Origin of the sequence: Agrobacterium sp. LR_9 (assembly GCF_041954855.1) — a bacterium.
GTDB classification, from domain to species: Bacteria; Pseudomonadota; Alphaproteobacteria; order Rhizobiales; family Rhizobiaceae; genus Agrobacterium; species Agrobacterium leguminum.
Genome location: NZ_JAVAYA010000002.1, coordinates 225,180 through 448,619 on the forward strand (window position 1 = coordinate 225,180; position 223,440 = coordinate 448,619).

224 protein-coding genes, 1 tRNA gene, 2 pseudogenes and 1 other annotated feature (1 of these 228 cut by a window edge) are annotated in these 223,440 nt (G+C 60.9%); of the genes and pseudogenes, 132 read left to right on the top strand and 95 right to left on the bottom strand.

All coding sequences use genetic code 11. The features are described from left to right. The 3 genes from RAC79_RS03500 to RAC79_RS03510 all read left to right on the top strand — a co-directional run. Positions 1-1,870: the end of a strawberry notch-like NTP hydrolase domain-containing protein gene (locus RAC79_RS03500; RefSeq protein ID WP_374996881.1), read on the top strand. The gene continues 2,453 nt to the left of window position 1, outside the view; 1,870 of the gene's 4,323 nt are visible here — the last part of the coding sequence; its start codon lies beyond the left edge, outside the window; its stop codon occupies positions 1,868-1,870. After that, complete coding sequence (locus tag RAC79_RS03505) at positions 1,870-2,907, top strand: toprim domain-containing protein (protein WP_374996882.1); 1,038 nt, start codon at positions 1,870-1,872, stop codon at positions 2,905-2,907. Before RAC79_RS03500 ends, RAC79_RS03505 begins: the two co-directional genes overlap by 1 nt. A gap of 296 nt (positions 2,908-3,203) precedes the next feature. Then, the gene (locus RAC79_RS03510; RefSeq protein ID WP_374996883.1) at positions 3,204-4,127 is read left to right on the top strand and encodes a DUF2493 domain-containing protein; all 924 of its coding nucleotides are present in this window, start codon (positions 3,204-3,206) and stop codon (positions 4,125-4,127) included. 115 nt (positions 4,128-4,242) lie between these two features. Here the strand turns inward: RAC79_RS03510 and RAC79_RS03515 are convergent, their stop codons facing one another. Then, complete coding sequence (locus tag RAC79_RS03515) at positions 4,243-5,040, bottom strand: alpha/beta fold hydrolase (protein ID WP_374996884.1); 798 nt, start codon at positions 5,038-5,040, stop codon at positions 4,243-4,245. A gap of 144 nt (positions 5,041-5,184) precedes the next feature. On the opposite strand from RAC79_RS03515, the gene RAC79_RS03520 reads away from it, so the two are divergent. The 36 genes from RAC79_RS03520 to RAC79_RS03695 all read left to right on the top strand — a co-directional run bounded on the left by RAC79_RS03520 (position 5,185) and on the right by RAC79_RS03695 (position 33,189). Next, positions 5,185-5,655 carry a MarR family winged helix-turn-helix transcriptional regulator gene (locus RAC79_RS03520; RefSeq protein ID WP_374996885.1) on the top strand — a complete coding sequence of 157 codons (471 nt, stop codon included), beginning with the start codon at positions 5,185-5,187 and terminating at the stop codon, positions 5,653-5,655. Positions 5,656-5,930: 275 nt separating this feature from the next. Further along, positions 5,931-6,098, top strand: coding sequence for a hypothetical protein (locus RAC79_RS03525; protein ID WP_167381816.1), 168 nt, complete (start codon positions 5,931-5,933; stop codon positions 6,096-6,098). Positions 6,099-6,239: 141 nt separating this feature from the next. Then, on the top strand, positions 6,240-6,683 hold the full coding sequence (locus RAC79_RS03530) for a hypothetical protein (protein ID WP_374996886.1): 444 nt from the start codon (positions 6,240-6,242) through the stop codon (positions 6,681-6,683). Positions 6,684-7,246: 563 nt separating this feature from the next. Further along, positions 7,247-7,573, top strand: a complete 327-nt coding sequence (locus tag RAC79_RS03535; RefSeq protein WP_125333910.1) for a DUF736 domain-containing protein — start codon at positions 7,247-7,249, stop codon at positions 7,571-7,573. 187 nt (positions 7,574-7,760) lie between these two features. Then, positions 7,761-8,018 carry a hypothetical protein gene (locus RAC79_RS03540; RefSeq protein ID WP_374996887.1) on the top strand — a complete coding sequence of 86 codons (258 nt, stop codon included), beginning with the start codon at positions 7,761-7,763 and terminating at the stop codon, positions 8,016-8,018. A gap of 93 nt (positions 8,019-8,111) precedes the next feature. Then, positions 8,112-8,378 carry a DNA -binding domain-containing protein gene (locus RAC79_RS03545; protein ID WP_374996888.1) on the top strand — a complete coding sequence of 89 codons (267 nt, stop codon included), beginning with the start codon at positions 8,112-8,114 and terminating at the stop codon, positions 8,376-8,378. Positions 8,379-8,507: 129 nt separating this feature from the next. Further along, a complete protein-coding gene (locus RAC79_RS03550; RefSeq protein ID WP_374996889.1) occupies positions 8,508-8,819 on the top strand; it encodes a transcriptional regulator domain-containing protein in 312 nt (103 codons plus the stop codon). Between the two features lie 37 nt (positions 8,820-8,856). Then, on the top strand, positions 8,857-9,264 hold the full coding sequence (locus RAC79_RS03555; RefSeq protein WP_235824250.1) for a DUF2285 domain-containing protein: 408 nt from the start codon (positions 8,857-8,859) through the stop codon (positions 9,262-9,264). A 135-nt stretch (positions 9,265-9,399) separates the two neighbouring features. Continuing rightward, the gene (locus tag RAC79_RS03560; RefSeq protein ID WP_125333913.1) at positions 9,400-9,681 is read left to right on the top strand and encodes an AlpA family transcriptional regulator; all 282 of its coding nucleotides are present in this window, start codon (positions 9,400-9,402) and stop codon (positions 9,679-9,681) included. Between the two features lie 11 nt (positions 9,682-9,692). Further along, positions 9,693-10,577: a replication initiator protein A gene (locus RAC79_RS03565; protein WP_374996890.1), complete on the top strand. Its 885-nt coding sequence runs from the start codon at positions 9,693-9,695 to the stop codon at positions 10,575-10,577. 208 nt (positions 10,578-10,785) lie between these two features. Next, positions 10,786-11,424 (top strand): ParA family partition ATPase, encoded by a 639-nt coding sequence (gene parA / locus RAC79_RS03570; protein WP_374996891.1) that lies wholly within the window; start codon positions 10,786-10,788, stop codon positions 11,422-11,424. Further along, positions 11,421-11,675, top strand: coding sequence for a hypothetical protein (locus tag RAC79_RS03575; protein ID WP_374996892.1), 255 nt, complete (start codon positions 11,421-11,423; stop codon positions 11,673-11,675). The genes parA and RAC79_RS03575 overlap by 4 nt, the downstream gene beginning before the upstream one ends. Then, positions 11,672-12,193, top strand: coding sequence for a DUF2840 domain-containing protein (locus tag RAC79_RS03580; RefSeq protein ID WP_374996893.1), 522 nt, complete (start codon positions 11,672-11,674; stop codon positions 12,191-12,193). Before RAC79_RS03575 ends, RAC79_RS03580 begins: the two co-directional genes overlap by 4 nt. Further along, entirely contained in the window at positions 12,190-12,735 is a 546-nt protein-coding gene (locus tag RAC79_RS03585) for a S26 family signal peptidase (protein ID WP_374996894.1), read from the top strand. The genes RAC79_RS03580 and RAC79_RS03585 overlap by 4 nt, the downstream gene beginning before the upstream one ends. A 36-nt stretch (positions 12,736-12,771) precedes the next feature. Next, positions 12,772-13,119, top strand: coding sequence for a DUF736 domain-containing protein (locus tag RAC79_RS03590; RefSeq protein WP_374996895.1), 348 nt, complete (start codon positions 12,772-12,774; stop codon positions 13,117-13,119). A gap of 3 nt (positions 13,120-13,122) precedes the next feature. Further along, a complete protein-coding gene (locus RAC79_RS03595; protein ID WP_374996896.1) occupies positions 13,123-13,887 on the top strand; it encodes a lytic transglycosylase domain-containing protein in 765 nt (254 codons plus the stop codon). Between the two features lie 244 nt (positions 13,888-14,131). Next, entirely contained in the window at positions 14,132-15,868 is a 1,737-nt protein-coding gene (locus RAC79_RS03600; RefSeq protein WP_374996897.1) for a relaxase/mobilization nuclease domain-containing protein, read from the top strand. Between the two features lie 28 nt (positions 15,869-15,896). Beyond that, positions 15,897-17,888 (top strand): conjugal transfer protein TraG, encoded by a 1,992-nt coding sequence (locus RAC79_RS03605; protein ID WP_374996898.1) that lies wholly within the window; start codon positions 15,897-15,899, stop codon positions 17,886-17,888. 7 nt (positions 17,889-17,895) lie between these two features. Continuing rightward, positions 17,896-18,330 (top strand): ribbon-helix-helix protein, CopG family, encoded by a 435-nt coding sequence (locus tag RAC79_RS03610; protein ID WP_374996899.1) that lies wholly within the window; start codon positions 17,896-17,898, stop codon positions 18,328-18,330. 217 nt (positions 18,331-18,547) lie between these two features. Further along, the gene (trbB, locus tag RAC79_RS03615; protein WP_374996900.1) at positions 18,548-19,483 is read left to right on the top strand and encodes a P-type conjugative transfer ATPase TrbB; all 936 of its coding nucleotides are present in this window, start codon (positions 18,548-18,550) and stop codon (positions 19,481-19,483) included. Continuing rightward, on the top strand, positions 19,480-19,812 hold the full coding sequence (locus RAC79_RS03620) for a TrbC/VirB2 family protein (RefSeq protein WP_374996901.1): 333 nt from the start codon (positions 19,480-19,482) through the stop codon (positions 19,810-19,812). Before trbB ends, RAC79_RS03620 begins: the two co-directional genes overlap by 4 nt. Further along, complete coding sequence (locus RAC79_RS03625) at positions 19,812-20,093, top strand: VirB3 family type IV secretion system protein (protein WP_374996902.1); 282 nt, start codon at positions 19,812-19,814, stop codon at positions 20,091-20,093. Before RAC79_RS03620 ends, RAC79_RS03625 begins: the two co-directional genes overlap by 1 nt. An 8-nt stretch (positions 20,094-20,101) precedes the next feature. Next, positions 20,102-22,540: a conjugal transfer protein TrbE gene (gene trbE, locus RAC79_RS03630; protein WP_374996903.1), complete on the top strand. Its 2,439-nt coding sequence runs from the start codon at positions 20,102-20,104 to the stop codon at positions 22,538-22,540. Further along, entirely contained in the window at positions 22,537-23,301 is a 765-nt protein-coding gene (gene trbJ, locus RAC79_RS03635) for a P-type conjugative transfer protein TrbJ (RefSeq protein ID WP_374996904.1), read from the top strand. Before trbE ends, trbJ begins: the two co-directional genes overlap by 4 nt. A 10-nt stretch (positions 23,302-23,311) precedes the next feature. Then, positions 23,312-23,698, top strand: a complete 387-nt coding sequence (gene trbK-alt / locus RAC79_RS03640) for a putative entry exclusion protein TrbK-alt (protein WP_374996905.1) — start codon at positions 23,312-23,314, stop codon at positions 23,696-23,698. Positions 23,699-23,702: 4 nt separating this feature from the next. After that, positions 23,703-25,061, top strand: a complete 1,359-nt coding sequence (gene trbL / locus RAC79_RS03645; protein WP_374996906.1) for a P-type conjugative transfer protein TrbL — start codon at positions 23,703-23,705, stop codon at positions 25,059-25,061. Next, the gene (gene trbF / locus RAC79_RS03650; protein ID WP_374996907.1) at positions 25,061-25,744 is read left to right on the top strand and encodes a conjugal transfer protein TrbF; all 684 of its coding nucleotides are present in this window, start codon (positions 25,061-25,063) and stop codon (positions 25,742-25,744) included. The genes trbL and trbF overlap by 1 nt, the downstream gene beginning before the upstream one ends. After that, complete coding sequence (trbG, locus tag RAC79_RS03655; RefSeq protein WP_374996936.1) at positions 25,744-26,769, top strand: P-type conjugative transfer protein TrbG; 1,026 nt, start codon at positions 25,744-25,746, stop codon at positions 26,767-26,769. Before trbF ends, trbG begins: the two co-directional genes overlap by 1 nt. After that, positions 26,766-27,974, top strand: a complete 1,209-nt coding sequence (locus RAC79_RS03660) for a TrbI/VirB10 family protein (protein ID WP_374996908.1) — start codon at positions 26,766-26,768, stop codon at positions 27,972-27,974. The genes trbG and RAC79_RS03660 overlap by 4 nt, the downstream gene beginning before the upstream one ends. A 1-nt stretch (position 27,975) precedes the next feature. Further along, positions 27,976-28,194: a DUF2274 domain-containing protein gene (locus RAC79_RS03665; protein WP_374996909.1), complete on the top strand. Its 219-nt coding sequence runs from the start codon at positions 27,976-27,978 to the stop codon at positions 28,192-28,194. A 462-nt stretch (positions 28,195-28,656) separates the two neighbouring features. Then, on the top strand, positions 28,657-29,358 hold the full coding sequence (locus RAC79_RS03670) for a helix-turn-helix domain-containing protein (RefSeq protein ID WP_374996910.1): 702 nt from the start codon (positions 28,657-28,659) through the stop codon (positions 29,356-29,358). A 451-nt stretch (positions 29,359-29,809) separates the two neighbouring features. Next, a complete protein-coding gene (locus RAC79_RS03675; RefSeq protein WP_374996911.1) occupies positions 29,810-30,235 on the top strand; it encodes a limonene-1,2-epoxide hydrolase family protein in 426 nt (141 codons plus the stop codon). Positions 30,236-30,343: 108 nt separating this feature from the next. Further along, positions 30,344-31,237: an NAD(P)H-binding protein gene (locus RAC79_RS03680; RefSeq protein WP_374996912.1), complete on the top strand. Its 894-nt coding sequence runs from the start codon at positions 30,344-30,346 to the stop codon at positions 31,235-31,237. Positions 31,238-31,372: 135 nt separating this feature from the next. Beyond that, entirely contained in the window at positions 31,373-32,068 is a 696-nt protein-coding gene (locus RAC79_RS03685) for a DJ-1/PfpI family protein (protein WP_374996913.1), read from the top strand. A gap of 8 nt (positions 32,069-32,076) precedes the next feature. Continuing rightward, positions 32,077-32,223, top strand: coding sequence for a hypothetical protein (locus RAC79_RS03690; RefSeq protein WP_374996914.1), 147 nt, complete (start codon positions 32,077-32,079; stop codon positions 32,221-32,223). A 60-nt stretch (positions 32,224-32,283) separates the two neighbouring features. Then, the gene (locus RAC79_RS03695; protein ID WP_374996915.1) at positions 32,284-33,189 is read left to right on the top strand and encodes a LysR family transcriptional regulator; all 906 of its coding nucleotides are present in this window, start codon (positions 32,284-32,286) and stop codon (positions 33,187-33,189) included. A 7-nt stretch (positions 33,190-33,196) separates the two neighbouring features. Here RAC79_RS03695 and RAC79_RS03700 read toward each other — a convergent pair whose 3' ends face one another. The 7 genes from RAC79_RS03700 to RAC79_RS03730 all read right to left on the bottom strand — a co-directional run bounded on the left by RAC79_RS03700 (position 33,197) and on the right by RAC79_RS03730 (position 42,876). After that, complete coding sequence (locus tag RAC79_RS03700; protein ID WP_374996916.1) at positions 33,197-33,427, bottom strand: type IV toxin-antitoxin system AbiEi family antitoxin domain-containing protein; 231 nt, start codon at positions 33,425-33,427, stop codon at positions 33,197-33,199. Positions 33,428-33,872: 445 nt separating this feature from the next. Then, positions 33,873-34,598, bottom strand: a complete 726-nt coding sequence (locus RAC79_RS03705) for a M48 family metallopeptidase (protein WP_374996917.1) — start codon at positions 34,596-34,598, stop codon at positions 33,873-33,875. Beyond that, positions 34,598-37,870, bottom strand: a complete 3,273-nt coding sequence (locus RAC79_RS03710; protein ID WP_374996918.1) for a type I restriction endonuclease subunit R — start codon at positions 37,868-37,870, stop codon at positions 34,598-34,600. Before RAC79_RS03710 ends, RAC79_RS03705 begins: the two co-directional genes overlap by 1 nt. Beyond that, positions 37,867-39,519 carry a DUF6119 family protein gene (locus RAC79_RS03715; protein ID WP_374996919.1) on the bottom strand — a complete coding sequence of 551 codons (1,653 nt, stop codon included), beginning with the start codon at positions 39,517-39,519 and terminating at the stop codon, positions 37,867-37,869. The genes RAC79_RS03710 and RAC79_RS03715 overlap by 4 nt, the downstream gene beginning before the upstream one ends. Further along, positions 39,516-40,769 carry a hypothetical protein gene (locus tag RAC79_RS03720; protein ID WP_374996920.1) on the bottom strand — a complete coding sequence of 418 codons (1,254 nt, stop codon included), beginning with the start codon at positions 40,767-40,769 and terminating at the stop codon, positions 39,516-39,518. Before RAC79_RS03720 ends, RAC79_RS03715 begins: the two co-directional genes overlap by 4 nt. Next, complete coding sequence (locus RAC79_RS03725) at positions 40,769-42,274, bottom strand: type I restriction-modification system subunit M (protein WP_374996921.1); 1,506 nt, start codon at positions 42,272-42,274, stop codon at positions 40,769-40,771. The genes RAC79_RS03720 and RAC79_RS03725 overlap by 1 nt, the downstream gene beginning before the upstream one ends. Before the next feature lie 2 nt (positions 42,275-42,276). Beyond that, positions 42,277-42,876, bottom strand: coding sequence for a hypothetical protein (locus RAC79_RS03730; protein WP_374996922.1), 600 nt, complete (start codon positions 42,874-42,876; stop codon positions 42,277-42,279). Between the two features lie 361 nt (positions 42,877-43,237). Between RAC79_RS03730 and RAC79_RS03735 the strand changes: the two are divergent. Next, a pseudogene (locus RAC79_RS03735) lies at positions 43,238-43,530 on the top strand (helix-turn-helix transcriptional regulator). Positions 43,531-43,909: 379 nt separating this feature from the next. On the opposite strand, the gene RAC79_RS03740 reads toward RAC79_RS03735, so the two are convergent. Both RAC79_RS03740 and RAC79_RS03745 read right to left on the bottom strand, forming a co-directional pair. Then, complete coding sequence (locus RAC79_RS03740; protein ID WP_374996937.1) at positions 43,910-44,179, bottom strand: type IV toxin-antitoxin system AbiEi family antitoxin domain-containing protein; 270 nt, start codon at positions 44,177-44,179, stop codon at positions 43,910-43,912. Between the two features lie 138 nt (positions 44,180-44,317). Beyond that, positions 44,318-44,707, bottom strand: coding sequence for a DUF2934 domain-containing protein (locus RAC79_RS03745; protein ID WP_078054039.1), 390 nt, complete (start codon positions 44,705-44,707; stop codon positions 44,318-44,320). A 170-nt stretch (positions 44,708-44,877) separates the two neighbouring features. Here RAC79_RS03745 and RAC79_RS03750 point away from each other — a divergent pair, with 170 nt between their 5' ends. Further along, complete coding sequence (locus tag RAC79_RS03750; RefSeq protein WP_065654014.1) at positions 44,878-45,117, top strand: hypothetical protein; 240 nt, start codon at positions 44,878-44,880, stop codon at positions 45,115-45,117. Between the two features lie 69 nt (positions 45,118-45,186). On the opposite strand, the gene RAC79_RS03755 is transcribed toward RAC79_RS03750, so the two are convergent. The 3 genes from RAC79_RS03755 to RAC79_RS03765 form a co-directional block, all read right to left on the bottom strand. Next, complete coding sequence (locus RAC79_RS03755) at positions 45,187-45,630, bottom strand: TIGR02594 family protein (RefSeq protein ID WP_080817213.1); 444 nt, start codon at positions 45,628-45,630, stop codon at positions 45,187-45,189. Positions 45,631-45,743: 113 nt separating this feature from the next. Further along, entirely contained in the window at positions 45,744-46,301 is a 558-nt protein-coding gene (locus tag RAC79_RS03760) for a methylated-DNA--[protein]-cysteine S-methyltransferase (RefSeq protein ID WP_125145989.1), read from the bottom strand. Positions 46,302-46,436: 135 nt separating this feature from the next. Further along, positions 46,437-46,706 (bottom strand): DUF982 domain-containing protein, encoded by a 270-nt coding sequence (locus RAC79_RS03765; protein WP_065654016.1) that lies wholly within the window; start codon positions 46,704-46,706, stop codon positions 46,437-46,439. A 188-nt stretch (positions 46,707-46,894) separates the two neighbouring features. Here RAC79_RS03765 and RAC79_RS03770 point away from each other — a divergent pair, with 188 nt between their 5' ends. From RAC79_RS03770 to sseA, 4 genes are all read left to right on the top strand, one after another. Further along, positions 46,895-48,334: a cryptochrome/photolyase family protein gene (locus RAC79_RS03770; protein WP_374996923.1), complete on the top strand. Its 1,440-nt coding sequence runs from the start codon at positions 46,895-46,897 to the stop codon at positions 48,332-48,334. 122 nt (positions 48,335-48,456) lie between these two features. Then, entirely contained in the window at positions 48,457-49,494 is a 1,038-nt protein-coding gene (locus RAC79_RS03775) for a cysteine synthase A (protein WP_174035895.1), read from the top strand. 12 nt (positions 49,495-49,506) lie between these two features. Beyond that, a complete protein-coding gene (locus RAC79_RS03780; protein ID WP_374996924.1) occupies positions 49,507-50,244 on the top strand; it encodes an alanyl-tRNA editing protein in 738 nt (245 codons plus the stop codon). Positions 50,245-50,260: 16 nt separating this feature from the next. Continuing rightward, positions 50,261-51,682, top strand: coding sequence for a 3-mercaptopyruvate sulfurtransferase (sseA, locus tag RAC79_RS03785; protein ID WP_374996925.1), 1,422 nt, complete (start codon positions 50,261-50,263; stop codon positions 51,680-51,682). A gap of 113 nt (positions 51,683-51,795) precedes the next feature. On the opposite strand, the gene RAC79_RS03790 is transcribed toward sseA, so the two are convergent. Beyond that, entirely contained in the window at positions 51,796-52,440 is a 645-nt protein-coding gene (locus RAC79_RS03790; protein ID WP_374996926.1) for a dihydrofolate reductase family protein, read from the bottom strand. 54 nt (positions 52,441-52,494) lie between these two features. Beyond that, the gene (locus tag RAC79_RS03795) at positions 52,495-53,382 is read right to left on the bottom strand and encodes a DUF4344 domain-containing metallopeptidase (protein WP_065654021.1); all 888 of its coding nucleotides are present in this window, start codon (positions 53,380-53,382) and stop codon (positions 52,495-52,497) included. A gap of 164 nt (positions 53,383-53,546) precedes the next feature. On the opposite strand from RAC79_RS03795, the gene RAC79_RS03800 reads away from it, so the two are divergent. The 3 genes from RAC79_RS03800 (at position 53,547) to RAC79_RS03810 (ending at position 56,643) form a co-directional block, all read left to right on the top strand. Beyond that, complete coding sequence (locus RAC79_RS03800) at positions 53,547-54,014, top strand: DUF1203 domain-containing protein (RefSeq protein WP_374996927.1); 468 nt, start codon at positions 53,547-53,549, stop codon at positions 54,012-54,014. Positions 54,015-54,111: 97 nt separating this feature from the next. Next, on the top strand, positions 54,112-54,447 hold the full coding sequence (locus RAC79_RS03805; protein WP_003502271.1) for a PilZ domain-containing protein: 336 nt from the start codon (positions 54,112-54,114) through the stop codon (positions 54,445-54,447). A 207-nt stretch (positions 54,448-54,654) separates the two neighbouring features. Next, on the top strand, positions 54,655-56,643 hold the full coding sequence (locus tag RAC79_RS03810) for a bifunctional 2',3'-cyclic-nucleotide 2'-phosphodiesterase/3'-nucleotidase (protein WP_374996928.1): 1,989 nt from the start codon (positions 54,655-54,657) through the stop codon (positions 56,641-56,643). Between the two features lie 173 nt (positions 56,644-56,816). Here RAC79_RS03810 and RAC79_RS03815 read toward each other — a convergent pair whose 3' ends face one another. Next, complete coding sequence (locus RAC79_RS03815) at positions 56,817-57,359, bottom strand: DUF2087 domain-containing protein (protein WP_174044205.1); 543 nt, start codon at positions 57,357-57,359, stop codon at positions 56,817-56,819. A gap of 254 nt (positions 57,360-57,613) precedes the next feature. Beyond that, positions 57,614-58,582, bottom strand: a complete 969-nt coding sequence (locus RAC79_RS03820) for a LysR family transcriptional regulator (protein WP_174024997.1) — start codon at positions 58,580-58,582, stop codon at positions 57,614-57,616. Between the two features lie 149 nt (positions 58,583-58,731). On the opposite strand from RAC79_RS03820, the gene RAC79_RS03825 reads away from it, so the two are divergent. Continuing rightward, positions 58,732-59,349 carry an FMN-dependent NADH-azoreductase gene (locus RAC79_RS03825; RefSeq protein WP_003521585.1) on the top strand — a complete coding sequence of 206 codons (618 nt, stop codon included), beginning with the start codon at positions 58,732-58,734 and terminating at the stop codon, positions 59,347-59,349. 43 nt (positions 59,350-59,392) lie between these two features. Here RAC79_RS03825 and RAC79_RS03830 read toward each other — a convergent pair whose 3' ends face one another. From RAC79_RS03830 to ilvA, 3 genes are all read right to left on the bottom strand, one after another. Next, complete coding sequence (locus tag RAC79_RS03830) at positions 59,393-60,658, bottom strand: diguanylate cyclase (RefSeq protein WP_125145920.1); 1,266 nt, start codon at positions 60,656-60,658, stop codon at positions 59,393-59,395. Positions 60,659-60,775: 117 nt separating this feature from the next. Beyond that, positions 60,776-61,087: an HlyU family transcriptional regulator gene (locus tag RAC79_RS03835; protein ID WP_065654027.1), complete on the bottom strand. Its 312-nt coding sequence runs from the start codon at positions 61,085-61,087 to the stop codon at positions 60,776-60,778. A gap of 70 nt (positions 61,088-61,157) precedes the next feature. Next, entirely contained in the window at positions 61,158-62,432 is a 1,275-nt protein-coding gene (gene ilvA, locus RAC79_RS03840) for a threonine ammonia-lyase (RefSeq protein ID WP_065654028.1), read from the bottom strand. A gap of 80 nt (positions 62,433-62,512) precedes the next feature. Between ilvA and RAC79_RS03845 the strand changes: the two genes are divergently transcribed. Then, entirely contained in the window at positions 62,513-63,970 is a 1,458-nt protein-coding gene (locus RAC79_RS03845) for a TrkH family potassium uptake protein (RefSeq protein ID WP_174044201.1), read from the top strand. Positions 63,971-64,076: 106 nt separating this feature from the next. Further along, on the top strand, positions 64,077-64,331 hold the full coding sequence (locus RAC79_RS03850; RefSeq protein WP_003521591.1) for a heavy-metal-associated domain-containing protein: 255 nt from the start codon (positions 64,077-64,079) through the stop codon (positions 64,329-64,331). Between the two features lie 430 nt (positions 64,332-64,761). Here the strand turns inward: RAC79_RS03850 and RAC79_RS03855 are convergent, their stop codons facing one another. The 8 genes from RAC79_RS03855 to RAC79_RS03890 all read right to left on the bottom strand — a co-directional run bounded on the left by RAC79_RS03855 (position 64,762) and on the right by RAC79_RS03890 (position 74,670). Beyond that, positions 64,762-66,255, bottom strand: a complete 1,494-nt coding sequence (locus RAC79_RS03855) for an ABC transporter substrate-binding protein (RefSeq protein ID WP_174039054.1) — start codon at positions 66,253-66,255, stop codon at positions 64,762-64,764. Positions 66,256-66,485: 230 nt separating this feature from the next. Next, positions 66,486-67,496: an ABC transporter ATP-binding protein gene (locus tag RAC79_RS03860; RefSeq protein WP_065654031.1), complete on the bottom strand. Its 1,011-nt coding sequence runs from the start codon at positions 67,494-67,496 to the stop codon at positions 66,486-66,488. Positions 67,497-67,508: 12 nt separating this feature from the next. Further along, the gene (locus RAC79_RS03865) at positions 67,509-68,591 is read right to left on the bottom strand and encodes an ABC transporter ATP-binding protein (RefSeq protein ID WP_174039053.1); all 1,083 of its coding nucleotides are present in this window, start codon (positions 68,589-68,591) and stop codon (positions 67,509-67,511) included. Positions 68,592-68,730: 139 nt separating this feature from the next. Next, positions 68,731-69,636 (bottom strand): ABC transporter permease, encoded by a 906-nt coding sequence (locus tag RAC79_RS03870; protein ID WP_020810437.1) that lies wholly within the window; start codon positions 69,634-69,636, stop codon positions 68,731-68,733. Then, a complete protein-coding gene (locus RAC79_RS03875) occupies positions 69,626-70,570 on the bottom strand; it encodes an ABC transporter permease (RefSeq protein WP_174039052.1) in 945 nt (314 codons plus the stop codon). The genes RAC79_RS03870 and RAC79_RS03875 overlap by 11 nt, the downstream gene beginning before the upstream one ends. A 72-nt stretch (positions 70,571-70,642) precedes the next feature. Further along, on the bottom strand, positions 70,643-71,131 hold the full coding sequence (cueR, locus tag RAC79_RS03880) for a Cu(I)-responsive transcriptional regulator (protein WP_065654034.1): 489 nt from the start codon (positions 71,129-71,131) through the stop codon (positions 70,643-70,645). 11 nt (positions 71,132-71,142) lie between these two features. Then, positions 71,143-72,153, bottom strand: a complete 1,011-nt coding sequence (locus RAC79_RS03885) for a 2Fe-2S iron-sulfur cluster-binding protein (RefSeq protein ID WP_174039120.1) — start codon at positions 72,151-72,153, stop codon at positions 71,143-71,145. A 12-nt stretch (positions 72,154-72,165) separates the two neighbouring features. Beyond that, positions 72,166-74,670 (bottom strand): heavy metal translocating P-type ATPase, encoded by a 2,505-nt coding sequence (locus RAC79_RS03890; RefSeq protein ID WP_174039051.1) that lies wholly within the window; start codon positions 74,668-74,670, stop codon positions 72,166-72,168. 252 nt (positions 74,671-74,922) lie between these two features. Between RAC79_RS03890 and RAC79_RS03895 the strand changes: the two genes are divergently transcribed. Further along, positions 74,923-75,453 carry a DUF4142 domain-containing protein gene (locus tag RAC79_RS03895; protein ID WP_174035887.1) on the top strand — a complete coding sequence of 177 codons (531 nt, stop codon included), beginning with the start codon at positions 74,923-74,925 and terminating at the stop codon, positions 75,451-75,453. Between the two features lie 10 nt (positions 75,454-75,463). Here the strand turns inward: RAC79_RS03895 and RAC79_RS03900 are convergent. The 8 genes from RAC79_RS03900 to RAC79_RS03935 form a co-directional block, all read right to left on the bottom strand. Beyond that, positions 75,464-75,549 (bottom strand) — tRNA-Leu (locus RAC79_RS03900). A 134-nt stretch (positions 75,550-75,683) separates the two neighbouring features. Continuing rightward, complete coding sequence (locus tag RAC79_RS03905; RefSeq protein WP_080856222.1) at positions 75,684-76,412, bottom strand: thermonuclease family protein; 729 nt, start codon at positions 76,410-76,412, stop codon at positions 75,684-75,686. Positions 76,413-76,575: 163 nt separating this feature from the next. After that, positions 76,576-77,109 (bottom strand): MerR family transcriptional regulator, encoded by a 534-nt coding sequence (locus RAC79_RS03910; RefSeq protein ID WP_003520813.1) that lies wholly within the window; start codon positions 77,107-77,109, stop codon positions 76,576-76,578. Positions 77,110-77,383: 274 nt separating this feature from the next. After that, complete coding sequence (locus RAC79_RS03915) at positions 77,384-77,722, bottom strand: integration host factor subunit alpha (protein ID WP_003502236.1); 339 nt, start codon at positions 77,720-77,722, stop codon at positions 77,384-77,386. Positions 77,723-77,966: 244 nt separating this feature from the next. Next, positions 77,967-78,938 (bottom strand): beta-ketoacyl-ACP synthase III, encoded by a 972-nt coding sequence (locus RAC79_RS03920; RefSeq protein ID WP_174039048.1) that lies wholly within the window; start codon positions 78,936-78,938, stop codon positions 77,967-77,969. A gap of 4 nt (positions 78,939-78,942) precedes the next feature. Beyond that, positions 78,943-80,004 carry a phosphate acyltransferase PlsX gene (gene plsX / locus RAC79_RS03925; protein WP_035261625.1) on the bottom strand — a complete coding sequence of 354 codons (1,062 nt, stop codon included), beginning with the start codon at positions 80,002-80,004 and terminating at the stop codon, positions 78,943-78,945. Between the two features lie 98 nt (positions 80,005-80,102). After that, positions 80,103-80,666, bottom strand: coding sequence for a DUF177 domain-containing protein (locus RAC79_RS03930; protein ID WP_142844846.1), 564 nt, complete (start codon positions 80,664-80,666; stop codon positions 80,103-80,105). A gap of 8 nt (positions 80,667-80,674) precedes the next feature. Then, positions 80,675-81,214, bottom strand: a complete 540-nt coding sequence (locus RAC79_RS03935) for a ubiquinol-cytochrome C chaperone family protein (protein WP_142844845.1) — start codon at positions 81,212-81,214, stop codon at positions 80,675-80,677. A 271-nt stretch (positions 81,215-81,485) separates the two neighbouring features. On the opposite strand from RAC79_RS03935, the gene RAC79_RS03940 reads away from it, so the two are divergent. After that, positions 81,486-82,016 carry an outer membrane protein assembly factor BamE gene (locus RAC79_RS03940; protein ID WP_003520808.1) on the top strand — a complete coding sequence of 177 codons (531 nt, stop codon included), beginning with the start codon at positions 81,486-81,488 and terminating at the stop codon, positions 82,014-82,016. Positions 82,017-82,092: 76 nt separating this feature from the next. Here RAC79_RS03940 and RAC79_RS03945 read toward each other — a convergent pair whose 3' ends face one another. From RAC79_RS03945 to RAC79_RS04000, 12 genes are all read right to left on the bottom strand, one after another. Beyond that, complete coding sequence (locus RAC79_RS03945; RefSeq protein ID WP_174039047.1) at positions 82,093-84,231, bottom strand: sodium-translocating pyrophosphatase; 2,139 nt, start codon at positions 84,229-84,231, stop codon at positions 82,093-82,095. Positions 84,232-84,449: 218 nt separating this feature from the next. Next, a complete protein-coding gene (locus tag RAC79_RS03950; protein ID WP_174039046.1) occupies positions 84,450-85,673 on the bottom strand; it encodes an MFS transporter in 1,224 nt (407 codons plus the stop codon). Between the two features lie 20 nt (positions 85,674-85,693). Continuing rightward, entirely contained in the window at positions 85,694-86,191 is a 498-nt protein-coding gene (gene nusB / locus RAC79_RS03955) for a transcription antitermination factor NusB (protein ID WP_004441180.1), read from the bottom strand. A gap of 4 nt (positions 86,192-86,195) precedes the next feature. Continuing rightward, positions 86,196-86,642 (bottom strand): 6,7-dimethyl-8-ribityllumazine synthase, encoded by a 447-nt coding sequence (gene ribH, locus RAC79_RS03960; RefSeq protein WP_004441178.1) that lies wholly within the window; start codon positions 86,640-86,642, stop codon positions 86,196-86,198. A gap of 164 nt (positions 86,643-86,806) precedes the next feature. Then, entirely contained in the window at positions 86,807-87,439 is a 633-nt protein-coding gene (locus RAC79_RS03965; RefSeq protein WP_003520803.1) for a LysE family translocator, read from the bottom strand. A gap of 295 nt (positions 87,440-87,734) precedes the next feature. Beyond that, on the bottom strand, positions 87,735-88,346 hold the full coding sequence (locus RAC79_RS03970) for a riboflavin synthase (protein ID WP_059752541.1): 612 nt from the start codon (positions 88,344-88,346) through the stop codon (positions 87,735-87,737). Then, entirely contained in the window at positions 88,346-89,590 is a 1,245-nt protein-coding gene (gene ribD / locus RAC79_RS03975) for a bifunctional diaminohydroxyphosphoribosylaminopyrimidine deaminase/5-amino-6-(5-phosphoribosylamino)uracil reductase RibD (RefSeq protein ID WP_174039045.1), read from the bottom strand. The genes RAC79_RS03970 and ribD overlap by 1 nt, the downstream gene beginning before the upstream one ends. A 2-nt stretch (positions 89,591-89,592) precedes the next feature. Then, a complete protein-coding gene (nrdR, locus tag RAC79_RS03980) occupies positions 89,593-90,072 on the bottom strand; it encodes a transcriptional regulator NrdR (RefSeq protein WP_003496675.1) in 480 nt (159 codons plus the stop codon). Positions 90,073-90,084: 12 nt separating this feature from the next. Beyond that, entirely contained in the window at positions 90,085-91,374 is a 1,290-nt protein-coding gene (glyA, locus tag RAC79_RS03985; RefSeq protein WP_020809946.1) for a serine hydroxymethyltransferase, read from the bottom strand. A gap of 198 nt (positions 91,375-91,572) precedes the next feature. After that, entirely contained in the window at positions 91,573-92,904 is a 1,332-nt protein-coding gene (locus tag RAC79_RS03990) for a murein L,D-transpeptidase (RefSeq protein ID WP_003520799.1), read from the bottom strand. 366 nt (positions 92,905-93,270) lie between these two features. After that, positions 93,271-93,780: a transcriptional regulator LdtR gene (gene ldtR, locus RAC79_RS03995; RefSeq protein ID WP_026363448.1), complete on the bottom strand. Its 510-nt coding sequence runs from the start codon at positions 93,778-93,780 to the stop codon at positions 93,271-93,273. Between the two features lie 234 nt (positions 93,781-94,014). Continuing rightward, positions 94,015-94,452 (bottom strand): DUF6163 family protein, encoded by a 438-nt coding sequence (locus tag RAC79_RS04000; protein ID WP_174039044.1) that lies wholly within the window; start codon positions 94,450-94,452, stop codon positions 94,015-94,017. A 173-nt stretch (positions 94,453-94,625) separates the two neighbouring features. Between RAC79_RS04000 and hemB the strand changes: the two genes are divergently transcribed. The 4 genes from hemB to RAC79_RS04020 all read left to right on the top strand — a co-directional run bounded on the left by hemB (position 94,626) and on the right by RAC79_RS04020 (position 97,438). Then, complete coding sequence (hemB, locus tag RAC79_RS04005; RefSeq protein WP_078054282.1) at positions 94,626-95,639, top strand: porphobilinogen synthase; 1,014 nt, start codon at positions 94,626-94,628, stop codon at positions 95,637-95,639. A gap of 97 nt (positions 95,640-95,736) precedes the next feature. Next, positions 95,737-96,195 carry an RDD family protein gene (locus RAC79_RS04010; protein ID WP_174039043.1) on the top strand — a complete coding sequence of 153 codons (459 nt, stop codon included), beginning with the start codon at positions 95,737-95,739 and terminating at the stop codon, positions 96,193-96,195. A 178-nt stretch (positions 96,196-96,373) separates the two neighbouring features. Continuing rightward, complete coding sequence (locus tag RAC79_RS04015) at positions 96,374-97,132, top strand: arginyltransferase (RefSeq protein WP_003520795.1); 759 nt, start codon at positions 96,374-96,376, stop codon at positions 97,130-97,132. Positions 97,133-97,192: 60 nt separating this feature from the next. Next, on the top strand, positions 97,193-97,438 hold the full coding sequence (locus RAC79_RS04020; RefSeq protein WP_080856217.1) for an AbrB/MazE/SpoVT family DNA-binding domain-containing protein: 246 nt from the start codon (positions 97,193-97,195) through the stop codon (positions 97,436-97,438). Positions 97,439-97,509: 71 nt separating this feature from the next. On the opposite strand, the gene parC is transcribed toward RAC79_RS04020, so the two are convergent. Then, on the bottom strand, positions 97,510-99,762 hold the full coding sequence (gene parC, locus RAC79_RS04025; protein ID WP_078054066.1) for a DNA topoisomerase IV subunit A: 2,253 nt from the start codon (positions 99,760-99,762) through the stop codon (positions 97,510-97,512). A 229-nt stretch (positions 99,763-99,991) separates the two neighbouring features. Here parC and RAC79_RS04030 point away from each other — a divergent pair, with 229 nt between their 5' ends. After that, on the top strand, positions 99,992-101,182 hold the full coding sequence (locus RAC79_RS04030) for a hypothetical protein (protein ID WP_065654047.1): 1,191 nt from the start codon (positions 99,992-99,994) through the stop codon (positions 101,180-101,182). Positions 101,183-101,224: 42 nt separating this feature from the next. Here RAC79_RS04030 and RAC79_RS04035 read toward each other — a convergent pair whose 3' ends face one another. The 3 genes from RAC79_RS04035 to aspS all read right to left on the bottom strand — a co-directional run bounded on the left by RAC79_RS04035 (position 101,225) and on the right by aspS (position 105,202). Next, the gene (locus RAC79_RS04035; RefSeq protein ID WP_078054067.1) at positions 101,225-102,706 is read right to left on the bottom strand and encodes a SulP family inorganic anion transporter; all 1,482 of its coding nucleotides are present in this window, start codon (positions 102,704-102,706) and stop codon (positions 101,225-101,227) included. Between the two features lie 74 nt (positions 102,707-102,780). Further along, positions 102,781-102,836: a sequence feature (sul1 is cis-regulatory element that is thought to sense ions involved in sulfur or methionine metabolism; They are found in Alphaproteobacteria), on the bottom strand. Between the two features lie 100 nt (positions 102,837-102,936). Next, positions 102,937-103,413, bottom strand: coding sequence for an aromatic acid exporter family protein (locus tag RAC79_RS04040; RefSeq protein ID WP_003520788.1), 477 nt, complete (start codon positions 103,411-103,413; stop codon positions 102,937-102,939). A gap of 1 nt (position 103,414) precedes the next feature. Continuing rightward, complete coding sequence (gene aspS, locus RAC79_RS04045) at positions 103,415-105,202, bottom strand: aspartate--tRNA ligase (protein WP_174044193.1); 1,788 nt, start codon at positions 105,200-105,202, stop codon at positions 103,415-103,417. Positions 105,203-105,393: 191 nt separating this feature from the next. On the opposite strand from aspS, the gene RAC79_RS04050 reads away from it, so the two are divergent. The 8 genes and pseudogenes from RAC79_RS04050 to RAC79_RS04085 all read left to right on the top strand — a co-directional run bounded on the left by RAC79_RS04050 (position 105,394) and on the right by RAC79_RS04085 (position 112,701). Further along, the gene (locus tag RAC79_RS04050; RefSeq protein WP_125145900.1) at positions 105,394-106,665 is read left to right on the top strand and encodes an MFS transporter; all 1,272 of its coding nucleotides are present in this window, start codon (positions 105,394-105,396) and stop codon (positions 106,663-106,665) included. An 82-nt stretch (positions 106,666-106,747) separates the two neighbouring features. Continuing rightward, complete coding sequence (gene rnd, locus RAC79_RS04055; RefSeq protein ID WP_125145899.1) at positions 106,748-107,908, top strand: ribonuclease D; 1,161 nt, start codon at positions 106,748-106,750, stop codon at positions 107,906-107,908. A 30-nt stretch (positions 107,909-107,938) separates the two neighbouring features. Further along, positions 107,939-108,205, top strand: a pseudogene (locus tag RAC79_RS04060) (hypothetical protein); the annotation flags it as partial. A 201-nt stretch (positions 108,206-108,406) separates the two neighbouring features. After that, entirely contained in the window at positions 108,407-109,435 is a 1,029-nt protein-coding gene (locus RAC79_RS04065) for an adenylate/guanylate cyclase domain-containing protein (RefSeq protein ID WP_125145898.1), read from the top strand. Positions 109,436-109,588: 153 nt separating this feature from the next. Beyond that, positions 109,589-110,947, top strand: coding sequence for an esterase-like activity of phytase family protein (locus RAC79_RS04070; protein WP_174044191.1), 1,359 nt, complete (start codon positions 109,589-109,591; stop codon positions 110,945-110,947). 124 nt (positions 110,948-111,071) lie between these two features. After that, positions 111,072-111,419 (top strand): hypothetical protein, encoded by a 348-nt coding sequence (locus RAC79_RS04075; protein ID WP_174044188.1) that lies wholly within the window; start codon positions 111,072-111,074, stop codon positions 111,417-111,419. Positions 111,420-111,565: 146 nt separating this feature from the next. Then, a complete protein-coding gene (locus tag RAC79_RS04080) occupies positions 111,566-111,913 on the top strand; it encodes a hypothetical protein (protein WP_142844835.1) in 348 nt (115 codons plus the stop codon). Positions 111,914-112,068: 155 nt separating this feature from the next. Next, positions 112,069-112,701 carry a DapH/DapD/GlmU-related protein gene (locus tag RAC79_RS04085; RefSeq protein WP_078054073.1) on the top strand — a complete coding sequence of 211 codons (633 nt, stop codon included), beginning with the start codon at positions 112,069-112,071 and terminating at the stop codon, positions 112,699-112,701. A gap of 45 nt (positions 112,702-112,746) precedes the next feature. Here the strand turns inward: RAC79_RS04085 and ppx are convergent, their stop codons facing one another. The 4 genes from ppx to RAC79_RS04105 are packed head-to-tail and all read right to left on the bottom strand — an operon-like array spanning position 112,747 to position 118,455. Beyond that, positions 112,747-114,270 (bottom strand): exopolyphosphatase, encoded by a 1,524-nt coding sequence (gene ppx / locus RAC79_RS04090; RefSeq protein WP_174044186.1) that lies wholly within the window; start codon positions 114,268-114,270, stop codon positions 112,747-112,749. Then, positions 114,267-116,570 carry an RNA degradosome polyphosphate kinase gene (locus RAC79_RS04095; RefSeq protein WP_374996929.1) on the bottom strand — a complete coding sequence of 768 codons (2,304 nt, stop codon included), beginning with the start codon at positions 116,568-116,570 and terminating at the stop codon, positions 114,267-114,269. The genes ppx and RAC79_RS04095 overlap by 4 nt, the downstream gene beginning before the upstream one ends. Then, positions 116,567-117,295: a DnaA regulatory inactivator HdaA gene (gene hdaA, locus RAC79_RS04100; RefSeq protein WP_080852290.1), complete on the bottom strand. Its 729-nt coding sequence runs from the start codon at positions 117,293-117,295 to the stop codon at positions 116,567-116,569. The genes RAC79_RS04095 and hdaA overlap by 4 nt, the downstream gene beginning before the upstream one ends. A gap of 2 nt (positions 117,296-117,297) precedes the next feature. Beyond that, positions 117,298-118,455 (bottom strand): AI-2E family transporter, encoded by a 1,158-nt coding sequence (locus RAC79_RS04105; RefSeq protein WP_078054074.1) that lies wholly within the window; start codon positions 118,453-118,455, stop codon positions 117,298-117,300. Positions 118,456-118,698: 243 nt separating this feature from the next. Between RAC79_RS04105 and RAC79_RS04110 the strand changes: the two genes are divergently transcribed. The 4 genes from RAC79_RS04110 (at position 118,699) to RAC79_RS04125 (ending at position 122,428) form a co-directional block, all read left to right on the top strand. Further along, a complete protein-coding gene (locus RAC79_RS04110) occupies positions 118,699-119,493 on the top strand; it encodes a class I SAM-dependent methyltransferase (RefSeq protein WP_065654059.1) in 795 nt (264 codons plus the stop codon). A 123-nt stretch (positions 119,494-119,616) separates the two neighbouring features. Continuing rightward, positions 119,617-120,690: a phosphoribosylformylglycinamidine cyclo-ligase gene (gene purM / locus RAC79_RS04115; protein ID WP_065654060.1), complete on the top strand. Its 1,074-nt coding sequence runs from the start codon at positions 119,617-119,619 to the stop codon at positions 120,688-120,690. Beyond that, complete coding sequence (purN, locus tag RAC79_RS04120) at positions 120,687-121,361, top strand: phosphoribosylglycinamide formyltransferase (RefSeq protein WP_065654061.1); 675 nt, start codon at positions 120,687-120,689, stop codon at positions 121,359-121,361. Before purM ends, purN begins: the two co-directional genes overlap by 4 nt. A 131-nt stretch (positions 121,362-121,492) precedes the next feature. Then, positions 121,493-122,428: an omptin family outer membrane protease gene (locus RAC79_RS04125; protein ID WP_174039037.1), complete on the top strand. Its 936-nt coding sequence runs from the start codon at positions 121,493-121,495 to the stop codon at positions 122,426-122,428. Between the two features lie 57 nt (positions 122,429-122,485). On the opposite strand, the gene RAC79_RS04130 is transcribed toward RAC79_RS04125, so the two are convergent. Then, positions 122,486-123,103 carry an NUDIX domain-containing protein gene (locus RAC79_RS04130; RefSeq protein WP_174039036.1) on the bottom strand — a complete coding sequence of 206 codons (618 nt, stop codon included), beginning with the start codon at positions 123,101-123,103 and terminating at the stop codon, positions 122,486-122,488. Between the two features lie 55 nt (positions 123,104-123,158). Then, the gene (locus RAC79_RS04135) at positions 123,159-125,381 is read right to left on the bottom strand and encodes a molybdopterin-dependent oxidoreductase (RefSeq protein WP_374996930.1); all 2,223 of its coding nucleotides are present in this window, start codon (positions 125,379-125,381) and stop codon (positions 123,159-123,161) included. A 41-nt stretch (positions 125,382-125,422) separates the two neighbouring features. Between RAC79_RS04135 and RAC79_RS04140 the strand changes: the two genes are divergently transcribed. Continuing rightward, entirely contained in the window at positions 125,423-126,286 is an 864-nt protein-coding gene (locus tag RAC79_RS04140) for a 23S rRNA (adenine(2030)-N(6))-methyltransferase RlmJ (RefSeq protein WP_174039034.1), read from the top strand. Positions 126,287-126,291: 5 nt separating this feature from the next. On the opposite strand, the gene RAC79_RS04145 is transcribed toward RAC79_RS04140, so the two are convergent. After that, positions 126,292-127,239, bottom strand: a complete 948-nt coding sequence (locus RAC79_RS04145) for a lysylphosphatidylglycerol synthase domain-containing protein (protein ID WP_065654066.1) — start codon at positions 127,237-127,239, stop codon at positions 126,292-126,294. Positions 127,240-127,446: 207 nt separating this feature from the next. On the opposite strand from RAC79_RS04145, the gene RAC79_RS04150 reads away from it, so the two are divergent. Beyond that, on the top strand, positions 127,447-128,220 hold the full coding sequence (locus tag RAC79_RS04150) for a ribonuclease (protein WP_174039033.1): 774 nt from the start codon (positions 127,447-127,449) through the stop codon (positions 128,218-128,220). A gap of 112 nt (positions 128,221-128,332) precedes the next feature. After that, positions 128,333-128,929, top strand: a complete 597-nt coding sequence (locus RAC79_RS04155) for a glutathione S-transferase (protein WP_374996931.1) — start codon at positions 128,333-128,335, stop codon at positions 128,927-128,929. Positions 128,930-129,045: 116 nt separating this feature from the next. Here RAC79_RS04155 and RAC79_RS04160 read toward each other — a convergent pair whose 3' ends face one another. After that, on the bottom strand, positions 129,046-129,702 hold the full coding sequence (locus tag RAC79_RS04160) for an outer membrane protein (RefSeq protein ID WP_035261664.1): 657 nt from the start codon (positions 129,700-129,702) through the stop codon (positions 129,046-129,048). Between the two features lie 349 nt (positions 129,703-130,051). Between RAC79_RS04160 and RAC79_RS04165 the strand changes: the two genes are divergently transcribed. The 5 genes from RAC79_RS04165 to RAC79_RS04185 all read left to right on the top strand — a co-directional run bounded on the left by RAC79_RS04165 (position 130,052) and on the right by RAC79_RS04185 (position 134,292). Next, entirely contained in the window at positions 130,052-130,840 is a 789-nt protein-coding gene (locus RAC79_RS04165; protein ID WP_035237093.1) for an SDR family oxidoreductase, read from the top strand. Then, a complete protein-coding gene (gene uvrC / locus RAC79_RS04170; RefSeq protein ID WP_174039032.1) occupies positions 130,837-132,888 on the top strand; it encodes an excinuclease ABC subunit UvrC in 2,052 nt (683 codons plus the stop codon). Before RAC79_RS04165 ends, uvrC begins: the two co-directional genes overlap by 4 nt. A 102-nt stretch (positions 132,889-132,990) precedes the next feature. Then, entirely contained in the window at positions 132,991-133,578 is a 588-nt protein-coding gene (pgsA, locus tag RAC79_RS04175) for a CDP-diacylglycerol--glycerol-3-phosphate 3-phosphatidyltransferase (RefSeq protein ID WP_003520759.1), read from the top strand. Then, complete coding sequence (gene moaD / locus RAC79_RS04180; RefSeq protein ID WP_174039031.1) at positions 133,578-133,832, top strand: molybdopterin converting factor subunit 1; 255 nt, start codon at positions 133,578-133,580, stop codon at positions 133,830-133,832. The genes pgsA and moaD overlap by 1 nt, the downstream gene beginning before the upstream one ends. A 4-nt stretch (positions 133,833-133,836) precedes the next feature. Further along, positions 133,837-134,292 carry a molybdenum cofactor biosynthesis protein MoaE gene (locus RAC79_RS04185; RefSeq protein WP_080856203.1) on the top strand — a complete coding sequence of 152 codons (456 nt, stop codon included), beginning with the start codon at positions 133,837-133,839 and terminating at the stop codon, positions 134,290-134,292. Between the two features lie 111 nt (positions 134,293-134,403). On the opposite strand, the gene RAC79_RS04190 is transcribed toward RAC79_RS04185, so the two are convergent. Next, positions 134,404-135,300, bottom strand: coding sequence for a branched-chain amino acid ABC transporter permease (locus tag RAC79_RS04190; protein WP_174039030.1), 897 nt, complete (start codon positions 135,298-135,300; stop codon positions 134,404-134,406). A 52-nt stretch (positions 135,301-135,352) separates the two neighbouring features. Between RAC79_RS04190 and RAC79_RS04195 the strand changes: the two genes are divergently transcribed. Both RAC79_RS04195 and RAC79_RS04200 read left to right on the top strand, forming a co-directional pair. Next, positions 135,353-135,913: a CGNR zinc finger domain-containing protein gene (locus tag RAC79_RS04195; protein ID WP_174035865.1), complete on the top strand. Its 561-nt coding sequence runs from the start codon at positions 135,353-135,355 to the stop codon at positions 135,911-135,913. Beyond that, positions 135,910-136,422 (top strand): hypothetical protein, encoded by a 513-nt coding sequence (locus RAC79_RS04200; protein WP_078054087.1) that lies wholly within the window; start codon positions 135,910-135,912, stop codon positions 136,420-136,422. Before RAC79_RS04195 ends, RAC79_RS04200 begins: the two co-directional genes overlap by 4 nt. Positions 136,423-136,739: 317 nt before the next feature. On the opposite strand, the gene ndk is transcribed toward RAC79_RS04200, so the two are convergent. Together ndk and RAC79_RS04210 are read right to left on the bottom strand one after the other, a co-directional pair. Continuing rightward, a complete protein-coding gene (gene ndk, locus RAC79_RS04205; protein WP_003496769.1) occupies positions 136,740-137,162 on the bottom strand; it encodes a nucleoside-diphosphate kinase in 423 nt (140 codons plus the stop codon). A gap of 103 nt (positions 137,163-137,265) precedes the next feature. Further along, complete coding sequence (locus RAC79_RS04210; RefSeq protein WP_065654073.1) at positions 137,266-137,961, bottom strand: glutathione S-transferase family protein; 696 nt, start codon at positions 137,959-137,961, stop codon at positions 137,266-137,268. A 258-nt stretch (positions 137,962-138,219) separates the two neighbouring features. Between RAC79_RS04210 and RAC79_RS04215 the strand changes: the two genes are divergently transcribed. Both RAC79_RS04215 and RAC79_RS04220 read left to right on the top strand, forming a co-directional pair. After that, positions 138,220-139,266, top strand: coding sequence for a GGDEF domain-containing protein (locus tag RAC79_RS04215; protein WP_162934059.1), 1,047 nt, complete (start codon positions 138,220-138,222; stop codon positions 139,264-139,266). 69 nt (positions 139,267-139,335) lie between these two features. After that, positions 139,336-141,219, top strand: a complete 1,884-nt coding sequence (locus RAC79_RS04220) for an ABC-F family ATP-binding cassette domain-containing protein (RefSeq protein ID WP_080856200.1) — start codon at positions 139,336-139,338, stop codon at positions 141,217-141,219. Positions 141,220-141,254: 35 nt separating this feature from the next. Here RAC79_RS04220 and RAC79_RS04225 read toward each other — a convergent pair whose 3' ends face one another. Beyond that, positions 141,255-143,195, bottom strand: coding sequence for an EAL domain-containing protein (locus tag RAC79_RS04225; RefSeq protein ID WP_080856997.1), 1,941 nt, complete (start codon positions 143,193-143,195; stop codon positions 141,255-141,257). A gap of 106 nt (positions 143,196-143,301) precedes the next feature. Beyond that, complete coding sequence (locus RAC79_RS04230; RefSeq protein ID WP_174039029.1) at positions 143,302-144,489, bottom strand: GGDEF domain-containing protein; 1,188 nt, start codon at positions 144,487-144,489, stop codon at positions 143,302-143,304. A gap of 327 nt (positions 144,490-144,816) precedes the next feature. On the opposite strand from RAC79_RS04230, the gene RAC79_RS04235 reads away from it, so the two are divergent. Next, the gene (locus RAC79_RS04235) at positions 144,817-145,743 is read left to right on the top strand and encodes a Gfo/Idh/MocA family protein (protein ID WP_080856198.1); all 927 of its coding nucleotides are present in this window, start codon (positions 144,817-144,819) and stop codon (positions 145,741-145,743) included. Positions 145,744-145,774: 31 nt separating this feature from the next. Here the strand turns inward: RAC79_RS04235 and RAC79_RS04240 are convergent, their stop codons facing one another. The 3 genes from RAC79_RS04240 to RAC79_RS04250 form a co-directional block, all read right to left on the bottom strand. Next, on the bottom strand, positions 145,775-146,803 hold the full coding sequence (locus RAC79_RS04240; protein ID WP_065654078.1) for a sensor domain-containing diguanylate cyclase: 1,029 nt from the start codon (positions 146,801-146,803) through the stop codon (positions 145,775-145,777). Between the two features lie 205 nt (positions 146,804-147,008). Then, on the bottom strand, positions 147,009-147,458 hold the full coding sequence (locus RAC79_RS04245; protein WP_003520745.1) for a DNA polymerase III subunit chi: 450 nt from the start codon (positions 147,456-147,458) through the stop codon (positions 147,009-147,011). 25 nt (positions 147,459-147,483) lie between these two features. After that, on the bottom strand, positions 147,484-148,977 hold the full coding sequence (locus RAC79_RS04250) for a leucyl aminopeptidase (RefSeq protein WP_174039118.1): 1,494 nt from the start codon (positions 148,975-148,977) through the stop codon (positions 147,484-147,486). Positions 148,978-149,275: 298 nt separating this feature from the next. Here RAC79_RS04250 and RAC79_RS04255 point away from each other — a divergent pair, with 298 nt between their 5' ends. The 7 genes from RAC79_RS04255 (at position 149,276) to RAC79_RS04285 (ending at position 157,758) form a co-directional block, all read left to right on the top strand. Beyond that, entirely contained in the window at positions 149,276-150,445 is a 1,170-nt protein-coding gene (locus RAC79_RS04255) for an LptF/LptG family permease (RefSeq protein WP_065654080.1), read from the top strand. Then, positions 150,442-151,530: an LPS export ABC transporter permease LptG gene (gene lptG / locus RAC79_RS04260; RefSeq protein ID WP_078054093.1), complete on the top strand. Its 1,089-nt coding sequence runs from the start codon at positions 150,442-150,444 to the stop codon at positions 151,528-151,530. Before RAC79_RS04255 ends, lptG begins: the two co-directional genes overlap by 4 nt. After that, entirely contained in the window at positions 151,530-153,911 is a 2,382-nt protein-coding gene (locus RAC79_RS04265; RefSeq protein ID WP_065654082.1) for an LPS-assembly protein LptD, read from the top strand. Before lptG ends, RAC79_RS04265 begins: the two co-directional genes overlap by 1 nt. A gap of 296 nt (positions 153,912-154,207) precedes the next feature. Further along, positions 154,208-155,155 (top strand): peptidylprolyl isomerase, encoded by a 948-nt coding sequence (locus RAC79_RS04270; protein ID WP_003520739.1) that lies wholly within the window; start codon positions 154,208-154,210, stop codon positions 155,153-155,155. Positions 155,156-155,181: 26 nt separating this feature from the next. Beyond that, entirely contained in the window at positions 155,182-156,204 is a 1,023-nt protein-coding gene (gene pdxA, locus RAC79_RS04275) for a 4-hydroxythreonine-4-phosphate dehydrogenase PdxA (RefSeq protein WP_174039028.1), read from the top strand. After that, positions 156,204-157,034, top strand: a complete 831-nt coding sequence (gene rsmA / locus RAC79_RS04280; protein WP_374996932.1) for a 16S rRNA (adenine(1518)-N(6)/adenine(1519)-N(6))-dimethyltransferase RsmA — start codon at positions 156,204-156,206, stop codon at positions 157,032-157,034. The genes pdxA and rsmA overlap by 1 nt, the downstream gene beginning before the upstream one ends. A gap of 73 nt (positions 157,035-157,107) precedes the next feature. Further along, positions 157,108-157,758, top strand: coding sequence for an alpha/beta hydrolase (locus tag RAC79_RS04285; protein WP_174039027.1), 651 nt, complete (start codon positions 157,108-157,110; stop codon positions 157,756-157,758). Between the two features lie 32 nt (positions 157,759-157,790). Here RAC79_RS04285 and RAC79_RS04290 read toward each other — a convergent pair whose 3' ends face one another. The 9 genes from RAC79_RS04290 to fabD all read right to left on the bottom strand — a co-directional run bounded on the left by RAC79_RS04290 (position 157,791) and on the right by fabD (position 165,551). Beyond that, positions 157,791-158,189 carry a type II toxin-antitoxin system VapC family toxin gene (locus tag RAC79_RS04290; protein ID WP_020810687.1) on the bottom strand — a complete coding sequence of 133 codons (399 nt, stop codon included), beginning with the start codon at positions 158,187-158,189 and terminating at the stop codon, positions 157,791-157,793. After that, complete coding sequence (gene vapB, locus RAC79_RS04295; protein WP_031233980.1) at positions 158,189-158,422, bottom strand: type II toxin-antitoxin system VapB family antitoxin; 234 nt, start codon at positions 158,420-158,422, stop codon at positions 158,189-158,191. The genes RAC79_RS04290 and vapB overlap by 1 nt, the downstream gene beginning before the upstream one ends. Positions 158,423-158,515: 93 nt before the next feature. Continuing rightward, a complete protein-coding gene (gene gmk, locus RAC79_RS04300) occupies positions 158,516-159,178 on the bottom strand; it encodes a guanylate kinase (RefSeq protein WP_065654085.1) in 663 nt (220 codons plus the stop codon). 5 nt (positions 159,179-159,183) lie between these two features. Then, on the bottom strand, positions 159,184-160,071 hold the full coding sequence (locus tag RAC79_RS04305) for a YicC/YloC family endoribonuclease (protein WP_174039026.1): 888 nt from the start codon (positions 160,069-160,071) through the stop codon (positions 159,184-159,186). A gap of 68 nt (positions 160,072-160,139) precedes the next feature. After that, on the bottom strand, positions 160,140-161,360 hold the full coding sequence (gene mltG / locus RAC79_RS04310) for an endolytic transglycosylase MltG (RefSeq protein WP_065654086.1): 1,221 nt from the start codon (positions 161,358-161,360) through the stop codon (positions 160,140-160,142). A gap of 329 nt (positions 161,361-161,689) precedes the next feature. After that, positions 161,690-162,952 carry a beta-ketoacyl-ACP synthase II gene (gene fabF, locus RAC79_RS04315; protein WP_003520727.1) on the bottom strand — a complete coding sequence of 421 codons (1,263 nt, stop codon included), beginning with the start codon at positions 162,950-162,952 and terminating at the stop codon, positions 161,690-161,692. A 248-nt stretch (positions 162,953-163,200) separates the two neighbouring features. Then, entirely contained in the window at positions 163,201-163,437 is a 237-nt protein-coding gene (locus RAC79_RS04320; RefSeq protein WP_003502080.1) for an acyl carrier protein, read from the bottom strand. A 349-nt stretch (positions 163,438-163,786) separates the two neighbouring features. Then, the gene (gene fabG / locus RAC79_RS04325) at positions 163,787-164,524 is read right to left on the bottom strand and encodes a 3-oxoacyl-[acyl-carrier-protein] reductase (protein WP_003520726.1); all 738 of its coding nucleotides are present in this window, start codon (positions 164,522-164,524) and stop codon (positions 163,787-163,789) included. A gap of 82 nt (positions 164,525-164,606) precedes the next feature. Next, complete coding sequence (fabD, locus tag RAC79_RS04330) at positions 164,607-165,551, bottom strand: ACP S-malonyltransferase (protein WP_065654087.1); 945 nt, start codon at positions 165,549-165,551, stop codon at positions 164,607-164,609. 224 nt (positions 165,552-165,775) lie between these two features. On the opposite strand from fabD, the gene RAC79_RS04335 reads away from it, so the two are divergent. The 6 genes from RAC79_RS04335 to rplI all read left to right on the top strand — a co-directional run bounded on the left by RAC79_RS04335 (position 165,776) and on the right by rplI (position 170,368). Continuing rightward, positions 165,776-166,819: an aldo/keto reductase gene (locus RAC79_RS04335; RefSeq protein WP_174039024.1), complete on the top strand. Its 1,044-nt coding sequence runs from the start codon at positions 165,776-165,778 to the stop codon at positions 166,817-166,819. A gap of 170 nt (positions 166,820-166,989) precedes the next feature. Next, entirely contained in the window at positions 166,990-167,625 is a 636-nt protein-coding gene (locus tag RAC79_RS04340; RefSeq protein ID WP_125145873.1) for a DUF2272 domain-containing protein, read from the top strand. Between the two features lie 264 nt (positions 167,626-167,889). After that, the gene (gene rpsF, locus RAC79_RS04345; protein WP_003520723.1) at positions 167,890-168,351 is read left to right on the top strand and encodes a 30S ribosomal protein S6; all 462 of its coding nucleotides are present in this window, start codon (positions 167,890-167,892) and stop codon (positions 168,349-168,351) included. A gap of 16 nt (positions 168,352-168,367) precedes the next feature. Further along, positions 168,368-168,616, top strand: a complete 249-nt coding sequence (gene rpsR, locus RAC79_RS04350) for a 30S ribosomal protein S18 (RefSeq protein ID WP_003502063.1) — start codon at positions 168,368-168,370, stop codon at positions 168,614-168,616. Between the two features lie 187 nt (positions 168,617-168,803). Further along, entirely contained in the window at positions 168,804-169,778 is a 975-nt protein-coding gene (locus RAC79_RS04355) for a DUF2232 domain-containing protein (RefSeq protein WP_065654091.1), read from the top strand. Positions 169,779-169,792: 14 nt separating this feature from the next. Then, the gene (gene rplI / locus RAC79_RS04360) at positions 169,793-170,368 is read left to right on the top strand and encodes a 50S ribosomal protein L9 (protein ID WP_003520720.1); all 576 of its coding nucleotides are present in this window, start codon (positions 169,793-169,795) and stop codon (positions 170,366-170,368) included. A gap of 260 nt (positions 170,369-170,628) precedes the next feature. On the opposite strand, the gene RAC79_RS04365 is transcribed toward rplI, so the two are convergent. From RAC79_RS04365 to RAC79_RS04375, 3 genes are read right to left on the bottom strand one after another with little or no spacing between them, the layout of a single operon-like run. Then, on the bottom strand, positions 170,629-171,696 hold the full coding sequence (locus RAC79_RS04365; protein WP_174035856.1) for an HlyD family secretion protein: 1,068 nt from the start codon (positions 171,694-171,696) through the stop codon (positions 170,629-170,631). Between the two features lie 19 nt (positions 171,697-171,715). Then, positions 171,716-173,461 (bottom strand): MFS transporter, encoded by a 1,746-nt coding sequence (locus RAC79_RS04370; protein ID WP_174039023.1) that lies wholly within the window; start codon positions 173,459-173,461, stop codon positions 171,716-171,718. Continuing rightward, a complete protein-coding gene (locus RAC79_RS04375) occupies positions 173,458-173,913 on the bottom strand; it encodes a MarR family winged helix-turn-helix transcriptional regulator (protein WP_065654093.1) in 456 nt (151 codons plus the stop codon). Before RAC79_RS04375 ends, RAC79_RS04370 begins: the two co-directional genes overlap by 4 nt. A gap of 312 nt (positions 173,914-174,225) precedes the next feature. Between RAC79_RS04375 and RAC79_RS04380 the strand changes: the two genes are divergently transcribed. Next, positions 174,226-175,722, top strand: coding sequence for a replicative DNA helicase (locus RAC79_RS04380; RefSeq protein ID WP_003520716.1), 1,497 nt, complete (start codon positions 174,226-174,228; stop codon positions 175,720-175,722). 99 nt (positions 175,723-175,821) lie between these two features. Here RAC79_RS04380 and RAC79_RS04385 read toward each other — a convergent pair whose 3' ends face one another. From RAC79_RS04385 to RAC79_RS04395, 3 genes are all read right to left on the bottom strand, one after another. After that, complete coding sequence (locus tag RAC79_RS04385; protein ID WP_003520714.1) at positions 175,822-176,124, bottom strand: AzlD family protein; 303 nt, start codon at positions 176,122-176,124, stop codon at positions 175,822-175,824. Beyond that, positions 176,121-176,825 carry an AzlC family ABC transporter permease gene (locus RAC79_RS04390; protein ID WP_065654095.1) on the bottom strand — a complete coding sequence of 235 codons (705 nt, stop codon included), beginning with the start codon at positions 176,823-176,825 and terminating at the stop codon, positions 176,121-176,123. Before RAC79_RS04390 ends, RAC79_RS04385 begins: the two co-directional genes overlap by 4 nt. Before the next feature lie 135 nt (positions 176,826-176,960). Further along, positions 176,961-177,818 carry an AraC family transcriptional regulator gene (locus RAC79_RS04395; RefSeq protein ID WP_161987832.1) on the bottom strand — a complete coding sequence of 286 codons (858 nt, stop codon included), beginning with the start codon at positions 177,816-177,818 and terminating at the stop codon, positions 176,961-176,963. Positions 177,819-177,904: 86 nt separating this feature from the next. Here RAC79_RS04395 and alr point away from each other — a divergent pair, with 86 nt between their 5' ends. The 15 genes from alr (at position 177,905) to rarD (ending at position 191,489) form a co-directional block, all read left to right on the top strand. Next, positions 177,905-179,080: an alanine racemase gene (alr, locus tag RAC79_RS04400; protein WP_142844816.1), complete on the top strand. Its 1,176-nt coding sequence runs from the start codon at positions 177,905-177,907 to the stop codon at positions 179,078-179,080. 65 nt (positions 179,081-179,145) lie between these two features. Further along, positions 179,146-179,457, top strand: coding sequence for a type II toxin-antitoxin system ParD family antitoxin (locus RAC79_RS04405; protein WP_142844815.1), 312 nt, complete (start codon positions 179,146-179,148; stop codon positions 179,455-179,457). Next, entirely contained in the window at positions 179,414-179,704 is a 291-nt protein-coding gene (locus RAC79_RS04410; RefSeq protein ID WP_142844814.1) for a type II toxin-antitoxin system RelE/ParE family toxin, read from the top strand. The genes RAC79_RS04405 and RAC79_RS04410 overlap by 44 nt, the downstream gene beginning before the upstream one ends. Before the next feature lie 6 nt (positions 179,705-179,710). Beyond that, positions 179,711-181,117, top strand: coding sequence for a DNA repair protein RadA (gene radA, locus RAC79_RS04415; RefSeq protein WP_035217985.1), 1,407 nt, complete (start codon positions 179,711-179,713; stop codon positions 181,115-181,117). Positions 181,118-181,206: 89 nt separating this feature from the next. Then, positions 181,207-181,794 (top strand): CvpA family protein, encoded by a 588-nt coding sequence (locus tag RAC79_RS04420; protein WP_035261832.1) that lies wholly within the window; start codon positions 181,207-181,209, stop codon positions 181,792-181,794. 139 nt (positions 181,795-181,933) lie between these two features. After that, a complete protein-coding gene (gene purF, locus RAC79_RS04425) occupies positions 181,934-183,442 on the top strand; it encodes an amidophosphoribosyltransferase (RefSeq protein WP_003520704.1) in 1,509 nt (502 codons plus the stop codon). A gap of 144 nt (positions 183,443-183,586) precedes the next feature. Continuing rightward, a complete protein-coding gene (locus RAC79_RS04430; RefSeq protein ID WP_174044163.1) occupies positions 183,587-184,330 on the top strand; it encodes an SDR family NAD(P)-dependent oxidoreductase in 744 nt (247 codons plus the stop codon). 217 nt (positions 184,331-184,547) lie between these two features. After that, a complete protein-coding gene (gene cysS, locus RAC79_RS04435) occupies positions 184,548-185,933 on the top strand; it encodes a cysteine--tRNA ligase (protein ID WP_174039020.1) in 1,386 nt (461 codons plus the stop codon). A 253-nt stretch (positions 185,934-186,186) separates the two neighbouring features. Beyond that, complete coding sequence (locus tag RAC79_RS04440; RefSeq protein ID WP_174039019.1) at positions 186,187-186,555, top strand: endonuclease domain-containing protein; 369 nt, start codon at positions 186,187-186,189, stop codon at positions 186,553-186,555. Beyond that, complete coding sequence (locus tag RAC79_RS04445; RefSeq protein WP_174039018.1) at positions 186,552-187,025, top strand: GFA family protein; 474 nt, start codon at positions 186,552-186,554, stop codon at positions 187,023-187,025. Before RAC79_RS04440 ends, RAC79_RS04445 begins: the two co-directional genes overlap by 4 nt. Beyond that, positions 187,025-187,489, top strand: coding sequence for a GFA family protein (locus RAC79_RS04450; protein ID WP_078054103.1), 465 nt, complete (start codon positions 187,025-187,027; stop codon positions 187,487-187,489). Before RAC79_RS04445 ends, RAC79_RS04450 begins: the two co-directional genes overlap by 1 nt. Then, on the top strand, positions 187,486-187,971 hold the full coding sequence (locus RAC79_RS04455) for a GFA family protein (RefSeq protein WP_174039017.1): 486 nt from the start codon (positions 187,486-187,488) through the stop codon (positions 187,969-187,971). Before RAC79_RS04450 ends, RAC79_RS04455 begins: the two co-directional genes overlap by 4 nt. Continuing rightward, the gene (gene pip / locus RAC79_RS04460) at positions 187,968-188,924 is read left to right on the top strand and encodes a prolyl aminopeptidase (RefSeq protein WP_174039016.1); all 957 of its coding nucleotides are present in this window, start codon (positions 187,968-187,970) and stop codon (positions 188,922-188,924) included. The genes RAC79_RS04455 and pip overlap by 4 nt, the downstream gene beginning before the upstream one ends. Positions 188,925-189,019: 95 nt before the next feature. Further along, positions 189,020-190,108, top strand: coding sequence for a LuxR C-terminal-related transcriptional regulator (locus tag RAC79_RS04465; protein WP_065654108.1), 1,089 nt, complete (start codon positions 189,020-189,022; stop codon positions 190,106-190,108). Between the two features lie 472 nt (positions 190,109-190,580). Next, on the top strand, positions 190,581-191,489 hold the full coding sequence (gene rarD, locus RAC79_RS04470) for an EamA family transporter RarD (protein ID WP_035237103.1): 909 nt from the start codon (positions 190,581-190,583) through the stop codon (positions 191,487-191,489). Positions 191,490-191,543: 54 nt separating this feature from the next. Here rarD and RAC79_RS04475 read toward each other — a convergent pair whose 3' ends face one another. Continuing rightward, on the bottom strand, positions 191,544-193,304 hold the full coding sequence (locus RAC79_RS04475; RefSeq protein WP_142844805.1) for a penicillin-binding protein 2: 1,761 nt from the start codon (positions 193,302-193,304) through the stop codon (positions 191,544-191,546). Between the two features lie 249 nt (positions 193,305-193,553). Further along, a complete protein-coding gene (locus RAC79_RS04480) occupies positions 193,554-194,174 on the bottom strand; it encodes a TIGR00730 family Rossman fold protein (RefSeq protein ID WP_142844804.1) in 621 nt (206 codons plus the stop codon). Positions 194,175-194,330: 156 nt separating this feature from the next. Here RAC79_RS04480 and RAC79_RS04485 point away from each other — a divergent pair, with 156 nt between their 5' ends. The 6 genes from RAC79_RS04485 (at position 194,331) to RAC79_RS04510 (ending at position 202,071) form a co-directional block, all read left to right on the top strand. Next, complete coding sequence (locus tag RAC79_RS04485) at positions 194,331-196,337, top strand: LysM peptidoglycan-binding domain-containing protein (protein WP_174039015.1); 2,007 nt, start codon at positions 194,331-194,333, stop codon at positions 196,335-196,337. Between the two features lie 110 nt (positions 196,338-196,447). Further along, the gene (locus RAC79_RS04490; RefSeq protein WP_080856183.1) at positions 196,448-198,334 is read left to right on the top strand and encodes an ABC transporter ATP-binding protein/permease; all 1,887 of its coding nucleotides are present in this window, start codon (positions 196,448-196,450) and stop codon (positions 198,332-198,334) included. A 162-nt stretch (positions 198,335-198,496) separates the two neighbouring features. Then, the gene (locus RAC79_RS04495; RefSeq protein WP_003520681.1) at positions 198,497-199,195 is read left to right on the top strand and encodes a phosphatidylserine decarboxylase; all 699 of its coding nucleotides are present in this window, start codon (positions 198,497-198,499) and stop codon (positions 199,193-199,195) included. Between the two features lie 22 nt (positions 199,196-199,217). Further along, entirely contained in the window at positions 199,218-200,087 is an 870-nt protein-coding gene (gene pssA / locus RAC79_RS04500; RefSeq protein WP_174039014.1) for a CDP-diacylglycerol--serine O-phosphatidyltransferase, read from the top strand. 172 nt (positions 200,088-200,259) lie between these two features. Further along, on the top strand, positions 200,260-200,391 hold the full coding sequence (locus RAC79_RS04505) for a hypothetical protein (protein ID WP_003496883.1): 132 nt from the start codon (positions 200,260-200,262) through the stop codon (positions 200,389-200,391). A gap of 387 nt (positions 200,392-200,778) precedes the next feature. After that, a complete protein-coding gene (locus RAC79_RS04510; protein WP_065654114.1) occupies positions 200,779-202,071 on the top strand; it encodes a PleD family two-component system response regulator in 1,293 nt (430 codons plus the stop codon). Between the two features lie 220 nt (positions 202,072-202,291). Here RAC79_RS04510 and RAC79_RS04515 read toward each other — a convergent pair whose 3' ends face one another. Both RAC79_RS04515 and RAC79_RS04520 read right to left on the bottom strand, forming a co-directional pair. Further along, entirely contained in the window at positions 202,292-203,053 is a 762-nt protein-coding gene (locus RAC79_RS04515; RefSeq protein ID WP_020811514.1) for an SOS response-associated peptidase, read from the bottom strand. Between the two features lie 10 nt (positions 203,054-203,063). Then, complete coding sequence (locus RAC79_RS04520) at positions 203,064-203,387, bottom strand: YnfA family protein (protein ID WP_142844800.1); 324 nt, start codon at positions 203,385-203,387, stop codon at positions 203,064-203,066. 132 nt (positions 203,388-203,519) lie between these two features. Here RAC79_RS04520 and RAC79_RS04525 point away from each other — a divergent pair, with 132 nt between their 5' ends. The 9 genes from RAC79_RS04525 to RAC79_RS04565 all read left to right on the top strand — a co-directional run bounded on the left by RAC79_RS04525 (position 203,520) and on the right by RAC79_RS04565 (position 209,493). Then, positions 203,520-203,936: an NUDIX hydrolase gene (locus RAC79_RS04525; protein WP_003520673.1), complete on the top strand. Its 417-nt coding sequence runs from the start codon at positions 203,520-203,522 to the stop codon at positions 203,934-203,936. Positions 203,937-204,049: 113 nt separating this feature from the next. Next, positions 204,050-204,487: a TIGR02301 family protein gene (locus RAC79_RS04530; RefSeq protein ID WP_142844799.1), complete on the top strand. Its 438-nt coding sequence runs from the start codon at positions 204,050-204,052 to the stop codon at positions 204,485-204,487. A gap of 105 nt (positions 204,488-204,592) precedes the next feature. Beyond that, positions 204,593-204,850, top strand: a complete 258-nt coding sequence (locus RAC79_RS04535; RefSeq protein WP_003501987.1) for a hypothetical protein — start codon at positions 204,593-204,595, stop codon at positions 204,848-204,850. Between the two features lie 14 nt (positions 204,851-204,864). Further along, positions 204,865-205,632, top strand: coding sequence for a hypothetical protein (locus RAC79_RS04540; protein WP_142844798.1), 768 nt, complete (start codon positions 204,865-204,867; stop codon positions 205,630-205,632). 121 nt (positions 205,633-205,753) lie between these two features. Then, positions 205,754-206,602 (top strand): folate-binding protein YgfZ, encoded by an 849-nt coding sequence (locus RAC79_RS04545; protein ID WP_142844797.1) that lies wholly within the window; start codon positions 205,754-205,756, stop codon positions 206,600-206,602. 2 nt (positions 206,603-206,604) lie between these two features. Next, entirely contained in the window at positions 206,605-207,228 is a 624-nt protein-coding gene (locus RAC79_RS04550; RefSeq protein WP_161987831.1) for a YfbR-like 5'-deoxynucleotidase, read from the top strand. Next, positions 207,225-207,743 (top strand): tyrosine phosphatase family protein, encoded by a 519-nt coding sequence (locus tag RAC79_RS04555; RefSeq protein ID WP_142844796.1) that lies wholly within the window; start codon positions 207,225-207,227, stop codon positions 207,741-207,743. The genes RAC79_RS04550 and RAC79_RS04555 overlap by 4 nt, the downstream gene beginning before the upstream one ends. A 75-nt stretch (positions 207,744-207,818) precedes the next feature. Continuing rightward, the gene (locus RAC79_RS04560) at positions 207,819-208,640 is read left to right on the top strand and encodes a mechanosensitive ion channel family protein (protein WP_065654121.1); all 822 of its coding nucleotides are present in this window, start codon (positions 207,819-207,821) and stop codon (positions 208,638-208,640) included. Positions 208,641-208,806: 166 nt separating this feature from the next. Further along, on the top strand, positions 208,807-209,493 hold the full coding sequence (locus tag RAC79_RS04565; protein WP_065654122.1) for a metal-binding protein ZinT: 687 nt from the start codon (positions 208,807-208,809) through the stop codon (positions 209,491-209,493). 52 nt (positions 209,494-209,545) lie between these two features. Here RAC79_RS04565 and RAC79_RS04570 read toward each other — a convergent pair whose 3' ends face one another. From RAC79_RS04570 to RAC79_RS04580, 3 genes are all read right to left on the bottom strand, one after another. Further along, positions 209,546-210,364 (bottom strand): ABC transporter permease, encoded by an 819-nt coding sequence (locus tag RAC79_RS04570; RefSeq protein ID WP_174039012.1) that lies wholly within the window; start codon positions 210,362-210,364, stop codon positions 209,546-209,548. Beyond that, a complete protein-coding gene (locus tag RAC79_RS04575) occupies positions 210,361-211,149 on the bottom strand; it encodes an ABC transporter ATP-binding protein (protein WP_065654124.1) in 789 nt (262 codons plus the stop codon). The genes RAC79_RS04570 and RAC79_RS04575 overlap by 4 nt, the downstream gene beginning before the upstream one ends. Positions 211,150-211,402: 253 nt before the next feature. After that, complete coding sequence (locus RAC79_RS04580) at positions 211,403-212,446, bottom strand: ABC transporter substrate-binding protein (RefSeq protein WP_065654125.1); 1,044 nt, start codon at positions 212,444-212,446, stop codon at positions 211,403-211,405. A gap of 289 nt (positions 212,447-212,735) precedes the next feature. Between RAC79_RS04580 and RAC79_RS04585 the strand changes: the two genes are divergently transcribed. From RAC79_RS04585 to RAC79_RS04600, 4 genes are all read left to right on the top strand, one after another. Continuing rightward, a complete protein-coding gene (locus RAC79_RS04585) occupies positions 212,736-214,295 on the top strand; it encodes a VOC family protein (protein ID WP_174039011.1) in 1,560 nt (519 codons plus the stop codon). Positions 214,296-214,554: 259 nt separating this feature from the next. After that, complete coding sequence (locus tag RAC79_RS04590; protein WP_174039010.1) at positions 214,555-217,326, top strand: DUF2339 domain-containing protein; 2,772 nt, start codon at positions 214,555-214,557, stop codon at positions 217,324-217,326. After that, positions 217,323-217,967 carry an HD domain-containing protein gene (locus RAC79_RS04595; protein WP_059752335.1) on the top strand — a complete coding sequence of 215 codons (645 nt, stop codon included), beginning with the start codon at positions 217,323-217,325 and terminating at the stop codon, positions 217,965-217,967. The genes RAC79_RS04590 and RAC79_RS04595 overlap by 4 nt, the downstream gene beginning before the upstream one ends. 11 nt (positions 217,968-217,978) lie before the next feature. Next, on the top strand, positions 217,979-218,821 hold the full coding sequence (locus RAC79_RS04600; RefSeq protein ID WP_142844793.1) for an MOSC domain-containing protein: 843 nt from the start codon (positions 217,979-217,981) through the stop codon (positions 218,819-218,821). Between the two features lie 175 nt (positions 218,822-218,996). Here RAC79_RS04600 and RAC79_RS04605 read toward each other — a convergent pair whose 3' ends face one another. Further along, positions 218,997-219,731 (bottom strand): class I SAM-dependent methyltransferase, encoded by a 735-nt coding sequence (locus RAC79_RS04605; protein ID WP_142844792.1) that lies wholly within the window; start codon positions 219,729-219,731, stop codon positions 218,997-218,999. A 178-nt stretch (positions 219,732-219,909) separates the two neighbouring features. On the opposite strand from RAC79_RS04605, the gene RAC79_RS04610 reads away from it, so the two are divergent. Beyond that, entirely contained in the window at positions 219,910-221,124 is a 1,215-nt protein-coding gene (locus tag RAC79_RS04610) for an MFS transporter (protein WP_161987829.1), read from the top strand. Here RAC79_RS04610 and recO read toward each other — a convergent pair whose 3' ends face one another. The 4 genes from recO to RAC79_RS04630 form a co-directional block, all read right to left on the bottom strand. Continuing rightward, entirely contained in the window at positions 221,125-221,904 is a 780-nt protein-coding gene (gene recO, locus RAC79_RS04615) for a DNA repair protein RecO (protein WP_125145848.1), read from the bottom strand. It lies immediately after the preceding gene. Positions 221,905-221,973: 69 nt separating this feature from the next. Then, positions 221,974-222,351 carry a response regulator gene (locus RAC79_RS04620; RefSeq protein ID WP_125145847.1) on the bottom strand — a complete coding sequence of 126 codons (378 nt, stop codon included), beginning with the start codon at positions 222,349-222,351 and terminating at the stop codon, positions 221,974-221,976. Between the two features lie 136 nt (positions 222,352-222,487). Then, on the bottom strand, positions 222,488-223,240 hold the full coding sequence (locus RAC79_RS04625) for a Crp/Fnr family transcriptional regulator (RefSeq protein ID WP_065654134.1): 753 nt from the start codon (positions 223,238-223,240) through the stop codon (positions 222,488-222,490). 9 nt (positions 223,241-223,249) lie between these two features. Continuing rightward, a partial coding sequence (locus tag RAC79_RS04630) for a hypothetical protein (protein ID WP_374996933.1) occupies positions 223,250-223,440 on the bottom strand: 191 nt, incomplete at its 5' end.

Here is a 223,440-nt window from a genome sequence, read left to right on the forward strand (position 1 = left end):
CTCTACCGGCGAAGCGCTAATGGAACGCCGCCTTGCCGAGATCCCAACCGACGAATGGAACGACGTCCGCGTCGACATCACGCCGCGCGAATATGTTCTCGACTATCTCGCCCATTCCTTCCCGGTGCAGCTCTACGAGCCGTTCTCAGACAGCGAGGGCAATTTGTCGTCGCGGCCAGTCTACCGGGACGGCCAGCCGGTTGAGAGCCGGGAAGCCGTCGCCCGCCGCGACGAGCTGATTGAACGGCTCGCATCGCTTGAGCCCGTGCCCGGCGCGCTCGACCAGATCGTCCAACACTTCGGCACGGATGTGGTCGCGGAGGTCACCGGCCGGTCGCGCCGAGTCGTGCGCAAGGGCGAACGCCTTGCTGTCGAGAACCGGGCGGCGTCAGCCAATCTCGCCGAGGCGGCCGCCTTCATGGACGACCAGAAACGCATCCTCGTCTTCTCGGACGCAGGCGGCACGGGGCGCAGCTATCATGCTGATCTCGCCGCTCGCAACCAGCGCCTGCGCATCCACTATCTCCTGGAGCCGGGTTGGAAGGCCGACGCGGCGATCCAGGGGCTCGGCCGCACCAACCGCACCAACCAGGCCCAGCCGCCGCTCTTCCGGCCGATCGCCACGGACGTGAAAGCCGAAAAGCGCTTCCTCTCGACGATCGCGCGCCGGCTCGACACCCTCGGCGCCATCACACGCGGGCAGCGCCAGACCGGCGGCCAGGGCCTGTTCCGGCCCGAGGACAATCTGGAAAGCGCCTATGCCCGCGACGCGCTGCGCCAGCTCTATCTCCTGCTTGTCCGCGGCAAGGTCGAGGGCTGCTCGCTCGACCGCTTCGAGTCCGCCACGGGCCTCAAGCTGATGGACGATAACGGCATCAAGGACGAACTGCCGCCAATCACCACCTTCCTCAACCGCCTGCTGGCGCTCACCATCGATCTGCAGGGCGTGCTGTTCACGGCTTTCGAGCAGCTCCTGACCGCCAAGGTCGAGGGCGCGATCCGCAGCGGCGTCTACGACATCGGGCTCGAGACACTGCAGGCCGAGAGCTTCGTCGTCACCGACAGCCAGGTGATCCACACCCATCCGGGCACGGGCGCGCAAACTCGGCTGCTCACCATCACCCGCCGCGAGCGCAATCGGCCGACGAGTCTCGCCGACGCGCTCGACCATCTCTCCGACCCGCGCGCACGGCTCCTGGTCAACGGTCGCTCCAACCGCGCCGCCGTGCAGATTCCCGCGCCATCGATGATGCTCGACGATGGCGAGATCGAACGCCGCGTCTGCCTGATCCGACCGCTGGAGCAGCATTACGCGCCGCTACGCGTGATGGATGAGAGCCATTGGGAGGAAGCCGATCGCGCAGCCTTCGCAGCAGCGTGGTGGGCGGAGCTCAACGACGTGCCCGAGTTCTCCGACAGCACGATCCATATCGTCGCCGGCCTGCTGCTGCCGATCTGGAAGCGGCTGCCGAACGAATCGACACGCGTCTATCGGCTCCAGACCGATGCCGGCGAGCGCATCATCGGCCGCCGCGTCTCGCCCGCCTGGGCGGCGAACGCCGTCACCACGGGAGCTGCGTCGCTGACTCCAGATCAGGCCTTCACGGCGCTGATGGAAGGCGCGACGATCCTCGATCTCGCCGGCGGCCTTCAGCTCCGCCGCGCGCGCGTCATGGGGACCCAGCGATTGGAGCTGACCGGTTTCACCGAGGCGATGCGAGACCGGCTGCGGGCCTATGGTCTTTTCAGTGAGATCATCTCGTGGAAGCTCCGCTTCTTCGTGCCGGTCGACGCCAGCGGCCCGACCGTGCTCGCCAAGCTGCTCGACATCTTTCCGGTGCAGCGCATCTCCGAGCGGGAGGCCGCGTGATGGCACGTCAGGACGCTTCCGATCTCGCGCGCAGTCTCGGCCGGCAGGCCGAGGCGGTGTGCCGGCACTATCTCTCCAGCGGCCGTCGCGAGGGTGGCTACTGGCTGGTCGGCGACGCGCGCAATACCCCTGGTCGCTCGATGTATGTTCGGCTCAAGGACACGCCCAAAGGTCCAGCCGGCAAGTGGACCGACGCGGCGACTGGCGAGCATGGCGATCTCCTCGACGTCATCCGGGAAAGCTGCGGCATGTTAGATTTCAAGGACGTCGCCGACGAAGCCCGGACCTTCCTCAGCATGCCGCCGCCGGAGCCGGCACCCCGTGAGCACCAGCGGCAGAACCCAGCGCCGCATGGCTCGCCCGACGCAGCGCGTCGGCTGGTTCGCATGTCGCAGCCGATCCTCGGCACACTCGTACAGGCGTATTTGCGGGAACGCGGGATTACGGATTTACGCGGAACCGGAGGCCTGCATTACCACCCGCGCTGCTATTATCGACCTGACGAGTATTCGCCGACCGAGACCTGGCCGGCGATGATCGCAGCCGTCACCGACCTCGACGGCAAGATTGCGGGCGCGCATCGCACCTGGCTCGATCCCTGCCGCCGCGACAAGGCACCGATCGACACGCCGAGGCGGGCGATCGGCGATCTTCTCGGCAACGCTGTGCGTTTCGGAACGGCAAGCGATGTGATGGCGGCCGGCGAAGGCATCGAGACCGTCCTGTCGCTCCGGCAGGTCCTTCCCGACATGCCGATGCTGGCGGCGCTCTCGGCGGCGCACCTCGCCGCCATCCTGTTCCCCGACACGCTACGGCGGCTCTACATCGTTCGCGACAACGATCCGGCCGGTGACGGGGCCCGCGACACACTCATCGAGCGGGCGAACGCAGCCGGGATCGAGGCGATCGTCATCTCGCCGGAGCTGGGCGACTTCAACGAAGATCTGCGCACCCTCGGACTGGACGCACTGCGGACGGAAGCCCGGTTGCAGGTCGCGCCGCAGGACGTCGCGCGCTTCATGGCGTTGGCGGCATAGTCGGCAGGAGAACGCGCCAGCGGCTCGACGCCGTGCTCGGCGGATGCATCAATCCATCGGAGGGGGACCGCGCCTCGGCCTTCGAGAGGGCGATCGGCCCACAAGCCGGCCAGCCGGGCAATGGCGGCGGCCGACTATTTTCCGGCGCGGCCTGAAGGCCGCTTTCCATCGCGAGGCAAAATAGTCGGCCTTAGCCATCGAGCCCTGCGCTGCGCTCCGGGTGCCCGGCCGTCCGGCCCGTGGGCTTCGTCGCCATGAAGGCCGCGACGGTCGCGGTCCAACCGACGGAGCATCCCATGCGCGATCACGACGACTACGAACCGCACCACGAATCCTCACCCACAGACCATGTCCTCAACGAACTCCAACTCCACGGCTACCGCCCCTTCGCCGACGAACCCGACCAGCGGCTTCTTCCCGACGGCAACCAGGTCGCGGGCGCCGTAGCAGACATCTTCGACGCCCTGATCAGCACCCTGGAGGAAACGCGCCTCGAGCCCGACCTCGACGATCTCCTTTGGTCGACCGTCAACGTCTTCCACCGCGCCACCGAACGGATCGGCCGGGAACTGGACGACAATGAGCAGGCCCAGAAGCGGGCGCAGCGCGAACAGGACGGCAGCGAGGTGAAGTCCGTCGAACTGGAGCGCCTGATCGCCGAGGGCATCACGCTGATTGAGCGCCAGAACGCCTTCGAGCTGATGCGCGATCAGGCCGCCGAGCACTACGAACGCCACGTCGGCAAGCCTTGGCTCCCACGCACCGGATCGAAGGTCAACCATCGCAACCTGACCTCGGCGATGATCGACAGCCGCGATTTCCTGATGGCCAAGAAGCGTGCAGACCAGGAGGTGCTCCTGCCGCCGGGCCCGAAGATCGTCGTCACCGGTGGGCTAGACTATGCCGACCACCGTCTGATCTGGGCCAAGCTCGACCAGGTTCACGAGAAGCATCCCGACATGGTGCTGATCCACGGCAAGTCGCCGAAGGGCGCCGAGAAAATCGCGTCCCTCTGGGCAAAGAACCGCAATGTCCCGCAGATTGGCTTTGCGCCCGACTGGACGAAGCATGGCCGGGCAGCGCCGTTCAAGCGCAATGATGAAATCCTGGAAATCGTGCCCAAGGGCGTGATGCACTTCCCGGGCACCGGCATCCACGACAACCTCGCCGACAAGGCCAAGAAGCTCGGCATTCCGGTCTGGAAGTTCGGCGGCGCGTGAGCGCCGCCCTGAACTCAACACCGGCGCTAGAACCGACCGTTGAGATGTTCCGAGGAGCAGCAGAGCGGCGGAAGAAACAAGAATTACCGCCCCTCTGCCCCTTCGTTATTCAGCATTAGCGTGACGCAGCCTGCGCGTCCTGAGAGGCGCGAACGATCACGTCAGCGACTGCCTTCGGTTGCGTCATGAAAAGCGCGTGGCTGGCCTTTACCTCGGTGATTTCAGCACCGATGCGAGTTGCCATGCTGTGTAGCATCCGGACGTCGAATGCCTTGTCCTCTGTCGCGATCACCGCCCAACTGGGCTTGCTTCGCCAAGCCGCATTCTCAAGCTTGGTGCCGAACACGGACATATTGATAGGAACCTGTGAGTCCCGCAGGAAGGCCGCGTCGGCATCGCTAGCATCGGCAGCAAAACCGGCCTTGAACTTCTCCGGCTTTATGAAGCCGAACCCGTCAGGCTGCGTCTCGATCACGAAGTCCGGCGTGGCGGCAAAGCCCTCGTATTGCTGGGATGTCGTCTCGCCGGCGTCAGGCGAGAGTGCAGAAACATAGACAAGCCCCACCACGTTCGGGTGGACGCCCGCTTCGGTGATGACCGTCCCGCCCCATGAATGGCCCACGAGGATAGCAGGGCCGTCTAACCTATCGAGCGCGCGCCGAGTCGCAGCAACGTCGTCAGCGAGCGATGTCAGAGGGTTTTGGACGATCGTAACCCGATAACCCCGTGTGGTGAGCTCGTTATAAACGCCCCTCCAGCCCGAACCGTCGGCAAAGGCTCCGTGAACGAGCACAACATTCCTGGCGGGCCCATTCTGAGGAGCAGCCGGTTCAGCCGAATGCGCGAGCGTTGCAGAGGCTAGGCCCGCTGCAGCGGCCGTCGCTACTAGGAGGTTTTTCATCCTCGTCGTCATGTGAATTTCTCCTTTGCACCTCACGATAACCATTATCGCGATAACAATCTGATAACCCGGCCCCGGTCGCTTGTCCAGCATAAATGTTATCGCGATATTTATTTTTGCGGCGTAGCCCTATATGTAGGATGAGAAGGAGCTGCCATGACCAAGGAAAAACCGAACAATCCCGTCCCGCTGGATGACCAGCTCTGCTATGCCATCTACTCAGCGGGTATGGCCATTCAACGCGTGTACAAGCCCTTGCTCGATGGACTCGGGCTGACATACCCGCAGTATCTCGTGCTGAACGTGCTGTGGCGCGACAACGAGCAAACGGTGGGCGGCATTGCTGAGAAACTGGCGCTTGAGTCGAGCACACTGACTCCCTTGCTCAAGCGGCTGGAAGCCTCCGGCCTGGTGCGCCGCACGCGGAACCCGGAAAACGAACGTCAGGTAGTGGTCGCGCTGACCGACCAGGGCCGCGCCTTGAGATCACGGGCGGGCTGCCTTGGCGAGGCTTTGTTGACCGCATCTGGGCAGAGTGCGCAACACCTGAGCGACCTGAACCGCGACGTCAGGGAGCTTCGCGACGCAATCTACACGCAGATGATTGGCTGGACCTCGCCTACGTGACCAGCGACCTGTGGCGAACCTGCGTGCGAGGAAGGCAGTAGGCTCCGACAAGCGCCCCTGAGGGACCGGCCATTCCGACCTCGAGACCACCCCCCGGACTTATGCGCTGATCCTTGGTCCGACTGATCGCTTGACGCCATCAAACCGCGAAGGGTCGGCTATGCGAGCATGCCGCCGCTGCGGCTACGCCTGCGCGGTGATTGCAGCGCTCAGTCCGACACGTCGGGCGCCTGTCAGCGGGGGATGGTCCTCCGCTCGGAACAGGAGCCGGATCGATGTCTCTCAACGACGCTCATGCCTTCGCCTTCAGCCTCGCAACAACGCTGATGGCCGCCATCGTCATCTTCCAGGCCGGAGACGGGACGCTGTCGGTAACACCCGCCAGCGAATATGACGGCGACACCGCCGCGATCGTCCATGAAATCGACCCCTTCGCCCCATGACTGGGGCGACCCGGTCGCAAGTGCGGAAATCGCCGCCGATTTCCGCTCCCGGCACGCGCGCTCTTGCGGTATACTTCAGCCGCGCCGTGGTGGTGGTGGAAGGCGCGCCCGTCAGACCTTGTCCATACGGAGGCTACCACCATGATGATCGTCGCAATACTTGCATCCCTCGCTGCAATAGGCCTGCTTTGCTGGCTGCTGTTCACGCTGGCCGTCTTTGCACTGCCGGCGTTCGTCGGCGTAACTGCGGGCGCCTGGGCGCACGGCACGGGTGCCGGCATCCCGGGCGCCATCCTCGTCGGCGCCGTCGCGGCCGCGATCACGCTCGCCGCTGGCCATTTGCTCATCACCTTCGTCCGCCCCATGTGGTTGAAGTTGATTGTGGCCGCAGCTTTCGTCGCGCCGGCGGCGATCGCTGGTTTCCATGCCACCCATGGCATCGTGAAGCACCTCATGCCGTCCGACGCGTGGCAGATCACCTTCTCCATCATCGGCGCCGTCGCGGTCGGCATCACCGCCTTCGTGCGGGTAGCTGGGCTGGCGGCGGCTCCGGTCCCGTCCACCCGGGATCTTGCGCAAGCCTGATCTTCGTTATCGCCGTCAGGAGGATAAGGGCAGCAGAGGGCGTGGTCGCACCCGTCGTCTCATGTCGGAGCGATGGGCGTGTGTGGCGGAGATCGACGCTGATCCGGAAAAGCGGCTCTCGCTGGAGCGCTGCACGAGCAGAGCCGTGTCGGCGGGACACGGGACATCCGGCGCGGCGATCTCGCGTGGTGGCGGTGGCGGGCCAGTATGCAGCGGCGTCGGCCTGCCAGGAGGAGACGAAGCCGGTGATCATATCATGACGCCGGTTTGCCGATGCTGGACGGCTGCCAACTTCTCCGTTGTCTGACCGTACCTCGACCGCTCCAAACGGCCTCTCAAATGGCCTGATCTGGCCGAAGGCCGGCTGCGCCTCGATCGCCTATGACGCAACAGCGGCGTCAAACTTTCTTCCCCTGCCGGCTACACCGTCATTCCTCGCGAGACAAGAAAGCCCTCCTTAGCTGTCAGGCCCCTTCGGGGTGCGCCGTCGATCGCCTCCGGCCAACCGATCGCCATCGAGGCCGCAATGGTGCGGGCTCGGGAACGGAAAACGGAGACTTAAAATGGCGACCATCGGCACATTCAAGAAGACCGGCTCGAACGAGTTCACCGGCGAAATCGTCACCCTCAGCGTCCAGGCCAAGAACGTGCGCATCGTCCCCGACCAGCGCGCCACCGGCGAGAACGCACCCAGCCATCGGGTTCTGGTCGGCCGCGCCGAGATCGGCGCCGCCTGGTCCAAGCGCTCCAGCGAGGGCCGCGACTATCTAGGCCTCAAGCTCGACGATCCGAGCTTCAACGCCCCGATCTACGCCAACCTCTTCGACGACGAGGAAGGCGACACCTTCTCGCTGATCTGGTCCCGTCCCAACGGCCGGCGCGGCGACTGAGGCAAAGCGCAAGGCCCCGGCCGGGAAGGCCGGGGCCTTCGGCGTTCAGGGCGACCGAATCAGTTCGCATGGTGAGGCTGGCAATAACAGGCCGCAGAGCGACTTTCGGCTCGCCAAACCGACCAAGGACGACTATTATAGTCGTTTTCGTAGCGTGCGAAGTCCGGACTGTAGGAGGTGGTCATGCATGATCACCGCCCGACAGTCACGGGCCGCCCGCGCGTTACTTGGTTGGAATCAGGAGACGCTCGCTGACAAGGCCCTGGTATCGCTGACTGCTCTGAAGCGCGTGGAGTCCGCGAACGGGCTCCCCGTGCATGAGTCGACGCGCGATCAGGTCCGCCGAGCCCTTGAGGAGAACGGCATCGTTTTCCTCAACTCCGATCAGGGCGAAGGAGTGATGATTGTTCGGCAAAATCGCCAGCGGCCTTCTCGGCGCGCCTAAGCTCAACAATGCCGCATTGCGCCGTCATTTCTACGCTATGGGCGTCGTGCAAACTCCCTCCGTTTCGGATAAGACGCGATGGGGACGTTAACTATGAGCGGCAAATCCGACTTTCTCGACAAGCCACCGACGGATGCGCGGCTCACTGACTATGACCGCGCACATCTCGCGACCTATCTGCGCCTACTCGATGCGGAAAGTGAAGGCGCGCCCTGGGAAGAAGTAGCCAAGATCATCTTCGGCATCGATCCGAAGACCGATCACGTACGCGCCGAAGCTATGTATCAAAACCATCTGGCGCGAGCGCATTGGATGACCAACAACGGTTTCCGCGATCTTATACGATCCAGCTTTCATTAACCCTTGAGCGCCCAGTGATGCAGATCTTGCATCACCCACACGCGCCTTCGGGCTTCCCAAAATGCCACTCAACCGAGAATCGTTGGGGCTTGCAGTTCTCGCGCTCAGCGACGCAATGGGAGGCCAAGGATGCCGGAGCAAGGCACATGGCGGATCTCAACCGCCTATGATTATGTGAATGAGTTGGACGCTCCGGACCTGGCCTGGGAATTTCTGAGGCGTAATCCCGAGTATCAGCAAGACTATAACCGGCTGAAGCAAAGAGGTCTTCGAGAAGATCAGGCTGCTGCAGCTCTTTCGGCCAAATGGGGGTTATCCTTTCGCGGCCGATCCCGACCTTCCGGCCCCCAGCGCGAACGCCGCCTGGACGCCGACAGCCGATCCCTGGATGCTGATCTTGCAGGCGCTCCCGACTTGGGTTGCACCCGCACCTACTGCTGACCGGGCATCGCTGCGTACATCCCACGATGTCACCGACATGCGTATCCGCGTGGGCGATGAGGTGATGCGCACGCGCAGTCACGGACTGGACGGCGCGCAGCCGCCCGCCGTCGCGATCGTCCTGCTCGACGAGGCCACACCGGATCGTCTGGAGGCGCTCGCCCGCTATTGGCGCGGCCTGCGCGCGCCACCGGCGCCGCCTGACCCGCGCGTCACGCCGCAGCGCCGGCAGCGCCTACGACAGATGCTGCGCGCCGTCGATGCCCGGCTCGAACGGGAGAGCTACCGGGCTATTGCGACCGTGCTCTTCCCGAAGCACCACATCGAGGCCGCGTCATGGGCGGGCGACGCGCTCCGGGAGACGACCATCCGTCTCGCCCGCGACGGCATGAAGCTCGTCAATGGCGGCTATCGCGACCTCCTGAAGCGCCCGCGCAAGCCCTAGCCGGACCGGCACCCGAAGGGGTGTCGATTATTCCCTCAAATCTTCGACATCGTGGATCGCGCCTGAGCGAACGACCGTGCGCTGGAACCGCCGCCGACATCCGGCAGCCACCCAGCACCACACGGAGCTTCGATCATGGCCGAAAGTGCGACTGTCCACGTTCCACCACGCTTCCTGCGCACGCCGGAGGCGGCCCGCTTCCTCGGACTGTCGGGCCGCACGCTGGAAAAGCACCGCACCTACGGCACCGGACCGGCCTTCAAGAAGTTAGGCGGCCGCGTGGTCTATGCGATCGCCGACCTGCAAGCCTGGGCCAACCGCGGCACCAAGAACTCGACCGCCGAAAGCGACACCATCCTGCCGGCGAAACGTCACGAAACGAACGGCGCGGCAGGCAACCCCGCGCCGCAGCGCTGAGCGACCAGCAGATGCCGGCGCGCCATCACAGCAGTGAACGTGAGCAGCTCGATCTCTTCCGGGCGCTCCCCGGCGATCTAGCGCCGCGCGACGCGCAGGACTTGATGGCGTACCCGTTCTTTGCGCTCGGCAAGTCCAAGCGACTGGCGCCGATCAACTTCAAAGCCGGCTCCATCGTCATCCGCGTGGAGGCCGTTCCCGAGCACGGCATGGCCACCATCTGGGACGCCGACGTGCTGATCTGGGCAGCCTCCCAGATCGTCGAGGCGCGCGACGCCGGTCTGCGGCCATCGCGCCTGATGGCGACCACGCCCTACGAGATTCTGCAGTTCATCGGCCGCGGTGTTTCGTTGCGCGACTACGACCGATTGAAGGCCGCGCTCGACCGCTTGCAGTCGACCACGGTGGCGACGTCTATCCGTCAGCCGACAGAGCGGCGGCTGCACCGCTTCTCCTGGATTAACGAATGGAAGGAGCGCGCCGACGCCAGAGGTCGGCCGCTCGGCCTCGAGCTGATCGTGCCGGATTGGTTCTACGCTGCCGTTCTCGACGACGCGCTCGTGCTGACGATCGACCGCAATTATTTCGGTCTGACTGGTGGCCTGGAGCGCTGGCTTTATCGCCTCGTGCGCAAGCACGGCGGCAAGCAGGAATTCGGCTGGAGCTTCGATTTCCCGCATCTCCACGCCAAGTCCGGCTCGCTCTCGCCGCTCAAGCACTTCGCTTACGACCTGCGCGACATCGTCCGCCGACAGCCGCTGCCGGGCTATCGCCTGACCATCGAGCAGTGCCTCGGCGGTCCCGAAATCCTCTCCTTCAAACCCATCGATCCGAACGCGCTCGGCTTTCCCCGCCAGCGCCGCCGCTCGACCAAGCGCCCTGGGGATAAGCTGTGAATCGTCTCGTGCTATCAGGGACCGGACCCATCGTGCCATCGAGGACCCGATCCTCGTGCTATCGGGGACCGGAATCGCCGAATCCGCTCGCTGAATCAGTGACTTGCGAGCCCCGTAACTTCTCTAACCTAGATTCCTTCGGAATCTTTCTAACGGAAACGGCTTTTTCGAGCCGTGTGGACGAGTCCCCGATCGCCGGGAGACCGTCATGATCGTCGCGCTGCTCAACCAGAAAGGCGGCGTCGGCAAAACGACGATCGCGCTCCATCTTGCAGGCGAATGGGCCAAGCGTGGCCAGCGCGTCACCGTAATCGATGCGGACCCGCAGGGCTCCGCGCTCGACTGGTCGCAACAGCGCAACCGGGAGGGGCTGGAGCGGCTGTTCGGGGTCGTGGGGCTCGCCCGCGACACGCTCCATCGCGAGGCGCCGGAGCTCGCCCGCGACGCCGATCACGTCGTGATCGACGGTCCGCCGCGCGTCGCGGGGCTGATGCGCTCGGCGCTGCTCGCCGCCGACCTGGTGCTGATCCCGGTGCAGCCATCGCCGCTCGACGGCTGGGCCTCGGCCGAGATGCTGACCCTGATCGGCGAGGCACGCATCTACCGCCCTCAGCTCGCCGCTCGCTTCGTACTGAACCGCTGCGCCGCCCGCACGGTCATCGCTCGCGAGACGGCCGAAACGCTCGCCGACCATGACCCGCCGCTGCTCGCAGCCAGGATCGGCCAGCGCGTCGCCTTCGCCGACACGGCACAGACCGGGCGGTTGGTCAGCGAAATCGACAGCGACAGCGCCGCCGCGCGCGAGATCGCCGCGCTTGTTACCGAGATCGGAAGGATCGCGCCATGACAGCGACGTCTCCGAAGCGGGCCTTCGCCATCCGACCAGGCGATGCGGAGACTTGGATCAGGTCCGCCGATGCGCCTGCGCCCCGCGTGCCTGACGCCGCGATCTACTCGGCACGGCTGACGATCGACGTCACGCCGGCCCAGCGCGCCCGGATCAAAATCGCCGCATTTCAGCGCGGCGTCACCGTGGCCGACATGCTGCGCGAGCTGCTCGCGCGCGAATTCCCTGAGAGCACTGGAGACGCGACATGACGGGCACTGCCGCCATCCATGCGCGCGGCGAGCCGAGACCGGCCGCGCCGCCGTCCGACGACCTGACCGAAGTCGAGCTCACCTGGGTCGAGAAGCGTATCGAGAACTGGATCAGGTTCGGCCGCGAGGTAAGCGAACAGGTCCTCGACCGCCGTCGGCGCGTGCTTCGCTTCGCCCCGGACAGCGTGTTCGCATTCGTGCGCTGGGTCGCCAACGACTATGGGACCATCGCCTCGCATATCGACGTGCTGCGCACCACGCGCGCTGGCGAGCCGCAGCAGACCGTGCCCTTCGTTCGCCCCGGCGGCGACATCCTGCTCAAGGTCGAGGGCTGGCCCAAAGTCGAACGTGTGCTGCAGATGATCGACGCGATCGAGGCGACGGGCATCGATCCTAGCGACGTCTCGCCCGATCATTGGCGTCACGTCCACAACCGCATGGTCGCCGGCGAACAGCCGCGACCCTACACCGTCCAGCTCCACAAGGCATTCCTCCTGCGCCGGAGGGTCGGATCATGAGCCGCTTCGGCTACGTCATGGTCACCTACGTCCTGACCATGGGAACGGCGATCGCCGCCTTCGTCGAATTCCCCAAAAAGCTGATCTGGAACGCGTCGGCGAGCACGCCGATCGGGCTTTACAGCATCGCCCCGGCCGACCGCTTCGAGGTCACCGATCTCGTCGCCGTCCGCGCGCCGGAGCCGCTCGCCGCCTTCATGGTCGAACGCGGCTATATCGGCCGTGGCGTGCCCTTGATGAAGCGGATCGCAGGTGTTGCTGGCCAACAGGTCTGCCGCCGCGATTACGCCATCACCGTCGATGGCGTGCCGATGGGCGATGCGCTCGATCGCGATCATCTCGGCCGCTCTCTGCCCGTCTGGCAGGGCTGCCGACGCATCGCCGACGGCGAGCTTTTCCTGATGAACTGGTCGGTCAGCGGCAGCCTGGACGGTCGATATTTCGGCCCGCTGCCGACCAGCACAGTGATCGGCCGAGCGACGCCGCTCTGGACCGATGAGCACGGCGACGGCCGCTACGTGTGGCGCGCGCCTACCCGTTGAACCGCCGCTTCCACCCCCAACCCCAAGGAGACGACCATGCCCCAGATTGGCCAATTCATCCGCGACGATTCCGGCTTTATCGGCCACTTACAGACCCTCTCGCTCCACCAGGACATCATCATCCTCCCCGCCGAGCCGTCCGACGCCGAGAATACGCCGGACTACCGCGTCCATGTCTTCGACAGCTTGAACAATGAGACCGGCGCGGAGATCGGTGCAGGGTGGAAACGCACCGGGGAGAAGGCTGGCGACTATGTCTCGTTGCAGTTCGATGATCCAAGTTTCCTGCAGCCGATCCGCGCCCATCTGTTCCAGTCTACCGACAATCAATCGAACTGGAGCCTGCACTGGAACCGTGCGCCAAAGCGCGGCGAGCGGGACTGATCGATGCTGGCCCGCCTTGATAACACTGTCGTTGGGCGGTCTAGCGCCGCCCGGCTGACGGTCCTCCTTCTCCTTTCCGGCTTGTCAGTCGTCGTCTCGCCGACGTCGCCCGGGCACGCGCAGTCGATGCCGCCGGTTTCGGCCGAGGTCGGCGCGCCGTTCGCCCCGTTTGTAGCGGAGGCCTCGCAGCGGTTCGGCATTCCGGTCGCATGGATTCGTGCGCTCATGCGGGTCGAGAGCGCCAATGACGTGCGCGCCGTCTCGCCCAAGGGCGCGATGGGACTGATGCAGATCATGCCCGATACCTGGGCATATTTGCGCGCCCGGTATCGGCTTGGCAGCGATCCATTCGATCCCCGCGACAACATCATCGCGGGCGCCGCCTACATGCGTGAGCTCTACGATCGATACGGCGCTCCGGGCTTTCTCGCCGCCTACAATGCGGGGCCTGGCCGATACGACCAGCACCTCGCGAACGGCCGGCCATTGCCGGCCGAGACGCGCGCGTATGTCGCCCAACTCGCACCTCTTGTCGGCGGCGAACCATCGGCTCCTGTTGTCGCCGTCGCTATCGCCGACCCGCAAGCATGGACGCGCGCGCCGCTCTTCATCAGCGCCGCGGATCGCGGTCGCGGCGCAGATCCTGTGCAGACGGAAGCGCACTCTCGCGACGGCGACAATGCGGCTCCACCGCGCGATGCGACGGCGGATGCGAACCCGACCGGCGGGATCTTTGTGCCCCGTCGGGAGCCGGCAGGCCCGCGATGAGCGTCGCACCCGTCCATCGCAGCATGGCGAACCCCGGCGCAGATTGGAAGGCGTTGGGAGGAAAGACCGAAAGCACAACCGCACGATGGCAGGATAAAGGGGCGCGATGTGCGCCTTGGTTCGGTTGTGCTTTTTCAAGGACTTACGGCGCAATTTCGCGAGGTGCGCCTGATCGGCGCAGCCTCCGCGTCGGCGCATTTGCAAGAGAAATCATCGCGTTGGCGCGATGTGCGGAGCGTCGGGCATGACCGACGAGCACGAATTCCGCATCCGGCCTGGCCGCATCCGTTCGACCAGCGCGCAGCGGGCGCGGCCCTTCATCGCCCAGGCGCTGGCGGCCGCCCAGCGGGCCGGCGGCAGCGTCTCCCGGCAAGGCAAGATCGGGTCCGGCGCGCGGTCACGGTTCGGGCGCGGTCAGCGCGCCTCCATCCAGGCGAACCGCCTCATCACCGCACGCTCGCGCGGCGCGGTCATCAAGGCGCGCGTCGTCCGTCACAGCGGGCGGTCCGCGCCGCTCTCGACGCATCTCGATTATCTGCGCCGCGACGGCGTCACCCGTGGCGGGGAGAAGGCCCGCCTGTTCGGTCCGGGCGGCGATGACGTCGACGCCAAGGATTTTGCGGAGCGGTCCGAGGATGACCGCCACCATTTCCGCTTCATCGTCTCGCCGGACGACGCGCTGGAGATGTCCGACCTCAAGGGCTTCACCCGTGAGCTGGTCGACCAGATGGAGAAGGATCTCGGCACGCGGCTCGAATGGGTCGCAGTCGATCACTGGAACACCGAGCATCCGCACGTCCATCTGATCGTGCGCGGCGTGCGCGATGACGGCGAGAACCTGGTCATCTCGCGCGATTATATCAAAGAGGGCATGCGCGATCGGGCGCGCGACCTCATCACCCAGGAGCTGGGCCCGCGCACCGATCAGGAGATCCGGCAAACGCTGGAGCGCCAGATCGACGCCGACCGCTGGACCAATCTCGATCGGCAGCTCGCCCGCGACGCCTATCGCACCGGCGTCATCGATCTCGCGCCGCAGGCTGATCGGCAGCCCGACGAATTCCACGCACTGAAGGTCGGGCGGCTGCGCAAGCTCGAAGGGCTCGGGCTCGCCGACGAAATCGGTCCGGGACAGTGGACCATCTCGGAGAAGGCCGAGGCGACGCTGCGCGAGCTCGGCGAGCGCGGCGACATCATCAAGCGCATCCACCATGGCCTGACCGAGCGTGGCATCGAGCGCGGCGCGGCGAGCTATGTGCTGGCGTCCGAAAGCCTGAACGATCCGGTTATCGGCCGCCTGGTCGCCCGCGGCCTCGACGACGAGCTGAAGGGGACGGCTTTCGCGGTCGTCGATGGCGTCGACGGTCGCACCCACCACATCAAGCTGCCCGACCTCGACGCGGCCGGCGACAGCGCGCCGGGCTCGATCGTTGAGCTTCGAAAATTCGACGATGCGCGCGGCCAGCGCCGCGCGGCGATCGCGGTGCGCTCCGACCTCGACATCGAGAGGCAGGTCTCTGCGACGGGCGCCACATGGCTCGACAGGCAGAACATCGCGCGCGAGCCCGTCGCGCTCGGTGGCGGCTTCGGCGCCGAGGTGCGCGACGCCATGGACCGGCGGGCCGAGCACCTGATCGGCCAAGGTCTCGCCGAACGCCAGAAGCGCGGCGTCAGCTTCCAGCCCGGCCTGATCGACAAGTTGCGGCGTCGCGAGCTCGAAGCCGTCGGCGAACGCATCGCCGCCGAGACCGGTCGGCCGCAGGTCAAGCCCGAGTCTGGCGAGTATGTCACCGGCACCTACCAGCGACGGCTGACCCTCGCGAGCGGTCGCTTCGCGATGATCGACGACGGCCTCGGGTTCAGCCTCGTGCCCTGGACGCCATCAATCCAAAAGCAGCTCGGCCGTCACGTCTCCGGCATCGCCCGGAGCGACGGCGGCGTCGACTGGAGCTTCGGCCGCCAGCGGGGGCTCGGCCTGTGATCACCATCCCAAGCGAAAGGACCCCGCCATGTCCGCCACCAAGATCCACTGGGGGCAGATCCTCACTGTCTTCGCCATCGTCCTGTTGACGACGTGGTCCGCCACGCAATGGACGGCCTACAGGCTCGGCTTCCAGCCCCAGCTCGGACCGCCATGGTTCATGCTCGGCGACTGGCCGATCTACCTTCCGTGGTCCTTCTTCCCGTGGTGGTACTTCTATGACGCCTATGCCCCGCCAATCTTCGTGGAGGGCGCCTATATCGCGGCCTCCGGCGGCTTCATCTCGATCGCGGTCGCCATCGGCATGTCGGTGTGGCGCGCTCGGGAGGCGAAGAATGCCGAGACATTCGGCTCAGCGCGCTGGGCGCGTCGTGACGAGGTCCGCGGCGCCGGTCTCCTCGGCGACGACGGCGTGGTGCTCGGCAAGTATGACCGCGCCTATCTTCGTCACGACGGGCCCGAGCATGTGCTTTGTTTCGCTCCGACGCGATCCGGAAAGGGCGTCGGCCTTGTCGTGCCGTCGCTGCTCACATGGCCGGGCTCTGCCATCGTCCATGACATCAAGGGTGAGAACTGGACATTGACCGCCGGCTTCCGTGCGCGGCACGGTCGCGTGCTGCTCTTCGATCCGACTAATGCGAAATCGGCCGCATACAATCCGCTGCTGGAGGTGCGCCGCGGCGAGTGGGAAGTCAGGGACGTTCAGAATATCGCCGACATCCTCGTCGATCCGGAAGGCAGCCTCGAGAAGCGGAACCACTGGGAGAAAACTAGCCACGCGCTCCTGGTCGGCGCGATCCTCCATGTCCTCTACGCCGAGGAGGACAAGACCCTCGCCGGCGTCGCCGCCTTCCTCTCCGATCCGAAGCGGCCGATCGAGTCGACCTTGGCGGCGATGATGAAGACCGCCCATCTCGAGGAAAGCGGACCGCATCCGGTGATCGCGTCGGCGGCGCGCGAGCTGCTCAACAAATCCGACAATGAACGCTCCGGCGTTCTCTCGACCGCCATGTCGTTCCTCGGCCTCTATCGCGACCCCGTCGTCGCCGAAGTGACGCGGCGCTGCGACTGGCGCATCGCCGACATTGTTGGAGCTCCGCAGCCGACGACCCTCTACCTCGTCGTACCGCCGTCAGACATCGCCCGGACCAAACCGCTCATCCGGCTTATCCTCAACCAGATCGGCCGGCGCCTGACCGAGGACCTCAAGGCCAAGGGCAACCGGCACCGGCTGCTCCTGATGCTCGACGAGTTCCCGGCGCTTGGCCGGCTCGATTTCTTTGAATCGGCGCTGGCATTCATGGCCGGCTACGGCCTGAAGGCTTTCCTGATCGCGCAGTCGCTGAACCAGATCGAGAAGGCCTATGGCCCAAACAATTCGATCCTCGACAACTGCCACGTCCGGGTCAGTTTCGCGACCAACGACGAAAGGACGGCCAAGCGCGTCTCCGATGCGCTCGGCACCGCGACCGAGATGCGCGCCATGCGCAACTATGCCGGCCATCGGCTCTCGCCTTGGCTCGGCCACCTGATGGTGTCGCGCTCGGAAACCGCAAGGCCGCTGCTTACCCCGGGCGAGATTATGCAGCTCCCGCCGGCCGACGAGATCGTCATGGTGGCAGGCACACCGCCGATCCGCGCGAAGAAGGCGCGCTATTACGAGGATCGCCGATTCAAGGATCGGATCATGGAGCCGCCGAAGCTCACTAGGCCGGAACACCATGGAACGGACGATTGGAGCCGGCTGCCGCTTCCGGCACGCCCGCCGAGCATCGCGTCCGCCGACCCATCCGGCGCCGCAGACACCGGCGACGATGATCCGACCGGATCGGAACGGCGTCGCCAGCCGGAGCTGGACCGCGCCGTGCCGAGCGAGAAGAAGGCGCCGATCGAGAATGAGTTCGACGGCTTCGACGATGAGGCCGATGACGACACGGCTCGGGTCAGCCGCGCCAACCAGATCATGCAGGGCGTGGCGCGCCAGGTCGCGCTCGACCCGAACGACGGCATGGAGCTCTGAGACGCCTATGGCCAATCCGTCGAAGAAGCAGCGGCTATCGGTCTATCTCGAACCCGAGGTGATGAAGGCGCTCGCCGCCTATGCCGCGCGGCGCGATCAGTCGCGTTCGCTGATCGCCGAAGCAGCGATCGCATCCTTCCTCTCGCCTGACGCTGCCGAGCGTCAGGAAGCGGCGACGACCAAACGCCTCGATCAGCTCGACCGTCGCATGACGCGCATGGAGCGCGACCTTGGCATCTCGGTCGAGATGCTGGCGGTCTTCGTGCGCTTTTGGCTGACCACTAATCCGCCGCTGCCCGAGCCGGCGCAGGCGGCAGCGCGGGCGCAGGCTGGAGAGCGCTACGACGCCTTCGTCGCCGCGCTCGGCCGCAGACTCGCCAAGGGGCCGAAGCTGCGGCAGGAGATTTCCGAGGACATAGACCCCGCGCGCGACGCGCAATAAGCATCGATTGCGGCAACTCAAGTAATCGTCGATTCCGCCGACCACCTGTCTTTGCACGCTAGGCTACTACTACGCCCTGACACCTGTTGCCGCGGACTGATTTCCAGTTCTCTTAATCATCCCCGATCCAGGGGCGGCCTGACGCGGTCCCGCAAAGAACGGGGACAACGTGGCAGTCTCTTCCGAGAAATCTGAGGCGATACTTCGCGGCGCCCGTATGCTGCGGACCGCACTTGGCCCTGCCATCGCCGGTTTCCTCGGTGACGCCAGCGTAGTCGAGGTGATGCTCAACCCCGACGGCCGTCTCTGGGTCGACCGTCTTTCGGAAGGGTTGTCCGACACGGGCGAGCGGCTGTCGGCGGCCGATGGCGAGCGCATCGTGCGCCTCGTCGCCCACCATGTCGGCGCCGAGGTTCATGCTGGCAATCCGCGCGTCTCGGCTGAGCTGCCGGAAACGGGTGAGCGGTTCGAAGGGCTTCTGCCGCCCGTCGTCGCGGCGCCGGCCTTCGCGATCCGCAAGCCGGCTGTCGCGGTCTTCACCCTGCAGGACTATGTCGAAGGCGGCATCATGTCGGCCGAGCAGGCCGACATCCTGCGCCAGGCGGTCGCCGATCGCCACAACATCCTCGTCGCAGGCGGCACTTCGACCGGCAAGACGACGCTGACCAATGCGCTGCTTGCCGAGGTGTCGAAGACCTCTGACCGCATCGTGTTGATCGAAGACACCCGCGAGCTTCAGTGCGCCGCGCCGAACCTGGTCGCAATGCGCACCAAGGACGGCGTCGCGACGCTCTCCGATCTCGTCCGATCCTCGCTCCGCCTTCGGCCAGACCGTATTCCGATCGGCGAGGTGCGCGGCGCCGAGGCGCTCGACCTGCTCAAGGCCTGGGGCACGGGCCATCCTGGCGGGATCGGCACGATCCACGCCGGCACCGCGCTCGGCGCACTGCGGCGCCTCGAGCAGCTCATCCAGGAAGCCGTGATCACCGTCCCGCGCGCGCTGATCGCCGAGACGATCGATCTGGTCGCCGTCCTCTCAGGCCGGGGCGCCACTCGCCGCCTGGCCGAACTCGGCCGCGTCGAGGGCCTCAGCCCCAATGGCGACTACCACGTCCGCCCTGCAACCCAGCCCCCCGAAGGAGAACCTGCATGATCCGCTGTGCCCTGCATTTCCGTCGCCATGTGGCGACGGCCACGTCCGTGCTCTTGGCCAGCGTCCTGCTGGCGCCTGCCGCCCACGCTTCCGGCTCCTCGATGCCGTGGGAAGCGCCGCTGCAATCGATTCTGGAATCCATCGAAGGCCCGGTCGCGAAAATCGTCGCGGTGATCATCATCATCGTCACCGGCCTGACGCTGGCCTTCGGCGATACCTCGGGCGGTTTCCGTCGCCTGATCCAGATCGTCTTCGGCCTGTCGATCGCCTTCGCCGCGTCCAGCTTCTTCCTGTCGTTTTTCTCGTTCGGCGGCGGAGCGCTCGTCTGATGGCTGGCCTGATCGAGAGCGGCGGCGACGTGCCGGGCTACGCCGTCCCGGTCCACCGAGCCTTGACCGAGCACATCCTGCTCGGCGGCGCACCGCGGGCGATTGCCATTCTCAACGGAACGCTCGCCGCCGCTATCGGCCTCGGCCTTCGCCTTTGGCTGGTCGGCCTCGGTCTCTGGGCCATCGGCCATTTCGCTGCCGTCTGGGCGGCGAAGCGCGACCCGCAATTCGTCGACGTTGGCCGCCGGCACCTCCGCATCCCCGGTCACCTGAACGTCTGAGGCGCCCGATGATGAACCTCGCCGAATATCGTCGCTCTTCGTCCCGGCTCGCGGATTTCCTGCCCTGGGCGGCGCTGGTTGCTCCCGGCGTTGTGCTCAACAAGGACGGCTCCTTCCAGCGCAGCGCGCGCTTCCGCGGACCCGATCTCGATTCCGCCGTCCAGGCCGAGCTGGTCGCCGTCGCGGGCCGGCTCAATAGCGCGTTCCGTCGTCTCGGCAGCGGGTGGGCGATCTTCGTCGAGGCACAGCGCCATGCCGTCGGCGCCTATCCGGCGAGCCGGTTTCCCGACGCCGCCTCGGCGATGGTTGACGCCGAGCGCAAGGCCGACTTCGAGGAGGACGCGGCCCATTACGAGTCGAGCTATTTCCTGACCTTTACCTTCCTGCCCCCAGCGGAGGACGCCGCGCGCGCCGAGAGCTGGCTCTACGAGGGCAAGGCCGAACGCGGCGTCGATGCCTGGGAGGCACTCCGCGGCTTCGTCGATCGCACCGATCGTATCCTGCAGCTCGTAGAAGCCTTCATGCCGGAGTGCGGCTGGCTCGATGATGTCGAGACACTGACCTATCTGCACTCGACGGTCTCGACCAAACGCTATCGCGTGCGCGTTCCAGAGACACCGATGTATCTCGACGCGCTGGTCGCAGATCAGCCGCTCACCGGCGGGCTGGAGCCGCGTCTTGGCGAGGCGCATCTGCGCATCCTGACGATCGTCGGATTTCCGACGGCGACGACGCCCGGCATTCTCGACGATCTGAACCGGCTCGCTTTTTCGTATCGCTGGTCGACGCGCGCAATCCTGCTCGACAAGACCGACGCCACGAAGCTTCTGACCAAGATCCGCCGGCAGTGGTTCTCCAAGCGCAAGTCGATCGCAGCGATCCTCAAGGAGGTGATGACCAACGAGGCGAGCGCCCTGGTCGACACCGATGCCGCAAACAAAGCCGCCGACGCGGACCTAGCACTGCAGGAACTCGGCGCCGACTATGCCGGTCAGGCCTATGTCACCGCCACGATCGCCGTCTGGGACAACGATCCTCGGGTCGCGGCCGAGAAGCTCCGTCTCGTCGAGAAAGTGATCCAGGGCCGCGATTTCACCGCGATGCCCGAGACGATCAACGCGGCCGACGCCTGGCTCGGTTCGTTGCCGGGCCACGTCTACGCCAATGTGCGTCAGCCGCCGATCTCGACGCTCAACCTCGCCCACATGATCCCCCTAAGTGCCGTGTGGGCGGGGCCGGAACGGGATGAGCACTTTGGTGCGCCCCCCTTGCTGTACGGCAAGACCGAAGGGTCCACTCCGTTCCGGTTCTCCCTTCACGTCGGCGACGTCGGCCACACGCTGGTCGTCGGCCCGACCGGCGCGGGCAAGTCCGTGCTCCTGGCGCTGATGGCGCTGCAATTCCGCCGCTACCCCGGGGCACAGGTTTTCGCTTTCGACTTCGGCGGCTCGATCCGCGCTGCCGCCATCGCGATGGGTGGCGACTGGCACGATCTCGGCGGCGGCCTGACCGAGGGTTCCGCCGAAAGCGTCGCGCTTCAGCCACTCTCCCGGATCGACGAGACGGTCGAACGCGCCTGGGCAGCCGACTGGATCATCGCCATCCTGATGCGCGAGAGCATTCAGGTCACGCCCGAGGTCAAGGAGCTAATCTGGACGGCGCTGTCGTCACTGGCCAGCGCGCCACTGGCCGAGCGCACGATGACCGGCCTTTCGGTGCTGCTGCAGTCGAACGACCTGAAGCAGGCACTGCGCCCATATTGCGTCGGCGGGCCCTATGGCCGGCTGCTCGACGCCGAGAGCGAGCATCTCGGCGTCGCCACCGTCCAGGCCTTCGAGACCGAAGGGCTCATCGGGACGGCCGCGGCGCCGGCGGTGCTCGCCTATCTCTTCCACCGCATCGAGGACCGGCTGAACGGCGAGCCGACCCTGATCATCGTCGACGAAGGCTGGCTAGCCCTCGACGACGAGGGATTCGCCGGCCAGCTCCGCGAATGGCTGAAGACGCTGCGCAAGAAGAACGCCAGCGTCGTCTTCGCCACGCAGTCGCTCTCCGACATCGACGGCTCGGCGATCGCGCCCGCCATCATCGAAAGCTGTCAGACGCGGCTCTTGCTGCCGAACGAGCGAGCGATCGAGCCGCAGATCACTGCGATCTATCGCCGGTTCGGCCTCAACGACCGGCAGATCGAGATCCTGGCCAGGGCCATGCCCAAGCGGGACTATTACTGCCAGAGCCGCCGCGGCAACCGGCTGTTCGAGCTGGGGCTCGCCGACGTCGCGCTCGCGCTCTGCGCGGCATCTTCCAAGACCGACCAGTCCGCAATCGACCGCATCGTCACTGAGCACGGGCGCGAGGGCTTTCTAGCCGCGTGGCTGCGCCATCGCGGCGTCGATTGGGCGGCCGACCTCATTCCCAACCTCACCAACCTGGAGAGCCAGCCATGACACTGCGTATCCCTCGCGCGGCGCTTGCCGCCGTCATCCTCGCCGCACCGATGTCGGTGTCGCCGGTGCTGATCGCTCCGGCCTCGGCTCAATGGATCGTCTATGATCCCACCAACTATGCCCAGAACCTCCTGTCGGCGACGCGCGCCTTGCAGCAGATCAACAACCAGATCACGTCGCTTCAGAACGAAGCAACGATGCTGATCAACCAGGCCCGCAATCTCGCGAGCCTCCCGTATTCCTCGCTCCAACAGCTTCAACAGTCCGTTCAGCGGACGCAGCAGCTCCTCGGCGAAGCCCAGCGCATCGCCTATAACGTCCAGAACATCGACCAGGCCTTTCGCACGAACTACGGCGCTGGCAGCGCTTCGATGAGCGCGTCCGATCAGCAACTCGTCGCCCAGGCGAAGGAGCGCTGGAATAACACGGTCTCGGGACTCCAGGACGCGATGCGCGTCCAGGCCGGCGTCGTCGGCAACATCGACACCAACCGCACGCAGATGTCGGCGCTGGTCGGCCAAAGCCAGGGCGCGACCGGAGCGTTGCAGGCTACGCAGGCGGGAAACCAGCTTCTCGCATTGCAGGCCCAGCAGCTCGCCGATCTCACCGCAGTCGTTTCCGCAAACGGACGGGCCCAAGCGCTCGCCGAGGCCGAGCGGTCCGCGGCTGCCGAACAGGGCCGCGAGCAGCGCCGCCGCTTCCTGACGCCGGGCACCGGATACCAGCCCGGTAATGCGCAGATGTTCCCGGGCAGCAACTGAGGGCGCGGCGATGGACGGAAAGATTCTCGCGCGTATCGGCGCCGTCGGCTTCGTGACCTTCGCGATCACGGCGACGGCGATCGAACTCTCTCGCAAAGACGAACCGCCGCTCTACCGCAGCCTCGAGGCGGCGACCGAAGCGGGCGTCGACCCGCTGAAGACCGAGCTGCGACGCTGCCAGCAGATCGGAGAAGCTGGCACCCGTGACCCCTCTTGCCTCCAAGCCTGGGCGGATAACCGCGACCGCTTCCTGAAACCGTCGCAGGCCTTGCAGAAGCAGCCCGCGCCGCAGGCGCCGGGTCCGCAGGGTCAGCCGCACGACCTTCCGTCCGCCCGCCATCCTGGCGTGAACGAGACCGAGCCGGTGATCGACTCTCACACGAACGAGGCGCGTTGAGATCATGGGCGGCACCGGCGTCATCGACCATTTCCTGGAGGTCTTCACCCGCTACATCGATAGCGGTTTTGGCCTCCTCAGCGGCGAAGTCGCCTTCATCGCCACGACGCTGATCGTGATCGACGTGACGCTCGCCGCCCTGTTCTGGAGCTGGGGCGCCGACGACGACATCATGGCGCGCCTGGTCAAGAAGACCCTGTTCGTCGGCGTGTTCGCGTACCTGATCGGCAACTGGAACAACCTGGCACGGATCATCTTCGACAGCTTCGCCGGGCTCGGGCTGAAGGCGTCTGGCACCGGTTTCACGGTCGCCGACATGATGCGTCCCGGCCGCGTCGCACAGACAGGGCTCGACGCCGGTCGACCACTGCTCGATTCCATATCAGATCTGATGGGTTACTGGAGTTTCTTTGAGAACTTCATTCAGATCGCGGTGATGCTGCTCGCCTGGGCGCTTGTGCTGCTCGCCTTCTTCATCCTCGCGATCCAGCTCTTCGTGACGCTGATCGAGTTCAAGCTGACGACGCTCGCCGGGTTCGTGCTCATCCCCTTCGGCCTTTTCGGTAAGACGGCCTTCATGGCCGAGCGCGTGCTCGGAAACGTCATTTCCTCCGGCATCAAGGTTCTTGTCCTCGGCGTCATCATCGGCATCGGATCGAGCCTCTTTTCCGAGTTCACCGCCGGCTTCGGCGGCCGCACGCCGACAATCGACGAAGCTATGGCGATCGTGCTCGCGGCGCTGACGCTGCTCGGCCTCGGCATCTTTGGCCCGGGTATCGCCAACGGCCTCGTGTCCGGCGGTCCCCAACTCGGCGCAGGAGCCGCCGTCGGCACCGGGCTCGCCGCTGGCGGCATGGTCGCGGCCGGAGCCGCCACGGTTGGCGCTGTAGCCTCCGGCGGCGCCGCGCTGGCGGGCAGTGCAGCCGCCGCAGCTCGCGGCGGTGCGGCCGTCGCGGGTGGCGCATCGACCGCATACAGCCTGGGTGCCGCAGGGCAGACGGGCGCCTCGGGCGTGGCCAGCGGCCTGGGCGGAGTCGCGCGTGCCGCTGGTTCCGCCGCCACATCGCCGCTCCGGCGCGCCGCCGAGCGCGCTTCGTCGAGCATGCGCAGCAGCTTCGCCGATGGAGCCCGCGCCGCCTTCGAGGCGACCGGCGGCTCCTCGACCATGGGCACCGTCGGCGAGGCAGCCACCGATCCAGCCGCGAGCCCCGCCAGCGGCGGCGATCAGCCGCCCGCCTGGGCCCGCCGCATGAAGCGCTCCCAACAGATGAGCCATGCCGTCTCGACCACCATCCATGCCGTGCGCAGCGGCGACAGCCACGGCGGCAGCTCCTCCATCAATCTCTCCGAAGGTGACCGCTGATGTTTCGACGACCCTCAACGCACTATGGAAAGGCTCCCGAACCCGAAACGCCGTACCAGCGTGCCGGGCAGGTCTGGGACGACCGCATTGGCTCGGCGCGCGTCCAAGCGCGTAACTGGCGCTACATGGCGTTCGGCTCGCTCTTCCTATCGGCGGGTTTTGCGGCGGCGCTGGTCTGGCAATCGGCGCGCGGGACCGTCGTTCCTTGGGTTGTCCAGACCGACCGGCTCGGCCAGGCGCAGGCGATTGCGCCGGCCACGGCCGACTATCAGCCAACCGACCCGCAGATCGCATTTCATCTGGCGCGCTTCATCGAGCAGGTCCGCTCGATTCCGGCGGACGCGATCATCGTGCGCCAGAACTGGCTGCGCGCCTACGACTTCACGACGGACCGAGGTGCGGCGGCGCTGAATGACTACGCGCGCTCGAATGATCCCTTCACCAAGGTGGGGCGCCAGCAGATCGCTGTCGACGTCTCGAGCGTGATCCGCGCGTCTCCCGACAGCTTCCGCGTCGCATGGACGGAGCGCCGCTACGAGAACGGGCAGCTCGCCGAAACGACCCGGTGGACGGCGATCCTCACTATCGTCGTCCAGATACCGCGCAACGCCGACCGTCTGCGCGCCAATCCACTGGGGATCTACGTCAACGCAATTTCTTGGTCACGGGAGCTGGGGCAATGATGATGCCGATTTTCCGTAAAGCCGGAAAACCGGCTTTCCGTACACACACATTGGCGGCTTTGCTGCTTTCCGCCACGGCGCTCGCAGGCTGCGCGACGACGCAGAAGCCGCCCGAGATCAGCTACGACGATGCGCCCGCCGCCGTGCAGACCGTAGATCCGCCAGCACCGGTCCAAGTGGTCGAATTGCCGAGGCCGCTCCCGCTGCCTGGGCAGATGAAGCCCGTTGAGCAATCTCGGCGAGCGCCGGAGCCAGCCGATCCCACGGCCCGCGTCAACCAGGCCAATGCCGCCGCCCGCATTCAGCCGGTGCGCGACGGCTTCATCAACTCGATGCAGGTCTATCCCTTCACGCAAGGCGCCCTCTATCAGGTCTATACGGCTGTCGGTCAGATCACCGATATCGCATTGCAGCCAGGCGAGCAGCTCGTCGGTTCCGGGCCAGTCGCCGCCGGCGACACCGTGCGCTGGATCATCGGCGACACGCAGAGCGGCTCGGGCGCGACGCAACAGGTCCATATACTTGTGAAGCCGACCCGCGCCGACCTGATGACCAATCTCGTCATCAACACCAATCTGCGCACCTACCACATGGAGCTGCGCTCGACCGAGCGCACCTATATGGCCTCGGTCTCCTGGCAGTATCCGCAGGACCAGCTCATCGCGCTGCGCCGCCAGAACGCCGAGGCGCAGGCGGCCCAGCCGGTGGCGACCGGCGTTGATCTCTCGCGCATCAACTTCCGCTACGAAGTCACCGGCGACCGTGCGCCATGGCGTCCCTTGCGCGCTTATGACGACGGCCGGCAGGTCTTCATCGAGTTTCCGAGAGGCATCGGCCAAGGCGAGATGCCGCCGCTCTTCGTCGTCGGCGCCGAGGGCAACACCTCCGAACTCGTGAACTACCGGGTCCGCAACAATTACATGATCGTCGACCGATTGTTCGCCGCTGCCGAGCTCCGCTTCGGCTCCGGGAAAACCCAGAAGCGCGTCCGGATCACCCGTACCGACGGGAGGCCCGCGTCGTGAGTGATGACCGAAACGAGGAAGAGGAAGCGGCCGGGCCGCTCACCGGATCGAAGCCTGAGGCGGCCGCGCCGATGCGCCTGCGCGCCGAGGCGCCCCGCGTCACGCGGTTGTCGCGGAAGGTTCTGGCAGGGCTCGGCCTGGTGGCAAGCCTTGGCCTCGGCGGCGCGCTCGTCTATGCGCTTCAGACCCGCCACGACGGTCGGCCGTCCGAGGAACTCTATTCAACCGAAAACCGCTCGACGGCTGACGGCCTGCAGGGCCTGCCGCGGGACTATGCCGGCGTGCCCCAGCTCGGCCCGCCGCTGCCCGGCGACCTCGGCCGGCCAATCGTCAGCGCCCAGAACCGTGGTGAGCCCGTGCCGACGCCTGGCATCTCACCCGCACAGCCGGGCATGAGCGCCGAGGAGCAGCGCCGCCTTCAGGAAATCGAGACCGCGCGCACCAGCCGGTTGTTCGCGGCGTCGGAAGCGCGGACATCAACTCAACCCAATAGCAGCCTGCCGAGCCTTGCCCAGCCAGACCTCGCGAGCCTTGGGCTCGCACCGCCACCGGCAACACCCACAGCGCAGGAGCGGCAGCAGGCCTTCCTCAACGCACCGGTCGACCGGCGAACGGTTGCGGCCGACCGCGTCACCGCGCCGGCATCGCCGAACATCCTCCAGGCGGGCGCGATCATCTCCGCAGCGTTGATCACCGGGATCCGATCTGACCTGCCGGGGCAGATCACGGCCCAGGTCACGGAGAACATCTACGACAGCCCGACCGGCCGCATCCTGCTCGTGCCGCAGGGCACGCGCGTCCTCGGCCAGTACGACAACAATGTCCAGTTCGGCCAGAGCCGCGTCCTGCTGGTGTGGAACCGCCTGATTTTCCCGAACGGCCGCAGCATCGTCTTGGAGCGGCAGCCCGGCGCCGACGCCGAGGGCTATGCCGGCCTGCAGGACGGCGTCGACTATCACTGGTGGGATCTCGCCAAGGCGGCGGGCCTCTCGACGCTGCTCAGCGTCGGCGCCGAACTCGCCACCAATGACGACGACCGGCTGATCCAGGCGATCCGCAACGGCGGGCAGGACACAATCAATGACGCTGGCCAACAGATCATCCAGCGCCAGCTCAACATCGCGCCGACGCTGACGATCCGCCCAGGCTTCCCGGTGCGGGTGATCGTCACGCGCGACCTCGTCCTCGAGCCATATGGAGGTTGATATGAGCAAGCTCAAACTCGGTGCGATCGCCGAGGAAAAGCCGGTACGGGTGACCATAGAGGTGCCGGCGACAGTCCATCGCGACCTCGTCGCCTACGCCGAGGCGCTTTCCCAGGAAACGGGCCAATCCATCTCTGAGCCGTCCAAGCTGGTCGTTCCGATGATCCAACGCTTCATGGCAACAGACCGCGGATTTGCTCGGGCGCGTCGGAAGAACTGAGACTCCCATCAGCGCTAGTGGCGCTTGATGATCCAGACACAAAGAATGGTCATCGCTCGACGCTAGGCCCTTTTTTTGAGGGGCTGCGAAGATGATCCGCGAAATCGCCATCGTACTACAGACTATCTGACTAGGTGAACGCGGCGATTGCTCGCGTGCCTTGCCGTGCGCGATCTCAATGCTAGGAGATAAAATGAGCAGCGTTGTTCGGGGGGCCGTGTCGGCCTATATTTGCGGCACGATGGCAGAACCGAGATCCGACCGCTCATGTATCATTCCTCACCAGATTCCCGTGCTCCCGAGATCCTGCTAACGAGCGAAGGAAGGGGCTGGAACGGACTGGCTGCGGATTTCGTGCTGTTCCCGAGCGGCATCTCGGACGTGCCAGGCGGCGAGATGCACGGCCTTGGAATGCACTACGGCCCGCCGGTGAATGCGCACTGCCGTTGCGGGGGTCGAAGGATGCGTCGGCTTCAGAAGCCTGGGGACATCGACATCGTTCCCGCGGGTGTGGGCGGAACTTGGGAAGATGAGGCCGATGCTCACATCTTGAGCCTGCGCATCTTTCCGTGGCTGATAAACCAAGTAGCAAAAGAGCTGGACCGCGATCCGAGCACGATCGAACTGCTACCCCAATTCCAAGTAAGAGATGCACGCATCGAAGGTATCGCCTGGGCGATAAAGGCCGACCTAGAATCGGATACCCCTTCTGATCCCCTCTACATCGAGCTTCTCGCAAATGCTCTGGCCGTGCGGCTGATCGAGATCGGCAGCGGGAATCAGGGCAGCGTCAACGGAAACGAACAGAAACTGTCGGCGCGTCAACTGAAGCTCCTGACGGACTTCATCGAGAGCAACCTAGATCAAAAGCTCCACCTAGCGGATTTGGCAGCAGTGGCGGGCGTGGGTGTCACCCGGCTGAAAGCGCTATTCCGAAACAGCACGGGCGCTCCCGTACATCAGTACGTCATTCGTCGGCGCGTCGAATATGCGCGTGCGATGATGGAAACGACATCGATGCCGGCGAGCGAGATCGCCGTCGCTGCCGGTTTTGCCCATCAGAGCCACATGACCTCGACCATGAGGCGTGTCCTCGGTCAGACGCCAAGTGAGATCACGCGTCATTCGAGCCATTTTCGACCGAAACTGCAAACCCACGCCTGAATCTGAGCGAGCACTTTCGGCGGTCGACGTATGACGGGTGAGCCGTTGCCGGCTCAAGCTTGCAGACGAAGGATCGAAAAACGACGCTCTCGTTCGTCGAGACTCTCTCGAAGCTCTGCTACCAGTGTGGTCGATCATCCCCTTCTGGTGACGCTACGCCCCCACCGCATCCCCTGTAACAATGGACACCCCGGCTGTTGCCGGGGCGTTTTGTTACGCGGCAACCGCGCGCGAGTACGATTTCCGACCGAACATGCAAACCGGCGTCTGAATCTGAGCGACGCACCGTTGTTGGTTCCATACGCATTGCAGCGATCCGACAGGGACGACACGCGGCCGACTTCGTCGGCTGGAAGCGATGCACCCCACCCCAGCGATCAGCTCGTGGAGCCGAGAGGTAGAGGTGGTCTTTGGGAGGAGGAAATAATCACGAGAAAGAGGAGTTATAGAGATGTCTTCGCCTATCGAAACGAGCGTCACGGAGTCGGCTGAAGTCGCTCTTGTCCGGGAGTTCTTTGACGCGACGGTCGCCACGCCCGACGGGTTCTGGAGTTCGTTCGCCTCGTACTTCACGGCTGACACCGTCTGGGAAAACGTCGGTGTCGCACAGACCATCGGGCCAGACGAAGCGGCAAACTTCGCCAAGGCATTTCCCATCAAGTTCGATCATATGCGGATCGATGGCCTGGTTCTGTCTGGCGACGGCAAGCGGGTCTACGCAGAGCGGTCTGATCACTTCTGCCGAAGCGACGACACGATCATCGCGACGATTCGGGCGCTCGGTGTGCTCGAAATCGAGGGCGGGAAGATCGTGCGCTGGCGCGACTACTTCGACACCGCGGGCTTCCTCGCCGCCGTCGGTCAGCAGGGCCAATAGCGGCCGGCTCGCCTAAACCCCGCTTCCAAATACAAGCGCTGCGCGACAGCACCCGGCCAGTCCGCTGGCCGGGCTGATCGCCCTGCGCAAATCAGAAGGACTTAAGCCATGATTGCAATACTAGGAGCAGCCGGGAACGTCGGATTTGCGACCTCATCAAAGCTGCGTGAAGCCGGCATCCCGGTGCGGGCGATCCTGCGGGATGAGAAAAAGGCGAATCGCCTTCGGGCCATCGGCTGCGACATCGCGATCGCCGATCTCTTCGACGCCGAGGCTCTGGCGCCTGCTATCCGAGGCGTAGACGCAGTGCAGATTATCCTGCCGCCGCCCACGCAGGCCGAGGACGCCGTGGGCGAAATGCGAACGGCGATCGAAAGCCTCGTCACGGCGCTCAAAAATGCCGAGCCGAAGCGGATACTCGCGATCTCGGATTACGGTGCTCACGTCGACGATTGGATCGGCATGCCGAGCGCATTCCGGCTCTTCGAGGATGGAATACGCAAACTCGCAAGACCGAAGACTATTCTGCGATCCGCCGAGCACATGCAGGGCTGGGCCGCCTTCTTCCCGGTCGCCGCGGGAGCCGGCGTCCTGCCGAGCCTGCATCATCCGGTCGATGCAGCTTTTCCGACGATCTCCGCGCCGGATCTCGGCCTGATCTCAGCAAAGCTGCTGCTCGATGAATACGCTTGGGGTACGGAGCGCATTCTTCATGCCGAGGGTCCTCGTCGATACAGCGCCGCTGACGTCGCCGCAGCGATGAGCGAGCTGCTCGACGGTCCCGTCACTCCCATGGCGCTGCCCCGTGACCAGTGGCGGGAGAACCTGGAGAAGGTACTGCGCCCCAGCACGACCACGCTCTTGATCGACCTCTACGACGCCCACAACAAGGGCGGCTTGGTGGATGTCGAGCCCGGCGGAGAAATTGTCCACGGGACCACGAGCATGATTGACGCTCTTCGGCCGCTCACGCCCTCAACGGGCGGTGTCGAACCCGCCTGAGGCTGCGTCCCACCAGCGGTTCAAGTTCAAAAGAACGACCGGGCTGGAATCCTGACTCAGCCTAAGGCCGCAGGCTCTCACCCAAGAGCCTGCGGCCAAACTTCCAACTTCCACAAACTGCATCAAGGAGGCCCTATGGCCGACAGTACCGCGCCCGAGCAAAGCAGACCGTTGAATATAGGGATGCTGCTTTATCCGAATTTCACGCTGCTGGACCTGGCTGGACCGCATGCCGCCTTAGGCATGCACGGAATGACCCATCTTCTCTGGAAAACCATGGATCCGGTCTGGACCGACACCGGCATCTCCATAAACCCCACCACGACGTTCGCGAACGCGCCGACCGACCTGGATGTCATTTTCGTGCCGGGCGGCCACGGCACCGGGGACGCGATGCGGGACAAGGACATTCTCGAGTTCCTCGCCGCAGCGGCCTGGTCTGCGCGCTTCGTCACCTCGGTCTGCACGGGATCGCTGCTGCTCGCTAAAGCCGGGCTGCTCGAGGGCCGTCGCGCGGCGACGCACTGGGCCTTTTACGAGCCACTGGAAGCAATGGGCATTGAGGCAAGCCACGACCGCGTGGTCGTGGATGGGAACCGATACACGGGGGGCGGCGTGACGGCGGGAATTGATTTCGGCCTCACCCTCTTGGCGGCACTCAAAGGTGAAGCCACAGCCAAATTCACGCAATTGGCGATGGAATATGATCCCCAACCTCCGTTCAAGGAAGGACATCCTCGGACTGCAGACCCTCTGGTGGTCCAGGCGGCCCGAGCGGCGACTGCCGAGATGAACCAACAGTTCGTTGAGTCGGCCAGGACCATGACCTGAGGCGTCGCTTGGATCTGAACGAGGAACTGAAGCAGTACATTTTGAAAGAGGCCGCGCGGATGGCGCCGCGAACCGCAAGCGACGAATGCGCGGTGGTCTTCAAGACCTCCAACAATCCGTTCCCGCAAACCCCGCGCAAGCGCTTGGCATGCTGAGGCTATGCCGCCCGGAGCTGTCGGTTAGCGGAGCGAGCAGCACGAGGATGCCGATAAAGCATGCCCGATATGTCTCTCGACCTCCGTTACCTCCGATACGCGATGATTGCGGCCGAGCATGGAAGCTTTCGGCGGGTCTCTCAGGTTCTCGGCGTAACGCAGTCGACTGTCAGTCGCCGCATTCTAATTCTCGAAAGAAAGATTGGCTTCAGCTTGTTTGAGCGGGACTACCGCGGCGTTCGGGTGACAAGAGCAGGCGCCGAGTTCCTAAAACAGGCGGCAATGGGGGTAAGCCACCTCGAACACGCTGTCAGTTTTGCGCTTTCGACGCAGCGAGGCCAACGGGGTGAGATTAAAATCGGAATGCTGACCGCGCTGACGTCAGGGCCGCTTAACCGCATTTTTCGGCAATTTCGACATATTCACCCGGGATTGAAGGTACGGATACGCGAGGGAACGTCGCAAGAAAATCTCCAGCGTCTTACGAGCGGAGAAGTCGACATTGTTTTTATCACGGGAGCGCATTCCATCCCAGGGCATGACTCGTTAGTGCTTTGGTCCGAAGGAGTTTTCCTCGCACTCCCTGTCGCGCATGAATTGTCCACGCGTGACGGCCTCGTATGGACCGATGCTCGAAACGAGACCTTCGTGGTGAGTAGCGGCGGATCGGGACCCGAGGTTCGTGACTACCTGATACAGAGATTGGCGGGGCTCGGCTTCAGCCCCACAATCGACATTCACGATGTCGGCCGAGACAGTTTAATGAACCTCGTGGCGATGGGCTACGGCTTGACTATCACAAGCGAATCGACCCTTGGCATCGAGTGGCCTGGGGTCGTGTTCAAACAAATGTTCTGCCCCGAGGGCGAACTCCCGGTCAGTGCTGTATGGTCCCGGACAAACTCCAACCCAGCATTGAAGCATCTGATGGGGATAGCGAGCTCGGTCTCGCGGCAGATGAGCTGACCGCCCTTTAAGCCGCTTTATCTACCGCCGCGCGATACCGACCGTAGCCCACCTTCACCAGCAGGCCCTCCTCAACCATCCGGGCAAGGTAGCACCGGTGCACCCCGATATCGGTAAGATCCTTTGTTCGGACCTCTCCCTTCTCCTGCGCTAGGGCTACCGCCCGCGCTCTTAAAGTTGGCTTCGGCCCACCGGCCAGCCTAATCCTCTCCGCCCGGTCCCGGTCGCGCTTGCGCATCTTGACGGCGGGTTGTGGCGTAGAATGGAGGGGAATATCGTACTCGTAATTCGCGGATTCGTCGGTCCCGGGGAGCCACGCCTTTTTGTACGCTAGAGCGCGATATTGCGCGCTAGCGTGCGATTTTTCACTACGCTACGATCCTACGCGTTATTGCCGGCACGGCCAGCGGAAGGTCGCAGACCGATCATAGACAAGCGCAGAACAGCGATACGCGGCCCAGTCGCCCACCCCTTCTAGGGATCCGCAGCAGAATCGGCAGCGGCGGCGTGGAGAGACAGGCGAACAGCGGTTTAAGAGCTCGGCTCTAGGACCGCACGTCGGCACAGGTCCGTAAAGCGTGCGCTGACGCGCACCGACTGCTAGGCGGAGCTCTCATGAGATGGTCCAACCGGTGGCATAGGCACAGCTAGCCACTCCCAATGTGTTAGGCAGAAGCCGACCTTCAGGTTACCAAAAGCATCTCAGACAACCCATCCAACTCGTTCTTTGCCGCGCGCCAATCCGGCATGTGGCGGTCGAGAAGCGCGTAAAAGCGCGGGCTATGGTTATGTTCGGCGAGGTGGCAAAGCTCGTGGAGAAGGACATACTCAACGCAGTGGGCCGGCGCCTTGATCAGAGCTGGGTTCAGGGTAACGGCACCTTTCGGTGAGCAGCTGCCCCAGTAGCGCTTCATTGTGAGCAGCTTAATCGGGGGCGCGACGTCTACCCATGGCAGGTCGACGGCCATACGGGTGATGCGCGAGGTGAAATAGGCCAGAGCACGTTGTCGATACCAGCGTTGGAGGGCTACCCGAACATCGGTGGCGTCCCCTTTGGGCGCGATCACTTCCAGGCGGCCAGCGATGAGACGTAGGGAGCGCTTGGCACTGGGGTCGGCGATGACCTTCAGCTTGTAGCGGCGGCCGAGGTAGAAGTGCGTTTCTCCGTTGGAGTAGTCGCGCGCCAGGGCGTGACGTCGGTAGTCCTCAAAGCGCTCGATGTGGTCCATTATCCAACGCGCGCGCTTCTGGACGCCGGCGCGAATCTTCGTCTCGGGCGTACCGACGGGAGCCTCCACCGTGAAAGCGCCGCCTGGCTCAACGTGGATGCGCAACTTCGCAGTGAGGCGCGCGGATTCATGGACGTCATACTCGGCTGTGCGGGCGCCGTAGCGAAGCGTCAGGCGCATCACGCGGCGTCCCGCGACAGGCCCACTCGGGTCACCTCGACCACTTGGTCGGTGATAGAACGAGCGAGGTCCAGTCCTGTGAGCGAGAACAGCCGAGGAAGAACCGCTTTGCGGATCGCGGCTTCGACATTGGCAGGGTTAAGCGAGTTCTCCGCTACAGCCGTCTGCACCATGCCGTCGATGTCCAGCGCTGCGGCAGCGAAAGCGTCAATGTCGGGACCCAAGGCGCGCCCGTCGCCGATGGCTAAGCGGATGATGCCAAAGTATGCAGTGGCGTGGCGGTTGGCGTTGAGTGCGGCCGGCGTGCCGTCGACTTTCCGCTCGACGACCTGTTCCTCTATGTCCTTGAAAATCGCGTACTGCTTGAGCGGGTGATCGAACAGTGCCGAGGCCTCGGCGATAGCGGCTTTCAGCAGCTCCGAGAAGTGTCGCTGGGCATAGGGATCTTCGACTAGGTCCTGCTCGATCGTGCGGGTCAGGCGTGTGCGGATGATGTCTGTCTCATTCCGGGTTTTCTCCTCGCTCCATTTCTCCGGTGCTTGCTTGGACAGGTCGTTGACGACGAGCAGGTTGCCGTCGGACACGACGTCCTCGCCGATCACGTAGCGGTCAACGATCTTGCGAATCTGGTTCTCGTAAGCGTTGAAATCGACGGTCTCGTGGGCGTCCTGCTTCGCCATGCGGCGCAGATTGGAGAAGAACTTCAGGTCGCGCTTGTAGGCGGCGATCTGAGCCTCGGAGAAGGCGCCGTCCTCGAAGAACGAACGGGTGGCCAGCGCGGTGCGCAAGGTCATGCCGAATGCAGTCAGAGCCTCGTAGAAGTCCTCGCGCACCTTCTGGTGGACATCGGTCGACACGCCCGTCTCGTCGTCCACATAGCGCGGCACCAGCACCTGGCGGTACTGTTCGATGTCGCTGCGATTGCGGACGCTCGCGAAGATGGCCCACAGCGTCTCGTGCAGGGCCGGCAGCTTTTTGTACTCGGTGCTGACGTTGGCGTAGAGGCTGTCGATGTCGTCGATATCGAAGCCTCCCTGCGTCTGGTCGGCTAGGTTTTGGTACTGGGTTAGTGCCGAATCCAACTCCGCAAGGATGCCGCGGTAGTCGATCAACAGGCCAAACTTCTTTTGCTCGTGCAGGCGGTTCACCCTGGCGATGGCCTGGATCAGGTTGTGCTGCTTCAGTGGCTTATCGATGTAGAGCACCGCATTACGCGGCTCATCGAAGCCGGTCAGCAGCTTGTCGACCACGATCAGCAGATCGGGCCTGCCCTCGGTAGAGAAGTCCTCGATGACGGCCTTCTCGTAGTCCTCTGGATTGCCCGTGACGGTGTCCTTCCACCATTGCAAAACCTCGGGCAGCTCGGACTCGTCCACCTCCTCGTGCCCCTCGCGGGTGTCGGGCGAGGAGATGACGATGGCGCTGCTGACCAGGCCCGTGGCGTCCAGCGCCTTCTTGTAGCGAATGGCCGAGAGCTTGCTGTCGGTGGCGATCTGGCCTTTCAGGCCCAGGTCCAGGTCCTTGAAGTTGGTCTTGAAGTGGACGGCGATGTCCCACGCAATCAGGTCGATCCGGTTGCCGGAGCCATAGACCGGCCCCTTCTTGCCGTACTTCGCCTTCAGGTCGCTCTGCTGCTTCTCGGAGAGGCCCAGCGTGATCTTCTCGAACCATTTGTCGATGGCCGCGTCGTTGATGTCGAGGACTGGCCGGCGCTCTTCATAGAGCAGCGGCGTCACCGTGCCGTCGCTGACCGCGTCGCACATGGTGTAGGCGTGGATGATCCGGCCGAACTTGCTCGCGGTCTTGTCGTCCTTCAGCAGCGGCGTGCCGGTGAAAGCGATGTAGCTGGCCTTGGGGAGGGCCTGGCGCATCCGCTCGTGGTTCTCGCCGCCCTGGCTGCGATGGCCCTCGTCGACCATCACGATCATGTCGGCGCTGTCGTTGTGGCACTCGGGCAGCTTCGAGGCGCTGGCGAACTTGTTGATGATGGTGAAGATGATCCGCTCGGCACCCTTGCCGATGCGGCGCGCTAGGTCGCGGCCAGAGGATGCCTTGGCCTTAGCGCCGTCCTTATCCGCCAGGCCCGAGCCGAAGGCACCGCCGGTCAGGAAGTTGCCAGCCAGCTGTTTTTCCAGGTCGCGGCGGTCGGTCACCACCACCACGCGACAGTTCTTGAGCGCCTCATCCAGCAAGAGCGCCTTGCAAAGCAGCACCATGGTGAAGCTCTTGCCCGAACCGGTGGTGTGCCAGATCACCCCGCCCTCGCGCCCGCCGTCGGGGCGCAGGGTGCGAACCCGCTCGAGCAACGCCTTAATGCCGAAATACTGCTGGTGACGCGCCGCGATCTTCCCTGCCTTGCGGTCGAACAGCATGAAGGTGCGAGTGAAGTCGAGCAGCCTCTCGGGCGAGCACAGACTGATCAGCAGCCGGTCCTGGCCGGTGACCTCCTGCTGTTCGCTCCATAGGCTGGCGAAGTGCGCCTTCACTTCGGATAGGCGATCACGCAGCAGAGCCTCGCGTGGGTCGGTCTCGAGCGCCTGATTCTTGATCGCCTTGAAATGCGCCTCGTCCAGCACCTCCTCCCGCCAACGGGCCCAAAACTTCTTGGGTGTCCGTGTTGTGCCGTAAAGACCATCGGTCATGCCGATGGAAACCAGCAGCTGGGCATAGGCGAACAGCTGAGGGATCTCGTCCTGGCCCTGGTTGCGGATCATCTGGCTGATGCCTTCGTCCACCATGGCCCTGTTCGGGTTGCCGCTGTCGGGCCGCTTAGCCTCGATCACAAGGAGCGGAATGCCGTTGACGTAGCCGACGATATCTGGCCGGCGGGTATGCACTCCGCTCGTGGCGAGCAGTTCTACCTCCTCCGTAACCGTGAAGCGGTTGGCCAGGGGCCGGCTCCAATCGACGATCGGCACGGTGACGCTGTGACGCTTGCCGTCCACGAACTCGGTGACGGTCACGCCAAGGGTCAGGGCGTTGTAGATCCGCTCGTTGGCGGTCAGCAGGCCCTCGTTCAGCGCGGGCGAGGAGAGCTCGCGCACGATCTGGTCGATGGCGTTAGTCGATAGCGGATAGGTCTTGCCTTTGTACTCGAAGGTCCGCCGCCGCAGCTCCTCCACCAGCACCGGCACCAGCAGCACGCCCTGGGGGCCGCCGCGCTCGGCTATGCACTCGGCCGGCGGCATGTAGCCCCAGCCCATAGTCACAAGCGTCGCGAGCGCCGGGACGTGGGAGGAGTAGATTTCAGCGGTATCGGGGGTTCGCGTCACGGCGTGGCGGCCTTTTTAGTTCGCGGCTTGCGCGTCTTGGCCTTAGCCGCCTTGGGCGGGGATTTATCCGGGATGAAGCATAGTTCGGCCTCGATCCCCATGACTTGGAGATCCTTGAACGCGCGCCGCAAGCTGATGCGCGAGAAAAGCGGCAGGTTCTTGGACTTGTCGCCAGGCGCCTTAGTCGTAACGACACCGAACACGACCTTCAGCTTGTCGTCGTCCAGCGGCTTGTGAAACGCGGCGTCTGAACCAGCGGGCGCCTTGCTTGTGAGCAGCGCCTTCAGCTTGACCTTCGCCTTAGGCTCGTCACGGATCAGCCAGACCGCGTTGACGCCCTGGTTGAACAGGTGGCTCAACGAACCCGACAGGGTCTTCAGCTTGACGTGATGAAGCACCGCGGCGCCATTGACCACTTCGAACAGGTCGCAGGGCTCCACGGCCTTCTGTCCAGCCGGCGCGATGCTCGTGGTGTCGAGGCACAAGCGCGCGGCTGTGGCCGCCGCCTTATTGTAGGCGCCCTCGCTCGTGTGGTTGTAGTTGGGCAAGGTCGTGGCCGTGATCTTGGGATCGAGATAGGCCTTCAGATCGTCGATGAACGACTGCTTGACCTCGTACCATTGACCTTCGCGCAGGTGATAGGCCACGCCATTGTGATCCGTATCGAACAGGAGACACCGCAAGATCTTGTATTCCGCGTGGGTGAGTGACCCGTCTTCGTTGGTGACGAGAAGGCGGTGCTTTTTGAGGTCGTCCAGCGTCAGTGCCGTGGGGTCCTCGTCATGGTCGTCGAGGTACCGGAAGTAGTCGTCTATATCGGCATCGTCTGACACCTTGCCACCACCGGCGCCAGCGTAGCTCACGCCGAAATTGGAATTGAAGTCCTGGATTTCCGGGACGGTCAGCACGACGCCGTCGTCCTTGGCATTCAGCGCGTCGAGCAGCTTTCCGTTGAGCACCTTGCTAATCGCCGGATCGCGCACCGGCGACACGTTCAGCAGAGCCGGGAAACTCGTGGCGTAAGTGCTCTTGCCGTAGAGATCGAGCAGTGTGGCGCACACGGCCGATAGATCGCCGGACGCCTTGTCCGTACTGATCCTCACATTCGCGGCGCCCGTGATGTTGCGGCACAGGTCCTTCAGGGCCGGATCTTTCACTTTGCCGGTCAGGCTTTTCAGGATCGTGCTGTCCTGGTCGAAATCGAACAGAGTCAGGTCGCCGGGCGCGGGAAGCTGGATGCGTTGGCGCTTGGCGCCGCTGGGCTGCAGGATGTCGGTGCTGCGGATCAGGTCGGGATCGACAGCGTTCAGCGTGACCCGCAGGCCGAAGTCGTGCTCGTACTTTTCGTCTTCGAGGTAGTGGCTCACGTGGCCGAAGGAGAGCGCGAACCAGCGACCCTTGACGGGAAGGAACACCAACGCGCCCTTGGACATCTGCTCCAGCTTGGCGGCCAAGCCGAAGTAGCCGGCCCACCAGATCGGCCGGGGGTCCGTGTCGAGGACGTAGAGGATCGCTCCCTCCGGTAGCCCCTCGCCCTTGATGGTGTCCTTAAGAGCGTGCCCGGCTTTCAACGCATCCACTGGCGCCTTCACCTCCGACTTCAGCAGAAAGATCGAGAACGACCGGCTCTTGTTGCCCCCCTTACTCATGCTGCCTCGCTTTCCGTCGCCCTGACCCGGCGTTTGCCGGTCAGCAGTTGCTGCATCAGAGCGGCCCTTTCCTGGTGGAGAGCGGCGAGTTGTTCCTCGCGGTTTTCTAGCTCCGCGCTGACTGTCTCCATCAGATCGCTAATAGCCAACTGCTCTGGTAGTGGAGGCAGGGCGACGCTCGCTTCGGCGACGACGCCCCATTCGGCTCTGGGCATCTTTGAGCCTGCTGAAATATTGACCGCGGCGTCGAAAGTCGTCGTCTGGACTAGCAGATTGAGAAATCCGGGAGTGCAATAGGCGGGGTTCGCGGAAAGAGCCCAAATCTCGGTGGAGCAAACGCCGGAAAATCTGGGTCGCGCGAACTTTCGCAGGTACGGTCGAAGCTTTCCATAAAGGACGTGATTTGGGGTGAACGGCGTCTTCAAGCTCGCTTGTTCACGCGCGAGAGCGGTCCCGATGATCCGGCCGGTCTGCGCTTCGATATGCTCAAGCTCAATGACCCTCACCTCAGATCCAAGCGATTGAGGCTCGCACCTGGTTCGTTCGGGCGCTACGAAATCGCCGAGGCGCTTCCGCAGCCATTCCCCATCGAACCCCGTCAATCGGGTGCGGCCAGACAACAGCGCCTGCATCAGCGCCGCCTTCTGCTCCCGGGCGTTTGCGATTAGAGCCTCGACCGTCTCGATGGCCCGGTCCCAGCTTGAGAGGATTTCCGCGATCCGCCGTTGATCGCGCGCGGGCGGCAGATCGAAATCCCACTTCAGCCACTCGCCGAGTTTGAAAATCATCTTCTCGACGTGAACGCCGATGCTGGAATGGAAGCAGGTTTGCTGAAAGTAGATGGAATGGGCGAGGTAGTTCAGGAAATGAAGGTCCAGCGACGGGCGAGCCCGAAGCACAGCATACTCGTTCGAGACGATGGCTCCATCGAGTTCGGGGGGCACGATCCCGCAGGCGCCGTGAACAATCTGGCGCTTCGAGATCAGGAAGTCCCCGGCCCTGAGTCGGAACTGGCTCTTGACCGCGATCTCCTTGCCTTTCAGCCGATCGCGCAACACGACGCCGCCACGCGAACGCTTCACGGTAACGAGGTCGTAGAGTTCGTCGTCGGCCATATTTACCGGCCGCGCCTCTTCAAACAGATGTTTGGAGAGCGGCCCGCGCGACCAACCTGGCGGCGTAGCGCCGAGACGAGGCAGGCCAGGTTGCACCGACTTGGGGTAGGCCGAGGCCTTGGAGACTTCGGTCATCAGTAGCCGAGCTCCTTGAGGTAGCCTTCCATCTTCCCCTCCAGCTCTTCCAACTCCGCCTTCAGGCGCAGCCTCTCGGCGCGGACGGCGACCAGGTCGATCTCCGCCTCCTCCTCGAAGGTGTCGACGTAACGCGGGATGTTGAGGTTGAAGTCGTTGCCTGAAATCTCCTCCGGCGTCGCCAGGTGAGCGTACCTCGGCGCCTCGGCGCGGGCGTGGCAGGTCTCGACGATCTTGCGGATGTTGCCGTCGGTCAGCTGGTTTTGGTTCTTGCCCGACCTGAACTCGCGCGAAGCGTCGATGAATAGGACGTTCCGATCGGCCTTGGCCTTGCGTAGGACCAGGATCGCCGCCGGGATGCCGGTGCCGTAGAACAGCTTCTCCGGCAGGCCGATCACCGTTTCGAGGAGGTTCTCCTCGATCAGCTTGCGGCGGATCACACCCTCGCTGCCGCCTCGGAACAGGACGCCGTGGGGCACGACCACCGCCATGCGCCCGGTACGCGGCTTCATGGTCTCCACCATGTGCAGGATGAAGGCGTAGTCTCCCTTGGTGCGGGGCGGCAGGCCCCGCCGGAAGCGGCCGAAGCGGTCGTGCTCGGCTGTGTCGTGGCCCCACTTGTCCAGGCTGAATGGCGGGTTGGCCACCACCACGTCGAAGTGCTTCAGCGCATCCTCGCCGTCGAGCAGCTTGGGATTACGGATCGTGTCGCCCCACTCGATCCGGTGGTTGTCCTCGCCGTGGAGGAACATGTTCATCTTGGCCAGCGCCCAGGTGCTGCCGATCGATTCCTGGCCGTACAGGGCGTACTTTTTGGTCCCGTATTTCGCCTGCACTCGCTGTCCGCACTTCATCAGGAGCGAGCCGGAGCCGCAGGCCGGATCGCAAGCCTCCTCGCCCTCGGTCATGTCCATGATCTCGGCCATCAGGGCTGACACTTCGGGGGGCGTGTAGAACTCGCCAGCCTTGCGCCCAGCATCCGACGCGAAGTTCTTGATCAGGAACTCGTAGGCATTGCCGATCACGTCGAGGTTGCCGATGCGCGAAGGGCGCATGTTCAGCTCGGGCTTGGCGAAATCCTCCAGGAGATGTCGCAGGAGGTCGTTCTTCTGCTTCTCCTCGCCCAGCTTGTTGGAGTTGAAGCTGATGTCCTGGAAGACATCGCGCAGCTTGCCGATGTTAGCGTCTTCGATGGCGTGCAGCGCCTTGTCGATGCGCTCGCCGTTCCCGGGCTCGTGGCGCCGGTCGTAGAGGGCATAGAAGCTGGCGCCCTCCGGAAGGACGAACCGCTCGCTGCGCATCAGCTCGGCGATCAGATCTGGGGTATCGCCGTACTGCTTTTGGTAACCGTCGTAATGGTCCTGCCAGACGTCGCTAATGTACTTGAGGAACAGCAGCGTCAGAACGTAGTCCTTGTAGATGTCTGCCGAGACCGTGCCGCGGAAGGTGTCGCAGGCAGCCCAGACGGCGCGGTTGATGTCTTCTTGTTTGATGGCCTTGGGCATTTCTACTCCTCGTCGTACGCGCGCAACCTGGCGGCAAGCGCGTTCATTTGTTGCTGTCGGTTCTCGATAAGACCGGTGAGCAGGCGTTTCTCGTGCGCGGCGGCATCGGCGAAGGCGACGATCGCGGCCTGCTGGGCGCGCGAGGGGATCACGATCTCCAAGCGCTCGATGACCTCGCGGCGGATGTTCAAAATATGCGAGCCCGTTGCCTCACGCTGTAGGTATTCCTGCGTCGGGGCTTGGTTGATCTGCCATGCCAAAAAGCGGGGATCCAGTTCAGTCCCGCGAGGCCGCAGGACAAAAAATTGCGGAGAGCACACCGTCTGGAACGGCGGTGGATCCAAGGGCACAGCATAGGTACGGACGCCCCGCGGAGAAAAAATAACATCCTGGGAGGTCAAGAATTCGGTCCGCCTCGCCGGCGGAAGTTCGATGCGGGAGACATTCCCCCAATCGACACCTGTCTCAGGATCGACATTCCGCATCTGGATGACACCGACGTCGCCCAAGGGAAATCCATCCACTCCCGATCGCAAGGGGTGGCCCGCTGAAATTTCGGCCACTTCCGACAACAAGGCTTTTTGTGCACGATGCGTCATCATGCATTCGTTATGCGCACGAACTTGGTCGGCCGTCAAGCCCAAAGTGCATGAAGCTCGTTATTGCAATGCGATGGGCAAGCGGGGCATCTTGGATTTCAGGTCGGATCGGATGAGACACCTCCCTGCTAAGGGGCATTGCAGCTCCTGTGCTCTAAAGCCGCCGCGCCGCCATAGCAGGTAGAATCGCGATATACGCAGTATCCGGACTATCAAACGTGCGGCGATCGCCAAGCCAGCGGCTTCGATCAGAACGGCAGCGCTGCCGCCCAAAATACGGCAGCCCGATCTATTGCAGCCGGCCTGCTCCGCCGGCCCCTCGCTGCACCCGTCATCTGCGACGGGAGGAAATGAGGCAATATTAGTGAGCAATCTACCTACAATTCCGCCACGCTTCCTTGTCACCAAGGAGGCTGCCCGTTTCCTGGCGCTTTCGGCTCGGACGCTCGAGAAACATCGCACCTATGGAACCGGCCGGTCTACCGCAAGATTGGCGGGCGGGTCGTCTATGCGCTTTCCGATCTGCAGGCGTGGGCCGATAAAGGACTGCGATACTCGACCTCGGAGTCCGGACCGGACATCGTCTATCCCGCCAAATGGGGCGCGCTGCTGAAAAGCCCGCTCAAGCAACTGGAGGATATGTCCGAAAAGGCATAGTTCAGTTGGCCCGCGGGTTTGAAGGCCGCCTTCTACCCACGGGCGTTGGTCGCAACGACCGAACGACGACCTAGCCTGGCCGGTGTCGATCGTGAAGATGTGAAGGGAGATCTGCCGCGAACAGGACATCGCAAACCGAGATCGTCCGATACGAGGTCACAGGATTGGAGCGCGACCGCGACATGATCCGATCTCTGGCGAACAGACTCGCGAAAGGAGGTCCTGACGCCGATCGCATCAGAACCAAAATCGGCGACGCTCTTGACGGCAAAGGAAGGATCGCCGCCGTCCTTCTGCGATCGCCGCTGGTTGGAGCGGGCCTCGACCTGAGACGCGATCGCGTACCTCCGCGCGACATCGACCTGTAGGTCGAGCCAGATCACGCAGCCTCGCGATCTGCGGCGCGATAGACTCCATAGCCCACCTTCACCAGCAGGCCCTCCTCGCACATCCACGCAAGGTAGTGTCTTGGGATACCGATGGCGGTGAAATCGCAGGTTTTCACCGTGGCTCTTTCGCGAGCAAGCGCGTATGCCTTCTCACGTAGCGACGGCTTCGGCCCGCCGGCCTGGCGAATGCGCTCCTCACGGTCCCGATCGCGTTTCCTGCGGGTCGGAAGCTGAGGCGAACGTTCGACGGCAATCGGCAGTTCGTAGTTCTGGGTTTCGTCGGTCCCGGGGAGCCATTTCTCTCAAAAACATGTTTTGAAGAGCGAAGTGCAGCTGCAATTCGCCCCATTCTTCTTGGGGGATTGTCGTGACTTCCCCATTATCCTACCGCCAAACGATCAGTTCTTCTTGACAGCCCTTTTCGTCGCCTTCGTGGCGTTGGTCAGCGCCGGAGGATCGCTTGCCGGAAAACTCTCCTCAAGGCTCTCGGTGAGATCGTCTTCCTTGTTCTTATCCGTAGATTTCCGCTCTTTCTCAAGCGATTTTACCGCGGGTGATTTGGCATTTGCCGGAGTTGCCTTTTTCGCTGGCGTCTTCTTCGCAGGCGCTTTCGCGGCAGCAGACTTCTTCACGCCATTTCCGCTTTTGGACTTCGCCGCTTCCGCATCTGCGGAAAGCTCCCGTTCCGCCTCGATCCAGTGTCGTTCATGGTGCCCGTCGGGTCTTCCTTCCCTCTCCCATATTGCGCGCGCTTTTTCACGGATTGCGGCTTCGCGGTCATGGCTCATAACGGACCTCCCTGTTTACGTTGCACCGGTTTTGATTGTGCCATTGAAAAAACAAAAAAAGCCAGAGTTAGTTCCGCTTTGACCTGCGACGAATAAGCATTTCCGCGAGAAACGGAACCGTCATCGGCCGCCGATCGTTTGACCTGCAGAAACCAGCAGGAGATCGCTTCATGACCACCCCGCAGAAGCCGAAAACCGAACCGCTTGATATTGAGGACGATGATGTCGCGCGGTTTGAAACAGACAGCGAACTGAAAGCCAAAGATGTCGAGATTTACCCGGACGAGAGCGTGAGCTTGCGTGCGCGCCGGCAGGCCGCAAGGCAGCACGAGGACGCCTTCATCGTCGCCACAGACCTTGAGGACGACGACCAGCGCGACGCAGCGCCTGGCACCAGAGAGCAGCCCTAGGCCCGAAAATGGAAAAGGCGGGTCTAAGCCCCGCCTTTATCAAAAATGCCGTCAAAAATGTCAGAGGATTTATCGGCGGACCGAAACGATGGCCTTGCGGTTGAAGTTCGACACCTGCACCCTGCCGGACTGGTTGCCGCCGAGGATTTGGGCAGTCTTGCCGCTCATGCTTTTCAATATGCCGGCGTGGTAACCGCGGCCATTGCGAATGACGACGACATCGCCGGGCTTCGCCTGACTGACCGGCACGGCATAACCGAAGGATGTCCAGGACTTCGCAAATCCATAGGATTTGGGAGATTGCCGGCCGGCCTTGCTGGCGACCGCATGCAGGAAAAGGCCGCACCATGGGGTGCTGCGGGGATTTGCGCCAAGAATGTTCTTGAGGCTCTTGTTGTTCTTGGACTCATGCAGCCCGGTGTATTTTTCTGCCTGGTTCAGCATGCCGGCAGAGGCCGATGCAACGACTGTAAAAGACAAGGCAACCGATAGAATTAACGCGGATACTCTCAAACGTCTCGCCCTTATGTTAGAGGGCGCCCGTGTATTGTGACAATTTAGCGACAATTTGACGAGAAATGGGCAGAAATCAGACGCCTATTCATGTGCGCTGATCTGTCATTGCTTCAAAACAGGCTGCCCTGCGCCTCATCGGTGCGGCTGCGGCCGGCATTTTCGAGATCCAGCATACGCAATTTGGTGGTGGTTCCGCCCGGTGCGGAGAAGCCTCCAAGCCTGCCGCCGGCGGCGAGAACCCGGTGGCAGGGAATGATCAGCGGCACCGGATTTTTCGCCATGGCCTGACCGACATCGCGGGCTTTTTCCATGCCGAGACCGAGGGTCTTTACGATGCCGCCATAGGTCGTCGTGTCGCCCCAGCCGATCTGCCGCGCAACGGCGTAAACATCGAGGAAAAAGCGCTCCTGCCCGGCGAGATCGAGTTCAACGGCGGTAAAATCGATCTCCTCGCCGCCGAAATAACGGGTGATCATCGCAATCACCTCACGCATGCGTGTGTCGGGAACGGCGATGGAGGCGGATGGCAGGCGCTTCTGGAGAAGTTTTTCGGTCTCGCCGGCGTCAGAGCCGGGCAATTGCAAACGCACAATGCCCCGGCCTGCCCATGCAAGGCCGCAATGGCCGAGGGCTGTGGGAAAAACAATATAGCCGTAGTGGTTGCTCATTGCCGTCGCTCATCCGCATTTTTGCATGCACGATGCCATATCCCGCATTCGAAACAACCCGTTTCCTGCTCCTCAACAAACAAGGCCACCCGTTTTTGGCGGGTGGCCTTATACACATCAGTTCCGAAAATCCGTTCAGGACGCGATTTTGCCCGGCTCTTCCACAAGGCACCGTGCCTGCCGGCTGGCGGCAACGAAGGCCGTGCGGGCAATTTCCCCCGCCACGTCGCCCATCAGCGAGGCGCGGCACAGGCGCAGCGCCTGTTCATGCACCTTGTCGCCACGCTCAGGCCATTCGTGCTGGAGAAAATCGAAGGCTTCGTAAACGCCATTGAAAATACGGGGAGCACCGTTTTCAAGGGAGATGGTAACGGGCTTTTCCCACTTAACGTCATTCAGCAACATTGATTGCACTTCCATGCTCTATTAACCCGCGACAAACGCCGGCTCCTCCAGTTGGTTCCCTTTATCAGCGGTTTCAAGGGCGAAAAAATAACCCTCGAAAAACCATGCCCTCCATCTTTCCATTCTAGCCGATTTGCGGAACAAAGCGTTTCAACACTCGTTCAAGCGGAAGTGAACCGGGTCCTTTCATGCCGACAACAGCCTCCCCCGCCATCGTCTGGTTCCGCAAGGACCTGCGCCTTTCGGACAACCTCGCTTTGCTTGCCGCCGTGGAGCATGGCGGCCCCGTCATCCCCGTCTATATCAGGGAAAAATCATGCGGCCCGCTGGGCGGCGCGCAGGAATGGTGGCTTCACCACTCCCTCACGTCCCTTACCGCTGCACTGGAAAAAATCGGCAGCCGCCTCGTGCTTCTGAGCGGCGACGCGGGCGAGACATTGCGCCATCTGATATCCGAAACCGGTGCAGAGGCAGTATTCTGGAACCGCCGATACGATCCTGCCGGCATGGCGACGGACAAGGCGCTGAAACAGACGCTTCGGGATGACGGCCTGACGGTCCGCAGCTTTTCCGGCCATCTGCTGCATGAACCATCGAGGCTACAGACGAAATCCGGCGGTCCCTACCGGGTCTATACGCCCTTCTGGCGGGCGCTGGAGGGCGGCGAGGAGCCACATGCACCGGCGGATGCGCCGAAGGGTCTGAAGGCGCCGAAGACGTGGCCAAAATCGGAAAAGCCTGGCGATTGGAAACTGTTACCCACCAAGCCCGACTGGGCGAAACACTTCAGCGACATCTGGTCTCCCGGCGAAGTCGGGGCGCGGGAGAAACTCGACGATTTCATCGATGGCGCTTTGAAGGGTTATGAAGAAGGCCGCGATTTTCCGGCAAAGCACGCAACCTCTCTGCTTTCGCCGCATCTGGCGTCCGGCGAAATATCGCCTTCTACCGTCTGGCACGCGACGAAGGGGCTTTCCCGCCATATCGCCTCCAACGATATCAGCCGTTTTCGCAAGGAAATCGTCTGGCGGGAATTCTGCTATCACCTGCTGTTTCATTTTCCCGAACTCGATGAAAAGAACTGGAACGACAGTTTCGACGCCTTCCGCTGGCGAGACGATGAAAAATCCTTCACGGCGTGGACCCGCGGGATGACGGGATATCCGATCGTCGATGCCGGCATGCGGCAATTGTGGAAACACGGCACGATGCACAACCGGGTGCGCATGATCGTGGCGTCCTTCCTCATCAAACATCTGCTGATCGACTGGCGGAAGGGCGAGAAATGGTTCCGCGACACGCTTGTCGATGCAGACCCGGCCTCCAACGCCGCCAACTGGCAATGGGTGGCGGGATCGGGCGCGGACGCCTCGCCATTTTTCCGCATCTTCAACCCCATATTGCAGGGCGAAAAATTCGACTCCGATGGCGATTATGTTCGCCATTTCGTGCCGGAGCTGGAAAAGCTTGAGCGAAAATACATCCACAAGCCGTTCGAAGCGCCGAAAGAGGTGCTGAAGAAAGCGGGCATCGAGCTTGGCAAGACCTATCCGCTGCCGATTGTCGACCATGGAAAAGCACGGGAAAGAGCGCTTGCGGCCTATGCCGACGTCAAGAAGAACGCATAAAATTGGGTATCGGCAAAATTTTGCGTGGCTAAGCCAAAGCCGGGAAGATAATTTCTTGCCTTGAAGCGGTTGTAACGGGACATAACGGCACCTAATTTCCGCTCAGACAAGAAGGCTCAATCATGACCATTCACTCCTCTGCGCTCAGTGCTATCGGCAACACGCCGCTCATCCGTCTGAAAGCCGCCTCTGAAGCGACGGGGTGTGAAATCCTCGGCAAGGCGGAATTCCTCAATCCCGGGCAATCGGTGAAGGATCGCGCCGCACTCTACATTATCCGCGATGCCGAGCGGCGCGGTCAGCTGCGACCGGGCGGCACCATTGTGGAGGGTACTGCGGGCAATACCGGCATCGGTCTGTCGCTGGTCGCCAATGCGCTGGGTTACAAGACGGTCATCGTCATTCCCGAAACGCAGAGCCAGGAAAAGAAGGACGCGCTGAAGCTTCTCGGCGCCAAGCTGGTCGAGGTTCCGGCCGCCCCCTATTCCAACCCGAACAATTACGTGAAGGTTTCGGGCCGGCTGGCAAAACAGCTTGCCGCAACCGATGAAAACGGCGCGATCTGGGCCAACCAGTTCGACAACATCGCCAACCGTCAGGCCCATATCGAAACGACGGCCCCCGAAATCTGGGACCAGACGGACGGCAAGGTCGATGGCTTCATCTGCTCGGTCGGTTCCGGCGGAACGCTTGCGGGCGTGGCCGATGGCCTGCGCGACTTCAACCCCGACATCAAGATCGGCCTTGCCGATCCCGAGGGTGCGGCTCTCTATGAATTTTACAAGCACGGCGTGCTGAAATCCGAAGGCTCGTCCATCACCGAAGGCATCGGACAGGGGCGCATCACCGCCAATCTGGAAGGGTTTACGCCTGACTTCTCCTATAGGATTTCGGATGTGGAAGCGCTGCCGGTGCTGTTCGATCTGGTGACGAAGGAAGGGCTTTGCCTTGGCGGCTCCTCCGGCATCAACATTGCCGGCGCAATCCGCCTTGCCCGCGAGCTCGGTCCGGGGCATACAATCGTGACGATACTGTGCGACTACGGCAATCGTTATCAGTCGAAGCTTTTCAATCCGGATTTCCTGCGTTCCAAGGGACTTCCGATCCCACAGTGGCTGGCGACGAAAAGCGAGATTGCGGTTCCGTACGAAACCGTTTGAGGACATGCCGAAATGCCTGTGAATGCCCTGTTCCGTGACGATTTTTATCTTTCCACCGCAGAAGCGATCATCACGGCGGTGCATGAGGATGGCGGCATAGAGCTGGACCAGACATGCTTTTATGCCACCTCCGGCGGCCAACCGGGCGATAGCGGCTTTCTCGAGCGGGCCGATGGTTCGCGCATCGAACTCGGCATCACCAAAAACGGCGCCGACAAGAGCGTGATCATCCATGTGCCGCTCGAAGGCCAGCCTTCTCCTGAAGTCGGCGAAAAACTCACCCTGCATGTGGACTGGCCGCGTCGCTACAAGCTGATGCGGATGCACACCGCCTGCCATCTGCTCTCCGTCGTCTGCCAATGGCCGATCACCGGAGCCGCCGTCGGCGAGGATGAATCGCGTGTCGATTTCGACATGTCCGAGACCATAGACAAGGACGAAGTCACGGCAAAGCTTATGGAGCTGGTGAAAGCCAACCATCCCGTCTTCCTGCAATGGATCACCGACGAGGAGCTGCAGGCCAATCCGGGCATCGTCAAATCCAAGAATGTGCGCCCGCCAATGGGCCTTGGCCGGGTCAGCCTCGTCTGCATCGGCGAAAACTCCAGCATCGACAGCCAGCCCTGCGGCGGCACCCATGTTTCCGAAACGCAGGAAGTGGGCGATATTCACATTGCCAAAATAGAAAAGAAGGGCAAGGAGAACAGGCGATTCCGCATTCGTTTCGGCGCGCCTGAAGCTGTTGCCTGAGATTGGGAGAAACATCGTGAGCACGGATAAGAGCCGTTTCGTCGTTTCGGCGGACTGGGTGGAAAAGCAGCTCGGCACGGCCGGGTTTCGTGTCGTTGATGCCTCCTGGTATCTGCCGGCACACAAGCGCAACGGTGCGGAAGAATATGCGGCGGGTCACCTGCCAGGTGCGGTATTCTTCGATCAGGACAAGATCGCCGATCATACCACCGGCCTGCCGCATTCCCTGCCCTCGCCGGAATTCTTAGCGGAACAGGCCGGTGCGCTTGGCCTCAGCGACACCGATACGATCGTGGTCTATGACGGCCCCGGCTTCTTTTCCGCGCCGCGCGTGTGGTGGATGCTGCGGGTGATGGGCGTGCGCAAGGCCTATGTGCTGGATGGCGGCCTCGATGGCTGGAAACGCGAAGGCCGCCCGCTCGAAACCGGCACGCCGGAACTCGAGCCGGCAACCTTTACGCCTGATTTCAACGAGAAGCGCGTGACCTCGCTTGACGCCATGCGCGGCATTGTCGACAGCGGCGAAAAACAGATTGCCGACGCCCGTGGCGCCGGGCGCTTTACCGGCGACGAGGCCGAGCCGCGTGCCGGCATGCGTTCCGGCCACATGCCGGGTGCGCGCAGCCTGCCTGCGACGGCCTTTTCCGAAAACGGCCATTTCAAGGACCTCACCGCCATCCGCAAGATGGTGACCGATGCCGGCATCGATCTTTCGAAGCCCGTCGTCACCAGTTGCGGCTCGGGCGTCACCGCCGCCGTCATTACGCTTGCGCTGGAATCGCTTGGTCACAAGGATAATTCGCTTTACGACGGCTCATGGTCGGAATGGGGCGGATTGCAGGATACGCCGGTGGTTACTGGTCCCGCGGATGCAATCCCTACCTTGTCGCACGGACCGCTGAAGGCGTATGTGACGCAGCTGGAAATGACGGCTCCGCCGAAGGTAAGCCTGCCGATCCCCGTCAACATCCAGACCGCGCTGATGCGGGTTAACAATATTCCCCTGCATTTCTACCGCTATCTTTACTGGCGGGTTGGGAAACGCTGGCACTGGCAAAAGCGCATGCGCATGAGCGATGCGGAGCTTTCCGCCATTCTGCGCGATCCGAAAAACAGCGTTACGGTTCTTTATATGAATGGTGCGCCCGCCGGTTTCTTCGAACTGAACAAGGCGAGCGACGAGGTGACCGAGCTTTCCTATTTCGGGCTGCTCGAAGAGGCGATCGGTGCAGGCGTCGGCAAGTGGTTCCTGTTGCAGGCGCTTTACGCCGCCTGGCAGGACAATCCGCAACGGGTGACGGTGACCACCAACACGCTCGACCATCCGCGCGCGCTGCAGCTTTACCAGATGATGGGCTTTTCGCCCGTCGGCACCTATGAGGCCTGGGTGGAGCCGCTTGCCGATACCGAGCTTCTGGAGATATCGCTGCGCAACTGAGTAGCGCCCTTGAGAGCAACGCTTGCCATTCTCCGATAAGGAGTGCGTGAGGGAAATGTCAGCGCAGGAACCGCTGCGCAATGTTGGTGGGGATACCTTTAACGGCGCAGCATTCATGCCCTGTCGATAATCAGATGGGTAGCGCCCTCGCCCGAAACGGTCCCGGTACAGCGGTAACCGAGCGCGGGCAGGTCCATCCCCTCGAACAAATGTTCACCCTTGCCGAGAAAAACCGGCGCCAGCGCCAGATGCAGCTCATCGATCATGCCCGCCGCCATATATTGCCGGATGGTCGAAACGCCGCCGCCGATGCGGACATCCCTTCCATTTGCCGCCTTCAGCGCCATGTCGAGCGCCGCCTCGATACCGTCGGTCACGAAATGGAACACGGTGCCGCCCTTCATCGCGAAGGACGGGCGCGCATGGTGCGTCAGGACGAAAACGGGAACGTGATATGGCGGCTCTTCGCCCCACCAGCCCTTCCAGTTTTCATCCGGCCATGCGCCGCGCACCGGCCCGAACATGTTGCGCCCTAAAATCCAGGCGCCGATATTTTCGAAGCTCTTTTCCGAAAAATCCTCGTCCGTTCCGGTCGAGCCGCCGTCCTTACCGAACATGCGATGAAAGGTGCGGGTCTTGAAAGCCCATTGGTGCAGCTCCTCGCCGTTCACACCCAGCGGGTTCTGCAGGCTCTGGTCTGGGCCCGCGCCGTATCCGTCAAGCGAGATGGCGAAATTGCGAACGACAACCTTTGGCACGGCACTCTCCTCCCATATCGGGAAGCCAGATTGCCAGCGTTCGGCAATCCGGCTTCAGATTTCCCGTTCCAGATTAGCGGCGGCCGTCGGGATTTGCCCGCCGGCAGCGCCCTTGTCTTCCGTGACGGTGTTTAACAGGTGATCGGCAATCAGTTCCGCCTGGAACTTGCCGAGTTCATAGCAATAGGTGATCTCGCGCTTTTCCGCCGACCAGTAGACGTCGGGACGGCCGCAGGACTTGGCCGTCAGCTTGACGTCCCCCTTCAAGCCATAGCCGCTAAAACTGCGGCTGATGAGATCGAGAACCTTCGATTCCTTGATCATGATGGCGTAGGGCTCAAGCTCCGGGTCGCGCGGCGGCACGTAGCTGACGGAGAATCTGGAAGGGGTCTGGCTGCGGTGGGGGCTCAGAAAATTCTCCCAGGCCGAAGCAACGCCCGGATAGGCGGCGGCGCATTTGTCGAATTCGGCATTGTTGAGCCCCATCATGGCGGCCAGATCGCCATAACCGTCCTTGTCACGGCCGACCATCAGGCAGGCCATGTTGCGATCTCGGCTCCTGTCGGGCACCAGCGCGGAGAAGACCGGGGCTTCATGCTCAGGCAAGGTCTCCGCCTCACGCGCCAGATACCAGCTGTCCGTGGCATTGACGAGCGCGGTGTCGAGCCATTCCTCGTTGGCCTGGAGGATGAGCGTGCCAGCCAGTTGATCGGCCGGCGCCTGCACACTTGCCGTGTCCGCCGTTCCGAAATCCGAGATCAGCATGCGCGCACCCTCGTGATAAAGCGAGAAGATCGCATTGCCGATGACGAAATTGACCGCCTGCTGAAGCTGTTCGTCGGACAGGCCATCGAGACCGGAGGCGACCTGCGCCTCGGCGTCAATCGGAGCCGTCAACGAAACGAAAGCCAGCGGAACGGCGGCCAGAAAACGACGGAACATAAAATCAGACCTTCCGGGAACGAGGAGCGTCACTGATTCCCGAAGCTAACGAGTCACGCAATGGGCTGGTTGCATCGACTGTCAAGAATCGGGTGGATAGTGATCCGTTTCGGGACCATAGCTGCAAAGAAGCAACGCCGAACCCAACGTAGGAGGTCTCCGTCATGACCGATCTCGTTTTCACTGCAATGCCGGCTAAGGAAGCCGAAGCCTACCGGGCGGGAGCCGCCGACGCCTATGGCAATCCGCCGGAGAGAGCCGTTTCTCCCGGCGGCATGCCCTGCCGCCACTGCCTTTCCCAGATCGGGGAAGGCGAAGGGATGCTGATCCTCGCCTACCGGCCCTTTCCCTCGCTGCAGCCCTATGCGGAAACGGGCCCGGTGTTTTTGCATGCCGACGCCTGTGAGCGCTATCCGCAGACGCAGGCCGTTCCGCCGATGCTGAACAGCCCGGATTATATCGTGCGCGGTTATGGAACCGATGACCGCATCGTCTACGGCACCGGCGCGGTGACGGCGACAGACGAGATCGTTTCGCGCGCGCGGCACCTTCTGGAGCGCGCGGATGTCGCTTATGTACATGTGCGCTCCGCCCGCAATAATTGCTATCAGTGCCGTATCGACACAGCATAATCGGCAATTACATGCAATTTTAAGAGAAGAACTAAACGGCTCTCAAGTTTTTCGCGCCATGATGCAGGTATCGGAAACAATTGATTTGAGCAGCAAAATGACAAACAACCTTAATATGGCGACACGGACCGCGCCCCGCAGCAAGACCAGGATTTTTGCGACCGTGCATTATTTCAGCCAGTCGACCAGAGGGCGTGTGGTCGATCTTTCCGCCACCGGAATGGCGCTCGAGCTGGATGGACCTTTCGCCGCCGCCAAGGGCAGCCGGGTCAAGGTGCAGAGTGAGGATCTCGGCTTCATCGAGGGCGTCGTGCAATGGCAGCACATGAACCGCCTCGGCCTGCAGCTCAAGCTTTCCACCAACACGCTGGCGCAGCTCTCCTCCTATTTCCGCTTCTTCCACGAAGAAGTGAAACCGACCCTCGCCCGCTGATCCAGGGCACGGTAATGCGCAGAGCAAACGATGCGCACTCTCCGGTGCGGCGACACCTGCGCCGCACTGCCGTGATAAAAAATTTATCAAACGGTTGAAAACCGGTCCATCTGTCACGGGCCTGTCATTTTGGTGATGGACTCCTCTGCGATTGCTTCTACCCTGTCATTTTTCAAGACAGAGCAAGCTTCATCCGAAGGAGTTCCCATGTCGTCGCTTCTCGCTCTCCACCCCATTACCCGGCGTTCGCTTCTGGGCGGCATCGCAGCCTCCTCGGCGCTGGTGATGCTGCACCCTTTTGCTGCGCGTGCGGCGGCCAACCAGGCGCATCTGCGCATCATGGAAACGACCGATATCCATGTTCACGTCTTTCCCTATGATTATTACGCCGACAAGCCGAACGACACGATGGGACTGGCGCGCACGGCCTCGATCATAGACACCATCCGCGCCGAAGCCGGAAACTCGATGCTGGTGGACAATGGCGACTTCCTGCAGGGCAACCCGCTCGGCGACTATATCGCCTATGAGCGCGGCATGAAGGCCGGCGACAAGCACCCCGTGATCACCGCCATGAACGTGCTGGGTTACGATTGCGGCACGCTCGGCAACCACGAATTCAATTATGGTCTCGACTATATGTCGAACACGCTGGCGGGTGCGGGTTTCCCTTACGTCTGCGCCAACCTCACCAAGGGCCAGCTTGCTTCCGATCCGAAGAACGACGAGCTGTTTTTCAAGCCCTATGTCATTCTGGAAAAGCAAATCCGCGACGGCGGCGGCGTGACAAGCCCGGTCAAGGTCGGCATCATCGGCTTCGTGCCGCCGCAGATCATGATGTGGGATTCCAAGAACCTCGAGGGCAAGGCGCAGACGCGCGATATCGTCGAGGCGGCGAAAGCCTGGGTTCCGGTCATGAAGGAGGAAGGTGCGGATATCGTCATCGCCCTTTCCCATTCCGGTATCGACGGTAAGGGCCAGACCGAGCGCATGGAAAACGCCTCGCTTTATCTGGCGGGTGTCGAAGGCATCGACGCGATCTTCACCGGCCACCAGCATCTCGTCTTCCCCGGTCCGAAGACCTGGGACGGTATCGAGGGTGCGGATGCCGTCAAGGGCACGCTGATGGGCAAGCCGGCGGTAATGGCCGGCTTCTGGGGCTCGCATATGGGCCTCATCGACCTGCTGCTCGAAAAGGACGGCAAAAGCTGGAAGATCGTCGACTTCACCTCCGAAGCCCGGCCGATCTACCACCGCGACGAAAACCGCAAGGTCGTCGCCGATTTCACGGACAAGGCGGAAGTCCTCGCCGCCGCCAAGGCCGATCACGAGGCGGCCCTCGCCTATGTGCGCCGTCCCGTCGGCAAGACCTCCGCGCCGCTCTATTCCTATTTCGCGCTGGTGGCCGACGATCCTTCCGTACAGATCGTCTCCAATGCCCAGACCTGGTACATCAAGGACATGCTGAAGGAAGGGCAATATAAGGATCTGCCCGTGCTTTCGGCGGCAGCCCCCTTCAAGTCCGGCGGTCGCGGCGGTGCGGATTATTATACCGATGTCCCCGCCGGTGACATCGCCATCAAGAACGTCGCCGATCTTTACCTCTACCCCAACACGGTGCAGGCGGTGCTGATCAACGGCGCGCAGGTGAAGAACTGGCTGGAAATGTCGGCCGGCATGTTCAATACGGTCGAGGCCGGGGCAAAGGACGCGCCGCTGCTGAATGCGGACTTCCCGTCCTATAATTTCGATGTCATCGACGGCGTGACCTATCAGATCGACATTTCCAAACCGGCGAAATTCGACAAGGACGGCAAGGCGGTCAACCCGGACAGCAACCGCATCGTCAACCTGCAATTTGAAGGCAAGCCGATCGATCCCGAGCAGAAATTCGTGGTGGCGACCAATAATTACCGGGCGAGCGGCGGCGGCAAATTCCCCGATATCGCCGGCGACAAGGTGATCTTCGTGGCCCCCGATACCAACCGCGACGTGATCGTGCGCTATATCATCGATCAGGGCACCATCAACCCGTCTGCGGATGCCAACTGGTCCTTCGCGCCGGTGGCCGATACCACGGCGATCTTTGAGACCGGCCCCAAGGGCCGCCACTATGCGGCCGATATCAAGGGCGCAAAGATCGAGGATGCCGGCGACGGCGCGGAAGGTTTCGCGAAGTTCCGTCTGGTTCTTTGAGGGCTGCGGCCTTTCGGCTGTTGGCGGCAGGGTGAAGCTCTGCCGTCATCCTTGAGCTTGTCCCAAGGATCTAACCACGTCGAATTAAATCAATCCGTAGCAGATCCTCGGGACAAGCCCGAGGATAACGCCGAGTTTGGTCGAAACTATCGGCACTACCGAGGGCTATCCCCTCAATCGCGTCCACCGAGCGCTCGCAGCAGAAGCGGCAGTTCCAATGGCGGTTTCTGCTCTATGCGCCGATAATCGCTGCCATCGCGGTTGCGGCGGATGAGCCTCAGGCCGACCATGTCGCGTCTCAGCATCGCCGCATCCCCGAACAGGTGCAGGCTATCCAGAAAAATACTGAATTCGCGCTCGGAAAAGCTCCGCCCGGCAGGAATTTTCGCCCATAGGTACCAGAGGCACAGTTCCTGCTGGGAGCGGCGGGCCGGCCATTGCATCAGCCGGCCGGCGGCGTCGAAGACACGAACGGTCTTCAGCACCCTGCCCTCATTAGCTGCCGGCAGCATATCTGGCCGGGATGGTCCGCTGTCATCGGATGGCTCGCGCGAGGCTCGCAAGTGCTGGAAATTTCGAAACCCGGCAGCCCGGCTCAGAAGATTGAGCATCTCCACATGGCTTGGCTTTCGGTCCAGCCTGCCGATCTGTTCGCGGACGGATTTGGCGAAAGTCGAGAGGTCGGCGATATCAATGGAAAGGATCGAACGTGGCATGACTTACCCTCAAGTGCCATTCCGAAAAGGTGTCGCTGATCGCCGGCTTCCGACATGGCACGGGATAAGTGCTGTCAAACTTTAAAAATGCAGGTTTAGCTTCCCTTGCGGGACGGCGATGCCTCGGTGAACTGCTGACCGTGGTTTAGGTATAGGCAGGCGACCCGCCCGCGTCAATTGGCCTTGCTGGCATAGCGCCGAGGTTGCCGCGCGTTTGTCCTCCCCGCCGGGAAAAGGTGGCCCCGCTCACAATGTCACTCAGCGGCGACAGGAATGGTCCTCTGCTTGTGTGCCGCAAGCATCCCGTTGAAATCCTTGTGGTTCGGGCAGGCAGAGAGGCGTTGCTGAAATGCTTCGGCAAGCCATTGGCCGGCGGGGCCGGCGGGTGAATCGACCCGCCGCAGCGCAAAGAGCGGATATTCGCCCTGTTCATAGGCCTCGAGCTCAAGCGCTTTGAGGCTGCCATTGGTGATGTCGTTACGGACGATCGATGCGGGCAGGCCGCCCCAGCCCAGACCGCCCTTGATGAGCTGGTATTTTGTGGCGATGTCGCTGACCCGCCATGTCTTGTAAGAAAGCACATTGAAATCGCGGCCCTTGGTCAGGCCGGATGCATCGGTGACGACAAGCTGAACCTCCTCGCGCACATCGGCAAGGCCCAGCGGCCGCTCGATCTGCGCCAGCGGGTGATCCGACGCGACGACCGGCAACATGAAGGAATGGCCGACCTTTTCAACGACGAGTTCATCGTCCTGGCGCAGCATCGCCCCGCCAATGCCGATACCTGCCTTGCGGGAGAGCACCATCTCCATGACCATGCCCAGCTCGCCGACATTGAGGCTGAGGGTGACGGTTGGGAATTGCTGGCGAAAATCCCGCAGCACGGCCACCATGGCCTCCGCCGGCACCATGGTGCTGATGGCGACCGAGAGTTCCGCCTCAAGCCCCTGCTTCAGCCCCTTGGCGCGGGCGCGCATCTCCTGCAGGCCGGCGACGATGCGCCTTGCATCCTCCAGCATGGCGCGGCCTTCATCCGTCAGCTTCGGCTGGCGCACGCCGCTGCGCTCGAACAGCGTCACTTCAAGCTGCGCCTCGAGATTGGCGATGGTGTAGCTGACTACCGACTGGGCGCGATTGAGCGCCCGTGACGCGGCGGAAAAACTGCCGGTCTCGGCAACCGTCAAAAACACCTGCAATTGATCGAGGGTCGGGTTCGCGTCCATGTCCCATCCATTTCATCGATAGATTGCTTCCACATTATCACAGTTTTCTTGATGGCAGTAATTTTTCATATAGAGCGCAAAGGAAGGGCATCGTGCTCTCCCGCCCTCCCAAGGCGCCCGTCAATTCATCGCATATGCAAGGAAAGACCATGTCCAACATTCTTCTCATCACCTCCAGCCCGCGTGGCGACGAATCGGTTTCCAACAAGTTTGCCGGTGAACTCGCAAACAAGCTGAAGGCCAAGTCGGCTTCCAACACCCTTGTCCACCGCGATCTCGCTGCTGACCCGATCCCGCATCTCGACACCGTCAAGACCGCCGCCATCCGCAAGGCGCCCGACCAGCGCACCGCCGAAGAAGCGGTTGCCGCCGATTATTCCGACAAGCTGGTGACCGAGCTTCTCGCCGCCGACACCGTCGTCATCGGCACCGGCCTTATCAATTTCAACATTTATTCCGGCCTGAAGTCGTGGATCGACAATGTCGCCCGCGCCGGCCAGACCTTCAAATACACCGAAACCGGCCCGGTCGGCCTCGCCACTGGCAAGAAGGTCTACATCGTTCTGGCCGCTGCCGGCGTTTACTCCGAAGGCCCGGCGGTCTCGATGAACCATGCCGTTCCTTACCTGAAGACCGTTCTCGGCTTCATGGGCATGACCGATGTGGAAGTCATCTATGTCGAAGGCCTGGCATTCGGTCCGGAAGCCGTCGAAAAGGCTGTGGCTGCCGCTGAAGCCAAGGTTGCCGAGCTGGCGCAGGCCGCCTGAGGCACATCGAATGTCTGGGCGATGCCGGCCAGGGTTGCCGGTATCAGCCGACCCACATTCCGTAACGGCCGTGGACCTGGTCCCGGCCGTTATTTTTTGCCGCATAGAGCCGCGCATCGGCCTCCGATAGGAGCGCGCGGAAAAGCTGTCCATCCTCGAAAGCGGTGGCGACGCCGATACTGACGGTCAGCGGCGAACCGTCCGGCCGCTGCAGGTCCGCAAGGATCGCTGCCCGAAGATTGTTCGAAAATGCCAGCGCCGTTTCATGCGCCATTGCCGGCAGGAGGACAACGAATTCCTCACCGCCAAAGCGGTAGAGATGGCCCAGCGGCTGCACCGCGCGCTTCAGGACGGCGGCGAATTCCCGCAAGATATCATCGCCCTGCAGGTGTCCGAACGTATCGTTGACGGTCTTGAAATGATCGATATCGACAATCAGCACGCTGACCGGCCGCTTTTTCTCCAGGCACTCCACGACGACGGAGGGCGCATCGAGCTCCATGCGGGCGCGGTCCGATACGCCGGTCAACATATCGCGTCCGGAGCGGGACAGAAGCTCCTCGTAACGTTCCCTGAAGGTGAGATCGTTAAAGACATCGGCAACGCTGCGGCGTGTCAGAAAGCGGCCCTTGGCCGATGTCAGCCAGAGATAGGTGGCAAACAGCAGCGAATAGATGCCGACTGCCGCCATCTTCGCCTTCCAGCCGTCGTAAAACACATCGAGAGGGGCGTTGAACAACAATCGCAGCGCCCCATAAAAACCCGCCTGATCGAAGCTCAGGATAACGACGCCGCAGATCGCAAAGCGCAGTACGATATGGCGCTGCAAATAACGCCCCAGTTTTTCGTAAAACAGGATGATGGCGATGGCGTCGATATAAAGCAGGCTGGTTCCCCAAACCATCAGCACGCCCATGTCATCCAGAAATGCGGTGCTGACCGACTGCCCGGGAACGATCGCCACCGTCTGATGGAAACGGATGATCTGCGCCATGATGACGGTCACTATATTGCCGAGAAACAGGCCGTAGATCGGCTGTCGAACGACCGCCGCGTCCTCCCGCATATAGAGCATGAGGATCATCATCAGCTTGCCGGCAAAAAGGATCGAGGAGCCGGGCGATGCCACACCGAAAGGCAGCTGCACGTAAAATACGGCCGCCAGGTAGGTTTCCAGAAAATGCATGACGCCCAGCGCGGTGAGAAAAACACCGATGCCGAGAATATGCCGGTAATGAAGGAAGGCCGTCATTACCGCGAAATAGACGACGGCTTCCGTCAGAAAGAGGGCGAGATTTGCCCATTGCATCGGCGCATGCCTTACCTATACGCACCGCGCGGCGTCAGTGGCGCGCGGCTTCACATTTTGAGGAGGATAGGCCGAAGCAAACAACGGAATCTTAATATCCGAGGCAAGAAAGCGTCATCATTTTCCTGGGAAAAGCGAAGCGCCGTTCTGGTCGATGATGAGCTTTGCCTTGCGGATCGTGAACTCAACCGCATCGTCCATGCTGGTGAAGACGTCGGCGCGCACGAATTCATGCACCAGCACTTCATCGCCGGCCTTTTTTTCGATGCGGCCCGCCAGGCGGAACTGGCCGCCTTCCTTGATCGGCGTCGCATAGATCAGATAGTCGCCATGCGCATGCGGCTCCGCCTGGGCGACCTTCTGCGGCGCGTCGGAGGACGGCTGGCCGGAGCCGAAGGCCGAGAGGATTTTGGAAAAAAACGATGCCATGGCTTTCACTCCCTCAATCTGTGTCAGTTTTGAAGGGCGGAGACGATCCGCCCTTCCCTGCCTCTTCCGATCAGATGATCAGGTTCGACAGGATGTCGTTTTCGGTGATGTCCTCATAACCGAGACCGGCGGCTTCGAAACGTTCCAGCAGGCCGGCGAAATTCTCCTTAGCGCTGGTTTCGATACCGATCAGGATCGAACCGAAATTGCGGGCCGATTTCTTCAGATATTCGAAACGGGCGATATCGTCGTCCGGGCCGAGCAGGTTGAGGAAATCGCGCAGCGCGCCGGGGCGCTGCGGCAAGCGCAGAATGAAGTATTTCTTCACGCCCGTATAACGCATGGCGCGTTCCTTCACGTCCGGCAGACGCTCGAAATCGAAATTGCCGCCGGAGACGACGGCGATGACCGTCTTGCCTTCCAGCCTCTCGCGGCCGAGCTTTTCCAGCGCGGTAATTGCCAGCGCGCCGGCCGGCTCCAGCACCACGCCTTCGAGATTCAGCATCTCGATGATCGTCACGCAGATGGCGTTTTCCGGGATGAGCATGACCTGCTCGGCCGGAAAATCCTTCAGGGCCTTGAAGTTCAGGTCGCCGATGCGGGCGACGGCGGCGCCGTCGACGAAATTATCGACCTTGTTCAGCGTCACCGGTTCGCCGCGTTCAAGGCTTTTCTTCAGGCTCGGCGCCCCTTCCGGCTCGCAGAACACGAAGTTCTCCTTGCGGACCGTGCCGGCCAGAAAGCCCGATAGACCGGCAGAAAGACCGCCGCCGCCAACGGGCATGACGACGATATCCGGCTTCGTGCCTTCCGGAAGCTGATCCATGATTTCCGCGGCGACCGTCGCCTGGCCTTCGATGATGTCCTCATGGTCGAAGGGCGGCACCATGTAGCCGTCATTGTCCTCAACATATTTGCGGGCGGCGGCATAACACTGGTCGAATATATCGCCCACCAGACGGATGCTGATGAATTCGCCGCCGAAGATGCGGGTCTTTTCGATCTTCTGCTGCGGTGTCGTCACCGGCATGAAAACAACGCCTTGAACACCGAAATGACGGCAGGCGAAAGCAAAGCCCTGCGCATGGTTTCCGGCTGAAGCGCAGACGAAAACCTTGCCTTTGCCGGCCTTGGCCACCGCCTTGCGCAGGAAGTTGAATGCGCCTCTAATCTTGTAGGAACGAACCGGGGACAGATCCTCACGCTTCAGCCAAATCGACGCGCCATATCGACGGCTGAGATGTTCATTCAACTGCAACGGCGTTTCCGGGAATATTTCCCGCACTTCTCGCCGCGCTGCTTCCACAAGCTGCTTGTCCACGATAGTCAATCCATTGAAATTCATAATGGCACCCGCTATGCCATAGGAAGACGTCCGAGACAAAGACTCATTTCAGCGCGGCAACAAACTCCGGGTTTCATTTCTTGAACAGCAACCTTCTGCGCTCGGTCATATATGTGGCGTCCATCTTCGGGCTTTACATGGCGACGGCCATGTTCCTGCCGGCGCTCACCGATCTTTATTACGGCAATGACGACTGGATGGTGTTTGCGCTGTCGGGTTTCATGTGCGGGGGCTTTGCGCTTGCCTGTGCGCTGGCGACGCGCGGTCCGATTGCGGCCTTCAACAAACGTTTCGGCTTTCTGCTCGTCAACTTGCTCTGGCTGGTGTTTTCCATTGTCGGCGCGGTTCCGCTTTACCTGTCCGAACTCAACCTGACGCTCGGCCAGGCGCTGTTCGAATCCGTTTCCGCGATTACGACGACGGGGTCTACAGCCATTGCCGGTCTCGACAACGCGCCGCAGGGCATCCTTCTGTGGCGTTCGCTGCTGTGCTGGCTTGGCGGTATCGGTATCGTGGCGCTGGGCCTCTTCATCCTGCCGCTGCTGCGTGTCGGCGGCATGACCTTCTTCCGCATGGAATCTTCCGACACCGGCAACGACCGGCCTTTTGCGCGGCTCGCGAGCTTCACCCGGGCTTTTGTGGCCATTTACATCGTCATGACGCTTGCCTGTACCATCGCTTACGATTTTGCCGGCATGTCGCATTTCGATGCGCTGAACCATGCCATGTCGACGGTCGCGACCGGCGGTTTTTCCACCCATGACGCGTCTTTTGCCTATTTCAACAATACGGCGCTGCTGTGGATCGCCACCATCTTTCTGATCTTCGGCAGCCTGCCCTTCTCGGTCATGATCCTGCTGGCCGTACGCCGCCGGCTGGAAACGCTGCGCGACCCGCAGATCGCCGTCTTCCTCGGTTATCTCTGTGCGATCTCGATTGCGGTTGGCGTCTATCATCATTTCAGGAACGGTGTGCCGCTGGATGACGCGCTCAGCCATTCCTTCTTCAATATGACCTCGATCCTTTCGACCGGCGGCTTTGCCAGCGACGATTATACGCTCTGGGGGCCTTTCGTCGTCGTCGTCGCCTTTTTCGCCACCTTCATGGGCGGCTGTTCCGGCTCGACGGCGGGCGGTATCAAGGCCTATCGTTTTCTCATCATGTTCAACGTGGTGCGCGCCGGGCTGAAGAAGCTGATCTATCCGAACGCGGTCTATTCGGTGCGTTACGGCCAGCAGGTGGTCGATCCCGATACCATCCGGACGATCTTCCTGTTCGTCAGCTGCTTCATCGCGCTGTGGATCGCCGGCAGCCTTGCCATGAGCCTTATGGGTTACGATTTCCTGACCGCCACCTCGGCCGTTGCGACCTCGCTCGCCAATGTCGGACCCGGCATCGGCCCGATCATCGGCCCGGCGGGCAATTTCTCCACCATCAGCGATCCCGCGCTTTATCTCCTCTCGGTCCTGATGCTGCTCGGACGTCTGGAAATCCTGACGGTTCTGGTGCTGCTGATGCCGATCTTCTGGCGCAGCTGATGTCGAGGCATACTTGTTGAGCGCCGGCGAATAAAGCGCTTGACCTTCCCACGTTGGAATAGTCCAGGCTCCTCCTGTTAGAATTCCAAACCATGGAGAACCGCCTATGTGCACCGCTCACCAGCATCACGCCGAAACCACCACGGCACCGGTTGATGCAGACCTTTCTTTTCACGTTGAAGACATGACCTGCGGTCACTGCGCCGGAGTGATCAAGGGCGCGATCGAAAAGACCGTTCCCGGCGCTGCCGTGCATGCCGATCCGGCAAGCCGCACGGTTGTGGTTGGCGGCGTCTCCGATGCAGCACGTATTGCCGAAATCATCACCGCTGCAGGCTATACGCCCGAAGCACGCGCCTGATCCGAAGAGATACCGGCGGCGCTTCATCCCTGCAGCCGCCGGATCGCCCCACCTGCCCCGCTTCACGCTGCATTATGTGACGGGTTTTGGACGGCATCCGTCCCTCTTTCCTCCCCGATGGCGAACGCCCTATCCCTTTCAATCAGGGATGACGGAGGAGATTTTTCCAATTTAATGAAGCGAATCATCCACATGCCGTCACACCGGCCTTGTGAACCTGTCTGTTCCCCTCCTCCGTCATTTCGACCTTGAGCCGGAACCAGCCGACGTGCGTATGTACGGCGGGAAGATTCCTTTCAGCCCAAGGACTTGGGCTGGCTGGATTCCGGCTCAGGGCCGGAATGACGGAGGAGAGGTTCAAGGGCCTTATCGCAAGAAAGACCCGGCTCTTGCGAGCCGGGTCCCTCTCAATCAGCACCATCGCACCAACTTACTTCGTCGCCAGATCCTTGGTCATGACAAAATAGTTCAGCGGATGCGGCTTGTAGTTTTCGAGCTTTGCCGAATAGGCATCGAACACGGTCTCATGGATGAGGAAGACGGAGACGGCTTCGTCATAAATCTTCTTCGCCGCTTCGCCGTAAATGGCATAACGCTTGGTGGGTTCGCCCGCCGAATAGGCGGATTTGATCAGCTTGTCCGTCTCCGCATTGCAATAGTGCGAGATATTGTAGCCGCCGCCGCAGGTATAGTCGGCATTCAGGAAACCGGCCGGTTCGGCGACATCGGTGGCGTAACCGCGAGACAGCAGCGCCATGTCGAAGTTGCCGGCGAGCATGTCGGGCTCGATGGCGCTGTAATCGGCAACGCGGACATCGACCTTGATTCCGATTTCCTGCAACTGCGCCTGGATGATCGCCGCGACGTCCTTGAGTTCGGTCTTTGCGGTATAGGCAAGGAGCGTCACCTTAAGGCTGCCGGGTGCAACGCCGGCCTCTTTCAGAAGGTCCTTGGCTTTTTCCACGTCATACGCGGGTTTGGTTTCCTTTGCAGCCCACGGTTCGCCGGCCGCGAAAGGCATGGTCGCGCCCTTGACTACGCCTTCATAGATACTCTCGGCGATACCACCCGTATCGATGGCGGCCTGGATCGCCTGACGCACCTTGATATTGTTGAAAGGCGGCTTTGAATTATTCAGCAGCAACTCGGTGATACGCGGCGACGGGATTGGCGCGACCTTGACGCCATCGGTGGATTCGATGGTCTTGACCGTCCATGGCGGCACGAGCCGGGAAACCTGCGCTTCCCCGGTTCGAACCTGGGTGGCGCGTGTGTCGGCATCGGGCACGAAATTGACACGGCCGCCGGAAAGTTTCGGCATGCCGCCCCAATAATCGTGATTGGCCGTCAGAACCATATGCTGGCTGGGATCGACCTCGGTGATCTTGAAAGGTCCGGTGCAGGTTCCGATGGGATCGACCTTACCGTCCTTGTAGGCGGATGGAGCGAGGATCGAGGTAGCAGGGCTTGCCATCTGCGCCGGCAGCAGCACGGAGGGTTCGATCGTCGTGATCTTCACCACATCATCGCCGCCAGCTTCGACGGCGGCAATCAGCTTCGGAGAGAAGGCACGGGCGGGCACGGGTGCTTTTAGGAGATTACTGAGTGCATTGACCGCGGCCTTGGCATCGAGCGGTTCGCCGTTCTGGAACTTGACGCCCTTGCGCAGCTTGAATTCCCACACCTTGGGATCAATCTGCGTCCAGGACTCGGCGAGGCTTGGCTCCAGCTTCATGTCATAACCGACACGCACCAGGCTTTCGAAACAACCCGCACGCGAGCCGAGATAGGCATCGTCGGAAGCCATCTGCCAGCCGGTCTTCACACCGAAATTATCGTCATAGGTAATCGTGGCGGCCTCTGCCGCAGGCGCTCCAAACGAAACCACAATGGCGCATGACGCCAGAAGTACGTGCTTCATCATAGAATATTCCCCTTTTATTTTTGATGACAACGCTCACAATTCGTATATTTTCACGAAATTTCACTCAATCACTACAAAGGCAATAAGAATATCCTATGGATATCTCTCGATTATCCATTCGAATATTATCTATTTTATGTTTTATACTCGGAATTTTATTCCGATATTAATCCGCAAACACACAATTCATCTGTTTTTACGGCAACAGAAAACTGTAACTGCGTTGTCTGTCAGCCCCATTCCCGCCAGCGATGGCAACGCGCGAAATGCTCGCCGGAAACGCCTTCCAGAACGGGTTCCACCTCGCCGCATATATCGGTCGCATATTTGCAACGGGTGTGGAATTTACAGCCGTTGGGAGGATTGAGAGGGCTTGGCAGATCGCCGTCCAGAAGCATCTCCGGTGCATATAACCCCGTCTCGTCCAGCATCGACGATGCTATGAGAGCCTTGGTATAGGGGTGCTTCGGCGCCCGGAAAAGCTCCTCCCGGTCGGCGATTTCAACGACACGTCCGAGGTACATGACCGCGATGCGATCGCAGAGATAACGCACCACGCGCAGATCGTGAGAAATCATCAGAACCGTCAAACCGTGACGGCGCTTCATGTCCATCAGAAGGTTCAGGATCTGCGTGCGCATTGAGGCGTCGAGCGCCGATGTCGGTTCGTCGCAGACAAGGAAGCTCGGATTGAGAAGCAGCGCGCGGCCGATGACGACGCGCTGCAACTGGCCGCCGGAACACTGGCTCGGATACCGATCGTAAAAAGAGCCATCCAGGCCGACCTCTTCCAGCATCCGGAAAACCCGGGCCGTGCGCTCCTCGCGCGTGCCGATGCCATGCTGGGCAAGCGGCGCCTCCATGCTCTGGCCGATACGCATGCGTGGATCGAGTGCGGAATAAGGGTCCTGAAACACCAGTTGCACGACCCGGCGCATACGCCGAAGCGCCTCGCCCTGCATGTGCAGCATATCGTTCTGCCCGATGCTGACCTCGCCTTTCGTTGCGTGGGTCAGCCGCGTAATCAGCCCGGCAACCGTGCTTTTGCCGCATCCGGATTCACCGACGAGACCAAGCACTTCCCCCTCGCCGATCGTCAGGGAAACATCGTCGACGGATTTCACCACACGGTGACCGAGACCCGATATGGGATAATATTTGCAAAGGTTCTTCGCGACCACGAATGGCCGCTTGCTGTTTTCCGCCGATGGCGGGGTCTGTGTCGTCGCTGTCGCTAGCATCGTCGCCCTCCCTCAGCAGACCGTGTGACCGGTATGATCGTGCCCGGTATAATCGTGGTTGGCATGGTCGTGGCCGACCGCCCAGCACCGCGCCTTGCGCCCTTCGGGCAAGGCATTCAAATCCGGTTCCGAGGCCATGCAACGGCCGCTCATGCCTGCCGAATTGGCAAGCGCGCAACGCGGATGAAACCGGCAGCCGCAGGACATGTCATGGGCCTGTGCACTGGAGCCGGGGATCGTCAGCAACTGCCCCTCGCTGTCCGTGGTCAAAAGCGAACAACTGATGAGCGCCTTGGTATAGGGATGCTGTGGCGCCTTGAGGATCGCCTGGGTCGGCCCCTCCTCGACGATGCGGCCGGCATACATGACCGCGATCCGGTCAGCGAAGGCGGCGACGACCGAGAGATCGTGGGTGATGAGCAGCGTGGCAAGCCGGCGCTTGCGGCGTTCGTCATCGAGCAGGCGCAGGATTTGTGCCTGAACGGTGACATCAAGTGCCGTCGTCGGTTCGTCGGCGATCAGAAGCTGCGGATTGCCGGAGAGTGCGGCCGCAATCATCACACGTTGCGCCATGCCGCCGGAAAGCTCGTGCGCGAAGCACTGCGCCCGCGCCGATGGATCGGGAATGCCGACATCCGACAGAAGGCCGACGACCCGGTTAAGTGCGGCGTGCCGGCTCATTTTACGGTGGATCCAGAGCGGCTCGGCCACCTGCGTCCTCACCCGGCTGGTCGGGTCGAGCATGGCCTGCGGCTGCTGGAACAGCATGCTGATATCTGCGCCGCGCAGCGCATCGAGTTCGGAGGATGAAAGAGCGAGAATATCGCGACCGGCAAAGGAAATGCGGCCGGAATTGATTTCCGCGCCATGCGGCAAAAGCCGCATCAGTGACAGCGCCGTCATGCTCTTGCCCGACCCGGATTCGCCGACGAGAGCGACGACTTCTCCGGCGTTGACGGAAAGCGTCAGGCCCGAAATAACAAACTTGCGGCCATTTTGCGCCGGCACGGAAACGTGCAGGTCCTCTATCTCCAGAAGCGGTGCGCATTCAGGGGATATGGCCGTATTGGCAAGCGTTTGTCCTTCGATATTCATAAGAGTTCCCCTTATTTTTATTGAATCGGAGGCATTGCGTATTCTTCATGCGGCTTCAGACGATATTACTCTCCTTCCGGTTCCGTTGCGTCATCTATGTTTGACAATCGTCAAATCGACCATTGCCCGTTGGCAGGCGTCAATGACCGTTGGTTTTCTTCGTTTCCAGGTTCAGGCCATGGCCGATCCACGTCACGCTGAGCGCCGCCAGGAAAATCGCCAGACCCGGTGCAATGACGAGAACGGGCATCCGTTCCGCGTAAGCCTGCGCATCGGCCAGCATCAGCGCCCAGTCGGCCGCTGGCGGCTGTACGCCGAGGCCCAGAAACGACAATCCGCCCACCGTTATCAGCTTGTGGCCAAAGCGCAGGAACGCCACGGCCGCGATGGGCCAGATCGTGTTGGGAATGATATGCCGGAAGATGATGAAGCGCCGTGTGCAGCCGAGCACCTCTGCCGCGCGGATATATTCGCGGGAATTGATCGATAGCGTCAGCCCCCGCGCCAGCCGCGCAAAAGGTGTCCAGCCAACGATGGTCAACGACGCGATCAGCGTGCCATATCCCGGACCGAAGATGGCGACGAGGAAAATCGCGATCACCACGTCCGGTATGGCGATGAGCAGGTCCACGATGCGCATCAGCACTTCGTCGAGGATGCCGCGGCTGCGGCCGCTGATGATGCCGATGAAGGTTCCGATCACCACCGACAGAATGACGGTGATGGCGGCAATCGTGACCGTGAAGCGGCCGCCGATCAACAGCCGGCTCAAGACATCGCGACCGAGATGGTCCGTCCCAAGCCAATAGGCTGCGCTCGGCGCATTCAGCCTGAGCCGAAGGCTCTGCTTTGCCGGATCATAGGGCGAAATCCACGGCGCGATCACCAGCAGCAGGATGATGACGAGAAAAATCGCCGATCCCGCATAGAAGGTCCAGTGCCGGCGGCGGATGAAATCCGTGAAGCGGGCGAGGTTCGAAGGGCGCTTGGGCGTGGTCATCGGCATGGCGGCGGCAGACGCGCTCGGGAAGTGGCTAATGGTCATGGTGAGCTCGCATTGCTGGATTGATCAGGACATAAAAGCTGTCGGCCAGGGTATTGATCAGGATGGAGAGCGCCACGATGCAGATGAAACCGCCCTGCAGCATCGGAATGTCGCGATTGACCACGGCGTCGTAGAGAAGCCGGCCCATGCCGGGAATGGCGAAGATCACTTCCACGACCACAGATCCGCCAAGCAGGCCGGCAAGCCACAGGGCGAAGAAGGTGACCACAGGCAGCGAGCCGTTGCGGATGCCGTGGCGCATGACGGTGCCATGCATGCCGAGACCGCGGCTGCGGGCCGCCGTGATATAGGGCGCGCGCAGAACCTCGGCCATTGCCGCGCGCGTCACCTGGGTGAAATAGGCAAGCGGCCGCAGCGTCAGGGTCAGCGCTGGAAGCACCAGCGAACGCCAGCTATCCCACCCGGCCGAGGGCAACCAGCCGAGATAGAGCGCGAAGACCAGCGCCGACATGGGCGCAAACCAGTATTCGGGCGTTGCAACGAAGGTCTGGATCATCAGCGTCGCGAAATTGTCCAGCCGACCGCCGGGACGCATCGCCGCCAGGGTGCCGAGCGGCAGCGCGACGGCCACCGCGACCGCCAGCGCCGTCAGCGCCAGCGTCACCGACACCCAGAGCGACCGCAAAAGCTCGGCGGCGACCGGCTGGCTGCTGGTGAAGGAAAAACCGAGATCGCCCCGCAGCGCGCCCGACAACCATGCGAAATATTGCACATAGAGCGGGCGGTCCAGTCCGAGGCTGATCCTGAGCGCCTCGACCGCGTGAGGATCGAGCGCCGTATCGCGCATGCGCGACATGAGAATGGTGCGGGCCGGATCGCCGCCCGCCATATAGGGCAGAAGAAACGCGATGACGGACACGATCGCCAGCATCAGGCACAGAATAAGGAAGCGCTGTATTATCTGTATCCACATGGCTTGGTCTCCTTCACCACAATTGGCGTCTGCACTGCAATCCACGCCCGTTTCCCAAAGGAAAACGGCCGCTTATTTCACTGGGCGCTGTAGATCCATCACCGGACCGGAAGTGCCCTTCAGCATTCCGGTGCGCTTGGGCACGATGGCCACGGTCGTAAAATCGATATCCTCGGCATGGGCGAGATCATGGATGATCGGGCAATCCGGCTCACCGTTGTCAGGGCAATAGTTTGCGAGATTTCGCAGCGTATCGGCCATCTCGCGAAGCGTATGCATCTTCGCTTCCAGATCGACGACATGTTCCATGACGATGCGTTTGACATCGCAGGAGGCGCCGCCCGGATCGCGCCAGAGCGTCATGAGCTGCCTGATCTTTTCGATGGAAAAACCGAGATCGCGTCCGCGCCGGATGAAACGCAGCGTTTCCAGATCATTGGCCGTATAGACCCTGTATCCGGACTCCGTGCGGTTTGCCGATTTGATCAGGCCGATTGTCTCGTAATGCCTGATCATCTTCGCAGAAACACCGGATGCGGTGGCGGCTGTGCCAATATTCATCGATCCTGCTCCTATCTTTCCGGGGTGAAAAACACGTCTGCATGAATGTCGGCGGTGCGCATGCCGCGCGCCAGAAGCTGCGGCACCGTCGCCTCGATCATGGCCGGCGGGCCTGCAATATAGGCTTTCCAGCCATCGAGATCGTCGAAATCATCCGCCACGGCCGCACCGACATAACCGCACCGGATATTGGCATGTTCCTCATGCGAGAGAACCGGAACGAAGCTCAGATTGCCATGCCGGGCGGCAAGATCGCCGAAGCGGTCGAGCATATAGAGATCACGCTCGGCGCGCGCGCCGAAATAGACATGAACCGGTCGTTCGCGGCCCGTTGCGAGCGCCGCCTCTACAACGGCCTTGACGGGAGCGAGCCCCGAACCGCCGGCAATGCCGAGGATCGGCCCGCAATGTTTTTCCCGCAGGAACGAAGAGCCGAAAGGCCCGACTATCGTGACGGGATCACCCGCGCTTGCGAGCGAGAAGATGCGGCCGCTCGTCATGCCGCCGGGAACATGTCGGATGTGGAATTCAATCAGTTCCTCATCCACCCTGCTGGCAATGGAATAATCGCGCGGCGAGCAGTCAGGATAAAGCAGGCGCACATATTGTCCGGGTTTGAAGGTAAACTGCCCGCGATCGTCAAGCCGGATGCGGATGAGCTTGATATCGTGCGTCACATCCAGAGCTTCCGCAACCACGCCCTCAAAGCGGCCGGTCGGAATATCGGCGATCTCATCCGCCCCGTCGAGCCAGCTAATCGTCATGTCGCTCAACGGCACGGCCCGGCAGGCGAGCGTCAGGCCATCGGCTTTCTCCTCTTCGGTCAGGGAGAAGGGCGTATGCTTGAGGAGATCGATTTCGCCGGAAATGAGATGCGACTTGCAGGCGCCGCAGCGGCCCATGCGACAGCCATGCGGATAAGTAACCCCTGCGGCCAATGCGGCCTGAAGCACGGTCTCACCCTGCGCCGCCATGATGCTGCGTCCGATCTGCGGCAGATAGATTGTGTTGCCGGGCGTCATCATATCCGCCTCCTATTCGGCCGCTGCGAGCTGCATGCCGGACGATCTGTCCACCAGCGGCGCGCGGAAGCTTTTCAGGCGCAGCGCGTTCGTCAATACGAAGACGCTGGAAAGCGCCATGGCTCCGGCGGCAAGGACAGGCGACAGCAGAACGCCGTTGACAGGATACAATATTCCGGCCGCCACGGGAACGAGAGCGGCATTGTAAGCGAAGGCCCAGAACAGATTCTGGCCGATATTGCGGATCGTGGCCTTGGAGAGCGCGATGGCGTTGGCGACGCCGCGCAAATCGCCGGACATCAGCACCACATCGGCGCTTTCAATGGCGACATCCGTGCCCGTGCCGATGGCAAGGCCGACATCAGCGGCGGCCAGCGCCGGCGCATCGTTGATGCCATCGCCGACAAAGGCGACACGTCGCCCGCCGGCAGCAAGCCTCTTGACGGCCTCCACCTTGCCGTCGGGCAGAACTTCCGCCACCACCTCGTCAATGCCGAGCCGACGGGCGATGGCTTCAGCGGTGCGGCGATTGTCACCCGTGATCATCGTGACCTTGAGGCCGAGCGCATGCAGCGCCGCAATCGCCTCCGGGGTCGTCTGCTTGACCGGATCGGCAACGGCAATGATCACGGCCAGCCTGCCATCGACGGCGGCGTAAAGCGGCGACTGCCCTTCCCTGCCCAGCCGCTCGGCATCGTCTGCGAACATCGCGACATCGTAACCGAGCTTGGCCATGAACCGGTCCGCGCCCGCTTCCACCCTGCGGCCGTCAACCGTTGCCGCAACACCAAAACCGGGGGTCGCCTCGAAGCCTTCCGCATCGGCAAGCGTCAGGCCGCCATGTTTTGCAGCCTCGACGATCGCTTCGGCAATCGGATGTTCGGAATGGTTCTCCAGCGAGGCGACGAGGCGCAACACCTCATCCGCATCGAAGCCCTCTGTCGTGGTAAAATGCACCAGTTTCGGCTTGCCGAGCGTCAGGGTGCCGGTCTTGTCGACGGCGATCACATCGGCATCCCGGAGCGTCTGGAGCGCATCGCCGCGGCGGAACAGCACGCCCATTTCGGCAGCGCGGCCGGTGCCGACCATGATCGAGGTCGGCGTGGCAAGGCCCATGGCGCAGGGACAGGCGATGATGAGCACCGCAACCGCATTGACGAGCGCAAAGGTCAAGGCCGGATCGGGCCCGAACATGAACCAGATGATGAAGGTGGCGAGCGCTGCCAGCATCACCGCCGGCACGAACCAGTTGGTCACCTTGTCCACCAGCGCCTGAATGGGCAGCTTGTCGGCCTGCGCCTCCTCGACCATGCGGATGATCTGGGCGATCAGCGTATCGGCACCGACCTTGGTGGCGCGGAAGGTGAAAGAACCGTTGCGGTTGACCGTGCCGCCGACGACTTCGGAACCCGCCGCCTTGGTGACCGGCACCGGTTCGCCCGTGATCATCGATTCATCGACATAGGAAGAGCCGCTGAGGACCAGCCCGTCGACCGGCACTTTCTCGCCGGGGCGAACGACGATCACATCGCCGGTGCGCACATCCTGCAACGGCACATCGATGGTTTCGCCATCGCGCAGCACGCGGGCGGACTTGGCCTGCAGGCCGACCAGCCGCTTTATCGCCTCGCTGGTGCGGCCTTTGGCGCGCGCTTCCAGAAAACGTCCGAGAAGGATGAGCGTGACGATGACCGCCGCCGCCTCGTAATAGACATTGGCCGTGCCGCTCGGCAGGATTTTGGGCATGAAGGTGGCCACAACCGAAAATCCCCAGGCAGCGGCGGTGCCCAGCACGACAAGCGAATTCATGTCCGGCGCCAACCGCAGAAGTGCGGGTATGCCCTTTTTGAAGAAGCGCAGGCCGGGCCCGAACAGAACCAGCGTCGTCAGCGCAAATTGCAGATACCAGCTTTCCTGCATGCCGACCGTTTCCATCACGAAATCATGGATGGCGGGCACCAGATGCGACCCCATTTCCAGCACGAAAACGGGTAGCGTCAGAACAACGGCAGCGGCGAGGCTGATTTTGAGGCTGCGCAGTTCCGCCTCGCGCTTGTCCTGCTCTCCGTCCCTGGCTTTGTCGGCAACAACCTCGTTCGCCTTATAGCCCGCCCGCTGGATGGCGTCCGCCAGATTGGCCGCAGAGGCGGCGTTGCCGGCGACGCGGACGGTGGCGCGTTCCGTCGCCAGATTGACGCTTGCACCGGAAACACCGGAAACGGCCTTCAACGCCTTTTCGACACGTCCGACGCAGGAGGCGCAGGTCATGCCCTCAATATCGAGTTCGATGGTTTTCTCCTCGACGGTGTAACCGGCCTGCCGCACCGCCTCGATAACGGCCGGCACATCCGGCGGCCCGGAAAAGGAAATGTCGGCACGTTCCGTTGCCAGATTGACCGATGCTTTCAGAACGCCCGGGACCTTGGCAATCGCCTTTTCAACGCGGCCGACACAGGAGGCGCATGTCATGCCATCGATCGCAATCTGATGACTCGCCCGGATCTCCATTTGTGACATGCGTATGACCCCTCTTTTCTTGTGTTAAAAAAAGATAGGGCTTCCCATCGTGGCAAGGTCAATAGGTTCTTTTTGATGATTTTCAAGTGACGATGCCGCGCACGTGAACGGGCGTTTTCCTGCCCGCAATGATGGAAAAATGGAAGTATTCCAAAGAGAAACGGCTGCGACGGAAGGTTTCTTTAGCGCCATGCGGGAACAATCCTTCCGTACCTCGGTTGGAAATGCCTCTAACCATCAGGAGGCAGATTGATGAAGAGCACCATTTTCTCGTTAGCGCTCGCGCTGGTCGCCAGCACCGCCATGGCACAGTCCGCAACGGAGTCCACGGGCGTTAATTCCGCGCTCGGGGTTGCGCCCAAAACCGAAGACTTCGTCCTGCAGGTTTCCGCAAGCGATCTCTTTGAAATCGAATCGAGCAAGCTTGCACTGACCAAAGGCGATGAGGCTATCAAGGCTTTCGCGCAGCAGATGATCACCGAACATGAAAAGACCAGCGCGGAGTTAAAGGCTCTTCTCTCCGGCGGCAAAGTAACGGGAACGCCCACGACCGCTCTGACTGACGATCACAAGGAAGAAATCGACGATCTGGCCAAACTCAACGGCGCGGAATTCAACGAGGAATACGTCGATGATCAGGTCGATGCGCACGAGGATGCGGTGGATCTTTTCAAACGATACGCTGACGGCGGCGAAAATGTCGAGCTCAAGGCATGGGCGGCAAAAACCCTGCCGGCACTGCAACACCACCTGGAAATGGCCCAAGGTCTGGATAAGAAGTAAGGATGAGAGGTGGTGCGGACGGCGGGACTTGAACCCGCAAGACCAATGGTCGGCAGATTTTAAGTCTGCTGCGTCTACCGATTTCGCCACGTCCGCATTACCGCGCCTTACACCTTGCAGGCAAGCGCTGTAAAAAATCCGTCGTCTCCATGGCAGTCGGCCCAACGGCCGATCCCAAACGCGACGGGAGCCTCATCTACACAGGCCGGGCGGTTTCGGTCAACGGGGCCTTAGCCACACCAGGACTGATTTTTTGCGGAGATCGGATGCGCCAGCCCCTCCCGTATTAGCTGATCGGCGAAAGAAACGCCCGAACGTGAAAGCCGTTTGCGTTCCGTGGCTTGCCCACCCGCAGCAGCGGAGGACGCCACATCGAAGGCGCCGGCATTCAGCATGTCGCGAAGCCTGACCTTCGCAACGAAGCCGCGCTGGCGCTCTTCCATGCAGCGCGCCCGGTCGATCTGCGGCACTTCTATGCCGGCAAGCTGCATTTTCACGCCCTTCATCCAGAAGGTGTTGCCATCGGCCACGCAATTGTTGAGGCCGGAACGACCGCAAAAGGCAAAAGTACCGCTTTTTTCACCGAGCGAGATTTTTTCGACCGAAGGGCGCGTTTCCGGCAGGATAGCGGCAACCTGACTCGGCTGCGAGGCGGATGGCATGGCGATCGGGCGCGGCGGCACCGGGCCGTTGCCGGGCAGAGCCGGCGATGCGGGGCGAATGGACGCCACTTTCTCCGGCGTGACGGAATCTCGCTTGGCCGCCGTCGCGACTTTCGGAGAACTCGTGACCGGGGATGTCGCCTTTGCAACATGCCGTTGCGGCAAAAGGCTGTCGCGATGTTCGTAAGCCTGAATGCCGCCGGCAACGACGCCCAGCATCAGCACCCATGGCCAAACGCTGCCGCCACCCGATTTCTTCGCCGTGCGGCGTCGTGCTGTCGATTTTCGATTGCTCACAATCGGACTCCTTTTTACGGAGCCGCATTATCGGCCAAAGGAGTTTCCGAAAGGTTGGCATTGCCGGGTGTTTTCGTTTTTCGGAGAATCGGGAAAACGACCTAACCCCTTGTTTTTTCGATTTCCCGAATGGAAAGCACGGAAATGAGCTGTGGATAAACCCTCAGCGAACCTGATCGAGAAGGCGCTTGCATTCGAGGAGATCGAACAGGGCTTCCTGCAAAAGCGCCTGATCATCCTTGCCGATGCTCGACTTGCCGACCGATATTTCCGCATCGCCGCCGCCACCGCCGAAGCCGAAAAAACGGCCGCTTGGCTTGGCCTTCGGACGGCCGACGACCTCGTCCCCATCGGTATCGACGACACGCGGTTCGGCGACTTCCTTTTCACCGCTCGCCGCCATGATGGCTTCCATGGTCGCGAGATCACCGGAGGCGATCGCCGCCACGAAGCGGTTGCCATTGGCTTTCAGCAGCTTCTGTACGCCCTTGATGGTGTAACCATGGTCATAAAGAAGGTGACGAATGCCCTTCAGGAGATCGATATCGTCAGGACGGTAATAACGGCGGCCCCCGCCCCGTTTCATCGGCTTGATCTGCGGAAAGCGTGTTTCCCAGAAACGCAGCACATGCTGCGGCAGGTTCAGCTCATCCGCCACTTCACTGATCGTCCGAAACGCGTCGGGGCTTTTATCCAAATTTCCACTCCCATCCGAACCGGAGCGCCATGCATCCGGCCGGACACTGAACGAGAACGCTTTTCTCCCGCCGGTCAAACACCGCGCAAAGTCGGTTACGACCCCGCGCCGACGCCGTTGCGGCGAGATACAAATCACTAAAATTGATTATGATGTGAGTCGACCGGATTTCAACGGCTTGCACGTTGAAATTCAAGTATGTTCACAAGAAGAATGGGGAAAAAGGCTTGCGATACGGCAAAAAAGGCGTGTTGCTTAGACCTTGAGAGAGGGATTACGCCCCGGCCTTCTGGCCCTTCTGCTTGGCCTTGCGCGCCGTATGGGCCTTCAAGATGCGCTGCTTCAGCACGTTCGAGGCCTTGAAGGTCATGACGCGACGTGGGGAAATCGGCACTTCCTCACCCGTCTTCGGATTGCGGCCGATACGCTCGTTCTTTTCCCGGATCTGGAATGTCGCGAAGGAAGAGAGCTTGACGACTTCGCCGCGGGTGATCGCGTTGCATATTTCGTCAATGATCGTTTCGACCAGTTCGGCGGATTCGGTGCGGGACAGCCCGACTTTACGAAACACAGATTCTGCAAGATCTGCGCGTGTCACTGTCTTCCCGGCCATTTTTCCCCGCAAACCGTGTCTGAACTCTTCTCTAGGAGCCGCCGAGATTATTTCCCTTGTGGCGACCGGTCAAGGGATTGTTCCAGATTCATTTGAGGCTTTCGGCAATCAGTGCAAGGGCTTAGAGCGAGTGATACGGTTTTGACACAGGCTCCGGCCGCTCCGGCGCTTCCGATCGGGGCGTGAGCGCGAAAATCACAACCGATTTCGCGCCAGCGCCCCGGCAAATGCGGAAATCAGGCCTTTACCAGCGCAGCAGCACCGCGCCCCAGGTGAAGCCGCCGCCCATGGCCTCCAGCATGACCAGATCGCCCTTCTTGATGCGTCCGTCACCAGCGGCAACGGCGAGCGCCAGCGGAATGGAGGCGGCCGAGGTATTGCCATGCTGATCGACGGTGATCACGACCTTTTCCGGGTCGATGTTGAGCTTCTTTGCAGAGCCGTCGATGATGCGCTTGTTCGCCTGATGCGGAACCAGCCAGTCGAGATCGTCGGACGTCGTGCCCGTTGCCTCGAAGGCCTGTTCGATGACGTCGGTGATCATGCCGACGGCGTGCTTGAACACTTCCCGGCCTTCCATGCGCAGATGACCGACGGTGCCTGTGGTGGAAGGTCCGCCATCGACATAGAGCTTTTCCTTGTGCGAGCCGTCGGAGCGAAGCTGCGCTGTCAGAATGCCGCGATCGTCAGAAGTGCCCTCGCCTTCGCCGGCCTCCAGAACCAGCGCGCCGGCTCCGTCGCCGAAGAGAACGCAGGTGGTACGGTCCTTCCAGTCGAGGATGCGCGAGAAGGTTTCGGAACCGATCACCAGAACGCGCTTGGCCATGCCGCCGCGAATATAGAGATCGGCGGTCGATACGGCATAAACGAAACCGGAGCAGACGGCCTGCATGTCGAAAGCGAAACCATGGGTCATGCCAAGACGGTTCTGGATGTTCACCGCCGTTGCCGGAAAGGTGTTATCCGGGGTCGAGGTGGCCAGAATGATGAGGTCGATATCGTCGGGCGTCAGGCCGGCATTGTCGAGGGCGGCGCGCGCCGCCGCTTCGCCGAGCGACGCGGTGGTTTCACCTTCGCCGGCGATATAGCGCTGCTTGATGCCCGTGCGCTGCACGATCCATTCGTCGGAAGTCTCGACGACCCCTTCAATTTCGCTGTTGGTCATGACACGCTTCGGAAGCGCTGCCCCGAAACCACGGACTATAGAGCGGATCATTCCCTTATTCCTCGTCAGCCACGAGAGCTTCGGGCGCCGGGGGCGGAAGCCGTCTTGCGTGGTAAATCTTCAGATCATTTTCAATCTTGGCCGTCAGGCCGTTGTGGACCATGTCGTAGCCGACATCGACGGCGGAGGCAAAACCAATGGCATCCGTGCCGCCATGGCTCTTGATGACAATGCCGTTCAGGCCCAGAAACACGCCGCCATTGACCTTGCGCGGGTCCATCTTTTCCCTGAGTACGTCGAAGGCGCTTTTCGCCAGAATATAACCGATCTTGGCGAAGAAGCTGCGGGAGATCGCCTCACGCAGCAGCGTGGTGATCTGGCGGGCGGTGCCTTCGGCGGCCTTGAGCGCGATGTTGCCGGTGAAACCTTCGGTCACCACCACGTCCACCGTGCCCTTGCCGATATCGTCGCCTTCGACGAAACCGCGATAATCGATGGTGGCGAGATCGGCCTCGCGGATCAGCCGTCCGGCCTCGCGAACCTCTTCCTGACCCTTGACCTCCTCGACGCCGACATTGAGCAGGCCGACGGTCGGACGGTCGATATCGAAGAGCGCACGGGCCATGGCGCCACCCATCAGGGCGAAATCCAGCAGCTGCTGGGAATCGGCGCCGATGGTCGCGCCGATGTCGAGCACGATGCTTTCGCCCTTCAGCGTCGGCCAGATGCCGGCGATTGCCGGGCGTTCCACCCGCGCCATGGTGCGCAAACAGAATTTCGCCATGGCCATCAGCGCGCCGGTATTGCCGGCGGAAACGGCGACATCCGCCTCGCCGAGCTTCACGGCTTCGATGGCGCGCCACATGCTGGAAACGTAGCGGCCACGGCGCAGCGCCTGGCTCGGCTTCTCGTCCATGCTGACCGAGACTTCACAATCGTGAAAGACCGACTTTTCCCGAAGTGCGGGATATTGTGCCAGAATGGGGTCGCATTTGCTCTTCTGCCCGTAGAGCAGAAAAGTTACATCGTTGTGCCGTTCAAGCGCCTTGGCGGCACCGGGTATGGCAACATCTGGGCCGAAATCGCCACCCATGACGTCAATTGCAATTCTGATCACTCGTCCCTTATCCTTCTTCCCGCCAATCAGCGGTTTTGCGCGAAAATACCTTTTCCGGCCTTCGTTACAATAAAATTATTTCAGCCCAACGGGGCCATTCAGTCTTTTTTCCAATCTTTGAGCACGGCAAAAGGCGATGGACGCTTCTCTTCCTCAGGCTCCCTGTCGGCCGTTTCGGGAAATTCCGCATCCGCTTTGCGCGGATAGGGATCGATCGCGAGTGCCGCAAATTCGGCAACCACCGCGCCGACATCAATGCTGTCGCCGGTGAACTGGTCGGGAATATCCGGGCCGTCGGGGTCGAGCACGATCTCGCCTTCCTCATTGGTCACCATCCGCGCCAGTTTCGAACCTTCCGGAACGAAAATCTGCTCGACGGTCTCATCGATCTTGCTCGAGACCGGCTCCAGCGTGACGACGCAGGATTGCGTTACCGCCGCATGCACTTCGCCCTTGATCTTCACGCCATCCTTCTTCCAGCGGGAAACCTGCAGCTCCGCCTTCAGATATTCGACGGAAACCACATTCCAGAATTTCGCCAGCGCCTTCAGTTCCTCGGCACTGGCTTCGAGACCAATCCTGACCGGATTGGCGGAAATATGGCCTACCTTTACGGGATAGGAAAAAGGCAGGTCGTCATTTGCAGGGTGTCGCGCGTTCATCGTGAACCTCATCGTCCAGGCAAGGGCAGCGTCAGGCTTCCGGTTGCTATTGTGTCTTCGGACTGGGCGGCAAGTTGCGTGGATGCGTCCATCATCCAGGCTGCCAGCCCCTCCATATCGGGCGCCTTCTCATCTACCTGCGGATATATATTGCGCCGGAGCGCCGCGGCAAGGGCAACGCGGTCGGAAGCATCCAGCGCCGCCGCATAGGATTCGAGCCGCCCATAAAACATGCCGGCGAATTTCTTCATGCGCTTCGGCACGCCCTGATCGCCGATTCCCAGTTCGCGGATGGAATGATCGAGGTCCTGAAAAAAGGCGTCGACGATCTCCTGGGCAATTTCCTGCCCGCTGACATCGGAGGATTTGGTGCGGCGGAAATAGAGAATCATGATGACCGACAGCATCTCAAAGCGGCCCATGACCGTATCGGGAACACCGAGATCGAGATAGAAAGCGGGCGTGCGGGCAGCGGCGGTCAAAGTCGCATATTGCCGGTCGACAATGGCGCGATTGTTGTTTTTCTTCTTGAACAGCCCGAATATCATCGTTTTTTTTCCGAACGGGACGGGTGAATTCGCTTACCGCCCATCGCACTTGTTGCATGATCGTCAAAGCTGGTTTACCGAAGCATCCACGAATTGCAATGCTGTCGCGGTCACGTTCGTCTTTCGCCTGAAACAGTCGAAGAGAACCGGAGGAGTTCCAAAAGACCGGGAAAGCATTGAATTTGGGGAGTGACCGGGATTTTCCGTCCCCGGATTGACACAATCATGTGCACAGACACTGTGCACCACGCAATGCCGGAAGGTGCCATTCATGATCGCAGTCGGGGAAAAGCAGTTGAGCAAGCAGAAATCCGCAAGTCACGGCAATGTTCTGAGCAAGACCGCCATCGCAATCGTGCTCGCATCCGGCCTGCTTTCCGCCTGCAGCAGCACGACCGATGTGTTCCATAACGGCTACGTCATGGACGAGCAGTCGCTTCAGCTGATCCCGGAAGGTTCGAGCCGCGAGCAGGTTCTGCTGACCATGGGCACGCCCTCCACCACCGCGACCTTCGGCAACGAGGTTTTCTATTACATCTCGCAGAAGCGCGTGCGCCGCGCGGCCTTCATGAAGCCGGCGCTGGTCGAGCAGAACATTCTCGCGATCTACTTCAACAAGGACGGCGTGATCGAGCGCAAGGCCAACTATACGCTGCAGGACGGCAAGGTCTTCGACACGATTTCGCGCACCACGCCGACGGGCGGCAAGGACCTCACCTTCCTGCAGCAGTTGCTCTCAGGCGGCACCTCGGGCGCCAATATCGCCAAGAGCATTCTGGGTCAGGGCAACAACACCCCCTGATCGGAAGAAGAAACGAAAAATTCAAAGGCCCGGGGATCGCTCCCCGGGCCTTTTTCATTTGTCGGAACCTAAGCCCTCAGTGGGCAAGAACCGCAAGCAGCAACAGCGCGACGATATTGGTGATCTTGATCGCCGGGTTGACGGCGGGACCGGCGGTATCCTTATAGGGATCGCCGACCGTATCGCCCGTCACCGACGCCTTGTGGGCGTCCGAACCCTTGACGTGGCGCACGCCGTCCTTATCGATGAAACCGTCTTCGAAGCTCTTCTTGGCATTGTCCCATGCGCCGCCACCGGAGGTCATGGAAATCGCCACGAAGAGGCCGTTGATGATGACGCCAAGCAGCGATGCGCCAAGTGCCGCGAAGGCCGACGCCTTGGAGCCGGAAATGGCCAGCACGCCGAAATAAACGACGAGCGGCGCCAGAACCGGCAGGAGCGACGGGATGACCATTTCCTTGATCGCCGCCCGTGTCAGCAGATCCACGGCCTTGCCGTAATCAGGCTTTTCCGTTCCGGCCATGATGCCCGGCTTTTCGCGGAACTGGCGGCGGACTTCCTCGACAATCGAGCTTGCCGCCTTGCCCACCGCCGTCATGGCGATACCGCCGAAGAGATAGGGGATGAGGCCGCCGAACAGCAGGCCGGCAACCACGTAAGGATTGGCGAGGCTGAACGAAATCTCGCCAATGTCCTTGAAGTAGGGATAGGTATCGCCATTGGCGGCGAAATAGGAGAGGTCATTGGCATAGGCGGCGAACAGCACCAGTGCGCCGAGACCGGCCGAACCAATGGCATAACCCTTGGTGACGGCCTTGGTGGTGTTGCCGACGGCATCCAGCGCGTCGGTCGCCTTGCGAACGTCAGGATCGAGACCGGCCATTTCGGCGATACCGCCGGCATTGTCCGTGACCGGGCCGAAGGCGTCGAGCGCCACGATCATGCCGGCAAGGCCGAGCATGGCGGTGACCGCGATGCCAGTGCCGAACAGCCCGCCGAGCTGGTAGGTGCCGATGATGCCGCCGACGATGACGATGGCCGGCAGCGCCGTCGATTCCAGCGAGACCGCAAGGCCCTGGATGACGTTGGTGCCGTGACCGGTGACCGAGGCCTGGGCGATGGAGTTGACCGGCCGCTTGTTGGTGCCGGTATAATATTCGGTGATGACGACGATCAGCGCCGTCACGACAAGACCGACCAATCCGCAGAAGAAGAGATTGGTGCCGGTGATTTCCATGCCGGCCACCGTGCCTACCGTGCCCCAGCCGACCGTCGCATGAGTGGCGACCGCAAGACCCGCAACCGAGAAGACGCCGGTGGCGATGAGGCCCTTGTAGAGTGCGCCCATGATGGAATTGTTGGTGCCGAGCTTCACGAAGAAGGTGCCGGCAATCGAGGTCAGGATGCAGGTGCCGCAGATCGCCAGCGGATAGACCATGGCGCTTTCCAGTATCGGCGTTCCGGCAAAGAATATCGCGGCGAGAACCATGGTCGCGACGACAGAGACGGCATAGGTCTCGAAGAGGTCAGCCGCCATGCCGGCGCAATCGCCGACATTGTCGCCGACATTGTCGGCAATGGTTGCGGGGTTGCGCGGGTCGTCCTCGGGAATGCCGGCCTCCACCTTGCCCACGAGATCGCCGCCGACATCCGCACCCTTGGTGAAGATGCCGCCGCCGAGGCGGGCGAAGATGGAGATCAGCGATGCGCCGAAGCCCAGCGACACCAGCGCATCGATCACCTCACGCGAGCCGGCCGGATGGCCCATCACCGAGGTGAGGATGAAATAATAGATGGAGACGCCGAGCAGCGCGAGGCCCGCCACCAGCATGCCGGTGATGGCGCCCGACTTGAAAGCGATATCGAGACCGGCGGAAAGGCTGTGCGAGGCGGCCTGCGCGGTGCGCAGGTTGGCGCGCACGGAGACATGCATGCCGACGAAGCCGGCGACGCCTGAAAGCACCGCGCCGACGAGGAAGCCGATGGCTGCCATGGATGACAGAAGATACCAGGCCAGAATGGCGACTATCAGTCCGACGATGGCGATGGTGAGATATTGACGGGTGAGATAAGCCTGCGCACCTTCACGGATAAAACCTGCTATTTCACGCATACGCTCGTTGCCCTGATCGGCATCGAGAACGCTCTTGGTGGCCCATACCGCGTAAACGACGGACAGGACACCGCATAAAATTACTATGGGTATTACGGTCATGCGCACTTACCTCCCAAAAGGCCGGGTCTCACTCCCTCCCCGGCGTGGCGAAACCTTGTGCAGGGAGATGCGGACGGCCTGTCCCAAATCCCGTCTTGGGCATTTGTTCCCCTCCCAAGGAAAAATGTCCTCGGAGCGGAGATTGCGTTGGCGCGAGGTGCCGCGTCAAGCCCACAAATTTGCCTGAAACTTGAAAGGAGTAGAGTGCGGCGCGCGACTCAGGCTGCTTTTTTGCGGCTTGTCAGGACGAGCGACAGGACAAGCACGAGGCAAAGCCCGGCCACCGGCCAGATGACGAGGTTCATCACCGACCAGCCCCAGGCCGTAAACACCTTGCCGGAAGAGAAGGATGACAGCGCCACGGTGCCAAACAGCACGATATCGTGGAAACCCTGCACCTTGTCCGCCTCATGCGGGCGGTAACTGGAGGTGATGATGGCGGTTGCGCCGATGAATCCGAAATTCCAGCCTAGGCCGAGCAGGATGAGCGCCGCCCAGAAATTCCACAGCTCTATGCCCATATGGGCGACGATGGCGCAGGCCATCAGCACAATAAGGCCCGCCGCAACGATTTTTTCCGCACCGAATCGGGAAATCAGCATGCCGGTGAAGAAGCTCGGGCCGAACATGGCGAGCACGTGCCACTGGATGCCGAGCGTGGCGAGTTCGGTGGGGAAACCGCAGCCGACGACCATGGCGAGCGGTGCGCCGGTCATCATGAAGGTCATGAGGGCATAGGAACCGATGCCGCAGATCATGCCGGTGACGAAACGCTGCGTGCGGACGATTTCCGACAGCGGCCTTACCGATTCGACATGGGCGGCGGCCGCCTTGGGGTCGGGCAGTTTCAGAAACGCCAGAATGGCGATGGAAACGAGGCCGAGCGGAACGAGCGCCAGAAAAGCGCCGGCAAAGGTGACCGGCGCAAGCAAATCCTTGCCGAAGATGGCGAGTTGCGGCCCGACGATGGCGGAAATGATGCCGCCGGCGAGTATCCAGGAGATCGCCTTCGGCTTGTAAAAGGATGGAGAGGCGTCGGCCGCGGCAAAACGGATTTTTTGCGTAAAGCCGCCGGAAATGCCGATCAGCAGCAGGCCGACGGCAAATAGCCAAAAATCCGAACGGAAGAGCGCCACGGCGGCAATGCCGCCGCCAATGGAGCACATCAGCGCGCCGACCATGAAGCCTGCCTTGCGGCCGAGGAAGCGGGATGCGGCCGCCACGCAGATCGCGCCGAGCGCAACGCCGATATTGAAGCCGGTGAGAGGCGCGGTCGCCAGCGACTTGTCCGCGCCGAGCAGCTGATAGCCGGCAAGTGCGCCGACAGAAAAGCTTAACGGCGCAGCCGATCCCATGATCGCCTGCGCGATGGTGAGGAGGAAGACGTTGCGCTTCGCCTCGTCCAGTTGAACTTCAAGTCCGGGGACGGAAACCGCGCTCATCTCTTCCTCACCTTTTTATTTCAGCGTTTTGCCTCGCCGCGCACCTGCTTGGCAATGCGGTCCAGAACCGCATTCACCAGCTTCGGCTCGTCATGCTCGAAGAAAGCACGGGCGATTTCAACATATTCCGTGACGATGACGGCGACCGGCACGTCCTTGCGCTCGAGAATCTCGAAAGTGCCGGCACGCAGGATGGCGCGCACGGTGGCATCGAGGCGCGACAGCGGCCAGTCTTCCAGAAGGGCGGAGCGCACCAGCGGGTCGATCTTCGTCTGATCTCGGACGACGCCGGAAACGATGGAACGGAACCAGGACGGGTCGGCCTTCAGATAGGTATCGCCGTCGACTTCCTGCCCGAGACGGTGCGCCTCGTATTCGGCCACAACTTCCATGACGCCGGTTCCGCCGACATCCATCTGGTAAAGCGCCTGCACGGCCGCAAGGCGGGCCGCGCCGCGCTGGTTGGCGGGCTTTACCGAAGGCTGGCGCGGTTCGCCGCCATTTTCAACGTTCGACATGCGCTCAGCCACCCAGCTTCTTCTTCAGCTCGATCATGGTCAGCGCCGCACGCGCCGCGAAACCGCCCTTGTCCTTGTCGGAACGACGCACGCGCGCCCATGCCTGCTCGTCATTCTCGACGGTGAGGATGCCGTTGCCGATCGGCAGCGATTCGCTGACGGCAAGATCCATCAGGGCGCGGGAGGATTCGTTGGCGACGATATCGAAGTGATAGGTCTCACCGCGAATGACCATGCCGAGCGCAACGAAACCGTCATATTCCGTGCCGTCATTGTCAGCACCGTCAAGCGCCATGGCGATGGCGGCGGGGATTTCCAGCGCACCGGGAACGGTGATGACGTCATAGGTGGCGCCGGCTTCATCGAGCGCGAATTTCGCGCCTTCGAGAAGGGCATCCGCCATATCGTCGTAAAAACGTGCTTCCACGATAAGAAGATGGGGTTTGGACATGATATTTTCCTGAAAAGCTTGCTGCCGGATCATACCGGCTTTTGGGGCGGTCAAACCACGGCTGGCCGTTTTTGGCAAGTAATTTCATGTATCAGTGGCGCGAGGGGCCGCGTCTGCAAGGCATTTGGCCGGGTTTCACGCCTTCCGGCGAGGCTCCGCGACAATCAGGTTTTCTGGAAGGCTAGATGGACGCCGAGCCCCATCAACACCGTCCCGGCAGCGCGCCGTGCGAGCACCTGCACCGTGCCGGAACGCTTCAAACGCCCAACCATGGCGCCCGCGAGAAGCACCCCGACGAGATCGGCCGAGGAAAAAATGAAATTGACGGCAATGCCGAGGATCAGCAATTGCAGCCAAACCGGAAAGGCTGCCGCAGGGTCCACGAATTGCGGCAGGAAGGCCAGAAAGAACAGCGCCGTCTTCGGATTGAGCACATCGACGATGATGCTGTCGACAAAGGCGCGGCGGGCCGATTTCGGCTCGATGGCCAGATTGACCGCCTCGCCTTCGAGCTTGCTGCGCAGCATCGAGAAGCCGAGCCAGACGAGATAAAGCGCGCCGCAGAGCTTCACGGCGAGATAAAGCCACGGCACGGCCTGAAACAGCACCGAAAGCCCTGCCGCAGAGGCAAAGATGTGGAAATAGCAGCCGACATGGATTCCAAGCACCGCCATCAGCCCGGCAAACCGTCCGCGCGCCATGGTCTGCGCCGCCGCATAAAGCATGGCCGGACCGGGGATATAGGCGAACAAGGCGGTGGTTATGAAAAAGGCTGTCAGCAGTTCGAAGGACGGCATGATGTATTTCCCCTACCCCGTTTGGCTCGCGGTCGATATCAAACGGCCTAAAAAGTCCTATAGCGTTTCCAGCTTCATCGGAAGCGGTGCATGAGAACAATTGCAATATGCCGCAATTTCAGGTGTTGGCCACTCCCTTTCCGTCATTCCGGCCTTGAGCCGGAATCCAGTCAACGCGCGTCTGTGCGGCGGGAAAAGTTCTTTCAGCCCAAAGACTTGGGCTGGCTGGATTCCGGCTCAAGGCCGGAATGACGGAGGAGGCGTCGGTGCGTCCTCCTCTCCGAAGCTCGTCACATTACGCTGAGGGAAATTCCGCAAGCCTAGCGGCATAACGCGCCATGGTATCGACTTCGAAATTCACGAAATCGCCCGGCTGGCGTTCGCCCCAGGTGGTGACAGTCAGCGTGTGGCGGATCAGCAGCACGTCGAAATCCGTGCCTTCGACGGCGTTGACGGTGAGCGAAGTGCCGTCGAGCGCCACGGAACCCTTGGGGGCCACGAATTTCGCCAGATGCTCCGGCGCGCGCAGGCGAATGCGCACCGCCTCGCCTTCCGGCTCCACCGAAAGGATTTCCGCCCTGCCATCGACATGGCCGGAAACGATGTGGCCGCCAAGCTCATCGCCGATCTTGAGCGCCCGCTCCAGATTGACGTGGGTACCCTTTTGCCAGCCGGCAATCGTCGTCAGGCGCAGGGCCTCTTCCCATGCCTCGACCTCGTACCAGCGCTCATTGCTGCCATCTTCCGGCAGTCTCGTCACCGTCAGGCAAACGCCGCCATGGGAGATGGACGCGCCCATATCGATGGTTTTGGGGTCGTAATTTGTCGCCACCCGCAGACGCACGCCTTCGGCCAGAGCTTCCAGCTCGGAAACGGTTCCGACGTCGGTGACAATTCCGGTAAACATCAAATCGGCCTTTCATAATCGAAGCAACGATCCCGCCCATAGGCGGTCTCGCTGACCAGAGCATAGTCGCCCGGAATATCGGCATGGTTGAGCGGCGTTTCAATGCCGCCCTCACCGATCACCACCGGGCTTTCGAACAGCATGATACGGTCCACAAGCCCCGCTTCAAGGAATGATTTTGCGGCAAAGGCGCCGCCTTCGACCAGAAGTTCCGACATGCCGCTTTCGGCGAGGATGTGGAGGAGGTTTTCGAGCGTTGGGGCTTCGAGAATCTGGACGCCGGCGTCGGTGAGAAGTTGGCGGCGGCGGTCGCGGCTACCCCCCTCTGCCCTGCCGGGCATCTCCCCCTCAGGGGGGGAGATCGGCGAGGGGCTGGCCGCTCGTGCAAACCTCGATCCGGTGTCCGCTTCTACAGCGTTCGATGCAGGGCTAGACGGCGCTCCATCGATCTCCCCCCTTGAGGGGGAGATGCCCGGCAGGGCAGAGGGGGGTAAAGCCGCAATCACTACCGGCACTTCACGCGCCGTTCGCACCAGCTTCGATGTCAGCGGCAACTCAAACTGCCGATCCAGCACGATCCGCACCGGCGAGCGATCCTCAAGACCTGCGATTCGAACCGTCAGCTCAGGATCGTCCGCAATAGCGGTCCTGATACCAACGAGAATGCAATCACAACGCGCGCGCAGTTCATGCACGGCATGGCGCGCCTCAGGACCGGTGATCGCCACCTGCCCCTCGCCTTTCCTGCCGATCATGCCATCGGCAGAATTGGCAAGCTTCAGAATCACATGCGGGCGTTTTTTCACCTGACGCGTGAGGTAACCGGCCAGCGCCCTCTTACCCTCATCCCGCAACAGGCCGGTTTCCACGACAATACCGGCATCCCGTAAAATCGTATAACCACGGCCGGAGACGCGCTCATCCGGATCGTCCACCGCGACCACGACACGGGCGACGCCATATTCCACCAGCGCATTGGCGCAGGGCGGGGTTTTGCCCCAGTGCGAGCAGGGTTCGAGCGTCACATAGGCGGTGGCGCCGCGCGCCGCTTCCCCGGCGATTTCCAGCGCCTGCCGTTCGGCATGGGGGCGGCCGCCAATGGCGGTCACGGCTTCGGCGATGATTTTTCCGTCTTTTACGAGAACGCAGCCAACCGATGGGTTGGTAAGCGTCTGGCCCTGATGGCGAAGCGAAACCTCGATGGCGCGAGCCATGAACCTTTCGTCATCGGCGCGGGTGGTCACGGCTAGACTCCGGCGTCCGTATCGCGGGCGATCTTGGCGTTGATTTCGGCAATCACGTTTTCGAAATCCTCGGCATGGCTGAAATCGCGATAGACCGAGGCGTAACGCACGAAGGCCACGTCATCGAGGCTCTTCAGCGCTTCGAGAACCTGCAGGCCGATTTCTTCCGAGGGAATTTCCGTCTCGCCCGAGCTTTCCAGGCGGCGAACGATTCCGGAGACGGCACGCTCGATCCGGTCGCGATCGACCGGGCGCTTGCGCAGCGCGATTTCGAAGGACCGCACCAGCTTTTCCCGGTCGAAGGGCAGCTTGCGGCCGCTTTTCTTGATGACCATCAGCTCGCGCAGTTGCACGCGCTCATAGGTCGTGAAGCGGCCGCCGCAATCGGGGCAGATGCGCCGCCGGCGGATGGAGGTATTGTCCTCCGCCGGGCGCGAGTCCTTGACCTGTGTGTCTTCGGAACCGCAGAATGGGCAGCGCATCGTGTTCTTTCCTTACATGTACGGATACATCGGGAAACGGTCCGTCAGGCCGACGACCTTTTCACGCACCGCAGCCTCGACGGCGGCATTGCCCTCATCCGAATTGGCAACCTTCAGACCATCGAGAACCTCGACGATCAGCTTGCCGATTTCGCGGAATTCCGCTTCCTTGAAACCGCGCGTCGTGCCGGCCGGCGTGCCGAGACGGACACCGGAAGTGACGAAGGGCTTTTCCGGATCGAAAGGAATGCCGTTCTTGTTGCAGGTGATGTAAGCGCGGCCGAGCGCTGCTTCCGCGCGCTTACCGGTGGCGTTTTTCTTGCGAAGATCGACCAGCATCAGGTGGTTGTCGGTGCCGCCGGAGACGACATCCAGACCGCCTTCGACCAGCGTTTCAGCCAGCGCCTTGGCGTTCTTGACGACCTGAGCGGCATAGTCCTTGAACTCGGGCTTCAGCGCTTCGCCGAAGGCGACCGCCTTGGCGGCGATGACGTGCATCAGCGGGCCGCCCTGCAGACCGGGGAAAACGGCCGAGTTGAACTTCTTGGCCAGATCCTCGTCATTGGTGAGGATCATGCCGCCGCGCGGGCCGCGCAGCGATTTGTGCGTGGTGGTGGTGGCGACATGGCAGTGCGGGAACGGCGACGGATGCTGGCCACCGGCGACGAGACCGGCGATGTGGGCCATGTCGACCATGAGGTATGCGCCGACTTCATCGGCGATCTCGCGAAAGCGCTTCCAGTCCCATACACGCGAATAGGCGGTGCCGCCGGCGAGAATGAGCTTCGGCTTGTGTTCCTTGGCCTTGCGCTCCACCTCGTCCATGTCGAGCAGGTTGTCGCCCTCACGCACGCCGTAGGAGACGACATTGAACCACTTGCCGGACATGTTGACCGGCGAACCATGGGTCAGGTGGCCTCCCGAGTTCAGATCGAGGCCCATGAAGGTATCGCCCGGCTGCAACAGCGCGAGGAACACGGCCTGGTTCATCTGCGAACCGGAGTTCGGCTGAACGTTGGCGAAGTTGACGCCGAACAGCTTCTTGGCGCGTTCGATGGCGAGTTCTTCAGCGATGTCGACGAACTGGCAGCCGCCGTAATAACGCTTGCCCGGGTAACCTTCCGCATATTTGTTGGTCATGATCGAACCCTGCGCTTCGAGCACGGCGCGGGAAACGATGTTTTCCGAGGCGATCAGTTCGATCTCGTGGCGCTGGCGACCCAGTTCCTTCTCGATCGCGCCGAAAATTTCCGGATCGACATCGGCAAGCGGACGGGAGAAGAAAGCATCTGTGTTCGACATGGTGAAGGCTCCTGAAACAGTAATGCGATGGCGTCTTAGCGCCCTGCCCCGACAAGAGCAATACGGGCAGCGAGATTTGCCCGTCAAACTGCGACGTTGCGACAAAAAACGACAGATGTTTTCAGAAAATCGCCAAGAAAAAAGCCGCACCCGAAGGTGCGGCTCATGATGATGGAATGAAATAGCGGTAAAGCCGGATCAGTTGCGCGGCAACAGATCGTCATCCACCGGGCCGGCGGGCTGTTCCATGCCGCTCGTCGTGTTGAGCGCCAGTTCGGCGTTGCCGTCCTTTTCATAGATGTCGTCGCGGAACTGCACCACGCCGTCCTTCGCCGACCAGGCGGTGATGTAGACGAAATAGACCGGGATTTCCTGCGCCAGCTTGATCGGCGTGTTGACGCGGGTGGCGATGACGCGCTCCATTTCCTGACGCGACCAGCCGGGCGTGTCGCGCAGCAGCCAGCTCGTCAGGTCGCGCACGTTCTGCACGCGCACGCAGCCGGAGGATTCGAAACGCATCAGCTTGTTGAACAGGCCCTGCTGCGGCGTGTCGTGCATATATTCGTTGTTCGGATTGTGGAAGTTGATCTTCGTGGACGACATGGCGTTGATCTTGCCGGGGTCCTGACGGAACATCAGGTTCGGAGCCTTCGGCGCAAACCAGTCGACTGCGGTTGGCGAAACTTCCTGCCCCTTGCCGTCGATGAGGCGGATGTTGTTCCGCTCCAGATAGGTCGGGTCCTTCTGCATCAGCGGCACGATGTCCTTTTCGACGATCGAGCGCGGCGCGGTCCAGTAAGGGTTGAGGATGACTTCGTAAATCTTGGAATTGATCACATGGGTCGGGCGGCTGGCGCGGCCGACGACGGCCGTGTTGCGCAGCACAACGCGTTCATTTTCAACGGCTTCGATGGCGGCCGCCGGGATATTCACCATCAGGTGACGCTGGCCGAGATCGCCGGACATGGACTGGATGCGAACGAGGTTGGTCTGCAACTGCGCCAGACGGATCTGCGCGGAAACATTGAGGGCCTTCGTAGTGTATTCGCCGCTGACGCCATCTGCCGGAAGGCCATGACGGGCCTGGAAACGCTTCAGCGCGCCATCGACGTAGCTATCGAAGGCGCTGGAAATGCCTGCTTCACGCGGCAGGTCGCCGGACACCATCAGTCGCTGGCGCAGCGCCTGTACGGAAGGATCGGAGACGCCGATCTGGAGACGCTGCTGGGACGCCGGCACTTCCGGCCAGCCGCCATTCTGCACGATCTGCTGATATTGCATGATCGCCTGCTGCATGTAGACCGGCGCTTCGCGTCCGAGAACCGGATTGTTGGAAACGACGCCCACGGCCGAACGCGACGTGTTGGCATCGAACTGGTCATCCCAGTTGCCGCGGCGCGAAGAGCCCATGAGATCGTTGAGCGCGTTCTGCGCAAAGGCCGGCGCGGCAAGCGCGGCGGCGCCAACGGAAACGGCCGAACGCAGAAGCGCGCGGCGCGATACGGAATCGGAAACGGATTTCTTTGTCATTCTACCTACCAGCCACTCTCTTCGGCATTCTCAACAATGCCTAAATCAATATGATTAACAAACACGTACAACGTGTCTGCCGGCTGGTAATACTCAACACCCATTCGTTGGGCGCCATTGTCTGGCAGAACAGTCGGGACTTGCCGCGACAGCAGGAGAAACAGCCGGCTCCTTCAACCTTGCCGGTCCCATATCAATATGGCCGATTCGTGTCACGGCTCTCATCTCACGAAGCTTTGTTCGCCTGAAAAACAGGGCGAAGGCTCGAAGAGGGGCTGGGCTTGACACGCAAAAAGGCACAACGCGGAATCCGCAAGCCGGGAGCAAAAGTATGCCCCCGGCTTAAACAGTGAAACCGTCGCGATATTACAGGCGGTAAGCGATCGAGTCGTTCCAGAAGCGATCGAGGCGCTGCAGCAGCTTGTTCATTTCGGAGAACTCGCCGGTGCCGATGCCGCCGACCTTTTCGATCGAGCCGACGTGGCGTTCATAAAGGCGGGCAACCGTTTCGGCGATTTCCTGGCCCTTTTCGGTCAGGCTGATGCGAACCGAGCGGCGGTCGACACGCGAGCGCTGGTGGTTGATGAGACCGAGATCGACCAGCTTCTTGACATTGTAGGAGACGTTCGAGCCGAGGTAATAACCACGCGAACGAAGCTCGCCGGCCGTCAGTTCGGAATTGCCGATGTTGAACAGCAGCAGGGCCTGAACGGCGTTGACGTCATCACGACCCTGACGGTCGAACTCATCCTTGATGACATCGAGGAGGCGGCGGTGGAGACGTTCCACCAGGTGCAGCGACTCCATGTAGAGCGAGCGGATGGTATCTTCATGTGCATCGGCAACAACGGCCTGGGGCTTAACTTTGCTATTGATCATGACTGCCTCACTGTTTTGTTTGGCGGTGTGTTTGTTTGTCTCCCGCCTTGAGTGAGAACCTAATCAATGCGCATAAAATTCTACTTAAAAGCTACGATTAACAAATGGTTACCTGCATTTTCCCCGGAGGGCCCAACTTGTGGCAAAGCGGGAATGGTTCAAGGTCATGCATTATAAATCAATGACTTAGCTATGAAATACGGCCCAAAACCAGGCCGAATTGCTTTATTCTTATGGTAAATCAATTCTTTCGCGTTCTTCATTCTGGCGCTGATCCAGCCAGAAAGCGACCAGGAATAGTATATAAATGGTTGCCACAAGGCCGTGCATGACGGGCACCAGCGTGTTGGCGCCGAAGATATGCGGCCACACCTTATACATGGCGATCTGCGCACCCGCGCCCATGACCCACATGACCGCGCCCCAGGAGGCCCCGAGCCAGAGACCGAGTGCCGCGACAGGGAAAATAACGGCCAGCGCGCTGCCGGCCACGCGCCAGGGCAGGTTCAGCATATCGAACCGCCCATGCCCCCCAAGCGAATAGCCCGTCAGCATCGCCCAATATTGCAGGCCGAACCAGAAACAGGAAACCGCGACCAGCCTCATGAAGACCAGAAAGAGGATTTCCGTAAGCGGGCGTTTCGGCAGAGGTTGAGAATCAGGTTCCATGGCCGGAAGATACGGTCTCGACGAACGGGCGACCAGCCCATATTGAATCCCGCCGCCTGCCTTGTCAAAGCATCATCGTCATCGCAGGACGCCGATGAGGGAAGATTGTCGCATTCGCATGGGCCAAGCTTCATGCTATGCAGCTTTCAAATTTGATCGAAGGACATTCTTACATGCAGGACAAAACGCATCTGGTCGACGAGATCACCGGCCATCGTCGCATGCGGCGCAATCGCAAGGCGGATTGGACGCGCCGTCTGGTGCAAGAAAGCCGCCTCACCGTCGACGATCTCATCTGGCCGGTCTTCATCGTGCCGGGCAGCAATATTGTCGAACCCATTCCGGCGATGCCGGGCGTCAACCGCATGAGCGTCGACAAACTGGTCGAAGCGGCAAAAGAGGCCGCCGATCTCGGCATTCCGGCAATTGCGACCTTTCCGAACATCGAAATGGAGCTGCGCAACGAGACGGGTTCCAACGCGCTGGAGGCGAATAACCTCATCAATCAGGCAACCATCGCCGTCAAGAAAGCCGTTCCCAATATCGGCATGATCACCGATGTCGCGCTCGACCCCTTCACCAGCCACGGCCATGACGGCATTCTGCGCGGCGACGAGATCGTCAATGACGAGACGGTGGAACAGGTCGTCAAGGCGGCGATCCTTCAGGCGGAAGCGGGATCGGACATTATTTCTCCATCGGAAATGATGGATGGCCGTATCGGCGCCATCCGTCGCGGTCTCGATGCCGCCGGGCACCAGAATGTCGGCATCATGTCCTATGCGACGAAATTCTCTTCCGGATACTACGGTCCCTATCGCGAGGCCATCTCCACGGCCGGCCTGCTGAAGGGTGACAAAAACAGCTATTACATCAGCCCTGCCAACGGCATGGAGGCAATCCGCGACGCGGCGCTCGACGTGGAGGAAGGTGCGGATATGCTGATGGTCAAGCCCGGCCTGCCCTATCTCGACATCTGCTGGCGGCTGAAGGAAAATTTCGGCCTGCCGACCTTCGCCTATCAGGTGTCCGGCGAATATACCCAGATCAAGGCTGCCGCGATGAATGGCTGGATCGATGGCGAGCGGGTGATGATGGAAACGCTTCTCTGTTTCAAGCGTGCCGGTTGCGATGGTGTTCTCACCTATTTCGCTATCGAGGCCGCACGCAAACTGGCAAAGGGCTAAGACCCGCACTTATTGTATTCGGCCGTTTTCTTCCCATATTGTCTGCTGACACGGCACTCATGCCGCGCTGTCATACCCTCTCAGGAGAAAACGACCGATGAGCCTCGACCAGAACCCCACCTATGCCGCACCGGATGACTGGCGCGCCTATAGCGGCGTCCTGAGCCGGCGGGTCTTTGCGTTTCTAATCGATTACGCGATCGTTCTCCTCTTGTGTATCCCGGCTGCCGTGATTGTCTTCTTCCTCGGCATTATCACGCTGGGTCTCGGCTTCTTCCTTTATCCGGCGCTGTTCGTCATCGTTGCGGTGCTTTATTTCGGCATGACGCTTGGCGGCCCCTCGCAGGCGACCCCCGGCATGCGGGCGGTGGGGATCGCTATGGCGCGGATGGACGGGCGGCGAATCGATTTCCTGCTGTCGACCGTTCACATCGTGCTTTTCTGGGTCATCAACTCGGTTTTGACGCCGCTGATCCTGCTTGCAGGCCTGTTTACCGAGCGTTCGCGCCTCGTTCACGACTTCCTGCTCGGCACCGTCATCGTCAGAACGCGCTGATATTGCGGAAAGCCACGCAAACGTGGCTTTCAAACCCCGCAAATGCCGCATCTCGCAGTTGACGTTTTCCGGCATTTTGCCATTCTGTGACATTATGCATGTCGCTTGAAGCGCCGCCGCCAACCCCGTGAAATCGCGGCGCGCTTTCATAACAGACGCAGGAGGCGATCACGGTTCGATGAACACGCAGGCGACGCCCTCTCCCCAATTCTATCTTACGGCGCCGGCCACCTGCCCCTATCTGCCGAACCAGATGGAGCGGAAGGTCTTCACCCATCTGGTCGGCCCGCGCGCTTCGGAAATGAACGATCTTCTGACCCAGGGCGGTTTCAGGCGCTCGCAGAACATCGCCTATCGCCCGGCCTGCGAAAACTGCCGCGCCTGCGTCTCCGTGCGCATCCTGACCGAACAGTTCCAGCCGACAAAATCCATGCGGCGTGTTCTTGCCGCCAACAGGGATGTCGTGGCCACCGTTCACGCCGCCGAGCCTTCCACCGAACAATTCGCCCTGTTTCGTCGCTATCTCGACCACCGCCACCAGTCGGGCGGCATGTCCGACATGTCGGCGCTGGACTATGCGATCATGGTGGAAGACACGCATGTGAACACCCGCATCATCGAATACCGTGTGCGCGAACCCGGCTCCGGCATCGATTCCAGCAAGCGCGGCGAATTGCTGGCCGTGGCGCTGAGCGACGTGATGAGCGACGGCCTGTCGATGGTCTATTCCTTCTTCAATCCCGATCTGGAAAAACGCTCGCTCGGCACCTTCATGATCATCGATCACATCACCCGCACCCGCGCACTCGGCCTGCCGCATGTCTATCTCGGCTACTGGGTCGATGGTTCGGAAAAGATGGGCTACAAGACCCGCTACCATCCGCAGGAACATCTGACGCCGCGCGGGTGGGAGGTTTACACGCCGGAAGAAAAGTAACGGGCTGGTCTAACCGTCAAAATCGCATGCTAAATTCCAATCAAACTTGGAGTATTTCAGATGAAAGCAACCATTTGCGAGTTCGGTGAAGAGGCAGGCGTTGTAATCCCAAAGGATATGCTTGAACAGCTTGGCTGGAAGATTGGCGACGTTCTCAGTTCAAGAACTGACGGCAACGTACTTGAATTGCGAACTGCTGAGAGCCCGAACGAAGAAGCAACAGCTGACTTTGATCGTCAGCTGGAACATGCACGGCAAGTGATGCGCAAGTACCACGTTGCTTTAAAAGCGCTCGCGAAGTCATAAGCACTCGGTGGTTTGATTGCCAAACACATGAGATTGAAAACGTCCCGGGACAGCCCCGGGACGTTCAAATATCAGCCGCCAAATTTCCCGCTGCGCGGAAAGCCCTTCGGCACAGTGCGGCCCGCCGTTGCGCGGTCGGCCAGCCATTCGCGCAGTTCTTCGCCCACCTTGTTGAAGAGACGCCCGGCCGTGTCGGACCATGACAAGCCCTCGGCAAGCGCGAAACATTTCACGTCGACGACGCCGCCATCCTTGTAGCGTTGCAGGCGCACGCCCTTGCCGCGCGACATTTCCGGCACCTGCGCCAGCGGGAAGGCGAGCAGCTTGCGGTTTTCGCCGACGACGGCGACATGGTCGCCCGTGACCGGCACGGCGAGCTTGGCTTCATCCGGCATCGAGACATTCATGATCTGCTTGCCCTTGCGGGTATTCGCGACCATTTCGCTCTCGGCCACGATGAAACCGTTGCCGGCCGTGGAGACGAGCAGCAGCTTGCGCGATGGGTCGTGCACGAAGGCGGTCAGGATGTCCTGATCGTTCTCCATGTCGACCATGATGCGGATCGGCTCGCCATGGCCGCGACCGCCCGGCAGCTTGTCGGCGCCAAGCGTATAGGCCTTGCCGCCCGTCGTCAGCAGCAGCAGCTTGTCGGTCGTCTGCGCCGGGAAAGCGAGTTTCGGTCCGTCGCCTTCCTTGAAGGTCAGCGACGAGGTATCGGACATGTGCCCCTTAAGCGCCCGGATCCAGCCCTTCTGCGAGATGACGATAGTGACCGGTTCTTTCTCGATCATCGCCTGCTGGATGGCCTCGATATCGGCATCCGGCGCATCCGCGAATTGCGTGCGGCGGCGGCCGATCTCGGTTGCCTTGGCATATTTCTTTTTGACCTCGCCGATTTCCCAGGCGACGGTCTGCCATTGCTTGTCATCGGAGGCGAGCAGCCCCTCGATTTCAGCCTTCTCGTTGCTGAGGTCATCGAATTCCTTGCGGATTTCGAATTCCTCAAGTTTGCGCAGGTTGCGCAGCCGCATGTTGAGGATGGCTTCGGCCTGATTGTCGGTGAGCGACCACTTGGCCATCATCACCTGTTTCGGCTCATCCTCCTCGCGGATGATGCGGATGACCTCATCGAGATTGAGGTAGGCCACAAGCAGGCCGCCCAGGATTTCCAGCCTGCGGTCGATGGCGGCCAGACGATGGCGGGAACGGCGGACCAGCACATCCTTGCGGTGCGCCAGCCACTCGCTCAGCACCTCGTTCAGCGCCATCACCTTCGGCACCTTGCCGAGCGACAGCACGTTCATGTTGAGCGGCAGGCGGCTTTCGAGGTCCGACAGGCGGAACAGCGATTCCATCAGCAGCGTCGCATCGACGGTACGGCTCTTCGGCACCAGCACGATGCGCACGTCTTCGGCCGATTCGTCGCGAATATCCTCGAGAAGCGGCAGCTTGCGGGCAATCAGCAGCTCGGCGATCTTCTCTATCAGGCGCGATTTCTGCACCTGGAAGGGAATTTCGGTGATGACGATCTGGTAACCGCCGCGGCCGAGATCTTCCGTTTCCCATTTGGCGCGCACACGGAAACCGCCGCGGCCGGTCTTATAGGCATCGAGAATATTCTCGCGGCTCTCAACGATCACGCCGCCCGTCGGCAGGTCGGGGCCGGGAATGAATTCCACCAGCTTTTCAACCGTCGCATCGGGATGCTTGATGAGGTAAAGCGCCGCGTCGCAAATCTCATGGGCGTTATGTGGCGGGATCGACGTCGCCATGCCCACTGCGATGCCGGAGGCGCCGTTGGCGAGCAGATTGGGGAAAGCGCCCGGCAGGACGACCGGTTCCTCGTCTTCCTCGTTATAGGTGGCGCGGAAATCCACCGCATCCTCGCCGATGCCTTCAAGCAGCAGCGCCGCAACCTCGGTCATGCGCGCTTCGGTGTAACGATAGGCGGCGGCGCCGTCGCCATCGATATTGCCGAAATTGCCCTGCCCGTCGACGATGGGATAACGCTGCGAGAAATCCTGTGCGAGACGCACCAGCGCGTCATAGACAGACTGGTCGCCATGCGGGTGGAATTTACCGATCACGTCACCGACGATACGGGCGCATTTCTTGAAGGCCGAGTTGGGGCGAATGCCCATTTCGCTCATGGCGTGAATGATGCGGCGGTGAACCGGCTTCAGGCCGTCGCGCACATCCGGCAGCGCACGATGCATGATCGTGGACAAGGCATAAGCGAGGTAGCGCTCTTCAAGCGCCGCCTTCAAATCGACCGGATGAATGTTATCGTCTCCGCCGGGCGGAGGTACAAGATTTTTTCCCATGGTGCTTGACTAGCGGAAATGCCGATTCCCGGCAAGAAATTCGGGGGTCGCGCCTGTGGATGAACGCAACCCTTTCATGCTGTTTTTTGTTAACCGCGTTGCAAATGCCGCAATGCCGCCGTCATGGGAATCGATCTAAATCCTATAGACCTTTGAATAATCGCGAATATAAGTATCAGCATTCGAATTCGAACACGGTGCACAGCCGTACGTTGAGGGAAGAAACATCATGAGACTGAAATCCACCCGGCAGGTTCTTTTCGCGAGTGCCGCGCTTCTTACGCTTTCGGCGCCGGCTTTCGCGCTGGATGGCGGGGATGTGCTGAAGAAGATCAATGCGGCCTATGCCGCGCAGGGCGGTGAGATCGCCGCCGGTTCCGTCGCCGTCAACGGCTCGACGGTGACCCTGAACGACGTGACCTTCAACGCGGCCGCAGATCCGGCCAAGAAGATCCCGGTCGGCAATGTGACGCTCGAAGGCGTCGAGGAAAACAACGGCGGCTACAAGATCAAGAACGCCCGCTTCGACAATATCGACTACAAGCAGGAAAATGTAGAGATCAAGGCAAGCGACATTTACATGTCCGGTCTCGTCATTCCCGCAGACTCCACCACTGGCACCGTCGATGCGCTGATGTTCTACGACGAAGCACATAGCGGTCCGGTTTCCGTTTCCATCGACGGCAAGCCGGCTTTCTCGCTTGAGGAAACCAGCGCGACGATGTCGGTCAGCGATGACAAGAACTCTATCGGCTTTGAACTCGACGCTTCCGGTTTCAAGGCCGATCTCAGCGAAGTGACCGATCCTGCGACCAAGGACGCGATCGAAAAGCTGAAGCTGCAGGCGCTCTCCGGCGACATGACCATGAGCGGTAGCTGGGAAGTGGCCTCCGGTACTATCGATGTTGAAGAATATGCCATCGACCTCGATGATGTCGGCCGCCTGAATATGTCGTTCGGTTTCTCCGGCTACACGCTCGCCTTCATCAAGTCGATGCAGGAGACGGTGAAGGCGCAGGCCGCCAATCCGAACAAGGAACAGGCGGACCAGGCGGCAAGCCTTGCCATGCTCGGCCTGATGCAGCAGCTCTCCTTCATCAACGCTGAAATCAGCTTCGAAGACGCCAGCATCACCAAGCGCGCCATCGACTATGCGGCAAGCCAGCAGGGCATGACTGGCGATCAGCTTGCCCAGACCATCAAGGGCATGGCCCCGATCATGATGGCCTCGCTCAACGTGCCGGAATTGCAGAACATGGTGTCGGCAGCCGTCAACGCCTATATCGACAATCCGAAGAACTTCTCGATCACGGCGGAGCCGGAAAAGCCGGTTCCGTTCCCGATGATCATGGGCGCTGCGATGGGCGCGCCGAACACCCTGCCGAAAATGCTCGGCGTCACGGTGACGGCAAACGAATAAAACTAAAAAAGCCCCGGTCATGCCGGGGCTTTTCTTTTGCGCTCAGTGCAGCGGCGCGGCAGCGCCATCCTGTTTATCGTGCAGGGCGAAGCGGTCGATCATGTGGGCGCTCGCCTCGTTGACACCGATCACCTCGACCCGCCTGCCGGCCTTGCGGAATTTCAGCACCACCTTGTCCAGAGCGCCGACTGCGGAAATATCCCACAGATGCGCCTGCGTGACATCGATCGTCACCGCCTCAACCTCCTCGGCGAAATCGAAGGCGGCAATGAAGCTTTCCGTCGAGGCGAAGAAAATCTGGCCGTCGACACGATAAATCCGCTCCCGGCCATCGGCTGAAAGCTCCGGCCGGACATGGAAAAGCTTTGAAACCTTGCCTGCGAAAAACACGCCGGAGAGAAGGACGCCGGCCAACACGCCCTTTGCAAGATCGTGGGTCGCAAGCACCGTGCCGACCGTGACCAGCATGACGATGCTGGAGGATGGCGGGTTGCGGCGCAGATCGAGGATGGATCGCCACGAGAATGTGCCGATGGAGACCATGATCATCACCGACACCAGCGCGGCCATGGGAATGATGCGCACGAGATCATCCAGCACCAGTATGAGGAAGAGCAGGAACGCGCCCGCGACGAAAGTGGACAAGCGGCCACGACCGCCGGAGCTGACATTGATGACGGACTGGCCGATCATGGCGCAGCCGCCCATGCCGCCGATGAGGGCGGAGGCGATGTTGCTCGTCCCCTGCCCGATGCATTCCCGGCTCTTGTTGCTGCCCGTATCCGTCATGTCGTCGACGATCTGCGCTGTCAGCAGCGATTCCAGCAGACCGACGGCGGCGAGTGCGACGGAATAGGGAAAGATGATCTGTAACGTCTCGAAGGTCAGTGGTACCTGCGGCAGCGCGAATATCGGCAGCGTCGAGGGCAACTCACCGAGATCGCCGACCGTGCGGATATCCATGCCGGAGAAGACGGCGACACAGGTGAGAGCGATGATGGCGACCAGCGGCGACGGCACGATCTTCGTGAACAGCGGGAAGAGATAGATGATCGCAAGGCCGGCCGCGATCATGACATAGGTTTCGACCGGGACGCCGATCAGTTCCGGCAATTGCGCCGTGAAGATCAGGATCGCCAGCGCATTGACGAAGCCGGTCATGACCGAACGCGAGACGAAGCGCATCACCCGGCCGAGTTTTAGAAGGCCCGCCAGAATTTGCAGCACGCCCATGAGAATGGTGGCGGCGAAGAGATATTGCAGCCCGTGTTCCTTGACGAGCGTAACCATCAGGACGGCCGTGGCGGCGGTTGCCGCCGAGATCATGCCCGGTCTGCCGCCGGTGAAGGCGGAAACGCAGGCAATCGCAAAGGAGGCGAACAATCCCACCTTCGGATCGACCCCGGCGATGACGGAAAAGCCGATGGCTTCGGGAATGAGGGCGAGTGCCACGACGATGCCGGAAAGGAGATCGCCGCGAATATTGGAAAACCACTCACGTCTGTAAGTCTGAAATTTGTTCATCTGATTTTTTCGCAAAGAATGACGCACCGGCCGGAGCCATGTCCGGTAGATTGAGATGAAATGTCGGTGCTTTGCGTTGTCTGGCGGATCGGCGGCCAGAAGAGCCACCCGGAGTTTCACCGGGTCCGTGGTGAGTAATTCACCTATAAACAGCAAAAAAGCGGGCCGCAAGTTGCGCGCCCGCTTTCGATGTCTGCGATCGTATGCTCATGCCGCTTTGCGCAAGACCGCTAGAGCTTCAGCCGCTCGCGAAAGAAGACGAGCGCTACGGCTACACCGGTCGCCACGCCCACGATCACATCGACAAAACGGACAAAACCGGCAGCCTGCGGCCCCATTAAGAGCACCAGCATGGCTGAAGCGCCTGCCTGTATCGGCACGACCGGCGGCAGACCGAACATGGACGCAAGGATCATGGCGATGAAGGTCGCCGAGGCCAGCCGGATTTCAGCGAAGTCATGCGGGACAAGGAGCGCAATCTCCCCAACGAGAATGCCGACGGTGACACCAACCATCAGGCCTAGGCCCTGACGAACATGGCTTGGAATTCCCGGAGCAAGGCAGATAAGTGCGCTGATTGCGGCAAAGACGGGTTGCGGGTGGCCCAGCCACCGATGCGCGACCCAGAACGCAAAAGCGGCCGCAAGAGCGGCCGCCAATGCACGGGTGAAGGCTGCGCGAACCCGGTCGAGCAGCGTCTTCACCATATCAGTCCTTCTTGGACGGAACGACGCGCAGCGCCAGCTCACGAAGCTGCGTCGGCGTTGCCGGCGACGGCGCGTTCATCAGCAAGTCCTGCGCCTGCTGGTTCATCGGGAACAGCGTGATTTCGCGCAGGTTCTTCGCGCCAACCAGCAGCATGACCACGCGGTCGATACCGAATGCGCAGCCGCCATGCGGAGGCGCGCCGTACTGGAAGGCGCGATAGAGACCGCCGAAGCGCTCTTCCACATCGCTCTGCGACAGGCCCACCTTTTCGAAGGCCTTGACCATCAGCTCGGGCGACTGGTTACGGATCGAGCCGGAGGCGATTTCGAAGCCGTTGCAGACCGCGTCATACTGGAACGCCTTGATGGAGAGCGGATCCTGCTCTTCCAGCGCTTCCAGACCGCCCTGCGGCATGGAGAAGGGGTTGTGGGCGAAGTCGATCTTCTTTTCTTCCTCGTTATATTCGAAGAAGGGGAAATCGACGATCCAGCACATTTCGAAACGGTCGCGGTCGATCAGGTTCAGTTCGTCGGCAGCGCGGGTGCGCGCCTCGCCGGCGAATTTGTAGAACTTGGCGGGATCGCCGGCGACGAAGAAGCAGGCATCGCCTGCCTCAAGGCCGAGCTGCTGGCGCAGCGCCTCGGTGCGTTCCTCGCCGATGTTCTTGGCGAGCGGACCGGAACCGCCGACCTTGCCGCCCTCTTCCTTCCAGAAGATGTAGCCGAGGCCGGGCTGGCCCTGAGACTGCGCCCATGCGTTCATGCGGTCGCAGAAAGCGCGCGAACCACCGGTCTTGGCCGGGATTGCCCAGACCTGAACCTTGGGGTTGGAAGCGATCATGTTGGCGAAGACCTTGAAGCCCGAACCGTCGAAATGTTCGGTCACGGCTTCCATGACGATCGGGTTGCGCAGGTCCGGCTTGTCGGAACCATATTTGCGGATCGCCTCGTCATAGGGAATGCGCGGCCACTCTTTGGTAACCGGCTTGCCTTCGGCGAATTTCTCGAACACGGCCGTCATCATCGGCTCCATCGTGGTCCAGACATCTTCCTGGGTCACGAAGCTCATTTCGACGTCGAGCTGGTAGAATTCGCCCGGCAGGCGGTCGGCGCGCGGGTCTTCATCGCGGAAGCACGGCGCGATCTGGAAATAACGGTCGAAACCGGCCACCATCAGAAGCTGCTTGTACTGCTGCGGCGCCTGCGGCAGCGCGAAGAACTTGCCTTCATGGATGCGCGACGGCACGAGGAAGTCGCGCGCGCCTTCGGGCGAAGAGGCCGTCAGAATCGGCGTCGTGTATTCGGCAAAGCCGGCATCCGCCATGCCGGTGCGCATGGCGGAGATGATCTGCGTACGCTTGACGATGTTCTTGTGCAGCGTTTCGCGGCGAAGATCGAGGAAGCGATATTTCAGGCGAACGTCTTCAGGATAATCGGGCTCGCCGAAGACCGGCAGCGGCAGTTCCTTGGCAACGCCGAGAACCTCGATTTCCTGCGCATAAAGCTCGATCTCGCCGGTGGCCATGCCCTTGTTGACGGTGTCTTCCGAACGCGCCTTGACGAGGCCGTCGATGCGGATGACCCATTCGCCGCGAACCGTCTCGGCAACCTTGAAGGCCGGGCTGTCCGGATCGGCGACGACTTGGGTGATGCCGTAATGGTCGCGAAGGTCGATGAAGAGAACGCCGCCATGATCTCGCACGCGATGAACCCAACCGGAAAGGCGAACGGTTTCGCCGACGTCGGACTTGCGGAGAGCGGCACAGGTGTGGCTGCGGTAACGATGCATTTTTTTATCCTGGAACGTGTCGTGGGCCTGATGGAGGCCAGATGGGCGGCACTGTCGAAATTTGCCGGAAAAGCGCATGGCCAGCCTGATTTGTCAAGGCAAAGCACAACAATGTCGCCTTCAGCCTGTCCTTTCCCCTGCCTTCGCTTTAGATAGGACTAATCCAGCCCGCCAAACCGAGTCGGCCCGCAATGAGCCAGATCAGACCTCTTATCCCGCTTCTCGTCACCGCCGGCATCCTGATCGGCGGCAACGGCCTGCAGGGAACCTATATAGCGCTGCGCGGTCTCTCCGAAGGGTTTTCCGCCAGCACCATCGGCCTCATCAGCGCCGCCTACAGCTTCGGTTTCGCGCTTGGCTGCATTTCGGTGACACGGCTTCTGCGTAAGATCGGCCATATCCGCACCTTCGCCACCATGGCGGCCGTCGCATCCGCCGCAGCGATCGCCATGCCGCTCCTTATCCATCCCCTGTTCTGGATGCTGATGCGCTTCGTCACCGGCATTGCCGTCGCCTGTCTTTTCGCGGCCATCGAAAGCTGGATCAACGCGCAGGTCACCAATTCCAATCGGGCGCGCACGCTCTCCATCTATCGTTTCGTCGATCTCGGCTCCGTCACGCTTGCGCAATATATCATTCCCGTCGCCGGCATCGACGGACCGGTGGTGTTTTCGCTGATCGCCATGGCGCTGACGCTGTCGCTGGTGCCGATCTCGCTTGCCGACAAATCCAACCCCGCACCGCCGAAACAGATACCCTTCAATCTCTTCGCGGTGTGGCGCATCTCGCCGCTTGCCGTGGTCGGCTGCGTGGCCGTCGGTCTCAGCATGGCGGCGTTTCGCAATATCGGCCCGATCTATGCCGAACAGATCGGGCTTTCCGTCACCGCCATCGCCACCTTCATGAGCGCCGGCATCATTGGCGGCGTGGTGCTGCAATATCCGCTCGGCGTCTATTCCGACCGTTATGACCGGCGCATCATCATTCTCGCCACCACGGCGGGCTCGGTCGTCGTCGGCCTGTTTCTCGCCTTCTTCGCCGGAACCGATGAGTGGAGCAACATCATCGGCGTCTTCATCTTCGGCGCCTTCGCCCTGCCGCTTTATTCGCTGAGTTCCGCCCATGGCAACGACCATGCCAGGGAAGGCGAACATGCGATGATGTCGGCCGGACTGCTGTTCTTCTGGTCTGTCGGGGCGACGGTCGGGCCGCTTCTCGCCTCCGTGCTGATCGACCAGTTCGGCCCGAAGGCGCTATTCAGCTATACGGCCGCGATCCAGATCGTTTTCATCGCCTATACCATCTACCGGCTGCAGGTGCGCGAAGGTGTGCCCGTGGAGGAGCGGAACTGGCGGTTCAGCTCGCTTTTGCGCACCTCAGCCTATTTCCAGAAGCTCGCCGCGGCTTCGCCACCCAAAAAGGATGAAGCGGAGCCCCATCCGCCCGAGAAAAACGATCCTTGAGCCTTCAAAAGCGGGCTTTGTATTGACATGCGCCCGGCAAAGGGAAAGTAAGACGGATAATTCTCACGATTGGCCAATAACAATGATTGAAACGACTGCCGCCCTCGCCGAAGCCTGCACGGAACTGGCGAAATCGGAATTCATCACCATCGACACCGAATTTCTGCGGGAAACGACCTTCTGGCCGGAACTCTGCCTCGTGCAGATGGCAAGCCCGACGCTCGAAGTGCTGGTCGATCCGCTGGCGAAGGGTCTCGATCTGACCCCTCTTTTCGAACTGATGGCCAATCCCGATGTCGTGAAGGTTTTCCACGCGGCGCGACAGGATATCGAGATCATCTATCATCTCGGCGGGCTTATTCCGCACCCGATCTTCGACACGCAGGTCGCCGCCATGGTCTGCGGTTTCGGCGATTCGATCTCCTACGACCAGCTGGTGCAGAAGATCAAAAACGTCCAGATCGACAAATCCTCGCGCTTCACCGACTGGAGCCGCCGTCCACTGACCGAAAAGCAGCTGGATTACGCGCTGGCCGACGTGACCCATCTGCGGGATGTCTATCTCTCGCTGAAGGCCCAGCTCGAGCGCGAAGGCCGCTCGCTGTGGCTGACCGAAGAGATGGACATTCTCGAGTCTCGCGACACCTATGACATGCATCCCGACGATGCCTGGTTGCGGCTGAAATCGCGCCTGCGCAAACCGACGGAACTTGCGATCCTCAAATTCATCGCCGCCTGGCGCGAGCGTGAGGCGCGCTCCCGCAACGTGCCGCGCTCGCGCGTGCTGAAGGACGATGCGATCTTCGAAATCGCCCAGCAGCAGCCGAAGGACGCCGAGGCGCTGTCGCGGCTTCGCACCATCCCCAAGGGCTGGGAGCGCTCCGCCTCCGGCACCGCCATCGTCGAAACGGTGAATGCGGCGCTGGCGCTGCCGAAAGAGGAAATGCCGAAGGCGCCGCGTCACAGCCACGCACCGGAAGGCTCCGGTGCTGCCGTGGAACTTCTGAAAGTTCTGCTGAAGCTGACGGCGGACAAGCATGGCGTCGCCGCCAAGGTCATCGCCAATAGCGACGATCTGGACAAGATCGCCGCCGAGGGCGAAAAGGCAACCGTGGCGGCGCTGACCGGCTGGCGGCGGGAACTCTTCGGCGATGTGGCCCTGAAGCTCATCAATGGCGAAGTGGCGCTGCGTTTCGCTGGCAAGAAGGTCGAGGCGGTGGAGGTTGCGGCAGGCGAGCCGTAACGGCCCGCCGCTTTCCACGCCAACGGCCACGTCGTCGGCCGCTATAATCGCGACCCGAAAGGCATGGGCTGCGGCTTGAGCGGCTGGAGGGAGAACACTCCCTTCGACGTTGATGGCCGCACCTGCGCCGCCATCATCTTCGCCCGCAAGGGAGAAACTCGGTTCGACCGGGCCTGGATCGACGGCAACCGGCTGCGTTTTTCCGCCTTCCCCGTCAAATGGTCGAACCGCTCGCCAAATGACCGGCCGCAATCCCCGCTTGAAACCGTCTATTACAGAACATCCTATCAGGCGTAGAACGGCGGCAACGCCGATTTTGCTGCAACAGCGCAACAGCCTCACCAATCCTTCATGCAACCTTACCGATTGCTCACTTTTTGCGGCGCTTTTTCCACATTAATGTCGCATATGACCTGAACAGAAGCTTCGACCGAAGGGAGCGGCCTGCCCTTCTTTCCCAAGACCAAAGCCTCCCCTTCCCGAGACCCAAGAACCGACATGAGAAAATTGCTGCCCATTCTGGATTACGTGGTGCTCTTCGTTGCCGTGGCCGGCAGCGGCGTGGCCTACGCCTTTCTGGAATATGGCGGCGGTGCATTGATTGGCGCTACCTATGCGCTGTTTGCCTGCGCACCCATCCTCGCCTTCGAGCGTGGTTATATCATGCCCGGCCTGTCGCGGCAGGTGAGCGCCCTGCCGACGCCGGCCTATATCGCCGTCGGCCTCGTCATCTATGCCATCCTCGTCTTTTGCGGCTTCGGGCTTGGCGGCACGATCCTGTGGTTGAGCGGGATATTTCCCGGCACCTGGAAACGCGCCGTCCATGCCGAGGTGCAGACGCTGATCTTTACCCTCATTGTCTGCGGCATCATCGTCTTCATCATGCGGGTGCGCGAGCTTCTCGGCCGCGATATCTTCATCGACCTCATCCTGGGGCGTTACCGCCGGCCGGTCAGCGAAGACCGCGTCTTCATCTTCATCGATCTCGTCGGCTCCACCTCCTTCGCCGAAACCCATGGCGACCTGAAGGCCCAGGAATTTCTCGGCGAAATTTTTGCAAGTTATGCCGCACCGGTCAGAAAACACGGCGGCGTCATCGACGACTATATCGGCGACGCCGCCATCATCACCTGGCCCTATCACATGGCGATCCGGCGGGCGGCCTGTGTGCGCTGCGTCTTCGATATTCAGGCGACCATTGAAAACACCCGCGACATGTGGCTCGCCCGCTTCGGCGAGGTGCCGCGCCTGCGCTTCGCCATTCATGGCGGGCCGGTCATCACCGCGGAAATCGGTGTCGATCACCACAAGATTACATATTTCGGCGATACGGTGAACACGACCTCAAGGCTCGAATCGCTGAGCAAGATGCTCGGCCACCCGGTGCTGATTTCCGCTGATCTTGCCCATCAGCTGGTGCTTCCGAAGGGCGTGCGCAGCGAATATCTGGGCGAACATGCCGTCAAAGGCCGTGGCCAGACGCTGGGCGTCTGCACGCTCAGCCAATATCAGGCGCCCGCCGCATAAGGGCAATCGACGGAAAAAAGCCGTGCGGCCCATCTGCCGACGATGGCCGTCATCAAAATTCATCAAAGCTTCAAACGGCAATCACCTGCCTGTCATGCGACGACCCTATCGCGTCAATCCTGTCTTCAACATGTATTGAGAGGGGTCTCCATCATGAAGCACATTGTTTTTGCACCTTTCGCGGTTCTCGCGCTCGCCGGCGCGGCACATGCGGCGGAAAAGGAGTTTCCGGCAAAGCTCGTTTCGCACGCCATTCTGCCTGCCAACACCATGATCGCCGCACCTGCCGATGCGCCGGAGCACCTCAAGACCTCCGCCAAATTCACCACGGCCGACCGTAAGCGCGCCGAGGGCCTCGGCACCGTGCCCGGCAAGGACGGCGTGCGCCTGACCGGCCTTTCCATGCCGTTCAACGGCCAGCCGATGCAGGGCTTTTCCGGCATCAGAGCGATGCCGGACGGCAGCTTCTGGAGCCTTTCCGACAACGGTTTCGGTTCCAAGCTCAATTCCAGCGACGCCATGCTGATGCTTCACCATCTGAAGTTCGACTGGGACGCGGGCAAGGTCAACGCGCTTGAAACCGTCTTCCTCTCCGATCCCGACATGAAGGCGCCCTTCCCCATCGTTCTGGAAGGCTCGAGCAAGCGTTACCTGACGGGTGCGGATTTCGACGTCGAATCCATTCAGCCGGTCGCTGACGGTTTCTGGGTCGGCGAGGAATTCGGCCCCTACATTCTGAAATTCACCCGCGACGGCAAGCTGACCGATGTGATCTCGACCAAGGCCGGCGACATCGAGGTGAAGTCTCCCGACCATCCGGCTCTTGCCCTGCCCGGCAACCCCACGCAGAAAATGCCCGCTTTCAACCTGAAGCGCTCCGGCGGTTATGAGGGCATGGCGCTCTCCAAGGACGGCTCGAAGCTCTATGGCCTGCTGGAAGGCCCGCTCTACATGGCCGACGGCCAGGTGGAAAAAACCGAAGACGGCGCGACTGCGCTGCGCATCATCGAACTCGACACCGCCAAGAAGGCGTGGACCGGCCGTAGCTGGCTTTATCCGCTGGCGGAAGGCGGCGAGGCAATCGGCGACTTCAACATGCTGGATGACAGCACGGCGCTGGTCATCGAACGTGACAATGGCGCCGGCACGGCCGACAAGGCCTGCGCCGATCCGAAGAAGCCGGAAGCAAACTGCTTTGCCGTGCCTTCCAAGGTCAAGCGCATCTACAAGATCGAGTTCAATGACGCCAATGTCGGCAAGGCCGCCCGCAAGATCGGCTATATCGATCTTCTGAAGATCTCCGATCCTGACAACAAGAAACGTCAGGGCGGCGGCAACGGCTATTACGACATGCCTTTCGTCACCATCGAGAATGTCGACCGCGTCGATGCCACCCATATCGTCGTCGGCAACGACAACAACCTGCCCTTCTCCGCCGGCCGTGCGCTGGACAAGGCTGACGACAACGAATTCGTCCTGCTGGAGGTCAAGGACCTGCTCGAGGCGAAATAAGACCAAGGCTGCTGTCACTTGCTTTGACGGCTGCGAATGATCCGGACGGAGCGCCCGGCAGGCACAAATGTCTGCATGGCGCTCCGTTCCGATTTTCCAGAGCTAGCGGAAAAGAAGACGTTTCATGCAGGACCATGCAGAAAGACTTTATTACGCCCTGAAGAAAAGCTGGTCGGGCGAGACGAGCGGCCTCTGGTCGCGCGAAAACCCCGCCAAGGGCCAAGGCAGCGTCACCGCGCTGGTGGTACAGGATATTTTCGGCGGAGAGCTTGTCAAAACCGCTGTCAGCGGTGCCGACCATTTTTACAATATCGTCGAAGGCACCCGCTGGGATTTCACCTTCAGCCAGTTCGATATTCCGGTCGGCTATCAGGACAGGCTTGCCAGCCGCACGGAAGCCATGGCGACGATAACGCCGCTGCAATATGCCTATCTCAGCGCCTGCATCCGCAAGGCGCTCGGGCACGGCTGAGCCGTTAGCAAAAGCGCATCGCGGCACGGTGGCCAGCCAGGGTGTTACGCTCCGAGACCAAGATGTCAATCTTTCCCGCAAAGCGGACACAATCCTTGCGATAATATCGCCAGGTGGAATGGTTGCACCGACAGGAGAGATATTCGATGAGCGAGAGTTGCCCGGTCCTGACACCTGCGGAACGGCAGGTACAGGCCATATTGGAGCGCACGGAAGCAGCGACGATGGCCACCATTCACGCAGCGCTCGAACGTGCCAGCAAAGAGGTAACTGAGGCATTCCGGGCCGTCGATTCAGACATGCAGCCACCGCCCCGCGACTATTTTGCCGCCGTCGCCCATCAGCAGCTCTTCCTGATGTTATGCGGGGCGGACCCGAAAACCTTCGAGGGCGGAGACCCCGAAATCGCCGGCCACATCATTCGGAATGCGCAAAACATATCCGACCACTACTGGAAGAAAACGCCTGCCGCGGCGGATGTCCCCGGCAAGTGATACATTCCGAGTGAATGCAGGATTTCGCGTCACGCGGCATCGCGCGCGATCTGCGTTTTAGAGAGGATGCCCAGCCCGGCCGGACCCCTATCGCCATTTCACGTCACAGCACCTTCATCATCGCCGTTTAAGCAGGCGCAAATCCGGAGGCTGGAATGGATTCGACCGCACAGATCAAGCGCCCGAAAATTGCGGAGACCGTCGTCCATGCGACGGCGAGCATAAGAGATTCAAGCATCGGCGAATGCTGCGAAATTCTGGCTGACACCTCCCTGCACAATGCCGAGCTCGGCAATTACTCCTATCTTGGCCCCCGTTGCATGGTGGGCGATGCAACGATCGGAAAATTCTGCGCCATCGCCGCAGAGGTCAGGATAGGCGCTCCGAACCATCCGATGGACCGGCCATCCATGCACCGTTTCAGCTATTGCCCTGAATATTATTCTGCGGATGCCGTGCGCGATGACGCCTTTTTCGACCGGCGCAGGGAGGACCGCGCCGTCATCGGTCACGATGTCTGGATCGGTCACGGCGTTATCGTCTTGCCGGGTGTCACGGTTGGAGACGGGGCAGTGCTCGCCGCCGGCGCGGTCGTCACCAGAGACGTGCCGCCCTACACCATCGTCGGCGGCGTTCCCGCAAAAATCATTCGCGAACGATTTTCGCGGCCCATCGCGGAAAAGCTTGCATCAATCGCATGGTGGGATTGGCCATTCGAAACGATCATGGCGCGGCTTTCCGACTTTCAGTCGAGCGACATAGAAGCCTTTTGCGAGCGCTGGTCCTAGCGGACGCAAGAACCGTCCTGTCGCGAAACAGAAACGCGCCGTTCGTTATTCGAACACGAATGCCAGCCGCTTGCCCGTCAGCTTCGCCAGTTGCTGCAAACGCCCGTCCAGCCGCTCGCCGGCGAAATCGCAATAATCGTGCGGCACGACGAATTCCAGATCGAGATCGGGATTGCCGGATTTGCGGAATTTGAGGTGGTCGACGACGCCCGGCATTGAAGCCGAGAAGAGATAGACGACGCGCAGCAGGCCGCCGAGCAATTTACCAAGCTCCTGCAACCGGTCACCCGCCATGGCGGCGAGCGGCTGTGTGGTACCGTTGTCGTTCAGACCTTCGAAGCGATAATAATTGGCGAGTGCAATATAGGCGCGGCCGGGATGGGTGATCGCCACGAAGGAGGAATGGGCGATGATGTTGAGCGCCTGCAATCCGCGATAATCGGGATGGGCGCGCCAGCTGATATCGGCGAGAAGGCAGGCCGCCTGCCGGTAACGGCTCTCCTCTTCGGTCTCATCAACGCCGAAGACCGGGAAGGTGCGGCCGCTCCAGTCCGCCAGTTCGCGCGCATGTTCCGGCGAGCGGGCGCGCAGAATGGCAAGTTCATCGGCGGCAACCAGCAGCGGATCGGAATCCCGCTCCTCTTCCGTCAGCAGCGAATAGAGATAACCTTCGCGCACGCCCTGCGCCGAAAAGGCGATCCTGGCTGGCTTCATCATTTTCAGAACTTCGCGCATGGCGATGGCGCCGAAGGGCAGAAGCGAGCGGCGGTTCTTGGAGACTGCCTGCCAGGCCGGATCCTTGCTATCCCGGGAGACGATGACCTCCTCGAGAAAATTCAGCATTTCCTCCAGCGGCAATTCATAACCCTGCATCATATGCAGCGGATAGCCCGATATCTCCATATGCAGCTTGGCGATGTTTCGCCAGGTGCCGCCCACCGCGTAAAAGGTGCGCCCCTCACCTGCCGCCAGAAGCTTGGCGAAGGATTTGACGTGTTTTCTGGCAATCGTCGCCGCTTTTTCCAGCGAGCCGTCCGACTGCTCCGACAGCCGCAGGCCGCCGAGCGGCAGGGTGATGCCCTCGCCGCAGCTCTTGCCCTTGATGTCGATGAGTTCGAGCGAACCGCCGCCGAGGTCACCGGCGATGCCGTCTGGATCATGGAAACCGCTGATCACGCCATAGGCGGAGTAAAGCGCTTCCTTTTCGCCTGACAGTACCTCGATCTCGCAGCCGAGAATGGTTTCTGCCTCGCGGATGAAATCCGGGCCGTTTTCCGCCTCACGCGCCGCAGCCGTCGCCAGCACATAGAGCTTCTGCGCCTGCGCCTGCTCGGAAAGGACATGGAAACGCCGAAGCGCCATCAGCGCCCGACTGACGCCTTCCTCATGCATGCGGCCCGTCAGCGCCAGTCCCTTGCCAAGGCCGCACAGGACCTTTTCGTTGAACAGCACCGCAGGCGCGCGGGAAAGACCTTCATATACGACGAGACGAACGGAGTTCGAACCAATATCTATGACGGAAACGGGGGCAAGGCCGGTCAGCCGCCCCTGTGCTTCTGATCGAGTCATTCAGCCTGTTTCTTGCGGGACGAAATCAACCCGGCAATCAATTTGGGCGCACTGGATTTCAAGGCTTCACCACGTCCGGAAAGGCTGGGATTGGTCATGAAATAGTGCTGCGCGTTGAACGGTTCTTCGCCTTTACGCACCTCGATGCGCCTCGACGTTCCGTCCGCAAGTATCTCGTAGCTCTGCTGGTTGTCAATGAGATTGCCAAGCATAATCTGTGAAAGAACCTGCTCATGCACGGTGGGATTGGTGAGCGGAACCAGCGTTTCCACGCGCCGGTCAAGGTTGCGCGGCATCATGTCGGCCGAGCCGATATAGACCAGCGCCTTGTCCGACGGCAGACCGAAACCATTGCCGAAGCAGAAGATACGGCTGTGTTCGAGGAAGCGTCCGACAATGGATTTGACGCGGATATTATCCGACAGACCGGGCACCTGCGGGCGCAGGCAGCAGATGCCGCGCACGACGAGATCGACCTCCACGCCCGCCGCACTGGCGCGGTAAAGCGTATCGATAATCTCGGGGTCGACCAGCGAATTCATCTTCATCCAGATCGCCGCCGGCGCGCCACGCTTGGCATGTTCGATCTCTTCGTTGATGTGCTTCACGATGCGGGCGCGCAGCGTATAGGGCGAAACCGCCAGCTTCATGCCCTCTTCCGGTTCGCCGTAACCCGTGATGAAGTTGAAGATATTCGCCATGTCATGGGCGATCTTCGGGTTGCAGGTGAAGAAGGACAGGTCTGTATAGATTTTGGCGGTAATCGGGTGATAGTTGCCGGTGCCGAGATGGCAATAGGTTCTGAGCTTGCCATCCTCGCGGCGCACAACCATCGACATCTTGGCGTGGGTCTTGAGTTCGATGAAGCCGAAGACGACCTGCACGCCGGCGCGCTCCAGATCGCGCGCCCAGCGGATATTCGCCTCTTCGTCGAAACGCGCCTTCAGCTCGACCAGCGCGGTGACGGATTTACCGGCTTCGGCCGCATCGATCAGCGCGCGAACGATCGGGCTGTCATTGGAGGTGCGGTAAAGCGTCTGCTTGATGGCGAGCACTTCGGGATCGCGCGCGGCCTGCAGCAGGAACTGCACGACCACGTCGAAGCTTTCATAGGGGTGGTGAACCACCATGTCCTTTTCGCGGATGGCGGCGAGGCAATCGCCGGCATGTTCGCGCACGCGCTCGGGGAAACGGGCGTTGTATGGTTCGAATTTCAGGTCGTCGCGCGGCGCGCGGACGATTTCGGAGATGGTGTTGAGCGCGAGAAGACCGGGCAGAACGGCAACACGATTATCAGGCACGCCAAGCTCATGCACGACGAACTGGCGCAGCGACTGCGGCATTTCGCTGTCAGTCTCGATGCGGATAACGGAACCCCGGCGGCGGCGCTTCAGCGCGCTCTCGAAGAAACGGACCAGATCTTCCGCCTCTTCCTCAACCTCGATATCGCTGTCGCGGATGATGCGGAACGTACCGGAACCGCGCACGGTGTAACCGGGATAGAGCCGGTGGATGAAAAGGCCGACCACATCTTCAAGGGTGATGTATCGGATGGCGTTCTTTTCGTCAGGCAGGCGCACGAAACGGTCGAGCGCGGGCGGCAGGCGCAAGAGCGCCGTCATCGGCTCGCGGCCGTTGACGCTATCGAGCTGCAGGCCCATGGAAAAGCCGAGATTGGGAATGAAGGGGAACGGGTGCGCCGGGTCGATGGAGAGCGGCGTCAGAACGGGGAACATACGTTCCTCGAACTCCGTTTCCAGCCAGATGCGGTCCGCATCCGAAAGTGCGGCGGGGCGCACGATGAAGATTTCTTCCTTGGCGAGATATTGTTGCAGAACGGCAAGCGATGCCTGCTGCTCCATCTGCAGATTGTCGATTTCCTTCAGAATATCTTCGAGCTGCTCGGCCGGCGTCTTGCCGTCCGGCGTCTTGACGGTGATCTTCTGGCGGACCTGCCCTTCGAGGCCGGCGACGCGGACCATGAAGAATTCATCGAGGTTGGCGGCCGAAATGGAGAGGAAACGCAGCCGCTCCAGCAGCGGATGATCCGTGTTCAGCGTTTCTTCGAGAACGCGGCGGTTGAACTGCAGCCAGGAGAATTCGCGGTTGATGAAACGCGCCGGGCTGTCCCACAGGCTCTCGCCTTCGGTCACCGGCTGAACCTTGTTGAAGTCTTCCTGCGCGATAGCGTCCATTCCCTGTTCCATCCCCTGACCGATTTCCGTCCCGTGATCCTGCTGCATCGCGCGATCGTCCTTCTTGCCCGTATAACAGTTTGACGACGGAACTGTGACAGTCAATCGACGTCCAGTCCGCTGCCCGCCGCTGCGTTGTCCATCGCATTGAGGACCTCCGCCACCAGCGGCCGTGTAATTCTCGTTCCACGCGAAAGCGCCAGCCGGTCGATACGGTCCACGATCGTCTGGGCCGTATCGAGCGAACGCTCCATTCTATTGACGATGTAACCTATGAGTTTGTCATCCATGTAAAGCTGCCGGTCGGCGAAGAGTTTCACCAGCACCTGCGCCAAAAGCCCCTCGTCCGGCTCGCCGGTTTCCACCACCGTTACGGCTTTGAGGCGCGAGCGCAGATCGGGCAGCGTCACCGGCCATGCGGCCGGCCATTGCCGGCTCGTCATCAAAAGCGTGGTGCCGTGCTGGCGTACGCTGTTGATGACATGGAAGAGTTCGGTCTCGTCAAAACCGCGCCGGTCGGCGTCCTCGAAAAGAACCGGTCCCGTTTCGGCCGCACGCGCGGCATCGGAGCCCGTCTCGGGGTGAATGTCGCGCGCGTCGCTGATATTTTTCCAGATATTGGCGAGATGCGATTTTCCCGAACCCGGCGGCCCGGCCAGCACGACGACGGGCGAGCGCCAGTTCGGCCATTCATCGATGAGGCTGACGGCAGCCGCAAGCGAGGCGGAGACGAGGAGATCATCCCTGCCGGAAGCGGACTGGTGCGAGAATGCGAGCGGCAGCTGCTCGGCCTTCGACCGGGCGTTGTCGGTTTTGATTTGGTCAGTCATCGTCAGCTCTGAGAGTCAACCTTGCCGGAGGACGCTTCCCCTTCTTCCAGGGCAGGGTTTGTGTCCCAGGGAAGGTTGGCGGCATGCCCGTGGTAAAGATCGCTTTCAAGATACCGCGACAAGGCGAAGCGGACAAGCACACCGACCGCCGCCGCAGCCGGCACCGCGACGAGAAGCCCGACGAAACCGAAAAGCGCACCGAAGGCGAAAAGGGCGAACATCAGCCAGACCGGATGCAGGCCGACGCTTTTGCCAACGAGCTTCGGCTGCAGGATGTTGCCTTCGATGAACTGGCCGGAGAAGAACACAACGAGCGTCAGAAACACATAGATGTAATCCGGCCAGAACTGCACGATGGCGACGCCGACGGCGAGGATGAGGCCGACCATGGAGCCGATATAGGGAATGAAACTGATGAGGCCTGAGAAAAGGCCGATCAGCAGGCCGAAATTCAAGCCAACCAGTGACAGGCCGACGGCGTAATAAACGCCGAGAATGATGCAGAGCGACCCCTGCCCGCGCACGAAACCGGCAATGGTCTTATCCATATCGCGGGCGATCTGGCGGACGGTATGGACATAATCGCGCGGTATCCAGCTATCGACCTTGTCGATCATCCGGTCCCAGTCGAGCAGCAGATAGAAGGCGACCACGGGCGTAACGACCAGCAGCGACATGACATCGACCAGCGATTTGCCGGAATTCCATATCTGCGTCAGCAACGTGCCGATGAAACCGGCACCTTCGGTCAAAAGCTTTGAAAAATTCTCCTTCACGGCGTCGATCTGGCTGCTGACCCAATCCGGCAGGAGATTGGTGTCGGCGCCGGCAATCAGCTGCTGCAATGACGAGATATATTGCGGGATGCGTGTGATGAATTCCGAGGCCTGGGCGGCGATCAGCGGGATGATGATGATGAGCGACAGCGCGAAGATCAGCACGAAGGAGACGAGGATGACGACGGTCGCCATCAACCGGCTCAAGCCGCGCCGTTCCAGCCAGTCGGCAACCGGATCGAGAAAATAGGCAAGCGCCATGCCCGCCACGAAAGGCAGGAGAATGGAGCTGAAGACCATCAGGAAAAGGACAAAGACGGCAAGCACGCCGATCCAGAAAAACACCTGCCGGCGCAGGCTCGTACCGCTTACATGGGGTTGCATCCGTTCATCCTTTATCGCCGCACCGTCACCGCCCGTGATGGAGATAGGATGCGTACATGCACATGGTCAAGACCGGCGCTTTCGCGCGTGGGCAGAAGGAGACTGCCCGCACAGCGGCAAAATCCCTCATTTCCGGCCAACCCCTCGCAACGGCAGGTTGACCGACGGTAAATATTAGACAACTATCAAATATTGCCGGGCGGGCCAGCGGCGCTCCTTCATCTCCGGCGGCCGGGGGGCACGATGCAGAGCACCAGTGACAATGGCATCGCGGAATATAATGCCGGTCTCTTCGATAATCCCGAAGTTGCCGAATGGTATGACAACCAGCAGCTTTACCCCGCCGAACGCATTATTCTCGATCAGTTCCGCCATGCCTATGCGGGCAAGCGGCTGCTTGACCTCGGTGTCGGCACCGGCCGAACGACTAAGCCGCTTCTGCCGCTGGTGGGAGACTATATCGGCATCGACCGTTCGCAGCCGATGCTTGCGCTGGCGCGGCGCAATTTTCCAGCCGCCACGTTTATCGACATGGATGTGCGGGCGATCGGCCAGTTCGGTGCGGAGCGTTTCGATTGCGTGCTGGGCGCGCTCGCGATTCTGAGCGCCTTCGACCATGAGGACCGGCTTGCCATCATCCATGCCGTGCGAAGCATTCTGTCACCGGGCGGGTACTTCATCTTTTCTTTTCATAACCGGCAATGGAAGCGGGCCGGCGGCATGCCGCTGCACCGCCGCTCCTGGCACCCGCGCGAGGTGGTGAATTCGCTGCATCCGCAAAGCTGGATCAACTATCTGCGACTGCAACCTTCGACACGGAAGACTCCGGAATATGCCATTCTCGCGGATCAGGCGCATCGCTGGAGCGGCCTGTTTTATTTCATCGACCTTGCTGCCCAGACCCGTCAGCTGGAAGCGGCAGGCTTTAAGATCGCCGCGCGTTATGGCGAGAACGGACGGCCGATAGAGGAAAATTCCGATACGTCCAACGACGGCCTGCTCAATCTCGTCTGTCGCGCCGCGCCGCAGCCATCGTAAGCTCCCAATCCGGCCAGCCCCGCCAAAGCCGTTAAAAACCGGAGCTTTTGCCACTCAAACCCTTGCATCAGGCCCCGTCCCGTGCGAATGGCGACGCCAAAGGAACCAGCGGAGACGAGAGCCATGAGCCAGTCGGGCAAGAACGGTCTTACCTATAGTGATGCAGGTGTGGATATCGACGCCGGCAACCTGATGGTCGAAAAGATCAAACCGGCGGTGCGCTCGACGCGGCGTCCCGGCGCGGATGGCGAAATCGGCGGCTTCGGCGGCCTGTTCGATCTGAAAGCCGCAGGCTTCACCGATCCGGTTCTGGTGGCCGCCAATGACGGCGTCGGCACCAAGCTGAAGATCGCCATCGATGCTGACTATCACGACACCGTCGGCATCGATCTCGTCGCCATGTGCGTCAACGATCTCGTCGTTCAAGGCGCAGAACCGCTGTTCTTCCTCGACTATTTCGCTACCGGCAAACTCGACCCGGACCAGGGTGCGGCCATCGTTTCCGGCATTGCCGCCGGCTGCCGCGAATCCGGCTGTGCGCTGATCGGCGGCGAAACCGCTGAAATGCCCGGCATGTATTCTGATGGCGATTACGATCTCGCGGGCTTCGCCGTGGGTGCGGCCGAACGCGGCCAGCTTCTGCCGGCTGGCGATATTTCCGAAGGCGACGTCATTCTCGGCCTCTCCTCTTCCGGCGTTCACTCCAACGGCTTTTCGCTGGTGCGCAAGATCGTGTCGATCTCCGGTCTCGACTGGAGCGCGCCTGCCCCCTTCGCGGATGGCAAGAAGCTCGGCGAAGCGCTGCTGACGCCGACCCGCATCTATGTGAAGCCGCTTTTGAAGGCGATCCGCGAGACCGGCGCGCTGAAGGCGCTGGCGCATATTACCGGCGGCGGTTTCCCGGAGAATATTCCGCGCGTTCTGCCCAAGCATCTCGCTGCCGAAATCGATCTCGATGCGATCAAGGTTCCCGCCGTCTTCTCTTGGCTTGCGAAAACCGGCGGCGTCGAAGCGAAGGAAATGCTGCGCACCTTCAATTGCGGCGTCGGCATGATCGTCGTCGTTTCGGCTGAAAATGCCGAAAAGGTCACCGATGTTCTGACTGCCGAAGGCGAGACCGTCTTCCCGCTCGGCCGCATGGTCGCCCGCGAAGAAGGCGCGCATGGCACCATCTACAAGGGCGCTCTCGGCCTATGATGAGCGCCGCCATCCCGTCCGGCCGCAAACGCGTCGTGGTTTTCATTTCCGGCAGCGGCTCCAACATGGTGTCGCTGGCCAAGGCCTGTCAGGCGGCGGATTTTCCGGCGGAAATCGTCTGCGTCATCTCGGACAAGGCATCTGCGGGCGGGCTGGAAAAGGCACGGGGCATGGGCATTCCCACGCTGGTCTTCGAGCGCAAGACCTATGCCAGCAAGGCCGAGCATGAGGGCGCCATTCTGGCCGCACTTGGCGAAATCGCGCCCGATATCATTTGTCTCGCCGGTTACATGCGGTTGATATCCGGGGATTTCATTGCTCCCTATGAAGGGCGCATCATCAATATCCACCCTTCCCTGCTGCCGCTTTTCCCCGGCCTCAACACCCATCAGCGCGCCATTGACAGCGGCATGAAGATTTCCGGCTGCACCGTGCATTTCGTCACCGAAGGCATGGATGAAGGTCCGACCATCGCGCAGGGTGCGGTGCCGGTCATTTCCGGCGATACGGCCGAAACTCTGGCGTCGCGGATCCTGACAGTCGAGCATCAGCTCTACCCGCTTACCCTGAAGCGGCTTGCCGAAGGCAAGGTTCGAATGGAAGATGGCAAGGCGGTCTCCACGGATGGCGACAGTAAAACTGAGTATTCCAACCTCATCTCCGCCTCCTGATAAAGCTATAACTAAAGTACAAAAACAATCATAATGGTATTTTTCGGAAAATAAACCGATCGTTTACCATAATCATCTTTAATGCCCGCAACGGCCCTTATTTCGGGCCCTCCGGTCATTCAGGAGCGATTATGCCATTGTCGAGATTTTCCCTGCCGCTTTCGGCTGTTCTGATGGCGGGCGCCAGCCTGCCCGTCGCGGCTGAGCAAAGCGGCATTACAGCCTCAGTGGATGCCGGCGTTCTCAATCTTCGAGCGACGGAAACAGTCCATATCGGTGGGCGCAAATTGAGCGAACTCGAGTGGGAAACCAAAAACGCGGTGGCATTGCGCGGCTCGCTCGGGCTTGAACTTGCGCCCGGCTGGCGCGTGAAGGCGGAAGGCAGCGTCGGCTTCGAGGGCGACGGCTACATGACCGACTATGACTGGGTTTGGCCTTTTTCCAGAGATAGCTCGAAGGACAATTGGAGCCACCGTTCCCAGCATGACGACACGCGGCTCGACCATTATTTTTCGGGAAGCCTCGAACTCAATCGCATGTTGCTGGACGATCCGCAGCAATATCTCAGCGCCGGCGTCGGTTTTCGTTATACGGATGTTCAATGGTCGGCTTATGGCGGCAACGCCGTTTACAGCGTTTTCTCCCCCCGCGATTTCTCCGGCAAATTCAAGGATGGCCTCAAGGGGATCACCTATCGCCAGCAAATCCCGGTCTTCTACGGCAACCTGACGGGCGGCCAGAGGTTCGGCAACTGGTCGCTCAATCTGGGGCTCGAAGGCGGCGCCATGGTCTACGGCAAGGCGACGGACGACCACTGGCTGCGTGACATGCGCTTCACCGACAAATTCGACGTCGCCGGCATGTTCGGGGTCAAGGCCGGCGTCGCCTATGACCTGACCGAGAATGCCTCGATCTATCTCGACGGCGCATATGACTATACCAGCCTCGGGCGCGGAGACACACATTACAGCGGCGCAGGCGCCGGAAACCTGTCATCGGAAAAGAATGCCGGCGGCGGTGACTTGCAGTCGATTTTCGTGGGGATGGGTGTGAGAGGACGCTTCTAGTATCGACAGTTTCACTCGAATTACGAGTTTACCAGATGCGCTCGAATAACCCTGCCCTCAAAGCCGGGCGCGATTCAACATCGCCCATTGCAGCAGAATGATCGTCTTGGAATCGGTGATTTCACCCGATGCGATCATCGCGAAGGCTTCGTCCAGCCCGTAGGTCAGAACCTCCAGATCCTCGCCTTCGTCCTCCAGTCCGCCGCCGCTGCCGGCCTGCACGTCAAGATCGATGCGGGCGACGAAGAGGCTGACTTTCTCCGTCAGCGTGCCGGGGCTTGCATACATGTCGAAGAGATACTCGACCTTCTCAACAGCGTAACCGGATTCTTCCATTGCCTCACGGCGGATGGCGACGGCTGCGTCGTCGTCGTCGAGAAGCCCCGCCGGTACCTCGATCATGAAGCTTTGATCGCCGTTCACGAAGGCGGCGGGGCGGAACTGGCGCACCATCACCACGCTGTCGCGCTTCGGGTCATAAAGAAGAATGGCGGCGGCGCTGCCATGGTCGTGGACTTCCCGGACGATGCGGATGGTTCTGCCATCCGGCATGCGCTGGTCGAAAACGAGCTTCTGCATATGCACGAAGCCCTTCCAGACGGTTTCTTTTTCCACCAGCCGGATTCTGCCCGCATCCGTGTCAGCCGGAATGTTTTTCGCCTGCGTCTGTGTCACCGGATATGTCCTTGCATGTCGTGGAATTTCAGCCTGCCCGTGTTGCGGCGCAATATCAAGCCTCGCGGGCCTCGTCATCGCGGCGGAGCCACACCTTGTTGTCGTGAAAAGCCGCACCGCCGTAGGGAGCGACGGCATCGGCGCCGGTCAACACATTGATGCCCTCGCCATCGAGATGCGCCCTGTTTGGCCACAGCCCTTCGGCGATCAGCACACCCGGTCTCGCACCCTCCACGATTTTCGCATGGAGGCGCACTTCGCCGCGCGCATTGCCAATGCGGACGATGTCGCCATCGGCGATGCCGTTGCCGCTCGCATCCTCGGGACAGATCATCAATTCCGGACGGCCTTCCTTCTGCACGGAGGTCTTCGTTTCCGCGAAGGTGGAGTTCAGGAAGTTGCGCGCCGGCGATGTCGCCAGCCGGAAGGGATGGTCACCGTCCACGGTTTCGATGACGTCGACCTGATCCGGGAATTTCGGAAATTGTGCAACAGGCCCCATCACACCGATATTTTTCGGCGGCTTGTTCGGAGACGGTCCAGTCGCCCATTCGGGGCTGAAGCGGAATTTGCCATCGCCGTAACCGAATCCTTGGAGATAATGCGCCACCTCGAAGGACGGCTGCGCATCGATCCACTTTTCTTCAGCCAGCGTGTCGAAATCGCCCCAGCCGCTGACTTTGAGCATACGGTCGACATGGTCGCGGGCCGAAAGGCCGAAGCCCGGCATATGGTCGACGCCGAGGCGTTTTGCCAGTTCCTCGATGACGAAGAGATTGGTGCGCACCGTTTCCGGCGGCTCCACCAGTTTGGGCCCAAGCAGAATGTGGTTCTGGCCACCGGCGCGGTAGATGTCGTCATGCTCGAGGAACATGGTGGCGGGCAGCACGATATCGGCCACATCGGCCGTTTCGGTCATGAACTGCTCATGCACGGCGACGAAAAGATCGTCGCGCAGGAAGCCCTGTTTTACCAGCCGCTGTTCAGGCGCGACATTGACGGGATTGGTGTTCTGGATGAGCAGCGCCGTCACCGGGCCGCCATGGCGCAGCGCCTCGGCGTCCCCCGTCAGCACACGGCCGATCTGCGACTGGTCGAGCTGGCGCACCTCAGGGTCGGCGTAAGAACTGCCCATCAACTCCGCCTTGTTGAGCCGGAAGATGTCGCCATTGTTGTGGAACGCGCCGCCGCCCTCATATTGCCAGGAGCCGAGAACCGTGGCGATGGAAAGCGCCGCATGCATGGCGACCGCGCCGTTGCGCTGGCGGGCAAAACCATATCCGAGCCGGAAGAAGGTCTTCTTGGTGGCGCCGACCAGCCTTGCGAAATCCTCGATCTCATTGACCGAAAGGCCGGTGATTTCGGATGCCCATTGCGGTGTCTTCGTCTTCAGATGTGCCTCGAGCCCGGCCGGATCGTCGGCGAAGCGCGCCATATAATCACGGTCGGCGTAACCGTCGCGGAAGGCGATGTGCATGACGGCGCAGGCAAGTGCGGCATCCGTGCCGGGGCGGACGACGAGGCGCATATCCGCCTGCTTCATGGTCGGATTGTCGTAGATATCGACGACGACGATCTTCGCGCCGCGTTCCTTGCGGGCTTTCACCGCATGGGTCATCACATTGACCTGTGTGGCGACCGCGTTGGTGCCCCAGATGACGATGACATCGGCCTTGGCGATCTCGCGCGGATCCGGGCCACGCAATGCGCCGGTGCCCATCACATAACCGGTCCAGGCCATGTTGGTGCAGATCGAGCCGAAAAAGCCAGAATATTTCTTGGCGTGGCGCAGCCGCTCGATGGAATCGCGCTGCACCTGCCCCATGGTGCCGGCATAGAAATAGGGCCAGATGGCCTCAGTACCATGCCGCGCCTCGGCCTTGACAAAAGCGTCCGCCACCTCGTCCAGAGCCGCTTCCCAGGAGATTTCCTGCCAGTCGCCGGCGCCCTTCGCACCCTTGCGGCGCTTCGGGGTCAGAAGACGGCCGGGATGATAGATGCGCTCGGAGTAACGCGCCACCTTGGCGCAGATCACGCCGGCGGTGTACGTATTGGCGTTAGCCCCGCGCACGCGGCCGATGCGGCCATCCGCATTGATGTCGACCTCGAGCGCGCAGGCGCTCGGACAGTCATGCGGGCAGACCGTGTGTCCGATACGGACTTCGGACTTCGGGGCGGCTTTTTCAGCGGAAATCGGGGTCGCAACGTTCATGTCTTTTGTATATTGCATCAACGATGCGGCAAAAAGGCCGAAGTGACGTCCATCAAGAATATTCATCCTGACCATTCATCCGGATAAACGGCAAGCGAGACACATCCATGAACTACCGCCACATCTATCACGCCGGCAATTTCGCGGATGTCCTCAAACATGCCGTTCTCGCCCGCCTCGTGCGTTACCTGCAGAACAAGGACAAGGCCTTTCGCGTGCTGGACACCCATGCCGGCATCGGGCTTTACGATCTGACCTCGGAAGAGGCGCAGAAGACCGGCGAATGGCAGACCGGTATCGGCAAGCTGATGGAGGCCGATCTGCCCGCCCCCATCGCCGAACTGCTTGAGCCCTATCTTGACGCCGTGAAGGAACTCAATCCGGAAGGTGGCGTGAAATTCTACCCCGGCTCACCGAAACTCGCGCGCATGCTGTTTCGCCCGCAGGACCGGCTTTCGGCCATGGAACTGCACCCGGATGACAGCCGGGCGCTCGCACGCCTGTTCGAGGGTGACTATCAGGTGCGTGTCACCGAACTGGATGGCTGGCTGTCGCTCGGCGCGCACCTGCCGCCGAAGGAAAAGCGCGGCCTGATCCTCGTCGATCCGCCGTTCGAGCTTGAGAATGAATATCAGCGTCTGGCCGATGGCTTGAACAAGGCCTATCGGCGTTTTTCCACCGGCACCTATTGCCTGTGGTATCCCTTGAAGAAAGGCGCTCCGATCAAGGACTTTCACGAGCGGCTGCAATCCTTCGACATTCCGAAGATGCTGTGCGCAGAGCTTTCCGTCAAAAGCGACCGGCTGGATGGCCTGAGCGGCTCCGGCCTCATCATTGTCAATCCGCCTTATACGCTGAAGGACGAGTTGCATACCCTGCTGCCCTATCTGAAGACAATGCTGGCGCAGGACAGGTTCGCCTCGCAGCGCGCCTTCTGGCTGCGCGGCGAGGAAAAAGCGGAAGAGATTTGAGGGGGCTATCTCAGCCCTTCCCGCCTCTGCGCCTGCGCCAGCTGCGACCGTTCGAAGAACAGGATCACGAACAGGGCCATGATGAAGGGAATGATGAGGTAGAACAGCCGGAAGACCAGAAGCGCCGCGATGACGTCCGCCGGGTTCATGTCCGGCAGGCCGGTGACGAAGACCAGTTCCAGCACCCCCAGACCGCCCGGCGCGTGCGAGATGAGCGCCGCCGAGAAGGAAACCAGAAATATGCCGAGAATGACCATATAACCGGGATTTCCGGCTTCCGGCAGCGCGAAATAGATGATGCCCGCCGCACCGATCAGCTCGATCGGGCCGATGACGAGTTGCTGCGCAACAAGCTTCGGCGCGGGGTATGGCAGCACGAAGGAACCAATTTTCAGGGGTTTCAGCCTTAGCAGGCTGCCAAGAATATAAAGACCGACGAAAAGAAGCAGCACCACACCTGTGGTGGTGGAGGCTTCGACAGGCAGAATGCCGGTAAACCGTTCGGTGATGTCAGGCTCGTAAAGCAGCACCAGCCCGATGAGCATGATCGTGCCGATGAGGAAGGTGAAGGAGCAGAGGCCGACGAGCACGCCCACTTCCGCCACACTCAGCCCCTTGGACGTATAGGCACGATATCGCACCACGGCGCCGGAGAATACCGAGGCCCCGACATTGTGGGACAGTGCATAGGTGGTGAAAGAGGTAAGCGTGATGAAGAACCAGTTCACTTTGCGGCCAAGATGCTGCAACGCGATGCGGTCGTAACCGGCGAGCGCGGCATAGGCCAGCAGGGTTGCAAGGCCCGAACACAGCCAATCCCGCACGCGAATGGCTTTCAGACTGTCCCAGAGATCATCGAGCGACAGGCCGCGCAATTCGTGAAAGAGCAACCAGGCGGAAAAACCGATCGTCGCGAAGCCAACGACGGGCCAGATATATTTCTTGAATTTCATGCGGTCATGCCCGCCTATTTCCTCCAGCCTCACCCCAGCCCTGTTCCGTCTTTGCGGAAGATTCGTTCGACTTTATTCGTTATGCGGCAAAGCTTTCAACCTTTTCATCAAAGATTGGCGGTTTGCCCCGTTCACAAGTTGATGTAAGACCGGATCGTCGCCTGCCGGCGATGTGAGGTCGTCCATTTTCCGGGGAACGTACACGGAATGAAGCGTTATGCCGGTTTCATCGCCCTGGGCCTTCTGTCGCTCGGCGCATTGTGGTTCGCGCGGGAAAATCCGACACCGACCAACCCCGCCGGCAACGGGCAGACACAATCCCAATCGCAGGCCGCCGGCAATTCCCGGCCGGACGCCCCAGGGCGCGACGTTTCCCGCCAGGAGACGGGCAAGAACCCTGCGCCCCGCGGAAACGGGTTCGATTTTTACGTGCTTTCGCTCTCCTGGTCACCGGCATTCTGCGCCAGTTCCGAAGGCTCGGGCAACCGCCAGCAATGCGGCAGCGACAGGCGTTACGGTTTCGTGGTGCACGGGCTGTGGCCGCAGAACGAAAACGGCTATCCCGAATTCTGCCAGAGCGGCGAGCCCGACCGTGTTCCGGACGCGATCGGACGCACCATGTTCGATATCATGCCGTCCATGGGCCTGATCGGCCACCAGTGGCGCAAGCACGGCTCCTGCTCCGGCCTGTCGCAGAGGGACTATTTCTCGGCGACACGGGCCGCCTTCGAAGCCATCCGGCTGCCGGGAAAGATCGCCTCCGGCGCCGAAGCCGCCACTCTCTCCGCCGACGCCATAGAAACCGCCTTCACCGACGCCAATCCCGGCCTGTCGAAACGCGGCATCTCCATCAGCTGCGACGGCAGGCGCCTTGAGGAAGTGCGCATCTGCCTCAACAGGGACATGACATTCCGCGACTGCCCCGAGCTTGACCGCAAGGGCTGCCGCGCCAACGCCACGGAAATCATCCCCATTCGCTAGAGCGCATCGAATGCTCTCGATTGCACTCTTCTACACATTTTCCAGACATAAAACCGCTATGCAGCTTTATTGACTATTCCAGTCCCCAGACGACAACCCACAGGACACGACCATGGAACTGCTCTACTCGCCCGCCTCCCCCTACTCCGCCAAGGTCCGTATGGCCGCGCGCCATCTCGGCATCGACATTACCTCCGTGCGTGTCGACACCAGTGCCGAGCCCGCAACGCTGATGGACAACAATCCGCTCGGCAAGATTCCGGTCCTGCTTCTGGATGAAGGCGGCTCGGTCTATGACAGCGTGGCGATCATGCATTATCTCGACCGTCTTTCGGGCGGCAAGCTCTACCCGAAAAAGAACGGCAAGCGCACGGATGTGGAAATTCTCGAAGCGCTGTGCGACGGCATCATGGATTGCCTGCTCGCCATCGTTTACGAGCGCCGTTTCCGCCCGGAAGAAAAGATCCACCAGCCCTGGATCGACAAGCAGTGGAGCAAGGTGGTCCGCGGGCTTGATTATCTCAACACCAACCTGCCGAAAACCGGCAAGAAGCTGCATGGCGGCCATTTCGCCCTTGCCGCGATGATCGGTTATCTCGACCTGCGTTTCGCCGGGGAATGGGCCGAAGGTCGCGATGCGCTGGCCGCCTGGTCGGAAACCTTCGGCAAGCGTTTCGAAGCCTATGCGGAAATGAAGGCCGCCGCCTGAGGCGGATGCAGAAGGACGCCTGGCCGGAAGGCCGGGGATTCATGCCGACGCTTAAGAGCGAAAAACAAAAAAGCCGGGGCGAAACCCCGGCTTTTCCAATAGCGATCCTCGAGGGATCAGAACTTGACGCCGATACCGGCCTTGACGGAGTGGTCATCATAACCACGCGAGAAGGCGTCGTTGCCGAGCGTGTAGTCCTTCTTCTGGTAGTCGCTGTAGCGATATTCCAGACGAGCGGTGATGTTGTCGGTAACCATGGCTTCTACACCGGCACCAACCGTGTAACCGAGAGCCGTGGCGCTGTCCTTGTTGACGCCGTCACGAACCTTGTTGTCGGAAACAGCAAGACCGGCCGTACCGTAGAGCAGGAACGGGTTCATGTCGTAACCGACGCGGCCACGCAGCGAGCCGTTGACGCCCTGCTTGCCTTCGACGGCGCGACCTGCGACCGTACCGGCGGAACCGCGCTCGTCACCGAGGTTGACGTCTGCTTCCGCACCGTAAACCAGCTGGCCGTTCTGCCAGTTGTAACCGCCGTAGAGACCGCCGCCAGCGCCCTTGGCGTCACGACCGTCGTTGCTGGAGCTGAAACGGCCCCAATCGTAGTTGACCGTACCACCGAGGTAGGCGCCGGACCAATCCTTGACCGGCGCGGGCTGGTCGTAGGAAACCGGTGCCTGCGGCACTTCATTTACGGCGTCAGCGGCGTGAGCAGCCGAAAAGCCGGCGGCTGCCATGGTCGAAGCCATAAGGGTTGCTACGAAAATACGCATGCTATTCTCCTTTCAGTACCGCTCTGTACTCAAAACATTGTTCTCAGACGCGGTGTAAACTCGTCGGGTTAATCGCCCCTCTGGAAACTGAATTTGATAGGAGAATGCGGAGATCAAAGAGCCAAAATGTGAATTGTTTGGGGCAGCGACGTGACTAGAATTAGACGTTGCCTAATTGCCACAAGGGGTTTATTAACCCTAACAGAAGCCTAACCAGCAATAGATCGCCTTTAAACTTAGTTATATTCAAATTAAACCGAAATTGCATTGTGAATAAAAAATCGCCCAATTCTTTTGGGGCCGATGGACAGCTTGCGATTTGCATTTATATCCAGCAAATAGGACGGATATGAGCAAATGCAGGTCAGCCGTGAAAGAAAATATACAAAAGACAGTCTTGATAACGGGAGCCGCACGCCGGCTCGGGCGGGCGATCGCCACCGATCTGGCCGCCCATGGCTTCGCCATCGCCGTCCATGCCAATGCATCCATGGCCAGCGCCGAGGAATTCGCTAACGAAATAAGGCAGAAAGGTGGCAAGGCTGTAGCCGTTCAGGCGGATCTGACACAATCCGGCCCTGCTTCGGGACTCATCGAACAGGCTGCGTCAGCACTCGGGCCTATCGGCGTCGTTATCAACAACGCGTCGGTTTTTCTCGACGACTCGGCGGACAAGCCCGATCCGGCGATCTTCGACGCACATTTCGCCGTGCATGTGCGGGCGCCCTCCCTCATCGCCGCCGCCTTTGTCGAGCAACTGCCTGCCGATAAATCCGGGCTGATCGTCAATATCATCGACCAGCGCGTGCTTGCGCTCACGCCACGGTTTTATTCCTATACGCTTTCGAAATCGGCGCTCTGGACGGCTACGCGGACGATGGCGCAAAGCTTTGCGCCGCGTGTGCGGGTCAACGCCATCGGGCCGGGTCCGACATTCAAAAGCGAAAGACAGGCGCCCGAGGACTTTCAGGCGCAGATCGACGGCCTTATATTAAAGCGTGGTCCCGCACCGGACGAGTTCGGGCGGACGATTCGCTTTCTTTTCGACACGCCGTCGGTCACCGGACAAATGATCGCGCTCGACGGCGGCCAGCATCTTGGCTGGGAAACCCCTGACGTGGCGGAGATAAATGAATGAACGGAAAGAAGCTGCCTGATGGCGGTATTCTCTTCGATGAAACCGACGACGAAAACGACGATGCAAACCTTGCTGCGACCGATGCGGCCGAGGCATCGAGCGACGTTGCCGGCATGGACTGGAATGCGGGCTGGAAGAACGAATCCGGCCTGAAGGGCATGGATCTGATCGGCGAATTCGTCAAACACCTGCCGAATGCGCCGGGCGTCTATCGCATGTTCAACGAGGCGAACGACGTTCTTTATGTCGGCAAGGCGCGCTCGCTGAAGAAGCGTGTCGGCAATTACGCGCAGGGCCGCGTGCATTCCAACCGCATTGCCCAGATGGTGCGGCTGACCGCCCATATGGAATTCGTCACCACCCGCACGGAGACCGAAGCGCTTCTTCTGGAAGCGAATCTCATCAAGCGCTTGCGGCCGCGCTTTAATGTGCTTTTGCGCGACGACAAGTCTTTTCCCTATATTCTCATTACCGCAGACAATCGCGCGCCGGCGATTTTCAAACACCGTGGGGCGCGGGCACGCAAGGGTGATTATTTTGGCCCCTTTGCGTCGGCCGGCGCAGTCGGGCGCACGATCAATTCGCTGCAACGCGCCTTTTTGATCCGCACCTGCACCGACAGCGTCTTCGAAACCCGCACGCGTCCCTGTCTTCTTTACCAGATCAAGCGCTGTTCCGGCCCCTGCACGCATGAGATCAGCGATCAGGGGTATGAAGAACTCGTCAAGGAAGCCAAGGATTTCCTGTCCGGCAAGAGCCAGAGCGTCAAGACCGCGATTGCGCGGCAGATGAACGAGGCGGCCGAGGACCTCGATTTCGAGCGCGCCGCCGTCTATCGCGACCGGCTGGCCGCACTTTCGCATGTCCAGAGCCATCAGGGCATCAACCCAGCCGGCATCGAGGAGGCGGATGTCTTCGCCATCCACCATGAAGGCGGCATCTCCTGCATTCAGGTGTTCTTTTTCCGCACCGGGCAGAACTGGGGCAACCGTGCCTATTTCCCGAAGGCCGACCCTTCCCTGCCCGGCTCGGAAATCCTCAACGCGTTCCTGGCGCAATTTTACGACGACAAGCCGGTGCCGAAGCAAATCCTGCTTTCCGAAACGGTGGAGGAGCAGGAGCTGCTGGCCACAGCACTCGGCGAAAAGGCCGGGCACAAGGTGACAATCAGCGTGCCGCAGCGCGGCGAGAAGAAGGACATCACCGACCATGTGCTCGCCAATGCCCGCGAGGCGCATGGCCGCAAGCTGGCGGAAACCTCGTCTCAGGCGCGGCTGCTGAAAGGTTTTGCGGAAACCTTCGGTCTTTCTTATGTGCCGCGCCGGATCGAGATTTACGATAACTCCCATATCATGGGCACCAATGCCGTGGGCGGCATGGTGGTGGCGGGCCCTGAAGGTTTCGTGAAGAACCAGTACCGCAAGTTCAACATCAAATCGACCGACATCACCCCCGGCGATGACTTCGGCATGATGCGCGAGGTGATGACCCGTCGCTTCTCGCGCCTGCTGAAGGAAGAGGGAAAGCCCGACCGTGGGCAGACGCAGACGCCGACGCCGGAGGAAGCCGCCGATATGCCCTTCCCCGCCTGGCCCGATGTGGTCCTGATCGATGGCGGTCAGGGCCAGATGACGGCGGTACGGGCCATTCTCGATGAACTCGGCATTCGCGACTGTGTGACCGCCATCGGCGTCGCCAAGGGTGTGGACCGCGAGGCGGGCCGCGAACGCTTCTTTGCGGATGGGCGCAGCGATTTTTCGCTGCCGCCGCGCGATCCCGTGCTCTATTTCATTCAGCGCATGCGCGATGAAGCGCACCGCTTCGCCATCGGCTCGCACCGGGCGCGGCGCAAGAAGGAAATGGTGCGCAATCCGCTCGACGAAATCTCGGGAATCGGTCCGGGCCGCAAGCGCTCCCTGCTGCAGCATTTCGGCACGGCCAAGGCGGTTTCCCGCGCCGGCCTCAACGACCTGATGGCTGTCAGCGGCATTTCGGAGACGGTTGCGCGGCAAATCTACAATCACTTCCACGAGAGCGGCGGCGATTGACGCCGCGCCGTCGTGGCGAACTGCTAAAAAAACATAATACATGTTGACGCTATGCCCTGGCGGCGGCATCAAGGCAGCTAATCTTAGACTGACAGGTTTCCCATGGCTTCGCGCGCATACAGCATTCCCAACCTCCTCACCTATGGCCGCATCCTCGCGGTTCCTGTCATCGTTTTGTGCTTTTACATCGAAGGGAAACTGGAAAGCTCGGATTTCGCGCGCTGGACGGCATTGTGGCTGTTCATCATCGCCTCGCTGACCGATTTCCTCGATGGTTATCTCGCGCGTATCTGGAACCAGACGTCGAATATCGGTCGCATGCTGGACCCGATCGCCGACAAGCTGCTGGTCGCCTCCGTCCTGCTTCTGATGGCGGCGGATGGCACCATTGCCGGCTGGTCGCTCTGGGCGGCCATCACCATTCTCTGCCGCGAAATTCTGGTCTCGGGCCTGCGAGAGTATCTGGCGGCGCTGAAGGTCAGCGTTCCCGTCACCCGCATCGCCAAATGGAAGACCACCATCCAGATGGTCGCCATCGCCTTCCTGCTCGCGGGTCCTGCGGGCGACAAGGTTCTGCCCTACACGACCGAAATGGGCATTACCCTGCTGTGGATCGCGGCGGCGCTGACCATGTATACCGGCTATGATTACTTCAAGGCTGGCCTGAAGCACATTGTGGACGAAGACTGATGACACGGATCGTTTATTTCGCCTGGGTGCGCGAGAAGATCGGCACGGATGAAGAAGAGCTGGACATCCCCTCCTCCGTCACCACCGCCGGCGAGCTGATCGCCTGGCTTGCGACGCGCGGCGAGAATTACGAAGCTGCTTTCGAGTTTCCCAATGTGATCCGCGTCGCCGTCAATCAGGAGCATGTCGAGCATGATGAAAGCATCATCGGCGCGCGCGAGATCGGCATCTTCCCGCCGATGACGGGGGGATGAGCGGATGCAGCCGACGGTCCGCGTGCAGGCAGAGGATTTCGACGCTGCGGAAGAAACCCGCCGGCTGACGGAAGGGGACAGGAGCATCGGCGCGGTCGTGGCCTTCACCGGACTCTGTCGGGATGATGGCGGCACGCTTGCGGCGCTGGAACTGGAACACTATCCCGGCATGGCGGAGGCGGAAATAACCCGCATCGCCACACTTGCCATGGAGCGCTTCGGCCTTCTCGGCCTCACCGCCATCCACCGCCACGGCAAGATCGCCACCGGCGAAAACATCGTCCTCGTCATCGCAGCTTCATCGCATCGACAGGCCGCCTTCGATGGCGCGAATTTCGTGATGGATTATCTCAAGACATCCGCGCCGTTCTGGAAAAAGGAACATGGCAAGGATGGCTCGGCGGGCGACTGGGTTGCGGCGAAAACAACCGACGACGCGGCCAAGGACAAGTGGCGATAGAGCATTTCCAGGAAAAGTGGTGCCCGGTTTTCCGTCCGGAAATGCGACGAAACAAAGAGCTAGAGCGCTCTTGCGACTCGAAGAAACGCGAAAGCGCTCCAGGGGCCAGACTCAGAGCGCTTCCACCCTGCTGCGCATGACAATCAGCCAGCCGACCAGCATCGCCAGAACCACCGCATCGCGCCAGGCGGCAGGGCCGTAACCGACCCAGAAAGTTTCCGCAAAGCCGACGACGGCGGCCCCAAGGCCGCAGATGAGCGGACTGGCATAACCGCCCGCCGCCGAAATCAGCACCACCTTCAGGCCAAAGACCAGACCAGCGCCGAAATCCATGGTGCCGTAATAGAATGTGGCCAGCACGCCGGCGATGGCGGCAACGAGGCCCGCTGCACAATACGAGACGAGAAATATCCGGCCCGCATTCACGCCGCATAAAGCCGCGGCGAAAGCATCGTCCGAGACCGATTTCCAGCGCCTGCCGAAAGCGGAACGGCCAAGATAAAGCGACCCTGCGAGAATGAGCAGGCAGAACGCCGCCGTGTTCAGCATCTGCATCGGCGTCAGGGTCACGGCAAAGCCGCCATCGGCCCAGAAGCGCACCGGCTGAGACAGAAGCGGCGGCAGCCATAACTGCCTTGTGTCGGCGGCCAACCTCGCGCTTTCGGTCAGCGCAATCAGCACGCCGGCGGAGGCGACGGTCACGGCATTGGGAGAGGCTTTCGCCAGCGGCCGCATCACCGCCCGGCCGACAAAACCCGCCGCCCACAGCCCGCCGAACAGGCCTGCCCCTGCCCCGAGCGCCAATGTTGCCGGCAAAACCAGCCACAGCCGGTTCCAGCCAAAATCCGCAAATAACAGGCAGGTCTGGCCGGCAAAGGCGAATATGGCGCCATAGGTGACATCGGCGCGTTTGGTGACCGAAAAGGCGATGGCATAACCAAAGGCCAGAACCGCATAAAGCGAGGCGACCGGCACAGCATTCAGCAATTGTTGCAGGAAATAGGCCAAGCGCGTCCTCCCGCCATGATTATAACTGTTAAAACTCATTTTGACAGTTATAATGTGCGGTATGACCTTTCGCTGGACAGAACATCGTTTCGCAGGCGGCGCATTGGCGCTGGATGTCGCCAATAGCGTGATCCTGCGCTCGGATGCGGCAAAATCGGTCGACCGTTTTGCCGTGCCGGCGCAGATCGCGGCCTTTGCCGAAGCGGCCACAAGGCTCGGTGCTGAACGTGACAGGTTTCCCACGCTCATCGCGCCCGAGGCGGAAAAGCAGGCGGTTTTTCTCGATCTTCGCGAGGCTGTCGACGATTATTTCCGCGCCGCCATTTCCGGCGACGACGATGACGACAACAGGCTGGCCGGGCTTCTCTTCGCCTGCGGCACGGCACTGCGGACGTTTCCGATTGCCGAAAGCCTCGGCAACGCCACCGCCCATTCCGCCCTCTCGCTACTTGCCGGCGAGACACGGGAGCGGCTGCGGATCTGCGGCAATTGCGGCTGGCTTTTCATCGACCGCAGCAAGAACAGAAGCCGTATCTGGTGCGATATGGCTGTGTGCGGTAACCGGCAGAAAGCCAGCCGGCACTATCACCGGAAGAAGGACGTGCGATCATGAAAAGAATTGCCCTTCCCTTGCTGGCGATTGCGGGGATGCTCGCTCTTTCCGGCTGCCAGCGGGAAGAACCGCGCGAAGTGGCGAAGGTTTCCGGCCGGATGTTCGTTTTCAACTATCGCGTCGCCATCGCCACCTATCTGGTGACGCTTCAGCGCATCGCCCGCATTCGCGATGGCAGCACGGTGGAAGCGACATTCGAAAACCCGCGCGGCGGTCCAGACCTCACCAGCCGCGAGAAGATTTTCCCGAAAGACGAAAAGATCACGGTTCAGAGCCCACCGGTGGAATGCGTGAAGCAGGACCGGCCCTACAAGGTCACCATCCGCATCAAGGGGCCGGAAGGCGACATTCTCCAGACCATCGAAACCACGATCCGCTCCGACACCGACCAGTCGCTTCTTCCCGCCAAGCCGCTGGTGGTCGGCCCGCTTTATACGCCCAATCCGGAGGTGTTCAAACCGGATGGCACGACGGATATGCGGCCCGTTCAGGGGTGTCCGGCGTCCTAACAAAAAATTGCAGCCTTAGGCTCAGTTCTCTGTAGGGGTGGCAAACCTCACTTCCGTCATGCCGGGCTTGACCCGGCATCCAGCAGCCGCGCGTCTGCGTGGCGTAAGAGTCTTTGCGATCAAGGACTTGATCGCGCTGGACCCCGGATCCAGTCCGGGGTGACGGAGTATGGAATGAGGTCTCCGCAGAACGCACCGTCTTGCAGGCAGCGCTCCAAAACAAAAAAAACGGAGCCTTTCGGCTCCGTTTCTTCGAGTCTTTTCAGCAGCTTCACACAATCGCCTGCAACAGCGATTCAAGCCGTTGAGATATTGAATCAGCCGACGATTTCGGTTTCGGCGAACCAGTAAGCGATTTCCTGTGCGGCGGTTTCCGGAGCGTCGGAACCGTGAACGGAGTTTTCGCCGATGGAGAGCGCGAAGGTCTTGCGGATCGTGCCTTCAGCGGCCTGGGCCGGGTTGGTGGCGCCCATGATTTCGCGGTTCTTGAGGATGGCGTTTTCGCCTTCCAGAACCTGAACGATGGTCGGGCCGGAAGTCATGCCTTCAACGAGTTCGCCGAAGAAGGGACGCTCTTTGTGAACGGCGTAGAAGCCTTCGGCTTCGCGCTTGCTCATCCAGACGCGCTTGGAGGCGACGACGCGCAGGCCGTTGTCTTCAAATACCTTGGTGATCGCGCCCGTCAGGTTACGCTTGGTTGCGTCCGGCTTGATCATCGAAAATGTGCGTTCAATCGCCATATGTCCGTTTCCTTTTCCTTCAGAGAAAGTGGGCGGTCTTTACCCGCCCAAAGGCCCGAAAACAAGGGGGATCGACGAGATTGCGACGATGATGCCAGACATTTCACGCCGCTGTCACACTGCGGCCTCTCGCATCATAGAGATCGAGGCAGCCTTCGAACCAGTCCCGCACGGGGTCGTTATCGGCGAACAAATCCGCCCCGGTGGTGATCCGCGCCCATTGCAGCGCGCCGAACACGATGTAATCCGCAAAGAGCGGCGATGTGCCGCCGATGAAAGGCTGGAAGCTCAGCATACGCCGGATCGGCGCAAGCAATGCCGGAAAGGCTGCGATTTCCGCCTCGCGGTTCGCCACCACATCTTCGAGCGGACGGCCGAGCGCTTTCGTGCGGCTATCGCGGAAATAACGGCGGTCCGGCTCGTCCAGCATATTGTGGATATCGAGCACGGCGATACGCACGATGGCCGGGTGAAGCACCGTCTGCGACCAGCTTTCGACGAAACGGGCCATGGCCTTGCCGCCCTCGCCGTTGAACAGCGACGGGCGCTCCGGGTAAGCTTCGTCCAGGTAAAGCGCGATTTCGAAACTGTCGCTTATCAGCTCGTCGCCATCGCGCAGGATCGGCACGGTCTTCGAAAAACCGTCCTCCACCGTCGGGATCACCGTGAAGGGTAAAGGCCGCTCCTCGAAATCCAGCCCCTTATGCGCCAGCGAAAGCACGGTTTTCCAGCAATGGGGAGAAAATGGCCGGGAAGTGTCGCTTCCGCATAGCGAATAGAGCGTTCTGGAAGTCGTCATGGGCTGCCCCTCTTCTGCAACATCGATGGAGCGATATAAAAACGGTCGTCGCCCGAAATCAAATCAGGATTTGTCATATTATCGATCAAGGAACGCTTGGGGCACACCCGCCTTCCGCAACGCGGAATCTATGCTTCGGGACGGCAAAATTCTTTGTGGATTTATTCTATTTTAAACCGTCGCTTGTAAGAATAACGCCGTTCAACAATCGGTTATCGCCGGTCCATTCATAATAATCCATTGCTATTGGGGCTGTCAGTGACGACATCGGCGGGCGATAAAAAACGCGAGCAGGCAAGAAGCGCTCTGGTCGTTACCAAGATCACGCAGTTCATCGCCAAGATGAACATTGCACCTTTGCCGCGCAATTATGAATTGATCTATGAAATATTGTCCGGACACAATCCGGCCATGGGCCGTGACATTCTCGCTCTTGGCAATGCGCCGCAGCAGCATGAAATCGACCTCATCGGCCAGCGGCACAATCTGCCCGGCTTTTCGCGCATCGAAGCCGAACAGATGGCAAGCGACGCCTTCGATACACTCACGCAGATTTCCGCGCGGCTGGAGGCGAGCCTTCAGCGCACCGAAACTTTTCTGGCCAGCCTAGAGCAGCATGAGGATGGCGAGCCGCCCGCAACGGAGCGCTTCGTGGAGTTGCTGGGCGATATCCACGAAGAACAGACGAGCCTTCGGCATTTCATCGCCATGGGACTGGTGAAAATCCGCGAGGTTGAAAGAAACCGTGGGGAACTTCAGGCCGCCTCGCTGCGCGATGCGCTGACGGCACTGCCAAACCGGGCGGCCTTTCTCGAAAAGCTTGGCGCTCTTTTTCCAAAGGACCGGGCCGCATCCGCCACCTCGCTGGTGCTGCTGGATATCGACCATTTCCGGGAAATCAACGGCAAATATGGCTCCGCCGCCGGCAACAAGGCATTACGGCGTCTCGCCGCCCTGTTTCGCAAAACCATTAAGAAGGACGATTTCGTCGCCCGTATCGGTGGCGATGAATTCGCCTTCCTGTTTGCCGGCGTGCCGCAGAACACGGCCGAGGCCATTGCCGAGCGGTTGCGGCAAAGCGTGGAGGCGCTGCGTTTCGTGACGCAGGAAGGAGACGGCGAACATCTGACCGTTTCGATCGGCGTCGCCGCGGTGGACGGAACCGCAACGCCCGCCGAATTTTTCAGCCATGCCGAACTCGCTCTGCTTTCGGCACGCTGCGGCACGCGCAACTGCGTCGTCGGTTATTCGCGGGAGGTGGCGCAGCATAGCCGCAGCAGCTATCTGGCGCAGCTCGGCGATTGACAGTTTAATCTCGCCCGATGTGGCGCGGGCGCTCTTGCCTTGGCCAGACAGTTCGGCCAAAACGGCGCCATGATTACGATTACCGATCTTTCCGCCCGTATCGCCGGGCGTCTGCTTCTCGACCATGCCAGCGTGACGCTTCCCGCCGGTGTGAAGGCGGGCCTTGTTGGCCGCAATGGCGCCGGCAAATCCACCCTGTTCCGGGTTATCACCGGCGATTTCTCGGCGGAAAGCGGTTCGGTGACAATTCCGAAACAGGCGCGCATCGGCCAGGTGGCGCAGGAAGCCCCAGGCACCGAAGAATCGCTGATTTCCATCGTGCTTTCGGCCGACAAGGAGCGCAGCGCGCTTCTGGCCGAGGCGGAAACCGCGACCGATCCGCACCGTATCGCCGAAATCCAGATGCGGCTCGTCGATATCGACGCCCATTCGGCGGAAGCGCGCGCCTCCAGCATTCTTGCCGGTCTCGGTTTCGATCACGAAGCGCAGCTTCGCCCGGCCTCCTCCTTCTCCGGCGGCTGGCGCATGCGCGTGGCGCTTGCCTCCGTGCTGTTTGCAGAACCCGACCTTTTGCTGCTCGACGAGCCGACCAACTATCTCGACCTCGAAGGCACGCTCTGGCTGGAGGATTATATCCGGCGTTATCCGCACACCGTCATCATCATCAGCCACGACCGCGATCTTCTCAACAATGCCGTCAACTCCATCGTGCATCTGGACCAGAAGAAGCTGACCTTCTATCGCGGTGGTTACGATCAGTTCGAGCGCCAGAAGGCCGAAAACGACGAATTGCAGATGAAGGCGAAGGCAAAAAATGACGCCGCGCGCAAACACCTGCAAAGCTTCATCGACCGTTTCCGCGCCAAGGCCACCAAGGCGCGGCAGGCGCAGAGCCGCATCAAGGCGCTGGAGCGCATGGGCACCGTCGCCGCCGTGATCGAGGATCACGTCCAGCCGATCACCTTCCCGGAGCCGGAAAAGCAGCCCGCCTCCCCCATCGTCGCCATCAATGGCGGGGCTGTGGGTTACGAGCCGGGCAAATCGATCCTGAAGCAGCTCAATCTCAGGATCGACAATGACGACCGCATTGCGCTGCTCGGCTCCAACGGCAACGGCAAATCCACCTTCGCGAAATTCATTTCCGGCCGGCTTGCGCCGCAGGCGGGCGATCTTCGCGTCGCCCCTGGCCTGAAGATCGGTTTCTTCGCGCAGCACCAGCTCGATGACCTCGTGCCGGATGAAACACCGGTCGAACATGTGCGCAAGCTGATGCCTCTGGCGCCAGAGGCGCAGGTGCGCTCCCGCGTGGCGCAGATGGGTCTCGCAACCGAAAAGATGGCGACGGCGGCAAAGGACCTTTCCGGTGGCGAAAAGGCCCGTCTTCTGATGGGACTGGCGGCCTTCCACGCGCCGAACCTGCTCATCCTCGACGAACCGACCAACCATCTCGATATCGACAGCCGCAGGGCGCTGATCGAGGCGCTGAACGATTACAGCGGCGCGGTCATCCTCATCTCGCACGACCGCCATCTCATCGAGGCGACGGTGGACCGGCTGTGGCTGGTGGCTGACGGCACGGTCAAGACCTTCGAAGGCGACATGGAGGAATATCGCGATCTCGTCGTTTCCTCCGGCAAGAAAAAGGAAGACAAGACCGACGCCGTGGCCGAACAGGCTTCCAAAGCCGATCAACGCAAGGCCAGTGCGGAAAAGCGCGCCCAGCTTGCGCCGCTCAAGAAAAAGATCAACGAAATCGAATCCCTGACGGCGAAGCTTGAGAAAACGATTCAGTTGCTCGACGCCGAGCTGGCGGATCCCGTCCTATACGAAAAAGCGCCCGCCAAGGCCGCACAGAAAGTGAAGGAGCGTGGCGAGGCCGCCGCGAAGCTTTCGGATGCGGAGGAGCAATGGCTGCTGCTTTCGAGTGAATATGAAGAAGCAATGGCGGGGTGATGCGCGACTGCGCTTTCGGTTAAACTGGATATGTCCTAGGCGCATGCCCTGCGCGGTTGCAGGCGGTCGAGCGGTACGGCGGGGGAATAAAGATAACCCTGCCCGAAGCGAATGCCCATCTGCATGAGGAGCCGGCTCTGCTCCTCGGTTTCTATGCCTTCCGTTACCAGCTTTGCGCCGTAACGCTCCGCACTCTCGAAGGCGAGCGCAATGGCCTCCCTGAACCGCGACTGGTCGAGCCTCGATGTCATCCAGTGATCGATCTTGACCTCTTCGAACGGGAACCGCGCCAGCAACGTAAGGGCGGCATAACCGGTACCGAAATCATCGAGCGCCAGCCGGACGCCTTCGGCAATCAGCGTATCGAAATTCTGCTGTACGACATCGGTGGTCGGTATCCTGCTCATCTCCGTCACTTCGATTGAGAGGCGATACGCCGGCACCGCCATTTCGTGCAGCAGCGCCACGACCCGGTCTGCGAAATGCGCGCTCGCAAAGGACGAAGCGGAAATATTCACCGCCAGATGAAAATCCGCCTCGAGGCCGTGCAGGTCGCGAAGATCGCGCACGACGGCCTCGATCGTCGACCATTCGAATTCCACCAGCAGCCGATGGCGTTCGGCGATTTCCAGCACATAATAAGGCGAAAGCGCCTGCCCCCGCGCGTCGACCGCGCGCAGGAGCGCTTCGGCGCCGATCATGCGGCGATTGCGCATTTCGAATTTCGGCTGATAACAAATGGGCGGCGTGCCGGATTTGATCCAGTTGACCAGCATCTGCCGCACCGCCTCGTCCAGTGTCGCTTTCTCGGCAAAGGAGAAGGGGAAAATCTGCACCGGATGATCGCTGCCCTTGAGCGCCAGGCTGAGGTGCCTGAGGAATGAGGCGACGTTCCGTTGCGAAAGCTTGTCCAGATTTGCCGCGCCGATTTTGAGATGCGGGACCGGCCCTGCCTCCGCCGAGCGACAAAACGTGCTCAAACCCTCATGCAGACGCATTATGAGTTTCGTACTTTCGGACTTTTCAAGCGAAATCCCCTGCATGACGACTGCGAGTGTCGTATCGCCGAACATGAAGCTACAGGGCGCATTGGTGTCGCAAAGGACGCCGTAGTCCCCGTCGCAGATCTCCCGCGCAAGCCGGGGCCAGAAAAGATCGCTCCAGTCTTCTCCCTCGCAGGCGGCGACATCGGCTATATTGACGATCTCGATCAGAACAAGGGCGTGGGGAACCGCCGGTTCCGGCCGCATGACTTTTTCCATATGGTCCTTAAGCGCCCGCGTGTTGGGTAGACCGGTCAACGAATCCGTTCTTGCTGCCTCCTCTCGTTTCCTTGCCTCTTCCCGGGCCCGCGCTTCGCTGCGCAAGAGGATGAACAGGCACACGATCATCGGCAAACCAATGGAGGCGGCGCCTATTGTCCGGCGACCGAGTGCGCTTACGAACAGTGCGTGATCGATTAAACCCAGGGCGAACGAAATTGTGATGGCCAGCAGTGCGGTCATGAATCTGGCCGCACAGACGATAAGAATATCCCGATTTCCGATATCGGCGAGGCGCCGGTTGCGCATCCAGCCATACATGGCGATGCCGCAGGCCGAAATGACGACCATGTCCTGCAAGGCCGCAAGAAACAGCGCGGGACCGCCAAAGACATATCGCCCGACCGCCACGAAAACCAGGGTGATCAACCCGCCCTGCCATGAGCCCAGCACCCCGGCAAGAAACAGCAATTCCGTGCGGATATAGGGTTTGGAGGGAAGTTTGATGAATTCGGAAACCAGCATCGCGAGCAGAAACCCTGCCATGCCGAACACGATGCCATAATAGATCTTATAGCGGGGATCCTCGAGGGCGATGTTTCGCCGGAGGAGAATCAGCACGGACACCATGCCGACAACGGCTGCCGCCTGAAGCAGGAGGAAGGGAAGTTCGGCAGCGGATGCTGCCGCTTGTGCGGCGATCAATTCCATCATCTGCATTACCTGTCGTCATGTGTTGCGGCACCGGAATTCCGGTTCATGGACTTCACAACTCCCGCTCCATGCAGGACTTATCAAACATCGCCCAGCCTTGAGCCGCCTATGCCGACATTGCGGCTTCGGCGTCATAAGGTCCTGTTGGCCCGGCAATCGCTTCCGTAGGGCCGGAGGCCAACACCAGCCGGTCTCTTCCATGGCGCTTGGCCTCGTAAAGCGCGGTATCGGCCCGGTTGACCATGTCGTAGATAACTTCCCCGCCGTCACCGGAGACTGCGATCCCGAGGCTGACGGTGACGATTTCCCGCCCGTCGGGGCGGTTAAGATGGGGTATTGCCTCGTCGATCACAGCCAATCTCAGTCTTTCCCCTATCGCCAGTGCAGCGGAAGTGACGCAATCGTCGAGCAGGACGACGAATTCCTCGCCCCCGTAACGCGCGACGAAACTTCTGTCGCCATCGTCCCTGCGCAGGGCGCTGCGAAGACGTCCGGCGATCCTGCGCAGGCAGTCATCGCCGGCAATATGGCCTTCGGAATCATTATAGTTTTTGAAATAGTCGACATCGAGAAGGATGAGAGCCCGCGGCCTGCCGCTGCCGGCAGAAGCCTCGCTCGCCGCCTCGTCGAAGCTGCGGCGATTGCGGATACCGGTGAGCTGATCGGTATTGGAGAGCTGCTGAAGTTCCTGGTTTGCACTTTGAATTTGTTGCAACAACATTTTTTCGCGCAGCGACGCCAGATAGTCCCGTCTTTCCACCTGCTCGATACGATAGGCCGCAAAAAGCGAAACGACGCTGATGCCAACGGAACACATGATCGCGGGCAGCTTCGCGACCTCGCTCGTCACCGTGACATACCGCATGCCGACAATGAATACTATCATGCACCCGACCGTACCCATGACCGCGAGCGGAAACGGTTTGCGATGGATCGTATTCATGTAAATGACGACGGTAACGATACCGATGTAATATTCGCTCGCGGATGACGTCCGAGCATTGGCATAGATGAACATGATCGATGCGACGACCAACATGCAGCCCAGCCCGTGAAGCACCTCATGGGCGACCGCATCCTGCCGCAGCCCGATCGCATAATATCGCACCGGAAAATAAAGAAATAAAATCGGCGTTACAATAATCAGGCGGACGACCAGATCAAGCCAGATGATCTCGGGCACCAGACTGAGATCCACCAATATGTAGAGATTGTAGAGGACGACGCCGAAAATCAGCCCATATGTATTGAATTGGTGGTTGCTTTCGTTGACTTTCTGAACGAAGCCAGACAATCGGTCAGATTTAAACAAAACCACCACAATCCGATCTTTGAAATAACTATATTAGAATAAATAAATTATATTAATACCAAGATATACATCAAAATCCGCATCTCAATAGCCGAAAAAAGGAAAAATTCCAATAAAAATGCAATATTAATTTATATATTTTAGGTCGCGTGGAAATGCGAAGTCACTGTCGGATACTGTCGAGACGTCGCGCTTTCTGGAAAGACCATTCGCGCCGAAACGATCGCCTTGCTCCTTCGGGCGTTTCTGCTAAAAACCTGTAAAAATCACACTTTATCTCAGACAGCACTCACACACGGGTTCCACTTCATGTCAGCCACCAAGCTTGCCATCGTCGGCGTCGGCAAAATCGTTCGCGACCAGCATCTTCCCGCCATTGCAGGCAATCCGGATTTTGAATTGATCTGCACCGCAAGCCGCCACGGCACCGTGGACGGCGTCGCTTCCTATGGCACCATCGAGGCCATGCTGGAGGCCGTGCCTGCCATCGACGCGGTATCGCTGTGCATGCCGCCGCAATATCGTTACGAGGCGGCTTACGCGGCGCTGAATGCGGGCAAGCACGTTTTCCTCGAAAAGCCGCCGGGCGCCACCCTTTCGGAGGTGCAGGATCTCGTCCGGCTGGCGGATTCGAAGGGCCTTTCGCTCTTTGCAAGCTGGCATTCGCGTTATGCACCGGCGGTCGAGGCTGCGAAGGTGTTTCTGGCTTCCACCAAAATCGAGAGCGTGCATGTCATCTGGAAAGAAGATGTGCGCCACTGGCACCCGAACCAGGCCTGGATCTGGCAGGCGGGCGGTCTCGGCGTGTTCGATCCCGGCATCAACGCGCTTTCGATCATCACCCATATCCTGCCGCGCGCGCTGTTCCTGACCAAGGCGACGCTTGAGTTCCCGGAAAACCGCGACGCCCCGATCGCTGCCGACCTGCATTTTTCCGATGTGGCGAAAACGCCCGTCCATGCCGAATTCGACTGGCGCCAGACCGGCAAGCAGAGCTGGGATATCGTTGCCGAGACGGCAGCGGGACGGATGGTGCTTTCGGAAGGCGGCGCCAAGCTTTCGATCAACGGCGAAGAAAAACTCTCCCAGCCGGAGCGGGAATATCCTGCCCTTTACGAGCGTTTCTCGGAAATCATCAAGGCTGGCCTTTCCGATGTCGATCTCGCGCCGCTGACCCACGTAGCCGACGCCTTCCTGCTCGGCCGCCACAAATTCGTGGATTCCTTCTACGACTGAGAAGCAGAAGCGCTTCCCGAAGGACAATGCCTCAAAGGGCGCGGCTGACGAAACGGTCGCGCCCTGATTTTTTGGCCTGATACAACGCTTCGTCGACGCTGGATAGCAGCGTTGCCCGGTCGGCACCCGCCTGCGGAGCAAGCGCGCCGCCGATGCTGAGACGGGCGTCCACCTCCTGCCCGTCCACGTCGAAGGGGTTTCGGAAAGCGGCCAGAAGCCGGTCCGCCATTCCACTCATGACATCTGGGCTGCGGGGTCGCGGTATAAAAATCGCGAATTCATCGCCGCCCATGCGCACGACGATATCCTCCTTGCGGATTGCCTTGCGGATACGTCCGGCGGCGGCGGTCAGAACGCGGTCACCGGCAGGATGGCCGAACGTGTCGTTGATGGTCTTGAAACCGTCCAGATCAAGATAGAGCACACCGAAGGCCTCGTTTGCACGCAGGGCCGCGCCGAGCTGGCCGTCGACAATCGCCTCCAGCGCCTTGCGATTATAAAACCCGGTCAGCGGATCGGTCATCGCCGCATCGCGCAATTCGCGTTCGGCCAGACTCATGGTGAAATTGGCTTTCTGAAGCCGCAGCAATGCAGCCGCCAGCAACGCGAAATGTCTGAGATTGTCGATTTCGATGCGGGAAAAATTTCTCGGCACCGTATCGACCAGGCAAAAGGCGCCAACAACAAGACCAGGCTCAAGTTCGATCGGCGCACCCGCATAGGAACGCAGCTCCGGCCCCTCTTTCACATAGGGCATGAAGCGGAAATGCGGATGCTCGGTGAGATCGGGTATCACCACCACATCCTGCTTGGCGATGACGCGGTTGCAGATCGACAGATCGCGCGAGCATTCCGACAGCTGCATTCCTGCCTGCTCAGCGATATGAAGCCAATCCTCATCGATAATACTGACCGCCGCACGCGCCACGCCAAAAACCCCCTGCCCCAGTTGCGACAGCACTTTCAGCTCCGGCATCTCGGCATTCTTGAAAGACATGATCGACCGCACCGCGACCAGGCGCTCGGTTTCTCCCTCCGGTCGCGATATCGCCTGTCCCATACTCATGTCCTTCTGCTGTTGCGTCACAGGAAGCCGCCCGAGGCAGAGCAGGTCAAACCAGCCGCCTCGCTCGAAGCGAAAGCCCATTCCCGCAGGATTCCTTCGAGCGCATAATGCAAAAACCCGCAATTGACGCCACGTGCGAATTTTTGCCGGTCTGTTTGCGTATGGAACCAATCGTCGGGATGCACAATCGGGGGTGCGATCAGGCCTTCTTCTGCCAGCGGCCTTCAGGTGACTGCTGCCAGTAGGTCAGGGAATGTCCCTCTGTTTTCAGTCTTTTCCAGTGATTCCGCGCCATTTCGAGCTGGTAGGCATCGTATCCGTCGAACATGAACACGATACGTTCATAGGCCTCAACCGCCGGCGGCTCGGCGCCATCGACGAGAAAGCGGACACTTGCCGCGTTGGCGTTCTCGTCGGACGCCGTCAGGAGAATCGGCTGGTTTTGCGGTGCGGGCGAAGTATCGGTGGCGTGCGGCAGGAAACTGTCGTCACGAAAGGTCCACAGGTGCGTATCGAGGAAATCACGGCGCTCTTCGCCCACCGTCTGGATCGCGACCTTCCAGCCGCGTTCCAGCGATTTCTCAAGCAAGGGCGGCAAGGCGTCCTCCAGCTTCGATTCCGTCAGATGGTAAAACAGAATTTCAGTCATCCGCAGACGTGCCGCTCCGCTCGCTTCAATCTTCGTAATGGGCGCGAACGAGTTCGTTCAGCAGCCTGACGCCGTAGCCCGATCCCCATGACTGGTTGATCTCGGTCAGCGGCGACCCCATGGCGGTGCCGGCGATATCGAGATGAGCCCAGGAGGTTTCGCCCACGAAACGCTTGAGGAACTGCGCAGCGGTGACGGAACCCGCCAGACGGCCCGAGCTGTTCTTCATGTCGGCGAATTTGGAATCGATGATCTTGTCGTAATCCTTGCCGAGCGGCATGCGCCACAGTTTTTCGGCCGTCACATCGCCCGCCCGCGTGAGGCGCGCTGCAAGCTCGTCGTCATTGGAGAAAAGACCGGCCTGGAGATTGCCGAGCGCCACCGTGATCGCGCCCGTCAGCGTGGCAAGGTTCACCATGAATTTCGGGTTGAAGCGATCCTTGGTGTACCAGAGCGCATCGGCCAGAACCAGCCGGCCTTCGGCATCGGTATTGATGATCTCGATGGTCTGGCCGGACATGGAGGTGACGATATCGCCCGGACGCTGGGCATTGCCGTCAGGCATGTTTTCCACAAGGCCGATGACTCCGATCACATTTGCCTTGGCCTTGCGGGCGGCCAGCGCATGCATCAGGCCGGTCACGGCCGCCGCCCCGCCCATGTCGCCCTTCATATCCTCCATATTGAGGCCGGGCTTCAGCGAAATGCCGCCGGTATCGAAAACGACGCCCTTGCCGACGAAGGCAATCGGCTCATCCTTCTTGTTGCCGCCGTTCCACTGCATCACCGCAAGTCTGGGCGGGCGCGCCGATCCCTGCGCCACACCGAGAAGCGCATTCATGCCGAGCTTCTTCAGCTCCTTCTCGCCGAGGACTTCTACCTCGACGCCGAGCTTGCGCAGCTCCTCCGCCTTCTCGGCAAATTCGACGGGCCCGAGAGCGTTCGGCGGCAGGTTGACGAGATCGCGCGCCAGGGTAACACCGCCCGCAACGGCCTCGGAGACGGCAAAAGCCTTTTCCGCTTCCTGATGGGCGGCCGTGACGATGACGATCTCCACCTTCTTCGGCATCTTCTCTTCGTCGGATTTTTTCTTGGTCTTGTAAGCATCGAAGCTATAGGCGCGCAGCAGCAGGCCAAGCGCGAAATCCGCAGCCGCCTGCGCACCGACCTCTACGCCCGGCGCATCGAGATAGATGACGACCCTGTCCGCTTTCTTGAAACTGGCGGCGGCTGTGCCGCCGGCGCGCAGCCAGTCATGAGCGACCAGTTTCGACGGCTTGCCGAGGCCGATGACGAGCAGCCTGTCGGCGGCGGAACCCTGCGGCGCGATCACGTCGAGCGTCGTCATGGATTTTGCGGAAAAGCCCGAAATCTTCGCCGCCCTTTCGATCACACCGCCCGGATCGGCCTCGGAGGCGCCGGCGACGGCCTGCGCCTCACCCGAGGCCTGCAGCACAACGGCGAGCGCGTTTTCAAGCGCGGCGGAATTGGCGAAAGAAATATCGAATTTGGCGGACATGTTTTCCTGCTCTTCTTCTACGACTTGCACGATGCGCATGATCATGGCCTTTTCGGCCCCGGGCGCAACCCCGCATTCTTTAAAGGCCTACAGTCGTTAAAGGAAAGGCATTTTTGTGGAATGCGAAATCGCGTCATGAAACCGACAGCTTGTTCCACAAAAAGACACAGGCGATGGAAAAATCATCGCGCAAAACATATTTGTGAGCACGCCGGAATAGCCAATTGCAAACGATGCGATTAGATAGGCGGAAACTCGGCGAGCGATCGCACGGAAAAACAATGTCGAACAGGGCCGTATGAAGCTTCTCGAGAACTATATCCTGCGGCGGACAACGCAGATGTTTCTGGTCGCGCTGCTGCCGGTGCTGGCCATCATCTGGACCATCCAGGTTCTCCAGAGAATCAATCTCGTCACCGATACCGGCCAGTCGATGGGTTCCTTCATGGCGCTCGCGACGATGATCCTGCCGACGCTGATCCCGGTCGTCCTGCCTTTCGCGCTGGTGATCGGCATCACCCAGATATTCACCACGATGAACAACGATTCCGAGCTTGCCATCATCGATGCGGCCGGATCGCCCCGTTCGATCATGTATCGCCCGGTTCTCATTCTGGCCGCCATTCTGAGCGCGCTTTCCTTCACCATCACCAATTTCATCGAGCCGCCCGCCCGCAGCTCCGCTCGGCAGATGGTGGCCGCCGCCTATGCCGACCTTCTGTCCTCGGTGATCGAAGAAAAGACTTTCCGTACCATTCAGGACGGTCTTTACGTGCAGATCGCCCAGCGGCAGGGCCGTATCCTCAAGGGCCTGTTCGTCGCCGACCGCCGCGATCCGAATTTCGACCTCATCTATTATGCCAAGGAAGGCATGATCGACGAAAGCGGCACGTCGCTGACCATGCGCGACGGCGAAGTGCAGCAGAAGACGCCGGACGGCAAGGTCTCGATCGTCAAGTTCCTGTCCTATGCCTTCGACCTTTCGACCATGTCGGAAAAGCAGGATTCCGAGCCGTCGCTCTCTCCGGGCGATGCCAGCCTCGGTTTCCTTCTCTCGCCCGACGAGAACAATGCGAGCTACAAGCGCTCGCCGGAAGCCTTCCGCAGCGAGCTGCACAAGCGCCTGTCGGACTGGATGTTCGCCTTTTCCTTCGCGCTGATTTCGCTGGTCATCGCCGCCGATGCCCGTTCACACCGCGAGGCGCGCCTGCATCCGATGGTCGCCGCGCTGGTGACGGCCTTCATGCTGCGGTGGCTTGGTTTTTACGTCACCAATCAGATCAAGCAGAGCGCGGCCTTCATTCCGCTGGTCTATGCCGTTCCGGGCCTTAGCGGCGGGGCCGCCGCCTTCATTCTGCTGACCGGGCGCAAGCCGAAAATGCCGAGAATCATCGCCGATGCGATGGGTCGTCTGCGCCGTCTCTTCTCCAGCCGGATGGCGAAAAGCTCTGGGAGCGGCAACGCATGATTTTCAACACGCTCTCCCGGTATTTCCTGAAGCGATATCTGATCACCGCCATCTGGTTCCTGCTCGGCGTATCTTCGATCATTTATCTTGCAGACTTCAGCGAAACGGCACGGCGCATGTCCGGCCTGCCCGGCTATTCCGTTCCGGCCGCCCTTGGCCTGACGGCGCTTCGCCTGCCGCTGATCCTGCAACAGACCGTGCCCTTCATCGCGCTTTTCGTCGGCATGACGACGCTGATCTCGCTCAACCGGCGTTACGAACTGGTGGTGACGCGCGCCGCCGGCATTTCCGCCTGGCAGTTCATCCTTCCGTTCGTGCTCGGCGCGGTTTTCATCGGCATCCTGTCGGTCACTATCCTCAACCCCATTGCGGCATGGGGCCAGAACAAATCGCTGGCGATGGAAGCCGGCCTGCGCAACGAAGCGGGCGGCGGCCGCCAGCAGGAGATCATTCCGTGGATGCGCCAGGCAAGCGGCGGCCAGGATACTATCATCGGCGCCAAGAGCTTCGAGGACAATGGAACGCTGCTTCTCGACGTGGTTCTGATCGACATCGACAAGGACGGAAACATCGTCTCCCGTAAGGATGCGAAGTCGGCTAAATTGGAAGATGGTTACTGGCTTCTTAACGGCGTTTCGGAAACGCGCGCCGGGCATGTGCCAGTTCGGCAAGAAAGCACGCGGATCAGTACCAATCTGAGACGGGAATTCGTCCAGGAGCGCATGACGCAGACGGAAACCGTTGCTTTCTTTGACCTTTCTCACAAGATCGAAGTTGCAAAGTCCTTTGGACTATCTTCGAAGGCGCTTGAGACGCAGTATCATTTCCTGCTATCGACGCCCCTGCTTCTGGTCGCGATGACCTTGATCGCCGCGACCGTTTCATTAAAGTTCAGCCGCTTCGCCCAATCGCGCTCCGTGATTCTGGGTGGAATCGTTTCCGGCTTCGTGCTTTATGTAGTAACCGTGCTCGTAAGGGCATTCGGGAGTGGTGGCGTTGTCCCTCCCACCGTCGCGGTCTGGGTTCCAGTCATCGTGGCGTTGGCTTTGGGGGCAACCATTCTGCTTCATCAGGAGGACGGCTAGTGGCGGTATATGACCGCGGGAATATCAGGCGGCTTTGGACGGCCCTTCTGACAGGTGCCGCTGTGTGCGCGTATTTGGCATCCAGCCCGGTCGCTATCGGCCAGGATGGTTTGCTTGCGTCGGCAAGCCAAGACGATTCGAAACTCCTGCTTACAGCAAATGAACTGACCTATAATCGCGATTCCCAGCGTGTGATCGCGAAGGGTGTGGTTCGCATGAAATATTCGGGCTACCGCATGGTGGCCCAGCAAGTGGAATATAACCAGCAGACCGGCCGTGTGATCGCCCATGGCAACATCGAGCTGATTGAGCCGGGCGGCAACAAGATCTATGCCGACGAGATGGACGTGACCGACGATTTCGGTCAGGGCTTCGTCAATGCGCTGCGCGTCGAGACCACGGACAATACCCGTATTGCCGGTGAAAGCGCCGAGCGTCTCGAAGGCGACCTGATGGTGCTCAACAACGGTGTCTACACCGCGTGTCTGCCCTGCGCCGAGCGGCCCGAAAAGGCGCCGCTGTGGCAGGTCAAGGCCGAGCGCGTCGTTCAGGACGGCAAGACCCATACGGTGCGCTTGGAAAAGGCCCGCCTGCAGCTTTTCGGCCATTCGATCGCCTATCTGCCGTTCCTCACGGTTCCGGACAATACGGTGAAGCGTAAATCCGGCTTCCTGTTCCCGCAGATGAGCATTACCGACAATCTCGGTTTCGGTATCGGCGTCCCCTATTTCCACGTCCTGTCCGACACCTCGGACGTGACCGTCACGCCGACCTATTACACGACGCAGGGTCTGCTGCTGCAGGCGGAATTGCGCCAGCGCTTCGAAACCGGCATGCACACGGTCACGATTGCGGGCATCAGCCAGCAGAAGTCCGAAACCTTCACGGCCGGCACCAGCGACGCCCTCAACGACAATCGCGGCATGATCGCAAGCAAGGGTGATTTCTCGATCAACCCGCGCTGGGCGTTCGGCTGGGATGCCATGGTGCAGACCGACAATAACTTTTCGCGCACCTACGGGCTGAAGGGTTATAAAAACGACGTTCAGACCAACCAGATTTATCTGAACGGCGCGAGTGAGCGTAACAGCTTCGAAGCCCGCGGTTATTATTTCAACGTTCAGGATACGGACAATACCGAAGCCAAGGAACGCAAACAGGCAATCGTCCACCCGGTTGTCGACTACCGTTATTTCGTGCCGGATCCGGTTTATGGCGGCGAACTTTCGCTGACCACCAACCTGACGAGCATCACGCGCCTGCGGCAGGATGCTTACGCGCTTGGCGGTTATCCGCGTTTCAGCGGGCTTGAGGGTGACTATACGCGCCTTTCCACCGAAGCCGAGTGGAAGCGCACCTTCACGATGGACAGCGGCCTGCAGATCACGCCGATCCTTGCCGCGCGCGGCGACGCGCTCTGGACGGACATGTCTCCTGCGGCCTTCACCTCGGGCGGGACCTCCTATGCCTATGAGGGCATGATGCATGACGGCGCGGCTTTCCGCGGCATGGTCACCGGTGGTCTGGAAGTGCGTTATCCCTGGCTGTTCACGGCGCTCAACAGCAGCCACGTGATTGAGCCAATCGCACAGATTTTCGTGCGCCCGAACGAACAATATGCCGGCCGCCTTCCGAACGAGGATGCACAGGCATTCGTCTTCGACGCGACCAACCTGTTCGAACGCGACAAATTCTCCGGTTTCGACCGGATCGAGGGCGGCACGCGCGCCAATATCGGCTTCCGCTATAACGGTACGTTCGACAATGGCTACGGCGTTCGCGCCATTGCCGGCCAGTCCTTCCATCTGGCGGGCGACAATTCCTTCGCCTCCTACGATCTCGTCAATGCAGGCGCCAATTCGGGCCTCGAATCCGACCGTTCGGATTACGTCGCCATGGCCGCTTTCGATGCGCCGATCGGACTTTCGCTGTCGTCGAGCCTGCGTCTCGACAAGGACGATTTCGACATCAACCGCTCGGAAACCGGTATAAGCTATTCGGACCGTCGCCTTACGGGCAAGCTCAGCTATACGCAGGTCAAGGCGCAGCCGAAATACGGCTATAACGAAGATCGCGATATCATCCAGGCGTCCGGTTCGCTGCGCATGGACGACAACTGGTCGCTGTTCGGTTCGATCAATTACGATCTCAACGGGAAGTTTGCCGCCGAACGCCGCATCGGCATTGCCTATCAGGATGAGTGCACGATCCTGACGGTCAGCTATTCCGACGAAGGCAATATCAATTCCAGCCGTCAGGCCGCCAATGACTGGTCGATCAATGCCCGTCTGGCCTTCCGTACGCTCGGCGATATCAGCGTCGGTTCAGCCAATGAGGACTGGAACGACATGGATATTGGCTGGAAGCCAAACAACTACTGAGTTTAGAGGCAGGTTACGCAGCATCGTGACCTGCCTTTTTACCATTTGGCCAGTAAAGCCACGGTTTCGCCGCAACAACACGCCAATGTCGGCCGCGCATGGAACCTATCGGGTTTTCTTTCAACAAACCGACACATTGCCGTCTTGCGGATCGCGATGATATATACGTGGCAAATTCGCGGTGCGATGCACAGTTGCAGGTCTGAAAAGCGGGAGAGTTCAATATTCCGCTCATCAGGCAGAACAGATTGGCGGGTCAGGGCAACAGGACCCTGCCCGACGAAAGGGAGAAGGATATGATGAATTTCGGAAAGACGGCTTTGCGTGGCGCTGCTTTCGCCTTTGCGATATTCGCCGTTCCCATGGCCGTTGTGCCCTATGCCGGCCAGGCCTTCGCCGATAGCACCGTCAAGATCGTCGTCAACAAGACCCCCATCACCAATGACGATATTGCCAAGCGCGTCGCCTTCCTCAAGCTGCAGCGCCAGTCCGGCAATCTCAACGAAAAGGCGCGTGAGCAGCTTGTCGACGAAGCGCTGAAGCGCGAGGAAATCGGCCGCGTTAAGATGTCGGTTAGCACTGACGATGTCGATGCGGCCTTCGCACGCTTTGCCGGCAACAACAAGATGACCCCGCAGCAATTGACGAAGGTGCTTGCGCAGGCGGGTGTCGGAGCCGATCATTTCAAGGCCTTCATCGCCGTTCAGATGAGCTGGCCGCGCCTTGTCAACGCCCGTTATGGCGCACGCGGCAAGATGTCGACGCAGGATCTCGTTACCCGACTGAAGGAACGCGGCGACAAGCCCGTCACCACGGAATATTTCCTGCAGCAGGTCATCTTCGTCATCCCGGAATCGAAACGCAACGCCATTACCGGCAAGCGCAAGGCCGAGGCTGAAGCCTCGCGTAAGCGTTACCCCGGCTGCGACCAGGCCATGAGCTTTGCCGCGACCATGCGCGACGTGGCGATCAAGGACCTTGGCCGCATTCTGGCGCCGGAGCTGCCGGAAGACTGGAAGGCGCTGGTGGAGAAGACCAAGGAAGGCGGCACCACCGGCACCCGCGTCACCGAAAAGGGCGTCGAATATCTGGCCATCTGCAAGCAGCGCCAAGTTTCCGACGACTATGCGGCGGAAATGGTGTTCAAGTCCGAAGACCTGATGAAGGCCAAGGACGGCGAAAACCCGAACGAAAAGAAATATATGGATGAGCTGCGCAAGAAGGCGCAGATCGTCAACACCTGATATTGATACGAGAGCCGGGTCTTTCCGTGACATATGCATCCCTGCCGCTTGCCCTGACACAGGGAGATCCAGCCGGTATCGGCCCCGACATCGCCATCACCGCCTGGGCTAAGCGCCGGGAGAACGGCGTGCCGCCCTTCATCTTCATCGGCGATCCCGATGTGGTGGCGAGCCGTGCGGCGCTGATCGGCGTACCGGTCAATATCGAGACCTGCGATGCGGAAAGCGCCGTCGCCCTGTTCGAACAGGCGTTCCCCATCCTCCCCCTTCCTGTCGGCTTCGAAGTGCAGGCGGGTCAGCCGCATGTCGGAGCGGCGCACGCGACGATCAAGGCCATCGAGACCGCCGTTTCCCTCACGGTCGAGGGCAAGGCTGCGGCCGTCGTCACCAATCCGATCGCGAAATCGGTGCTATACGACGCGGGTTTCGGATTCCCCGGCCATACGGAATTTCTCGCCGATCTTGCCCTGCGCCAGACCGGCGAGCACATCATCCCGGTGATGATGATTGCCGGCCCCAAGGTCCGTGTCGTCCCGGTGACGATCCATATCCCCGTGAAAGACGTGCCGGCCGCTCTCACCGAAGAGTTGATCGTCACGACCTGCCGGATCATCGATGCCGATGTCCGGCAGAAATTCGGCATTGAGGCGCCGCGTCTGGCGGTTGCCGGCCTCAACCCGCATGCGGGTGAAGATGGCGCACTCGGCACCGAGGATCGCGATATCGTTCACCCGGCGACCATGCGGTTGCGGAAGGACGGGATCGATGCCTTCGGCCCCCTTCCCGCCGACACCATGTTCCACGATGCTGCCCGCAAGCGTTATGACGTGGCGGTGTGCATGTATCACGATCAGGCGCTGATTCCGGCCAAGGCGCTCGGCTTCGACGATTCCGTCAATGTCACGCTCGGCCTGCCCTTCATCCGCACCTCGCCCGACCATGGCACCGCCTTCGGCATTGCCGGCCAGGGCATAGCCAATGAGGCGAGCCTCGTGGCGGCGCTGAAGATGGCGGCGGAGATTTCCCTCCGCAGCCGGGCCAACGCATAATGGCGGCCATCGACGGACTGCCGCCGCTGCGCGATGTCATCCAGCGCCACGGGCTCGACGCGAAGAAGTCGCTCGGCCAGAACTTCCTGTTCGACCTCAACCTCACCCAGAAGATCGCAAGGACAGCAGGGCCGCTAGACGGCGTGACGGTGATAGAGGTCGGCCCCGGTCCCGGCGGCCTCACCCGCGCCATTCTGTCGCTCGGGGCAAAAAAGGTCATCGCCGTCGAACGCGACAGCCGCTGCCTGCCGGTGCTGGCGGAAATCGAAGCCCATTATCCCGGACGGCTCGAGGTCATCGAGGGCGACGCCCTCAAAACCGATTTCGAGGCTCTGGTTCCCGCCGGCGAATCGGTGCGGATCATCGCCAACCTGCCCTACAATGTCGGCACGCAATTGCTGGTCAACTGGCTGCTGCCGAAACAATGGCCGCCCTTCTGGCTCTCCATGACGCTGATGTTCCAGAAGGAAGTCGGCCAGCGCATCGTGGCCGAAGAAGGCGACAACCATTATGGCCGGCTCGGGGTTCTCGCCGGCTGGCGCACGGTTTCCGAAATGGCCTTCGACGTTCCGCCACAGGCCTTCAGCCCGCCGCCGAAGGTAACCTCCACGGTCGTGCACCTGCTGCCGAAGGACAAGCCGCTGCCTTGCGATGTCGCCAAGCTTGAAAAGGTGACGGAAGCCGCCTTCGGCCAGCGCCGCAAGATGCTGCGCCAGAGCGTGAAAAGCCTTGGCGGCGAAACGCTTCTGGAAAGAGCGGGGATCGACCCCACACGGCGAGCGGAAACGCTGTCGGTGGAGGAATTCGTCACTTTGGCGAACTGCCTGTAAATCCGTCGTGGAATGTGCCATTCCGAGTAGCGGGACACGCGTTCGTGGAGGCTGCGAATAAAGGAAGAAGTGCGTGGAGAGTGCCGGTTTTCATTACAAGCTCGACATTCCCGCTGAAACGCCCGACTGCGCGGTTGTCTTGCTGCATGGATCGGGACGAACGGAAGACGACCTCATTTCTTTTGGCCGTTCCGTCTTTCCTAACGGTGTCTTATACGCGCCGAGAGGCGCCGTTCCCTGGGAAAATGGATTCGCGTTTTTCCGCCGAAAGCCCGACAGAAAGCTTGATATTGACGACCTCAAACATCGAGCGACCAGCCTCTGCCAGTTCATCGACTTTGTATTTCATGAGACCGGGCAGAGACCCCTTGTCGTTGGATATTCGAACGGCGCGATCATAGCGACTGAAACCATATGCTTGAATCGGAATTTGTCGAGGGGAGCCATTCTGCTTCGCCCGCTTTCTCCAAGAACGGATCAGGCCCTCCCAGACCTCTCAGGATACCCCATACTCCTGCTCGCCGGCGCGTACGACGAAAGGCGTCACCCCACCGACGCGCCGCATTTGGCCAACCAACTGGCATCGGCCGGTGCGGATGTTGTTCTGCAGACAGTTGATGCGGGCCACGGCTGGGCTGAAGATTCCGCAGACGAGCGGCTGTCTCGCCAATGGGCGGCAAATGAACCTATCGCCCAGAGAACAGCAGCCTCTCCCATCGGTTAGCCGAACGTTTTGGAACAGGGCAAGGCCGAGAACTAAACCCAGTTTTCAACTCGCAAACCGGGCATCCGGACAAACTCGCGCATATTATTGGTTACGACGATCAGCCCCTCGCTACGCGCATGACCACCAATCTGCATATCATGAACGCCGCACGGGGTTCCAGCCTTGGCAAGTTCGGCCCTGATCTGGCCGTAATGTGCGGCGCCTTTGTCGGCGAAGGGCAGAACGTCCAAACGCGCGGTAAAATTTTCAATGGCGTTGATGTTTTCCTGACGCCGGACTGATTTTTCAGCACCATAATAAAGCTCGCCAAGTGTGATGCTCGAAATACACAGTTGATCTGCCAGGGCGTTGAATTTCTCCCGTAGCTCCGGAGGATAAGTCTTCATCACATAGATACATATATTGGTATCGAGCATATATGTGAGCATCAGAAGGGCTCGCGCTCATCCAATGCAGGCTCTTCGCGAACGGAAAGAAAATCATCCGTTGCACGAGGGCCGGTCAGAAAAAGGTCGTCCCAGCGCTTTCCCTGCGGCACTATAACACGCGCAAGACCGATCTTCAGAACATCGACCTTATGCACGTCATCAGGAAAAGCCACGGCCTTCGGTAGCCTTACAGCTTGACTGCGATTGCTTATAAAAACCGTTGACGTAGCCATTGTCAGAGCCTCGTATATCCTATTGGGATATACATAACGCCTAACCGCTTCGATTTCAAGATTTTGGGGCCGGTAGCCAGACGCTGCCTTCCATCAGAGCTTCGGCTCTTCCTCGAGCAACCCCCGCACGAAATCGAACATGCCGTGGCGGCGGTCGCGGCGGACGCGTTCGGCCTTCACGATGGCTTCGACGGCCTCGAAGGCGGCCTGCAGGTCGTCATTGAGGATGACATAGTCGTAGTCGCGCCAGTGTTCGATCTCGGCACGGGAATTGAGGAGCCGGGTCTTGATGACCTCTTCGGTGTCTTCGGCGCGGCGATGCAGGCGCGATTGAAGTTCGGTCATGGTCGGCGGCAGGATGAAGATCGAAACGACGTCCGCCTTCATCTTGTCCTGAAGCTGCTCGGCGCCCTGCCAGTCGATATCGAACAGCATGTCGCGGCCGGCAGCCATGGCATCTTCCACCGGCCCACGCGGGGTGCCGTAAAAATTGCCGTGAACCTCCGCCCATTCCAGCAGCGCATCGCTATCCCGCAGGCGCTCGAATTCACGCGTGGAAATGAAATGGTAGTGAATGCCGTCAATCTCGCTCTGGCGGCGCGGGCGCGTCGTGACGCTGACGGACAGGCCGATATTCTTGTCCTTGTCGAGCAGGTTGCGCGCAATCGTCGATTTGCCCGCGCCCGATGGCGAAGAAATCACCAGCATCAACCCTCTGCGGGCAATCGTGACGGGAGAATTATTCACCGGGACCATGGGGTCTACTCCAGATTTTGGACCTGCTCGCGGAACTGGTCGATCACCACTTTCAGCTCTATGCCTGCTGCGGTTACCGCACTGGCGTTCGATTTGGAACAGATTGTATTCGACTCGCGGTTAAATTCCTGTGCAAGAAAATCGAGCTTGCGTCCTACCGGTCCGCCATTGGCCAAAAGCTCCCGCGACGCCTGAACATGGGCGTGCAGCCGGTCGATCTCTTCGCGCAGATCCGCCTTGGTGGCGAGCAGCGCCGCCTCGGCATGCAGCCGGTCACGGTCGAGACCATGCAAGCCGTCGCCGATGAGGCCGATCTGCTGGGCGAGCCGTGCCGCGATCTGTTCCGGCTGGCGGGAAGGATCGTTTTCAATGATGTCCGCGAGCTGCTCGATCCGGTTGATATGACCGGACAGGATGGAAAACAGCGACGCCCCTTCCCGCTCGCGCATATCCTTCAGCTTCTCAACGGCGGCGGCGAAGCCGGCAAGCACATCGCCGTTGCGTGCGGCCTGCGCCTCCGCGTCATCTTCCGCCTCGCGAAAATCGACGAGCCCGCGCAGCGTAAGCAGCGTGTCGAAGCTCAGCGGCTTGTCTTCCACGACATCGCCAAGCTCCTTCTTCAGCGCCAGAACCGCCGCCAGAGCATCGCGGTTGATCACCGCCTCCAGCCGGTTTTCCGCAATCGCCAGCGTCAGGCCCGCCTGGATATTGCCGCGGGAAAGATGCTCACCCGCGATTTCGCGCAGGGCTGTTTCCAGCGCTTCAAGACCGGTCGGCAGACGCAGGCGCACATCGAGCCCCTTGCCGTTCACCGAGCGCAATTCCCACGCCCAGCGGTAACGGCCGGAGGTTCCTTCGCTGCGTGCGAAGCCGGTCATCGATTGCAATGTCATATCTGGAAGCCCCCCGTCATGCTGTGCAAAACCGGGCCCGTGCGGATCGCAGGGCCCGGTCAGGATTTTCAATTGTTGGCCGGCTTTTCCGCCTCGGCCCCGCCCGGCTGGCCATCCACGACAACCTCGGGATTGGCGCCGGAGGCCGCCTTTTCGGCCTCTATCTTGCGCCAGCGGCGCACATTGGCGTTATGCTCTTCAAGCGTCTTTGCAAACACATGGCCGCCGGTGCCATCGGCAACGAAATAAAGGTCATCCGTGCGCCATGGATTGGCCACGGCCTCAAGCGCCGCCCGGCCCGGATTGGCGATGGGCGACGGCGGCAGGCCCTTGATGACATAGGTGTTGAACGGCGTCTGCTTCTGCAGGTCCGATTGATAGATCGGGCGGTCCGACGGTTTGCCGTCGCCACCGAACAGGCCATAGATGATCGTCGGGTCAGATTGCAGGCGCATGCCCTTCTTCAGACGGTTGTAGAACACCGAAGCGACATGGGCGCGCTCATCATCCTTGCCGGTTTCCTTCTCGACAATCGAGGCGAGCGTCACGAATTCCTCGATGGTCTTGATCGGAAGGTCCGGATCGCGCCGTTCCCAGATCATATTGATCAGCTTGTCCTGCGCCGCGCTCATCTGGTTGATGATTTCTTCGCGCTTGGTGCCGCGGGTGAAACGGTAGGTATCGGGGCGCAGGCTTCCTTCCGGCGGCAGGGCCGAGGGCAATTCGCCATCCAGCACTTCATCCGCCCCAAGGCGCGCGAACATCTGCTTCACGGTCAGGCCTTCCGGCAGCGACACGGAATAAAGGATCGACTTGCCGGACTCCAGCAGCATCATGATGTCCTTCATCGATGCGCCGGCCTTGATCTCATATTCGCCGGCCTTCAGCGTCTGGTCCTTTTGCAGGTAGCTGCCGGTCATCAGGCGGAAGACACGGGCGTTGGAGATGACCTCGTTACGCTCGAGATTATTGGCGATCTCGATAATACCGGCGCCGTTGCGCACCGTGAAATGCGTGTTCGTCTGAAGCGGACCGGGCTCCTGAAACGCATCGATCATGTAATAGAAAGCGGCAATGGCCAGCACACAGACGGCAACCGCGAGCGTCATCAGAAAATTCAGAAAGATCACAAGCTGGCCATGGGCCTTGCGGGAGCGCTTGGGCGGAGCCGGCACTTTTTCCGGCCGCAGGGCTTCCGTCGGGGATTTCGGAATGATCGGGCCACGATTGCCTTCGCCCGCGCCGTTCTGTCCGTATTGTCCCTGGCTGTTCTGGTTCGTGTCGCTCACCGTCGGTCCTTTTCAGTTCGGCGTTGTCAGCGCTTTTTGCGCAGGTAATGCGGCAAAAACAGGTTCGGAATGTCTTCCTGCACCACATAGAGATATCGTGAAGCCTTGCTATTCCGCTTCACGAACATCGTTTCGGACAAAGCCGATGGAGGAAGCAGCTTGCGGCCGGAAATTACCCCGAACCGGCAAACGCTTCCCATAAACGACTACAATATCGGCGCGAAAACCGGAATGGCTTTCGCAAGCCGCAATGCGTTCTTCAAAGGAAAGAACGTCCTTTGTCAGCACCCGGTGGGAGGGCGCCAGCGGCGGCAGAGCCGCCGCCGCAATTATGCTTCGTAACGACGCAGCACGAGGGAGGCGTTGGTGCCGCCGAAGCCGAAGGAGTTCGAGAGCGCCACATCGACCTGCCGCTTGCGCGCCTTGTGCGGCACGAGATCGATCTTCGTCTCCACATCGGGATTGTCGAGGTTCAGCGTCGGCGGAACGATGTTATCGCGGATCGCAAGCGTCGCGAAGATCGCCTCGATAGCGCCCGCCGCACCGAGAAGATGGCCGGTGGCCGACTTGGTGGAAGACATGGAAATCTTCGAGGCCGATTCGCCGACAAGCCGCTCGACCGCGCCAAGCTCGATCGTATCGGCCATGGTCGAGGTGCCATGGGCGTTGATGTAGTCGATATCGTCAGGCGTGAGACCTGCACGCTTCAGCGCCATCGACATGCACCGATAGGCGCCTTCACCGTCCTCGGACGGTGCGGTGATGTGATAGGCATCGCCCGAAAGGCCGTAACCAACGACTTCCGCATAAATCTTCGCACCGCGCGCCTTGGCATGTTCCAGCTCTTCCAGAACGACGATGCCCGCACCTTCACCCATAACGAAACCGTCGCGGTCGCGATCATAGGGGCGCGAGGCCTTTTCCGGATTGTCATTGTGCTGGGTGGAGAGCGCCTTGCAGGCGGCGAAGCCGGCAAGCGCGATGCGGCAGACCGGCGATTCGGCGCCACCGGCGACCATGACGTCGGCATCGCCGAGCGCGATCAGACGGGCGGCGTCGCCAATGGCGTGCGCGCCGGTCGAGCAGGCCGTCACCACGGCATGGTTCGGTCCGCGCAGCTTGTGGCGGATGGAAACCTGGCCGGATACGAGGTTGATCAGGCGGCCGGGAATGAAGAATGGCGAAATGCGCCGCGGGCCCTTGTCGCGCAGCGTATAGCCCGCCTCGACAATGCCCTCCAGGCCGCCAATGCCGGAGCCGATCAGAACGCCGGTGGCGATCTGGTCCTCGTCCGTTTCCGGATGCCAGTCCGCGTCGGCAAGCGCCATGTCGGCGGCAGCCATGCCGTACAGGATGAAAGGATCGATCTTGCGCTGTTCCTTGGGTTCCATCCAGTCGTCGGCATTGAAGGTGCCGTTGGAACCATCGCCCACGGGAATACGGCAGGCGATCTTTGCCGGAAGGTCTTCGACTTCGAATTCAGTCACGAGACGGGCGCCATTCTGGCCGGCGAGAAGCCGCTCCCAGGTTACTTCCGTCCCACATCCAAGAGGAGATACCATGCCGGTACCGGTGATAACGACACGCCTCATCGCCAATGCTCCGCCCTTATCCAAATCATCGGTCTTCATGCAACGCCGGACATCAGGAGATGTTCATCGGATGCTGCAGTATTCAAATCTCGGCACGAAGGTTGTGGGCGCCGTTTCCGGCCCTTGACCCCATGCATTGCCCGGAACACGCACCACCCGCGGGCATGTTACCGTCTGCCTATAAAACATTGGCCCGGACGAGCCGGGCCAAGGACGGGAGGATATTGCACCTCCCCCATTAAGGTCGATCAGGCCTGGGCCTTCTCGATGAACTTTACGGCGTCGCCGACGGTCAGGATCGAGTCAGCTGCGTCGTCGGGGATTTCAACGCCGAATTCTTCTTCGAAAGCCATGACCAGTTCAACGGTGTCGAGCGAATCAGCGCCCAGATCGTCAATGAAGCTGGCGCCTTCGACAACCTTGTCGGCGTCAACGCCAAGATGATCAATTACAATTTTCTTTACGCGTTCTGCGATATCGCTCATGTCGGTTTCCTCGACCTTTATTTTGAAGGGAATGCCTTGCGGCACCCTGCCCTGTTAGAAGCCCTCATGCGCCGTTCAAATCCGGCACTGCTGGCAAACCCGTTCAACCCGGTCCAAGCTAGACATCGTCACGCAAAATCGCAACGGCTTCCTGTCTCTCCGGGACGACTGTTCACAGTCTTGGCCCGCTTAACATGGTTTCAATCGGTCGAAAAGCCTGAAAACGCGCTAAGCACAGCGTATGACAGGCAATTTCGCCGAAAACCAGCCGGCGGGGCCTTGCGGCGCCAGCTACCCAAGAAGGTGCTTAAACAGCGCCGCAATCCTTTTATGACGGTCACAAGTGCCGTCAGATCATCGCCATGCCGCCGTTGACGTGCAGGGTCTGGCCGGTCATGTAGCCCGCCTCGTTGGAGGCGAGGTAAAGAACGGCCGAGGCGACCTCAGCACCGGTTCCCATGCGCTTCATGGGAATGGCGCCCATGATGGCGTCTTTCTGCTTGTCGTTCAGCTTGCCGGTCATCGCGCTTTCGATAAAGCCCGGAGCCACGCAGTTGACGGTGACGTTGCGGGTGGCGATTTCCTGGGCCAACGACTTCGAAAAACCGATCATGCCGGCCTTGGAGGCGCAGTAGTTGGCCTGACCGGGATTGCCGGTAACGCCGACGATGGAGGTGATGTTGATGATGCGGCCGAAACGGCGGCGCATCATCGGATGCGTCAGCTCGCGCGTCAGGCGGAACATCGCCGTCAGGTTCACCTCGATGACGTTATCCCAGTCCTCGTCGCTCATGCGCACGAAGAGGCCGTCCTTGGTGATACCGGCATTGTTGACGAGGATATCGACGCCTTCCAGCTCGGCTTCGGCCTTTTCGCCGAGCGCCTTTACTTCGGCGCGGTCGGCAAGGTTGGCCGGGAAAATCTTGACGCGTTCGCCAAGTTCCGCCGCCAGCGCTTCGAGCTTTTCAACGCGGGTGCCGTGCAGGCCAACGGTTGCGCCCTGGCTGTGCAAAAGGCGGGCGATTTCTTCGCCGATGCCGCCGGTCGCGCCGGTTACGAGAGCCTTGCGGCCTGTCAGATCAAACATGTCCTATTCCTTCTTTAGAGCTTCGGACTGAAAATGTTCAGCGCAGTTGCGCGCGATGAATGCGGCAGCCGGAGTATCCGTCTCAGCCGATGAGGGTGGCAAGAAGCTGGTCGATATCGGCAGCACCGTTGACGGCAACGCCGTTCACCGTCTTGTCGATGCGGCGGGCAAGGCCCGTCAGCACCTTGCCGGAGCCGATCTCGTAAAGCTGCGTGACATTGTTGGCGGCGAACCATTCCACCGTCTCGCGCCAGCGCACCTGACCCGTCACCTGCTCGACCAGCAGCGCGGCGATCTCATTGGCATCGGAAACGGGGGCGGCGCGCACATTGGCGATGACCGGCACGACCGGGTTGTGCTTTTCGACGGCCGCCAGCGCCTCGCGCATGGCTTCCGCCGCCGGCGCCATCAGCGCAGAGTGGAAGGGTGCGGAAACCGGCAGCATGATGGCGCGCTTGGCGCCCTTTTCGGAAGCGATCGCCGCAGCCTTTTCGACGGCGGCCTTGCCGCCGGAGATGACGAGCTGACCGCCGCCATTGTCGTTGGCGATCTGGCAGATGCCGAGAATGGCCGCCTCTTCGCAAATTGCCGAAACAGCGTCATGCTCAAGCCCGATGATCGCCGCCATGGCGCCCTCGCCCACCGGCACGGCGGCCTGCATGGCGTTGCCGCGGATGCGCAGAAGGCGGGCGGTATCGGCAACAGAGAAGGTGCCTGCGGCACAGAGCGCCGAATATTCGCCGAGCGAGTGGCCCGCGACATAAGAAACCGTATCGGACAGTTTGAAGCCGCGCGCTTCGAGAACCCGCATGACCGCCATGGACACCGCCATAAGCGCCGGCTGCGCGTTGGCGGTCAGCGTCAGCGTCTCTTCCGGGCCGTTCCACATGATATCGGAAAGCTTCTGGTCGAGCGCCTCGTCGACTTCCTGAAACACGGCGCGCGCTTCCGGATAGGTATCCGCCAGCTCCTTGCCCATGCCGACGGCCTGGCTTCCCTGTCCGGGAAATGTGAATGCAATACCCATGGGATGTCGTCCTTCTTGTCTGGCCTTGCCTTTATTCTTTCGGACTTCCATTCACATTCCCGCCAGCGAAGTCAAGGCTTGAAGCCCCATGGCAGGCCCATGTCAGGGGTTTTGCCGTCCTGTTTTCCCCTTATCTTTCATCATATTTTTTCTTGCACTGCGGCAATTCCCCATTACTTTCACACCACCTTCCAAACTATCTGGCCAAGCACCGGGACATTTCCATGAAACAGAGACTATTGGGCCGCACGGATATTTCCGTGTCTGAAATCTGCCTCGGCACGATGACGTGGGGCACGCAGAACACTGAAGCCGAAGCGCATGCGCAGATGGATTACGCCGTCGAAAACGGTGTCAATTTCTTCGATACGGCAGAACTTTACCCCACCACCCCCGTTTCCGCCGAGACCCAGGGCCGAACGGAAGACTATATCGGCACTTGGTTTGAAAAGACCGGAAAGCGAGATCAGGTCGTGCTCGCCACCAAGGTTGCCGGTTCGGGACGCGATTATATTCGCGGCGGCCGCGATATCGACGCCGCCGCCATCCGCGAGGCGGTGGATACCAGCCTCAAGCGCCTGAAGACGGACTACATCGACCTCTACCAGATTCACTGGCCGAACCGCGGCACCTATCATTTCCGCGGCGTCTGGAGCTTCGACGCTTCAGGTCAGGAAAAGCAGCGCACGCTTGCCGAAATCACCGAAAAGCTCGAAACGCTCGGCGAACTGGTGAAGGCCGGCAAGATCCGCGCCATCGGCCTTTCCAACGAGAGCGCCTGGGGCACGCAGAAATATATCGACATCGCCGAGGCCAACGGCCTGCCGCGCGTCGCCACCATCCAGAATGAATATAACCTGCTCTACCGCAGCTTCGATCTGGACATGGCGGAAGTCGCCCATCACGAGGATGTCGGCCTGCTCGCCTATTCGCCGCTGGCGGCAGGTCTGCTCACCGGTAAATACCAGAACGGCGCGCGCCCGGCGGGATCGCGCGGCACCATCAACAGAGACCTCGGCGGCCGCCTGCAGCCGCTTCAGGAAGCGCCCGTCAAGGCCTATCTGGAGCTTGCCGCGCAGCATGGAATCGATCCGGCAAAGCTCGCCATCGCCTTCTGCCTGACACGTCCCTTCATGGCCTCGGCCATCATCGGCGCGACGACGATGGAACAGTTGAAGGTGGATATTGCGGCTGCGGATGTGACGCTGTCGGACGAGGTGCTGACGGGTATTGCCGCGATCCATCGGCAATATCCGATGGCGATCTGAACTATCTTCAAACAAAAATCAAATAAACCGTCTTTCAATACTGATTAAATTCTGTATCATTGCCCTCAGCGGCGTATATTTTTATATACGCCGGTGAACTTCAGATGATAATTCAGAATTAAAGAGATATTTTTTCAACGACAAAACATATTATAATTTGGGAGAATTTGATGGCGAAGACGGTCGCAGATATTCTCAAGATAGCTGGCAATGAGTGGAACCATTGGGGTAAGTCCACATGGAACCTTTCTACTGGCGCCAAGAACATCCAGCACAAGGATGACGACCCCGTATTTGCGAAACACGTCATCAAGAACTACAATGCTGTTGGCGGCGGAGCGCCGACTGAAGACGAGATAATGAATGACGAGTATTTCTGGTCTGCCGTCGGAATTTCATATGTCTTCCATGCCGCGCAGTTCAGCAAGAAAGAGTTCCCCTTCGCGCAAGCGCATTCCGTGTGGATCCGCCATTTTATAAAGGCGCGCCAGCAAAATGCGACAAACACCCTTTATCACGGGTATCGCCTTAAAGAGCCCGGCGCGACACCGGATGTGGGCGACATCGTTGGGTACACTTACGAAAAAGTGAGCTTCCAGCAGGCCCAGGGCTACTATGACAAAGTCGGGACATACAAGTCGCATACCGATATTGTCGTCGCCAGACGACCGGGAGAAATCGACGTCATTGGTTTCAACGTTCTCGACTCGGTCACGAAGAAAACGATACCGCTCACCGAAAGCGGCCATATCGCCGATACCACGCATAAATGGTTCGTCGTTTTGAAGAAAAACGCGCTGCACTGACAAAACCATTGCCAAAATGCGAAAAATCCGTATAAGCGCGCTGTTCACAACACCCGGTCCAATTGGCTGGTGGCTGAACGGAGGGCTGGTTCCGGTAACGGAACAGCAGGAACCATAAGGTTTTTCCGGCCTCCCGTGTCTCCGCTCTCGACCGTCTCGAACAACGCTTTTCTTGCTTTAAGGCTCACGCCTTTTCAGGAGCAGTCGTTGAGGCTTAGCGCCGTTGCCGGGTGAAGGACGAAACGCAAGAAAGGCAAAGCTTAAATGGCTCTTTACGAACACATCTTCCTTGCCCGGCAGGATATTTCTGCCCAGCAGGTCGACGCACTTGTCGAGCAGTACAAGGGCGTTATCGAATCGTTCGGCGGCAAAGTCGGACGCATCGAGAACTGGGGTCTGAAGTCCCTCACCTACCGCATCAAGAAGAACCGCAAGGCTCACTACGCTCTCATGGACATCGACGCTCCGGCGGCCGCCATCCATGAAGTCGAGCGCCAGATGCGCATCAACGAAGACGTTCTTCGCTACATGACCATCGCCGTCGAAGCCCACGAAGAAGGCCCGTCCGCGATGATGCAGAAGCGCGACCGTGACGACCGTCCGCGCCGCGATGGCGACCGTCCGGACCGTGGCCCGCGTGAAGATCGTGGCCCGCGCGCACCGCGCGAAGGTGGCTTCGGCGACCGCGAAGACCGTCCGCGCCGTCCGCGCGAAGACCGTGCATAAGAAGGAGTTTTGACCAATGGCTGACGCATCCTCTTCCCAGGCACGCCGCCCGTTCCACCGCCGTCGCAAGACGTGCCCCTTCTCCGGCGCAAACGCTCCGAAGATCGACTACAAGGACGTACGTCTGCTGCAGCGCTACATTTCCGAGCGCGGCAAGATCGTTCCGTCCCGCATCACGGCCGTTTCCCAGAAGAAGCAGCGCGAACTCGCCCAGGCGATCAAGCGCGCCCGTTTCCTCGGCCTGCTGCCCTACGTCGTAGCGTAATGAATTGAAGCGAGGCTGCGTCTTGGCGCGGCCTCGCTTTTTCCTCGAAGCAGCTGACTCTTAATCAGCGGGTCGAGAAATATTCATCCTTCCGCGTTGGGCGCGGATCGATACCATAAAACCCATGTTGGGGATGAGGCTCCAGGGAGCGATCCTCTAACTGCTTTCGTTTCAGCAGGACAGCGAAGTGCAAAAGTTGAACCAGACAGTGCTGATCACCGGCGTTCTCGCCGGCATATGCGCCGCGTTTTTGACGCTTGGCGCAACGGCACAGTCGTCCTTTTCCTTCCTGCTCTATGCCGGTTCCGCCATGCCGATCCTGATCGCAGGCATGGGATGGGGCAATCGCGCCGCCATCGTCGCGATCATCACCACGGCCATCATCGGCGCTCTCGTCATGTCGCCGCTGTTTGCGCTGACCATCGCGATCTTCACGCTGATCCCGGCGGGCTGGCTTTCGCATCTCGCCAATCTGGCACGCCCGGCTTCCGAACTCGGCGGCCCGGACGATCTTCTCGCCTGGTATCCGCTCTCCGGCATCGTCCTGCACCTGTGCATTCTGGTCTCCATCGCCGTCGTCATTCTCGGCTGGATGATCGGTTATGGCCCCGATCTGGTCGCCCGCATGGTCGATATCATGATGACCTCGGTGCAGAACCGTGAGCCGCTGTTCGAACCCAATGCCGAGGCGCTCGCCCAGACGAAATCGCTGCTGGTGCTGATGCTGCCGATCGTGCAGGGCGGCCTGTGGGTCATCCTTCTGTTTGCGGCCTATTATTTCGCGACCCGGGTGGTCGGCTCCTTCGGCAAGGGCCTTCGCCCGCGTGAGGATATCGCTTCCGCGCTGCGCATGCACCGCAACGCCATCTTCATTTTTCTGGCCGGCATCGTCGCCATGTTCCTCGGCGGCGTCGCGGCCATGGTCGGCGCGGTCATCTGCGGCACCTTCGGCGCGGGCTTCCTGATGGCGGGTTACGCCTCGCTGCACAAGCGCGCCCGCGGCAAGGACTGGCGGCTGCCGGTTCTCATTCTCGCATATCTCTCGGCGGTCTTTGTCTTTCCGCTGTTCATCATTCTCGTGTTCGGCCTGAGCGACGTGCGCAGCACGATCTCTCTTACTCCGACGCGGAAAACCGACAATACGAACGAAACCAAACCATAGAAAGGATCAAGAAGATGGACGTCATTCTTCTCGAACGCATCAACAAGCTCGGCCAGATGGGCGAAACCGTAAAGGTTCGCGACGGCTACGCCCGTAACTTCCTGCTGCCGCAGGGCAAGGCGCTGCGCGCCAACGCTGCCAACAAGGCACGTTTCGAAACCGAGCGCGCAACGCTCGAAGCCCGTAACCTCGAGCGCAAGTCGGAAGCCCAGAAGGTTGCCGAGGCTCTGGAAGGCAAATCCTTCATCGTCGTCCGTTCGGCTGGCGAAACCGGCCAGCTCTACGGCTCTGTCGCCGCTCGCGACGTCGTTGAAATCCTCGGCGCAGAAGGCTTCAACATCGGCCGTAACCAGGTTGAACTGAACACGCCAATCAAGACCATCGGCCTGCACAACGTTACCCTTCACCTGCATGCCGAAGTCGAGCTGCAAGTTGAGCTGAACGTTGCCCGTTCGGCTGAAGAAGCCGAGCGTCAGGCCAAGGGCGAAAGCCTCACCTCCGCTGACGCCATCTACGGCGTTGACGAAGACGCGCTGCGTCCGGAAGACTTCTTCGATCCGGAAGCCGATCGCGACGGCGACGACGAGTAAGATTTGGCTTAACGGTCAAAGGAAAACCCCGGATGGAAACATCCGGGGTTTTTTGTTGGGTTGAATTCGCGGAAGAATACCCCCCTCTGCCCTGCCGGGCATCTCCCCCTCAAGGGGGGAGATCGACTCGCGATTAGGTCTCGCCCATCTCAACGTTTGCGAATGAAGTGGTGGCAGTGCCTCTTGCCGATCTCCCCCCTTGAGGGGGAGATGTCCGGCAGGACAGAGGGGGGTGAAGCCGCAGCCACCAAACTTTCCTACTACTTCTCCGCCGTCTCCGCTCCCTCAGGCGCCTTGCTCTTATCCACATGCACCACCACCGACATGCCCGGCGAAAGCTCCGCCGCCAGCGGCTGATCCGCATCGATCACGATGCGCACGCCGAGGCGCTGGGCGATCTTTACGAAATTGCCCGTCGCGTTATCCGGCTTGATGACGGCGAATTCCGAGCCGGTGGCGGGCGAGAACCGTTCCACATGGCCGGTAAGCTTGCGGCGATGCAGCGCATCCACGGCGATCGTCACCGGCTGGCCGACCTGCATGCCCGCAAGCTGGGTTTCCTTGAAATTGGCGATGACCCAGACATCATGCGGCACGACGGCCATCAGTTGCGTTCCGGCGGTGACATATTGGCCGGTGCGGACGCCGACTTCACCGAGCCTGCCATCCACGGGCGCGTGGATTTCGGTATTGGCAAGGTCGATCCTGGCAAGCTCGACGGCCGCTTCAGCATTGGCGACGGCCGCCTGCAGCGAGCTGCGGTTGACGATGATGGTTTGCAAATCCTGCCGCGAAACCTCAAGCGCCGCCTTGGCCTGCGAAAGCGAAGCCCGCGCCTTTTCGAGGGCGGCATGGGCCTCTTCCTGAAGGCTGGAGGTTCCCGCACCGCTCTTGATGAGGTTATCCTGACGGTCGGATGCGAGCTGCGCCTGTTTCAGCGAGGCCTGCGCGCTGTCGACCGCCGCCTGGCTGGAAAGAATATTGGCATTGGCCGCATTTTCCTGCTGGCGGGAATTATCGAGAGCCGCCTTCTGCGTATCGAGCGTTGCTTCCGCCTGCGCCTGCTTCTGGCGGTAGATGCGGTCGTCGATCTTCGCCAGCAGCGCGCCTTGGCTGACCTCCTGATAATCCTTCACCGGCACGTCCACCACATAGCCACTCACCTGCGGGCTCATCGTCGTGACATAACCACGCACGAAGGCGTTGTCGGTCATTTCGACGGTGGAAAGGAACGGCGGCAGCCGCCAGGCGTAAAGCACCAGCGCCACGCCGGCGAGACCGCCGAGCAGCACGAGAATGGAAACGGGGGTAAAAAACTTCTTCAGCATTTTGTCACTCTTGGAATGTTCAAGACTGTGGTGCCGGTGCGGCATCGATTTCTTCCCGGAAAAGGAAAGGACGGATGCGCAGCCATGCAAGGTGGATCAAAAGCGCGGCCAGCGCCAGCGCAGAGACGACGGAGATCAGCAGGAACGTATCATTATAGGCAAGCACATAGGCCTCCTTGCTGACCTGCTGGCCAAGCAGCGACAGCCCCTCGGCCTTCAGCAATGCCGGATCGGTGATGACATGGCTGTAAGCGCCGGAAAGCTGCGAGACGCGCTGGGCGACCATCGGATTGGTGAGCAGGATATTTTCCACCAGAATATTGGAGTGGAATTTCTCCCGCAGCGTCACGAAACTGCCGAGCAGGCCGGTCATCAGCATCGATCCGGTGATCTGGGTAAACAGGAAGATGGTGATGAAATTCACCAGATAGGGCGCACCCCGGGCCAGTGCGGCGGCAAAACCCTTTGCCATGACGGGCGGCAGGAACATGGCCGCGCCAAAGGCGATCATCATCTGGCTGAGATACATCTCACCCGGCCGCGTCAGATTGTTGGACTGGCTATCCATGAACGAACCGGCAGCGATCAGCGCCAGCGCAATCACGTGGGCGGTATCGACGTATTTCGTGAGCATCAGCCACGCACAGGCCGCACCGCCGAGAACGGTCGCCAAAAGCACAAGCGCATAAAGTGTTGTCGTCTGTTCGTTCAGCAGGCCGAGCTGCTGGTAAAAGCTGACCGCCGTTGAGGATTGCTCGGAGGAAACCGCGCGGTAGACGAGCAGGACCGCAATAATGTGCAGGTTGGTTTTCGAGAAAATCCAGCGCAGGTCGAGCAGCGGGTTCTTGCGCGGCAATTCGATGAAAGCCATGAGGGTCAGAAGTGTGATCGACGCTGCCAGAAGGACGCCCAGCCACCATGTTTCGAACCACCAGTAGAACCGGCCGAGCGTGAGCATGACCGCCAGACAGCCGAGACCACCTGCAAACAGAAGATAGCTCAGAATATCCATGCGCTCGATAACTTTCGCGCGCGGCGGCGGCGTGACTTTCAGCACATAGATCATGGCGAAAGCGATCAGCGCGAATCCCACTTCCATGGAATAGAGCGCATTCCAACCGTCGATTTCCAAGAGGGATGGCGAGACGATGCGCGCGAGCGGCGCCGACAGCAGCGTACCGGTCAGCGCTATGCTGAAACCGAGCGAGAATTTCCGCGCAGGCGGAAAGGCCTCCAGAATGTAGAGAAAGCCGAGCGACGAGATCGGTGCGGCTGCCATGCCACTGACAAAACGGATAACGATTGCCGAATGCAGGTCTGTCACGAACAGGTTGAGACAGGAAGCGACGACAAACACGATAATCGAAACTTCGGCGAAAGGCCGCAGGCCATATTGCGCCCGGACCTTGAACAGCGCAATGGAAAAGGTGGCATAGGGCGCCATATAGGCGGCGGAGAGCCAGGCGACCTCGGCCACGGTGGCGGAAAACTCGCCCTGCAACTGGTAGATATTGGCCATGACGAGGTTCATGCCCAGACCCTGGGTAATGAAGAACGACAGGCCCGCGAAGATGAAACACAGCCGCAGCCATAGCGGCCGCTCGGCCGGCTGAGGTGCGGCGGCGGCAGGCTCTGTCACTGTTTCAGCCGCGCCCGAAGCACTCATCGGCGTCACAGCCTCTTCCGGAAGGTCGGCGGGTTTGGAGACCGCCTCGGCATTTCGGGCAGCGGCCTCATCTGCGGTTTGCGGCACCGGGGTACTCACGATTGCGCCCTCCCCGCCGCCAGATGTTGCAGATTGGCCGAAAGCCGGCGCATGACATCGAGCGCCATGGCCAGTTCCTGCGAAGAAATATCGGCGGCAATCTCGGAGCGCAGCGACTTCGCCATCGCCTGCACCGTCTCGGAGGTTTTCTCCCCTTCCGCCGTCATGTGGATGCGTTTGGCGCGGCGGTCGTTCTCATCGGAACGGCGTTCGATGAGGTTCTGTTTCTCCATGCCATCGAGCACCCGCACCAGCGTCGGCGTTTCGATTTCCATTTCCTCGGCAAGCTCCGTCTGCGTCAGCGGTCCACGACGCGAGAGTGCAAAAAGCGCTCGCGCCCGTGCAAGCGTCAGCCCGCTCTCCCCCACCCGCGCATCGAAAAACGCGCGCAGTTTGCGGGTAAAAGCGGAGACTTCATCCAGAAGCTGTTCCTTGTCGGTCTCGCGGGACATGTCAGCAAGCCTTATAATTAGCACACTACTTATTTTCTGCCTATTTATTCGTAAGACTGACGATTTTCAAGTTTCTTTCACGCCGGGTCTGCCATGCGATAAACTCATGGCAGCGAATCACCTTGCCGGAAGGATCCGGCGCCTTGTCCCCAACCCGCCTGTGGATTGCTGGGGACAACTGAAGAAGTGATCGAGCTTCGCAGAGCGGACGTCAGCCTGCCATAGAGTGTTGCAACATTATCATTGACTGCCATGCCCCAGAAAGCCAAACCCGAGGTTCAAGGACAAAGGCAAAGGGAGATCGCGCAAACCATGAACGACGCTGTGAGAAAGATCACCCCCGCGCAACCGGCGGAACCGCATTACCGCGAAGCGCCGAACAACATCGAGGCCGAACAGGCGCTGCTCGGCGCCATCCTCGTCAATAACGACGCCTATTACCGCGTGTCGGACTTTCTGAAGCCCGTGCACCTTTACGAACCGCTGCACCGCAAGATTTTCGAGGTGGCGGGCGATATCATCCGCATGGGCAAGACCGCCAATCCGGTGACGATCAAGACCTTCCTGCCCGCCGACGACAAGATCGGCGATCTGACGGTGGCGCAGTACCTCGCGCGCCTTGCGGCGGAAGCCGTCTCCATCATCAATGCGGAAGATTACGGCCGCGCGATCTATGATCTGGCGCTGCGCCGCGCGCTGATCCAGATCGGCGAGGATGTCGTCAACATCGCCTATGACGCGCCGCTCGACATGCCGCCGCAGGCGCAGATCGAAGACACCGAACGCCGCCTGTTCGAGCTGGCGGAAACCGGCCGTTACGATGGCGGTTTCCAGTCCTTCAACGATGCGGTGGCGCTGGCGATCGACATGGCGGGCGCGGCCTTCGAACGCGACGGCAATCTCTCCGGCATTTCCACCGGCATTCATTCGCTCGACGCCCGCATGGGCGGGTTGCAGCGTTCCGACCTTATCGTGCTTGCGGGTCGTCCGGGTATGGGCAAGACCTCCCTTGCGACCAACATCGCCTACAATATCGCCGCATCCTATGAGCAGGAAGTGCAGCCGGACGGATCGTACAAAGCCAAGAACGGCGGCGTCGTCGGCTTCTACTCGCTCGAAATGTCGTCAGAACAGCTCGCCACCCGTATCATTTCCGAGCAGACCGAAGTCTCCTCCTCGAAAATCCGCCGCGGTGACATTACCGAGGCTGACTTCGAAAAGCTCGTTGCCTGCTCCCAGATGATGCAGAAGGTGCCGCTTTACATCGACCAGACCGGTGGTATCTCGATTGCCCAGCTTTCCGCCCGCGCCCGCCGCCTGAAGCGCCAGCGCGGCCTCGATGTTCTGGTGGTCGACTACGTTCAGCTGATGACCGGCTCCGGCAAGAGCGGCGAAAACCGCGTGCAGGAAATCACCCAGATCACCACGGGTCTGAAAGCGCTCGGCAAGGAACTCAACGTTCCGATCATTGCGCTGTCACAGCTCTCACGTGCGGTGGAAAGCCGCGAAGACAAGCGCCCGCAGCTTTCCGACCTGCGTGAATCCGGCTCCATCGAGCAGGACGCCGACGTGGTGCTTTTCGTGTTCCGCGAGGAATATTACGTCAAGAACATGGAGCCGCGCGATATTTCCGATCCCAAATATGCCGAATGGGAAGCGCTGTTCGACAAGGTGAAAGGCACGGCCGACGTCATCATCGCCAAGCAGCGTCACGGACCGACCGGCACGGTGAAGCTTGCCTTCCAGTCCGAATTCACCCGCTTTACGGATCTGGCCGATCCGAGCTTCAGCCAGTACGAAGAACATTGATCTGGAGCACAGCGAGGGTGATGTATTTTTGCCCTCGCTGCGCCCGTTGCATTTCGAACGCAGAGTCCGGAATCTTTTCAGGACTTTGGCAGGATTTTTTTACAATCCGATTCCGCGTAGCAGCGCCACGGCGGCAACACCGAGCGTTGCGGCCGGCAGAAGGCTGAGGCGCAGCGCCGCGATGGCGGTGATTGCGCAGGCGATGGTTTCCGCCGGCCCACTGGCGAGCGCCGTCGGTGTCACCACGGCCATCAGGACGGCGGGCGGCACCACGCCGAGCGCCTTTTTCAGGCGTGGCGTCAGTGTAAAATGAGTGACCAGCAACAGGCCGCCAAGGCGCGTCGCGACGGTTGCCGCCATCATGGCAAGGATTGTCAGCAGCGTATTCGGATCGAGTGTCATGCCGGCTGCTCCGCCTGTTCCTCGTGGCCAAAGGCGGCGACGGCCAGACCCGCCAGCGCGCCGGCGGCGATATACCAGGCGCCGGGAACCAGCGCGTGGGTGAGACAGGCGGCAGCGGCGCTTGCCAGAAGCACGAAGCCGGTTTCCCTGCCCTTCCAGAACCCCATGAGCAGCACGATGAAGACGGCGGGAAAGGCGAAATCCAGACCGATGACCGACATGTCCCCCACCACCGCACCGAGCAGCGCGCCGGCAAGGGTTGCGAGGTTCCAGACGAGATAGATGGAGAGCGCAGCACCGGTGAAGAAACCCGCCGTCAACCGGCCGGCAATGACACGGAATTCCGACAATGCCCAGGATTCATCCGTCAGCACCAGCATGGCGGCATATTTGCGCCAGCCCCTGAAATCATCCAGCTTGCCGGCTATAGAGGCGCTCATCAGCACATGGCGCAGATTGACCAGCAGCGCCGCAAAGCCGAGTGCGCTCCAGCTTGCCGGATGCGTCCATAAATCCATCGCCACGAATTGCGAACCGCCGGCAAAGACCAGCAGCGACATCAGCGAAGCTTCGAGCGGCGACAGGCCCTTGCCGATGGCGACCGCGCCGAAGACCACGCCGATGGGCACCATGGCGACCAGCAACGGCGCGGCTGCCCGCAATCCCGCGCTGAATTCCGTGCCTTTTCCCGATATGGACATCGCATTCTCCCTTTCGAAAGAGAGGGATTACGCTTGCGACATTGTTCGGTCTTGAACGAAAGTGATGTCAGGCGGTTTTCTGCTGAAGCGCCGCTTTTTTTGTCGCATTTCCGAACGGAAATGCGGGGTTTGAACTCAGGCTACCCGAAACTGCCCCGGTGTGACACCGGTGCGGGCCTTGAAATGTCGGGTGAAATGCGCCTGGTCGGCAAAACCGCACATCGCCGCCACCTCGGCCGGCATCTCGCCGGCGCGCAGAAGCCGGCGCGCCCTGCGGATGCGCACATCCGTCAAATAGGCATGCGGGGTAATGTGAAACTCTTTCCTGAAAGCGCGAATGAGGTGCGCACGGCTGAGACCGGCGATGGAGGCCAGTTCCTCTAGGCCGATATCGGTCTCGTAATTGTCGGAAAGATAATCGCGGGCGGTATAAACCGCCGTTTTCTCGCGTGTTTCGACGGGCAGGATAATGGCGCTGCCGTGCCTGCCGAACAGGGCGGCGAGAACCGAGAACATGCCCTCATCCGCCTCCAGAGCGCCGGATTTCTCCTCCAGCCGCCGATGCGCCATCTGGAAAGCCGCCGCCATCTGCGGATCGCGGGGCAAAAATCTCGGAAAGGAGGGCGTGCCGTGAAACGCCCTGCCCGTCACATCCTCGATAATATCGCGGAGCAAGCCGATATCGGGATAGATCATCCGATAGCGATAACCGCCGCCGCCCGGTGCGCCATCGTGAACCTCATCCGGGTTGATGAGATAAAGATGCCCCGGCCCCGTCTGTTCGGTGGTGCCCTGAATGGTGGAAATTTGCGAACCGCTTTCGATCGCGCCGATCGAGAAGGTATCATGCGCATGCGGCGAATATTCATGGGTCAGAAAAGTCGCGCTCAGGCACTCCATGCCGCCAAAACGCCTGTCGCGCCAGAAACGGGTGGTTTCCGTCGTCGCAATCGGCATGACATCTATGGCCTGTTCCTGCGAAACATTGTGCATAGCGTGAGTTTAAAACATTCCATCCTTACCGTCTTGAACAAAAGTGCTAGGGTCCAAACCGGTTCAAGATCAACCGGACGCATGGCATGACAGACGACTTCGAAGACAGCTTTCCCGAAAACGAAACCGACATTTTCGAGCACGCACCGCTGAGGCTGACCGTCGATCTCGGCGCGCTCGCCGATAATTGGCGGGACATGAAGAAGCGTTCCGGGGGGGCGCGGACGGCGGCGGTGGTCAAGGCCGATGCCTACGGTCTCGGTATCGAGGATTGCGGAGCGACGCTTTACCACGCCGGCGCGCGCGATTTCTTCGTGGCGACGGTGGCAGAGGGCGCGACCCTGCGTTCCTATGCCCCGGAAGCGCGCATCTTCGTGCTTTCCGGCATCTGGCAGGGCCAGGAGCGTCAGGTCTTCGACAATGATCTCGTGCCGGTTCTCGCCTCCGAAGAACAGCTCTCCTTCTGGATGGCGACGGTTGCCGAGCGGGGCGATCACCCCTGCGCGCTGCATGTGGATACCGGCTTCAACCGCCTCGGTCTGCCGCTCGATGACGCGCTGTTTCTGGCTGACGACGTGACGCGGCCGGCGAGTTTCGACCCGGTTCTGGTGCTATCGCATCTCGCCTGCGCCGACACGCCGTCTTCGCCGATGAACAGGGTCCAGCTCGAATCATTCCGAAAGGTTAGCGCCGCTTTCGAAGGCATCGAATCAAGCCTCTCGGCTTCCGCCGGTATCTTCCTCGGCTCGGACTATCATTTCGACCTTACCCGCCCCGGCATCGCCCTTTATGGCGGCGAAGCGGTCGACGGCATGGCGAACCCGATGCGTCCCGTCGCCACAGCCGAAGCGCGGATCATTCAGATTCGCGAAGCGGGCGAAGGCCAGACCGTGAGTTATGGCGGCACCTTTCTGCTGAAGCGCGCAAGCCGCCTTGCCATCGCTTCCGTCGGTTATGCGGATGGATATCAGCGTTCGCTTTCCGGTTCCGGCATTCCGCTGCGCGAAATGGGCCATGGCGGCGCCTATGGCGTCGTCAACGGCCACAGGGTGCCGGTCGCCGGCCGCGTGACCATGGACCTCACCATTTTCGACGTGACGGATGTTCCGGCCAATGCCATCCGTGCCGGCGACTATATCGAGCTGTTCGGTCCCAATGTGCCTGTCGACGAGACCGCGCGGGCGGCCGGCACCATCGGTTACGAGATGCTGACGGGGCTTGGCCTGCGTTACGAACGGCAATATCTGATGGCCGACGACTGAGCAGCGCCTTTAGCCCTTGGAAAGCTGCGGCCACCTGTGCTAGAAGAGAACAAAAGGAGATCGAAATGCCCGAAATCCATTTGAGCGAGCAGGACGAGAAGTTCATCGAGGAGCAGGTGGCGGCGGGCGTCTTTAAGGACGCGGATTCGGTCGTCTCAGCGGGTCTGCGTTTGCTGGGCAGCAAGGAAGGCAAGCTTGTAGAGCTTCAACGACTGATTCAGGAAGGGCTTGATGATGTGGAGGCTGGACGGGTTATGGAGTTCTCCAGTGCAGATGATTTTACTGCACACATTATGAAGCTGGCGGAGGAGCAGAATGGAGCGAAGGCGTCTAGTGGTCACCGCACAGGCGCTGCACGATCTTCTGGCCGATCATAATTACATTGCCCAATTCAATCCCGTTGCTGCCAGACGCTTTCTAGACGACATCAACGGCAAAATGATCTCGCTGGCGCGATATGGGATAACGGGCGTACCTCGAAGTTTCGCGCCGAATTTGCGGGCCTTCCCTTATCGTGAGCGATGCATCTATTTCATTGTCGATGATAATAAAATGTATGTGCTGCGCGTGCTTCACGGCCACCAAGACATTTCCGCCGACCATTTCAAACAAGAAGCAAACTGACATAACATGGCCAAAGCCAAGACCCAATTCGTGTGCCAGAACTGTGGAACGGTTCACACCCGCTGGGCGGGAAAATGCGAAGGCTGCGGCGAATGGAATACCATCGTCGAAGAGGATCCGATGGGCGGCATCGGCTCCGGGCCCGGCAAGGTGCCGAAGAAGGGCAGACCCGTCACGCTCACCTCGCTTTCCGGCGAGATCGAGGAAGCGCCGCGCATTCCGACCGGCATCAGCGAACTCGACCGGGCGACCGGCGGCGGTTTCGTGCGCGGTTCGGCGGTTCTGATCGGCGGTGATCCGGGCATCGGCAAATCGACGTTGCTGATGCAGGCCGCAGCGGCTCTTTCGCGGCGCGGACACCGCATCATCTATGTCTCGGGCGAAGAGGCGGTGGCGCAGGTGCGCCTGCGCGCGCAGCGTCTCGGGGCTGCGGAAACCGATGTGCTGCTGGCGGCGGAAACCAATGTCGAGGATATTCTGGCCACAATTTCCGAAGGCAAGCGGCCCGATCTCGTCATCATCGATTCCATCCAGACGCTGTGGAGCGATACGGCCGATTCCGCCCCCGGCACGGTGACGCAGGTGCGGACCGGTGTGCAGGCGATGATCCGTTTCGCCAAGCAGACCGGCGCGACCATGGTGCTCGTCGGCCATGTCACCAAGGAAGGCCAGATTGCCGGTCCGCGCGTGGTCGAGCACATGGTCGATGCCGTGCTTTATTTCGAAGGCGACCGCGGACATCATCATCGCATCCTGCGCACCGTCAAGAATCGCTTCGGGCCGACCGATGAAATCGGTGTTTTCGAAATGTCGGATCGCGGCCTCAGGGAAGTCTCCAACCCCTCCGAACTGTTTCTCGGCGAACGCAACGAAAAGTCGCCGGGTGCTGCGGTTTTTGCCGGCATCGAGGGCACGCGACCCGTGCTCGTCGAAGTGCAGGCGCTGGTCGCTGCCACTTCGCTGGGTACGCCGCGTCGCGCCGTGGTCGGCTGGGACAGTTCACGGCTTGCCATGATTCTGGCCGTGCTGGAGGCCCATTGCGGGGTGAAGCTCGGCCAGCATGATGTCTATCTGAATGTCGCCGGCGGCTACCGCATTTCCGAACCGGCCGCCGATATGGCGATTGCCTCGGCGCTGGTTTCATCGCTTGCCGGTCTTGCCCTGCCCGCCGATTGTGTTTATTTCGGCGAAATCAGCCTGTCGGGCGCGGTTCGGCCGGTTTCGCATACGGGCCAGCGATTGAAAGAAGCTGAAAAACTTGGCTTTTCCGCCGCACTTCTGCCTTCTGCTTCGGCTGAATTGCCGAAAGGCGGCAAGGGACGCTGGACGGAAATCGAAAGCCTTCCGGACCTCGTGGCCCGCATCGCCGGCTCCGGCAACCGGTTCAAACAGGTTGAGGACGACGAATATTGATCCTTTCGCCAAGGGAAACAGTGGTGTAAGAGGATCGCAAAATTGGCAAGGCAGCGTCTGACAAGGCGTCGCACCTCCGGAGTTGGTATATGCCCATTACAATTTTCGACGGCATCGTCATCGCCGTTGTTCTTTTCTCCGCCCTTCTTGCAATGGTGCGCGGTTTTTCACGCGAGATTCTGTCGATTGCGAGCTGGGGCGGTTCGGTCGCCGCTGCCTATTATCTCTATCCCGTCCTGCTGCCCTATGCGCGCAACTATACCGATGACGACAAGATCGCCATTGCCGGTTCGGCGGGCGTGGTCTTCCTCGTCTCGCTGATCGTGATTTCCTTCATCACCTCGCGCATTGCCGATTTCATCATCGACAGCCGCATCGGCGCGCTGGATCGCACGCTCGGTTTCCTGTTCGGCGCGGCGCGCGGCATTCTGCTGCTTGTCGTCGCGGTCGCCTTCTGGAACTGGCTGGTGGATGTGAAGACGCAGCCGGAATGGGTGACGCAGGCGAAGTCCAAGCCCTTCCTAGACGGGCTGGTGGGCAAGCTGGAGGCGGTTCTGCCTGACGATATCGAACCGCAAATCCGCGCCCGCATCCTCGGAAAACCACAGGAGCCGGCAGCCACGCAGGCGCCTGCGGAAGATGTGCCGGCAACAAATCCGCCGGCAACGAATAATTGACACAGTGTCGCGCCTTGCAATGCATGCAAGGCGCGCTATTTGTGCTAAATATCAAGCACGACACAGACGGACCGACCGGGGGAAATACTCACCGGAGAGGTCTTTCTTTTTTTCTCGGTAGAGAGCAAGGGCAAGCCGGATGATTGAGCCGCTTTCGCATTCCCCGTTCCCGGGGGCCACTTTCAAGGAAGAGATTGACGGCGACACGCTGCATGAAGAATGCGGCGTGTTCGGCATTCTCGGCCATGCCGACGCCTCGGCGCTGACCGCTCTCGGGCTGCATGCGCTTCAGCATCGTGGCCAGGAAGCAGCGGGCATCGTCTCCTTCGACGGTAAGCGCTTCCATCAGGAACGCCATATGGGCCTCGTCGGCGATCATTATACCGATCCCGCAACCCTTGCCCGCCTGCCCGGCTCCATCGCCATTGGCCACACCCGTTATTCCACGACAGGCGAAGTTGCGATGCGCAACGTGCAGCCGCTGTTTGCCGAACTGGAAGAAGGCGGCATTTCCATTGCCCATAACGGCAATTTCACCAACGGCCTGACGCTTCGCCGCCAGATCATCGCCACCGGCGCCATCTGTCAGTCGACGTCGGATACCGAAGTCGTCCTTCACCTCATCGCCCGCTCGCGCCACTCCTCCACCGCCGATCGTTTCATCGACGCCATCCGCCAGATGGAAGGCGGTTATTCGATGCTGGCGATGACGCGCACCAAGCTTATTGCCGCGCGTGACCCGATCGGCATCCGCCCGCTGGTCATGGGCGAGCTGGATGGCAAGCCGATCTTCTGCTCGGAAACCTGCGCTCTCGATATCATCGGTGCGAAGTTCGTTCGTGACGTGGAGAACGGCGAAGTCATCATCTGCGAAATCCAGCCTGACGGTTCGATCACCATCGATGCGCGCAAGCCTTCGAAGCCGCAGCCGGAGCGTCTCTGCCTGTTCGAATATGTCTATTTCGCCCGCCCCGATTCCGTCGTCGGCGGCCGCAACGTCTATACGACGCGCAAGAACATGGGCATGAACCTGGCCAAGGAAGCGCCGCTGGAAGCCGATGTGGTGGTTCCGGTTCCCGATGGCGGCACGCCGGCAGCACTCGGTTTTGCGCAGGAAAGCGGTATTCCTTTCGAATACGGCATCATCCGCAACCATTATGTCGGCCGTACCTTCATCGAGCCGACGCAGCAGATCCGCGCTTTCGGCGTCAAGCTCAAGCATTCCGCCAACCGGGCGATGATCGAGGGCAAGCGCGTGGTGCTGGTGGATGATTCCATCGTGCGCGGCACGACCTCGGTGAAGATCGTGCAGATGATCCGCGAGGCGGGCGCCAAGGAAGTGCATATCCGCGTTGCGAGCCCGATGATCTTCCATCCGGACTTCTACGGCATCGACACGCCGGACGCAGACAAGCTGCTCGCCAACCAATATGCCGATGTCGAGGCGATGGCGAAATATATCGGCGCCGATTCGCTGGCCTTCCTGTCCATCGACGGACTTTACCGCGCCGTTGGCGGCGAAAACCGCAACCCGGCCCGTCCGCAGTTCACGGACCATTATTTCACCGGCGATTACCCGACCCGCCTTCTCGACCAGAATGGCGAGGCGATGGGCAGCAAGATTTCCATGCTGGCCAGCAACGGCTGATACGCCTCACACAAGCGGCCATCCGGCTTCCGGTGGCCGCTTTTTTCTTGCCTTTTGTTCAGGTCATCGCATGCGACGATATGATCGCTTGCGAAAAGCCAGCGGCGCTTCGTAGAAGGAAGCGCAATCATTTCGGGGGAGACAATGACGACTATCGATCTCAAGGGCCGCATCGCTCTCGTTACCGGCGCATCGCGCGGCATCGGCTATTTCACGGCGCTGGAGCTCGCCAAGGCCGGGGCGCATGTCATCGCCTGCGCCCGCACGGTGGGCGGCCTTGAGGAGCTGGACGACGCCATAAAGGCCGTCGGCGGCACGGCGACGCTGGTTCCCTTCGATCTCTCCGACATGAAGGCCATCGATGCGCTGGGCGCGAATATCTTCGAGCGCTGGGGCAAGCTCGATATTCTCGTCGCCAATGCCGGCGTTCTCGGCGTCATCTCGCCGGTTGGCCATATCGAGGCGAAAGTCTTCGAAAGGGTCATGAACATCAACGTCACCGCCACCTGGCGACTGATCCGCTCGGTCGAACCGCTGCTTCTGAAGTCGGATGCCGGCCGCGCGCTGATCCTGTCCTCGGGCGCCGCCCATAGCTGTCGCCCCTTCTGGGGTGTCTATTCCACCTCCAAGGCGGCAGTCGAAGCGCTGGCCCGCACCTGGGCGGCGGAAACGCAGAAGAGCGCGCTTCGCGTCAACAGCATCAATCCAGGCGCCACGCGCACGGCGATGCGCGCGCAGGCCATGCCCGGCGAAGACCCGGCCACCGTGCCGCATCCATCTGAGGTGGCCGCAGCCATTCTTCCGCTCGCCTCGCCCGATCTCAAAGAGACCGGTAAACTCTTCGTCGTGCGCGAAGGAAAATTCGTGGATTACCGTCAGCCAGAGTGAATATTTTCCGCTCGGGGCGGCGGTTTGGCCACCACGGTTGCTCTTGACCGGGCCGCACCGCCGCGCCATAAAGCAAGATATGAGAACGATGATCTGCACCTGCTGCTGAGATTTTTTTTGCTGGTTCGCCACCGGCCAGATCGTTTTCGTCTCCCGCAAGGTCAAGAAAGATAAACGTTCCGGCCAGGATAATATTCTGCCTTTAGGGAACTGCCGCATGTCCTTGCGCCTGAAATTTCACAATACACTCACACGCGAAAAAGCGGAATTTGCACCGATCGACGCTGACAATGTGCGCATGTATGTCTGCGGTCCGACGGTTTATGATTTTGCTCATATAGGCAATGCGCGCCCGGTCATCGTTTTCGATGTTCTCTACCGGCTGCTGCGCCACGTCTTTGGCGAAGACCATGTGACCTATGCCCGCAACATCACCGATCTCGATGACAAGATTAATGCGCGGGCGCTGAGGGATTATCCGCATCTGCCGCTGAACGACGCCATCCATGCGGTGACGAAAAAGACCGCCGACCAGTTCCATGAGGATGTGGCCACGCTCGGCTGCCTTCCGCCGACCGTCGAACCGCGCGCCACCGACTATATAGCCGAGATGATCGACCTCATCGAGAAGCTGATCGCCCGCGGCCATGCCTACACGGCTGGCGGAGAGGTGCTGTTCGACACCCGCTCGATGGCCGATTACGGCCAGCTTTCCAAGCGGCCGCTGGACGAACAGCAGGCCGGCGCGCGCGTGGCGGTGGAGGCCCACAAGAAGACCCCCGGCGATTTCGTGCTGTGGAAACTGTCCTCCCACAACGAACCGGGCTGGGAAAGCCCCTGGGGTCGCGGCCGTCCGGGCTGGCACATCGAATGCTCGGCCATGTCCGGCCGATATCTCGGCGAGGTCTTCGATATTCATGGCGGCGGGCTCGACCTCATCTTCCCGCACCATGAGAACGAAATCGCACAATCGCGCTGCGCCAACGGCACGCATGTCATGGCCAATGTGTGGATGCATAACGGCTTCGTGCAGGTGGAAGGCCGCAAGATGTCGAAGTCCGAGGGCAACTTCGTGACGATCTACGAATTGCTGCACACGGAGAAATTCGGCGGCCGGAAATGGCCCGGCGAGGTTCTGCGCCTTGCCATGCTGATGACGCATTATCGCGAGCCGATCGATTTTTCGGTGAAGCGTCTGGAAGAAGCCGAACGCCTGCTCGCCAAATGGCCAGCGGCGGAAGCCTCCGATGCTGCACCGGATGAAACCGTGCTCGAAGCGCTTGCCGACGATCTCAATACCGTTGCCGCCGTACAGGCGCTGCATGCGCTGGCGCATGCTGCCAACACCGATCCATCCAGGCTGCCCGCCTTTGCGGCGAGTGCTGCCCTGCTCGGTGTGCTGCCGAAGAAGGCGGAAATGGACGAGGCCATCGTTTCGGCCGTCGATGCGCTGGTGGAATTGCGTCTGGAAATGTTGAAGGCGAAGAACTTTGCGGAAGCGGATCGTTTGCGCGACGAGCTTTCCGAGAAGGGCATTCAGTTGAAGGATGGGAAGGACAAGGAGACCGGGGAGAGGACGACGACGTGGGAGTTGAAGCGGTAGGCTCCGCATTCGAGGCTCACCCCCCTCTGCCCTGCCGGGCATCTCCCCCACAGGTGGGGAGATCAATCGCGGTGACCGCTCGCCCAACTCTGACGCTGCGGATGGAGCGGGGAGTGTGCTTCTAGCCGATCTCCCCACCTGTGGGGGAGATGCCCGACAGGGCAGAGGGGGGGCCGACGGTCACCACAATCCGCTTGCGGTTTTGAGTTACCTCAACCAATCTAAGTTGAGGCACTAAACAGCGAGCCAAATCATGCCGCATGCAGACGTAGATCCGATGCATCGCCAATATGCGAAGCAGATGCGTAAAGTCATGACGGATGCCGAGCTGAAGCTCTGGAATGCCATTCGCGCTCATCGCCTTGAACGACTAAGTTTTCGCAGACAAATGCCGATTGCCGGCTTTATCGTTGATTTCGCCTGTTCGGATCATCGTCTGATTGTTGAGGTAGACGGTTCTCAACACACATCTGAAGCGGCACTGCGCTACGATCAGGCAAGAACTGCGCGGCTTCAGGAAGACGGCTGGACAGTCCTCCGTTTCTGGAACGAGGATATCCTCGGAGACATCGACAATGTCTGTCTCCACATTATCCGAATGGTGAAGGAGGACCGACCATGACGACATATACCGGCGGATGCCAGTGCGGCGCGATCCGTTTTCGCGCCTCCGGTGAACTGAAAGACAGTTCCATATGCCATTGCCGCATGTGCCAGAAGGCTTTCGGGGCCTATTACGCGCCGCTGGTTTCGGTGCGCGGCGTGGAATTCGAATGGACGCGGGGAGAGCCGAAACGCTTCCAGTCCTCCAGCGTCGTCAAGCGCGGTTTCTGCCCTGAATGCGGAACGCCGCTGACTTATGAAGCGCCTGACGGTGTGGCGGTGGCGGCCGGGGCCTTCGACGATCCGGCCGCGTTGCCGCCGACCATTCAGTGGGGCGTGGAACGCAAGATCGATTTCGTCGACACGGTTCACACGCTGCCTGCCGTTGCCACCGAAGACGACCTGACGCAGGTGGATTACCTCGCCGATCTCGTTTCCTACCAGCATCCCGACCACGACACTGAAAACTGGCCACCGGAGAACAGATGATGAGCGAAGCGGGATTTTCCGGCGGTTGCCAGTGCGGCGCCGTGCGTTTCCATGCGGGCAAGCTCGGCCGGGCCTCCATCTGCCATTGCCGCATGTGCCAGAAACATTTCGGCAATTTTTTCGGCGCGCTGGTCAGCGCCGATCAGGCTCATTTGACCTGGACACGCGGCCAGCCGTCCCTCTTCCGATCTTCGGGAAAAATCCATCGCGGTTTTTGCAACAAATGCGGCACGCCGTTGACCTATCATTATCCCGGCGGCGTGGAGATCGCCATCGGCGCTTTCGATGAGCCCGAGCGGATCGAGCCGCAGGTGCAGGTCAATTTCCACAAGCGCATGCCCTGGATCGAGCAGCTGTTCGGCAAACCGGCCGTGGAACAGGGCGTGGACGAGGCGGAGATCACCTCCTATCAGCACCCGGATCACGACACGCAGGTCTGGCCGCCGGAAGACGAGCGCGCATGAGCGGGGCCGAGGGTTTCAGCGGCGGATGCCAGTGCGGCGCAGTGCGTTATCGGATAGAAGGCGGTCTTCGTTATCCGCATCTGTGCCATTGCCGCATGTGCCAGAAGGCATCGGGCAATTATTTCATGCCGCTTGCCGCAGCTGCGCTTACGCAATTTGAAATGACCCGTGGCGAAGCAGCGTGGTTCCAGTCTTCCGATCACGTGCGTCGCGGTTTCTGCGGCAGATGCGGCACGCCGCTATTCTATGACATGCCGGGCGCCGATTTCATCAATATCACCCTCGGTTCGCTGGACGAACCCCAGCGGGTGAGGCCCGAGGCGCAATCCAATCTCGCCGGTAAAATGCACTGGTTCAGCTCACTCGATGGCTTGCCGGTCGAGCCGGAACCTGCAACGGATAGCCCTCCCCCTAGGGTGAAAAATTACCAGCACCCGGACCATGATACGGCCGAATGGCCAGCGAAGGACGATGACCCATGACCGAAGAATTGCGCGGCCTTTACCCCGAGATCGAACCCTTCGAGACCGGCATGTTCGATGTCGGGGACGGCCACACGATTTATTGGGAACGGGTGGGCACGCGCGGTGGAAAACCGGCGGTTTTCCTGCATGGCGGCCCCGGCGGCGGGGTGAACCCCACGCATCGCCGCGTTTTCGATCCCGCCCTTTACGACGTCATCCTGTTCGATCAGCGCGGCTGCGGCCGCTCCACGCCGCATGCCGAACTTGAAGCCAACACCACATGGCATCTCGTTGCCGATATCGAAAGGCTGCGCGAACTCTGCGGCTTCGAAAAATGGCTGGTTTTCGGCGGTTCCTGGGGCTCGACGCTGGCGCTCGCCTATGCCGAGACCCATCCCGACCGCGTCAGCGAACTGGTTCTGCGCGGCATCTACACCGTCACCAGACCGGAACTGGACTGGTATTACCAGTTCGGCGTTTCCGAAATGTATCCGGATCGGTGGGAAAAATTCATCGCGCCCATCCCGCAAGCCGAACGCGGCGAGATGATGCAGGCCTATAACCGCTATCTCACCGGCACCGACGACGCAAAGAAACTCGAATGCGCCAAGGCATGGAGCCAGTGGGAAGGGGCGACCATCTCGCTCGTCAGCGATCCCGACCGGGTCGAGGATTTCGGCGAAGATAAATACGCCATCGCTTTCGCCCGCATCGAAAACCACTTCTTCGTCAATGGCGGCTGGCTGGAGGAAGGGCAATTGCTGCGCGACGCCGGCAAACTGAAAGATATTCCCGGCGTCATCGTGCATGGGCGTTATGACATGCCCTGCCCGCTGAAATATGCCTGGCAACTGGCCAAGGCCTGGCCGAAGGCGGATTTCCACATCATCGAGGCGGCCGGACACGCGATGAGCGAGCCAGGCATTCTTGACCAACTGATCCGCGCCAACGACGGCTTTGCGGAAAAATAATCCGCTGCACCTGCCCTTCGGTTTACCAGATCTTGGCAAAGATCGTGCAATCGCTGGTTTGCGGCTGGAACGAATGACGCATTAGGGGGCATTTTGTGAACGACATCCTCAAGACGCTCGACCTGATTTACGAAGCAGCCTTCGTGCCGGAACGGTGGCGAGAGGTGCTGGATGTCATGGCGAACGGCGCCGGTGGCCATGGCACAGCGCTCTTCAACACCGGCAAAACGGCTGCGCGGTCCCTCGCTTCGGACTCGCTTGCCGACCTCACTCAGAAAATGGTGAACGAGGGCTGGCTCGGCCGCAATTCGCGCGCTGCCAGGCTGCTGACCATCGAGCACGAGGGTTTCATCAACGAGGCGGATTATTTCACCGCCGAAGACTACAATTCCCAGCCAATCTTTACGCAGGTGATGCAGCCGCTCGGTTATGGCTTCGGAACATCCACCTTCATTACCGCCCCCAGCGGCGACCGCATGATTTTCGCGGTGGAGAAAAAAGCGGCGACAGGGCCTGTCACCACTTCCGCCATCCTCTATCTGGACAGCCTTCGGCCGCATCTCGCGCGGGCGGCGATGATGTCCAGCAGACTGGAATTCGAGCGCGTCCGGGCCGCAACCGAGGCCTTGCAGATCGCCGGTCTTCCCGCCGCCGTTCTTCGGGCCGATGGCGTGGCGCTTGCCGTCAACGACCTGCTGGAACGGATGTCACCGCGTATAGTGACAGCGGCTTTCGACCGAATTCGGTTCCAGCATGCCCCTGCCAACAGTTTTTTAGCCCGGTTGCTCGAACGAAGCCGGGTCGCTCACAGCGGTGCAAGCGGATCGCTTCCCTTGCCTAGGGTGGAGGATCATCCTGCGGCCGTCGTCCATGTCGTGCCCGTGGAAGGCGGCGCGCGCGATATTTTCACCAATGCGGCGTTGTTCATGATCATTACGCCTGTCGACCGCCAGCGCCTGCCTTCCGCCGACATCATCAGGGGCCTGTTCGATCTGACGCCAGCCGAGGCGAAGGTGGCGCGCGAACTGGCGACGGGAAGCGATGTCGCCGCCGTGGCCGACCATCTTTCCGTCGGCAGGGAAACCGTCAGATCGCATGTGAAAGCGATCCTGTCAAAAACGGGAATGTCTCGTCAGGCGGATTTCATAGCCGCTATTGCGAGCATCAGAACCATCGAACAATGACGGACCTGCTTCTGCCGGAACGCGCCGTTCCAAAAGACCGGCAATGGATGGCGGCGAGCACGAGAAGAACGGCCAGCGGCCACAGGAGACACAGGATAAAACCCAGCAGTCCGGCCAAAGTCACTTTTCCGCTTCGGCGTAGCTGTTCCCTCAGCGTCTGACAAGCAAAAAACGCCGCGACGAGTACATAACCGGCAACGCCGAAAACTTTTGCGGCAATATCGAACTCGCCCATGAATTTTATCTTCCCATCCTGCAATGACGGCACAAGTCGCATAACAGGGCGGCGCATTCCTCCCCAATTCGGGGGACACAGGATAAAGAAATATGTGGGGTCGCCCCGATGACAGCGGAAGAACAGGCACGCACCTGTTCCATGCAGTTTTTCTCATGAACCCTTCACGGAAATGAATTGGCCGCCACTGTGGCGATCCGTTATAAAACGCTATCCGAACAATTGGCGGTACTCCCCATGGCACTCGACAAATCGCTCCCGGCCCAGGAGGGCGGCGACAGCGCGCGCGGTTTTGCTTTCGCGCTTTCCGCTTATCTGCTCTGGGGGTTTCTTCCCTTTTACATGAAGGCGGTTGCGCATATTTCGCCGATCGAGGTCATCGTCCATCGCGTCGTCTGGTCGGTGCCGATTGCGGCGGTTGTGCTGATTGCGCTCGGGCGCACGGCGGAAATCAGAACCGCGCTCAGAACCCCCAAGATGCTGGCAATGGCCAGCCTGACGGCCATCCTCATCAGCATCAACTGGGGCGTCTATATCTGGGCGATCGGCGCAGGCCGCGCGCTCGATGCCGCGCTTGGCTATTTCATCAATCCGCTGTTCAGTATTTTCCTCGGTGCGGTTCTCCTCAAGGAAAAGCTCTATCCGGCGCAGATCGCCGCCATCGGCCTCGTGGCGCTGGCGGTGGCCATCCTCACCTGGCATGCGGGCAGCCTGCCCTGGGTGTCCATCGCGCTCACCGTGTCCTGGGGTTTTTACGCCTTTTTCCGCAAGACTTTGCCGATTGGCGCGACGCAGGGCTTCCTGCTGGAAGTCATGCTTCTGTCCATCCCCGCCGTGCTGGTGATGATCTGGCTTGCTTTCAACGGACAGGCGCATTTCATGGGCGGCAATTCCGCCGATACCTGGCTTCTGGCGACAAGCGGGCTCATCACGGCCGTGCCGCTCATCCTCTATGGCAATGGCGCGAAACTGCTGCGGCTGTCGACCATTGGCATCATGCAATATATCGCGCCGACGATGATCTTCCTCATCGCCATCTTCGTCTTCAAGGAGCCGTTCGACATGGTGCGCATGGCCGCCTTTGCGATGATCTGGGTGGCGCTGGCGATCTATACCGGCTCCAGCCTGCTGCGGCTCAAGCGGTAATCCGGGCTGCTTCCCTCATTCCTTTGCTCATCACGGGAATGGGGAGAAGTGGCGTCAATAATCCACCAGCAATTGCGGGTTGGCATCATAGCCGAAACGCGGTTTAACGCCGAGAAGGCCTGCCGTCTGGGCGATGATTTCGCGGGTCATGGGGGCTGCGGTGGAGGCCGCCGTGCGCCCGCCGTTCACGCCGGTTCTCGGGGCGTCGATCATCGTCAGCACAACATATTTCGGCTTGTGCATGGGAAAACCGGCCACGAAGGCGTTGAAATTGATATCCTTGGCGTAACGGCCATTGATCACCTTGTCGGCGGTTCCGGTCTTGCCGCCCACATGAAATCCTTCCACCTGCGCGCCACGGCCGGAACCCTTGATGCCGTTCCAGTTGAACAGGTAACGCATATCGGCGCTCGTCCTGTCGTTGATGACGGTGCGCGCGAGCGATGCGGCAGCCTCTTTCGAACGCGGCAGGAAGGTCGGCGAAATCAGGTTGCCGCCATTGATCAGCGCGGCAGCGGCCACCGCCGTCTGCAACGGGGTGGTGGCGACGCCGTGGCCGAAGGAGATGGTGACGGAATTGATCTTCTTCCAGTTTCTCGGCTGGGTGGGCGTCGCAACGCCCGGCATTTCCGTGTCCATCCGGGTGAGAAGCCCGAGCTTCGTCAGGAACTGCTGATGGCCTTCGACGCCAACCTTGTCGGCCACCGCCGCCGTGCCGATATTCGATGAATATTGAAACACTTCCGGAATGGAGAGCGGCCGGTTCCGGCCCTTGAAATCCTTGATGGTGAAGCCGCCCATGCGGATCGGCCGCGACGCATCCACCACCGAACCCAGTGTGATCGCCCCGGCATCCAGCCCCATGGCGAGCGTAAAACTCTTGAAGGTGGAGCCCATTTCGAAGGTGGCGTTGCTCATCCGGTTGAACCATCCCTTTTCGTACTCCTTGTCTATGCTGCCATCGGCAAGGGTGCGGGAAGGTTCGTTCGGATCGTAATCCGGCACGGAGGCCATGGCCAGCACCTCGCCCGTCTCCACATCGAGGATCACTGAACCTGCCGCTTCGGCCTGATAGGCGCTTTTCGCCTTCACGACCACTTCGCGGACGATGTTCTGTACCCTGAGATCGATGGAGAGACGCACCGGCTCCAGCGGCGCGCCGCTGGCAAGACCCACGGCGCGCAGATCGGCCAGGCCCTGCTGGTCGAGATAACGCTCCATGCCGGCAAGCCCCTGATTGTCGACATTGACGTGGCCGATAATATGCGAAGCGGTGGGGCCACCCGGATAAAACCTCCGCTTTTCCGGCCGGAAGCCGATGCCCGGTATGCCGAGATTGAGAATATCCGCCTGCTGCCGGGGCGTCAGCTGGCGTCGCAGCCATTGAAAGCCGGTATCCGAGCGCAACCGGCGGTGCGTTTCACGCCAGTCGAGATTGGGAATGACGGTCGCGAGTTTCTCCACCACCTCATCCGGATCGACGATCCGGCGCGGATCCGCATAGAGCGAGACCATGTTGAGATCGGTCGCCAGAAGCGTGCCGTTGCGATCGATAATATCCGGACGGGAGGCGACGGCGTTGGCACCGGTATTGATCCATGCGGTCGCCACCGGTTCGGCAAGACCGTATTGGACGAGACGCGCCGCGACGACGCCATAGATGGCGACGAAGACGGCGATCAGGATGCCGAGCCTCATGCGCGCGTCGACCCTGCGGCGGGCGGCGGAACCGAGGAGCGCCTCCCTGCCCTGCGCGGAATTTCTCTGAATAATAAAATGCGCCCGGCTTTTGAGCCGCACCACAAAAGCAATCATTTCCCGATGACACCCACTCTCATGGCGGCGAAACGAATTTCGCGACACCAACGCCTTATTGACGCTGGCACAGGATCGGTCGCGGGGCCATGAAAAGAGCGGGCGGGGCGAGGCCGCCGTTAAATCTGTATTAATATACACTTAAAATTGTAACGAGCCGTGAGGCGGCCGTTAACAATCGTCGCGCCGATCAGGATGAACAGACCGGGATTTAAGGCGAAAACCGCTTACGCTTTTCGCCACCCCGGCCTAGAGGCGGGAAATCACCGAAGGGTCGCCTTCCGGCTTCTGCTGCGCCAGCGCCCGGTCGATGATGGCGGGCACGATATCCTTCACCTCGTCGATGACGAGCGGGTTGAGAAGATGCGCGCGGTGGATGAAACCCTGATCGCGCATGTGCTGCACCAGTTCCAGCATCGGGTTCCAGAAACCGTTGATATTGGCGAAGACTATCGGCTTGGCATGGCGGCCGAGCTGCGCCCAGGTCATGATCTCGACGATCTCTTCCAGCGTGCCGACACCGCCCGGCAATGTCACGAAGGCATCGGAGCGCTCGAACATCATATGTTTGCGCTCATGCATGTCCTTGGTGATGACAAGCTCGTTCAATTGTCCGAGAGAATGGCGCGTCGCCTCCATATCGACCAGAAATTCCGGTATGATGCCGGTCACTTCGCCGCCATTGGAAAGAACGCCGCTGGCAACCGCGCCCATGATGCCCTTGGTGCCGCCGCCGTAGACGAGGCGAATGCCGTTTTCGGCAATGGATTTCCCAAGCGCGCGGCCCGCTTCCATATGGGCCGGATCACGTCCGGGCTGGGAGCCGCAATAAACGCAGATGGATCGAATCGCTGTATTTTTGTCCGTCATGAAGGGAAGGAACTATGTGCGATGCGGCACGTCAAGAAAATTTGGGAAATCCCTTGCAAATATGGCCTTTTGGCCACTCGCCGCTTGTCTGGCGCAAGGTAAGACGCTAGCAATCTCAACTCGTGTGAAAAGCTTGAAATACCCGGAGATTCCAGGATGAAAAACAATAAGGCCGGTTTGCTGGCGCTGATCGTGCTGGGCGTTGCGTCCCTGCTCATGATCTTTTTCGTCCTGCCGCGGATTTCAAACGACGGCAAACCGATCGGCGACGCCATCAACGAGGCCGGCAACGCCGTGAAGAACAGCGTTGAAATGGGCGCAGACAAGGCGGGCGACATTCTCTCCGACGCCGCCGAGGAAACCGCCAATATCGCCGACAAGGTCGGGCGGCGGGCCGCTTCCGCCACCCAGTCGATCAAGGATCTGACGACGCTTTTCGCCGATAGCAAGGTTCCCTCAGACGCCGATTTCGCGGCGGCGCGCAAGAAGGTCGAGACCTCGCTCAAGGAACTGACGAATATCGAAATTCCAGAGTCGCTGGACGAAACGACGTCGCGCCTCATCACCACCGCCCGCACGGCGGCCGAGCGCACCACGGCCTTCCTGCGCGGCCTGCCCGACAATGCGGCGGCGGCGGCAGCACAGGTGCGTCGTCTGGCAGGCGTTTTCGCCGGCACCGACGATGGCGCGCCCGAACCGGCAAAACCGGCCGCAGCACCGCCCGATGCGGCACAATCGTCTGCCGCCACGCCGACTTTCGACGTGCTGCGCGTCGAGCCGGACGGTTCGGCCGTGATTGCCGGCAAGGCACAGCCCGGCGCGAAGCTCGAAATCTTGAGCAACGGCAAGGTGGTCGCCCAGACGACCATCGACGGCACCGGCGATTTCGCCGCCGTTTTCGACAATCCGCTTCCCCCGGGCGATCACGAGCTGGTGCTGCGTTCGACCGATGCCAGCGGTAAGGCGACGCAATCCGAAGAAGTGGCCACGGTTTCCGTGCCTGACGGCAAGACGGGCGAGCTTCTGGCCATGGTTTCCAAGCCCGGCAAGGCAAGCCGCGTGCTGGCCATGCCGGAGGCGGCTCCGCCGGCGCTCCAGCCGCAAGCCGCGCCGTCGCAGCAGCCTGCGGCGACATCTGAGCCCAGCGCCAACACCGCCTCCGCACCGCTCGCCGGTACTGCGGCTCCGTCCGCCGCGGCCCCGCTGACGTCGAGCGTCCAGGTGACTGCCGTCGAGTTCGAGGGATCGAAGATTTTCGTCGCGGGCTCTGCACCTGCCGGTTCAACGGTGCGTGCGCTGGTCGATGACAGGGAAATCGGCAAGAGCACCACGGAAGCCTCCGGCCATTTCGTCGTCGAAGGCGATGTCGATCTTAGCGTCGGCAGCCATATCATCACCGTCGAGGAACTGAATGCCGACGGCACCGCGAAGGTGCGTGTGCGCGTTCCCTTCGAGCGGCCGCAGACCGACCAGGCAACGGTCGCCATGCAGTCGCCGTCCGCTTCGTCGTCAGCAACCACGACTACGGCGCCTGCCGAAAACCAGAGCACGGCAAGCGACCGCGCCGCTTTCGAAAAGCTGCGCGCCGATGTCGCCAAGGCCTTCGGCATTCTTTCCAATCTCTACAAGGATCAGGCCACGCCTGCGCTCGATCAGGCCATTGCCGGCCGCTCCGCCGTCGTCATCGGTCTCAAGTCGCTTTCGGAATTCCGCACCGCAGCCGCGACCGAACCCGCCTTCACCGCTTTTGCGGGCGATATTACCGCCAAAGCGCGTCAGTTGCTGACATCGGTTGAAGCATGGCCGAACGATGTGGCGGCAATCGGCAAGGGTATTGCCTCGCTAGCAAGCCGCCTTGCCGAACTCCACATCACGGCACCTGCTGCTCCCGCGCCACAGGCGCCCGCCGGCACGCAGACCTTCGAGCAGGCGCCGCTAGCCGAGAGCCAGAACAGCGTCATCATCCGCCGTGGCGATACGCTGTGGCAGATTTCCCGTCGCGTTTATGGTCAGGGCGTGCGTTACACCACGATCTACCTCGCCAACGAAGATCAGATCAAAAACCCCGATCTGATCGAGCCCGGCCAGATTTTCGGCGTGCCGAAAGAGGCGCTGCCGAATGCGGAAGAACTTCACCGCAAGCGGCTGAAGAGCGGCTCCTGAGCATTTGAAGCGTTGCGGTGAACCCGCAACGACCCTATCTGTGACACGCGCGGCGGCTTGACCAAAGCCGCCGCCCTGCTGTCGGCTTCCGGCAGTGACCGGAGCGAATGATGGCCACGAAGAAAAAAACCATTTCGGCGGATTCCAGCAATCCCACCCAGACGCTGATCAATCTCTGGCCCTATATGTGGCCGGAAGGGCGGTGGGACCTGAAGATGCGGGTGATCTGGGCCACCGTGTACCTGATCGTCGCCAAGCTGGTGCTGATCTCCGTTCCCTATTTCTTCAAATGGGCGACCGATGCGCTGAACGGCCGGCTGGACATGGCCGGGCTTGTTCCCGCCTTCCTGCTCGGCGCCGTCGCGCTGGTGATCGCCTATAATCTGACGCGGCTGATACAGGTCGGGCTCAACCAGCTGCGCGATTCGCTTTTCGCCAGCGTCGGCCAGCATGCGGTGCGTCAGCTCGCCTACAGGACCTTCGTGCATATGCACCGGCTTTCTTTGCGGTTCCATCTGGAGCGCAAGACCGGCGGGCTGTCGCGGGTCATCGAGCGTGGCACCAAGGGCATCGAAACCATTGTCCGCTTCACCATTCTCAACACCGCGCCGACCTTTATCGAATTTCTGCTGACGGCAATCATTTTCTGGGCCTCCTACGGTTTTTCCTATGTGCTCGTCACGGTCATCACGGTCTGGGCCTATATCTGGTTCACCGTGCGGGCCAGCAACTGGCGTATCGGCATTCGCCGCGCCATGAACGACAGCGACACAGACGCCAATACCAAGGCGATCGACTCGCTTCTGAATTTCGAAACCGTCAAATATTTCGGCAATGAGGAGATGGAGGCGCGGCGTTTCGACGTCGCCATGGAGCGTTACGAAAAATCGGCGATCTCGATCTGGACCTCGCTCGGCTGGCTGAACTTCGGCCAGGGCGTGATCTTCGGCATCGGCTCCACCGTCATGATGGTAATGTCGGCGCTTGCCGTGCAGCGCGGCGAACAGACCATCGGCGATTTCGTCTTCGTCAATGCGTTGCTGCTGCAGCTTTCGGTGCCGCTCAATTTCATCGGTTTCGTCTATCGCGAAATCCGCCAGGGCCTGACCGACATCGAACAGATGTTCGATCTTCTGGAAGTGGAGGCGGAAGTCACCGACAGGCCGGATGCAAAACCGCTCGCAGCCGGACCCGGCGCGATTTCCTTCCGCGACGTGCATTTCGCCTATGACCCCGAAAGGCCGATCCTGAAGGGCGTTTCCTTCGACGTGCCGGCCGGCAAGACGGTGGCCATCGTCGGCCCTTCGGGTGCGGGAAAATCGACGATCTCGCGGCTGCTTTATCGTTTCTACGATATTCAGGAAGGCTCCGTCACCGTCGACGGGCAGGATATTCGCGATGTGACGCAGAAGAGCCTGCGCTCGGTGATCGGCATGGTGCCGCAGGACACGGTGCTTTTCAACGACACGCTCGCCTATAACATCCGTTATGGCCGTCCCTCAGCCACCGACGAGGAACTGAGGGCGGCCGCGGATGCGGCGCAGATCAGCGCCTTCATCGGCAAGCTGCCGGAGGGTTACGCCACCATGGTCGGCGAACGCGGCCTGAAGCTTTCCGGCGGGGAAAAACAGCGCGTGGCGATTGCCCGCACGATCCTCAAGGCGCCGCCGATCCTCATTCTCGACGAGGCCACCTCGGCGCTCGATACGCATACGGAACAGGAAATCCAGAGCGCGCTCGACATCGTCTCGAAGAACCGCACGACGCTGGTTATCGCCCACCGCCTTTCCACCGTCATCGGCGCGGATGAGATCATCGTATTGAAGGACGGGCAGATCGCCGAACGCGGCACGCACAGCTCGCTGATGGGGCAGAACGGCCTCTACGCCTCGATGTGGAGCCGCCAGCGCGAGGCGATCCGCGCCGAGGAAATGCTGCGCCATGTGCGTGAAACCGACGATCTGGGTGTCATCGACCGCGGGGAACCCGCCCATTGATGGCTGTACCCCGGGGTAACAGGGCCGACAGAAGAACCCCACCATTGCCGGGCGGCCCTTTTGGCTGTAACCAGCTAGGCAAAATTTGTCGCATTGCCGTTTGGATCGTGTCGTATCACGACCATATAGACGCGACAGACGGAAACCGGAGCAAGGAATCTCATGAATCTGTTCGACACCATTCGCAACACCATCGTACCGATCCACAAGGAAGGTTATGTCTTTGTGGCGGCCTTCTTCGTCGCATCGCTGGTGCTCGGCTGGATCGCCGAACCGCTGTTCTGGGTCGGTCTGGTGCTGACGGCCTGGTGCGCCTATTTCTTCCGCGATCCCGAGCGTGTCACGCCGCAGGATGACGACCTCATCATCAGCCCGGCCGATGGCAAGGTTTCCGCCGTGCAGAGCGTCGTTCCGCCGCTGGAGCTGGAACTCGGCAAGGAGCCGCTGGTGCGCATCTCGGTGTTCATGAACGTGTTCAACTGCCATGTGAACCGTTCGCCGGTGCGCGGCCGTATCGTCAATGTCGCCTATCGTCCCGGCCTCTTCCTCAATGCCGAAGTCGACAAGGCTTCCGAAGACAATGAGCGCAACGGCCTCGTCATCGAGACATCGCACGGCAAGGTCGGCGTGGTGCAGATCGCCGGCATGGTTGCACGCCGCATCGTCTGCTGGGTAAAGCCGAATGAACCAGTCGATGCCGGTGAGCGTTTCGGTCTTATCCGTTTCGGTTCGCGCCTCGATATCTTCCTTCCCGCAGGTTTCGAGCCGCGTGTATCGGTCGGCCAGACGGCGATTGCCGGTGAAACCGTGCTCGCCGAATTCGGCTCCGCCAAGGGTCCGGTCGTCAGCCGCCGCGGCTGACGGAAACAGGAAGGGCATGCGCATGGAAACGCCGATCGCCGAGCCGCAGCAGAACGGCAAACCAGAGGGCCGCAGCGACAGCGGCCGTGGACCGCGGCTGAGGGAAATTCCCTTTCGCCTCGTCGTTCCCAATCTCATCACCGTTCTGGCCATCTGTGCAGGGCTGAGCGGTGTGCGTCTCGCCATCGAGGGGCGGTTCGAGCTGGCCGTGGGCATGGTGCTGCTCGCCGCCTTCCTCGACGGCATAGACGGGCGCATCGCCCGCATGATGAAAGCGACGTCCAAATTCGGCGAGCAGATGGATTCTCTGGCCGATATCGTCAATTTCGGTGTCGCGCCTGCGCTGGTGGTCTATGCCTACCTTCTCGATCAGGCACGCTCCATCGGCTGGATCGCCGCCCTCATTTACGTCATCGCCGCCGGCCTGCGTCTGGCGCGTTTCAACGTCATGATCGAGCGGCCGGTGAAGGCGCCCTGGCAGAATGAGTTCTTCGTGGGCGTTCCCGCCCCGATGGGCGCCATGCTGGTGCTGCTGCCGGTTTATCTCGGCTTCCTCGGCGTCGAGCCGGACAAGCCCTTCGCCTATGTCGCCGCCGCCTATACCGTGCTGATCGGTTACCTTCTCATCAGCCGCCTGCCGGTCTGGTCGGGCAAATCGGGCACCAGCCGCATTCGCCGAGATCTGGTGCTGCCAATGATCCTCGTCGTCGTGCTCTATGTAGCGATGCTGATGAGCTTCACCTGGGAAGTACTGGTTCTGACGGTTGCCGCCTATCTCGTCTTCATTCCCATCAGCGCCCGCCTCTGGCATCGCCGCTACGGCACGCTGACCATCGAGGAAGACGGGCATGACGACGCCAGTGGTGGCAACGGCCTCGATCGCGGTATTTAAAACCACAGGTTTATTTTTTCTCGCACATGCCGGCGAAGGATGTGACGCAAAATGTCGCAGCCTGAAAAGCCGGCTTCGTTTTTCTTCGCCTCGAATCCGTCAAGATTAGCCGCGAAAGAAGTGGCTCACACGCATCGCAACGGCGATTGGCGTGAATTGTGGAGAGAGAGAAATGACGAACGAGACGAAGGCGCAGCCGCAGGCGAAGCCCGACCTCAACAGCCACTACCGCCCGCTCGGACTGAAGGCCGTTGCGGCCGCAGCCCTGATGCTGAAGCGCAAACCTGCCGCCAAAACCGCCTGAAAATATTTGGTTTTTTGATTTTTCGAATTTTGCGGACTGTCCGGAAAACGGAACGTTCCCACCGGAAAATCGACAATCACGCGGCGCCTTTCCGGGCGCCGTTTTTGTTTCAAGCACTGCCGCTAAATTGCAGCGCGTCAGTCATTCATAAAATCGGCAGCCTTCTGTAACGAAGCTGCAACGAAAGTGTAGTAAAAATCTCGCCTTCCACAAGAAGGCTATACGAACACCGACGTATAGATTAGTGAATACAAAAGAACTTTTCTATTCCGCATTTTTTTCCACAACAATGCATAAGCTGGCTTTCGAATCCGCAGACACGCGGATGACGAGTATTCGGCGTTGAGGAAAGATTGTGAAGACAGGCCAGGGGGGCTTGGGACGGCCATGCAGGATAAAATCCTTCTGATTGAAGATTCCGTTGCTCTTTCCATGCTGCTGAAGACGCGGCTTTCGGAAGAAACGGAGGCCGAGGTCGTCCATTGCGACAGCATGGCCGCGGCCGATACCCTCATGCAGGCCCATAGTTTCACGCTGGCGCTGACGGGTCTCAACCTGCCCGATGCGCCGAAGGGCGAGATTCTCGCACTTCTATCCGAGCGCAAGGTGCCGGCCATCGTTTTCACCGCCACGGTGGATGAGGAGGCGCGCAAGCGCTACGCCGAAAAGAAGATCATCGATTACATCGTCAAGGACGGTCATCGCACCGTCGATGCGGTGGTAAGAACCGTCCAGCGGATTTTGAACAACAAGCTATTCTCCGTTCTTGTGGTCGATGATGTGCGCGCGGCACGGTCCGGCCTCGTGGAAATTCTGGAGCGGCAAAATTTCAGGGTCAGCGAGGCCCACTCCGGCAAGCAGGCGCTGGAAATCCTGTCGCAGAACCCGACGATCCAGCTCGTCATCACCGATTATCATATGCCTGACATGGACGGTTATGAGTTGACGCGCCGCATCTGCGACAGCCGCTCATCCGAAGATTTGCGGGTGATCGGCATATCGTCCTCCACAGACCGGTTGCTTTCGGCAAGCTTCCTGAAGGCTGGCGCCTCGGATTTCGTCTACCGCCCCTTCGTGCCGGAAGAATTGCAGTGCCGTATCGATAACAATATCGAGACGTTGAAGCAGCTCAAACGCCTGCGCGAACTGGCCGAACGCGACCACCTTACCGGCCTGCCGAACCGCCGCTCCTTCTTCGAGCGCACGCGGGCGCTGATGGATGTCATCAACGGCAATGACGAGAGCGGCGCCATTGCCATTCTCGACATCGACCATTTCAAGAAGATCAACGACACGCTGGGCCACGATGCCGGCGACAGGGCGCTGAAAAAGCTGGCCGAACTGCTTCATGATATGTGTGACGAGCAACGCCACATTCCCGCCCGCCTGGGCGGCGAGGAGTTTGCCGTGTTCCTGCGCGGGCTGGATGCGCACGCCGCCTATCAGTTCTGCGAGGAGCTGCGCGGGCAAGTGGAAAAGAACGGCCGGCAGCTGAGCGGTAGCAGCCTCGCCCTGACGATTTCGCTCGGCGTCGTGGAGATCGAAAAGGGCGAACCCTTCGACAACCAGCTGAATGCGGCGGACCAGCTGCTCTATCTCGCCAAGGCGAATGGCCGCAACCGCGTTTACTCCGACATCATGATCCAGGAAGGCCTGCAGAAGATCGGGCGGAACGGGTAAGAGCCTCCGCGAAGTCGCGTGTAGGATCGAGCCGATGCCACTTGTTTCTTCTCCCCGCCGGGGAGAAGGTCGCGGCAGCGGGATGAGGGGGCAAGGGTGCGGTCTATCGTTGGCGTTGCCCCCTCATCCGACCCTTCGGGCCACCTTCTCCCCCTTGGGGAGAAGAAACGAGCGGCAAAGCCGATCTACAATAATCAGCCTCGAATGCTAGGAAAGCACATCAGAACAGCGACATCTGCCCTTCGTCCTTCGCCGGCTTGATCTTCGCCAGCGGCGCGCTTTCCGGCACCGGCTCGATGAGATCCGCGCCGACATTCGCGACCTTGTTGACCTTGTCCGATACCGGGATCATCTCGAAAAAATCATCCTGAACCGGCCGCATCAGATCGGCGACCTCGCGCGGCTCCTGGGTCTTGCAATCCAGCCAGCGGCTGAAATCCTCGGGCGCGATGACAACAGGCATGCGATCGTGAATACGGCCGATCGCGGCATTGGCGGCGGTGGTGAGGATCGCGCCGGTATCGACCTCCGAGCCATCGGCGGAAGACCATGTTTCCATAAGACCGGCGAAGGCGACGATGCCGCCGCTTTTCGGGCGGATGAAATAGGGCTGTGGTTTGCCGCCCTCCTCCTTCGGCGGGCGTCGCCATTCGTAAAAGCCGGTGGCGGGAACGAGGACGCGGCGATGGCGCATGGCGGCGCGGAAGGAGGCCTTGCCGATGGCGGTTTCCGACCGCGCATTGATGAGCAGCGGAAAATCCTTCGGATCCTTCACCCAGCCCGGCAGAAAACCCCAGCGGACCAGCACGGCTCGGCGATTGGGCAGGTTGCTGCCGCGCTCCTGCCGCTCCCCCTCCATCACGACCAGAATGGGCTGCGTCGGCGCGATGTTGAAACGGGCGGGAAAATCCTCAAGGCCGATCAGATCGAGATAATCGGCGATCTCTTCCGGCGTCGCCTTCAGCACGAAACGTCCGCACATGCTTTTCTCCTCAACCCCTTGGTCCGAACAGGATGATGGCGGTGCCGGCAAGGCAGATGGCGCCGCCGGCAATGTCCCACCAGTCCGGCGCATGCCCTTCCACGCCCCAGAGCCAGAAGAGCGAAGCAGCAATGTAAATCCCGCCATAGGCGGCATAGGCCCTGCCCGCCGCCTCTGTCGGAACCAACGTCAGAAGCCACGCGAAAACGGCCAGCGCCACCATGCCAGGCAGCAATATCCACCCGGTCTTGCCGAGTTTCAGCCAGGCCCAGAAGGAAAAGCAGCCGGCAATTTCGGCAAGAGCCGCCAGGACATAGATAAGATAGACCTTCATTCCACCGTCTTTAACATGCACAATCGCGCCAGTTCCGGACTATAAGCATCGGCACGGAAACCGGAATCGATTTTTCCGAGCCACGTACCACTATAGACAGGCCGGCAACGGCCGAAACAAGCGAAACCATTCATGACCCTCCGTATCAAGCCCCGCCCCGCCTCCTCCGCCATCGTCAGGAACGGCGACCGGCTGCTTCTCGTGCGCCGCATCAACCCGCCTTCGAAGGACATGTTCGCCTTTCCGGGTGGTCGCGGCGAAGACGGCGAAACCCCGGCCGAAACGGCGCTGCGCGAATTGCACGAGGAAACCGGCATCGTGGCGCGCAGGCCGCAGCTTTTCGCGACATACGATCTTCCCTCCCGCGACGCCGAAGGGGTGCTGACGAGCCATTATTTCCTGTCGGTCTTTACCGTGGAAACCGATGCCGATCCGCTCGTGACTGTCGGTGACGATGCGGCGGATGCGGGCTGGTACACATTGGCGGAAATCCGCCTTCTGCCGGCGCCGGAAAGCGTCGTCGAATGCGCCGAGCGCCTGCTTGCATGATTGCCAGCCAGCCAGAATCGCTATTATCTAGGGCCGATCCGCCCGCCGGATGGTCGCGAGCCAACAGTTCACGAGCCAATAGTTCACGAGTATGTGTGGGGCAGAATAGAATTTTGATACGGCCAACCATCTTCCTGTCTCTTTTTCTGACAATGCTTGCCACCGCCGGGCAGCAGGGCGTCGCTTATGCGCAGCCTTCAAAACCCGGTTCCGAGGTGCGTCCGGCGGAAGCCGCGCCGCCCAAACCCGCTCCTTATGACGACAAGCTCGCACGGCTGTCGGAGATACTGGGCGCGGTGCAATATCTCAGAACCCTGTGCCCTTCTTCCGGACCGGAGGACTGGCGCAGATCGATGAGCGATCTTCTGGCTGCGGACACGGTCAACGAACCTGAACGACGTCAGCGCATGACGGCTGCGTTCAACCGTGGATACCGCTCCTTTGCGGCCATCCACACCAGTTGCACACGCGCCGCCATCATGGCAGAAGAGAACTACCGTAACGAAGGGGCAACACTCGCGCAGGAAATCGCGTCCCGGTTCGGAAATTAGAGGATTATTAACCTCTTTTCGCCGCAGGCCGTGCCGTTTTGATAAAAGGCTGCTAGTGTTGTTAACAGGGTGGTAAGGACTTGCCCGCCCTGTCGAGGATGAAAGATGCAGACAAGCCGTAACGAAATCGACGATATGATCGTGCATGAAAAGATGCAGGTCGCTCTGGAACACCAGAACGAGGCATGGGCTGACGGCATGGCCGACGGCATCGAGCCGGAGATCATCGCCGATGCCGCCATCGCTCTGGCCATGCGCGAAACCATCCGTATCCATGGCGAGGCCGGCGCTGAAGCAATGCTGGAATCGCTGCGCCAGCGCATGCTTCAGGGCGAGTTTTCGCCGCAGCGGGTAATACAGTAAAGCCGGGGTCTATCATGTCTTGCCTGAGCAAGGGGCTTTTGCGCTCTTCCGCCCTGCTGTCCATCCTGCTTGCCCTGACCGCCGGGCCGATTGGCATGCCAGGCCGCGCCTTTGCCCTTTCCGAGCTGAAGCCGGCGCAGAACACCGAAAGCGAGCCGAAGGCTGAGAATGGCGGTGAGCCGCAGCAGGCCCAGCCCGCAGAGCCGGACGAGATCGAAGGCGATTCGGAAGGCATTCCCCTGCCCGACCCTCTGGTGGACCGTTCCGCCAATCAGGCGAACCAGCAATCCTCCAAGCCCGACAACACGCCGGAAATGTCCGTGGTGATCGAGCACGACATTTCCAAGGCGCCGGAACCCGTGCGCAAGCTGCGCCAGCAGATCATCGAAGCCGCCGCCTCGGGCGATATCGAAAAGCTGCGGCCCTTCATCGCCGCCAGCCAGAAAGAATTCCGCATCGACGGCAACGACGGCGAAGACGCGATTGCGGCGCTGAAAAGCTATTCCGGCGATCCTGACGGGCTGGAAGTGCTGGCGATCATTATCGACCTTCTGTCTACCGGTTATGCCCATATCGATGCCGGCACGCCTGACGAAGCCTATGTTTTCCCCTATTTCGCCGGAAAGCCGCTGAATACGCTGACTGCGCAGGAAAAGGTGGAGCTTCTGCGCATCATCACCGCGGGCGATCTGGCGGACATGCAGGAATATGGCAATTACAGCTTCTACCGGGTCGGCATTTCGCCCGATGGCAAGTGGAAGTTCTTCACCGCCGGCGATTGATCGCATCGCGGTGCTTGCCGTTCTGTGGCAAAAATCCTAACTGTGCGGAATGAGCATTCCGGCAAAGCGCATCGGCTTTTGCCGGAGATCACAGAGTCTCGACGAACCGAACGGTGACGCCATGCCTTCCGCCCTTCTTGCCGACCGCCGCCTGATCCGGGTTTCCGGCACCGGCGCCGAGGAATTTCTGAACAACCTCATCACCGCAGACGTTGAAAACCTGCCGGAAGGCGAAGCACGGGCCGCAGCCCTTCTTACGCCGCAGGGCAAGATCCTGTTCGATTTCCTGATCTGGCGCGATGGCGGCGATTATCTGATCGAGACGGGCGTCGCCGAACAAGACGCGCTGCTGCGCCGCCTGACCATGTACAAGCTGCGTGCACCGGTCGATCTCAAAGCCGAGACTGTCGAAGGCGTGAGTGTCTTCTGGAACGAGACTGCGCCGACGGCAGGCATTCGGGATGGTCGTTTCGGCAAGGGCGGCATCGATCTTTACCGTATGCCGGGCGCATCCGCATCCGGCGACATCGCGGCCTATGATGCGCTCCGTGTCGAGCATGGGATTGCCGAATCCGGCCGGGACTATGCGTTGCAGGATGCCTTTCCCCATGATGTGCTGATGGATGTGAATGACGGCGTTTCCTTCAAGAAGGGCTGCTTTGTCGGCCAGGAAGTCGTCTCGCGCATGAAACATCGCGGTACGGCAAGACGCCGCGTCGTCACCGTTTCGGCCGAGGGCGCGCTTCCAACCAGTGGGACGGAGATGACCGCCGATGGAAAACCGGTCGGCACGCTCGGAACCGTTTGCGGCAACAGGGCGCTTGCCATCGTTCGGATCGACCGCATTGCCGATGCGTTCGCATCCGGCACGCCGCTTCTGGCGGAGACTGTTCCCGTGACCGTGGCCCTGCCCGCCTGGAGCGGCCTTTCCTTCCCGGCGGCCGATCCAGCAGCGCGGGCGGAGGACTGAGAGTGGCGCCTGCAAAAAGCCCGCGCGCCTGGCAGCGCATGCTGTCCGGTCGGCGGCTCGATCTGCTCGATCCTTCGCCGCTCGATGTGGAAATCGCCGATATCGCCCACGGCCTTGCCCGCGTGGCCCGCTGGAACGGCCAGACGCGCGGCGACCACGCCTTTTCCGTCGCCCAGCATTGCCTCATCGTCGAGACCATCTTCTGCCGCATGTGCACAGGTGCGACGCCTGACGACATGCAGATGGCGCTTCTGCACGATGCGCCGGAATATGTCATCGGCGACATGATCTCGCCGTTCAAATCCGTGGTCGGCGGCGGTTACAAGACCGTGGAAAAACGGCTGGAAGCCGCCGTGCATCTGCGTTTCGGCCTGCCGCCGCATGCATCGCGCGAATTGAAGGACCGCATCAAGAAGGCCGATACGGTCGCCGCCTTTTTCGAGGCGACGGAGCTTGCCGGTTTTTCCACCGCCGAGGCGCAGAAATTCTTCGGCCTGCCGCGCGGCATTACCCGCGACATGTTCGACATGACGCCCCTGCCCTCAACCGAAGCGCAAAAGCTGTTCATCGAACGTTTCGAGGCCATCGAGGCGATGCGTGCCGTCAAGACGGGGGGTGCGACATGACCGCCATTGTCGTATCGCCGCTGTCGCGGATCGCAGAGATGGCCGTCAAACACAAGGCCCGCGAAATGGTGACGCTGATCGCCAAAGAGCAGTCCTTTCACCGTCCCGCCGTCATTGCCGCAGGCCGGCATCTGACGCTTGCCATGAACGACATCGCATTCAAGGGCACCGCCGATCTCATCGCGCCTGACGATGCACATGTGCTGAAGCTGATCGATTTCGCCCGGCAATGGGACCAGTCAGCACCACTGCTCATCCATTGCTGGATGGGCGTTTCCCGCTCACCCGCCGCCGCCGTCATCGCCGCGCTCAGCCTTTATCCGGACCAGGATGAGATCGAACTTGCGCTGCGCCTGCGCGCCGTCTCGCCCTATGCCACGCCCAATGCCCGCATCATCGCCATCGGCGACCGTCTGCTCGGGCGCGATGGCCGGCTGGTGGCGGCGATCAAAAAAATCGGCAGGGGCGCGGATACGGATGGTAACGTGCCCTTCGTGCTGCCGCTTGGTAACTGAGGTGGTTTTGGCGGAACCCTCACGGCGTCCAGTCGTTACCAACCCTGAAGAGCAATGAAAATCACAGGTTAATTCATGGAACAACAGGCAACGGATATCATCGTCGCATCGCAGGCGGCGTTGCAGCAGGCAAGCGCGCTTGCGGTGCAATATTCCTTCTCGGTCGTCGGTGCGCTTCTGCTGCTGATCGTCGGCTGGCTGGCCGCCACTTTCCTGCAACGCTGGGCTTTTCAGGGCCTGTCGCGCATTCGCGGCTTCGATGCGACACTCGCCGGTTTCTTCGCCGGCGCCATCCGCTATGTGGTTCTCATTCTGGTGCTGGTCATGGTGCTTGGCCAGTTCGGGGTGCAGACGGCCTCCATTCTCGCCGCCCTTGGCGCCGCCGGTCTGGCCATAGGCCTTGCGTTGCAGGGCACGCTGCAGAATATTGCCGCCGGCATCATGCTTCTGGTGCTGCGCCCGTTCCGGGTCGGCGAATATATCGAGACCAGCACGGTCAGCGGCACTGTGATCGAGATCGGGCTGTTTGCGACCGAGCTGAAGACCAGCGACGGGCTTTACCGTCTCGCGCCCAACTCCACGCTCTGGAACGTGCCGATCACCAATTACAGCCGCTTTCCCTCGCGCCGTCACGAACTCAGCCTGACGGTCAAGAATGATGAGGATCTGGCGGCCGCACAGGATATGCTGATGAAAGTCGTGCGTTCGGAGAGCCGGGTTTTGCTGGACCCCGCCCCCGTCACCTTCGTCGATTCGGTCAGCGCCGACAGCGCCACCGTCAAATTGCGCTACTGGGTGCGCAGCGACACTTATTTCGCAACGACCCGCGATGTGACGAAAGCCATGAAACTCGCCTTCGACGAGCGCAAGGCGGAAGTGAGCGCCCAGCCGGCCTGAGACCTCACGTCTTCCTCTCTTTTCAAGCGCGGTGGCTGCAACAGCCACCGCGCTTTTTCGTTGGCCACGTAGCAGCGCGCACTTGCATCCCGCGAATGCGGCCTCTATAGGTCGATACGTAATGTTATTACGTAACTATCTTCGTCGATATGAGAGGGCCGAAACAATGCAGAAGATACTCACCCGCGTCACCGGCGCCGTCGCACTAGGTTCCATGCTGCTGGCGGCAACCGCGGCAATGGCTGCCGGTGGCGACAAATCCGCAGCCCACAGCCACGACCATGGGCACGATCACGGCCACCAGATGACCGAAGCTGAAAAGCAGATTTACAAGGGTTATTTCGAGGATGCGCAGGTGAAGGCGCGCACGCTTTCCGACTGGGAAGGCGACTGGCAGTCGGTCTATCCCTATCTGCTGAACGGCTCGCTTGATTCCGTCATGGCCGAAAAGGCGGCGCATGGCGACAAGACGGCGGCGGAGTACCGCGCCTATTACGAGATCGGTTACAAGACCGATGTGAACCGCATCGTCATCAAGAGCGACAGCGTGGCGTTTTATAAGGACGGCAAACCCGCTGAAGGCATCTATGTCAGCGATGGCCATGAAATCCTGACCTACAAGAAGGGCAATCGCGGTGTCCGCTACATCTTCAAGAAAACCGGCGGCGATGAGGCCGCGCCGCAATTCATCCAGTTCAGCGACCACTCCATCGCCCCGGTCAAGGCAGGCCATTACCATCTCTACTGGGGCAACGACCGCAAGGCATTGCTGGACGAAGTGACCAATTGGCCGACCTACTACCCGTTCCTGATGGACGGCGGCGATATCGTCGAAGAAATGGCGGCGCATTAACTTCGCACGACATTCCGGCACGGGCATATTCTTCATGCCCGTGCTGCATTCCTTATTGCCCCAGGGTGGAGCGATGCGCCCAGCCGGTCATGCGCTTTTCAAGCCAGGCCATGATCGCATACATGACGATGCCTTCCACCGCGAGCATCAGCAGGCCGGCAAAGACGAGCGGCACGTTGAACTGGCTCTGCGCCGAACTCATCATGTTGCCGAGGCCGTAATTGGAGGCGACGGTTTCCGAGACGACCGAGCCGACAAAGGCGAGCGTGATGGCGATTTTCAGCGAGCCGAAGAAATAGGGCATGGAGCGCGGAATGCCGACCTTCAGCATAATGTCCATCTTCTTTGCGCCAAGCGCCCGCAGCACATCTTCCGTTTCCGGCTCTATGGTGGCAAGCCCGGTGGCGACGTTGACGACGATGGGGAAGAAAGAGATCAGGAAGGCGGTCAACACGGCAGGCACCGTGCCGATGCCGAACCAGATGACGAGGATGGGCACCAGCGCCACTTTCGGGATGGCGTTGAAGCCGATCATCAGCGGATAAAGCCCGGCATAAATGGTTTTGGACCAGCCGATGAACAGGCCGATGGCGAGGCCGGCGGCCACCGCAATGGCGAAACCCAGCGTCGTGGTATAAAGCGTCTGCAGCGAATTCTTCCAGATCGGCGACCAATATTGCAAGATGGCCTGTCCGACCCTTACCGGTGACGGCAGAATGGTGGGCGGCATTTTCAGCGCGTAGACCAACAGTTCCCACAACACGAAAAGCGCCAGCGTATAAAGCCAGGGCGCGGCTTTCAACCAGTTGACGCGGGCAATCAGCGGCTTGCGCGGCTCGGCCACAACGGTGCCTTCCATGATCGCGCTCATGCCGCCACCCTCGCCTGCGCGATCTCGCCATGCAGTTCCTGCACCATGTCGTTGAAACCCTTGTCATACATGATATCGAGCTGGCGCGGGCGGGCAAACGGCACGCGGTGTTCCGCCAGCACCCGGCCCGGCCTTGCGCTCATCACGAAAATCTTGTCGGCCAGAAATGTCGCCTCGCGCAGATCATGGGTCACGAGGATGATGGTGACGCGCTGCGCGGCGTGCAGGTCGCGGATGACGCACCATAATTCCTCGCGGGTGAAGGCATCGAGCGCACCGAAAGGCTCGTCCAGCATCAGCAGTTCCGGTTCGTGGATCAAGGCCCGGCAAAGATTGGCGCGCTGCTGCATGCCACCGGAAAGCTGCCACGGATACTTCGAACCGAACCCCTTCAGGCCGACGATTTCCAGAAGGCGCTCGGCTTTCGCGACATATTCCGCCTTGTGGGCGCGCAGGCGTCGACGATGTTTCTCGACGATCTCCAGCGGCAGCAGGATGTTCTCAAGCGTGGTGCGCCACGGCAGCATCGTCGGGTTCTGAAACGCCATGCCGACGATGGAAACCGGCTCCGTGACCTGCCGCCCGGCAACGATGACATTGCCCCTCTGCGGAATGTGCAGCCCCGTCACCAGCTTCATCAGGGTCGACTTGCCGCAGCCGGAGGGGCCGACCACGGCGGCGAATTCACCCTTGTCGACCGTGAGGTTCAAGCCGGATACGGCCAGCGTGCCGGCGGAGCCGCCATAGCGCATGTCCACACTGTCTATTTCCACGAGATGTGACATTGCTGTTCCCTATTTTGGCGCGCGCCCGCGGCCCCATCATCCTCGCCTCACTTTCGAGGCAATCGCTTACGCCCGGCGTCGCTGCTTGTTTCTTCTCCCCGCCGGGGAGAAGGTGGCCCGAAGGGTCGGATGAGGGGGCAACGTCAGCGATAGACCGCACCCTTGCCCCCTCATCCCGCTGCCGCGACCTTCTCCCCGGCGGGGAGAAGAAATTTGCGGCGCCCGCTCGCTCTATCCGCAACGGCTATCCCAATCAGGGAAGCATGCGTTCTTCCTTGGCCGGCAGATAGGTCGCGTCGAAGACCTGCTCCGCCTTGACGTTGCCCTTCAGGCCAAGAGAAACTTTCAGCGTCTCGATGGAGGCGGAAAGCCGGGCCGGATCGACGCCGCCCATGCCGTTTTCCACCACATAGGGCGTCTTGATATTCATGCTGTTGGCCATGTTGAGGCGTTCAAGCTCGATGGCGCTGTCGAGCGTCTCGTTGCGCTTGAGCACGGCCGCCACGCCCTCTTCCGGGTTCTTGACGGAATCGGCGAAGCCCTTGGCCAGCGCTTTCAGGAAGCCCTTCACGGCATCCGGGTTTTTCTCTGCGAAATCAGTGTTTACCAGCACCGCATTGCCATAGAGATTCAAGCCGTGCTCGGCCATCAGGATGGTCGAGATATCGTCATCGGCGATGCCCTGTTTCTTGAGGTTGAGGATCACCGAAAAGGCAAAGCCGAAAACGGCGTCGACATCGCCCTTGGCGAGCATGGGTTCCCGCACCGGAAAACCGATCGATTCGATCTTGATCTTGCTGTCATCGAGACCTGCTACCTGCTTGAAGGCAGGCCATTGCGCAAAAGCGCCATCCGGCGGCGGCGCGCCGAGCTTCTTGCCTTCCAGCGACTTCGGATCGCCGGTGACACCGAGCGACTTGCGGCCCACCACGGCAAAGGTCGGGCGCTCATAGACCATATAAACGGCCTTGATCTTCTGGCTCGGATCCTCGTCGAGGAACTTCATCACCGAGTTGATGTCGCCGAAGCCCATCTGGTAGGCGCCGGTCGCCACGCGCGGAATGGCTTCCACCGAGCCGTTGCCGCTATCGATGGTGACATCGAGACCTTCAGCCTTGAAGTAACCCTTATCGAGCGCCAGCAGGAAACCGGCAGCGGGGCCTTCGAACTTCCAGTCGAGCGTGAATTTCACCGGCGTTTCGGCCCGCGCCTCGACGACCGGCAGCGAAAAACCAGCGGTTACACCGATGGCGGCAATGGTCAGAGCCCTGGTCAACAACCTGCGCGTTAAAATCATCTATTCCCCCTGATGGTTTTGTTGGATTGGTTGCATAAGACCCAATTCCAGCCCTCAAGGCAAGATAAAATTGCATACAAAATAGCCGTTATTTTGTATGCTTATTTTATATGCATAAACGGGCGCAGGGCAGGCAAAAAGCCGGCATTTTGCCCATCGCGCATGCAACGAAGCGAAAGCGGGATCGTTCACGCAGAGAACACAGCGTTCTCATTTGCCGGGGTTGCGGATCAGGGGCAGCGTGCGACAAATGGGGCCACGAACAGCAGGCGAACAGCGGGACGGCAAGATGAATTCTGCACTGGGCATACACCACATCACCATGATTACCCGCAAGGTGCAGGCGAATGTGGATTTTTACGCCGGCTTTCTGGGCCTGAGGCTGGCCAAGCGCACGGCCGGTTTCGAAGACGCCATGCAGCTGCACCTGCTTTATGGCGACGATATCGCCTCGCCCGGCTCGCTTCTCACCTTTCTCGTCTGGGAAGATGGTGGTCAGGGCCGTGTCGGCTATGGCCAGACGCTGGAGATTTCCGTGGCCATCGATCCCGCCGCCATCGGCTTCTGGCTGACGCGGGCGCTGAAATTCGGCATCCGGGCGGAAGGCCCCTCCGATGAGTTCGGCGCTCCGGTCATCCGGCTGAAAGATCCTGACGGCCTGATCGTCAAGCTGGTCGGCACCCACGCCTTTGCCGATGCCACGCCGCATGTGACGGACGATATTTCCGCGGAGGACGCCATTCGCCGCATCTATGGCGCGACGGTGCTGAGCGAAGTGCCGGAAGAAACCGTGGCGTTTCTGGAGAAACATTTCGGTTACCGGCAGGAAAGCCAGGCAGGCGCAATCCGCCGCCTCGTTTCCGAAAGCGGCGACATTATCGATGTGCGCGACGCCACCGGCTTCTGGTCCAGCGCGCCGGGCACCGGCACCGTCGATCATATCGCCTTCCGGGCCAAGGACATGGACGAGCTGAACGCGGTTCATACGGGGCTGAAATCGCTGAATTCCAGCACCACCAATGCCCATGACCGCAAATATTTCCACTCGCTCTATGTCCGCGAACCGGGCGGCGTGCTGATCGAAATGGCGACCGACGGGCCGGGCATGACGGTGGACGAACCGTTGGAATCGCTCGGGGAAAAACTGTTCATCCCGCCGCTCTTCATGAAGGACGAGGCGGATGTGCGTGTCGCCCTGCCGCAGTTTGCAATGCCGGGCGAAGAGCGCATCGTCTATCGCGACCTGCCCTTCGTGCACCGTTTCTATACGCCCGAGGAGCCGGATGGCAGCACCATCATCCTGCTGCACGGTTCCGGCGGCAGCGAAACGAGCCTGATGCCCCTGGCGCACCGGGCAGCGCCGCGCGCAACGCTTCTCGGCGTTCGCGGCCGCAGCACGGAGGAAGACATCGCCCGCTGGTTCCGCCGCAATCCCGATTTCAGCTTCGACCAGAAGGATATCGTCTCGGAAGCGGAAGCCTTCGCCGCCTTCGTGGAGGGGGCGATACGGTCCTATGGTCTCGACCGTTCGAAACTGAAGTTTATCGGCCATTCCAATGGCGCAAATTTCTACGCGGCCTTTGCAGCACTTTATCCGGAACTTGCCGGAGACGCCCTGCTCTATCGCCCGATGCCGGTTCTGGAAACATGGCCGCAGGCTGATCTTTCCGGCCGCAATGTCCTGCTTGTGGCGGGAGAACGGGACAAATATCTCGACAAGGCTCACGAATTGCAGGGCCGGCTGGCGGCGAGCGGAGCGAGAGCCGAGTTGGAAACGGTTGAGGACGGGCATGAGCTCGGGGTTGCCGATATCGAAGCGGCGCGGCGCTGGCTGGCGGATGTTTCCTGATTTGAATGCGCAGTGGGCACGCGGGGGCCTCCCGTTTCTTCTCCCCGCCGGGGAGAAGGTGGCCCGAAGGGTCGGATGAGGGGGCAAGCTCTCCGTATATCTCCACCCTTGCCCCCTCATCCCGCTGCCGCGGACTTCTCCCCGGCGGGGAGAAGAAACAAGCGGCTTACTCCCTCGCCAGCCGCATCCGTCATCAACCGGGCCTTGCATAAATTCACCAAAAGGGCTTTAAAAACAGCTTCGTAATTGGAGAGTCCGTTTGGAAATCCCGCTGTTTATCCTCGCCCTCGTCGCGGCCTTCGTCTACACGCTGGTCGCGAGCATCCGCAATTCAAGTCGAATCAAGTCGCTGGAACGGGAAGTTCTCAGTCTCAAGCGGCTGATGGCTGCGGACGTGACGTCGCCTGTGGCGGCGCAGGCGGAGAACGCGGAATCCACGGCAAGACCGGATCTCAAGGCGGAAGACGAAAGCAGGACGCCTGCGGAAGACGCAACCTTCCAGGCTGAATACGCCTCCGAGCCGCAGGAAGCCGCCGCCATGGTGCAGGCGGAAGACGCCGTCCGCGAGGAGGCACCTTCCGCTCCTGCGAGCGATACGGCATCCGCACCGGCAACGAAGGAAAGCTTCGAAAGCCTGCTCGGTGCGCGCTGGGCCGTCTGGGCCGGCGGGCTGGCGCTGGCGCTCGGCGGTATTTTCCTCGTCAAATATTCGATCGAATCGGGGCTGCTCAGCCCGGCGGTCAGGCTGTCGCTCGCCGCCATTTTCGGCCTCGTTCTCGGCGTTGCCGGCGAGGCTGTCCGCCGCAAGGCGGTGCCGGGCATCGCCGCCACCTATTCCAACGCCATGATCCCGGGCGTGCTGACGGCGGCCGGCGCCTTGACGCTGTTCGGCGTCGTCTACGCCGCCTATGGCATTTACGGCTATATCGGCCCCGGCATGGCTTTTGGCCTGCTCGGGCTCGTCGCCTTCGCCACCATCGGGCTTTCGCTGCTGCACGGGCAGGCGCTGGCCGGTCTCGGCCTTCTCGGTTCGATGCTGACGCCGGCGCTGATTTCCACCGAGACGCCGAATATCTGGGCGCTCTTCGTGTTCCTCACCATCTCCTGGCTGGCAACAGCGGCCGCGGCGCGCAGGCAGGGCTGGACCGTGGTTCCCTCTCTCGCCAATGCCGGCCTCGGCCTCTGGGCGCTCGGCTATATCGGATTTTCCGAAACGATCAGCGCCGAACCGCCAACGCTTGCCCTGCTCGTCATGCTGGCGGGAACCATATTCCTCTGGCCCGGAAAGACATTCGACACGCCGCCTGCGGAGACCGGCGAAACCGCCGCTCCCGAGCGGCGCGCCATCCGCGGCATGCGGCTTATGCTGCGCCCGTCGCTCGCCCTCAATCTCACCGTGTCGATGGCCGTGATCCTGCCGGCCATCGGTTTCCTGTTTGCCGATGGCGGTATCGACACCCATCCGGCACTCATCGTTTCAGCGCTCATCGCCGCCCTTGCGGCCCTTGGCGCCGCCCGCCACTATGCGGTATGGCCCGCCATTATCGCAGCGCTCGGCGCGCAGGCTGCCGTGTCGCTGATGTCGCGGCAGGGCATCGACTTCATCGGCCTTATCAACGATACGTCCGTGTCCCTTCCGCCCGTATCGGTCGGCTACACGGCGGAAATCGCCATGGCGCTCGGCCTCGGGGCTGTCTTCGTGCTCTGCGCCTTCTCTTTCCTGAAACGCAAAGGCGCTGAAGATGCGGATTTCGCCCAGCTCTGGGCCGGTATCGCAGCACTTTTCCCCGTCTGGCTCGCCACCTCAAGCTTTGTCGAATACGGCAATCTCGGCCGTGACTGGCTGCACGCCGCCTATGGCCTCGGCCTTGGGCTGGTGTTGCTTGCGGGCGCCGAGTGGCTGCACCGGCAGAACAACGAGGCCTATCGCAAGCCGCTGAACATCCTCGTGCTCGGCTCCTTCGCCGCCTTTACGCTTTGCCTGCACACGCTGACGCAGGGGCTTGCGACGACCGTGCTGCTCTCCGTCATCGGTTTCGTTTATGTGCTCGCGAGACGTTACCGCAACTGGGATGTGCTGCCCTGGGTGATGGCCGTGGCGAGCGTTGCCGTTCTCGGCCGCATCGCCTGGGAACCCACCATTGTCGGGCCGCAGAACCTCGGCACCACGCCGGTCTTCAACGCGCTTCTGCCGGGTTACGGCATTCCCGCACTGCTGGCTGTCGCTTCGGCATGGCTGCTGCGCGACTGGCCGGGGGTCAGGGCGAAGAACTTCCTGCAGGCAATTGCCAGCGTCATGGGCCTTCTCGCCGTCGCCATCCTCATCCGCCACGCGATGAATGGCGGCACGCTGGATGACAGCGTGCCGACGCTTGGCGAACAGTCGATCTACACGCTGCTGACCATCGGCTTCTCGGGCGTCTTGATGACGCTGGACCTGAAGAGCCCCAGCCCCGTCTTCCGCTACGGCTCGATGATTGCCGGCGTGATTGCCGTCATCAATGTGCTGACGATGCATTTCTTCACGCTCAACCCCTATTTCACCGGCGAAAATACCGGCAGCATTCCATTCCTCAACCTGCTGCTGATCGGCTACCTGTTGCCGGCGCTCGCCTATGGCGGCCTGGCCTATTATGCGCGCGGAAAACGTCCGCCGCCCTATGTCAGCATGCTGGCGGTGGCAGGTGCGGCACTCGGCTTTGCCTGGGCCACGCTTTCGGTGCGCCGTTTCTGGCAGGGCGAGAACATTGCCGACTGGAAGGGTTTCCTGCAGGGCGAGACCTATAGCTATTCGGTGGTCTGGCTGCTGATCGGCGTGTTGCTGCTCGTGCTCGGCTCGCGCTTCAATGCCCGCAGCCTGCGTCTTGCATCCGCCGCCTTCGTGCTGATCTCGGTTGCCAAGGCGTTCCTGATCGACATGAGCAACCTCGAAGGCGTGCTGAGAGCGCTGTCCTTCATCGGTCTTGGCGCAGTGCTGATCGGCATCGGCCTGTTCTACCAGAAAATCCTCACCCGGAAGCCGCAGGCATGATCGCGGCCGAGGCTTTCGCGCCCTATGCGGCGCTTGCGCAGGACCTGATACCGCACGCCGCCGATACGGGCGACGGCTCGCATGATCTTGCCCATATTCACCGCGTCTTCCGCAACGCCATGCGCATCCATGCGGGCGAAGGCGGCGATGGCACTGTGCTGGCCGCCAGCGTGCTGTTGCATGATTGCGTGGCGGTGGAGAAGAACTCGCCGCTCCGCGCGCAGGCCTCACGGCTGGCGGCGGAAAAAGCCTCGGGCATTCTTGAAGCCCTTGGCTGGCGACGCAGCGATATCGACGCCGCCGCCCATGCCATCACCACCCACAGCTTTTCAGCCAATATAGAGCCGCAGACGCTGGAGGCGAAAATCCTTCAGGATGCCGACCGGCTGGACGCCATCGGCATGGTGGGAGCGGCGCGCTGCTTTTATATTGCGGGACGCATGGGCTCGGCTCTCTACGACCCGGTCGACCCGCTGGCAAAGGAGCGGCCGCTTGACGACCGCGCCTTTGCCATCGACCATTTCGAAACCAAGCTGTTCAAGCTGGCCGACGGCTTTCGCACCGAGACGGGCCGGCAGATGGCCAAGGCCCGCCATGAGCGGCTGAAACAGGTGCTGGACCTGTTTCTCGACGAGATTTGAGGAGACCCGAGATGCGTGTGACCGAGCTCAACATCTATCCGCTGAAAAGCGCGCGCGGCATTCCCCTCTCCGAAAGCACTGTTTCGGCAGAAGGCCTGCCGGGCGACCGCCGCGCCATGCTCATCGATCCCACCGGCCATTTCATCACCCAGCGCGAATTGCCGGCCATCGCTACGGTTCTGGCCCGGCACGAGGATGGCGGCATGGCGCTTTCGCGGGAAGCGAATGGCGAGGTTCTCGCAAGGCCTTCCGGGGAGCGCATGGATGTGGCGGTGTGGAAATCAATCGTCAGCGCCAACATAGCCGATGACGAGACCAACGACACGCTCTCGGCATGGCTGGGGCGCGCGGTGAAGCTGGTGTTCTTCGACGACGCCTCGAAACGCATTGCAAGCCTCGAATGGACCGGCAACGAAACGCCCGTCACCTTTGCGGACGGTTACCAGATACTCGTCACCACCACCGCCTCGCTTGCCGCGCTGAACGACAATATGCGCGCCAATGGCGAGGACGCGGTCGGCATGGAACGCTTCCGGCCCAATATCGTGCTTGATACGGACGAGCCATGGGCCGAGGACCGCTGGGCGGCCATCGAGATCGGCGGCATTCGCTTCGATCTGGTCAAACCCTGCGCCCGCTGCATCATGACCACGCAGGACCAGACGACCGGCTCCCGCGATGTGCCCTCCCCCATGAAAGCCATGGGCCGCATCCGCATGTCCGGCGACCGGCGCGTGCCCGGCCCGCTGTTCGGCTGGAACGTGACGCCGCGTGGTGAAGGCAGGCTATCCGTCGGTGATGTAGCGAAGGTGACCGAGGAAAGGCCGGAAGGCTGGGCGATCAAGCGGCGGTAAGCCGGTCCAGGTCAGATCGAGCCTAAGGGACGCGGATGTCCTCCCTCATTCCTGTGCTTGTCACAGGAATCCAGTCAGCCCAAGTCCTTGGGCTGAAAAGACTCTTTCCGCCACGCAGACGCGTGTCGACTGGATCCCTGTGACAAGCACAGGGATGAGGAGAGGATGGAATCGATCACGGCTTGCGAGCGCTGACGATCAGAAAGATCGGGCGGCGATCTTCGTGCTTCATCTCCGGTCGCTCCGCGAGCAAGGCGGGATCGGGCCTCGGCTCGGCCAGACGCGTCAGGGCAAAGCCGGCAGAAAGCAGGCTGTTGAGAATGCCTGACATCGTGCGGTGATATTTGACCACATCGTCCGCCATCCATTTGGAATGGCGCACGCCCTCGCTTTGATAATTATCGAGCGGCCAGTGCAGGATTTCGCCATCCTCGCCATAAAACCAGTCCTGTTTTTCCAGCGCCGTGAAAACGGGGTGTTCGATGGAAAAGATGAAATCGCCGCCGGATTTCAGCACGGCGAAAATCTTTGCGAATGCCATGTCGAGATCGCGGACGTAATGCAGGGCGAGAGAACTCAGCACCACATCGAAACTTTCCTGCGGAAAATCGATGTCTTCGATAGCGGCGCGACGGTATTCGATGCCGGGCCCGCCATTTATCTCGGCGGCACGGCGCAGCATATTCTCCGACAGATCGACGCCAACGATATGGGCCGCCCCCTGCTCTGCGGCATAACGGCAATGCCAGCCGAAACCACAGCCGAGATCGAGAAACTCCGTGCCTTTCAGCTCCGGCAGCATGGCGCGCAATTTATGCCACTCGCCGGCCTGACGCAGACCTTCCAAAGAACGCGGCATGGCGCTATAGCGCTCGAAAAACCCGGGATCGTCGTAGATATTCTGTTTCATCGTCGTCTCTCCGGTGGCGGCATGTGGGGCATTCCATCAATCCCATGAATAGTGGCCGTCAAGAAAAGTCGCTAGTGGGACCGGCTGACAAAAGATAATATTCATCCCATCGTAGCGGAATCTGCGGCAAGCCATGTCCCTATTTTTTGGGACGCGGCGCCGCGATGGGGGAATATTCATGTCGCAAGCCACACGCCAGACCATGCCCTGGCTGATTATCGCCGCCGGGTCGCTGATCGCGGTCATGACCTTCGGCCCCCGTTCCGCCATGGGCTTTTTCCAGCTGCCGATGCTCGCCGATACCGGCTGGGACCGTTCCACCTTCGGTCTCGCCATGGCCCTGCAGAACCTCTTCTGGGGGCTCGGTCAGCCCTTCTTCGGCGCCATCGCCGATAAATACGGCACTGGCCGCGTGCTCGTGCTTTCCGGCCTGCTTTATGCTGCCGGCCTCATCTGCATGTCCTTCGGCACCTCGCCCTTCTGGCTGCATTTCGGCGGCGGCGTTCTCGTCGGGCTCGGCATTGCCGCCGGCTCCTTCAGCGTCATCCTTTCGGCCTTTGCGCGCCATGTCACGCCGCAGCAGCGTTCGCTCGCCTTCGGCATCGGCACCGCGGCGGGCTCAGCCGGCATGTTCCTGTTCGCGCCGATCAGCCAGGGCCTGATTTCCACCTATGGCTGGTCGGACAGCCTCGTCTGGCTTGCCGCGATGATGATGCTCGTGCCGCTGCTCGCCTTTCCGATGCGTGGCAATTCCTCTTCCGGCAGCCAGTCGCAGGCGCAGTTCCAGCAGACGGCGGGCGAAGCGCTGAAAGAAGCGCTCGGCCATAAAAGCTACCTGCTTTTGACCACGGGCTTTTTCGTCTGCGGTTTTCAGGTGGCCTTCATCACCGCGCATTTCCCGGCCTATCTCGGCGATATTGGCATCGAACCGCGCTACGCCGTCATCGCCATGGCGCTGATCGGCTTCTTCAACATCATCGGATCGCTTGCCGCCGGCGTCATCGCCCAGCGTTATTCGAAACCCTATCTGCTGGCCTATATCTATATCGCCCGCTCGGTTGCCGTCACCGCTTTCCTGCTCCTGCCGCAATCGCCGCTTTCAGTCATCATCTTTGCGGCCGTCATGGGCATTCTCTGGCTTTCCACCGTGCCGCCGACCAATGCGCTGGTGGCGATCATGTTCGGCACGCGCCATCTCGGCATGCTCGGCGGCGTCGTGTTCCTGTCGCACCAGATCGGCTCGTTCCTCGGCGTCTGGCTCGGCGGTTTCCTTTACGACAGGCTGGGTTCTTATGATCTCGTCTGGTGGCTGGGCGTCGGCATGGGGATTTTCGCGGCCATCGTGCATTGGCCCATTCAGGAGCGACCGGCTCCGAGGCCTGCAATGGCCTAGTCAGACGGCCTTATCGAGGGCGGGCGACATCGCCCTGCCCTCCTTCGCCCTGCGCTCAAGCGCCTTCAGCGCCGCCTGCACGAAACCGTCGCGGGCGGCGTTTTCGTTGAGGCCACGCGGATCGTAGACATGCCGGTTGAGGAAATGAGCGGTGAGGCGGAAAGCAGCCGCGAGGCTGTCAGGATCGGCGGCCTTCGACTGGCCTTCGCTTAAGAAAGCCGGAAGCGACAGCATCCGCTCCGCATAGGGCGCACCTGCCGTGCGGCAAACCGCCCTGCCCGTTTTCGGCGATACATAGATGAGGTCGGTGCGCAGCCCCGTCGCCGCGCATTCGGTGAGATCGAGCCCGAAACCGAGTTCGTTCAGCACCGCCAGTTCGAAGCGCACGAACAATTCCCCGGCATCGACGGGGTCATGCAGATTGTCGAGAATGATATCCAGCGCCTGATAGAGATGCGGGTGCGGATCGCGCTCCGGCAGAAGCCTGAGCAACGCGCCCATGGCCTGCACACCATAAACGGCGGTCGCTGTTTCCATCAACTGCGCAGCGCGCAGTTGCAGCGGCTCGATGCGGAATTCACCCAGATGATCGTGGAGGCGCGCCCGCCAGATGACATCCACCCGGTTGCCCGCCTGTAGCACAGGCTGCATGCTGCGGGAACGGCCGGAACGCACCAGCCCCAGATGGCGGCCACGCGAAGGGGTCATCACCTCGGCGATGACACTCGTCTCGCCGTGGCGTTTGACGCCGAGAATGATTGCCTCTTCCTGCCACTGCATGAAACGCGTCCGAATTTCGATTCAGGAGTTCGATTCAGGCCCGATCATACCCGATCTGGCGGCAAAACGTTATTCTTTTACGGCACCGTCAACCACGCCGACGAGGTTGAGAACGAAATCGATAATTTCGTTTTCCCCGAAGGGTTTGCCGAGCAACGGCGCGTGCGTGAGATCTTCCGGAAAACCCGTCGTGTCACCATAACCGCTGACGAAACCGAAGGGAATGCCCGCATCGCGCAGCCCGCGCGCGAAATCGTAGCTCTTGCCGTCGGTGAGGCTGACATCGAGAAGCACGCAATCGGCGCCATCCTCTTCGACAGCCTGCCTCGCCTGCGCAAGCGTGGTGGCGATGGCGACGGATTCCACCCCCATGGACTGGAGAACCGCTTCGACATCGAGCGCCACCAGATATTCATCCTCAACGATGATAACCCGTTGTGGCACCATATGTTTTCTTCTTCCCAAAAAGAGGACCGCACGGCTCGAAGCTGCGGTCTCCGACATGATTCTCCCGTCAGATAACACGACAGGAGTCGCAAATTGCGGCTGCGCCGTCATTTAAAAAAGACATGTCAAAGGAAGATCAGATGAAGGGCCTCTGCCGCTTTTCATCGCTTTCCCAACCCGCCACGTTGGTCAAGCCGGCATCGTCCAGCACCAGACAGCCCTTGTCCGTCCAGCGGATGAGACCGCGATCGACGAGCTTTCTCAAGGTCTTGTTGGTGTGAACGATGGACAGGCCAAGCGTATCGGCAACGTGTTGCTGGGTGACCGGGATCGGTGTTTCGCCGGGGATGAGGTTGACCGCTTTCGCCTTGCGATAAAGAAACGCGATCAGATAGGCGGCGCGTTCCAGCGCGGTGCGGCGGCCGATGCTGAGGAGGTGGTTGTCCAGCATGCGTTCCTCGCTCGCCGCGATCCAGGTGAGGTCATAGGCAAGCGTCGGGTGATCGGTGAAGAGGTTGTTGAGGCGGGAGCGCTCGAAGACGCAGAGCGTCACCGGCGACAGCGCCTCCACCGAATGCTGCATTTCCCCCATCACCGTGCCCTGAAGACCGACGAGATCGCCGGGCATGACATAGTTGAGGATTTGCCGCCGGCCGTCCTCAAGCGTCTTGTAACGGAAAGCCCAGCCCTGCAGAACGGTGTAAAGATGGGCGCTGTGCGAGCCTTCCATCAGGATGACGGAGCCGCTTTCCACCGCAAGTTCCCCCGTCTTGAAACGCGAGACGAAATCCAGTTCGGAAGAGGAAAAATCCCGGAAATGCGGTAGGTCGCGCAGGGGACATTGCTGGCACGGGGTGGTGGAAATTCCGTTCGGTTTTTTTGGCGACATGAATATCCATCATCGAAAAAGGTTGCGCCCAATTGTTTTGGAACAACCCGCCCGAACGTATTCGGTTCCCGATGGTGAGTGAAGATATTCAGTTCGTTCCGGGATTGCGTCGCGCCCCGTCTCGAACACAAAAAAGCGAAGGGCTTGGGCAATCTCGACGTTCGCGTTGGTTCGCGACATTTCCCGCCCGTCATTCCGGC

Bases quoted from the DNA above. Each gene is read 5' to 3' on its own strand.
- RAC79_RS03505 (WP_374996882.1), top strand. From the start codon at position 1,870: ATGGCACGTCAGGACGCTTCCGATCTCGCGCGCAGTCTCGGCCGGCAG.
- RAC79_RS03510 (WP_374996883.1), top strand. From the start codon at position 3,204: ATGCGCGATCACGACGACTACGAACCGCACCACGAATCCTCACCCACA.
- RAC79_RS03515 (WP_374996884.1), bottom strand. From the start codon at position 5,040: ATGACGACGAGGATGAAAAACCTCCTAGTAGCGACGGCCGCTGCAGCG.
- RAC79_RS03520 (WP_374996885.1), top strand. From the start codon at position 5,185: ATGACCAAGGAAAAACCGAACAATCCCGTCCCGCTGGATGACCAGCTC.
- RAC79_RS03525 (WP_167381816.1), top strand. From the start codon at position 5,931: ATGTCTCTCAACGACGCTCATGCCTTCGCCTTCAGCCTCGCAACAACG.
- RAC79_RS03530 (WP_374996886.1), top strand. From the start codon at position 6,240: ATGATGATCGTCGCAATACTTGCATCCCTCGCTGCAATAGGCCTGCTT.
- RAC79_RS03535 (WP_125333910.1), top strand. From the start codon at position 7,247: ATGGCGACCATCGGCACATTCAAGAAGACCGGCTCGAACGAGTTCACC.
- RAC79_RS03540 (WP_374996887.1), top strand. From the start codon at position 7,761: ATGATCACCGCCCGACAGTCACGGGCCGCCCGCGCGTTACTTGGTTGG.
- RAC79_RS03545 (WP_374996888.1), top strand. From the start codon at position 8,112: ATGAGCGGCAAATCCGACTTTCTCGACAAGCCACCGACGGATGCGCGG.
- RAC79_RS03550 (WP_374996889.1), top strand. From the start codon at position 8,508: ATGCCGGAGCAAGGCACATGGCGGATCTCAACCGCCTATGATTATGTG.
- RAC79_RS03555 (WP_235824250.1), top strand. From the start codon at position 8,857: ATGCGTATCCGCGTGGGCGATGAGGTGATGCGCACGCGCAGTCACGGA.
- RAC79_RS03560 (WP_125333913.1), top strand. From the start codon at position 9,400: ATGGCCGAAAGTGCGACTGTCCACGTTCCACCACGCTTCCTGCGCACG.
- RAC79_RS03565 (WP_374996890.1), top strand. From the start codon at position 9,693: ATGCCGGCGCGCCATCACAGCAGTGAACGTGAGCAGCTCGATCTCTTC.
- parA (WP_374996891.1), top strand. From the start codon at position 10,786: ATGATCGTCGCGCTGCTCAACCAGAAAGGCGGCGTCGGCAAAACGACG.
- RAC79_RS03575 (WP_374996892.1), top strand. From the start codon at position 11,421: ATGACAGCGACGTCTCCGAAGCGGGCCTTCGCCATCCGACCAGGCGAT.
- RAC79_RS03580 (WP_374996893.1), top strand. From the start codon at position 11,672: ATGACGGGCACTGCCGCCATCCATGCGCGCGGCGAGCCGAGACCGGCC.
- RAC79_RS03585 (WP_374996894.1), top strand. From the start codon at position 12,190: ATGAGCCGCTTCGGCTACGTCATGGTCACCTACGTCCTGACCATGGGA.
- RAC79_RS03590 (WP_374996895.1), top strand. From the start codon at position 12,772: ATGCCCCAGATTGGCCAATTCATCCGCGACGATTCCGGCTTTATCGGC.
- RAC79_RS03595 (WP_374996896.1), top strand. From the start codon at position 13,123: ATGCTGGCCCGCCTTGATAACACTGTCGTTGGGCGGTCTAGCGCCGCC.
- RAC79_RS03600 (WP_374996897.1), top strand. From the start codon at position 14,132: ATGACCGACGAGCACGAATTCCGCATCCGGCCTGGCCGCATCCGTTCG.
- RAC79_RS03605 (WP_374996898.1), top strand. From the start codon at position 15,897: ATGTCCGCCACCAAGATCCACTGGGGGCAGATCCTCACTGTCTTCGCC.
- RAC79_RS03610 (WP_374996899.1), top strand. From the start codon at position 17,896: ATGGCCAATCCGTCGAAGAAGCAGCGGCTATCGGTCTATCTCGAACCC.
- trbB (WP_374996900.1), top strand. From the start codon at position 18,548: ATGCTGCGGACCGCACTTGGCCCTGCCATCGCCGGTTTCCTCGGTGAC.
- RAC79_RS03620 (WP_374996901.1), top strand. From the start codon at position 19,480: ATGATCCGCTGTGCCCTGCATTTCCGTCGCCATGTGGCGACGGCCACG.
- RAC79_RS03625 (WP_374996902.1), top strand. From the start codon at position 19,812: ATGGCTGGCCTGATCGAGAGCGGCGGCGACGTGCCGGGCTACGCCGTC.
- trbE (WP_374996903.1), top strand. From the start codon at position 20,102: ATGATGAACCTCGCCGAATATCGTCGCTCTTCGTCCCGGCTCGCGGAT.
- trbJ (WP_374996904.1), top strand. From the start codon at position 22,537: ATGACACTGCGTATCCCTCGCGCGGCGCTTGCCGCCGTCATCCTCGCC.
- trbK-alt (WP_374996905.1), top strand. From the start codon at position 23,312: ATGGACGGAAAGATTCTCGCGCGTATCGGCGCCGTCGGCTTCGTGACC.
- trbL (WP_374996906.1), top strand. From the start codon at position 23,703: ATGGGCGGCACCGGCGTCATCGACCATTTCCTGGAGGTCTTCACCCGC.
- trbF (WP_374996907.1), top strand. From the start codon at position 25,061: ATGTTTCGACGACCCTCAACGCACTATGGAAAGGCTCCCGAACCCGAA.
- trbG (WP_374996936.1), top strand. From the start codon at position 25,744: ATGATGCCGATTTTCCGTAAAGCCGGAAAACCGGCTTTCCGTACACAC.
- RAC79_RS03665 (WP_374996909.1), top strand. From the start codon at position 27,976: ATGAGCAAGCTCAAACTCGGTGCGATCGCCGAGGAAAAGCCGGTACGG.
- RAC79_RS03670 (WP_374996910.1), top strand. From the start codon at position 28,657: ATGCGTCGGCTTCAGAAGCCTGGGGACATCGACATCGTTCCCGCGGGT.
- RAC79_RS03675 (WP_374996911.1), top strand. From the start codon at position 29,810: ATGTCTTCGCCTATCGAAACGAGCGTCACGGAGTCGGCTGAAGTCGCT.
- RAC79_RS03680 (WP_374996912.1), top strand. From the start codon at position 30,344: ATGATTGCAATACTAGGAGCAGCCGGGAACGTCGGATTTGCGACCTCA.
- RAC79_RS03685 (WP_374996913.1), top strand. From the start codon at position 31,373: ATGGCCGACAGTACCGCGCCCGAGCAAAGCAGACCGTTGAATATAGGG.
- RAC79_RS03695 (WP_374996915.1), top strand. From the start codon at position 32,284: ATGCCCGATATGTCTCTCGACCTCCGTTACCTCCGATACGCGATGATT.
- RAC79_RS03700 (WP_374996916.1), bottom strand. From the start codon at position 33,427: ATGCGCAAGCGCGACCGGGACCGGGCGGAGAGGATTAGGCTGGCCGGT.
- RAC79_RS03705 (WP_374996917.1), bottom strand. From the start codon at position 34,598: ATGCGCCTGACGCTTCGCTACGGCGCCCGCACAGCCGAGTATGACGTC.
- RAC79_RS03715 (WP_374996919.1), bottom strand. From the start codon at position 39,519: ATGAGTAAGGGGGGCAACAAGAGCCGGTCGTTCTCGATCTTTCTGCTG.
- RAC79_RS03720 (WP_374996920.1), bottom strand. From the start codon at position 40,769: ATGACCGAAGTCTCCAAGGCCTCGGCCTACCCCAAGTCGGTGCAACCT.
- RAC79_RS03725 (WP_374996921.1), bottom strand. From the start codon at position 42,274: ATGCCCAAGGCCATCAAACAAGAAGACATCAACCGCGCCGTCTGGGCT.
- RAC79_RS03730 (WP_374996922.1), bottom strand. From the start codon at position 42,876: ATGATGACGCATCGTGCACAAAAAGCCTTGTTGTCGGAAGTGGCCGAA.
- RAC79_RS03745 (WP_078054039.1), bottom strand. From the start codon at position 44,707: ATGAGCCATGACCGCGAAGCCGCAATCCGTGAAAAAGCGCGCGCAATA.
- RAC79_RS03750 (WP_065654014.1), top strand. From the start codon at position 44,878: ATGACCACCCCGCAGAAGCCGAAAACCGAACCGCTTGATATTGAGGAC.
- RAC79_RS03760 (WP_125145989.1), bottom strand. From the start codon at position 46,301: ATGAGCAACCACTACGGCTATATTGTTTTTCCCACAGCCCTCGGCCAT.
- RAC79_RS03765 (WP_065654016.1), bottom strand. From the start codon at position 46,706: ATGTTGCTGAATGACGTTAAGTGGGAAAAGCCCGTTACCATCTCCCTT.
- RAC79_RS03770 (WP_374996923.1), top strand. From the start codon at position 46,895: ATGCCGACAACAGCCTCCCCCGCCATCGTCTGGTTCCGCAAGGACCTG.
- RAC79_RS03775 (WP_174035895.1), top strand. From the start codon at position 48,457: ATGACCATTCACTCCTCTGCGCTCAGTGCTATCGGCAACACGCCGCTC.
- RAC79_RS03780 (WP_374996924.1), top strand. From the start codon at position 49,507: ATGCCTGTGAATGCCCTGTTCCGTGACGATTTTTATCTTTCCACCGCA.
- RAC79_RS03795 (WP_065654021.1), bottom strand. From the start codon at position 53,382: ATGTTCCGTCGTTTTCTGGCCGCCGTTCCGCTGGCTTTCGTTTCGTTG.
- RAC79_RS03800 (WP_374996927.1), top strand. From the start codon at position 53,547: ATGACCGATCTCGTTTTCACTGCAATGCCGGCTAAGGAAGCCGAAGCC.
- RAC79_RS03805 (WP_003502271.1), top strand. From the start codon at position 54,112: ATGACAAACAACCTTAATATGGCGACACGGACCGCGCCCCGCAGCAAG.
- RAC79_RS03810 (WP_374996928.1), top strand. From the start codon at position 54,655: ATGTCGTCGCTTCTCGCTCTCCACCCCATTACCCGGCGTTCGCTTCTG.
- RAC79_RS03815 (WP_174044205.1), bottom strand. From the start codon at position 57,359: ATGCCACGTTCGATCCTTTCCATTGATATCGCCGACCTCTCGACTTTC.
- RAC79_RS03820 (WP_174024997.1), bottom strand. From the start codon at position 58,582: ATGGACGCGAACCCGACCCTCGATCAATTGCAGGTGTTTTTGACGGTT.
- RAC79_RS03825 (WP_003521585.1), top strand. From the start codon at position 58,732: ATGTCCAACATTCTTCTCATCACCTCCAGCCCGCGTGGCGACGAATCG.
- RAC79_RS03830 (WP_125145920.1), bottom strand. From the start codon at position 60,658: ATGCAATGGGCAAATCTCGCCCTCTTTCTGACGGAAGCCGTCGTCTAT.
- RAC79_RS03835 (WP_065654027.1), bottom strand. From the start codon at position 61,087: ATGGCATCGTTTTTTTCCAAAATCCTCTCGGCCTTCGGCTCCGGCCAG.
- ilvA (WP_065654028.1), bottom strand. From the start codon at position 62,432: ATGAATTTCAATGGATTGACTATCGTGGACAAGCAGCTTGTGGAAGCA.
- RAC79_RS03850 (WP_003521591.1), top strand. From the start codon at position 64,077: ATGTGCACCGCTCACCAGCATCACGCCGAAACCACCACGGCACCGGTT.
- RAC79_RS03855 (WP_174039054.1), bottom strand. From the start codon at position 66,255: ATGATGAAGCACGTACTTCTGGCGTCATGCGCCATTGTGGTTTCGTTT.
- RAC79_RS03860 (WP_065654031.1), bottom strand. From the start codon at position 67,496: ATGCTAGCGACAGCGACGACACAGACCCCGCCATCGGCGGAAAACAGC.
- RAC79_RS03865 (WP_174039053.1), bottom strand. From the start codon at position 68,591: ATGAATATCGAAGGACAAACGCTTGCCAATACGGCCATATCCCCTGAA.
- RAC79_RS03870 (WP_020810437.1), bottom strand. From the start codon at position 69,636: ATGACCATTAGCCACTTCCCGAGCGCGTCTGCCGCCGCCATGCCGATG.
- RAC79_RS03875 (WP_174039052.1), bottom strand. From the start codon at position 70,570: ATGTGGATACAGATAATACAGCGCTTCCTTATTCTGTGCCTGATGCTG.
- cueR (WP_065654034.1), bottom strand. From the start codon at position 71,131: ATGAATATTGGCACAGCCGCCACCGCATCCGGTGTTTCTGCGAAGATG.
- RAC79_RS03885 (WP_174039120.1), bottom strand. From the start codon at position 72,153: ATGACGCCCGGCAACACAATCTATCTGCCGCAGATCGGACGCAGCATC.
- RAC79_RS03890 (WP_174039051.1), bottom strand. From the start codon at position 74,670: ATGTCACAAATGGAGATCCGGGCGAGTCATCAGATTGCGATCGATGGC.
- RAC79_RS03895 (WP_174035887.1), top strand. From the start codon at position 74,923: ATGAAGAGCACCATTTTCTCGTTAGCGCTCGCGCTGGTCGCCAGCACC.
- RAC79_RS03915 (WP_003502236.1), bottom strand. From the start codon at position 77,722: ATGGCCGGGAAGACAGTGACACGCGCAGATCTTGCAGAATCTGTGTTT.
- RAC79_RS03920 (WP_174039048.1), bottom strand. From the start codon at position 78,938: ATGATCCGCTCTATAGTCCGTGGTTTCGGGGCAGCGCTTCCGAAGCGT.
- RAC79_RS03930 (WP_142844846.1), bottom strand. From the start codon at position 80,666: ATGAACGCGCGACACCCTGCAAATGACGACCTGCCTTTTTCCTATCCC.
- RAC79_RS03935 (WP_142844845.1), bottom strand. From the start codon at position 81,214: ATGATATTCGGGCTGTTCAAGAAGAAAAACAACAATCGCGCCATTGTC.
- RAC79_RS03940 (WP_003520808.1), top strand. From the start codon at position 81,486: ATGATCGCAGTCGGGGAAAAGCAGTTGAGCAAGCAGAAATCCGCAAGT.
- RAC79_RS03945 (WP_174039047.1), bottom strand. From the start codon at position 84,231: ATGACCGTAATACCCATAGTAATTTTATGCGGTGTCCTGTCCGTCGTT.
- RAC79_RS03950 (WP_174039046.1), bottom strand. From the start codon at position 85,673: ATGAGCGCGGTTTCCGTCCCCGGACTTGAAGTTCAACTGGACGAGGCG.
- nusB (WP_004441180.1), bottom strand. From the start codon at position 86,191: ATGTCGAACGTTGAAAATGGCGGCGAACCGCGCCAGCCTTCGGTAAAG.
- ribH (WP_004441178.1), bottom strand. From the start codon at position 86,642: ATGTCCAAACCCCATCTTCTTATCGTGGAAGCACGTTTTTACGACGAT.
- RAC79_RS03965 (WP_003520803.1), bottom strand. From the start codon at position 87,439: ATGCCGTCCTTCGAACTGCTGACAGCCTTTTTCATAACCACCGCCTTG.
- RAC79_RS03970 (WP_059752541.1), bottom strand. From the start codon at position 88,346: ATGTTTACCGGAATTGTCACCGACGTCGGAACCGTTTCCGAGCTGGAA.
- nrdR (WP_003496675.1), bottom strand. From the start codon at position 90,072: ATGCGCTGCCCATTCTGCGGTTCCGAAGACACACAGGTCAAGGACTCG.
- glyA (WP_020809946.1), bottom strand. From the start codon at position 91,374: ATGTCGAACACAGATGCTTTCTTCTCCCGTCCGCTTGCCGATGTCGAT.
- RAC79_RS03990 (WP_003520799.1), bottom strand. From the start codon at position 92,904: ATGACAAAGAAATCCGTTTCCGATTCCGTATCGCGCCGCGCGCTTCTG.
- RAC79_RS04000 (WP_174039044.1), bottom strand. From the start codon at position 94,452: ATGGAACCTGATTCTCAACCTCTGCCGAAACGCCCGCTTACGGAAATC.
- hemB (WP_078054282.1), top strand. From the start codon at position 94,626: ATGCAGGACAAAACGCATCTGGTCGACGAGATCACCGGCCATCGTCGC.
- RAC79_RS04010 (WP_174039043.1), top strand. From the start codon at position 95,737: ATGAGCCTCGACCAGAACCCCACCTATGCCGCACCGGATGACTGGCGC.
- RAC79_RS04015 (WP_003520795.1), top strand. From the start codon at position 96,374: ATGAACACGCAGGCGACGCCCTCTCCCCAATTCTATCTTACGGCGCCG.
- RAC79_RS04020 (WP_080856217.1), top strand. From the start codon at position 97,193: ATGAAAGCAACCATTTGCGAGTTCGGTGAAGAGGCAGGCGTTGTAATC.
- parC (WP_078054066.1), bottom strand. From the start codon at position 99,762: ATGGGAAAAAATCTTGTACCTCCGCCCGGCGGAGACGATAACATTCAT.
- RAC79_RS04030 (WP_065654047.1), top strand. From the start codon at position 99,992: ATGAGACTGAAATCCACCCGGCAGGTTCTTTTCGCGAGTGCCGCGCTT.
- RAC79_RS04035 (WP_078054067.1), bottom strand. From the start codon at position 102,706: ATGAACAAATTTCAGACTTACAGACGTGAGTGGTTTTCCAATATTCGC.
- RAC79_RS04040 (WP_003520788.1), bottom strand. From the start codon at position 103,413: ATGGTGAAGACGCTGCTCGACCGGGTTCGCGCAGCCTTCACCCGTGCA.
- aspS (WP_174044193.1), bottom strand. From the start codon at position 105,202: ATGCATCGTTACCGCAGCCACACCTGTGCCGCTCTCCGCAAGTCCGAC.
- RAC79_RS04050 (WP_125145900.1), top strand. From the start codon at position 105,394: ATGAGCCAGATCAGACCTCTTATCCCGCTTCTCGTCACCGCCGGCATC.
- rnd (WP_125145899.1), top strand. From the start codon at position 106,748: ATGATTGAAACGACTGCCGCCCTCGCCGAAGCCTGCACGGAACTGGCG.
- RAC79_RS04065 (WP_125145898.1), top strand. From the start codon at position 108,407: ATGAGAAAATTGCTGCCCATTCTGGATTACGTGGTGCTCTTCGTTGCC.
- RAC79_RS04070 (WP_174044191.1), top strand. From the start codon at position 109,589: ATGAAGCACATTGTTTTTGCACCTTTCGCGGTTCTCGCGCTCGCCGGC.
- RAC79_RS04075 (WP_174044188.1), top strand. From the start codon at position 111,072: ATGCAGGACCATGCAGAAAGACTTTATTACGCCCTGAAGAAAAGCTGG.
- RAC79_RS04080 (WP_142844835.1), top strand. From the start codon at position 111,566: ATGAGCGAGAGTTGCCCGGTCCTGACACCTGCGGAACGGCAGGTACAG.
- RAC79_RS04085 (WP_078054073.1), top strand. From the start codon at position 112,069: ATGGATTCGACCGCACAGATCAAGCGCCCGAAAATTGCGGAGACCGTC.
- ppx (WP_174044186.1), bottom strand. From the start codon at position 114,270: ATGACTCGATCAGAAGCACAGGGGCGGCTGACCGGCCTTGCCCCCGTT.
- hdaA (WP_080852290.1), bottom strand. From the start codon at position 117,295: ATGACTGACCAAATCAAAACCGACAACGCCCGGTCGAAGGCCGAGCAG.
- RAC79_RS04105 (WP_078054074.1), bottom strand. From the start codon at position 118,455: ATGCAACCCCATGTAAGCGGTACGAGCCTGCGCCGGCAGGTGTTTTTC.
- RAC79_RS04110 (WP_065654059.1), top strand. From the start codon at position 118,699: ATGCAGAGCACCAGTGACAATGGCATCGCGGAATATAATGCCGGTCTC.
- purM (WP_065654060.1), top strand. From the start codon at position 119,617: ATGAGCCAGTCGGGCAAGAACGGTCTTACCTATAGTGATGCAGGTGTG.
- purN (WP_065654061.1), top strand. From the start codon at position 120,687: ATGATGAGCGCCGCCATCCCGTCCGGCCGCAAACGCGTCGTGGTTTTC.
- RAC79_RS04125 (WP_174039037.1), top strand. From the start codon at position 121,493: ATGCCATTGTCGAGATTTTCCCTGCCGCTTTCGGCTGTTCTGATGGCG.
- RAC79_RS04135 (WP_374996930.1), bottom strand. From the start codon at position 125,381: ATGAATATTCTTGATGGACGTCACTTCGGCCTTTTTGCCGCATCGTTG.
- RAC79_RS04140 (WP_174039034.1), top strand. From the start codon at position 125,423: ATGAACTACCGCCACATCTATCACGCCGGCAATTTCGCGGATGTCCTC.
- RAC79_RS04145 (WP_065654066.1), bottom strand. From the start codon at position 127,239: ATGAAATTCAAGAAATATATCTGGCCCGTCGTTGGCTTCGCGACGATC.
- RAC79_RS04150 (WP_174039033.1), top strand. From the start codon at position 127,447: ATGAAGCGTTATGCCGGTTTCATCGCCCTGGGCCTTCTGTCGCTCGGC.
- RAC79_RS04155 (WP_374996931.1), top strand. From the start codon at position 128,333: ATGGAACTGCTCTACTCGCCCGCCTCCCCCTACTCCGCCAAGGTCCGT.
- RAC79_RS04160 (WP_035261664.1), bottom strand. From the start codon at position 129,702: ATGCGTATTTTCGTAGCAACCCTTATGGCTTCGACCATGGCAGCCGCC.
- RAC79_RS04165 (WP_035237093.1), top strand. From the start codon at position 130,052: ATGAGCAAATGCAGGTCAGCCGTGAAAGAAAATATACAAAAGACAGTC.
- uvrC (WP_174039032.1), top strand. From the start codon at position 130,837: ATGAACGGAAAGAAGCTGCCTGATGGCGGTATTCTCTTCGATGAAACC.
- pgsA (WP_003520759.1), top strand. From the start codon at position 132,991: ATGGCTTCGCGCGCATACAGCATTCCCAACCTCCTCACCTATGGCCGC.
- moaD (WP_174039031.1), top strand. From the start codon at position 133,578: ATGACACGGATCGTTTATTTCGCCTGGGTGCGCGAGAAGATCGGCACG.
- RAC79_RS04185 (WP_080856203.1), top strand. From the start codon at position 133,837: ATGCAGCCGACGGTCCGCGTGCAGGCAGAGGATTTCGACGCTGCGGAA.
- RAC79_RS04195 (WP_174035865.1), top strand. From the start codon at position 135,353: ATGTGCGGTATGACCTTTCGCTGGACAGAACATCGTTTCGCAGGCGGC.
- RAC79_RS04200 (WP_078054087.1), top strand. From the start codon at position 135,910: ATGAAAAGAATTGCCCTTCCCTTGCTGGCGATTGCGGGGATGCTCGCT.
- ndk (WP_003496769.1), bottom strand. From the start codon at position 137,162: ATGGCGATTGAACGCACATTTTCGATGATCAAGCCGGACGCAACCAAG.
- RAC79_RS04210 (WP_065654073.1), bottom strand. From the start codon at position 137,961: ATGACGACTTCCAGAACGCTCTATTCGCTATGCGGAAGCGACACTTCC.
- RAC79_RS04220 (WP_080856200.1), top strand. From the start codon at position 139,336: ATGATTACGATTACCGATCTTTCCGCCCGTATCGCCGGGCGTCTGCTT.
- RAC79_RS04225 (WP_080856997.1), bottom strand. From the start codon at position 143,195: ATGATGGAATTGATCGCCGCACAAGCGGCAGCATCCGCTGCCGAACTT.
- RAC79_RS04235 (WP_080856198.1), top strand. From the start codon at position 144,817: ATGTCAGCCACCAAGCTTGCCATCGTCGGCGTCGGCAAAATCGTTCGC.
- RAC79_RS04240 (WP_065654078.1), bottom strand. From the start codon at position 146,803: ATGGGACAGGCGATATCGCGACCGGAGGGAGAAACCGAGCGCCTGGTC.
- RAC79_RS04245 (WP_003520745.1), bottom strand. From the start codon at position 147,458: ATGACTGAAATTCTGTTTTACCATCTGACGGAATCGAAGCTGGAGGAC.
- RAC79_RS04250 (WP_174039118.1), bottom strand. From the start codon at position 148,977: ATGTCCGCCAAATTCGATATTTCTTTCGCCAATTCCGCCGCGCTTGAA.
- RAC79_RS04255 (WP_065654080.1), top strand. From the start codon at position 149,276: ATGAAGCTTCTCGAGAACTATATCCTGCGGCGGACAACGCAGATGTTT.
- lptG (WP_078054093.1), top strand. From the start codon at position 150,442: ATGATTTTCAACACGCTCTCCCGGTATTTCCTGAAGCGATATCTGATC.
- RAC79_RS04270 (WP_003520739.1), top strand. From the start codon at position 154,208: ATGATGAATTTCGGAAAGACGGCTTTGCGTGGCGCTGCTTTCGCCTTT.
- rsmA (WP_374996932.1), top strand. From the start codon at position 156,204: ATGGCGGCCATCGACGGACTGCCGCCGCTGCGCGATGTCATCCAGCGC.
- RAC79_RS04290 (WP_020810687.1), bottom strand. From the start codon at position 158,189: ATGCTCACATATATGCTCGATACCAATATATGTATCTATGTGATGAAG.
- vapB (WP_031233980.1), bottom strand. From the start codon at position 158,422: ATGGCTACGTCAACGGTTTTTATAAGCAATCGCAGTCAAGCTGTAAGG.
- gmk (WP_065654085.1), bottom strand. From the start codon at position 159,178: ATGGTCCCGGTGAATAATTCTCCCGTCACGATTGCCCGCAGAGGGTTG.
- RAC79_RS04305 (WP_174039026.1), bottom strand. From the start codon at position 160,071: ATGACATTGCAATCGATGACCGGCTTCGCACGCAGCGAAGGAACCTCC.
- fabF (WP_003520727.1), bottom strand. From the start codon at position 162,952: ATGAGGCGTGTCGTTATCACCGGTACCGGCATGGTATCTCCTCTTGGA.
- RAC79_RS04320 (WP_003502080.1), bottom strand. From the start codon at position 163,437: ATGAGCGATATCGCAGAACGCGTAAAGAAAATTGTAATTGATCATCTT.
- fabG (WP_003520726.1), bottom strand. From the start codon at position 164,524: ATGTTTGATCTGACAGGCCGCAAGGCTCTCGTAACCGGCGCGACCGGC.
- fabD (WP_065654087.1), bottom strand. From the start codon at position 165,551: ATGGGTATTGCATTCACATTTCCCGGACAGGGAAGCCAGGCCGTCGGC.
- RAC79_RS04335 (WP_174039024.1), top strand. From the start codon at position 165,776: ATGAAACAGAGACTATTGGGCCGCACGGATATTTCCGTGTCTGAAATC.
- RAC79_RS04340 (WP_125145873.1), top strand. From the start codon at position 166,990: ATGGCGAAGACGGTCGCAGATATTCTCAAGATAGCTGGCAATGAGTGG.
- rpsF (WP_003520723.1), top strand. From the start codon at position 167,890: ATGGCTCTTTACGAACACATCTTCCTTGCCCGGCAGGATATTTCTGCC.
- rpsR (WP_003502063.1), top strand. From the start codon at position 168,368: ATGGCTGACGCATCCTCTTCCCAGGCACGCCGCCCGTTCCACCGCCGT.
- rplI (WP_003520720.1), top strand. From the start codon at position 169,793: ATGGACGTCATTCTTCTCGAACGCATCAACAAGCTCGGCCAGATGGGC.
- RAC79_RS04365 (WP_174035856.1), bottom strand. From the start codon at position 171,696: ATGCTGAAGAAGTTTTTTACCCCCGTTTCCATTCTCGTGCTGCTCGGC.
- RAC79_RS04375 (WP_065654093.1), bottom strand. From the start codon at position 173,913: ATGTCCCGCGAGACCGACAAGGAACAGCTTCTGGATGAAGTCTCCGCT.
- RAC79_RS04380 (WP_003520716.1), top strand. From the start codon at position 174,226: ATGAACGACGCTGTGAGAAAGATCACCCCCGCGCAACCGGCGGAACCG.
- RAC79_RS04385 (WP_003520714.1), bottom strand. From the start codon at position 176,124: ATGACACTCGATCCGAATACGCTGCTGACAATCCTTGCCATGATGGCG.
- RAC79_RS04390 (WP_065654095.1), bottom strand. From the start codon at position 176,825: ATGTCCATATCGGGAAAAGGCACGGAATTCAGCGCGGGATTGCGGGCA.
- RAC79_RS04395 (WP_161987832.1), bottom strand. From the start codon at position 177,818: ATGCACAATGTTTCGCAGGAACAGGCCATAGATGTCATGCCGATTGCG.
- alr (WP_142844816.1), top strand. From the start codon at position 177,905: ATGACAGACGACTTCGAAGACAGCTTTCCCGAAAACGAAACCGACATT.
- RAC79_RS04405 (WP_142844815.1), top strand. From the start codon at position 179,146: ATGCCCGAAATCCATTTGAGCGAGCAGGACGAGAAGTTCATCGAGGAG.
- radA (WP_035217985.1), top strand. From the start codon at position 179,711: ATGGCCAAAGCCAAGACCCAATTCGTGTGCCAGAACTGTGGAACGGTT.
- RAC79_RS04420 (WP_035261832.1), top strand. From the start codon at position 181,207: ATGCCCATTACAATTTTCGACGGCATCGTCATCGCCGTTGTTCTTTTC.
- purF (WP_003520704.1), top strand. From the start codon at position 181,934: ATGATTGAGCCGCTTTCGCATTCCCCGTTCCCGGGGGCCACTTTCAAG.
- RAC79_RS04430 (WP_174044163.1), top strand. From the start codon at position 183,587: ATGACGACTATCGATCTCAAGGGCCGCATCGCTCTCGTTACCGGCGCA.
- cysS (WP_174039020.1), top strand. From the start codon at position 184,548: ATGTCCTTGCGCCTGAAATTTCACAATACACTCACACGCGAAAAAGCG.
- RAC79_RS04440 (WP_174039019.1), top strand. From the start codon at position 186,187: ATGCCGCATGCAGACGTAGATCCGATGCATCGCCAATATGCGAAGCAG.
- RAC79_RS04445 (WP_174039018.1), top strand. From the start codon at position 186,552: ATGACGACATATACCGGCGGATGCCAGTGCGGCGCGATCCGTTTTCGC.
- RAC79_RS04450 (WP_078054103.1), top strand. From the start codon at position 187,025: ATGAGCGAAGCGGGATTTTCCGGCGGTTGCCAGTGCGGCGCCGTGCGT.
- RAC79_RS04455 (WP_174039017.1), top strand. From the start codon at position 187,486: ATGAGCGGGGCCGAGGGTTTCAGCGGCGGATGCCAGTGCGGCGCAGTG.
- pip (WP_174039016.1), top strand. From the start codon at position 187,968: ATGACCGAAGAATTGCGCGGCCTTTACCCCGAGATCGAACCCTTCGAG.
- rarD (WP_035237103.1), top strand. From the start codon at position 190,581: ATGGCACTCGACAAATCGCTCCCGGCCCAGGAGGGCGGCGACAGCGCG.
- RAC79_RS04475 (WP_142844805.1), bottom strand. From the start codon at position 193,304: ATGATTGCTTTTGTGGTGCGGCTCAAAAGCCGGGCGCATTTTATTATT.
- RAC79_RS04480 (WP_142844804.1), bottom strand. From the start codon at position 194,174: ATGACGGACAAAAATACAGCGATTCGATCCATCTGCGTTTATTGCGGC.
- RAC79_RS04485 (WP_174039015.1), top strand. From the start codon at position 194,331: ATGAAAAACAATAAGGCCGGTTTGCTGGCGCTGATCGTGCTGGGCGTT.
- RAC79_RS04490 (WP_080856183.1), top strand. From the start codon at position 196,448: ATGGCCACGAAGAAAAAAACCATTTCGGCGGATTCCAGCAATCCCACC.
- RAC79_RS04495 (WP_003520681.1), top strand. From the start codon at position 198,497: ATGAATCTGTTCGACACCATTCGCAACACCATCGTACCGATCCACAAG.
- pssA (WP_174039014.1), top strand. From the start codon at position 199,218: ATGGAAACGCCGATCGCCGAGCCGCAGCAGAACGGCAAACCAGAGGGC.
- RAC79_RS04505 (WP_003496883.1), top strand. From the start codon at position 200,260: ATGACGAACGAGACGAAGGCGCAGCCGCAGGCGAAGCCCGACCTCAAC.
- RAC79_RS04510 (WP_065654114.1), top strand. From the start codon at position 200,779: ATGCAGGATAAAATCCTTCTGATTGAAGATTCCGTTGCTCTTTCCATG.
- RAC79_RS04515 (WP_020811514.1), bottom strand. From the start codon at position 203,053: ATGTGCGGACGTTTCGTGCTGAAGGCGACGCCGGAAGAGATCGCCGAT.
- RAC79_RS04520 (WP_142844800.1), bottom strand. From the start codon at position 203,387: ATGAAGGTCTATCTTATCTATGTCCTGGCGGCTCTTGCCGAAATTGCC.
- RAC79_RS04525 (WP_003520673.1), top strand. From the start codon at position 203,520: ATGACCCTCCGTATCAAGCCCCGCCCCGCCTCCTCCGCCATCGTCAGG.
- RAC79_RS04535 (WP_003501987.1), top strand. From the start codon at position 204,593: ATGCAGACAAGCCGTAACGAAATCGACGATATGATCGTGCATGAAAAG.
- RAC79_RS04540 (WP_142844798.1), top strand. From the start codon at position 204,865: ATGTCTTGCCTGAGCAAGGGGCTTTTGCGCTCTTCCGCCCTGCTGTCC.
- RAC79_RS04545 (WP_142844797.1), top strand. From the start codon at position 205,754: ATGCCTTCCGCCCTTCTTGCCGACCGCCGCCTGATCCGGGTTTCCGGC.
- RAC79_RS04555 (WP_142844796.1), top strand. From the start codon at position 207,225: ATGACCGCCATTGTCGTATCGCCGCTGTCGCGGATCGCAGAGATGGCC.
- RAC79_RS04560 (WP_065654121.1), top strand. From the start codon at position 207,819: ATGGAACAACAGGCAACGGATATCATCGTCGCATCGCAGGCGGCGTTG.
- RAC79_RS04565 (WP_065654122.1), top strand. From the start codon at position 208,807: ATGCAGAAGATACTCACCCGCGTCACCGGCGCCGTCGCACTAGGTTCC.
- RAC79_RS04570 (WP_174039012.1), bottom strand. From the start codon at position 210,364: ATGAGCGCGATCATGGAAGGCACCGTTGTGGCCGAGCCGCGCAAGCCG.
- RAC79_RS04575 (WP_065654124.1), bottom strand. From the start codon at position 211,149: ATGTCACATCTCGTGGAAATAGACAGTGTGGACATGCGCTATGGCGGC.
- RAC79_RS04580 (WP_065654125.1), bottom strand. From the start codon at position 212,446: ATGATTTTAACGCGCAGGTTGTTGACCAGGGCTCTGACCATTGCCGCC.
- RAC79_RS04585 (WP_174039011.1), top strand. From the start codon at position 212,736: ATGAATTCTGCACTGGGCATACACCACATCACCATGATTACCCGCAAG.
- RAC79_RS04595 (WP_059752335.1), top strand. From the start codon at position 217,323: ATGATCGCGGCCGAGGCTTTCGCGCCCTATGCGGCGCTTGCGCAGGAC.
- RAC79_RS04600 (WP_142844793.1), top strand. From the start codon at position 217,979: ATGCGTGTGACCGAGCTCAACATCTATCCGCTGAAAAGCGCGCGCGGC.
- RAC79_RS04605 (WP_142844792.1), bottom strand. From the start codon at position 219,731: ATGAAACAGAATATCTACGACGATCCCGGGTTTTTCGAGCGCTATAGC.
- RAC79_RS04610 (WP_161987829.1), top strand. From the start codon at position 219,910: ATGTCGCAAGCCACACGCCAGACCATGCCCTGGCTGATTATCGCCGCC.
- recO (WP_125145848.1), bottom strand. From the start codon at position 221,904: ATGCAGTGGCAGGAAGAGGCAATCATTCTCGGCGTCAAACGCCACGGC.
- RAC79_RS04620 (WP_125145847.1), bottom strand. From the start codon at position 222,351: ATGGTGCCACAACGGGTTATCATCGTTGAGGATGAATATCTGGTGGCG.
- RAC79_RS04625 (WP_065654134.1), bottom strand. From the start codon at position 223,240: ATGTCGCCAAAAAAACCGAACGGAATTTCCACCACCCCGTGCCAGCAA.